This window comes from Pedobacter heparinus (assembly GCF_032678725.1).
Lineage (GTDB): Bacteria > Bacteroidota > Bacteroidia > Sphingobacteriales > Sphingobacteriaceae > Pedobacter > Pedobacter heparinus_A.
On the sequence record NZ_JAVTSC010000004.1, the window covers coordinates 57,672 to 288,357 of the forward strand.

General features: G+C 42.7%; 176 protein-coding genes, 3 tRNA genes, 1 pseudogene and 1 riboswitch (2 of these 181 only partly in view). Of the genes and pseudogenes, 86 read left to right on the forward strand and 94 right to left on the reverse strand.

The window, feature by feature from the left end; translation table 11 throughout:
- From R2Q85_RS07645 to R2Q85_RS07680, 8 genes are all read left to right on the forward strand, one after another.
- Window positions 1-826, forward strand: partial view of a nucleoside permease gene (locus R2Q85_RS07645; RefSeq protein WP_316811172.1) — the 3' portion only. 401 nt of this gene lie to the left of the window's left edge; 826 of the gene's 1,227 nt are visible here — the last part of the coding sequence; its start codon lies beyond the left edge, outside the window; it ends in the stop codon at window positions 824-826.
- Between the two features lie 10 nt (window positions 827-836).
- Entirely contained in the window at window positions 837-1,718 is an 882-nt protein-coding gene (locus R2Q85_RS07650; RefSeq protein WP_316811173.1) for a hydroxypyruvate isomerase family protein, read from the forward strand.
- A gap of 10 nt (window positions 1,719-1,728) precedes the next feature.
- Window positions 1,729-2,607 carry a sugar phosphate isomerase/epimerase gene (locus R2Q85_RS07655; protein WP_316811174.1) on the forward strand — a complete coding sequence of 293 codons (879 nt, stop codon included), beginning with the start codon at window positions 1,729-1,731 and terminating at the stop codon, window positions 2,605-2,607.
- Window positions 2,608-2,956: 349 nt separating this feature from the next.
- A complete protein-coding gene (locus R2Q85_RS07660; RefSeq protein WP_316811175.1) occupies window positions 2,957-3,949 on the forward strand; it encodes an aspartate-semialdehyde dehydrogenase in 993 nt (330 codons plus the stop codon).
- 127 nt (window positions 3,950-4,076) lie between these two features.
- Entirely contained in the window at window positions 4,077-5,486 is a 1,410-nt protein-coding gene (dacB, locus tag R2Q85_RS07665) for a D-alanyl-D-alanine carboxypeptidase/D-alanyl-D-alanine-endopeptidase (protein ID WP_316811176.1), read from the forward strand.
- A gap of 48 nt (window positions 5,487-5,534) precedes the next feature.
- The gene (locus R2Q85_RS07670; RefSeq protein WP_316811177.1) at window positions 5,535-7,502 is read left to right on the forward strand and encodes a beta-N-acetylhexosaminidase; all 1,968 of its coding nucleotides are present in this window, start codon (window positions 5,535-5,537) and stop codon (window positions 7,500-7,502) included.
- A gap of 18 nt (window positions 7,503-7,520) precedes the next feature.
- On the forward strand, window positions 7,521-8,330 hold the full coding sequence (locus tag R2Q85_RS07675; protein WP_316811178.1) for a tRNA pseudouridine synthase A: 810 nt from the start codon (window positions 7,521-7,523) through the stop codon (window positions 8,328-8,330).
- 89 nt (window positions 8,331-8,419) lie between these two features.
- Window positions 8,420-8,875 (forward strand): DoxX family protein, encoded by a 456-nt coding sequence (locus tag R2Q85_RS07680; RefSeq protein ID WP_316811179.1) that lies wholly within the window; start codon window positions 8,420-8,422, stop codon window positions 8,873-8,875.
- Between the two features lie 3 nt (window positions 8,876-8,878).
- On the opposite strand, the gene R2Q85_RS07685 is transcribed toward R2Q85_RS07680, so the two are convergent.
- The 4 genes from R2Q85_RS07685 to R2Q85_RS07700 are packed head-to-tail and all read right to left on the reverse strand — an operon-like array spanning window position 8,879 to window position 12,153.
- Window positions 8,879-9,388 (reverse strand): shikimate kinase, encoded by a 510-nt coding sequence (locus R2Q85_RS07685; protein ID WP_316811180.1) that lies wholly within the window; start codon window positions 9,386-9,388, stop codon window positions 8,879-8,881.
- Window positions 9,389-10,444, reverse strand: a complete 1,056-nt coding sequence (locus tag R2Q85_RS07690; RefSeq protein ID WP_316811181.1) for an ABC transporter permease — start codon at window positions 10,442-10,444, stop codon at window positions 9,389-9,391.
- A gap of 1 nt (window position 10,445) precedes the next feature.
- Window positions 10,446-11,597, reverse strand: a complete 1,152-nt coding sequence (locus R2Q85_RS07695) for a BT_3928 family protein (protein WP_316811182.1) — start codon at window positions 11,595-11,597, stop codon at window positions 10,446-10,448.
- Window position 11,598: 1 nt separating this feature from the next.
- On the reverse strand, window positions 11,599-12,153 hold the full coding sequence (locus R2Q85_RS07700) for a DUF1599 domain-containing protein (protein ID WP_316811183.1): 555 nt from the start codon (window positions 12,151-12,153) through the stop codon (window positions 11,599-11,601).
- Between the two features lie 50 nt (window positions 12,154-12,203).
- On the opposite strand from R2Q85_RS07700, the gene folP reads away from it, so the two are divergent.
- Window positions 12,204-13,070, forward strand: a complete 867-nt coding sequence (gene folP, locus R2Q85_RS07705; protein ID WP_316811184.1) for a dihydropteroate synthase — start codon at window positions 12,204-12,206, stop codon at window positions 13,068-13,070.
- Between the two features lie 28 nt (window positions 13,071-13,098).
- Window positions 13,099-13,890, forward strand: a complete 792-nt coding sequence (gene cdaA / locus R2Q85_RS07710) for a diadenylate cyclase CdaA (RefSeq protein ID WP_316811185.1) — start codon at window positions 13,099-13,101, stop codon at window positions 13,888-13,890.
- Window positions 13,891-14,154: 264 nt separating this feature from the next.
- Here the strand turns inward: cdaA and R2Q85_RS07715 are convergent, their stop codons facing one another.
- From R2Q85_RS07715 to R2Q85_RS07725, 3 genes are all read right to left on the reverse strand, one after another.
- Window positions 14,155-14,565: a BrxA/BrxB family bacilliredoxin gene (locus R2Q85_RS07715; RefSeq protein WP_316811186.1), complete on the reverse strand. Its 411-nt coding sequence runs from the start codon at window positions 14,563-14,565 to the stop codon at window positions 14,155-14,157.
- Between the two features lie 103 nt (window positions 14,566-14,668).
- Window positions 14,669-17,527 carry a TonB-dependent receptor gene (locus R2Q85_RS07720; protein ID WP_316811187.1) on the reverse strand — a complete coding sequence of 953 codons (2,859 nt, stop codon included), beginning with the start codon at window positions 17,525-17,527 and terminating at the stop codon, window positions 14,669-14,671.
- A gap of 6 nt (window positions 17,528-17,533) precedes the next feature.
- Entirely contained in the window at window positions 17,534-18,781 is a 1,248-nt protein-coding gene (locus tag R2Q85_RS07725) for a 6-bladed beta-propeller (RefSeq protein WP_316811188.1), read from the reverse strand.
- Between the two features lie 168 nt (window positions 18,782-18,949).
- Between R2Q85_RS07725 and ahcY the strand changes: the two genes are divergently transcribed.
- Window positions 18,950-20,266 (forward strand): adenosylhomocysteinase, encoded by a 1,317-nt coding sequence (gene ahcY / locus R2Q85_RS07730; RefSeq protein WP_316811189.1) that lies wholly within the window; start codon window positions 18,950-18,952, stop codon window positions 20,264-20,266.
- Window positions 20,267-20,341: 75 nt separating this feature from the next.
- On the opposite strand, the gene R2Q85_RS07735 is transcribed toward ahcY, so the two are convergent.
- Window positions 20,342-21,922: a mechanosensitive ion channel family protein gene (locus R2Q85_RS07735; protein WP_316811190.1), complete on the reverse strand. Its 1,581-nt coding sequence runs from the start codon at window positions 21,920-21,922 to the stop codon at window positions 20,342-20,344.
- Between the two features lie 26 nt (window positions 21,923-21,948).
- On the opposite strand from R2Q85_RS07735, the gene R2Q85_RS07740 reads away from it, so the two are divergent.
- The 5 genes from R2Q85_RS07740 to R2Q85_RS07760 all read left to right on the forward strand — a co-directional run bounded on the left by R2Q85_RS07740 (window position 21,949) and on the right by R2Q85_RS07760 (window position 27,404).
- Entirely contained in the window at window positions 21,949-22,671 is a 723-nt protein-coding gene (locus R2Q85_RS07740; RefSeq protein ID WP_316811191.1) for a pyridoxine 5'-phosphate synthase, read from the forward strand.
- 10 nt (window positions 22,672-22,681) lie between these two features.
- On the forward strand, window positions 22,682-23,251 hold the full coding sequence (locus R2Q85_RS07745; protein ID WP_316811192.1) for a hypothetical protein: 570 nt from the start codon (window positions 22,682-22,684) through the stop codon (window positions 23,249-23,251).
- Window positions 23,252-23,342: 91 nt separating this feature from the next.
- Window positions 23,343-26,225: an aminomethyl-transferring glycine dehydrogenase gene (gcvP, locus tag R2Q85_RS07750; RefSeq protein WP_316811193.1), complete on the forward strand. Its 2,883-nt coding sequence runs from the start codon at window positions 23,343-23,345 to the stop codon at window positions 26,223-26,225.
- Between the two features lie 39 nt (window positions 26,226-26,264).
- Window positions 26,265-26,858: a YceI family protein gene (locus R2Q85_RS07755; protein WP_316811194.1), complete on the forward strand. Its 594-nt coding sequence runs from the start codon at window positions 26,265-26,267 to the stop codon at window positions 26,856-26,858.
- Between the two features lie 147 nt (window positions 26,859-27,005).
- Window positions 27,006-27,404, forward strand: a complete 399-nt coding sequence (locus tag R2Q85_RS07760) for a response regulator (RefSeq protein ID WP_316811195.1) — start codon at window positions 27,006-27,008, stop codon at window positions 27,402-27,404.
- A 3-nt stretch (window positions 27,405-27,407) separates the two neighbouring features.
- Here R2Q85_RS07760 and R2Q85_RS07765 read toward each other — a convergent pair whose 3' ends face one another.
- Window positions 27,408-28,172: an MBL fold metallo-hydrolase gene (locus R2Q85_RS07765; RefSeq protein WP_316811196.1), complete on the reverse strand. Its 765-nt coding sequence runs from the start codon at window positions 28,170-28,172 to the stop codon at window positions 27,408-27,410.
- Window positions 28,173-28,254: 82 nt separating this feature from the next.
- On the opposite strand from R2Q85_RS07765, the gene recJ reads away from it, so the two are divergent.
- The 4 genes from recJ (at window position 28,255) to R2Q85_RS07785 (ending at window position 32,774) form a co-directional block, all read left to right on the forward strand.
- Complete coding sequence (gene recJ / locus R2Q85_RS07770) at window positions 28,255-29,958, forward strand: single-stranded-DNA-specific exonuclease RecJ (protein WP_316811197.1); 1,704 nt, start codon at window positions 28,255-28,257, stop codon at window positions 29,956-29,958.
- Between the two features lie 48 nt (window positions 29,959-30,006).
- A complete protein-coding gene (lptB, locus tag R2Q85_RS07775) occupies window positions 30,007-30,741 on the forward strand; it encodes an LPS export ABC transporter ATP-binding protein (protein ID WP_316811198.1) in 735 nt (244 codons plus the stop codon).
- A gap of 20 nt (window positions 30,742-30,761) precedes the next feature.
- Complete coding sequence (locus R2Q85_RS07780; protein ID WP_316811199.1) at window positions 30,762-32,270, forward strand: GH3 auxin-responsive promoter family protein; 1,509 nt, start codon at window positions 30,762-30,764, stop codon at window positions 32,268-32,270.
- Between the two features lie 75 nt (window positions 32,271-32,345).
- On the forward strand, window positions 32,346-32,774 hold the full coding sequence (locus tag R2Q85_RS07785; RefSeq protein ID WP_316811200.1) for a CBS domain-containing protein: 429 nt from the start codon (window positions 32,346-32,348) through the stop codon (window positions 32,772-32,774).
- A gap of 55 nt (window positions 32,775-32,829) precedes the next feature.
- Here R2Q85_RS07785 and R2Q85_RS07790 read toward each other — a convergent pair whose 3' ends face one another.
- The 3 genes from R2Q85_RS07790 to R2Q85_RS07800 form a co-directional block, all read right to left on the reverse strand.
- Complete coding sequence (locus tag R2Q85_RS07790) at window positions 32,830-34,875, reverse strand: M13 family metallopeptidase (protein WP_316811201.1); 2,046 nt, start codon at window positions 34,873-34,875, stop codon at window positions 32,830-32,832.
- A gap of 128 nt (window positions 34,876-35,003) precedes the next feature.
- Window positions 35,004-35,465 carry a GyrI-like domain-containing protein gene (locus tag R2Q85_RS07795; protein WP_316811202.1) on the reverse strand — a complete coding sequence of 154 codons (462 nt, stop codon included), beginning with the start codon at window positions 35,463-35,465 and terminating at the stop codon, window positions 35,004-35,006.
- A gap of 71 nt (window positions 35,466-35,536) precedes the next feature.
- The gene (locus R2Q85_RS07800) at window positions 35,537-35,719 is read right to left on the reverse strand and encodes a hypothetical protein (RefSeq protein WP_316811203.1); all 183 of its coding nucleotides are present in this window, start codon (window positions 35,717-35,719) and stop codon (window positions 35,537-35,539) included.
- A 215-nt stretch (window positions 35,720-35,934) separates the two neighbouring features.
- On the opposite strand from R2Q85_RS07800, the gene R2Q85_RS07805 reads away from it, so the two are divergent.
- The 6 genes from R2Q85_RS07805 to R2Q85_RS07830 all read left to right on the forward strand — a co-directional run bounded on the left by R2Q85_RS07805 (window position 35,935) and on the right by R2Q85_RS07830 (window position 43,335).
- The gene (locus tag R2Q85_RS07805) at window positions 35,935-37,053 is read left to right on the forward strand and encodes a metallophosphoesterase family protein (RefSeq protein WP_316811204.1); all 1,119 of its coding nucleotides are present in this window, start codon (window positions 35,935-35,937) and stop codon (window positions 37,051-37,053) included.
- A 69-nt stretch (window positions 37,054-37,122) separates the two neighbouring features.
- Window positions 37,123-37,731, forward strand: coding sequence for an RNA polymerase sigma-70 factor (locus R2Q85_RS07810; RefSeq protein ID WP_316811205.1), 609 nt, complete (start codon window positions 37,123-37,125; stop codon window positions 37,729-37,731).
- Window positions 37,732-37,798: 67 nt separating this feature from the next.
- Complete coding sequence (locus tag R2Q85_RS07815; protein ID WP_316811206.1) at window positions 37,799-38,791, forward strand: FecR family protein; 993 nt, start codon at window positions 37,799-37,801, stop codon at window positions 38,789-38,791.
- Window positions 38,792-38,973: 182 nt separating this feature from the next.
- Window positions 38,974-41,619 (forward strand): TonB-dependent receptor, encoded by a 2,646-nt coding sequence (locus R2Q85_RS07820; RefSeq protein WP_316811207.1) that lies wholly within the window; start codon window positions 38,974-38,976, stop codon window positions 41,617-41,619.
- A 4-nt stretch (window positions 41,620-41,623) separates the two neighbouring features.
- The gene (locus R2Q85_RS07825; protein WP_316811208.1) at window positions 41,624-42,421 is read left to right on the forward strand and encodes a DUF4249 domain-containing protein; all 798 of its coding nucleotides are present in this window, start codon (window positions 41,624-41,626) and stop codon (window positions 42,419-42,421) included.
- Window positions 42,422-42,432: 11 nt separating this feature from the next.
- Window positions 42,433-43,335 (forward strand): sterol desaturase family protein, encoded by a 903-nt coding sequence (locus R2Q85_RS07830; protein ID WP_316811209.1) that lies wholly within the window; start codon window positions 42,433-42,435, stop codon window positions 43,333-43,335.
- 7 nt (window positions 43,336-43,342) lie between these two features.
- On the opposite strand, the gene R2Q85_RS07835 is transcribed toward R2Q85_RS07830, so the two are convergent.
- On the reverse strand, window positions 43,343-44,242 hold the full coding sequence (locus tag R2Q85_RS07835; RefSeq protein ID WP_316811210.1) for a pirin family protein: 900 nt from the start codon (window positions 44,240-44,242) through the stop codon (window positions 43,343-43,345).
- Between the two features lie 221 nt (window positions 44,243-44,463).
- On the opposite strand from R2Q85_RS07835, the gene R2Q85_RS07840 reads away from it, so the two are divergent.
- Window positions 44,464-45,036 (forward strand): lycopene cyclase domain-containing protein, encoded by a 573-nt coding sequence (locus R2Q85_RS07840; protein ID WP_316811211.1) that lies wholly within the window; start codon window positions 44,464-44,466, stop codon window positions 45,034-45,036.
- Window positions 45,029-45,268 carry a cytochrome b5 domain-containing protein gene (locus R2Q85_RS07845; RefSeq protein ID WP_316811212.1) on the forward strand — a complete coding sequence of 80 codons (240 nt, stop codon included), beginning with the start codon at window positions 45,029-45,031 and terminating at the stop codon, window positions 45,266-45,268. The genes R2Q85_RS07840 and R2Q85_RS07845 overlap by 8 nt, the downstream gene beginning before the upstream one ends.
- A gap of 51 nt (window positions 45,269-45,319) precedes the next feature.
- Here the strand turns inward: R2Q85_RS07845 and R2Q85_RS07850 are convergent, their stop codons facing one another.
- On the reverse strand, window positions 45,320-46,240 hold the full coding sequence (locus tag R2Q85_RS07850) for a PfkB family carbohydrate kinase (RefSeq protein ID WP_316811213.1): 921 nt from the start codon (window positions 46,238-46,240) through the stop codon (window positions 45,320-45,322).
- Window positions 46,241-46,381: 141 nt separating this feature from the next.
- On the opposite strand from R2Q85_RS07850, the gene R2Q85_RS07855 reads away from it, so the two are divergent.
- Window positions 46,382-46,455, forward strand: a tRNA-Asn gene (locus R2Q85_RS07855).
- A gap of 283 nt (window positions 46,456-46,738) precedes the next feature.
- Here R2Q85_RS07855 and R2Q85_RS07860 read toward each other — a convergent pair.
- Window positions 46,739-47,269, reverse strand: a complete 531-nt coding sequence (locus R2Q85_RS07860; protein WP_316811214.1) for an RNA polymerase sigma factor — start codon at window positions 47,267-47,269, stop codon at window positions 46,739-46,741.
- Window positions 47,270-47,447: 178 nt separating this feature from the next.
- Window positions 47,448-48,464 (reverse strand): UDP-N-acetylmuramate dehydrogenase, encoded by a 1,017-nt coding sequence (gene murB, locus R2Q85_RS07865; protein ID WP_316811215.1) that lies wholly within the window; start codon window positions 48,462-48,464, stop codon window positions 47,448-47,450.
- Window positions 48,465-48,763: 299 nt separating this feature from the next.
- Here murB and R2Q85_RS07870 point away from each other — a divergent pair, with 299 nt between their 5' ends.
- From R2Q85_RS07870 to R2Q85_RS07895, 6 genes are all read left to right on the forward strand, one after another.
- Window positions 48,764-49,372, forward strand: a complete 609-nt coding sequence (locus tag R2Q85_RS07870; RefSeq protein ID WP_316811216.1) for a TetR/AcrR family transcriptional regulator — start codon at window positions 48,764-48,766, stop codon at window positions 49,370-49,372.
- Between the two features lie 116 nt (window positions 49,373-49,488).
- The gene (locus tag R2Q85_RS07875) at window positions 49,489-50,094 is read left to right on the forward strand and encodes a TetR/AcrR family transcriptional regulator (RefSeq protein ID WP_316811217.1); all 606 of its coding nucleotides are present in this window, start codon (window positions 49,489-49,491) and stop codon (window positions 50,092-50,094) included.
- Window positions 50,095-50,107: 13 nt separating this feature from the next.
- Window positions 50,108-51,448: a TolC family protein gene (locus R2Q85_RS07880; protein WP_316811218.1), complete on the forward strand. Its 1,341-nt coding sequence runs from the start codon at window positions 50,108-50,110 to the stop codon at window positions 51,446-51,448.
- Window positions 51,448-52,515, forward strand: coding sequence for an efflux RND transporter periplasmic adaptor subunit (locus R2Q85_RS07885; RefSeq protein WP_316811219.1), 1,068 nt, complete (start codon window positions 51,448-51,450; stop codon window positions 52,513-52,515). The genes R2Q85_RS07880 and R2Q85_RS07885 overlap by 1 nt, the downstream gene beginning before the upstream one ends.
- Before the next feature lie 6 nt (window positions 52,516-52,521).
- Window positions 52,522-55,737 carry an efflux RND transporter permease subunit gene (locus R2Q85_RS07890; RefSeq protein ID WP_316811220.1) on the forward strand — a complete coding sequence of 1,072 codons (3,216 nt, stop codon included), beginning with the start codon at window positions 52,522-52,524 and terminating at the stop codon, window positions 55,735-55,737.
- Between the two features lie 93 nt (window positions 55,738-55,830).
- Window positions 55,831-56,646 carry a hypothetical protein gene (locus tag R2Q85_RS07895; protein WP_316811221.1) on the forward strand — a complete coding sequence of 272 codons (816 nt, stop codon included), beginning with the start codon at window positions 55,831-55,833 and terminating at the stop codon, window positions 56,644-56,646.
- A 40-nt stretch (window positions 56,647-56,686) separates the two neighbouring features.
- Here the strand turns inward: R2Q85_RS07895 and lpdA are convergent, their stop codons facing one another.
- Entirely contained in the window at window positions 56,687-58,090 is a 1,404-nt protein-coding gene (gene lpdA, locus R2Q85_RS07900; protein ID WP_316811222.1) for a dihydrolipoyl dehydrogenase, read from the reverse strand.
- 87 nt (window positions 58,091-58,177) lie between these two features.
- Here lpdA and R2Q85_RS07905 point away from each other — a divergent pair, with 87 nt between their 5' ends.
- Together R2Q85_RS07905 and R2Q85_RS07910 are read left to right on the forward strand one after the other, a co-directional pair.
- On the forward strand, window positions 58,178-60,055 hold the full coding sequence (locus tag R2Q85_RS07905; protein ID WP_410478858.1) for a CocE/NonD family hydrolase: 1,878 nt from the start codon (window positions 58,178-58,180) through the stop codon (window positions 60,053-60,055).
- A 2-nt stretch (window positions 60,056-60,057) separates the two neighbouring features.
- Window positions 60,058-61,716, forward strand: coding sequence for a M1 family metallopeptidase (locus R2Q85_RS07910; protein WP_316811223.1), 1,659 nt, complete (start codon window positions 60,058-60,060; stop codon window positions 61,714-61,716).
- Here R2Q85_RS07910 and R2Q85_RS07915 read toward each other — a convergent pair.
- From R2Q85_RS07915 to R2Q85_RS07940, 6 genes are all read right to left on the reverse strand, one after another.
- Entirely contained in the window at window positions 61,713-62,414 is a 702-nt protein-coding gene (locus R2Q85_RS07915; RefSeq protein WP_316811224.1) for a DUF2490 domain-containing protein, read from the reverse strand. The genes R2Q85_RS07910 and R2Q85_RS07915 overlap by 4 nt on opposite strands.
- Before the next feature lie 61 nt (window positions 62,415-62,475).
- Window positions 62,476-63,366 carry a hypothetical protein gene (locus R2Q85_RS07920; RefSeq protein WP_316811225.1) on the reverse strand — a complete coding sequence of 297 codons (891 nt, stop codon included), beginning with the start codon at window positions 63,364-63,366 and terminating at the stop codon, window positions 62,476-62,478.
- Between the two features lie 98 nt (window positions 63,367-63,464).
- Complete coding sequence (gene odhB / locus R2Q85_RS07925; RefSeq protein WP_316811226.1) at window positions 63,465-64,703, reverse strand: 2-oxoglutarate dehydrogenase complex dihydrolipoyllysine-residue succinyltransferase; 1,239 nt, start codon at window positions 64,701-64,703, stop codon at window positions 63,465-63,467.
- A gap of 18 nt (window positions 64,704-64,721) precedes the next feature.
- The gene (locus tag R2Q85_RS07930) at window positions 64,722-67,517 is read right to left on the reverse strand and encodes a 2-oxoglutarate dehydrogenase E1 component (RefSeq protein ID WP_316811227.1); all 2,796 of its coding nucleotides are present in this window, start codon (window positions 67,515-67,517) and stop codon (window positions 64,722-64,724) included.
- Window positions 67,518-67,582: 65 nt separating this feature from the next.
- On the reverse strand, window positions 67,583-68,461 hold the full coding sequence (locus tag R2Q85_RS07935; protein WP_316811228.1) for a MerR family transcriptional regulator: 879 nt from the start codon (window positions 68,459-68,461) through the stop codon (window positions 67,583-67,585).
- 96 nt (window positions 68,462-68,557) lie between these two features.
- Window positions 68,558-69,853: a DASH family cryptochrome gene (locus R2Q85_RS07940; RefSeq protein ID WP_316811229.1), complete on the reverse strand. Its 1,296-nt coding sequence runs from the start codon at window positions 69,851-69,853 to the stop codon at window positions 68,558-68,560.
- 200 nt (window positions 69,854-70,053) lie between these two features.
- Between R2Q85_RS07940 and R2Q85_RS07945 the strand changes: the two genes are divergently transcribed.
- The gene (locus R2Q85_RS07945; protein WP_316811230.1) at window positions 70,054-70,965 is read left to right on the forward strand and encodes a TIGR01777 family oxidoreductase; all 912 of its coding nucleotides are present in this window, start codon (window positions 70,054-70,056) and stop codon (window positions 70,963-70,965) included.
- Between the two features lie 33 nt (window positions 70,966-70,998).
- Window positions 70,999-72,303, forward strand: a complete 1,305-nt coding sequence (locus R2Q85_RS07950; protein ID WP_316811231.1) for a deoxyribodipyrimidine photo-lyase — start codon at window positions 70,999-71,001, stop codon at window positions 72,301-72,303.
- A gap of 6 nt (window positions 72,304-72,309) precedes the next feature.
- Here the strand turns inward: R2Q85_RS07950 and R2Q85_RS07955 are convergent, their stop codons facing one another.
- The 9 genes from R2Q85_RS07955 to R2Q85_RS07995 all read right to left on the reverse strand — a co-directional run bounded on the left by R2Q85_RS07955 (window position 72,310) and on the right by R2Q85_RS07995 (window position 84,724).
- Complete coding sequence (locus R2Q85_RS07955; protein WP_316811232.1) at window positions 72,310-73,209, reverse strand: FKBP-type peptidyl-prolyl cis-trans isomerase; 900 nt, start codon at window positions 73,207-73,209, stop codon at window positions 72,310-72,312.
- Window positions 73,206-73,655, reverse strand: coding sequence for an FKBP-type peptidyl-prolyl cis-trans isomerase (locus tag R2Q85_RS07960; RefSeq protein WP_316811233.1), 450 nt, complete (start codon window positions 73,653-73,655; stop codon window positions 73,206-73,208). Before R2Q85_RS07960 ends, R2Q85_RS07955 begins: the two co-directional genes overlap by 4 nt.
- A 219-nt stretch (window positions 73,656-73,874) precedes the next feature.
- Window positions 73,875-75,665: an acyl-CoA dehydrogenase family protein gene (locus tag R2Q85_RS07965; RefSeq protein ID WP_316811234.1), complete on the reverse strand. Its 1,791-nt coding sequence runs from the start codon at window positions 75,663-75,665 to the stop codon at window positions 73,875-73,877.
- A gap of 12 nt (window positions 75,666-75,677) precedes the next feature.
- Window positions 75,678-76,856, reverse strand: a complete 1,179-nt coding sequence (locus tag R2Q85_RS07970; protein WP_316811235.1) for an acetyl-CoA C-acyltransferase — start codon at window positions 76,854-76,856, stop codon at window positions 75,678-75,680.
- A gap of 17 nt (window positions 76,857-76,873) precedes the next feature.
- Entirely contained in the window at window positions 76,874-79,237 is a 2,364-nt protein-coding gene (locus R2Q85_RS07975) for a 3-hydroxyacyl-CoA dehydrogenase NAD-binding domain-containing protein (RefSeq protein ID WP_410478867.1), read from the reverse strand.
- A gap of 28 nt (window positions 79,238-79,265) precedes the next feature.
- Window positions 79,266-79,727 (reverse strand): MarR family winged helix-turn-helix transcriptional regulator, encoded by a 462-nt coding sequence (locus tag R2Q85_RS07980; RefSeq protein WP_316811236.1) that lies wholly within the window; start codon window positions 79,725-79,727, stop codon window positions 79,266-79,268.
- 130 nt (window positions 79,728-79,857) lie between these two features.
- Window positions 79,858-81,180, reverse strand: coding sequence for a DUF6089 family protein (locus tag R2Q85_RS07985; protein ID WP_316811237.1), 1,323 nt, complete (start codon window positions 81,178-81,180; stop codon window positions 79,858-79,860).
- Window positions 81,181-81,261: 81 nt separating this feature from the next.
- Window positions 81,262-82,974, reverse strand: a complete 1,713-nt coding sequence (gene ggt / locus R2Q85_RS07990) for a gamma-glutamyltransferase (protein ID WP_316811238.1) — start codon at window positions 82,972-82,974, stop codon at window positions 81,262-81,264.
- Complete coding sequence (locus R2Q85_RS07995; RefSeq protein ID WP_316811239.1) at window positions 82,952-84,724, reverse strand: long-chain fatty acid--CoA ligase; 1,773 nt, start codon at window positions 84,722-84,724, stop codon at window positions 82,952-82,954. The genes ggt and R2Q85_RS07995 overlap by 23 nt, the downstream gene beginning before the upstream one ends.
- 207 nt (window positions 84,725-84,931) lie before the next feature.
- On the opposite strand from R2Q85_RS07995, the gene R2Q85_RS08000 reads away from it, so the two are divergent.
- Window positions 84,932-85,396, forward strand: a complete 465-nt coding sequence (locus R2Q85_RS08000) for a hypothetical protein (RefSeq protein ID WP_316811240.1) — start codon at window positions 84,932-84,934, stop codon at window positions 85,394-85,396.
- A 345-nt stretch (window positions 85,397-85,741) separates the two neighbouring features.
- On the opposite strand, the gene R2Q85_RS08005 is transcribed toward R2Q85_RS08000, so the two are convergent.
- Window positions 85,742-87,529, reverse strand: coding sequence for a M61 family metallopeptidase (locus R2Q85_RS08005; protein WP_316811241.1), 1,788 nt, complete (start codon window positions 87,527-87,529; stop codon window positions 85,742-85,744).
- 183 nt (window positions 87,530-87,712) lie between these two features.
- Between R2Q85_RS08005 and R2Q85_RS08010 the strand changes: the two genes are divergently transcribed.
- The 4 genes from R2Q85_RS08010 to R2Q85_RS08025 are packed head-to-tail and all read left to right on the forward strand — an operon-like array spanning window position 87,713 to window position 94,084.
- On the forward strand, window positions 87,713-88,801 hold the full coding sequence (locus tag R2Q85_RS08010; RefSeq protein WP_316811242.1) for an efflux RND transporter periplasmic adaptor subunit: 1,089 nt from the start codon (window positions 87,713-87,715) through the stop codon (window positions 88,799-88,801).
- The gene (locus tag R2Q85_RS08015) at window positions 88,798-91,908 is read left to right on the forward strand and encodes an efflux RND transporter permease subunit (protein ID WP_316811243.1); all 3,111 of its coding nucleotides are present in this window, start codon (window positions 88,798-88,800) and stop codon (window positions 91,906-91,908) included. The genes R2Q85_RS08010 and R2Q85_RS08015 overlap by 4 nt, the downstream gene beginning before the upstream one ends.
- Window positions 91,889-93,211 carry a TolC family protein gene (locus tag R2Q85_RS08020; protein WP_316811244.1) on the forward strand — a complete coding sequence of 441 codons (1,323 nt, stop codon included), beginning with the start codon at window positions 91,889-91,891 and terminating at the stop codon, window positions 93,209-93,211. Before R2Q85_RS08015 ends, R2Q85_RS08020 begins: the two co-directional genes overlap by 20 nt.
- Before the next feature lie 18 nt (window positions 93,212-93,229).
- A complete protein-coding gene (locus tag R2Q85_RS08025) occupies window positions 93,230-94,084 on the forward strand; it encodes an N-acetylglucosamine kinase (RefSeq protein ID WP_316811245.1) in 855 nt (284 codons plus the stop codon).
- Here R2Q85_RS08025 and R2Q85_RS08030 read toward each other — a convergent pair.
- The 4 genes from R2Q85_RS08030 to R2Q85_RS08045 form a co-directional block, all read right to left on the reverse strand.
- A complete protein-coding gene (locus R2Q85_RS08030; protein WP_316811246.1) occupies window positions 94,074-94,262 on the reverse strand; it encodes a PID-CTERM protein-sorting domain-containing protein in 189 nt (62 codons plus the stop codon). The genes R2Q85_RS08025 and R2Q85_RS08030 overlap by 11 nt on opposite strands.
- A 39-nt stretch (window positions 94,263-94,301) precedes the next feature.
- Window positions 94,302-97,439, reverse strand: coding sequence for a LamG-like jellyroll fold domain-containing protein (locus R2Q85_RS08035; RefSeq protein ID WP_316811247.1), 3,138 nt, complete (start codon window positions 97,437-97,439; stop codon window positions 94,302-94,304).
- A gap of 256 nt (window positions 97,440-97,695) precedes the next feature.
- Complete coding sequence (locus tag R2Q85_RS08040) at window positions 97,696-98,214, reverse strand: GAF domain-containing protein (RefSeq protein ID WP_316811248.1); 519 nt, start codon at window positions 98,212-98,214, stop codon at window positions 97,696-97,698.
- A 214-nt stretch (window positions 98,215-98,428) separates the two neighbouring features.
- Window positions 98,429-98,620 carry a hypothetical protein gene (locus tag R2Q85_RS08045; RefSeq protein WP_316811249.1) on the reverse strand — a complete coding sequence of 64 codons (192 nt, stop codon included), beginning with the start codon at window positions 98,618-98,620 and terminating at the stop codon, window positions 98,429-98,431.
- Between the two features lie 91 nt (window positions 98,621-98,711).
- On the opposite strand from R2Q85_RS08045, the gene R2Q85_RS08050 reads away from it, so the two are divergent.
- The gene (locus R2Q85_RS08050; RefSeq protein ID WP_316811250.1) at window positions 98,712-99,722 is read left to right on the forward strand and encodes a type IX secretion system membrane protein PorP/SprF; all 1,011 of its coding nucleotides are present in this window, start codon (window positions 98,712-98,714) and stop codon (window positions 99,720-99,722) included.
- Window positions 99,723-99,732: 10 nt separating this feature from the next.
- Here R2Q85_RS08050 and R2Q85_RS08055 read toward each other — a convergent pair whose 3' ends face one another.
- The 4 genes from R2Q85_RS08055 to R2Q85_RS08070 all read right to left on the reverse strand — a co-directional run bounded on the left by R2Q85_RS08055 (window position 99,733) and on the right by R2Q85_RS08070 (window position 117,261).
- A complete protein-coding gene (locus tag R2Q85_RS08055) occupies window positions 99,733-103,317 on the reverse strand; it encodes a gliding motility-associated C-terminal domain-containing protein (RefSeq protein WP_316811251.1) in 3,585 nt (1,194 codons plus the stop codon).
- Between the two features lie 156 nt (window positions 103,318-103,473).
- Window positions 103,474-105,468: an OmpA family protein gene (locus R2Q85_RS08060; RefSeq protein WP_316811252.1), complete on the reverse strand. Its 1,995-nt coding sequence runs from the start codon at window positions 105,466-105,468 to the stop codon at window positions 103,474-103,476.
- Between the two features lie 141 nt (window positions 105,469-105,609).
- Window positions 105,610-106,605, reverse strand: coding sequence for a PorP/SprF family type IX secretion system membrane protein (locus R2Q85_RS08065; RefSeq protein ID WP_316811253.1), 996 nt, complete (start codon window positions 106,603-106,605; stop codon window positions 105,610-105,612).
- A gap of 30 nt (window positions 106,606-106,635) precedes the next feature.
- Window positions 106,636-117,261: a putative Ig domain-containing protein gene (locus R2Q85_RS08070; RefSeq protein WP_316811254.1), complete on the reverse strand. Its 10,626-nt coding sequence runs from the start codon at window positions 117,259-117,261 to the stop codon at window positions 106,636-106,638.
- A 302-nt stretch (window positions 117,262-117,563) separates the two neighbouring features.
- Here R2Q85_RS08070 and R2Q85_RS08075 point away from each other — a divergent pair, with 302 nt between their 5' ends.
- Entirely contained in the window at window positions 117,564-120,110 is a 2,547-nt protein-coding gene (locus tag R2Q85_RS08075; protein WP_316811255.1) for a hypothetical protein, read from the forward strand.
- A 56-nt stretch (window positions 120,111-120,166) separates the two neighbouring features.
- On the opposite strand, the gene R2Q85_RS08080 is transcribed toward R2Q85_RS08075, so the two are convergent.
- Complete coding sequence (locus R2Q85_RS08080) at window positions 120,167-121,765, reverse strand: S8 family peptidase (protein WP_316811256.1); 1,599 nt, start codon at window positions 121,763-121,765, stop codon at window positions 120,167-120,169.
- A gap of 69 nt (window positions 121,766-121,834) precedes the next feature.
- Window positions 121,835-122,272: an Rrf2 family transcriptional regulator gene (locus R2Q85_RS08085; RefSeq protein WP_316811257.1), complete on the reverse strand. Its 438-nt coding sequence runs from the start codon at window positions 122,270-122,272 to the stop codon at window positions 121,835-121,837.
- Between the two features lie 374 nt (window positions 122,273-122,646).
- Between R2Q85_RS08085 and R2Q85_RS08090 the strand changes: the two genes are divergently transcribed.
- Window positions 122,647-122,958, forward strand: a complete 312-nt coding sequence (locus tag R2Q85_RS08090) for a hypothetical protein (RefSeq protein ID WP_316811258.1) — start codon at window positions 122,647-122,649, stop codon at window positions 122,956-122,958.
- Window positions 122,959-123,053: 95 nt separating this feature from the next.
- The gene (locus R2Q85_RS08095; RefSeq protein WP_316811259.1) at window positions 123,054-124,382 is read left to right on the forward strand and encodes a sigma-54 dependent transcriptional regulator; all 1,329 of its coding nucleotides are present in this window, start codon (window positions 123,054-123,056) and stop codon (window positions 124,380-124,382) included.
- Between the two features lie 2 nt (window positions 124,383-124,384).
- Here the strand turns inward: R2Q85_RS08095 and R2Q85_RS08100 are convergent, their stop codons facing one another.
- On the reverse strand, window positions 124,385-126,865 hold the full coding sequence (locus R2Q85_RS08100; RefSeq protein WP_316811260.1) for an ATP-binding protein: 2,481 nt from the start codon (window positions 126,863-126,865) through the stop codon (window positions 124,385-124,387).
- Window positions 126,866-126,932: 67 nt separating this feature from the next.
- Window positions 126,933-128,003: a patatin-like phospholipase family protein gene (locus R2Q85_RS08105; protein ID WP_316811261.1), complete on the reverse strand. Its 1,071-nt coding sequence runs from the start codon at window positions 128,001-128,003 to the stop codon at window positions 126,933-126,935.
- A 121-nt stretch (window positions 128,004-128,124) separates the two neighbouring features.
- On the opposite strand from R2Q85_RS08105, the gene R2Q85_RS08110 reads away from it, so the two are divergent.
- Complete coding sequence (locus tag R2Q85_RS08110) at window positions 128,125-131,076, forward strand: glycosyl hydrolase family 28-related protein (RefSeq protein ID WP_316811262.1); 2,952 nt, start codon at window positions 128,125-128,127, stop codon at window positions 131,074-131,076.
- On the opposite strand, the gene R2Q85_RS08115 is transcribed toward R2Q85_RS08110, so the two are convergent.
- Window positions 131,065-131,949 (reverse strand): LysR substrate-binding domain-containing protein, encoded by an 885-nt coding sequence (locus tag R2Q85_RS08115; RefSeq protein WP_316811263.1) that lies wholly within the window; start codon window positions 131,947-131,949, stop codon window positions 131,065-131,067. The two genes, R2Q85_RS08110 and R2Q85_RS08115, sit on opposite strands and share 12 nt — an antisense overlap.
- Before the next feature lie 110 nt (window positions 131,950-132,059).
- Here R2Q85_RS08115 and R2Q85_RS08120 point away from each other — a divergent pair, with 110 nt between their 5' ends.
- Window positions 132,060-133,286: an MFS transporter gene (locus R2Q85_RS08120; protein WP_316811264.1), complete on the forward strand. Its 1,227-nt coding sequence runs from the start codon at window positions 132,060-132,062 to the stop codon at window positions 133,284-133,286.
- Window positions 133,287-133,298: 12 nt separating this feature from the next.
- On the opposite strand, the gene R2Q85_RS08125 is transcribed toward R2Q85_RS08120, so the two are convergent.
- Window positions 133,299-133,781: a hypothetical protein gene (locus R2Q85_RS08125; protein WP_316811265.1), complete on the reverse strand. Its 483-nt coding sequence runs from the start codon at window positions 133,779-133,781 to the stop codon at window positions 133,299-133,301.
- A 189-nt stretch (window positions 133,782-133,970) separates the two neighbouring features.
- Here R2Q85_RS08125 and R2Q85_RS08130 point away from each other — a divergent pair, with 189 nt between their 5' ends.
- Window positions 133,971-134,576, forward strand: a complete 606-nt coding sequence (locus tag R2Q85_RS08130; RefSeq protein WP_316811266.1) for a Crp/Fnr family transcriptional regulator — start codon at window positions 133,971-133,973, stop codon at window positions 134,574-134,576.
- A gap of 187 nt (window positions 134,577-134,763) precedes the next feature.
- Here the strand turns inward: R2Q85_RS08130 and R2Q85_RS08135 are convergent.
- Window positions 134,764-134,835: transfer RNA gene (locus R2Q85_RS08135), tRNA-Glu, on the reverse strand.
- A 45-nt stretch (window positions 134,836-134,880) separates the two neighbouring features.
- Window positions 134,881-134,953 (reverse strand) — tRNA-Met (locus tag R2Q85_RS08140).
- Between the two features lie 111 nt (window positions 134,954-135,064).
- On the opposite strand from R2Q85_RS08140, the gene era reads away from it, so the two are divergent.
- Both era and der read left to right on the forward strand, forming a co-directional pair.
- On the forward strand, window positions 135,065-135,952 hold the full coding sequence (era, locus tag R2Q85_RS08145) for a GTPase Era (RefSeq protein ID WP_316811267.1): 888 nt from the start codon (window positions 135,065-135,067) through the stop codon (window positions 135,950-135,952).
- Between the two features lie 53 nt (window positions 135,953-136,005).
- Window positions 136,006-137,307 carry a ribosome biogenesis GTPase Der gene (gene der, locus R2Q85_RS08150; RefSeq protein ID WP_316811268.1) on the forward strand — a complete coding sequence of 434 codons (1,302 nt, stop codon included), beginning with the start codon at window positions 136,006-136,008 and terminating at the stop codon, window positions 137,305-137,307.
- 1 nt (window position 137,308) lies between these two features.
- Here der and R2Q85_RS08155 read toward each other — a convergent pair whose 3' ends face one another.
- Window positions 137,309-138,889, reverse strand: coding sequence for a S41 family peptidase (locus R2Q85_RS08155; RefSeq protein WP_316811269.1), 1,581 nt, complete (start codon window positions 138,887-138,889; stop codon window positions 137,309-137,311).
- Between the two features lie 283 nt (window positions 138,890-139,172).
- Here R2Q85_RS08155 and murQ point away from each other — a divergent pair, with 283 nt between their 5' ends.
- Genes murQ through R2Q85_RS08170 form a run of 3 tightly spaced genes read left to right on the forward strand, consistent with a single transcriptional unit; the run spans window position 139,173 to window position 141,360 of the window.
- Window positions 139,173-139,979, forward strand: coding sequence for an N-acetylmuramic acid 6-phosphate etherase (gene murQ / locus R2Q85_RS08160; RefSeq protein WP_316811270.1), 807 nt, complete (start codon window positions 139,173-139,175; stop codon window positions 139,977-139,979).
- Between the two features lie 10 nt (window positions 139,980-139,989).
- Window positions 139,990-140,559 carry a hypothetical protein gene (locus R2Q85_RS08165; RefSeq protein ID WP_316811271.1) on the forward strand — a complete coding sequence of 190 codons (570 nt, stop codon included), beginning with the start codon at window positions 139,990-139,992 and terminating at the stop codon, window positions 140,557-140,559.
- 48 nt (window positions 140,560-140,607) lie between these two features.
- Complete coding sequence (locus tag R2Q85_RS08170; RefSeq protein WP_316811272.1) at window positions 140,608-141,360, forward strand: Bax inhibitor-1/YccA family protein; 753 nt, start codon at window positions 140,608-140,610, stop codon at window positions 141,358-141,360.
- A gap of 62 nt (window positions 141,361-141,422) precedes the next feature.
- Here the strand turns inward: R2Q85_RS08170 and R2Q85_RS08175 are convergent, their stop codons facing one another.
- Complete coding sequence (locus tag R2Q85_RS08175; RefSeq protein WP_316811273.1) at window positions 141,423-142,850, reverse strand: S41 family peptidase; 1,428 nt, start codon at window positions 142,848-142,850, stop codon at window positions 141,423-141,425.
- Window positions 142,851-142,960: 110 nt separating this feature from the next.
- Between R2Q85_RS08175 and R2Q85_RS08180 the strand changes: the two genes are divergently transcribed.
- Window positions 142,961-144,283 carry a glycosyl hydrolase family 28 protein gene (locus R2Q85_RS08180; protein WP_316811274.1) on the forward strand — a complete coding sequence of 441 codons (1,323 nt, stop codon included), beginning with the start codon at window positions 142,961-142,963 and terminating at the stop codon, window positions 144,281-144,283.
- 69 nt (window positions 144,284-144,352) lie between these two features.
- Here R2Q85_RS08180 and R2Q85_RS08185 read toward each other — a convergent pair whose 3' ends face one another.
- Window positions 144,353-145,330, reverse strand: a complete 978-nt coding sequence (locus R2Q85_RS08185; RefSeq protein WP_316811275.1) for an AraC family transcriptional regulator — start codon at window positions 145,328-145,330, stop codon at window positions 144,353-144,355.
- A gap of 117 nt (window positions 145,331-145,447) precedes the next feature.
- Between R2Q85_RS08185 and R2Q85_RS08190 the strand changes: the two genes are divergently transcribed.
- On the forward strand, window positions 145,448-145,906 hold the full coding sequence (locus R2Q85_RS08190; protein WP_316811276.1) for an SgcJ/EcaC family oxidoreductase: 459 nt from the start codon (window positions 145,448-145,450) through the stop codon (window positions 145,904-145,906).
- Window position 145,907: 1 nt separating this feature from the next.
- Entirely contained in the window at window positions 145,908-146,483 is a 576-nt protein-coding gene (locus R2Q85_RS08195; RefSeq protein ID WP_316811277.1) for a hypothetical protein, read from the forward strand.
- 45 nt (window positions 146,484-146,528) lie between these two features.
- Here the strand turns inward: R2Q85_RS08195 and R2Q85_RS08200 are convergent, their stop codons facing one another.
- From R2Q85_RS08200 to R2Q85_RS08215, 4 genes are all read right to left on the reverse strand, one after another.
- A complete protein-coding gene (locus R2Q85_RS08200) occupies window positions 146,529-148,151 on the reverse strand; it encodes a DUF6266 family protein (protein WP_316811278.1) in 1,623 nt (540 codons plus the stop codon).
- Window positions 148,152-148,367: 216 nt separating this feature from the next.
- The gene (locus tag R2Q85_RS08205; protein WP_316811279.1) at window positions 148,368-149,453 is read right to left on the reverse strand and encodes a FecR family protein; all 1,086 of its coding nucleotides are present in this window, start codon (window positions 149,451-149,453) and stop codon (window positions 148,368-148,370) included.
- Window positions 149,454-149,643: 190 nt separating this feature from the next.
- Window positions 149,644-150,315: an RNA polymerase sigma-70 factor gene (locus tag R2Q85_RS08210; protein ID WP_316811280.1), complete on the reverse strand. Its 672-nt coding sequence runs from the start codon at window positions 150,313-150,315 to the stop codon at window positions 149,644-149,646.
- 200 nt (window positions 150,316-150,515) lie between these two features.
- A complete protein-coding gene (locus tag R2Q85_RS08215; RefSeq protein WP_316811281.1) occupies window positions 150,516-150,899 on the reverse strand; it encodes a hypothetical protein in 384 nt (127 codons plus the stop codon).
- 186 nt (window positions 150,900-151,085) lie between these two features.
- Between R2Q85_RS08215 and R2Q85_RS08220 the strand changes: the two genes are divergently transcribed.
- A complete protein-coding gene (locus R2Q85_RS08220; protein ID WP_316811282.1) occupies window positions 151,086-151,259 on the forward strand; it encodes a hypothetical protein in 174 nt (57 codons plus the stop codon).
- 26 nt (window positions 151,260-151,285) lie between these two features.
- Here the strand turns inward: R2Q85_RS08220 and R2Q85_RS08225 are convergent, their stop codons facing one another.
- Entirely contained in the window at window positions 151,286-151,591 is a 306-nt protein-coding gene (locus R2Q85_RS08225; RefSeq protein WP_316811283.1) for a hypothetical protein, read from the reverse strand.
- A 153-nt stretch (window positions 151,592-151,744) separates the two neighbouring features.
- Between R2Q85_RS08225 and R2Q85_RS08230 the strand changes: the two genes are divergently transcribed.
- The gene (locus R2Q85_RS08230) at window positions 151,745-153,472 is read left to right on the forward strand and encodes a toll/interleukin-1 receptor domain-containing protein (RefSeq protein ID WP_316811284.1); all 1,728 of its coding nucleotides are present in this window, start codon (window positions 151,745-151,747) and stop codon (window positions 153,470-153,472) included.
- A gap of 16 nt (window positions 153,473-153,488) precedes the next feature.
- On the opposite strand, the gene R2Q85_RS08235 is transcribed toward R2Q85_RS08230, so the two are convergent.
- On the reverse strand, window positions 153,489-154,610 hold the full coding sequence (locus R2Q85_RS08235; RefSeq protein ID WP_316811285.1) for a restriction endonuclease: 1,122 nt from the start codon (window positions 154,608-154,610) through the stop codon (window positions 153,489-153,491).
- 490 nt (window positions 154,611-155,100) lie between these two features.
- Between R2Q85_RS08235 and R2Q85_RS08240 the strand changes: the two genes are divergently transcribed.
- Window positions 155,101-156,009, forward strand: a complete 909-nt coding sequence (locus R2Q85_RS08240; protein WP_316811286.1) for a restriction endonuclease — start codon at window positions 155,101-155,103, stop codon at window positions 156,007-156,009.
- 178 nt (window positions 156,010-156,187) lie between these two features.
- Here R2Q85_RS08240 and R2Q85_RS08245 read toward each other — a convergent pair whose 3' ends face one another.
- From R2Q85_RS08245 to R2Q85_RS08255, 3 genes are all read right to left on the reverse strand, one after another.
- Window positions 156,188-157,318 carry a hypothetical protein gene (locus tag R2Q85_RS08245; protein ID WP_316811287.1) on the reverse strand — a complete coding sequence of 377 codons (1,131 nt, stop codon included), beginning with the start codon at window positions 157,316-157,318 and terminating at the stop codon, window positions 156,188-156,190.
- 576 nt (window positions 157,319-157,894) lie between these two features.
- Window positions 157,895-158,590: a hypothetical protein gene (locus R2Q85_RS08250; protein ID WP_316811288.1), complete on the reverse strand. Its 696-nt coding sequence runs from the start codon at window positions 158,588-158,590 to the stop codon at window positions 157,895-157,897.
- Between the two features lie 296 nt (window positions 158,591-158,886).
- Window positions 158,887-159,336 carry an SRPBCC family protein gene (locus tag R2Q85_RS08255; protein ID WP_316811289.1) on the reverse strand — a complete coding sequence of 150 codons (450 nt, stop codon included), beginning with the start codon at window positions 159,334-159,336 and terminating at the stop codon, window positions 158,887-158,889.
- A 150-nt stretch (window positions 159,337-159,486) separates the two neighbouring features.
- Window positions 159,487-159,596: riboswitch (SAM riboswitch) on the forward strand.
- A gap of 115 nt (window positions 159,597-159,711) precedes the next feature.
- Here R2Q85_RS08255 and metH point away from each other — a divergent pair.
- The 3 genes from metH to R2Q85_RS08270 all read left to right on the forward strand — a co-directional run bounded on the left by metH (window position 159,712) and on the right by R2Q85_RS08270 (window position 164,886).
- On the forward strand, window positions 159,712-163,371 hold the full coding sequence (metH, locus tag R2Q85_RS08260; RefSeq protein ID WP_316811290.1) for a methionine synthase: 3,660 nt from the start codon (window positions 159,712-159,714) through the stop codon (window positions 163,369-163,371).
- A 52-nt stretch (window positions 163,372-163,423) separates the two neighbouring features.
- Complete coding sequence (gene metF / locus R2Q85_RS08265; RefSeq protein ID WP_316811291.1) at window positions 163,424-164,380, forward strand: methylenetetrahydrofolate reductase [NAD(P)H]; 957 nt, start codon at window positions 163,424-163,426, stop codon at window positions 164,378-164,380.
- 71 nt (window positions 164,381-164,451) lie between these two features.
- Entirely contained in the window at window positions 164,452-164,886 is a 435-nt protein-coding gene (locus R2Q85_RS08270; protein WP_316811292.1) for an META domain-containing protein, read from the forward strand.
- Here the strand turns inward: R2Q85_RS08270 and thrC are convergent.
- Genes thrC through thrA form a run of 3 tightly spaced genes read right to left on the reverse strand, consistent with a single transcriptional unit; the run spans window position 164,864 to window position 169,580 of the window.
- A complete protein-coding gene (thrC, locus tag R2Q85_RS08275) occupies window positions 164,864-166,183 on the reverse strand; it encodes a threonine synthase (protein ID WP_316811293.1) in 1,320 nt (439 codons plus the stop codon). The genes R2Q85_RS08270 and thrC overlap by 23 nt on opposite strands.
- An 11-nt stretch (window positions 166,184-166,194) precedes the next feature.
- Window positions 166,195-167,130 (reverse strand): homoserine kinase, encoded by a 936-nt coding sequence (locus tag R2Q85_RS08280; RefSeq protein WP_316811294.1) that lies wholly within the window; start codon window positions 167,128-167,130, stop codon window positions 166,195-166,197.
- A 2-nt stretch (window positions 167,131-167,132) separates the two neighbouring features.
- Window positions 167,133-169,580, reverse strand: a complete 2,448-nt coding sequence (gene thrA / locus R2Q85_RS08285; protein ID WP_316811295.1) for a bifunctional aspartate kinase/homoserine dehydrogenase I — start codon at window positions 169,578-169,580, stop codon at window positions 167,133-167,135.
- Window positions 169,581-169,879: 299 nt separating this feature from the next.
- On the opposite strand from thrA, the gene rsgA reads away from it, so the two are divergent.
- The 3 genes and pseudogenes from rsgA (at window position 169,880) to R2Q85_RS08300 (ending at window position 171,581) form a co-directional block, all read left to right on the forward strand.
- Window positions 169,880-170,800 (forward strand): ribosome small subunit-dependent GTPase A, encoded by a 921-nt coding sequence (gene rsgA / locus R2Q85_RS08290; RefSeq protein ID WP_316811296.1) that lies wholly within the window; start codon window positions 169,880-169,882, stop codon window positions 170,798-170,800.
- A gap of 2 nt (window positions 170,801-170,802) precedes the next feature.
- The gene (gene dtd / locus R2Q85_RS08295; RefSeq protein ID WP_316811297.1) at window positions 170,803-171,255 is read left to right on the forward strand and encodes a D-aminoacyl-tRNA deacylase; all 453 of its coding nucleotides are present in this window, start codon (window positions 170,803-170,805) and stop codon (window positions 171,253-171,255) included.
- Between the two features lies 1 nt (window position 171,256).
- A pseudogene (locus tag R2Q85_RS08300) lies at window positions 171,257-171,581 on the forward strand (nucleotide pyrophosphohydrolase).
- Between the two features lie 26 nt (window positions 171,582-171,607).
- On the opposite strand, the gene R2Q85_RS08305 reads toward R2Q85_RS08300, so the two are convergent.
- From R2Q85_RS08305 to rsmA, 4 genes are all read right to left on the reverse strand, one after another.
- Complete coding sequence (locus R2Q85_RS08305) at window positions 171,608-172,009, reverse strand: HIT family protein (RefSeq protein WP_316811298.1); 402 nt, start codon at window positions 172,007-172,009, stop codon at window positions 171,608-171,610.
- Between the two features lie 12 nt (window positions 172,010-172,021).
- The gene (greA, locus tag R2Q85_RS08310; RefSeq protein WP_316811299.1) at window positions 172,022-172,495 is read right to left on the reverse strand and encodes a transcription elongation factor GreA; all 474 of its coding nucleotides are present in this window, start codon (window positions 172,493-172,495) and stop codon (window positions 172,022-172,024) included.
- A 156-nt stretch (window positions 172,496-172,651) separates the two neighbouring features.
- Window positions 172,652-173,575 (reverse strand): 2-hydroxyacid dehydrogenase, encoded by a 924-nt coding sequence (locus tag R2Q85_RS08315; RefSeq protein WP_316811300.1) that lies wholly within the window; start codon window positions 173,573-173,575, stop codon window positions 172,652-172,654.
- A 31-nt stretch (window positions 173,576-173,606) separates the two neighbouring features.
- On the reverse strand, window positions 173,607-174,389 hold the full coding sequence (gene rsmA, locus R2Q85_RS08320; protein ID WP_316811301.1) for a 16S rRNA (adenine(1518)-N(6)/adenine(1519)-N(6))-dimethyltransferase RsmA: 783 nt from the start codon (window positions 174,387-174,389) through the stop codon (window positions 173,607-173,609).
- 99 nt (window positions 174,390-174,488) lie between these two features.
- Here rsmA and pdxA point away from each other — a divergent pair, with 99 nt between their 5' ends.
- From pdxA to R2Q85_RS08385, 13 genes are all read left to right on the forward strand, one after another.
- On the forward strand, window positions 174,489-175,568 hold the full coding sequence (gene pdxA / locus R2Q85_RS08325) for a 4-hydroxythreonine-4-phosphate dehydrogenase PdxA (RefSeq protein WP_316811302.1): 1,080 nt from the start codon (window positions 174,489-174,491) through the stop codon (window positions 175,566-175,568).
- A 60-nt stretch (window positions 175,569-175,628) separates the two neighbouring features.
- Window positions 175,629-176,165, forward strand: a complete 537-nt coding sequence (locus R2Q85_RS08330) for a DUF177 domain-containing protein (RefSeq protein ID WP_316811303.1) — start codon at window positions 175,629-175,631, stop codon at window positions 176,163-176,165.
- A gap of 18 nt (window positions 176,166-176,183) precedes the next feature.
- Window positions 176,184-176,375, forward strand: a complete 192-nt coding sequence (gene rpmF, locus R2Q85_RS08335; protein WP_084288924.1) for a 50S ribosomal protein L32 — start codon at window positions 176,184-176,186, stop codon at window positions 176,373-176,375.
- A 98-nt stretch (window positions 176,376-176,473) separates the two neighbouring features.
- Window positions 176,474-177,412 (forward strand): phosphate acyltransferase PlsX, encoded by a 939-nt coding sequence (gene plsX / locus R2Q85_RS08340; protein WP_316811304.1) that lies wholly within the window; start codon window positions 176,474-176,476, stop codon window positions 177,410-177,412.
- Window positions 177,413-177,422: 10 nt separating this feature from the next.
- Window positions 177,423-178,412 (forward strand): beta-ketoacyl-ACP synthase III, encoded by a 990-nt coding sequence (locus R2Q85_RS08345; protein WP_316811305.1) that lies wholly within the window; start codon window positions 177,423-177,425, stop codon window positions 178,410-178,412.
- Between the two features lie 73 nt (window positions 178,413-178,485).
- On the forward strand, window positions 178,486-178,959 hold the full coding sequence (gene accB, locus R2Q85_RS08350; RefSeq protein ID WP_316811306.1) for an acetyl-CoA carboxylase biotin carboxyl carrier protein: 474 nt from the start codon (window positions 178,486-178,488) through the stop codon (window positions 178,957-178,959).
- 15 nt (window positions 178,960-178,974) lie between these two features.
- Window positions 178,975-180,315, forward strand: coding sequence for an acetyl-CoA carboxylase biotin carboxylase subunit (gene accC / locus R2Q85_RS08355; RefSeq protein ID WP_015809619.1), 1,341 nt, complete (start codon window positions 178,975-178,977; stop codon window positions 180,313-180,315).
- A 95-nt stretch (window positions 180,316-180,410) separates the two neighbouring features.
- On the forward strand, window positions 180,411-181,304 hold the full coding sequence (gene tatC, locus R2Q85_RS08360; protein ID WP_316811307.1) for a twin-arginine translocase subunit TatC: 894 nt from the start codon (window positions 180,411-180,413) through the stop codon (window positions 181,302-181,304).
- 28 nt (window positions 181,305-181,332) lie between these two features.
- Window positions 181,333-181,773 carry a ribose 5-phosphate isomerase B gene (rpiB, locus tag R2Q85_RS08365; RefSeq protein ID WP_316811308.1) on the forward strand — a complete coding sequence of 147 codons (441 nt, stop codon included), beginning with the start codon at window positions 181,333-181,335 and terminating at the stop codon, window positions 181,771-181,773.
- Between the two features lie 11 nt (window positions 181,774-181,784).
- Complete coding sequence (locus tag R2Q85_RS08370; RefSeq protein ID WP_316811309.1) at window positions 181,785-183,377, forward strand: M28 family peptidase; 1,593 nt, start codon at window positions 181,785-181,787, stop codon at window positions 183,375-183,377.
- Between the two features lie 94 nt (window positions 183,378-183,471).
- The gene (locus R2Q85_RS08375) at window positions 183,472-184,863 is read left to right on the forward strand and encodes a LutB/LldF family L-lactate oxidation iron-sulfur protein (protein WP_316811310.1); all 1,392 of its coding nucleotides are present in this window, start codon (window positions 183,472-183,474) and stop codon (window positions 184,861-184,863) included.
- A gap of 3 nt (window positions 184,864-184,866) precedes the next feature.
- Window positions 184,867-186,843 carry a dehydrogenase E1 component subunit alpha/beta gene (locus tag R2Q85_RS08380; protein ID WP_316811311.1) on the forward strand — a complete coding sequence of 659 codons (1,977 nt, stop codon included), beginning with the start codon at window positions 184,867-184,869 and terminating at the stop codon, window positions 186,841-186,843.
- 50 nt (window positions 186,844-186,893) lie between these two features.
- Complete coding sequence (locus R2Q85_RS08385) at window positions 186,894-187,697, forward strand: hypothetical protein (RefSeq protein ID WP_316811312.1); 804 nt, start codon at window positions 186,894-186,896, stop codon at window positions 187,695-187,697.
- Here the strand turns inward: R2Q85_RS08385 and R2Q85_RS08390 are convergent.
- The 20 genes from R2Q85_RS08390 to R2Q85_RS08485 all read right to left on the reverse strand — a co-directional run bounded on the left by R2Q85_RS08390 (window position 187,646) and on the right by R2Q85_RS08485 (window position 212,958).
- Window positions 187,646-188,260, reverse strand: coding sequence for a SprT-like domain-containing protein (locus R2Q85_RS08390; RefSeq protein ID WP_316811313.1), 615 nt, complete (start codon window positions 188,258-188,260; stop codon window positions 187,646-187,648). The genes R2Q85_RS08385 and R2Q85_RS08390 overlap by 52 nt on opposite strands.
- A gap of 18 nt (window positions 188,261-188,278) precedes the next feature.
- Window positions 188,279-190,393, reverse strand: coding sequence for a ferrous iron transport protein B (gene feoB, locus R2Q85_RS08395; RefSeq protein WP_316811314.1), 2,115 nt, complete (start codon window positions 190,391-190,393; stop codon window positions 188,279-188,281).
- Between the two features lie 5 nt (window positions 190,394-190,398).
- Window positions 190,399-190,614: a FeoA family protein gene (locus R2Q85_RS08400; protein WP_316811315.1), complete on the reverse strand. Its 216-nt coding sequence runs from the start codon at window positions 190,612-190,614 to the stop codon at window positions 190,399-190,401.
- Between the two features lie 297 nt (window positions 190,615-190,911).
- Window positions 190,912-191,244: a VanZ family protein gene (locus tag R2Q85_RS08405; RefSeq protein ID WP_316811316.1), complete on the reverse strand. Its 333-nt coding sequence runs from the start codon at window positions 191,242-191,244 to the stop codon at window positions 190,912-190,914.
- 74 nt (window positions 191,245-191,318) lie between these two features.
- The gene (gene gcvH, locus R2Q85_RS08410) at window positions 191,319-191,699 is read right to left on the reverse strand and encodes a glycine cleavage system protein GcvH (RefSeq protein ID WP_316811317.1); all 381 of its coding nucleotides are present in this window, start codon (window positions 191,697-191,699) and stop codon (window positions 191,319-191,321) included.
- 100 nt (window positions 191,700-191,799) lie between these two features.
- On the reverse strand, window positions 191,800-198,951 hold the full coding sequence (gene sprA, locus R2Q85_RS08415; RefSeq protein WP_316811488.1) for a cell surface protein SprA: 7,152 nt from the start codon (window positions 198,949-198,951) through the stop codon (window positions 191,800-191,802).
- 42 nt (window positions 198,952-198,993) lie between these two features.
- Window positions 198,994-199,578, reverse strand: a complete 585-nt coding sequence (gene ruvA, locus R2Q85_RS08420; protein ID WP_316811318.1) for a Holliday junction branch migration protein RuvA — start codon at window positions 199,576-199,578, stop codon at window positions 198,994-198,996.
- A gap of 2 nt (window positions 199,579-199,580) precedes the next feature.
- On the reverse strand, window positions 199,581-201,896 hold the full coding sequence (locus R2Q85_RS08425; protein WP_316811319.1) for an NADP-dependent malic enzyme: 2,316 nt from the start codon (window positions 201,894-201,896) through the stop codon (window positions 199,581-199,583).
- A 74-nt stretch (window positions 201,897-201,970) separates the two neighbouring features.
- Complete coding sequence (locus R2Q85_RS08430; protein ID WP_316811320.1) at window positions 201,971-203,188, reverse strand: lytic transglycosylase domain-containing protein; 1,218 nt, start codon at window positions 203,186-203,188, stop codon at window positions 201,971-201,973.
- 30 nt (window positions 203,189-203,218) lie between these two features.
- Complete coding sequence (gene gatA, locus R2Q85_RS08435; RefSeq protein ID WP_316811321.1) at window positions 203,219-204,682, reverse strand: Asp-tRNA(Asn)/Glu-tRNA(Gln) amidotransferase subunit GatA; 1,464 nt, start codon at window positions 204,680-204,682, stop codon at window positions 203,219-203,221.
- Between the two features lie 42 nt (window positions 204,683-204,724).
- Complete coding sequence (locus tag R2Q85_RS08440) at window positions 204,725-204,925, reverse strand: twin-arginine translocase TatA/TatE family subunit (protein ID WP_316811322.1); 201 nt, start codon at window positions 204,923-204,925, stop codon at window positions 204,725-204,727.
- A 10-nt stretch (window positions 204,926-204,935) separates the two neighbouring features.
- Window positions 204,936-205,352 carry a twin-arginine translocase TatA/TatE family subunit gene (locus R2Q85_RS08445; protein ID WP_316811323.1) on the reverse strand — a complete coding sequence of 139 codons (417 nt, stop codon included), beginning with the start codon at window positions 205,350-205,352 and terminating at the stop codon, window positions 204,936-204,938.
- Window positions 205,353-205,476: 124 nt separating this feature from the next.
- Window positions 205,477-206,778 (reverse strand): murein hydrolase activator EnvC family protein, encoded by a 1,302-nt coding sequence (locus R2Q85_RS08450; RefSeq protein ID WP_316811324.1) that lies wholly within the window; start codon window positions 206,776-206,778, stop codon window positions 205,477-205,479.
- Between the two features lie 22 nt (window positions 206,779-206,800).
- A complete protein-coding gene (locus R2Q85_RS08455; protein WP_316811325.1) occupies window positions 206,801-207,592 on the reverse strand; it encodes a DUF4292 domain-containing protein in 792 nt (263 codons plus the stop codon).
- Window positions 207,570-208,619, reverse strand: a complete 1,050-nt coding sequence (locus tag R2Q85_RS08460; RefSeq protein ID WP_316811326.1) for a tetratricopeptide repeat protein — start codon at window positions 208,617-208,619, stop codon at window positions 207,570-207,572. The genes R2Q85_RS08455 and R2Q85_RS08460 overlap by 23 nt, the downstream gene beginning before the upstream one ends.
- 8 nt (window positions 208,620-208,627) lie before the next feature.
- Complete coding sequence (dut, locus tag R2Q85_RS08465) at window positions 208,628-209,059, reverse strand: dUTP diphosphatase (RefSeq protein ID WP_316811327.1); 432 nt, start codon at window positions 209,057-209,059, stop codon at window positions 208,628-208,630.
- Window positions 209,060-209,067: 8 nt separating this feature from the next.
- On the reverse strand, window positions 209,068-210,546 hold the full coding sequence (locus R2Q85_RS08470; protein ID WP_316811328.1) for a lipopolysaccharide biosynthesis protein: 1,479 nt from the start codon (window positions 210,544-210,546) through the stop codon (window positions 209,068-209,070).
- A gap of 1 nt (window position 210,547) precedes the next feature.
- The gene (locus R2Q85_RS08475) at window positions 210,548-210,826 is read right to left on the reverse strand and encodes an acylphosphatase (RefSeq protein WP_316811329.1); all 279 of its coding nucleotides are present in this window, start codon (window positions 210,824-210,826) and stop codon (window positions 210,548-210,550) included.
- A complete protein-coding gene (locus R2Q85_RS08480; protein ID WP_316811330.1) occupies window positions 210,826-211,770 on the reverse strand; it encodes an NAD(P)H-dependent flavin oxidoreductase in 945 nt (314 codons plus the stop codon). Before R2Q85_RS08480 ends, R2Q85_RS08475 begins: the two co-directional genes overlap by 1 nt.
- A 9-nt stretch (window positions 211,771-211,779) precedes the next feature.
- Complete coding sequence (locus tag R2Q85_RS08485) at window positions 211,780-212,958, reverse strand: amidohydrolase family protein (protein ID WP_316811331.1); 1,179 nt, start codon at window positions 212,956-212,958, stop codon at window positions 211,780-211,782.
- A gap of 46 nt (window positions 212,959-213,004) precedes the next feature.
- On the opposite strand from R2Q85_RS08485, the gene R2Q85_RS08490 reads away from it, so the two are divergent.
- Both R2Q85_RS08490 and R2Q85_RS08495 read left to right on the forward strand, forming a co-directional pair.
- Window positions 213,005-213,697: a YafY family protein gene (locus R2Q85_RS08490; protein WP_316811332.1), complete on the forward strand. Its 693-nt coding sequence runs from the start codon at window positions 213,005-213,007 to the stop codon at window positions 213,695-213,697.
- Window positions 213,698-213,947: 250 nt separating this feature from the next.
- On the forward strand, window positions 213,948-214,451 hold the full coding sequence (locus R2Q85_RS08495; RefSeq protein ID WP_316811333.1) for a DUF6141 family protein: 504 nt from the start codon (window positions 213,948-213,950) through the stop codon (window positions 214,449-214,451).
- Window positions 214,452-214,458: 7 nt separating this feature from the next.
- Here the strand turns inward: R2Q85_RS08495 and R2Q85_RS08500 are convergent, their stop codons facing one another.
- Window positions 214,459-214,818, reverse strand: coding sequence for a helix-turn-helix domain-containing protein (locus R2Q85_RS08500; protein WP_316811334.1), 360 nt, complete (start codon window positions 214,816-214,818; stop codon window positions 214,459-214,461).
- Window positions 214,819-214,899: 81 nt separating this feature from the next.
- Between R2Q85_RS08500 and R2Q85_RS08505 the strand changes: the two genes are divergently transcribed.
- Window positions 214,900-215,784, forward strand: coding sequence for an NAD(P)H-binding protein (locus R2Q85_RS08505; protein WP_316811335.1), 885 nt, complete (start codon window positions 214,900-214,902; stop codon window positions 215,782-215,784).
- Window positions 215,785-215,790: 6 nt separating this feature from the next.
- Here the strand turns inward: R2Q85_RS08505 and R2Q85_RS08510 are convergent, their stop codons facing one another.
- Genes R2Q85_RS08510 through R2Q85_RS08525 form a run of 4 tightly spaced genes read right to left on the reverse strand, consistent with a single transcriptional unit; the run spans window position 215,791 to window position 224,479 of the window.
- Window positions 215,791-218,136, reverse strand: coding sequence for a sialate O-acetylesterase (locus tag R2Q85_RS08510; protein ID WP_316811336.1), 2,346 nt, complete (start codon window positions 218,134-218,136; stop codon window positions 215,791-215,793).
- A 60-nt stretch (window positions 218,137-218,196) separates the two neighbouring features.
- Complete coding sequence (locus R2Q85_RS08515; RefSeq protein ID WP_316811337.1) at window positions 218,197-219,882, reverse strand: hypothetical protein; 1,686 nt, start codon at window positions 219,880-219,882, stop codon at window positions 218,197-218,199.
- A gap of 39 nt (window positions 219,883-219,921) precedes the next feature.
- A complete protein-coding gene (locus tag R2Q85_RS08520; protein WP_316811338.1) occupies window positions 219,922-221,481 on the reverse strand; it encodes a RagB/SusD family nutrient uptake outer membrane protein in 1,560 nt (519 codons plus the stop codon).
- 10 nt (window positions 221,482-221,491) lie between these two features.
- Window positions 221,492-224,479, reverse strand: coding sequence for a TonB-dependent receptor (locus R2Q85_RS08525; RefSeq protein WP_316811339.1), 2,988 nt, complete (start codon window positions 224,477-224,479; stop codon window positions 221,492-221,494).
- 339 nt (window positions 224,480-224,818) lie between these two features.
- Here R2Q85_RS08525 and R2Q85_RS08530 point away from each other — a divergent pair, with 339 nt between their 5' ends.
- Both R2Q85_RS08530 and R2Q85_RS08535 read left to right on the forward strand, forming a co-directional pair.
- Complete coding sequence (locus R2Q85_RS08530; RefSeq protein ID WP_316811340.1) at window positions 224,819-226,267, forward strand: hypothetical protein; 1,449 nt, start codon at window positions 224,819-224,821, stop codon at window positions 226,265-226,267.
- A 10-nt stretch (window positions 226,268-226,277) separates the two neighbouring features.
- Entirely contained in the window at window positions 226,278-228,965 is a 2,688-nt protein-coding gene (locus R2Q85_RS08535; RefSeq protein ID WP_316811341.1) for a glycoside hydrolase family 2 TIM barrel-domain containing protein, read from the forward strand.
- On the opposite strand, the gene R2Q85_RS08540 is transcribed toward R2Q85_RS08535, so the two are convergent.
- Window positions 228,949-230,686 carry the end of a two-component regulator propeller domain-containing protein gene (locus R2Q85_RS08540; RefSeq protein WP_316811342.1) on the reverse strand. The gene runs 2,381 nt beyond the window's last position, so only the last 1,738 of its 4,119 coding nucleotides appear in the window; its start codon lies beyond the right edge, outside the window; it ends in the stop codon at window positions 228,949-228,951. The two genes, R2Q85_RS08535 and R2Q85_RS08540, sit on opposite strands and share 17 nt — an antisense overlap.

Below are 230,686 nucleotides of genomic sequence, written 5' to 3' on the forward strand. Positions count from 1 at the left end.
GGTTTGGGGAACCTTAGGCTGGATTGCTGCAGGATTACTGATCAGCTATGTTTTCCATTGGGACAATGAGCCAAGCGTTAAAGAAGGCTTGCTTAAAAATACCTTCATGATGGGCGCTGTGGTTTCTTTGGTGCTGGGCCTGTTTAGTTTTATGCTGCCTAAAACCCCGCCAAAGGTTTCGACCGGCGAGAAGGTTAAGGTATCAGAGATCCTTGGGCTGGATGCCTTAAAATTATTAAAGGATAAGAATTTTGCCATATTCTTTATTTCCTCTATCCTGATCTGTATTCCACTGGCATTTTATTACCAGAATGCACACTCCTTTTTAACCAATGCAGGAGTGGATAACCCAACCGGAAAAATGACCATAGGCCAGGTTTCGGAAGTTTTGTTCCTGTTGCTGTTACCGCTGTTTTTTACCCGATTTGGCTTTAAAAAGACCATGTTACTGGGTATGCTGGCCTGGGGCTTGCGCTACGCCTTGTTTGCGTATGGCAATGCAGGAGAACTGAGCTTTATGCTCATTGCCGGTATTGCATTGCATGGAATATGTTATGATTTTTTCTTTGTATCGGGACAGATCTATACCAATGCGGCTGCAGGCGAGAAATACAAAAGTGCTGCACAGGGTTTGATTACACTGGCTACTTATGGTGTGGGTATGCTGATTGGCTTTGAAGTGGCGGGCAAGATTACCGATGCCTACAAACTTGCCGATGGCTCCTTTGACTGGAAGATGATCTGGATCATCCCATCGGGTATTGCTTTTGTGGTGTTTGTACTGTTTGCGCTCTTCTTTAGTGATAAAAAGAAGGTAGTCGCTTAATAAAATAAAGATGAACAAAGATTTGAGCAGAAGAACTGCATTGAAAAATATGGTTGCCGGAACCGCCGCTTTAGGTGTTTCGGCAGCTTTGCCCGCTTTTGCTGTAGCGCAACAAAAATCCAATATGTTAAAAGGAAATGTAAATCATGCTGTGTGCCGCTGGTGTTTTGGAGGGATGGATCTGGACAGCTTATGTATCGAAGCCAAGAAAATTGGCATTAAGGCCATTGATTTGGTAGGGCCAAAAGACTGGCCAACGCTAAAAAAACATGGCTTGTATTCTTCCATGTGCAACGGTGCCGAGATTAACCTGGTTGACGGCTGGAACGACACGAAATTTCATGAGACACTGATCAGGAATTACACAGAAATGATCCCTAAAGTAGCGGAAGCCGGGTATACCCAGCTGATCTGTTTTAGCGGAAGCCGCCGCGGCAAGGATGATGAAACAGGATGGAAAAACTGTGTGGATGGTTTGAAGCAGGTATTGCCACTCGCTGAAAAGCACGGCGTAGTATTGGTAATGGAGCTGCTGAACAGTAAAATTAATCATAAGGATTACCAGTGTGACCGCACCTGGTGGGGAGCGGAGCTGTGTAAACGCCTGGGATCGGAGAATTTTAAGCTGTTGTATGACATTTACCACATGCAGATTGATGAAGGCGATGTGATCAATAACATCAAAACTTATCATTCTTGTATCTCGCATTACCATACCGCCGGCGTACCGGGAAGAAATGAAATTGATGAGACACAGGAACTGTATTACCCGGCCATCATCAAAGCCATTGTAGCTACGGGCTTTAAGGGATACCTGGCCCAGGAATTTATTCCTAAATATGCAGACAAGATCAAATCATTAAAAGACGCCGTTAACATTTGCGACGTTTAATCCAAATCCTATGAACTCAAGAAGAACTTTTATTAAACAGGCAGGTTTGGCAGCAGCGGGCGCCGTTTTACTGCCTGCCTTTTCCTGCAGCGGAGCAGCTGCAGAAAGAAAAACCGGCATCCAGTTATACTCTTTAAGGGAACTGCTCCCTCATGATGTAAAGGGCGTGATTGAAAAAGTTGCCAAAGCTGGCTACAAGGAGGTGGAAACCTTTGGCTATTCGGCTGATGGCGGATATTGGGGCCTGGATCCCAAATCATTTAAAGAGCTGCTTAAAGCCAATGGATTAACCAGCCCAAGCGGGCATTTTGTAATTGATGACTTCATCACTTCTGGCAATAAGGAATTGCTAAAACCCTTGATCGCAGGTGCTGCAGCAGTTAATAATCATTATTTCACCATAGCCCATCTGAGTGAGCCGATCAGAAAGAACCTGGACGATTATAAAAAAGTTACGGCCCGGTTGAATGAAGCGGCTGAACTGGTTGCGCAATCTGGCCTTAAACTGGCTTATCACAACCATGCTTTTGAGTTTGATAAGCATGAAGGGGGAACTACGGGATATGAGATCATCCTGAACGGCACGGATAAAAATCTGATCAGGTTTGAAATGGACCTGTACTGGGTGGTACGCTCCGGGAATGATCCTGTTGCCTTGTTCAACAAACACCCGGGCCGTTTTGTAATGTGGCATGTGAAAGATATGGACAAAGTAAATCATGCGCTGAATACGGAAGTGGGTAGCGGGACCATTGATTTCAAGAACATTTATAAACATGCGAAGCAATCGGGACTGGAGCACCTGATTGTAGAGCAGGAAAACTTTGCAAAGGATCCGTATGTGAGTATCAAGCAAAGCTTTGATTATGTAAACCGGGAACTGATTTAAACAGGATAGCTGTTAATAGGAAAAGGGATTGGTTTTGACAACCAATCCCTTTTTGTTTGAGAACATTACAAATGATTAGGATTATACGATTCTGCGGCTGCATGATTCCAATTTTTCTTCAGGAAAAATTGAAGAAACGTTATGCCGCTTCATCGTATAATCCTAATCATAATAATCCCCAACCCGGCATGGTCCAGATTCCAGAGCTTTTCATCACATCATGCTTATTATGAGATATAACAGACCATCAGAATGGGAATAAAGCGAAATAATTTGCATCTTTGCGGCATATTATTCACCAAAAACATAGATTAAATAATTAAAAACAAGTAAAACAACAAAAAAGAACATGAAAGTAGCAGTAGTTGGCGCCACCGGTCTGGTAGGCACCGTAATGTTAAAAGTATTAGAAGAGCGTAACTTCCCATTAACTGAATTGATCCCGGTAGCTTCTGAAAAGAGCGTTGGTAAGGAAATCACATTCAAGGGCAAGAAGTATGCTGTTGTAAATATGGATACTGCGATTTCGATGAGACCTGATATTGCGTTGTTTTCTGCAGGTGGCGGCACTTCATTGGCCGAAGCCCCTCGTTTTGCTGAAGTAGGTACTACAGTGATCGACAATTCATCTGCATGGCGCATGGATCCGTCGAAAAAGCTGGTTGTACCGGAAGTAAATGCCGATGTATTGTCAGCTGATGACAAGATCATTGCCAATCCCAACTGTTCAACCATCCAGATGGTAGTGGCCTTGAAACCACTTCACGATAAATATAAGATCAAACGCGTAGTTGTTTCTACTTACCAGTCGGTTACCGGAACAGGTGTGAAGGCCGTTGAGCAAATGATGAACGAGCGTAAAGGCATTACTGATGGCCCTATGGCTTATGCCTACCCCATCGACCTGAACGTGATCCCTCAGATTGATGTATTCCAGGACAATGGGTATACCAAAGAGGAAATGAAAATGATCCTGGAAACCCAGAAAATCATGGGCGATAACAGCATCAGGGTTACGGCCACTACAGTTCGTATACCTGTGATGGGTGGTCACTCAGAATCGGTAAACATCGAGTTTGAAAATGATTTTGACGTAACTGAAGTGAAAAACCTTTTGGCCGGTACTGAAGGTATCATTTTGGTAGACGATCCTTCAAACCTGAAATATCCTATGCCTAAAGATGCCCATGAAAAAGATGAGGTATTTGTTGGCCGGATCAGAAGGGATGAATCTTTACCAAATACCCTGAACATGTGGATCGTGGCAGATAACCTGCGTAAAGGTGCTGCAACCAATGCGGTTCAGATTGCGGAATACCTGGTAAAAAAAGAATTGGTGTAGTTTTCCAGATCCGGAATTTATAAATTAGTATCGCAGTCGTCATCTCGACGATAGGAGAGATCTCTTGAACCAGCACAACCAAGAGATCTCTCCTATCGTCGAGATGACGACATTTTAATTTAACCATATGCATAAGAAATCCTTTTTAGTGCTATTTGTACTGCTTCAGGGATTCACATCCTTCCCCCAAACACCTGTTCAGAAACTGGAGCGGGCATTTAACATTTTACAAGCCGATCCCCAGGCCAGGTATGCGCTTACTTCCCTCCTGGTGCTGGATGCCAATACCGGCAAAACCATATTTGCCAGGAATGAAAACATAGGTATGGCTACGGCCTCCACCCTGAAAACCATTACTGCGGCTACTGCATTCAGCCTGCTGGGCAAAGATTTTCAATACCAGACCACGCTGGCCTATAGCGGCAGTATTGGGCCTGATGGCACATTAAAAGGAAATCTGCTGATCATCGGCAGCGGCGATCCTACTTTAGGTTCGCCACGTTACCAGAACAAGGAAAATACAGTACTTACAGCATGGGCAGCTGCCATAAAGCAAGCTGGCATTAAAAAAATTGAAGGTGCAGTGATTGGTGATGACCGTGTTTTTGGCACACAAACTACACCAGAGGGATGGACCTGGCAGGATATCGGCAATTATTATGGTGCAGGTACTTCGGGCCTTGCCTGGCGGGAAAATCAATTTGATGTGCATTTAAAGCCAGGCAGCGGCTTAAATGAGGAAGTCCGGCTGTTAAGGACCCAGCCTGAAATGCCCTACCTGAAAATTGTCAATGAACTGAAAACGGGTGCACCGGGCACAGGTGACAATGCATATGCTTTTTTACCTCCTTATGGTTCGGTAGCTTATTTAAGAGGTAGCTGGGGAATGGGAATTGGCAAGTCCGGCATTTCGGTTGCCCTGCCGGACCCTGCTTTTGATGTAGCCTGGCGCTTGCAGGACACTTTAAAAAGATTGGGAATAATGACCACTGAACCCGCAACAAGCAGCCGGCTGATGGCCCTGGATAACCGGCCTGTTCCTTCGTTTAACCAGAAAATAAGCAGTATCACTTCGCCGGTATTATCGGAAATGGTGTACTGGTTTTTAAAGAAAAGCATCAATTTATATGGAGAAACTTTTTTAAAGACCATTGCTTTAAACGCGGGCAAGCCTGCCACAACTGCCCAGGGTAAACAGGTGGAAATCAACTTCTGGACGGCTAAAGGTATCGATAAAAACGCCCTGAACATTATTGATGGCAGTGGCCTGTCTCCGGCAAACCGCGTTACCGCCTCAGCTATGGGCAATGTATTGTTCCAGGCGCAAAAAGAGCCCTGGTTTAACGATTTTTACAAAGCATTTCCGGACTACAATGGCATGAAGATCAAAAGCGGCACCATTAACGACGTTTCGGCTTTTGCCGGATACCATACCGATAAGGCTGGCAACAAGTACATCGTTGTGATCAACATCAACAATTATTCCGGCTCGGGCATCAACAGGAAATTATTTACAGTATTGGATGCTTTAAAGTAATTGGTAAATTGCAGACGTTTCCAGAATTGATCACCCACAATTAAATAAATGAAGAACATCATCGCTATAGGCTGCTTCTGTTTACTAAGTTATACCGGTAAGGGGCAGGCTTCCTTTTCTCCTGGCATCAGCGGCGCTGCAGAAGCTGCTGGTATAGTAAATACCCCACCTGAAATTGCCATTATACCAGAACCGGTAGAAATCATGAAACAGGAAGGCTATTTTATTTTACCGGCCAATGTAACCATACAATGTGCAGCTGTGCCCGAAACCAAACAGGTCCTGGCCTTTCTGGAAGAGCGGCTTTCAACAGCTACCGGCAGCTTTGTTTCTGCAGTAAGTAAAGCCAGCCCGTCGGCAAGCATTAAATTGCTCATCAACGAGAAAAATGATCCTGTACTGGGGGCTGAAGGGTACCGTTTACAGGTTACCCCCAGCCAGGTCACGATAAAAGCAAATCAACCGGCCGGGCTGTTCTATGGCGTACAAAGCCTGCTCCAATTGTTCCCTGCGGCTATAGAAAGCAAGGAAAAGGTGGAAGACATGGAGTGGAAGGCCCCTTGTGTGGAAGTTATGGATTATCCGCGTTTGGGCTGGAGAGGTTTAATGTTTGATGTGGCCCGCCATTTTTTTACCAAAGATGAAGTAAAACAATATATTGATGCAATGGTGCGCTATAAGTACAATGTATTGCACCTGCACCTTACTGATGATGAAGGCTGGAGGATAGAAATTAAGGGTATGCCCAAGCTTACTGAAGTTGGAGCCTGGAATGTAAAAAAAGTGGGGGAATTTGGCAATTTCATTCCGCCGACTGCTGATGAGCCGAGAAATTATGGCGGTTTTTATACCCAGGAAGACATTAAAGAACTGGTGGCTTATGCAAAAGAAAGGTTTGTAAATATTTTGCCTGAAATTGACGTACCCGGACATAGTTTGGCTGCGGTCAGCTCTTATCCGGAATTGTCCTGCACAGTGGGCGCAGAGAATTACCGGGTGCGTTCGGGCGAAAGGATCATGGATTGGTCAAGAGGTGCCCCTCCTATCGCCCTGCTAGACAATACGCTTTGTCCGGCCAATGAAAAGGTGTACAGCTTCCTGGATACGGTCATCAGCCAGGTAGCGGCTTTATTTCCCTTTGAATACATCCATATGGGCGGTGATGAGGCCCCTTTTAATTTCTGGGAAAAGAACGAGGCCGTTAAAGCGCTGATGCAGAAAGAAGGCTTAAAAAACATGCACCAGGTACAGGGCTATTTTGAAAAACGGGTACAAAAGATCGTAGTGTCCAAAGGCAAAAAATTTATAGGCTGGGATGAGATCCTGGACGGGGACCTTTCGCCCAGTGCTGCAGTGATGAGTTGGCGGGGTATGAAATACGGAACTGAGGCGGCAAAAAAGAAACACGAAGTAGTGATGAGCCCGAGTACTTTTGCCTACCTGGATTATATGCAGGCTGATGCCATTACCGAACCAAAGGTATATGCTTCCCTGCGCCTGAGCAAATCCTATGAGTTTGAGCCGGTTCCGGCAGGTGTTGACCCTAAATACATCAAGGGCGGACAGGCCAATCTATGGACGGAACAGGTGTATAATATCCGGCAGGCCGAATACATGACCTGGCCAAGAGGTATGGCCATAGCAGAATCTGTATGGTCGCCTGCGGCCAAAAAGAACTGGACGAATTTCTTTGCCCGTGTGGAACAGCATTTCAAGCGCCTGGACATTGCCGAAACTAAATATGCGCCAAGCGTTTATGATCCTGTTTTTAAGGTGAGCAGATCGGCTGACAGGCAGTTACAGATAGAATTGAGTACGGAAATTGAAGGACTGGACCTTTATTACAGTTTTGACAATTCATTCCCCGACCGCTTTTATCCCAAGTATACAGAAAAATTGACACCGCCCAAAGACGCTACCGTGTTAAAAGTAATCACTTACCGGGGAAAAACACCAGTGGGCAGGATGATGAACATGCCGGTAGAGGAGTTAAACAAAAGAGCGGGTAAAAAATAAGGTTTAGAGAAAGAGAAATTGAGGTACTTTGTTCACATCGGTTACAATGGTTTAAAATACAACGGCTGGCAAAAACAGCCCGGGGTAATGAATGTTCAGGGCGTGATCGAAAACGCGCTGAGCCAGGTCTTGAAAACACCGGTATTCATTATCGGCTGCGGCCGTACGGATGCGCATGTACATGCCAGCCAGTTTTTCTTTCATATGGATGTAGAACAAGCCTGGGATTTTGACCTGATGTTCCGCATGAACAAACTGCTGCCCGCAGGCATCGCCATTTTTGATGTCATTGCTATGGATGGTTTACAGCATGCCCGTTTCGATGCGGTATTGCGCTCCTACGACTATTTTATCCATACCTATAAAGATCCCTTTTTAAACGGGCTCAGTTCTTTTTACCTGCTGGACCACCTGGACTTCGATAAAATGAAGCAGGCAACCGCTATATTGCCAAAATACAAAGATTTCCGGGCCTTCTGTACCAGCCCCGACAAATACGAGCATACGCTGTGTAATGTGATGTCTGCCCGTTTATCAGCGGATGAAAACGGGGACAAGCTCCGCTTCCAGATCTCCTCTAACCGCTTCCTGAGTAAAATGATCCGGATCATTATGGGCCAGCTGCTCAAGATTGGCAGGGGCATGCTGAGTGTGGATGAGTTTGAACATTACCTGATCTATAACCAGACACCAGAACTGATTACCCCCGCACATCCCCAGGGTTTGTATTTGTCTAAAGTGACCTATCCGTATTTGAATTTACCACCCAGAACACAGTTCAGTTCTATCCTGCAGCAGCAGGCTGATTTATCCTGGCAGGCACTATAAGTACTTATCCTCAGGGATTTTAGGCTTGTGATTCTCATTCATTTTTGTTAACTTTAATAGAGGACTTCATTAAAAAGAAGCTACGCTGTATGACAGTTATTCAAAAAATTGAGCACTGGGGTGATGTTCATCATGCCAAATGGCTGGATGTGATCCGTATCGTTTTGGGCCTGCTGATCTTTAGTAAGGGCATTGCCATCGTAAGTAATACCGTTGCACTGCAAGACCTGTTACTGGAAAACAACACCTTCGGTTTTTCAGGAATGATGGCAAGTCTGGCCGTTCACATCATTGGCTTTGTACACCTGGTTGGGGGTATCCTGATTGCCATTGGCCTGCTCACGCGCTTTGCCGCTGTAATCCAGATCCCTATTTTGCTGGGTGCGGTATTCTTTGTGAACCTGGCGCATGGATTTTCGGTCCTTAACAACGAACTCTGGCTATCTTTGCTGGTGTTGTTGCTGCTGGTATTGTTCTGGGTGATCGGCTCCGGGCCATTCTCTGTAGATCAGGCCATGAAAAAACGGCCCAATATTTTCAGGTAATTTTTATTGCCGGCTTAAGATAACTGCTCTCATCGCATCTGCGTTGAGGTCAACGCCCGGCATGATCAAGGCGGCACGTTTGTAGAAAACATCCCGTTCAGTAAGTCTGTTTTCAATAAATTCAATTAATGCGTCATCATGGAGGTCGCGCAACAGCGGTCTTTTTTCCTTGCCGTTTTCCAGGCGTTTGGCCAGTGCGGCCGGGCTCATTTCAATGTACAAGGTTAAGCCATTGGCATTCATCCAGTCCATATTGTCAAAAAAGACCGGCGTACCACCTCCGGTAGCGATCACTGCATTTGCAGGGTAATCAAAGGTTTTCAGGGTTTCGCTTTCCAGCTTTCTGAAGGCTGCTTCTCCGTGTTCCGCGAAATATGTGCCTATAACTGTACCTATATTTTTTTCGATCTGGTGATCGAGGTCGACAAAGTCGTAGCCTAGTTTTACCGCCAGTTTTTTTCCCAGTGTGCTTTTACCGCAGCCCATAAAGCCAATCAGAAATATCTTCATCATTTACGCCAGTTTTACCCTTGGATCTACAAAGGCATACAATACATCTACTAAAATATTAATTATTACAAATACCAGGGCAATAAACAGAATCGAGCCCATAACCACCGGAAAATCCGACATTTCCAATGCATTTACTGTGGTTCGCCCCAATCCGTTGTACCCGAATATATATTCTACAAAAAAGGACCCTGCCAATAAGGAGGCAAACCAACCCGAGATGGCGGTGATCACAGGGTTTAAGGCATTTTTTAAGGCATGCTTGTAAATGATTGCATTGCGGCTTAATCCTTTTGCCCTTGCGGTACGGATATAGTCCTGCGCCAGAACGTCCAGCATCGCACTGCGGGTTAACTGTACGATAATGGCCAGGGGCCTTAAGCCCAGGGTAATCATGGGCAGCCATAAATTCTTCCAGGTCATGATCTCTCCTTCAAAGGGGTCGTAGCTGTACAAACTGCCCGACATATTTAAACCGGTGTAGTCGCTCAGCACGAAACCAAACAGCCAGGCAATAATGATTCCGGCAAAAAAGGACGGGGCCGAAATACCCAGGATGGCAAATGAATTGGCGGTCTTATCAATCCAGGTATCCTTATGAACCGCAGAGATCACTCCCAGAAATACACCAATAAGGGTAGCAAAGATCATGGCGGTTAGTGCCAGGATAAAGGTATTGGGAACCGTTTCTGACAATATGGTGGTGACATCCCTTTTGGTTTGATAGGAACGCCGCAAATAAGGCCATTTTAAGGCGATGCTTTCCGTTCCTAAAGCAATCAGTTTAACATAATGGTATTTCTCTTTTGCTTCTGGTGTATTTTCATGAAGCCCTATTGGCGAAAGATCGTTCAGGTACAGAAAAAACTGTACTGGTTTTGATTTGTCCAGCCCAAATTCTTTCCTTACGGCTTCCAGCGAGGATACGTCGGAACGCTGTCCCATGGTCATCCTGGCCGGATCGCCTGGCAGAATATTGAACAGCACAAAAACCACCACCACTACGCCCGCCATGACAGCTAATCCATATAAGAACTTTTTGACGGCGTAGCGTATCATTTTATTTGTTAAAATATTTTTCTGCTAATTTATCAAAAGATGGCATAGTATGGTAATGCCATTTGTTAATGACCTGCCCGTTTTTAAGCAGCAATACTCCTGGATTAGACCTGACCATACTTTTTAATGGTACGGCATCGGCATAAAAAACTTCTGCAAACAGTTTCATCTGCTTACTGAAAACAGCGGCATCGCTGGCAGAACTGGAGGTAAGCAATACCGTTCTGATGTTATATTGTTCTGCGGCATTCAGGGCCAGGGCATTGAGTTCGCCAATGGCCTGATCATTGGTGTCATTGAGGTTATAAGCTACAATGATCAGGTTATAATAAGGGTTTTCAATCAGTTCCCTGGTATAATCTGTTCCCGAAGCATCATTGATCTGCAGGTCTTTGATCTTAGGTTCATAGCCTTTTTTAACCAGTACTTTATCCGGATCACCTGTAATTTCCCAGTTTTCATCCTTCCAGATCTCGGTTTTCAGGTAGTCTTTATCACTCATCACCTTTTTCTCACCGGTCTTTTTATTGCTCATTTTATACATGATGGCAAATTCATCGCCTTTGGCCCCCTGGGGGATCTTCATCAGTTCGGGAATGTTCGCCCCTATTTTATAGGGAAGGAAATCCAGCACAGGCAAAGTACAATAGGTAAAAATCCCGAAGCCTGTGGAAGCCAGGAGTACAAAAACAAATAGTCCCTGTTGTATTTTAACATTTGTGGTAAAGGGTCTTATCAGTTCCCGGTTGATGAACAGGTAAATGATCAGCACCAGCAGAACGAGGTCTTTGGAAAAGGACTGCCACGGGGTTAAAGGGATCGCATCGCCAAAACAGCCGCAGGAGGTAACCACTTTAAACGCGGCTGATACAAAGGTTAAAAAAGTGAAAAAGATGATCACTGCAAGTAAGCCGCCGGCTACTTTTTTACTCCAGAACCCAAACAGCAGCAAAGCACCCAGCACAATTTCAAATACACAGAGCAATACAGCTATTCCGGTTGCCATACCACCCAGAAAGGACATATGGAATACATCAAAGTATTCCTGTAATTTATAACCAAATCCAAGCGGATCGTTTGCTTTAATTAATCCTGAAAAGAGGAAAAGGACACCAACAAAAATCCTGGAAAAGTGTAAGGCAAATTTTTTCATTTTACTGAACTCCCAATTTTATCAGTGCAAAAACAGCATAGTTTAACATGTCCTGGTAATTGGCATTTACCCCTTCTGATGCCAGGGTCTGGCCCATATTGTCTTCTATTTGTTTTACCCGCAGGATCTTCATCAGGATCAGGTCAGTTAATGAGCTGATGCGCATGTCGCGCCAGGCTTCGCCATAATCGTGGTTTTTATTGAACATCAGTTCTTTGGTTTCCTGTACTTTTTGGTTGTACACGGCCTCAACTGATTTCAGTTCGAGTTCCAGCGGGGCATTTTCATCCAGCTCCAGCTGCGTCATCGCGATGACGCAGTAATTGATGATGCCTATATATTCTGAAGTAATGTCCTCTCCTACTTTAGAGACCTTTTTTTCTTCCAGTGTACGGATGCGCTGGGCCTTGATAAAGATCTGGTCTGTAATGGAAGCAGGACGTAAGATGCGCCAGGCTGTGCCATAGTCTTTTGTTTTCTTTAAAAAAAGCGATTTACAAACCGCTATTACCGAGTCAAATTCCTGAGCTGTATTCGTTGCCAAAACAATTATCATATTTAGTTCAATCCGGTTTCCATAGACCAACAATTTTTATCTAAGTTTGCATGGAAACAATGGCTAAAGATACATTTTTAAACCGAAAGACAACACTAAACCTGAGTGGCAAACTGGTCGATCTGGCTAGTCCGGCGATCATGGGCATCCTCAATCTGACGGATGATTCCTTTTACAGCAAAAGCCGCCTCAGTACGGTTGAGCAGGTTTTAGAACGGGCAGCGACCATCCTTGATGAAGGGGGTAAATTTATCGATATCGGGGCCTATTCTTCCAGACCAGGCGCCAGGGATGTGACTGCGGCGGAAGAAACGGAAAAGGTGGTTACTGCAGTTGAGGCGATTGGCAAAGCCTTTCCGGAAGCATTGTTATCGGTTGATACTTTTCGGGCAGGGGTAGCAAGGGCGGCTGTTGAAGCCGGTGCACAGCTCATCAACGACATTTCGGCGGGCAATATGGATGAAGGTATGTTTGAAACAGTAGCAGATCTGGGTGTGCCTTATGTCATCATGCACATGAAGGGTACACCGCAAACCATGCAGCAACACACGGTTTATGCCAACCTGATGCTGGAAATGCTGGATTATTTTGCAGATAAGGTATCCCGTCTTAAAAAGCTGGGGGTTACAGATATCATTCTTGATCCTGGTTTCGGCTTTGCCAAAACCTTAGACCAGAATTACCTGGTGTTACAACAGCTGCAGGAGCTTGACATTTTTGAACTGCCGGTTTTAGCGGGGCTTTCCAGGAAGTCCATGATCTATAAGTTTTTGGGTGAAGGGCCAGAACAGGCATTAAACGGAACTACGGTATTAAACACCATGGCCCTGCTGAAAGGGAGCAATATTTTAAGGGTGCACGATGTAAAAGCTGCGGCTGAATGTGTGGCACTGGTACAGAAAACACTGGAACAATAATATGGTTAATTTTCCTAACTTGGCATAGATGAAAAGCTTGGACTTCGATTTTCTCAGGGTATCTTTTACGGATGTGGTAGACATTATTCTTGTCGCACTGATCATTTATTACATCTATAACCTCATTAAAAATACACTTGCGGTAAATCTTTTACTGGGGATGGTGATCATACTGGTGATTCACTGGGTGGTTAAGGCGCTGAATATGGAACTGCTCTCAACCATCATCAACCAGTTCATGAATGTGGGGATCATTGCCCTGATCGTCATTTTTCAGCCGGAGATCAGGCGCTTCCTGCTGCTGATCGGTAAGAATACTTTTTTACAACAGAATAAAGCCTGGTGGGGCTATCTGTTTGGCAGCAAGAACATCGAACAGAATAACCTGATCAGGATCAAGCCCATTATTGATGCTTGTAAGAGCATGAAAAAATCAAGAACGGGTGCGCTGATTGTTTTTGTTAAGTTTTACGATGACCAGCTTTTTGCGAACAGTTGTGAAATTATAGATTCCAAGATCTCCAAGCGTTTACTGGAGAGCATTTTCCAGAAATACAGCCCCCTGCATGATGGGGCTGTGGTCATTGCAGAAAACAAGATCAAAAGTGCCAGCTGTATTTTACCGCTGACGGATAATGATAAATTACCGCCCCAGTTCGGTTTAAGGCACCGGGCAGGCATCGGGGTTTCTGAAACTACAGATGCGGTTGCAGTGATCATTTCTGAAGAGACCGGGGAAATTGCGTATGCGAAGCAGGGTCGGGTAAGGATGAATGTGTCTTTTGGGGAACTGGAGAAGTTGCTCAATAAAGATTTTTAAAATTGCTGTATCAAATCTCTCTTATGCAGTATAAAAAGACCGTTACGTTTTAGATATTATTAGCTACGGTTGTAAGCTTGAGCGCTTTTATGTGAAAAGGATAAACAAGGAAAGTGGGTTAACATTTCTTGTGTGAGTTGCCATAATGGCAAGGAGGAGCCGGTAACGATTTAAATTGTTCTTCCTCAATTTTCGAAATCCCTAGGAACAATAAGGGCTGCAATTTGTGATTGCAGCCCTTATTTCAATAATTTGTTGCTCAGCTTAGCAATACTGATCAAACGCGCCGATCAGGCTATCCGCAATCATTTGGGCCGGACGCCCTTCAATCTGGTGACGCTCAATCATGTGAACCAGTTTGCCATCTTTAAATAATGCCATAGCTGGCGAAGATGGAGGGAAAGGCATCATATAACTTCTTGCCTGATCAACTGCTTCTTTTTCCATTCCTGCAAAAACAGTTACCAGTTTATCAGGATGTTTTTCATTGGCCGCAGCAAGTTTTGCTGCCGGACGTGCATTGGCCGCAGCACAACCACAAACTGAATTTACGACAACAAACACAGTTCCTTCGCCGGTGATGGCGTTGTCTACATCTGCTGCAGTTTTTAACTCCTGGAAACCTACATTTGTAAGCTCTGCACGCATTGGTTCTACTAAATATTCTGGATACATATCTTTAAATGTTTGTTTATTTCTTCTTTATGATACAAAGGTACAGCACTTGCAGTTAGCATCAAAGGGCTAGCAGGAAAGGGAGACAGTTTTTACCATTAAATTACTTTGGAGGCTTAACTTCCTTCTTTCCAAAGCGCCTTGGGTAATAGGACAATGTGGTCATGAAATACTGCTGCAAAACATTTTGCGTACCCACCGTAAAACTGTTGGCATAACCGTAGTTGATGACACTGTTGTTTTGATGCAACAAATCAAGTGCAGAAAATTTAAGCTCGGCATTGTTCCCTTTCAGGAACCTGTAGATTGCACTGGCATTCCAAATGGTAAAATTGACAGCTTCTGATCCGGAGGAGGAACTGGTATTAAAGGTGATGTTGCTGTTTAAGGTGAACTTTTTGGTCACATTATAACTGCTACTTAAGCTGCTTGATATATTTTTGCCACTGTATTGGGTATTAAATGCTTTTTGTTTTGTGTGGTAGGTGGAATAATTTTGTCCGACGGCAAGTGCCAGAAAGCTTTTATAGGTGTAGTTGATGTTTGCCGATGAGTTGGTGTTCAGATTATTGGAAAAGGTAAAAATACCATTGGTATAGCCCGGATTTCTGGTGGTATTGAGGGAGCTGTTCAACCTGATCTGCAGCTCAGTAGTTTTAAACTTAAAAGCTTTCTGGACGCTACCGAAAAAATTAAGGTATTTATTCCCATTAGCGTTTACCAGGTAAACTGTTCTTCTGTTGTCAGCATCAATCAATATGCTATCTACAATATTGCGGTCAATCATCCCGGCTGTAACCGAAGCGTTGTAGTTTAGTGTATTCTTTGTTGTCTGATCGTAATGATTGAAATTAAAAGAAATGCTTTTATCGGCCATTTCACGTAAGTTGACATTGCCCCGCTGCAAATGATACAGATTGGTACTATCTACCAAAGGTGCCAGCTGTTGTATGCCAGGAATGCGGATAACGGTGGTAAAATTTAAGCGATAAGTACGGTAATGCTCGCCGAACTGACTATTAGAATAATCCACCGAAGCATCAGGTAAAATATTATGATAACTTCGCCTGATATTCTGAAATGACTTTTGTGACTGGTTATCCTGATAGATAAAATTCAATTTTGGAGAGAAACTAAGGTTCAGGCTTTTCTGGTAACGATTGGCTAAGCGGCTATAAAACATCCGGCGAATCGACAACCCTGGTGTTTCATCCAGTATATGTGTTTGCACCTGATTGTTGAGGTAGCTGTTGCCTTCATAAGTATTGGTAACAGCATTAAAATCTTCAACCTGGTTGTGGCCTTTATCTGATCGCACATTGAATTTATTGGAAATGGAAAAATCCAGCCCGGCCAGATTTTTATCTCCAAAAAACAATTGTTTTAAAGCCGGAAACTCAACATCGAGCTGCTGGCTTATAGCATTGCTTTTGGTGCTGTATTTACGGTTAAACTTCCTGTTGTCGGCGGGATTGGTATAGGATATAAACTCAGTGAGATTTAAGCGCTGGTTCTCTTTATCATTGACGGCTAAAGCATAGGTAGCATTAAATTGCCTGAGCAATTGTTTGGGCCTCCAGTTGCTTTGCGAAAACTGATATTTTCCGTCCAGCTTAAAACTGGTATTTTTAAAATTATTCTCGTTAAAAGCATTATTGGTGCTGGTTAGTGCCTGATCTGGGTTGCCTGCTGTCCGGAAGGTTTGACTGGTATTCTCTCCTTGATTCAGGCTTAAAGAGTTCGTAAACTTCATACTATGGCTTTCTTTTGCCCAATCATAATCTGAAGAGAACCGCTGATCGGTAGCGATAGCTGTATTTGTACGGTTGCTGTTTTCAAAAATCTGATCCGTACTGTTTACCGATGTGGTGGTTTTGGTTTCAGAAATTTCATCGGTATGCTTGTTGATCAAAAAGTAATCGGCTTTAAACGTACTTCTATTATTGTAAGTTGGCTTTTCGACAAAATTATAGTTGAAAGTGACGCCCGCCGCAACAGGCCTGGTGATACCCGATGACCGGAAGTCGGGCTGGTAGTCTATATTGGCACCTGTACCTTTAAAGGTACTGTTGGAGACCAACGTTCTGGCATTGCTGGCTAGTTTATTGATGTTGTTGCTGGCACCAACAATAGCGATCTGCATTTTAGGTGAGAAAATATTAAAATTTGCATCCGCTTCATAGCGGCCATTGGTGCCGTACCCGACCCCGATCTTTCCAAAATAGCCAATATCTTTACCTTTTTTTAGCTTTAAGTTCATTTCCAATGTGGAATCCAGTGGATTACTTTCATTTTTGGCAGTGTTGTACACCTGGATTTTCGCCAGCGCATTTTTGGCTATATTTTGTGTTGCTATTTTCATGTCGCCATCAAAAAACGGCTTGCCATTAACCAGCAGACTTTTGATCTCGCGGCCGTTAACGGTGATCTGTCCATCGCCCCAAACGGTAATATTGGGTATTTTCCGTAAAAGGTCTTCTACCACGGCATTACTGTCGAGTTTAAAAGCCGCCGCATTAAATTCCAGCGTATCTCCATTCATACTGATGGGTGGCACAGAGATGACTACATCTTTCAACGTAATATCCCTGGGGCTGATGATTAAAGTTTGCAGGTCTATGGTATTTTTTGCGGCCGGTATGGTAAAGTTTTTACGGAGCAGCTGATAACCCACATGGCTTACCTCTAATCTTAAGGGCAGATTTACCGGTAGGTTTTTAAAGTTAAATTCTCCGTAGTTATTGGTAATCTGGTAACTGAGCAGGGAGCTGTCTGCTGATTTATAAACAGATACTGTTGCAGACCTGAGCGCATAATTGTGTGCGGTGTCGCGCACGATGCCTTTGGTTGTTCCAATATAGGTTGCATTCGCTGCGAGACTTACTGAAGCATGTTGCGCTCTGGCATCAATAACATTTAGAATAAATATTGATGCGATAATTAAGGAACAAAATATTCGCATAGAGCGCTAACCTTTTTTGGGTTTTAACTGAACAATAATTGGATTGCTTTTTTTGTCGCTTGTTTTAAAATAATGATTCAAAACATCATTATACTTCCGGTTCCTCTTTTCATTCTGCTCTTTGAATGCAAACATGGCCAGGGAGGAATAACTGGTATAAAAGTAGCCGCCATCAAACTTGTGGAAGCCCTTGTTCGTAAAATCGTAATAATAACCGGCGTCAGTTACCGGCAGGAAGCTGGAAAGTGAATCTGGCTCGAGGTGGTTAATTGATGTCATACTGCCCGACTTTAGATGATATACCAATGCATTCTTTTTGTTATTGGACCATGTAAAACTGGCTGTTTTAAAAAAAAGGTTATCCCCTATCTGGTATGGATTGCCTACTGCATAAATTACGGCAGGGTTTTTTGTAAAAAACTCCTGCCTTTTATTTTTATACACAGGATTGGTTTTGAAATCGGCCGGCAAAGAATTGGATGCCGGAAATATGACCCGGTAGGCCAGCGACAGACTTTTGGGGCTTAGCTTATAAATATTGTATTCATAAAACGTGAGACAGAAAAATTCATCCGGCACCCCGTAATCGGTTAAGTTGTTACCGGCAGTAAAAAACTGGTCTTCCTTGTACCTGCTCTTGTTATAAGGGAAATATTTGCCCAGCTCTTTATCATCTTTCAACAATGCAATTTCATATTGGGTACTGTCTTTATCCTTTTTATCCGTATAGGCTTGCTTTATGGTTGTTCCATCTGTAAACTTAAAGGCATTGCCATAGGGCAGATCTTTGGAAAGTACTTTTCTGAGCATTTTACCTTCCAAATTAAAATAGAGAAAATAACGACCGGTATAAACCTGGATAATGGGTTCGTTATTTTCCTTGGTTAAGGTAAAACCATAAAAATTCTTGTCTTCTTTATCGTTAGGGTCTTTCTCTACTTTGCTTGAACTGATCTTATTTTTATACTTGCCATCTTTAGTAAAGATTAAGATGGACTTGGTATCATAGTCATAAATGATATAATATTTATTGGTAAGCTCTAGCTGACTGATGGAACCGAAAAGGCTTTCTTTTGTGGTTTCCAGCGGAATAAATTTTACTTCATCGAAAAGCTGTGAAACAGTGGCACCTCTGGCTGCTTCGGGATCGATGCGAAGGGTACGCATTTGGGAGCTGTCTATTTTACTGGCTTGGGCAAATAGGGCGGTATAAAAAAATATGCAGATGGAAAGTGTACAGAGCGTTTTGGTCATAAAAAAAGTTTGGTTTGGTTTTTAAAGCTAAGTATTTAAATTCAAAATAAGACCTTTGTTGCAACAGATACCACCTTTATACAGTAATGCTTTTGCAAGCTTTAATTTTTTGTTACCATAAATAAAAAGAAATAGTCGTAAATTTGCAGCTCATTTAAATAAAAAAATATGTCATCAGTAGAGACAACTTACGTTCCTTACAAAGTTAAGGACATTTCACTGGCAGAATGGGGCCGCAAAGAGATCGGACTGGCAGAGGCAGAAATGCCTGGATTAATGTCATTGCGTGAAGAATTCGGACCATCGAAACCTTTAAAAGGTGCCCGCATTGCAGGATGCTTACACATGACCATCCAGACTGCGGTTTTAATTGAAACACTGGTAGAACTTGGTGCTGAAGTGACTTGGTCATCCTGCAACATTTTCTCTACCCAGGATCACGCTGCTGCTGCTATTGCTGCTGCAGGTATCCAGGTTTATGCATGGAAAGGCCTTAATGAGCCTGATTTTGATTGGTGTATTGAGCAGACCTTACATTTTGGTCCTGAGCGCAAGCCATTAAACATGATTTTAGATGACGGCGGTGATTTGACCAATATGGTGTTTGACAGGTTCCCTGAACTGATTGCGGACATCAAAGGTTTATCGGAAGAAACTACCACTGGTGTACACCGTTTGTATGAGCGCATGAAAAATGGCACTTTGCATTTACCTGCAATCAACGTAAACGATTCTGTTACCAAATCTAAGTTTGACAATAAATATGGCTGCCGTGAGTCATTGGTTGATGCGATCCGTCGTGCAACTGATGTAATGATGGCTGGTAAAGTGGCTGTTGTAGTAGGTTATGGCGATGTAGGTAAAGGTTCTGCTGAATCTTTAAGTTCACAAGGTGTACGTGTGATCGTTTCAGAAATTGATCCGATCTGTGCACTACAAGCGGCAATGGAAGGTTATGAAGTGAAGAAATTCGCTACAGCTGTTAAAGAAGCTGATATCATTGTAACCACTACCGGTAACTGCGATATCGTTCGTGCTGAGCACTTCAAAACCATGAAAGATAAAGCGATCGTTTGTAACATTGGTCACTTTGACAATGAAATTGACGTTGCCTGGTTAAACAAGAACTATGGCGATACTAAAATAGAGATCAAGCCGCAAGTAGATTTATATACTATTGATGGCAAAGACATCATTTTATTGGCTGAAGGCCGCCTGGTAAACTTAGGTTGCGCAACTGGTCACCCGAGCTTTGTAATGTCTAACTCTTTTACCAACCAGACATTGGCCCAGTTGGAACTTTGGACCAATACAGATAAATATGAGAACAAAGTATATGTACTTCCTAAATATTTAGATGAGAAGGTTGCACGCTTGCACCTGGCTAAAATTGGGGTAGAACTTGATGTTTTAGATCAGCACCAGGCTGATTATATCGGTGTTCCTGTGGAAGGTCCGTTTAAACCGGAAGCTTACAGATACTAGTTCATTCGGGTTTGCCCGGCCAAAATTAAAAAAAGATGCAGCCAATGGCGGCATCTTTTTTTTTGACCTGTAATTTTATTCCTTATTGATCACAGGGCCAGGGACTGTACTGGCATTGCCATCTCTGATGGCCTGGTAATGTGGCGACATGATCTCTACCCCTGCAGCATCAAATGCAATATGGATGTTTTTATGAATTTCAGAATAGATGGCAGGCATCTTTTTCGGGTTATCAATATAGGCATTCAGCTGGTAAGAAACATACCAGTCTTCCAGGCTGGTTTGCAGCACAAAGGGTCTTTTTTCTCTAATTACCCCCTCTGAAGTCATTGCCGCATTAATCAGCAGTTCATGGGCTGTTGCCCATGGAATGTCATAACCCAGTGTAACTGTTGTGTGCAGCACCAGACCGTCCTGATTGGCCATACTGCTGTAGTTTACGGTATTGCCGTTTAATATGGCACTGTTTGGAATGGTAATTACCTCGTTCTTAGGTGTTAAAATACGTGTAACCAGCAAGGATTTCTCCTGAACAATACCTGTGGTATCACCAATTTTTACAACATCACCAATTTTAAACGGCCGCATATAGGTGATCACCATTCCCGCAACACCATTGCTGATGGCGGAGGAAGAACCAAAGGAGATCAAAAGCCCTAAAAACACGGAAACCCCCTTAAATATTTCAGAATTGGAACCCGGAATAAAGGGCCAGATCACCACCACCATAAAAGCATTCAAAACAATGCGTACAATATTAAAGGTTGGCTTTGCCCAGTCCGGATAAAAACCATTGATCTTTAATTTTTCGGCAGCAATCTCATCAGAAAGGAATTTGATCGCCTTTTTTAGGTAATGGAACACAATTACAATTACAGCTATGGTGATGAGGCTGGGGATAAAATCTATGATCGCACTGAATATATTCTTTAAGGGGTTAAGTATAAAACCGATGAGGCTGTCGCTCCAGGGTTTGGTCCAGGGAAAAAGCCGGAAAACAATGGGCAGAGTAAGGTACACCAGTACGATGATGACGATGAGCTTGATCAGCCCCAGGAATTTGCTGATCAGCAGCAATTCATTTTGCCTGTTGATCAGTTCATAGTTTTTAATTTTGAGTCCAACTATCCTTTGGTGCAGTTTAATGCGGAGCCATGCATTAAAGCGGTTTGAGTATTTGTTGAGGAAATAAATGCAAAACCCAAGAACGATCAGGATGAGCAAACCAAGGCCTGCCCGTTTCAATAATTCGGTTAAGTTGGTCTCATTTTTATAAGTTTTGATGTTGTTGATCATGATTTCCTGGTAAGCTTTTGCCATGATATTCTGGTCCATCTTTACCGAATCGGCATCAGCTTTAGACAGGCTGAGCAAAACATCACCTTTATAAACAATGGCCACCAGTGTTGAATCGTCTGCTGTGACGAGAGAATCTGGAACAAAGAGCATATCCTCGGCGAGCGCTTCTACTTTTCCGGAAGTTCGCTGTGCCCTTTCGGAGGCCGACAGAGAGCCCAGCTTGTTCTTGATGTGAAACAAAGTATCGGCGTGAGCGATAACCGGATAGCCTTTAAAAATACTGCTGTCCTGCCGGGCATAAGTTAAGTTGCAAATACCAACCAGGGCTATAAAAACAAATAGAGATCGTATTGACATAGGTTATTTATTTTATCTTTGTTTACATGACAAAACTCTCTGTAAATATCAACAAAATAGCCACTTTACGCAATAGCCGTGGCGGCAATAATCCTGACCTGGTAAAAGTAGCACTCGATTGTGAACGCTTCGGTGCAGAAGGGATAACCGTGCACCCCCGCCCTGATGAAAGACACATCCGTTACCAGGATGTATATGACTTAAAAGCTGTAATTGCAACAGAGTTTAATATTGAGGGCAATTGCAGGGAACAGAAATTTGTGGAGCTTGTATTGGCCAATAAACCGGCACAGGTAACCCTGGTACCTGATGCTGATGGACAAATTACCTCCAATCATGGCTGGGATACCATCAAACATCTGGATTATTTAAAGGAAATGGTTGGCCTGTTTAAATCTGCAGGGATAAGGGTATCTATTTTTGTAGATCCTGTGGTAGAAATGGTTGAGGGCGCTGCGCAAACAGGTACGGACAGGATTGAACTTTATACTGAGGCTTATGCCCATAACTTTTATGAAAACCGGGAAAAGGCGGTTTTACCCTATGTTGCGGCTGCACATAAGGCACATGAGCTGGGCTTAGGAATTAATGCGGGTCACGACCTTGATCTGCATAACCTGAAATATTTTGCAGAAAGCATACCTGGTTTGCTGGAAGTGAGTATAGGCCACGCGCTGATCAGTGATGCGCTCTATTTAGGGCTGGAGAATACCATACAAATGTATTTAAAGCAGTTAAAACAACATTAAGCCTTAATTTATGAACAGGAAAAAATTGATCCCGGTATATTTGCTCTTCACAATTCTTATTGCCGCCTGCAGTAATAATGCAGTTTTAGACCAAAGTGCAGCAACTGATCTGGTAAGTGATTACCTGAAAGCAAACCCGGTTTATGAGACACAACAGCTGGAATTGGGAGAAGTTAAATTTAAAAGCAAAAACGATAAAGCAGCCCTGGCCAGTTACAAAGATCTGCAGGACAAAGGTTTTGTAGTTATGGAACTGCAGGAACAGAAGAAAAAATTCCTGTCCAAAGACAGTGCTTATGTATACCAGATCAGCCTGACCGATAAATCGAAACCTTACGTACTGAAGCAGGAACAAAACAAGGCGACACTGAAAGTAATCGAATATGCCCAGGATGAAGACAAGCCAGTTAGTGTTGACAAAAGCAGTAATAAAACAGCAAAAGTTACGGTAATGCTCAAAAAAGTAAAAAATGCTTTCACCGTTTTTTATAAGGACCAAAACACGGGCAGTAATTTCATTACTAAAACCTATAAGCTGAAATACAAAAAGGAGTCTGGCTGGGCTGTTACGGGCGAGTAAACCGCAACTATTAAAAGTTCATGCAGTTTTTTTTAACTGAAGCTAAGGGTATTTTTTATTACCTTTGCGCAACTTTTTATTCATAGACTCCATGAGCTTAGATATTTATTACAAAGAGGACTTTAAAGACCGCCACATTGCCCCAAACACGCAGGATACCGATGCCATGTTACACACCATTGGCCTTGCTACGATTGATGAACTGATTGAACAAACGGTTCCTCAAAAGATCAGGTTAAAACAGCCATTGAATTTACCTGAGGCAAAATCTGAAAAAGATTACCTTGCGGCTTTAAAACAAACGGCTTCTTTAAATAAAGTTTTCAAATCTTATATTGGACAGGGTTATTACAATACCACTACGCCCGGAGTAATATTAAGGAACGTAATGGAAAACCCGGGATGGTATACCCAGTACACACCATACCAGGCCGAGATTGCGCAGGGCCGTTTGCAGGCTTTATTAAATTTCCAGACCATGGTGATTGACCTTACCGGGATGGAAATTGCCAATGCATCTTTACTGGACGAAGGTACAGCTGCAGCGGAAGCTATGTTTATGCAATACAGCTTAAAAAAGAACCAGCAGGCGACGAAATTTTTTGTATCTGAACTGTTGTTTCCTCAAACCATAGATATTTTAAAAACAAGGGCCAATCCTTACGGGATTGAACTGGTAATTGGCAACCATCAGTCGTTTGAGCTGAATGGAGAGTTTTTTGGCGGCATTATCCAATATCCTGCCGGCAATGGTGAAGTATTTGACTATACGGGTTTTGCACAGAAAGCACATGATCAAAATGTTAAGGTAACGGTTGTAGCTGATCTGCTGAGCCTGACCTTACTGACTCCTCCGGGAGAATGGGGAGCGGATGTAGTAGTGGGAACCACTCAGCGTTTTGGTGTACCTATGGGCTTTGGCGGGCCCCATGCTGCTTATTTTGCAACTAAAGATGAATACAAACGTTCCATCCCGGGTCGTATTATTGGTGTCACTATAGACAGCAACAACAATTACGCTTTGCGTATGGCATTACAAACCAGGGAGCAGCATATCCGCAGGGACAAAGCCACTTCAAACATTTGTACTGCACAGGCCTTATTGGCGATCATGGCTGGCTTTTATGCCGTATATCATGGCCCAAAAGGTTTGAAACTGATTGCAGAACGTACGCATGGCCTGACGGTTACGCTGGCCAGATCACTGGAGAAGATTGGCTACAAACAACTGAATAAAGCTTATTTTGACACCATACAGCTGGACCTTGGTGACCTTGCAGATTCTATCCACAGAGAATGTTTAGACAATGAGCTGAACCTGCACTACAACGGAAATACGGTGACCATTGCGCTGGATGAGACCACCTCGGTTGAAGACATTAAACTGCTGACCAAAATCTTTTCAAAAGTAAAGGCCATAGCAGCGGATGCTGTGGAACTGGCAGATGAAAAAAATGTACAGACTGTAATTCCTGCGGCCTTACAGCGTCAATCTGCTTATTTAAGCCATCCGATATTCAATGCGCACCACTCGGAACACGAGATGTTGCGTTATATCAAATCACTGGAAACCAAAGATCTTTCCCTTTGTCATTCCATGATTGCCCTGGGATCATGTACCATGAAACTCAATGCAACCACTGAAATGATCCCGGTTACCTGGCCGGAGTTTGGTGGGATCCATCCATTTGCACCTGCAGACCAGGTTCTAGGTTACTATACAGTATTTAATGAGCTCGATAAATGGCTGAGTGAAATCACTGGCTTCGCGGCCATGAGCTTACAGCCAAATGCCGGGGCACAGGGCGAATATGCAGGATTGATGGTCATCAGGGCTTACCATAATGATCGCGGCGATGCGCACCGTAACATTGCACTCATTCCTTCTTCTGCACATGGAACCAATCCGGCTTCTGCTGCAATGGCAGGAATGAAGATCGTGATTGTTAAATCAATGGAAAACGGGAATATCGACGTGGCAGATTTAAAAGCTAAAGCTGAAGAACATGCTGCCCATCTATCCTGCCTGATGGTGACCTACCCCTCTACTCATGGTGTGTTTGAAGAAAGTATTGCAGACATCTGCAGCATCATCCATGAAAATGGCGGACAGGTTTATATGGACGGTGCAAATATGAATGCACAGGTTGGGTTGACCAGCCCCGGGAATATCGGTGCGGATGTTTGTCACCTGAACTTACATAAAACTTTCTGTATCCCCCATGGTGGTGGTGGCCCGGGCATGGGCCCGATTGGTGTGGCAAAACACCTGATGCCTTACCTTCCGGGTCATGCTGTAGTGGACATCAATAACGAAAAATCTATTCATGCCGTATCTTCTGCACCCTGGGGTTCTGCATCAATATTGATTATCTCACATGCCTATATTGCCATGATGGGGTCTACAGGGCTTACCAATGCCACCAGGTATGCGATTTTAAATGCGAATTACATGAAAGCGCGTTTGGAGCAGCATTACCCCGTTTTGTATTCGGGAGCAAACGGGCGTTGCGCACATGAGATGATCCTGGATTGCAGAGGTTTCAAAAGCTATGGAATTGAAGTGGTTGACATTGCCAAACGTTTAATGGACTATGGTTTTCATGCACCAACAGTATCTTTCCCGGTTGCGGGGACCTTAATGATTGAACCTACGGAAAGTGAACCCAAGCATGAGCTGGACCGTTTCTGCGATGCTTTAATCGCGATCCGCAAGGAGATGGCTTTAGTGGAGCAGGGTGGGTTGGACAAAACAGACAACCCCTTAAAAAATGCACCACATACTGCGGCTGTAGTAACAGGCGACGAATGGACCCATGCTTACAGCAGACAAACGGCGGCATTTCCTTTGCCTTATGTTGCGGCCTATAAGTTCTGGCCATCAGTAGGCAGGGTTAACGATTCCTTTGGAGACAGGTCACTGGTTTGTGCATGTCCGCCAATTGAAAGTTACCTGGAAGAACCTGTAGCATAAATACATCAAAAAACCTATCTTGCATCAAAAACATAAAGAATGAAATTAAAACTCAGCTCATTGGCATTACTACTTGTAGTAATTACTTCCTCGGCCTTTATTGCACCGGTGTTAAAGCCGGTAACGTATAAAGTTGATGTAGAAAAATCTACCTTAACATGGGTAGCTAAAAAAGTAACAGGCGGCCACAACGGCAGCATTAATCTTCAATCGGGCAATTTGCAGTTTGAGGGTAAAAAACTGGCAGGTGGAAATTTTACCATCAACATGGCCACGATAAAGGATGCCGATAAAAGTGAGAAACTGGAAGGACACTTAAAAGCAGATGACTTTTTTGGTGTTGATAAATTTGCGACATCCAGCTTTGTAATTAAAAAAGTTGCTGCCGGATCTGGAAATCAGGTAAATGTAACAGGCGACCTGACCATAAAAGGAATAACCAATTCCATCACTTTCCCTGCAGCTGTGGTATGGAATGCAGATGGGACGGTAACTGCTACCGCAGATAAAGTAGTGGTAGACAGGACTAAATTTGGCATTAAATTCAGGTCTAAAGGCATGTTCCCGGACATAGGCGACAAAATGATTTACGATGATTTTGAACTTTCCATCAAACTGATCGCGAAAAAATAGGTACACTTGTATTAATTATTAAAAAGCCATTATTAATAATGGCTTTTTTTATTGATAAAATAAATGTTTATCAGTTAAAATAATTACAGACATATTTCATAACTTTATAACAGCAGCAAATATTTTGGCTAAAAGCCAGCAACCCTTATGATGGATAATAGAATTAACCTTCTCGTTATTGATGATGATGACATCAACATCTTCATTATCAAAAAGATTGTAGAAAAAACGGGATACAATGTTAATATGGTATCCAAGGCAAATGGCTTACTGGCCATAGATCATTTAAAAGCCACACTAGGTCAGGAATCCTTTCCTCACCTGATATTAATAGACATCAACATGCCTGTTTTAAATGGCTGGGAGTTTCTGGACACTTATGAAGAGCTAAATATCGAAAAAAGGGTAGACATGTATATGCTGTCTTCTTCGGTTTATGAAAATGATATAGAAAAGGCCAAAACCTATGCAAAAGTAAAGGGATTCATTTCTAAACCCCTTTCTATAGAAAGGTTAATAGAGCTTTTTAATTTACTCGGTCAATAAAAACTAGGAGATCTTAAACTGCCCCTCTGTTAAGCTTACGTAACCGGAAGCTTTTGTTTTGCCATGATAAAACAGGCAGTTCCAATGCTCGGCTGCTGCCCTTTTTCCGAATTCTTCACGAAGCTCCATCGCTTTACGACCGTCAAAATCATATTTTGCAATAAATTTCCTGAGCAGCTCTTCAGGCTCTGGCAAGACATCTCCTCCAAAAAAAACTTTATCGTTGCCGTCATCCAGTAAAAAGACCTGGTGGAAAGGCGTATGGGCACCAGTCAGTTCATAACTGATCTCGGGCGTCAGCTGCCCCGAACCTTCAATAAAAGTAAGCTGGGCGTTGCGCTGCAGGAAATCAAATATTTCCGTTTTATAGGAGGAGGAAGGACTGGTAAACGCACTCTCCCACTCTCCCCTTTGTATGACATAACTGGCATGGGGGAAACTGAGTTCCATATTATCATCCACATAGTTGATCATACCGCCGGAATGATCAAAATGGAGATGTGACATGAGTACCATGTTTACATCGTCGGGGTCAAAGCCTGCCTTTTTTATGTTTTCATGCAAAATCAACTTCCCCTGATCATTACGATACCCCAGGCCGGTATCAAACAGTAAAAGTGAATCTTTTAACTGGACAAGGAAGGGCTGAATATGAACAAACAAAGAAGCTGGTCTGCTTTTTGGATCGTCTGTTTCCGGGTTAAACGGAATAAACTTTTTATCGGCAGCTACAGAATAAGACCCCTCGTATAAAGTGAAAACTTGCAATGGCGTAGTTATTAATTAATGATATATTTACGAATCATTGCAAAGATATGGAACCTGCATGAAGTAATAGCATTATAATTAGATGAAGAAAAGATGGGTTCAAGCTGTACAGGGCAATAAAGAGACAACCGAGCTGCTTGCGCAAACGTTAAATATAGATCAAAGTTTAGCCCAGATACTGGTGCAAAGGGGGATTTCCTCTTTTGAGGAGGCAAAGGAATATTTCAGACCTGATATGGCCAGGTTACATGATCCCTTTTTAATGAAGGACATGGATAAAGCCATAGGACGTATTGACAGGGCAATCGGTAGCGGGGAAAAAATATTGGTTTACGGCGACTATGACGTGGACGGTACGACTTCGGTAGCGCTTGCTTTCAGTTTTTTTAGCCAGTTTACGGCAGAAATTGCTTATTATATCCCCGACAGGCACAAAGAGGGTTATGGCATATCTACAACAGGAATAGATTTTGCCAGGGAAAATGGTTTCAGCCTGATCATTGCACTGGATTGCGGGATCAAATCTAACGACAAAATAGCTTATGCAAATACCTTAGGTATAGACTTTATCATCTGTGACCACCATTTACCCGGAGAGGAGCTGCCGGCGGCAGCGGCCATTCTTGATCCAAAACGCAAGGATTGCCCTTACCCTTTTAAAGAACTGGCTGGCTGTGGCATTGGATTTAAGCTTGCCCAAGCCTATTGCCTGCGACATGACCTGCCTGCAGAACAGTATGAACGTTACCTGGATCTGGTAATGGTAAGCATTGCCGCGGATATTGTTCCGGTAGCGGACGAGAACAGGATACTGGCTTATCATGGCCTGGTTAAGCTGAATACCCGGCCTTGCATGGGTTTGAAGGCCTTGATGGACATATCGGGCAAAAATAAAAATTACAGCCTTACAGATGTGGTATTTACCCTGGCCCCACGCATTAACGCCGCCGGACGCATGGACCATGCCAACCAGGCAGTGAAAATGCTGCTGTGTACCGAGGACAGCCTTGCCCAGGAACAGAGTTTACTGATTAACCTCCAAAATACCGAACGCAAAACATCAGACCAGAACATGACTGCAGAGGCCCTGGCCTTGATAGGTGAATGTGAGATCCTGATGAATAAAAGGACCACCGTTGTTTACCATGAGAGCTGGAATAAAGGGGTAATAGGTATTGTGGCGTCCAGACTAATAGAAAAATATTACCGTCCTACAGTGGTGCTGACAAAATCGAATGGCTTGCTTACCGGTTCTGCCCGTTCTGTAGCCGGCTTTGATCTGTATGAGGCCCTTCTGGGTTGCGAAGATTTGCTGGTGCAGTTTGGCGGACATAAATTTGCCGCTGGCTTAACGATAAAGGCAGAGGATATGGATTCTTTTACAGATCGCTTTGAAAGCATAGTAGCGGCAACCATTACCGAAAACCTGCTTTGCCCTGAAATTGGCATAGATAATGAAATCAGGCTGTCACAGATAGATGGAAAATTTCAGCGGATCATTGCACAAATGGCACCCTTTGGCCCACATAATTTGGCTCCGGTATTTGTAAGTCATGAAGTAATTTTAGCAGGCAGCTCATTTGTTGTGGGCACAAAACATTTAAAATTAACCATAAAACAACAAAATTCAGCTATTTTTGATTGTATAGGTTTTGGAATGGCTGAAGAATATGAACACTTGCTACAACCAAACCGGCCTTTTTCTGTTTGTTATACAATTGAAGAGAATGTATGGAAAGAACAAAAACGTTTACAATTGAACATTAAAGCCATTAAACTGGATTGAGCAAATCTACAATCGTAAAAAATCGCAAATCGTAATTCGTAATTATAAATGATATTAAGAGCTGAGCATCTCATAAAAAAATACAAGCAGCGAACTGTTGTTAATGACGTCTCATTTAGTGTAAGCCAAGGTGAAATTGTGGGCTTGCTTGGGCCAAACGGCGCAGGCAAAACAACTTCATTCTATATGATTGTTGGCTTGATCAAGCCGAATGAAGGCACCATTTATTTAGACGAACATGACATCACCAAAGATCCGATGTACCGCAGGGCGCAGAAAGGTATAGGCTACCTGGCCCAGGAAGCATCGGTATTCAGGAAGCTTTCGGTTGAAGACAACATTATGGCCATTTTGGAAATGACAAAGATGGGCAGGGAAGAACGCCATGAGAAGCTGGAAGAATTGATCACAGAATTTAGTTTACATAAAGTACGTAAAAACAGGGGTGACCTGCTTTCCGGAGGAGAACGCAGAAGGACAGAGATCGCAAGGGCCCTGGCCGCAAGTCCGAACTTTATTTTACTGGATGAGCCTTTTGCAGGGGTAGATCCGATTGCAGTAGAGGAGATCCAGACTATAGTTTATAAACTTAAAAACAAAAACATTGGGATATTGATCACAGATCATAACGTACAGGAAACCTTGTCAATTACAGACAGGGCCTACCTGCTTTTTGAAGGTAAAATATTGGAATCGGGCACGCCGGAGGTGCTTGCGGCCAATGAAATGGTAAGGCGGGTTTATCTTGGCTCGAACTTCGTATTGCGCAAAAAACAGTTATAGTCTTTATTCAAAACCAACAGATGGCAATTGTAAATTCAATTTTTACATGGTACATGAAAAAGCGCGTTCACCAGATCGAGCTTTTCATGAAATATCCACACGATGTGCAGGAAGAATGGTTTCACAAACTGATATCCAGCGCAGAACATACCGAATGGGGGCTGAAGTATGATTATCAGTCAATCCTTTCGCCACAGCAGTTTAAAGAAAGGGTACCCATTCAGAATTATGATACTTTAAAACCTTACATAGAACGGATGCTGAAAGGGGAGCAAAACATCCTCTGGTCTTCAGAGATCAAGTGGTTTGCCAAATCATCCGGAACAACAAGCGACAGGAGTAAATTTATTCCCGTGTCTGAAGAATCTTTGCAGGAGTGCCATTTTAAAGGTGGTAAAGACATGCTGTCTATCTTTTGTAACAACAGGCCCGACAACCAGATCCTGACCGGAAAAGGCCTGGTACTTGGAGGAAGCCATCAGATCAACCAGCTCAATGAGGATTCCTTTTACGGAGACCTCTCGGCGGTACTGATCAAAAATTTACCGGTATGGGCCGAGTATTACCGCACACCGAATATTTCTATTGCCCTTATGGACAACTATGAGGAAAAAATGGAAAAGATGGCCGAGGCGACCATTAAAGAAAATGTAACCAATATTGCCGGGGTGCCTACCTGGACAATAGTACTGGCAAAAAAGGTGCTGGAAATAACCGGAAAAAAGCATTTACTTGAAGTGTGGCCCAACCTGGAACTTTACATCCATGGAGCCGTTAATTTTAAGCCTTACCGGGAACAGTTCAAAGAGCTGATCCCCTCAGCGGAAATGTATTACCTGGAAACTTACAATGCTTCTGAAGGCTTCTTTGGCATACAGGATGAGGTAAATTCAGATGAGATGCTGCTGATGCTGGATTATGGAATTTACTATGAATTTCTGCCGTTGGAACACCTGGAGGAGAAACATCCACGTACCTTATCGCTGGAGGAAGTTGAACTGCATAAGAATTATGCCATTATCATTTCTACAAACGGCGGTCTGTGGCGTTATATGATTGGCGATACAGTCCAGTTTACCAGTCTTTTTCCGTACCGGATAAAAATTACCGGTCGTACCAAACATTTCATCAATGCTTTTGGCGAGGAAGTGATCATTGACAATGCCGAACAGGCCATTTGTAAGGCCTGTACCGAAACAGGAGCCGTATTTAAAGATTATACGGCCTGCCCCATCTATTTTAAAGGGGAAGAAGTAGGTGGTCATGAATGGATCATCGAATTTGACCAGCAGCCCAATGATTTTGAACGCTTTGTGGATGTATTGGATCAAACCTTAAGGGAAGTAAATTCTGATTACGATGCCAAGCGTTTCAAAGACCTGGCCCTGCGCCGGCCAAAAGTGCACAATGCCCCTTACAATACATTTTACAACTGGTTAAAATCTAAAGGCAAACTGGGCGGGCAGCACAAAGTACCAAGACTGGCCAATGACCGGAAATATGTGGATGAAATTTTATCTATACTTTAAATTAATGTTTTTGCAGAGAGATTATTGAAATTCATTTTTTTTAGTTAAATTTAATCAGCTAAATATGAATTCTTTATGAAAACGGTACAACAATTACTCAGCACCAAATCGGCACAAATTTTCGCTGTAGCAGAAAATTCATCAGTTTTAGATGCCTTAAAAGTAATGATGGAAAAAAACATCAGTGCCTTGCTTGTACTGGAGGGGGATCGGCTGCTGGGAATTTTTACGGAGCGTGATTACGCCAGAAAGATTATTTTGCATGGAAAATCTTCGGCCGAAACCGTTATAAATGAAGTGATGACAGCCCATCCCATTACGGTGCTGCCATCGGACAGCATAGAGTTTTGCATGGGCATTATGACAGACAAGCACATCAGGCACTTACCGGTAATGCAGGAAAACGTACTTTTAGGAATGGTATCTATCGGTGACGTGGTAAAATTCATTATTGAAGATCAGAAGCAGACCATTTCCCAGCTGGAGAGCTACATCAGCAGCTAAGCTGGATAACATTTAAAGCAAAGGCCTGTTCATCAATGATGAACAGGCCTTTGCTTTACCAGATCTTTACTCTTTTCTCAGGAGCAAGGTATAAGGAATCAGTTGGCTTTACATGGAAGGCGGTATAAAACTCAGGGATATTCCTCACCACACCATTTACCCGGAACTTAGCCGGAGCATGTGGATCTGTTCCCACCTGAGTTCTTAAGGCCTCTTCTGTAGCTTTATTTAGCCAGGCTTGCCCCCAGCCAATAAACACCCTTTGTTCGCCTGAAAAACCGTCCATCACAGGTGCTGGCTTTCCGTTTAAGCTGGCCTTATAAGCCTTTAATGCAATACTTAAACCGCCCAGGTCCCCAATGTTTTCGCCAAGAGTAAAATCCCCATTCACATGGAGGTCAGGAAATACCTTAAACGCATTGTATTGTGCAACCAATGCATTGGTCCTTTTTTTAAATTCTTCCTTGTCTTTCTTGGTCCACCAGTTGCGCATCACCCCGTCGCCATCGAAAGTGCTGCCCTGGTCATCAAAGCCATGACCAACCTCATGTCCGATCACCGCACCGATACCGCCATAATTTACGGCATCATCTGCGTTTCTGTCAAAGAAAGGGGGCTGTAAAATTGCTGCAGGAAATACAATCTCGTTCATAGGTGGATTGTAATAAGCATTCACTGTTTGCGGGTTCATCCCCCACTCGGTGCGATCTACCGGCTTACCCAGCTTATTGATGGTCCTGTTGTACTCAAACTCAGTAGCCCGTACATTATTGCCATAAAGATCTCCCCTGCTTACCTTTAAAGCACTGTAATCTCTCCATTTATCAGGGTAGCCTATTTTAGGCGTAAACTTGCTGATCTTTATCAGGGCTTGCTTTTTAGTTTCCGGGCTCATCCAGTCCAGCTCTTGAATACTCACTTCGTAAGCTTTTAAAAGGTTGGCTACCAATTTCACCATGCGTTCTTTGGCTGCTGCAGGAAAATGTTTTTCAACATATAATTTGCCCACCATTTCGCCCAGATTGTCGTTCACTACATCAACCGCACGCCGCCATTGTGGTTTTTGTTCTTTGATACCCCGCAGGGTTTTTCCATAAAAATTAAAGTTTTCCTGATCCAGTGCCGTATTTAATGTACTTGCAGAAGCGGTAATGACGCCCCATTTCAGATAGGTTTTCCAGGTATCCAGAGGTGTATTTTTCAGGATAGCACTCAGCTCTTTGGTATAGGCTACCTGCGTAACCACCAAACTGTCCACACCTTTGATACCACCCGCACTCAGCAGCATATTCCAGTCAAAATCCGGCAATAGTTTATTCAGGTCTTTTACTGCATATTTATTGTACAAAGCCGCGATGTTCCGGGTATCTTCCTTTTTCATCTGTTTGGCAGCCAGCAATGTCTCCAAAGCCATGATCTGGCTGGCTTTAGCCTTTGCATCTGCTATGCCTGCAATCTTCAGCATGTTTTCTACATGCAACAGGTATTGATCACGAATCTCTGCTGATTTCGCATCCTTAAGCAAATAATAATCGCGGTCTGGTAAGCCCAGTCCACCCTGCCAGCTGTATAGCATATATTTTTTCGGATCTTTAAAATCCTCCATCACGCCCAGGCTAAAAGGGATCTTAAAATCCAATTTATTGGCATAAGCAAAATAACCTGCAAGATCATTATTTGTGCCCAGCGCATCAATCTTCTTAAATTCGGCAGCAAGCGGGCTCAGGCCAATCGAATCGCGCACTTTCATATTCAGGTAAGACTCGTAAAAATCTCCTATCTTTTGCGCTTCTGAACCCTCCTTAGCCTTAATCTTGGCTGCAGTTTCTATGATGGCCTTCACATCATCCTGGGCTTTATCGTTTATAATGGCCATCGCGCCAAAGGAAGCTTTATCTGAAGGAATTTTGGTGTTTTTCATCCAGGCACCATTCACATAGGCCGTAAAATTATTGCCGGGAGCTACTGTCGTATCCATATTTTTAAGGACAACCCCCGAATAAAGGTCAGCAGTTTTAATGCCCGGACCGTTACATGCTGCCATCGTAAGTACAGTTCCGGCAACTACAGCAAGACCTGCAGATTTATTCAATTTTATCATAAATTAAATGAGTTAGTATATTCAAACTTAGTAAAAGATATTTAACGATTGCTATTTAAAGCCCTGCGGAATAATATTTTTACAATTTGAACAACCGGCTGTGGTTACGGGAACTGTTTACGGTGGGCCTAAGCTGTAACGGACAGGTAAATGTCAACTTCGGCATTTTCCGGGTTTAGCGCTTGCTCTCCGTAAACCTCAAAATCAGCAGTATATGCCCTTGGGATGTCAGCATTCCAAATCTCCAGCCAGGCATCAAACACAAGCCCTTTTAACAAATTGCCTTTTACTGTAAGCTTCTGATAAGTTCCGCCTTCAATGAGCAGGCCGGATAACCCTTCCGGAATATGGTCCAGGTTCTCTACCCGGTAGCCGATCAAGGTGGTATACGGCTGGGCATGGTCGCCATCATAAGCCGTATAAATGCTATACACATCATGACTGACCAGTCCGGGTAGCTGCGCAGCAATATTGGACGAATGGAATTTGTTCCAGAGTTCAGGGATGTCTTTTTCCGCATGGCCGGCAGCATTGCTGGTTCTGACCGTGATTCCTATTACTGAAAACGACGGGATGATTTGATTTTCCATTTTTTATCTTTTTGTTGGAACAAAGGTAAAAGGAGCTGATGACAACCCTATGTCAGGCCGCTAAAAGTTTTTTAGCGTTTTACTGCGGTGCTGCCGGTATCGACATTTACCGTATCTGCTTTAACTGTATCAGTTTTAGCAACTGACGTGTTAGCGGCGGTCTGTTCAGCAGCAGGAGCCCTCAGCTGCATTTTAGTGTTATCACAAGCGCTGAGTATCAGTAACGCAGCAGCCATAAAGAGGAAACGTTTCATAAAGATATTTATAAAATTCAGTTTCAAAATTAGAGAATAAAATTTTCTAATTATTACAATGCCAATCGAATATATCACTTATTACAAAAGGATTACAGTTGACTTTAAAACCGGAATAGTTAGTAATTATCAATTACTTAACAATACCTTAATACCAGTACGGCTTTACCTTAATACCAGTACTTTAATTTTATTGTAATCACAAGCATATGGTTATGATCAGTACAAAAGTTTTATACAGCGCTGTTTTAAAAACAGAGCGCATTGATGACGCTCATAAGTTCCAGTCTTTACCACAACCCTCCGGCAGTTATCCATACCGGTTAAACGTTGGAAATTGTGGTAAAAATGAAAAACTCATTTTTCATATGGTTGGTGATACCGGAGGACTGGACATCCCTGGTTATAAACAAGAGGTTGTGGGTCAAATGACTGCTCAATACCTGGATTCAGCCTCAAACGAGCAACCTGCTTTTTTATATCATCTGGGAGATATTGTATACCATTATGGCGAAGCAGCACAATATGACGGCCAGTTCTTGACACCCTTTGAGCAATACCCTGCCCCCATTTATGCAATTGCCGGAAATCATGACAGTGATATCAATCCTGAAAGTGAGGAGCCTTATGAAAGCCTGGAAGCTTTTTATACCACATTCTGCAATACCTGTCCGAAAACAATCTACTTTGGAAAGCATGCAAAACGCAAAAGCCAGGTGCAGCCTCATGTTTACTGGACGATGGAAGCACCCCTGGCGACCATAATAGGACTTTACACCAATGTACCCAAATATGGTTGTATAAAAAAAGAGCAGGAAAACTGGTTCATTAAAGAGCTTCAAAACGCAGCGAAATACAGTTCAGAAAAGGCAATTATCGTATGCCTGCATCATGCGCCTTACTCCGCCGATTTCAACCATGGCTCGAGCCTTAATATGATTGAGTTCCTCGAATCCGCTTTTGAAGCAGCGGGCGTAAAACCAGACGTTGTTTTTAGTGGTCATGTACACAACTACCAAAGGTTTAACAAGCAATATCCAGATGGAAAAACAGTTCCTTTTATAGTTGCAGGAGCCGGAGGCTTCGAAGAATTACATACATTGGCCGATCCTTCGGATCCCGCTTACTGCACACAGAGCCCCGTGCTCGACCAGGTACAGCTGGACAACTATTGCGACAATAAACATGGTTTTTTAAAGGTTTCCATTGAGAAAACTCCATTCAATTTTACGATTAAAGGAGAATACTATACTGTTGCCAATAAAGACAATCGTATGATCAACAAAACAGCAGCTTTATTTGACAGTTTTAGCATAGACCTTACCGGCAGGTAAGCCATCGGATATTACCCCGGATTTTTTTGTGTTGAAAAATTTATTTAACATTGGGCGCAATAGATTTTCATGCATACAGATCAACCGGATACCACTGAACACAATGAACTGCTGATCAAACTGAGGAAGGGCGACCAGCTGGCATTTGCAGAGATTTACAACCTGTACAGGGGAAAGATGTATACTTATGCCTGTAATTTATGCAAGTCAACGGAAACTGCAGAAGAAATTGTCCAGGAAGTATTCATCAGGATCTGGCAGAAAAAAGAACAGATCAATACCGAAATGAATTTTGCTGCATACCTTAAAAAGGTCACATTGAACCATGTACTCAATCACCTGAAGAAAGTGGCACGTGACCGCCGGCTTCAGGAAGAACTGTTCATTTACATAGATGCCATCCGCAATACAACAGAGGATAATTTACTGGAAAAAGAGCTGCTGAAAACGCATGACCAGGCCATCGCACTTCTACCTCCCCAAAAGAAACTGATCTATCAGATGAGCCGCAATGAAGAGATGACACATGAACAGATTGCGGAAAAGCTGAACATTTCAAAGAACACCGTAAAAAACCATATAGTTGAAGCGACAAAGTTTATCCGCAGCTATGTAAGTAAACATGGAAGTATCATTTGCTTTATTGTGGCTTCTTCAAATTATTTTCGGCCCAACTAGTCCCCCCTGCTTTTTCAATTGTATAGTAATAAACGGACGGCACAGGCATGTCCGGCTTAATGATTAAATGGTGAAAGAAAAAGAGCAATTTAAATACCTGTATGACCAATATCTGCATAACCGATGCAGCGCAGACGAACTTACACAGTTCTTCAGCCTGTTAAATGGACATCAGGATAAAGAAGAAATCATGGCTTTATTGTCTGATACCTGGGATCAGACAGCAGCACTCCCTGAAAAGGGATTAATACCGCCATTCCTGCAACAGGAGGCAAAACAAATAAAGCTGGATGTAAACCAAAATAAATACTATGGTTTAAAGAAATGGATTGGAGCAGCAGCATTACTGATTGCATTAACAGGAATATACTTTTACCAGTCAAATATCGCCCGTCTTTTTAACCCTGCGGCAAAACACCTGCTTGCGCGTGCAACTACCGAACGGAAAAAGCTGCAGCTTTCAGATGGCACAAAAGTTTGGCTTAGCCCAAATAGCACACTCAGCTATCCTGCACAATTTGACGATAACAAGCGCCTGGTAACACTTGATGGTGAAGCTTTTTTTGAAGTAACACATGATGCTGACCATCCATTTATTATAAAGAGCGAGGAAGTAAGTACAACCGTACTGGGCACTAGTTTTAATGTCACAGCATACACAAAACAACACACCATAAATGTAACCCTGGTTACCGGTAAGGTAGCCGTTGCCTTAAATGGCAACAACCATACCAGGCGTGATACCATAACAGCTAATCAGCGCCTTATCATTGACAAGGCTGCTTTGCGCATCACCAAGGTAAACTATCCGGATGCGGCAGCTTTCCTTAATAAGCGGTTAGGCTTATATGATTATAAGGGAGCTGCACTTCAGGAAGTAATTAAAGATCTGGAAAACCAATACAACATTCGTATCGGGCTTGATGCCGATTTATATGCAAGAACCTTTTACGGAGGTTTGAACATGACCGATCCGCTAAATGACACTTTAGATAAACTATGTACCGTAATGGAAACTAAATGGGAGAAAGATGGAGGGAAGTATGTTATTATAAAATAAATGCCCGGCAATGTAATTACACAACCAGGCAAGTATCCAATTAATTTAAATGCCCAAGCCTTGAGAACTAAAGGGCAATTCAATCAATCCAATGATAAAGTTATGAAACCTGGATAAAATCTTGCTGTAAAGCAGAAAATATTTAATCCCGGTCTTGTAATAGGAACACACAAAACAATTATATGAAACTTAATGGATCGGTCAGGTTCCTGACCCTTATTGCCATCGTATTGCTGTTGTTGCTAATTGCACAAACCCAAACACATGCGCAGGAACAGCTCAGCAAAAAAATCACCATAAACCTAAAAAATGAATCACTAAAAACTGCTTTAGACAAGATGAGTGGTATCAGTGGGATTAAATTCACTTACAACGAACAGGTGGCTGTGAGTAAAATAAGGATCAGTGTCACCGCAAATGACAAGCCTGTCTCGACAGTTTTGAATACGGCTTTTACCGGGCATCCGCTCCAGTTCAGTGCCCTCGGGAAAGAAATATTTATACGCTTAGACTCCTCAAAAGAAAAAAAGCAGGAAGCCGGTCCGGCGGCCAATCCGGTACAAAGTCAAGAAAAGCACACTATAAGTGGTACTATTAAATCTGCCAGCACTGGTGAAACATTAATAGCGGCGACTATTCGTGCAGCAGACACCAAATATGCTACATCAAGTAATGAATATGGATTTTTCTCGCTTACCCTTCCTCAGGGCAATTACACCATTAATGTAAATGCAATAGGTTCCAGAACTTACAGAACAACGGTTGACCTGCAAAAAAACATCAACTTAAATGTGGCTATGGAAGATGACTTAAACGAATTAGAAACGGTAACGATTACAACAATTGCGACTAAAAGGAATATAGACAACCCGCAAATGGGCATGGAACGACTGAGTGTCAGCGAGACCAAAAATGTTCCGGTGTTGCTTGGTGAACGCGATGTGATCAAAACCTTACAGTTGCTACCGGGGGTCAAAACCTCGGGAGAAGGAAGTGGAGGTTTCTTTGTACGTGGTGGCAGTGCCGATCAGAATATGATTCTTTTAGATGAAGCCCCGGTTTACAATGCATCACACCTGTTGGGATTCTTTTCCACCTTTAATTCAGATGCCATTAAAAATGTAACGCTTTATAAAAGTGGTATGCCGGCACAATATGGAGGCGGGCTGTCCTCGGTGCTGGATGTAAAGATGAATGATGGCAATAATCAAAAATATGGCGTAAGCGGTGGCGTGGGCTTAATTGCTGCCCGGATCAATGTTGAAGGACCAATTCAGAAAGAGAAGTCATCCTTCCTCATCTCGGCCAGAAGAACCTATGCAGATATGTTTTTAAAGCTATCCAGCGACTCTGACGCCAGGGATGCAAAACTCTATTTCTATGATGTCAATTTAAAAGCCAACTATATCCTGGGTGATAAAGACCGCTTATTTGTATCAGGCTACTTTGGCAAGGATGTTTTAGGGTCCGATAACCTGATAGGCATAAATTGGGGAAATGCAGCATCAACATTGCGATGGAATCATGTATTCAACAATAAATTATTTTCCAATACTTCCATTATTTTCAGCAACTACAACTATAAGATTCAATCCACAACTGACGAAAATTCATTGAGCTTATTCTCTCAGATCAGAGATTGGAATTTTAAAGAAGATTTACAATGGTATGCAAATGAAAAGAATACCCTGAGCTTTGGGTTAAACTCCATTTACCATACCATCAAACCTGGTGAAGTACAAGCCACCGGCAACTCAGGCCTGATTTCTCAAGACCTGCAAAACCGGTATTCATTGGAGAATGCTGTTTATGCCAGCAATACCTGGAAAGTGGGTAACGCACTCAGCTTTACTTATGGATTCAGGATTTCAGCATTCAGTATACTTGGAAAAGGCGATTACTACACTGTAGATGATGCTGGTGCGGTAACAGGATCTGTCAGTTACAAAAAGGGAGAGCTTGTAAAAACTTACCTGAATTTTGAACCAAGGATCGCAGCTGCATTACAATTAAATGAGTCAACAGCACTTAAGGCCTCTTACGTTAGAAATGCACAAAACCTACACCTGATCTCCAATTCAAACGCTTCCTCTCCAACAGACAGGTGGGTAGCAAGTACCAATATCATTAAACCTGAATTAAGTGACCAGGTATCATTAGGTTATTACAAAAACATAGGCAATGACAATTATGAACTAACAGTAGAGACTTATTACAAAACACTTCAAAATCAGATCGACTACAGAAACGGGGCAGACATTTACACCAATCAGCCCATAGAAACACAGTTATTGTACGGAAGAGGAAGAGCATACGGAGCTGAATTTTTATTAAAAAAGAAGAACGGAAAATTAACTGGCTGGTTTGCCTATACCATTTCTAAATCAGAAAGACAGATTGACGGCATCAACGATAACAACTGGTATAATGCCAGGCAGGACAGAACTCATGACCTCTCTTTGGTGAGCATGTATCAGCTCAGCAAAAAATGGTCGTTATCTGCCAACTGGGTTTTTTCTACAGGAAACGCGGTCACCTTCCCTACCGGAAAATACAAACTGCTTGGGCATAGTTATTTCAACTTTTCAGACCGGAATGCAGACAGAATGCCGAGTTACCACCGGCTTGATCTGGGCGCTACAAAACTGCTCAAACAAACAAAGAAATTCTCATCAGAACTGAATTTCAGCTTGTACAATGCTTATGGCAGAGAGAATGCCTATCGCATCACTTTTAGAGATAAAGAATCAGATCCCGACAGAACTGAGGCAGTAAGAACAACCTTGTTCAGGTTCGTTCCGTCAATTTCGTATAATTTTAAATTTTAGTCTTATGAAAACAATACTTCGTTTTATATTTTTACTCTTCATATCGATTCAATGGTCATGCGAAAAGGCGATAGACCTTAAGCTCAAAGACAACGTACTTAAATACGTAATAGAGGGTACCATAACCAATGAACCTGGTTCTTGCAAGGTATACATTAGTGAAACCAAAGAATTTGGTGATGACAATCGGTTTAATGGAATTAGCGGTGCAATTGTAAAAATTGAAAACAAAGGAACAAGCATTGTGTTAACAGAAACAGAGAAAGGCATTTATGAATCGGCAGCAGTAGCCGGCGTACCCGGCGAAACCTATAGCCTGACCGTGAATATCAAAGACCTGGTATTTAAAGCAAGCAGCACGATGCCGCAGCTCGTTCCTTTTTTAGATTTCACACTTAAACCCACTGATTTTGATACCACAAGAGTAACACCAATGGTAAAATTTAAAGATCCTGCGGAAACTAAAAACTTTTATTGGTTTCAGCAGTTTGTCAATGACAAGATACAGAAACAGTATAAAGTAATAAATGATGAATTTACTACCGGGCAGGAAGTTAATGACTACCTGGTATTTGAAAATGATACAAAAAACAAGGCGCTGAATTTTAAAAAAGGTGACAAACTTACTGCGGAAATGCATGGTGTAGATGCTGGTGTATACGCCTATCTGTTTAGCTTAATTAATGCCAACGGATCAGACAACGGCGCAGCCCCCAGTAATCCACTGAGCAACATTAGTGGCGAGGTCCTTGGTTTTTTTAGTGCACATACCGTACAACGAAAAACAATAACAATACCCTGATAAAAAACAAAATGACTGAATTTGATAAAAGTATAACTGTTGTTACTTTATTCGGCTTTGTCACTTTACTCAGTCTGGTTGAGATGTATTTTAGTTACGCCCATGACAGGAAGCACTATCAGGGGCGTGACACCTTAACCAATATATACCTTATGGCAGTTGCATTTGTAGTTAATGTAACAACAAAAGCTGGTACTTTTATGCTGCTTGAGTATGTTTACAGATACCACAGGGTTTTTCAAATCACAAACATTTACCTGTACTGGCTTGTACTGATCCTGGCACAGGACTTTCTGTATTGGGTATTGCATTACACCGGCCACTATGTGCGGTTCTTTTGGGCCATGCATGTGACTCACCATTCTTCCGAATACTTTAACCTGACCACCGGCTTCCGTTCTACCGTGTTCGAACCACTTTACAGAGTTTTTTTCTATCTTCCGCTTGCCTTAATGGGTTTTAGCGCATTTGATATCCTGTTTGCTTACCTCATTACCCAGATTTACGGCAACCTGGTCCATACCCAAACTATCGGCAAGCTTCACCCATTATTTGAATATATTTTTGTAACCCCCGCTCACCATCGCGTTCACCATGCAAGTAATTTGCGCTACCTGGATAAAAATATGGGCATGGTGCTGATCTTATGGGACAGGTTATTTGGCACATTTCAGGAAGAGGTTCCGGAGGAAGAAATTATTTATGGCTTAACCAAACAGCCGGAAGATACAGGTGCGGTGAATATCATTTTTCATGAATTCAGGGCCTTACTGGCCGATGTCAGAAAAGCACCTGGGTTTAAGAATAAGGTGAAATATTTTATTTATCCACCAGGATGGAGCCATGACGGCAGCACGAAAACTGCAAAAGTATTGCAGCAGGAACTCATCAGGCGGGAATTAACTTCATCATAGCTCTTTATCAGGGCTGATGTGGCTTTATATTTCCACTCTGTGGCGGTAAAGGTACAAAATCAGTTTCCCCGGGTACTGGAATAAACGATTGTTCCAGCCACATTGTCTTTGCTTCTTCAATTCTTTCGGCTGTAGAGGCCACGAAGTTCCAGTAAATGATCCGTCCTTCGGCAAAGGGTTCGCCTCCAAAAATATAAATGGTGGTGTTTTCCTGCATGTTAAATTCACAAAGCTTACTGTCCTTTGCAACCAGTAATTGTTTAGGTCCGAACGTATTGCCCTCGCTTTCTATGGCTCCTTCCAGAATATACAAGGCACTCTCTCCAAACAGGTCTTTGCCTGTTTTTATCGTTTGCGGGCTTGTGGTTTTCAGCTCAAGAAAATAAAGCGGGCTATACACCGGCACTTCTGATTTTCGCCCGAAAACTTCTCCGGCAATCAATTTAAAGTGAACGCCCTGCTCCGTCCATTCTGGCAGCCCCTTCCCTTCCACATGAAAAAATTCAGGTTCCATTTTTTCCAGGTGTTTGGGCAGTGCCACCCAGATCTGTAAACCATGCATCATTTTATCCGAATCACGCAGGTATTGCGGCGTTCTTTCAGAGTGGACAATCCCTTTGCCGGCAGTCATCCAGTTTACCTGTCCGGGTTTGATTTCTACTGCTGTACCCAAACTATCCCTGTGCATAATGCTTCCTTCAAAAAGGTAGGTAAGCGTAGACAATCCAATATGCGGATGTGGAGGTACATCCACATTTTCCCGGTCACTCATACAAACCGGTCCCATATGGTCGATAAAAGCAAAAGGGCCTACCATTCTTTTCTCGCGAAAAGGCAGTAACCTGCCCACCATAAAGCTACCTATGCTGGCCGGGCGTTCTTCAATAATCAGATTGATATTTGACATATATTTATTGTGATTAACTGATAGTACTAATATACACAAAAAGAAAAACTTTGGCTTCGAAGTACCTTTCCTGCACAACGCGTGCAGATCGCTTCGGAAAAAGACACCCAATCTCCGAAGCGATCTGCACGCAATCTGCTGCTATCCTGCTTTCAGTCCAACAGAAGCTCCTAAGAAATGTACTAAAATGCATACTTTTGGAGCTGACCTTATCATTTTACATGAACAACATAAAAGCTGCACTATTATCAATACTTATCACCGGAATATTCTTTTCTTCACTCAGCTTTCTTTTTGCCAGCCTTGGAATCCTGGTTGTTCAGCATATGGTCCTGGCCGGACTTAGCACGCCTATCCTATCCGCGACAGGCTTAGCTGTATACCTGTTTTTAAACTCCAGGTTTTCGGATAACCGTCCCGACAGGTTCAGTTTGTCATTCAGCAATCTGGTACTCGGCATCTGTGTAGCCATGTTGTTTTTTGGCTACCTGAAATGGTTCACCGTAATTACATTTTTTGTGCTATTTGCCTTACTGCTTTACATAGAATACAGGAATAAATTAAGGTTTATGTATTACTTCTACCGGGCCTGGGCAGCCATGCTCATTCCTTTTTACCTGGTCAGCTTAATTGTCAAAAGCCAGCAGGCACTTACATTTAATGAAAATGCTTCGTTGAAATTAAGCCTGCTTCAGCTGCCGATTGAGGCTTATTCCTGTTTTATGGGAATGCTGTTGATGACTGTGTACCTTTTTGAGCTTTTTAGACACAAAATGACCAGAACAAATGGATAACCTGCCTGTATATACGAAACAACAACTGGCCTTACGTAACGGACAGGACAAACCACAAATATGGGTGGCTTATAAAGGAATGATCTATGATGTCACGGAAAGCAGGTTATGGCGCAACGGCAAACATTATGAGCATTGGGCCGGGCAGGATTTAACTGATGAGCTGCCTGATGCTCCGCATACGGAAACGGTATTTGAGAAATTTACGGCAATAGGAAAATTGGCTGTATAAAAAATGGCGATTCGTTGCTGAATCGCCATTTATACATTTAAGAAAGCTTCATTAAGCTTCGATGGTAAATGCGCTCAGGCTTACAAACTCCTGAACACGGTCTGCAACCTCTTTCTCTGTGAGGTTCAGAATTTTTTCCGTGCCGAATTTCTCTACACAGAATGAAGCCAATGCCGAACCAAAAATGATTGCATTTTTCATATTGTTGAAGTTTACAGTACCAACTTTGGCCATATAACCGATAAAGCCACCCGCAAAAGTATCTCCCGCCCCTGTTGGATCGAAAACCTCTGCTAAAGGAAGTGCCGGCGCAGAGAAGATCTTATCTTCATGGAATAGCAATGCCCCATGTTCTCCTTTTTTAATGATCAGGTATTTAGGTCCCATCGTTAAAATCTTCTTTGCAGCTTTCACTAAAGAATATTCGCCTGAAAGCTGGCGTGCCTCGGCATCGTTAATGGTCAATACGTCCACCATTTTAATGGTTTCCAGTAAATCTGACATCATAATGTCCATCCAGAAGTTCATCGTATCCAATACGATCAGCTTAGGCCTGTTTTTAAGGCGCTTGATCACGGTTTGCTGTACGATTGGCGTCAAGTTACCCAGCATCAAAAATTCGCAGTCCTGGTAGTTTTCCGGAATAATCGGATCAAAGTCGGCCAATACATTCAGTTCAGTTACCAAAGTATCTCTGCTGTTCATGTCATTGTGATACTTACCCGACCAGAAAAATGATTTTTCTCCTGCTTTGATCTGTAACCCTTCTGTGTCAATTCCGTGTTCGGTAAAAGTATTGATGTCATCTTTATGGAAGTCATCACCTACGACCGCTACGATTTTCACTTTATCGTAGAAGTAAGATGCAGCTAAACTGGCGTAAGTAGCAGCACCACCCACTATTTTATCGGTTTTTCCAAAGGGAGTTTCAATAGCATCAAAAGCTACAGTTCCTATGATTATCAGGCTCATATAAGTTTATTAATTTTTTTTTTATTTTTTTTCACTGCAAATATTGCATAAATAATTTAAAAGCCCTAATATTGCATTCCCAAAACGAACGAATGTTTATCTTCTTTAAGGTATCGGAAACACCGTTTTGACAACCAGCACTCCCTCTTAGCTCAGCTGGTTAGAGCATCTGACTGTTAATCAGAGGGTCGCTGGTTCGAGCCCAGCAGAGGGAGCAGTATTAAAAGCCCTACTCACACTGAGTAGGGCTTTTTTATTTCCCTGCATTAAATTCTCAGAGCAGTACCAGTCTTAAGTATTAGGATTAAAAAAGGAGTATCATAGGACTATAGCAGGACTCCGCTAAGACTAAATATCCTTTCATACGCTACCGGAAAGCCACTGACAGGCTCAGCTGGGATTAACCACACGCAAAGGCTTGCCGGAGCTTTGTGCAGGGCAAAAAAAAGCCCGGCTTCTTTTAGAAACCGGGCTCCTCATGGGATGATATGTTGTCTGTTAAACTACCTCTGTTCCCAAAATGTCTTTTGAATAGGTTTTCAGGTATTTTTTAAGGATCTGGCGGGCCACGTGTATCCTTGTTTTCACTGTTCCTATCGGAATTTCAAGCATCTCTGCAATTTCATGGTATTTATATCCTTCAAAATATTTCACAAAAGGCACATAATATTCAGGCTGCAGAGTTGACAATGCTTTATTGATATCCCCTATAATAAATTTACTTTCGCTGGCATTTTTTGTTGCGCTGTAATGTAAATTAGCAGATGAAATGTCATCAGATTTTGTAATCAATGCATTGGTCTTCACCAAACGTCTGTAATTGTTAATGAAGGTGTTCTTCATGATGGTAAATAACCATCCTTTTAAATTGGTCCCTTCTTTAAACTTTCCATAATAGGTAACTGCCTTAAGCATAGTATCTTGTACCAAATCATTTGCATCTTCAATGTCTTTCGTAAAATTTAACGCGAATGACTGCAAAGAAACCGAATGATTGTGAAGCTGTAGGTTGAACTCATTTTTTGTCATAATGTTTAAGTTTTAGGGTTAAAAAAAACGAACAAACAGTTTTTAGAGTGGCGCTCACTGATTTGTTTAATCTTACACACTAAAGCATATACAACATATGTACCAAAAAAGCAAGTTTCTGTGTTAAGAAATTAATTTTTGGATTTAACAATACTCAAATAATGTAAATGGGTCTATATCACAAGATATTTACTTCTCTTTCCAACCTTACGCCAAACTTGGCATATACTGTATTTATAATTTCTTCCGAAAAAGCATACACTTCCTGTCCTGTTGCGGAACCATGATTAACTAAAACCAATGCCTGGTTCTTCCATGTGCCTGTTTGTCCAACTGTCTTCCCTTTAAAGCCGCAAGCTTCAATAAGCCATCCCGCGGCTAATTTAACCTGATCTCCGGGTGCCGGATAATGTACAATATCCGGAAATTTCTCAAACACCGTTTTGAACTGATCCTTATTTATTACCGGGTTTTTAAAAAAACTACCTGCATTTCCAATAGTCGAGGGATCTGGAAGCTTACTGACCCTTATGGCCGAAACTACACTTGAAATATCACTGATGGTTGGATTACTGATATTCCGGCTCAAAAGTTCAGCCTGGATGGCTCCATATTGCGTATGAAGTTCCGCCTGCCGGCTTAACCTAAAACAAACAGAAGTGATGATGTAACGCCCTTTCAGTTCATTTTTAAAAATACTGTCGCGATAGCCAAACCCGCAATCCTCAAAATCAAAGGTTCTTTTTTTGGCTGTTGCGATCTCGAAAGCCGTACAGGAATGAAATACATCTTTCAATTCCACTCCGTAAGCCCCAATGTTCTGTATCGGTGATGCGCCAACCGTCCCGGGGATCAGGCTCAGGTTTTCCACCCCCGCAAACCCCTTACTTACGCAATAATTCACCAGGTCGTTCCATACCACCCCTGCTCCGGCAGTTACCAGTATGTGATCATTGTCAACCCTTGAGGAAATCCCCGGAATACTTATTTTTAAGACCAACCCATCAAAATCTTTAGTAAACAACAAATTACTGCCCCCACCCAGAATCAACAGTGCTTGCTGTCCGGTGAGCCCCTTTTCCAGTAAATCTTTCAAATCAGCCTCACTGAATATTTCGGCAAAATATTTTGAACTGACATGAACACCAAAAGTATTGTAAGGTTTAAGGGATATATTTTCTTGCAGTATTGACATAAACAAGTAAAGGGGATTAGATGTATGGCACAAATGTAATTGTTAGGACTTGTAATAAATATGTTAAAAGCAATATTTAAAAATTTTGCCTATTTTTCATCCGTATATATTTGTTTTTTTAATTGTGATGAAGCTATCATGATTTTTCAAGGACTTTGAAGTTATATTCTGGTGTTCAAGAACTCGAAGGCTCGGTTTTTTAGGCCAGACATTTGCTTCTGAAAATCATGATGGTTTCGGCCAGGTTGTTAAACAAATTAAATAACACGTAAAGCAAGAAGGGGATCAGTAAAATTTGTATGGAAAATCAGGATAAAAAAAGAGTTTTAATTATTGAAGCTGCATTAAAACGATTCGCTCATTATGGATTGTCTAAAACAACCATGACCGAGATCGCAAAAGACATATCGTTTTCAAAAGCATTACTTTATTATTATTTCCCTGATAAACTAAGCCTTTATGTTAGCGCAATAGAACACCTGATGCAGATCATCAGCAGAGACCTGGTTAAATCTATTGACAAAACAAGCAGTTCAACAGAAGGTATATTTAAATTGCTGCAAAAAAGACAGTCTTTTATTCAAAAATACTATAACCTTCTGGAATCTACCCAGATCATCGGAAATGAACTGCCGGATGACCTCTATCAGAAGTTCAGCAAGGCAAGAGCTTTTGAAGCAATTATTATCAGTTCTTTATTTAGCCGTGGCGTCACAAGCGGTGAATTTATAATGGAGGACCCTAAACTGACCACTGAAATATTTCTGGATGCCTTGTCTGGCATACACTTCAATATCATGTCTAAAGACAAAAATATATTTCCCGGAAAAGACCAGTTCAAACAAATTTTCATCAAGGAGAAACTCTTTGCAGAGATCTTTCTACAGGGATTGAGTCCAAAAAACTAATCAAATGGTCATCCGATTGTAAGTTTCGACTGATTTTTAAACGAAAATTCTTAATGCAAGATTATGGCCGTATTTTTGACTACTTAAATAAAAAAGTCAGAAAGTAAAAAAGTAGAATGGTAGAGACAGATAAAAAAAGAGACGCGATTATTGAAGGTGCGATAAAGCGCTTTATACATTATGGGATCAATAAGACCACAATGAATGAAATTGCTGAAGACCTATCGGTATCCAAACCCTCTTTGTATTATTATTTTCCTGATAAAAACAGTTTGGTACTGGGGGTGATCGACAAAATATTCAATGATTATTTTGACCTGGTGGAAAAGGATTTGTCTGCCGACATTCCGTTGAACGAATGTATGGCCGGCTTTATTGAGATCAGGCATCGCTTTTTCCAGAAATATTACATGCTTCATTTATCAGGGGGTAGCCCGGATTCATCCTTGAACTCTGAGGAGTTAAAAACACATTTCATGCGCATGCATGGAAGAAATATACAATTGCATGCAGATATTTTTCAGAGAGCGGTTGACAAGGGCGAAATCTCTCCGATGGAGGTTTATAAAACGGCAGAGCTTTATCTGGACAGCCTGGCGGGCATCACCTCCTTATGTATCCTTCATGGCAATAAGGAACTGTTTCCCAGCAAAAAGGAAATGAAAAATATACTGGACAGGCAATTGAGCTTATCGGGCATATTTATTAAAGGATTAAAATAACAATAGACTATATATGAACACAATAATTAAACAGATAAAAGTGATTCCGGTATTGTTACTGGGCTTATTGTTATCAAATACGGTTAGCGCTCAGCAAACACTGACATTGAAAGAAGCGCTGAATTATGCGGTACAAAACAGTGTAAAAGTACGTAAAGCCAAACTGGATATTGATGGTGGAAGGTATAAAACAGAAGAGATAAGAGCGCAGGCCCTGCCACAAATTACCGGTAATGCAGGTTTAACCTACAATCCTATTATCGGCCAGTTGGTTGCTAATTTCGGAGGCCAGACTCAAAAAATTCAATTGGGCCAAAATTGGAATTCATCTGCGGGAGTTCAACTTTCACAGCAATTATTCAATCAAACAGTCTTTACAGGATTACAAGCTGCAAGATCCAGTGAAGAATATTACAATCTTACTGCTCAATTAACAGAGGAGCAAATTATTGAACTGGTGGCCAACAACTATTATCAGGTATTGGTAAACAGGCAACAATTGAATGTACTGGATACCAATATCAAAAATGTCAGGGCGATTGAGAAAATCATCACTACCCAATATCAGAGCGGTCTGGCAAAAAAAATCGATGTGGACCGGATCAAAGTCAACACTACCAATCTGCAGACACAACGTGAACAAACTTTAAATGCAATTACGCAATTAGAAAACCAGTTAAAATTTTCTATGGGTATGTCGGTAAATACGGAAATCACCCTACCCAAAACAGAGCTTACCGAGGTTACCAGATTGCCGCAGTTCACAGACTCTCTTTCCTTAGCCAACAGAACTGAAATAAAGATTTTGGACACCCAGGACAAACTATACTGGCTACAACGTAAAGCTTATGTATCAGAATACTATCCTTCTTTAGCGTTGACAGGAAACTATACCTATTCCAGTCAAAGTGGTGGATTCGATTTTTTAAGCTCCAGCAGCGCCGCTATCGGTTATGGTGCATCCGCTGTTGGATTAACGTTAAAAGTGCCGATTTTTAATGGCTTTTTAACCCGGTCGAAGATCAGACAGGCTGATGTTGATATCAAAAAAGCGAGAGAAGACAGAAAAGAATCAACAAATGCTTTGAATATGGCGTATGAGAACGCTAAAATTCAATTGCGAAATAGCTTAAGTACAATTACCGCACAGAAGCAAAATGCCGACCTGGCCAATGAAATTTACAAAAGCACGCAAAACAATTACAACAATGGTCTGGCTAATTTAACAGACCTGCTGGATACAGAAAGTTCATTAACTGAGGCGCAAAACAGCTATACCCAGGCATTATTAAACTATAAAATTGCCGAAATACAATTAATCAAATCAAACGGAAATATAAAATCGCTATTATAATGAAAAGAGGAATAATTACAGTCTTGGTAATCATACTTGCCCTGGGAGGAATTGCCCTGGTATTGAGCAACAACAAGAAGAAGAATTCAGCCAAAACTGCTTTTATTGCAGAAGGTGGCGGAGCTGTCGCCGTTCGGGTTGCAACAGTAGAGAAAAAAATAGTTGATCTGGATTTTAGCAGTAACGGAACCTTTGCTCCAAAACAGGAATTAAACTTCCTGTCAGAAAATGCAGGAAGGGTGAGTAAAATTTTTGTTGATGAAGGAGACCGTGTAAGTACCGGCCAGGTCCTGGCCCGCATAGACGCAGAGATTATCAATACAGATAGAGAAACTGCAGAAGCAACTTATCAAAATGCATTAAGAGATGAAGCCAGATATAAAAGTTCTTATGCAACTGGTGGTGTAACCCAACAGCAATTAGATCAGGCAAAATTGGCCACTCAAAATGCAAAACTGCGCCTTCAGGCTTCGCAAAGAAAATTAAGTGATGCGAATATCAAATCTCCGATTAATGGCATCATCAATAAAAGATACATTGAGGTTGGTGCATTTGTGAATACGCAGGGAACCCAGATGTTTGAAATCGTAGACGTTTCTAAATTAAAACTAAGGGTAAACGTCAACGAATCTCAGGTTGCTAACCTTAAGATAGGAGACAAAATAGAAATTAAATCATCTGTTTTTCCAACAGAGAAATTCAATGGCAAAATAACCTTTATTGCAGCAAAGGCAGATGCATCACTAAATTTCCCGATTGAGATTGAAGTAGACAACAATATTAAAAACAGTCTTAGAGCTGGGATGTACGGAACAGCAGTATTCAACTTCCCTAAACAAGCACCTAGTATCTTAGTTCCACGCAGCTCTTTTGTAGGCAGTGTAAGCAGTAATCAGGTATTTGTTTTAGATCAGGCCAACAGCACCGCTAAACTTCGCAAAGTGGTTGCAGGTCGTATTTTAGGAGATGCTGTTGAAATTCTTGAAGGATTAAACGAAGGAGAAACTGTAATTACCAGTGGACAGATCAACCTGGCCGAAGGCACTCCTGTTAGCATTGTAAAATAAAAGAAAATGAAAATAACAGATATATCTATAAAAAGGCCCTCTTTGGTAATTGTGGTATTTACTGCGCTTACTTTACTGGGGCTGTTGAGTTACTTTTCGTTGGGCTATGAGTTATTGCCAAAATTCTCAAACAACGTAGTATCTATTTCTACAATTTACCCAGGGGCATCACCAGCCGAGGTAGAAAATACCGTAACCAAGAAAATTGAAGATGCGGTATCCTCCATGGAAAATATCAAAAAAATAAACGCGGTTTCATTTGAGAGTTTATCAACAGTTACCATTACCTTAACTGATAAGGCTAATATTGATATTTCATTAAATGATGCCCAGCGTAAAGTAAATGCCATCCTTTCAGATTTACCTGAAGATGTGAAAACACCTTCACTGAGTAAATTCTCCTTAGATGATTTACCCGTGATCACCATGTCTGCCTCGGCAAAAATGGATGATGTTACGTTCTATGATTTAATTGATCAACGCATTGCTCCGGTAATTTCAAGGGTTAGTGGTATTGCCCAGGTTAACCTGATTGGCGGTTCAGAAAGAGAAATCCAGGTTTCTTTAGATGCGGACAAATTACAGGGATATAATCTTTCTGTACCCCAGGTACAGCAAATGATCTTAACCTCAAATTTAGATTTCCCTACAGGAAGTGTTAAAACAGAAAATCAGGATGTTTTAATCCGTTTATCTGGTAAATACCGAAACCTGGATGAGTTGAGGAACCTTGTTCTGATCACTTCAACATCGGGCACACAGGTCCGCCTGCGTGATGTTGCCGATGTACAGGATTCTCAGAAAGAAACTGAAAAGCTGGCCCGTATTGATAGAAAGGGTGCAATCGCTATTCAGATCATTAAACAGAGTGATGCAAATGCAGTAGAGGTAAGTAAGGGTGTACATAAGATCATCGAAAAACTTAAGGTAGAATATGCTGCCAATAACCTTGACATCAAAATTGTTAACGATAGTTCTATCTTCACCCTGGAATCTGCTGATGCAGTTATCCATGATTTAATGCTTGCGGTTATATTGGTAGCCTTTGTGATGCTGTTCTTCCTGCATAGTTTAAGAAATGCGTTAATTGTGATGGTATCTATTCCGGCATCATTGATTGCAACATTTATTGGTATCAGCTTATTTGGCTTTACTTTAAACCTGATGTCCTTATTGGGCTTATCGCTCGTGGTTGGTATCCTTGTGGATGATGCGATTGTGGTATTGGAGAATATCCAGCGACACATGGAAATGGGCAAAAATAAGGTTAGAGCTGCATCTGATGCGACAAGGGAAATTGGTTTTACCGTGGTATCTATTACCCTGGTAATTGTGGTGGTATTTTTCCCTATTGCAGTGAGTTCAGGCCTGGTGTCTAACATTCTGCGTCAATTCTGCGTGGTGGTAATTATTGCCACAATGCTTTCCTTACTGGCTTCATTTACCATTGTGCCTCTACTTTTCTCGAGATATGGTAAACTGGAACATATTGAAGGAAAAAACATCTTCGGCCGTTTCATCCTTTGGTTCGAAAAGCAATTAAAAAAATTCACCTTATGGGTTACAAAGATCTTAACCTGGTCGTTAAACCATAAAAGACGTACCATTGCTGCTGTTATAACCCTATTTGTTGCGGCAATGTGGCTGGCTGGAGCTGGCTTTATCGGGTCGGAGTTTTTTCCTAAATCTGACAAGGGCGAGTTTTTAATTCAAATTGAATTGCCGAAAGATGCACCTTTGGAACAAACCAATTTTTACACACAACGGGCTGAAGCTTTCTTAGACAAACAACCGGAAATTATTCAGTTGATTACCACTGTTGGCCAGGCCAGCGGGGATTTTGGTGGAACTCAGGCTACAGCTTATAAATCCGAGATTAACGTAAAACTCGTTGACCGTAAGGAACGTGAAGGTGTTTCATCAGATATTTTTGCAACTAAAATGAGCCGTGCGCTGGCTAAAGAATTAGTAGGTGCAAAAGTTAAAACTGTGCCGATTAGTATTTTGGGTATTGCAGAAAATGCCCCAATACAATTGGTAGTAATGGGTTCTGACCTGGATAGTGCATTAAAATATGCCGAAGGTGCACAAAAAGTTCTGGCAACAGTTCCAGGTGCTACAGAGATTAAATTATCTGTAGAAAAAGGAACTCCTGAGATTAACGTTCAGGTTGACCGCGATAAGATGGCTGCTGTTGGCCTGACTTTGTCAACCGTAGGTTCTACCATGCAAACCGCTTTTGCAGGCAATACTGATGGTAAATATAGAAAAGGTGAGTACGAATATGACATCAATATCCAATACCAGGATTTCAACAGAAAAAATGTGGATGATGTACGGAACCTGATCTTTATCAATGATAAAGGGGCACAGATTAAACTGTCACAATTTGCGACGATTACTGAAGGTTCTGGGCCAAGTCAATTGGAACGTTTAAATAAATCGACTTCAGTATCGGTTAAAGCACAGTCTATCGGCAGACCAACCGGAACCGTAGTTGCTGATTTTCAAAAGAAACTGGAGGACCTGCAAAAAAACGGGAAGTTAAAGGCGCCTGTAGGCGTAAGTTATACCTGGGGAGGGGACCAGGAAAACCAGGCAGAAGGTTTTGGCACTTTAGGTATCGCCCTGATGGCATCGATCATCTTAGTTTACTTAATTATGGTGGCCTTGTATGATAGTTTTGTTTATCCTTTAGTGGTGATGTTCTCTCTGCCATTGGCGTTAATCGGGGCTTTCCTGGCACTTGCCTTAACGAATAACTCTATCGGTATTTTTACCATGTTAGGTTTTATCATGCTAATGGGTCTGGTGGCCAAGAACGCGATTATCCTGGTCGATTTTACCAACCACATGAAAGCAGAAGGAAAATCGACAACTGAAGCATTAATTTTAGCTAACCATGCCCGTTTACGTCCAATTTTAATGACGACCATCGCCATGATTTTTGGTATGTTACCTATCGCCCTGGCGAGCGGTGCGGGTGCCGAGTGGAAAAATGGTCTGGCCTGGGTTATCGTGGGCGGATTAACCAGTTCCTTGTTTTTAACCCTGATTGTGGTACCGGTTGTTTACTTAATTTTCGACATTATGCTAGACAAACTAGGCTTCAACAAAAAAGGTAAAACTATAGACGAATTACTGGCTGAACCCTACGACCATAAAGATGTGCTGGAGTATGATCTTGAGCTGGACCATAAAGAGCAGGTTAGTTTCAAGTAATAAAGAAAAATTAATAAAAAGAGGAACCTTAAAAGTTCCTCTTTTTTGTTTCAAAACTAAACAAATATCAGTTCAAAGCTGTATAATTACAGCATGTTGAGATTCGGCACCTTAATATTACTGACCTGTCTATTGTTCGAAACCAGGGCACAGCACCCCCCTGTATTTGAGGGCATGCGGTCTGATACCACCCGGATTGTGATGAACGACCTTACTGTAAACCTGGTGAGGTATACTTACAGAACTCCAAAAATCCAATTTCTGGCCATACACGATGATGAGGATACCGGTGTAAAAGCCGCGTTTGAGTACATCCGGTTTAGCGGCGGCAGCATTATAGACTGCCAGTATGGTGGGAGCAGGAATTTTAGACTGAGCAACCAGGGCGAAAGGTTTCAGACGGACCCTAACAGCATTTACACTAAAAGTGGCATTCCTATAGGCATTCAAAAATATGGCCCGGTTGATGACGATGTAGTAAAATTGATGGATCGTGCAGCCAAAACCATTCTTAAATTGTACAATCCTGAAAAGCTGGGTTATATTTTAACACTGCACAACAATACAGATGGGGACTTTGGCATTTCCTCCTATCTTAAGGGCTATGAACTGGAAACAACAGCCGATTCTTTACACATTAACTTTAGTATGGATCCTGACGACCTGCTTTTTGTAACCGACCCGAAATTATTTAGCGCATTTAAAAAAGAGAATGTAAACGTTGTTCTGCAATCAGAAAAAGCACCTGATGATGGTTCCTTATCAATTTATGCCATGAAGAACAAGATACCTTACATCAATGTAGAGGTACAACATGGCCATTTTGATGAAAATTTGCGGTTAATTGAAATTGCGATCAAGGTCTTGTTTCGAACGTATCCTGAGTTCAGCCAAAAGGCCGCAGAATAAACTAACTGCGGCCTTTTGGCTGAACGGTATCAGACATGTATTAAATGTGTATGGCCCTGTTTTCAGTAGCTGCCATGGCAGCTTCCTTCATTGCTTCTGTATAAGTAGGGTGCGCATGGCAAATTCTTGCAATATCTTCTGCCGATGCACGGAATTCCATAGCAACAACAGCTTCGGCAATCATGTCTGCAGCACGCGGGCCGATCATGTGCACACCCAGAATCTCATCAGTCTTGGCATCTGCCAGTACTTTTACAAAACCATCCGTATCCATGCTGGCTTTAGCACGTCCACTGGCTTTGAAAGGGAATGAACCTGTTTTATATTGCACACCTTGCTCCTTCAGCTGCTCTTCGGTATACCCTACAGCAGCTACTTCCGGCCAGGTGTAAACCACTCCCGGAATCAGGTTGTAATTGATATGTGGTTTTTGACCTGCAATTCTTTCCGCAACATATACCCCTTCATCTTCAGCTTTGTGGGCAAGCATCGCACCTTTAACCACATCACCAATAGCATATACGCCAGGAACAGTTGTTTCCAGGTGGTCATTTACCGGGATCTTATTTCCTCTTTCTTCCGTTTTTATGCCAATATTTTCTAAGCCAAGGCCTTCGGTATAGGCAGTTCGCCCCACTGCAACAATACAGTAGTCTGCTTCAAATTTCACTTCCTCGCCTTTGGCATTATTTGCTGTAACTGTAACTTTTTTACCCTTGGCGGTAGCTCCGGTAACTTTATGTCCCATAAAGAACTCCATACCCAGCGACTTTTTAAGTACACGCTGTAATTCTTTACCCAGGCCGGCATCCATGGTAGCAATAATGGAAGGCATAAACTCAATTACAGATACCTTTGTACCCAAACGGGCATATACAGACCCAAGTTCCAGGCCAATTACCCCCCCACCAATAACTACCATCTGTTTTGGAACTTCCGTGATATTTAAAGCTTCAGTAGAAGTGATGATGCGTTTCTTATCGATTGGCAAAAAAGGGAGTGCCGTTGGTTTTGAACCTGAAGCGATGATTACGTTTTTTGCAGTTATCGTTTCAGATTTACCATCTTTTGTAATCGTGATGGTGTTTTTATCTACAAAAGAACCCACACCTTCAAATGAATCAATTTTATTTTTTTTAAACAAGTATTGTATGCCTGCAGTATTCTGAGCTACCACATCATTTTTACGCGCAATCATCTGGGGCATATCAACTTTCAGGTCTTTCAGGTTAATGCCATGTGTCTGGAAGGTATGCGCCGCATTATGAAAATGTTCTGACGAATCCAACAGGGCCTTGGAAGGAATACAACCAACATTTAAACAGGTTCCGCCGAAGGTTTTATATTTTTCTATAACTGCTGTTTTTAAGCCTAACTGGGCACATCTGATTGCTCCAACATAACCGCCCGGGCCCGAGCCAATTACAACTACATCGTATTGCATACTAAGGATTTTTTTTGCGTAAAGTTAATAAACCTATCCCGTATTCAACAATCAATTCCATATATTTATCCTTAAAAAAACCTCCCTATGACTTCTTTTAAATCACTGTGGTGTAGCATACTTTTTATTTTAATCTGTTTTTCCGGTTTTACACAGCAATCCGATTCTGCCTATATACGGCAGCATTACACAAAAATTGAGCGGCTGATCCCCATGCGGGACGGCATCAAACTCTTTACAGCCATATATATCCCTAAGGAAAACAGTAAAAAGTACCCTTTTATGCTTAACCGGACTCCTTATACGGTTTCGCCCTATGGCGAAAGCAATTATAAAACAAGTCTCGGGCCCTCCCCGCTTTTTGTAAAAGAAGGGTTTATCTTTGTGTATCAGGACGTAAGGGGCAAATGGATGAGCGAAGGAAAATTTGAAGACGTAAGGCCCCATATGGCAAACAAAAAGAACAAAGCTGATATCGATGAAAATTCGGATACCTATGATACCATCGATTGGCTGATTAAAAATATTCCGCGAAACAATGGTAAGACGGGCGTATACGGCATTTCCTACCCAGGTTTTTATTCCACTGCTTCCTTACCTGATGCACATCCCTCATTAAAAGCGGTATCGCCGCAGGCACCGGTAACCGACTGGTTTATTGGCGATGATTTTCACCATAATGGCAGCTTATTCCTGGCTGATATTTTTAATTTTTATTACACTTTTGGTGTTCCCAGGCCCAGACCGGCCACACCGGAAAACCGTCCAAAGCCATTTAATTCCCCGGTTAAAGACAATTACCGGTTTTTCCTGGAACTGGGTTCCTTAAAAAACATCTCCAAAAAATACTATGGTGATACCATTAAGTTCTGGAACGACATCAAAGCGCACCCGAACTATGATGCTTTTTGGAAGGCAAGGAATATTACCCCACATTTAACTGGTGTAAAGCCGGCCGTTTTGGTTGTTGGTGGTTTTTTTGATGCAGAAGATCTTTACGGAACCTTAAAAACCTATGAGGCGATTGAAAAACAAAATCCCTCGGCAAAAAATAACCTGGTCATGGGCCCCTGGTATCATGGAGGCTGGGCAAGAAGTACAGGCAACAGTTTCGGAGAGATCGATTTTGGTCAGCCGACCAGCACCTGGTACCAGCAGCAAATTGAATTTCCTTTCTTCATGCAATACCTTAAAGATGCACCGGCAGCAAACATTGCCGAAGCAAATATTTTCATCACAGGCAGCAATGAATGGAAAAAATTTAGTGCCTGGCCACCTGAAAATACAGAAGACAAAACATTGTACCTCCAACCCAATGGTAAGCTGAGTTTTGAAAAAGTGCAACGCACCGATAGCTGGGATGAATATGAGAGTGACCCCAATTCTCCTGTTCCTTATCAGGATGGGACGCAAACCAGCAGAAGCCGCGAATACATGATCGACGACCAGCGTTTCGCCTCACGCAGGCCGGATGTAAGGGTTTTCCAGACAGATCCGCTTACCTCAGACATCACACTTACAGGACCTGTACTGGCCAAACTGGTGGTATCAACTACAGGGACAGATGCGGATTATGTAGTAAAGCTGATAGATGTATATCCCGAAGATACGCCAAACCCGGCTCCTAATCCTAAAAACCTGGTCATGGGTGGCTACCAGATGCTGGTACGTGGCGAAATTATGCGGGCAAAATACCGTCACAGCTTTGAAAAGCCAGAGGCTTTGGTCCCTGGAGCGATCACTACAATAAATTATGCCATCCCTGATGTTGCGCATACCTTTAAAAAAGGTCACCGCATCATGGTGCAGATCCAGAATTCCTGGTTTCCGCTGGCTGACAGGAACCCACAGCAGTTTATGGACATTTACCAGGCTGAGGCGGGTGATTTCAGAAAAGCTACCCACAGAATTTTCCACGATGTGCGCAATTCATCCGCCCTTACCGTAAGGGTATTAAAACCTTAAATATGAGGGGATTTTTATGGCATGCAGCTTTGGTGTTATTGATGACACAGCCGGGCACAGCCCAGCTGATAAAAAGGCAACAGGCCTATACTGCAGCAGATACGCTTAGGGGAATGCTCAGCCCCTTGCGCAGCTGTTACGATGTCAATTATTATCACCTGGATATCAGCCTGGATATTGACAATCGTTCCATCAGCGGAAGCAATGAGTTTAGCTTTACTGCAAAGCAGCATTTCAGCAAACTGCAATTTGACCTGTTCAGCAATCTTGAAGTAGAACAAGTTATTTTTAAAGGGAGGCAGCTTCCGTTTACCAGAAGATTTAATGCAGTTTTCATCACCTTTCCGAGAACTATTGAAAAAGGCAGCCGCGAAAAATTTAAGGTATTTTATTCCGGCAAACCGCTTATCGCTAAAAATCCACCCTGGGATGGGGGCTTTATTTTCAGCCAGGACAAATCCGGTAATCCCTGGGTATCAGTAGCCTGTCAGGGCCTGGGTGCCAGTAGCTGGTGGCCCAACAAGGACCACCAGAGTGATGAGGCAGACAGCATGCTGGTCAGCATAAGCGTTCCCAGGGACCTGCAGGAAATCTCCAATGGCAGGCTGCGCAGCAAAGTAGAAAAACCCAATGGTTACCTCCAGTACAACTGGTTTGTAAACAATCCGGTCAATAGTTATAATGTCAGCTTTTATATCGGCAAATATGCACATTGGAGCGATCAGTATCCGGGAGAAAAAGGAGAACTGACACTGGATTACTGGGCCTTAAAGGCAGACAGCGCAGTTGCCCGTTCCCACTGGGATGCAGCTGTTAAGCCTATGCTAAAATCCTTCGAACATTGGTTTGGCCCTTATCCCTTTTATGAAGACGGTTATAAGCTGGTTCAGGCACCTTATCTGGGCATGGAACATCAAAGTGCAATTGCCTATGGCAACGACTTTAAAATGGGCTACCTTGGGGACGACCTCTCCGGCTCTGGCTGGGGGCTGAAATTTGATTTCATTACTGTACACGAAAGCGGACATGAATGGTTTGGCAACAACATCACCAGCAAAGACATGGCAGACATGTGGGTACATGAAGCTTTTACCAGTTACGCAGAAGCCTTGTTTACAGAAGCTAAATACGGAAAAAAAGCTGCATCCGAATATGTTACCGGCATCAGGAAGAACATTAAAAATGATATTCCCATCATTGCGGCCTACAACCTGAACCAGGAAGGCTCTGGTGATATGTATTACAAAGGGGCCAACCTTATCCACCTCATCAGGCAGCTGATCAATAACGATGACAAATTCAGGGCCATATTAAGGGGATTAAATAAAACTTTTTATCATCAAACAGTAAGCACCCGGCAAATTGAAGGTTACCTGGCCAGACAGAGTGGATTAAACCTGCAAAAAATCTTCGACCAATACCTCAGGCATGCCGATATCCCGACACTGGAGTACCAGATCAACAACGGTTTGCTGAAGTACAGATGGAAAGCCAGTGTGCAGAACTTTGATATGCCGGTAAAAGTAAGCTTGAGGCCAGGCAGCTTCAGCTTAATCAGGCCATCAGGCAGCTGGAAAACAATTCCGGTCAGCAAAAGTATGAATCGTAAGTTATTTAAAGCAGATCCAAATTTTTATGTCCGTATCAAAGCGGTCAATTAAAACCTGGTATACAAAGCGAGCTGGATGGCATGGTTCATGGTATGGTTACCGGCTCCATTTATCAGTTGGTTCAAGTACCCTGCTTCCACATCAAAATTTTTGCTGAACCGGTATCCAATAGCGCCGTAAGCGCGGTTCTGGTCAAAAAATTTACCATTCAGCTTTGACTTATGCTGAACATTAAAAAACAATTCATTTTGCAGAGCGGCAAAGGGGCCGCTGATAAAGGCTTCCTTTGTTTCGGTAAGCGGAATAACACCCCTCAGAAAATACCTCAGGCGTTGCGAGAAAATGTCGTCCCCGGCAGCTTCAATAAATCTTTGCTCCAACCTGAACCGATGCTGCACAGCAATGGACCTGAGCTTATGCGTCAGAATGTATTGCTCCCATATCCGGTGTTCTGTCAACACGTTATCTGCTGATCCGTCCTGTTTCAAAAAAGTATTTGCCAGTAAATAGCCAACGGTGGCATTGCTGTTTTTATTGATATAATAAGTCACACCAGGTCTGAACAAAAAATTCCGGACACCATCCCATTTATCCGCAGACCTCAGTTGAACATCCAGGTGCAAACCCCATTTATCATTAATTTTAGTGCTGTTTAAAAACATCAGCCAGCCAGAACTTTGGTTTACATTCTGGGAGAAACCATTCAGTACAAAAAGAGAAAATAAAAAGGTAAAAATTAAACGTCTCATATAAATTGGATTGGATCAAGATGCTAAAATAAAAAACAAAAACAAACGTTCAATATGCCCGCTAAAATTGAAAGCCCAGTACCGTATAATTCTCGATATATTTGATTTTCTGACTTGCCCCGTCAATATCGTTCCTGCCTGTAGTGTGGATTTTAGTCAGGTCAATATAGCCAACCTTTGTGCTATTTTGCAGATAAAGCCCTTTAAGAATGTAAAACTTGAAGCCGAGTTTAGCAGAAACACCATAACCGGCAATATTCCAATAATTGTTCTTCCCTACATCAAACAAATGAGCATCAGTTCTAGGCACCACCAAACCAGCACCTATTCCGGTTTCCATGGTTAATGAAGTACGTTGAGAATAAGCAACCCAAATGTCATCATACCTTTCCAGCTCTACACTCGCATAGTTAAGCCCGTCCGTATGCTCAAATCTCAGCATATCAGGCCCCACCTCCAGCAATTCACCATTATATACGCCAGCATAGCCACCGGTAGGAATGGCTGGATCAGAAATCGTTGCATCTATATGTCCGTCGATCTTTACCTTTTGCGGAATATCCATCACATATTTCATGTGGTCCCAACCCAATGAGATGCTGTAATTGTCCTTTATAAAATAACCAAAATGAAAATTAAACTGCGGGATGCTTAATGAACTTGGTTGCAGGTATTTCCAGCTCAATTTAGTTTGCCTGTCACGGGCTACCACATCTCTTAGCGTAAAATCATAGCCAGGACCTTTAAAATTGATATCGCTTTTTGCGTACCAGGAATGGTTATATCCCCACATTGCAAAGAAATCCCCTTTTCTCGAGAAGTTTCTTTTCACCTCGTTACCGAAAATACTTCTACCAATTCTGGGCTTTTGTGCAGAAGTAGTGATGTTTTGCTGTGCACTTAATTTTTTTGAAAAAACTAATAAAAAAACAAATAAGTAGTACTTTTTCATAATTGCAATCAACCCACCGGGGGTGATGAATAAAATCAATGGTTTAAATCAAAAAAGACCTGCAGTTTATGCAGGCCTTTTCTTTATTCTTTCGGGACTTATATCCCCAATAACAATCTTGCAGGATCTTCCAGTAATTGTTTAACCCGTACCAGGAAACCAACAGATTCTCTGCCATCAATGATCCTATGGTCATAAGACAAAGCCACATACATCATCGGACGGATTACAACTTCACCTTTCTCCGCAACCGGACGTTCAATGATGTTGTGCATACCGAGAATTGCAGACTGCGGAGCATTGATGATTGGAGTAGACATCATCGAACCAAAAACACCACCATTGGTGATGGTAAAGGTACCGCCTGTCATTTCCTCCAGGGTCAATTTGCTGTCGCGTGCTTTTGTAGCCAGTTCAATTACTGTTTTTTCGATCTGCGCAAGGCTCATGCTCTCCGCATTTCTGATGATGGGAACTACCAAACCTTTAGGTGCAGAAACCGCAATGGAGATATCAGCAAAGTCATTATAAACAATAGACTCCCCATCAATACGGGCATTCACCGCAGGGAAATCTTTCAAAGCCTCACATACTGCTTTGGTAAAGAAACTCATGAAGCCTAAGCCTACACCGTATTTTTCCTTAAACTGATCCTTATATTTTCCACGCAGGTCCATGATCGGTTTCATGTTCACTTCATTAAAAGTGGTCAGCATGGCTGTTTCATTTTTGACAGTAACCAGGCGTTTAGCTACAGTTTTGCGCAATGGCGACATTTTTTCCTTGCGCTCATTTCTTGATCCTGCTACAGGAGCAGCAACAGCCGAAGCTTTCGGAGCCTCTGCTTTAGCAGCAGGAGCCGCTGTTTTTTCTGTATTTAAAGCATCCTCTTTAGTGATCCTGCCGTCTACGCCACTTCCTTTAACCGAAGCTGCATCAACCCCTTTTTCGGCCAGAATTTTACCCGCAGCAGGAGATGGGGTACCCGTAGCATAGCTTTCACCAGATTTTTCTGCAACCGGAGCTGCTGCTTTATCTGCAGCCGCAACTGGTTTTTCAGCAGCAGGTGCAGTTGCTGCTGCAGGTTTTGCAGGGGCAGCACCACCGTCTTCAATTTTACAAACTACAGCACCAATTGCCAGTGTATCACCTTCATTAGCTACCGTTTTCAAAGTTCCGGCTTGTTCTGCAGTTAATTCGAAGGTAGCTTTATCAGACTCTAATTCTGCGATCACTTCATCCATTTCTACTGCATCACCATCATTTTTCACCCAGCGTGATAAAACAACTTCTGTTATTGACTCGCCAACCGGCGGAACTTTTATTTCTATACTCATAACTGATGTATTATTTTTCTAATCTACATTAAATACTTTACTCACTGATTTCTTAGCGATCTTCTGCTCCACTTCAGTAACCGGCATCTCAAAAGCTTTGGCCAGGATATAGGCCTGCTGATCTGCATGCTGTTTCGCAAATCCCGTAGCAGTACTACTGCTTTCTTTTCTCGAGATCACTTCCATATCACTAAAGATCGTTCTTCTCAACCTGCGCAACAAATACGGCCATGCACCCATGTTCTCCGGTTCTTCCTGAACCCAAACCGCTTCTTCAGCATTTTTATATTTGTGATAAACAGCTTCCATTTGCTGCACCGGAGTAGGATACAATTGTTCCACACGTACAATGGCTACATCTTTAAGCTGATCTTTTTGTTGTTTCTCCAGCAGTTCATAGTAAATTTTACCACTGCAGAACAATACCCTTTTTACATCAGCTGCTTTAACATTCGCGTCAGCGATTACTTCCTGGAATTTGCCGTCGGTAAATTCTTCCAGTTTAGAAACGCAGGCAGGATGGCGCAATAAGCTCTTAGGTGTAAACACGACCAATGGCTTTCTAAAGTCACGTTTAAACTGCCGGCGTAAGGCGTGGAAAAAGTTCGCAGGTGTAGTACAATTGGTTACCTGCATATTGTAATCTGCACAAAGTTCCATAAAGCGCTCAATCCTTGCAGAAGAATGTTCCGGGCCCTGCCCTTCATATCCATGCGGCAACAGCATCACCAATCCGTTTTCACGCTGCCATTTGGTTTCTGCACTTGCCACATACTGGTCAATAACAATCTGCGCTCCATTAAAGAAATCGCCAAACTGGGCCTCCCAGATAGTTAGCGCATTAGGATTCGCCATGGCATAACCATACTCAAAACCCAGCACACCGTATTCAGATAAATGTGAATTGTAAATGTCAAATGGTGCCTGCTGGTCGGAAATATTGGCCAGTGGGATATATTCTTCTTCAGAATCTTCTAAAGTAAGTACCGCATGACGGTGTGAGAAAGTACCCCGTTCTACATCCTGTCCGCTCAAACGTACTCTCTTTCCTTCTGCAAGCAAAGTACCGTAGGCCAGCTGCTCACCCATCGCCCAGTCAAACACATGTGTAGTATTTGCCATTTTGCTGCGTTCCTCAAAAAGCTTTTCAATTTTTTTGAAGAACTTTTTATTGGATGGCAACGTGCTGATCCTTTTGGCAATTTCCAGTAAAGTTGATTTTTTGACAGCGGTACTGGGAGAACTTTCAAAATCTTTAGGTGTGGCAATGCGCATATCAGACCAGGCCCCGCCAAACTTCACATCCTGATAAGTAGAAGTAATTTCTTTTGCCTCGTTCAAACGTTCCTGCAAAATACCACGGAATTCTTTTTCCATCTCTTTTGCCAAACTCGCCTCCAGTTTACCTTCGGTAACCAGCTGCTGGATATAAATATCTCTTGGATTGGCGTGTTTCTCAATTGCTTTATAAAGCAGGGGCTGGGTAAATTTAGGCTCATCCGATTCATTGTGTCCAAATCTTCGGTAACACAAGATATCTATAAATACGTCGTTCCTGTATTTCTGGCGGTACTCCATAGCCAGGTTGATGGCATAAACCAAAGCCTCCACATCATCCCCGTTTACATGAAACACAGGTGATAAAGTCACTTTGGCAATATCAGTACAATACGTACTGGTCCTCGCATCTTTAAAATTGGTGGTAAAACCAATCTGGTTGTTAATTATCAGGTGAATGGTGCCTCCCGTTTTATAACCATCAAGACCAGCCATCTGTATCACTTCATAAACAATCCCCTGCCCGGCAACAGAAGCGTCACCATGAATCAGGATCGGTGCAATGCGGGCATTATCACCACCATATTTAAAATCTATTTTAGACCTGGTCATTCCTTCAACCACTCCATCTACCGTTTCCAGGTGCGAAGGGTTTGGACAAAGGCTCAGGTGTACACTCTTACCGTCATTTGTAGTCACGTCTGTTGAATAACCCAGGTGATATTTCACGTCACCTCCAAAGGGAGATTCAGCACTATAGCCTTTGCCTTCAAACTCTGCAAAAATGTCCTTATAGGTTTTCTGCATAATGTTGGCCAGCACATTTAAACGTCCCCGGTGGGCCATACCAATCACAAACTCTTCAATACCCAGGTCCGCACCTTTTTCAATTACAGAATCAAGCGCTGGGATCAGTGCTTCTGCGCCTTCCAGCGAAAACCTTTTCTGACCAAGAAACTTCGTTCCCAGAAAATTTTCAAAACTAACCGCTTCGTTTAGCTTTTTAAGTATCCTTCTCTTTTCCTCAATGGAAAAATTTGGGGTGTTCCGCCCGCTTTCCATTTTTTGCTCTAACCAGGAAAGCACTTCAGGCGTACGCAGATATTTATATTCAACACCAATAGAACGGCAGTACGTTTGTTTTAAAAATGCAACAATATCACTCAGTTTGGCCGCTCCGATACCCAGTTCAATACTGGCATTAAATACGGTATCCAAATCAGCTTTAGTCAGTCCAAAATTCTCGAGATCAAGCGTAGGCAAATGCTGACGTCTTTCTCTTACCGGGTTGGTATGCGTAAACAAATGGCCGCGCTGACGGTAGCCATTGATCATGTTTAACACATTAACCTCCTTTAAAAAGTGCTCAGGGGTCTCTTCTGTTACAGAACCGGCAGAAGCACTTCTGCCAAAATCAAAGCCTTCAAAAAATTTCTGCCAGCCAAATTCAACAGAATCTGCGTCTTCTTTATAAGATTGGTATAAGGACTCTATGTATTCGGCATTCGCGCCGCTGAGATAAGATAAATTATCCATTATGTATAAATATGCTATAAGTGTTGCAAAATTAGGATTTTACCTTATAAAACAGGCAAATTTCTTTATAATTCTTCAAGAAATTCGACCATATCACAAACATTCTTCAAAGGGGTCAGCCGATCCTTCACAAGAATGTCAAATTCGGAGATCAGACTCCCTGCAACAAGCAGCGGAACCTCCACATAATCCATCACTTTACCGATAATTCTATTGATATCTTTTCCAAGATTTAAGGACGTTAAAACAATAAATGCATAATCTGGCTGATAAGCAGCAATTACTTTTTTAATATCATGATATGGAATATCAGCACCCAGATAAAGGGTCTCATGTCCGCATTTTTTCAACAGATATCTCGTGAACAACAATCCCGTCTCATGCAGCTCTGCTTCTGGCAAAAAAAGCACAAACCTCAAAATCTTTTTCTTCCTGGGCCGTTCCAGCTTGTCAATTTCCACGATGATCTTGTCCCTGATCAGGTTGGCCGCAAAATGTTCCTGAGAAGGATCTATTGTTCCTGTTTGCCATAGCATACCTATGCGCTTCATAAAAGGGAACAGCACCAGATCCATGGTCTTAACCAGGCCCATTTCAGTAATGCAACCCGTCAGTATTTTTGAAAACTCACTTTCATCATAGTTGAGCGTTGCATTGGAAAGATTCAGCAACTGGACAGTCTCATTTCCCCAATCCGAATTTAACTGCTGAACCAGGTTTGCGATCTGATGCGCATTCAATTTAGCTATTCTGCTGATTTTATATCCGTTTTCATTCAGCGCAACAATATTGAGCAGCATCTTCAGGTCCTCCTCATCGTAATACCGGATGTTGGTGGGTGTACGCTTGGGGGGTACCAGATTGTACCTGATTTCCCAGGCCCTGATCGTATGCGCCTTAATGCCTATAAGGCCTTCTATATCACTGATGGAATATTTTTTCACATTATTTACACAACAAATGTTAAACAACTTTGTTTAAAATACAACTTTTGTTCAACATTTATTCATTATACATGCACGATGAGGGAAGGAAACAGCTTAAGCAAAAGACGGACTATCAGAAATGGCCACATCAAGAATCTTGATCTGTTTACTTAAATCGAATGTATTTTTCGACTTCGCGTCATCTTTGCCGATGCCGGCCACACTTGCCCAGTTGCCCCAGTTACTGGCTGGTGCATAATCAATCAATTTCTCTTCAAAATAAGCGGCACCGCAAGTCCAGTGGATTTTCAACACATGGACAAGATAGGTGGCCACAAGTAAGCGACCAGTATGCGGAATGAACCCTGTTGTATTCAGGTCATACATATATCTATCCACTATCGGATTTTCCGTCTGACCAGTTTTCCACTTTTCTAAAGCAGGATTAACAAACTCAGTAGCGTCCAGGATATCTTTCTCCAGATCCCTTTCCTGAAAAAAGGCAATGCCATGCTTTTTAAACATAAACCTGAAATAATCCCGCCACAACAGCCCCAAAAGTACCTGGTTAAAATTGGCATTCAAGCCAAAAATACCTTCAGCCTCCTTAACCTTCCAGTATACCATTCTTGGTGACAAACATCCAAAAGCCAGCCAGGCCGATAACCTGGACGAAAAGCCTGGCTTTTCCGGCGTATGCTTTGTACTATGTTTCAGGTAAATATCAGCATCAGCGGCCAGTAAGCTTTTAAGGTGTAACAAGCCTGCCTCTTCGCCACCTACAGCATATTGCTCAGCTATCGTGTCCGTATTTAAGTCAAACCCCAGGTCTTTTAATGAGGGGAGTTCTCCCCAGCTCGTATGCACTACAAAATCGATATGTTCCGGAGCCAAAAAGCAGGATTTCACAATGGCGTCCCGCTCAGTTTTCTTTTTAAATTGGGCAAATACATCTGGTATATCCTTAATAGGAAAGGGCAAATCCTCCTTATTATAAAGGGTATGTCCGATAAAGTGCTTTAAGTTAATTTTCAGTGTCCATAAAAGATCTTCCACATGCCCGGAAATTTCTGTTTCCTCAGGGCCCACTTCCCGGTGGTGGTATACTTCAGCAATTTCAAATTGCGTTACCAGTTCCCTGATCTTATCCTCAGGTTTCCCCTGCACCAATAAAATATCTCCACCAAGCTGCTGAAAAGCTTTTCTCAACGACAAAATGCTTTCCAGTAAAAACATGCTCCTTAAAACTCCCGTCTTGGCTGTTTCAAACCTGGTATTTTCAAAATAACGTGGATCAAAGAAATAAACGGGTAAAATACTGTCAGATTTGGCAATCGCTTCGACCAACATTTCGTTGTCATGTAACCGAAGATCATTCCTAAACCAAACAAGTATTTTTTTATTCTTCATTATATATACTAAATCTTATAGATAAAATTCAAAAATATGCCATTTTTTATCTTAAAGCTAATTCGTCAACCAATCTTTACATAAGCAGAACAAAATATTTACCAGAAAAAGATAATTTGACAAACTAAACCTGATGATATCAGTTATATAATTACGATATAGTAACCCGATTTCCCCTACTGATTAAATAAAAATATCCAATGGTAAATAAACACATCCTGATCACCGGAGCAACAGGGATGATAGGTAAAAGACTGATAGCTGCATTACTTCAGTCAGGTCATTCCATTGCAGTTTTGTCCAGAAAGCGAAAAACTATACCCGGTGCAAAAGTTTACCTATGGGATGTTTATCACGGTAAAATAGAAAAGGAATGTATGGACGGAATAGATACCATCATACACCTTGCCGGCGAAAATATTGCAGCAGAGAAATGGACAAATAAAAGAAAACGACAGATCATTGACAGCAGGGTATTGTCTACCCGGCTGCTGTACCAGACCATAAAAGACACCAATGCCAAAATCGGGACGTTTGTATCCGCCTCTGCCGTTGGCTATTATGGAGACAGCGGCGACGAAATACTTACTGAAGAAAGCCCCGCCGGCTATGGCTTCATGGCCGATTGCTGTCAACAATGGGAAGCGGCCATTGACAAAGGCAGACAGCTTGGGATCAGGATAGTAAAACTCAGAACCGGTGTGATACTGGCTAAAAAAGAAGGAGCATTGGCCTCCTTAGAAAAGCCCATCCGTTTTTTTGCTGGCGCTCCCCTGGGTTCCGGCAGGCAATGGATACCCTGGCTACATATAGACGACATGGTGGCCATGTACATCAACGCAATCGAAAATAACTTAATATCAGGGGCATATAATGCCTGTGCTCCCTTCCCGGTAACCAATACTACTTTAACCAAAGCCATTGCAAAAAAATTACACCGGCCGGTATGGCCATTTAAGGTGCCTGAAAAGATACTTAAATTTATGCTCGGAGAAATGAGTGAGGTTATATTTATCAGTACCAATGCCTCTGCACAAAAAATACTGACAGCAGATTTTAAGTTCAGATATATCCAGCTTGATGAGGCATTATCCGATATTTACGATTCCTAGGGTCAGCCTCTTCAGGACATAATAAACATTTGAATGAAACAAAACATTAGCATTTGCTGGTTACGCAGAGATCTGCGCCTGACAGACAACGCCGCCCTTTACCACGCCCTTAAAAGTAAATATCCGGTCCTGCTCCTGTTTATTTTTGATGAAAATATCCTGAGTAAACTAGCCAGCAAACAAGACCCAAGACTAACATTTATCCAGCAAACACTCGAAGCGTTAAACCTTGAATTAAGGCAGTATGGCTCCGGAATTGAAATCAAATATGGAAAGCCTGAACAGGTTTGGGCCGCTATCTTAAATACCTACCAGGTTAAAGAAGTATATGCCAACCAAGATTATGAGCCTTACGCCAGAGAACGGGATGATGCCCTGGCCGAATACCTGACATCGGAGCACATCAGGTTCAATACCTATAAAGACCAGGTGATCTTTGAAATGAAGGAGATCCTAAAAGCAGATGGAAACCCATACACGGTCTTTACCCCTTATTTCCGGCAATGGCGGCAAAAACTCAATGCTTTTTACATTAAGCCGTATCCCGTAAAAAAATACCTGCAGAACCTGCTTCAGAAAAAAGGGACAATCATACCTGCACTTGAAGAAATCGGCTTTCAAAAGTCTGACCAAAAATTCCCCGGCCAGAGTTTCGAAAATAAACTGAAGGCATACGAAGAAAAAAGAGACTTCCCTGCTGAAGATGCAACTACACACATCGGTTTGCACCTCCGTTTCGGAACGATCAGCATCAGGGCAGCCGCAATGACGGCGCTCGATCAAAAGGCAGATAAATGGTTATCAGAGCTGGCATGGCGGGATTTCTACATGATGATCCTCTGGCATTTCCCCGCTGTTGTTCAGCAAGCTTTCAAACCCGCTTACGACAACATCCGCTGGATCAACAACGAGTCGGATTTCAAAAACTGGTGTACCGGACATACAGGCTATCCCCTGGTAGATGCCGGCATGCGGGAACTCAATGCGACAGGCTACATGCACAACAGGGTTCGTATGGTTGTAGCCAGCTTCCTGACCAAACACCTGCTGATAGACTGGCGCTGGGGCGAGGCCTATTTTGCCGAAAAACTACTCGACTATGAACAGGCCAGTAATGTTGGCGGCTGGCAATGGGCCTGCGGATGCGGCAACGATGCAGCCCCTTATTTCCGGGTGTTCAATCCGGAACTGCAGGCCAAAAAGTTCGACCCCGAAAACAAATACATCGACCGCTGGGTACCCGAACTAAAACAACAAAAGCATGTTAAACCTATAGTTGAACATGCTTTTGCCAGAGAAAGGGTATTAAAAGTATTTAAGCAGGCCCTAAACCAATAAGCCTAATTAGTTTGTTATGCTTACAATTTCTATGTCAAAATCCAGGCATGAATTCCCTGGAATAGTTACATTGCCAGCAGCATCCGTTTGTGCAGATTTACCATATCCAAGATCAGAAGGAACCAGCAACCTGATCTTTCCTCCTGTCCCAATTTTTCCCGGCATCACTTTATACCAGCCTTTAATCAATTCATTTAAGGTAAAAGTAACCCCATCCGTACTCGAATCAAACACAGTTCCGTTCAGCAAGCGGCCGGTATATTTCACATTCACTACCGAAGTTTCTTTCAGGTCCTGCTTATTGGTCCCCTCTGAAGAGATGATGTAACGCACACGTGTTGGGTCAAGGACCGGTTGCAGATTATTTGCAGTTACAAACTTATTGATCAGAAAATTATCTACCTCATATTGTTTACTGAAATTCAGTAAACCAAGATCAATGACAACGATCTCATTGGATCCCACGCCTAAAGCAGATTGTCCATTCTTTCCAAAGGCCATTCTTGAGGGGAGTATAACCCTGGCTGTACCCCCTTTTTTTAACTTAGCCAGCGTAAGCCTTACGCCAGGTATGGTTAAAAAATTGAAGCGGTCTGTATAACCCAGAAACGTTCCCGGGATGGTATAATCTCCATTTTTTAAAAAGCTGGTGCCGTCAGCATGTTTAAAATCATAGCTGTAATATACGGAGTCTGAATTGACAACGGCAGCACCGGTACCTTCAGAAATAATCTGGTAATAAAACCCTGAAGGATCCTTCAGTTCAGGAATGTTATTTTTCGCCAGGTACTCTTCTATCGTACGGGTGTCCAGTGTTTCAATAGATTCATACTCTTTTTTACAGGAATTGAAAAGAATTAAAGTGCCTAACAAGGCAAAGGTATATAATGATAACTTTTTAATCATTTGGGGTGTTTTATTTTATCTATTTCTAAAGTGATATCTAATATTGAATTTGGAGGGATTACTGGTGAGGTAACCGGCCGGTCTTTGAAGCCAAGAGCCGAAGGTATGATTAACCTGACTGCTCCGCCGGGCTGTATCAGGCGGGTACCTGTTTTCCAGCCATCTATATAACCGGAAAGCACAAATTTAAAAGTCGTATCCTGGAACCTGTCCCTCAAAACAGTATCCTTTAAAACTTTCAGCGTATACCTGGCAAATATCGTATCTGTTTCCGGATAGCTCTCATTTCCTGTACCCTGTCTCATAATTTGATAATACAATCCTGAACTATGCTTAGTAAATGCGCTGTCCTTCAAATACTTCACAATGATTGCATCATCAATTTCCAGTTGTGTTACGGGATCGTAGGGTGCAGCTTTTTCGCAGGCAACAAATACTGCTGCCATCAAAACAAACCCCAACAAAACCCTGGTTTTTAACATAATTCACAAAAATAGTCTTTTATTGCTGATGCCACAATTTTTAACCAATTTTAACAAAAATCATCCCATGCCTGTCATGGGCACAAACCTCATCCCCCGGAAAAAATGGCACAAAAAAACGCCCGCAATTAGCTTACGGGCGCCCAGTTTTAATTATGAATCGTCTCTTTATGACAATGTCTTTTAATAACAATATTTATTGGCGGCGATCAGTTGCTGCGCCACCTTTTGCCTGGCTTCCTTCACATTAAAAGGCTCCATTTTAGTAAATCTTCTCAGGCCAACCAGCATCATCCTTTGCTCATCTCCCTCTGCAAAAGCCCATAAAGCTTCTTTACCAGCCTTTTGAACAGCATCTACAGCTTCAACAAAATAAATCCGCATCATGTTCAGCTGACCTTCACAGGCTTCCTCACCACGCAGGCTAACCAGTTTTTCTGTCCTCAGCATGGCCGATTCAGCGATATAGACATAGCTGGCCATGTCGGCAATATTCATTAATATTTCCTGCTCTTTTGACAAGCTCATCATCAGCTTCTGCACTGCTGCTCCGGCAACCATCAATGTTGCTTTTTTTAAGTTCCTGATGAGTTTTTTCTCAGCAGCGAACACCGTTTGATCTTCCTCAGCAAAGTCCGGGATGGACATCAGCTCAGCTGCTACTGCAGTTGCGGGTGTCATCAGGTCCAGCTCGCCTTTCATTGCACGCTTCAGCATCATATCTACGGTAAGCAGCCTGTTGATTTCATTGGTGCCTTCAAATATCCTGTTGATCCGTGCATCGCGATAAGCCCTGTCCATTGGGGCATCAGCCGAAAAGCCCATCCCACCATAGATCTGAACGCCCTCATCTACCACGTAGTCCAAAACTTCTGATCCCCATACCTTTAATATGGCACATTCCACCGCAAACTGCTCCGTCGATTTCAGCTTTGCCTTCCCTGCATCCATCCCACCTTCAACCAAGGTATCATAAGCATCATCGATGTTCTGGCCCGCACGGTAGTTGGCAGATTCAACTGCATATACTTTAGTTGCCATTTCTGCAAGCTTATACCTGATGGCACCATACTTAGAGATCTGACGGTCAAACTGGATCCGCTCATTGGAATAATTAACAGCGGTATCAATTACAGATTTAGATGCCCCGATTGCCGCAGCAGCCAACTTGATCCTGCCAATGTTTAAAATATTTACCGCAATCTTGAATCCATTCTGACGTTCAGAAAGCATGTTCTCTACCGGTACCGGACAATCGTTAAAAAACACCTGCCTGGTAGACGAACCTTTAATGCCCATTTTATGCTCTTCCGGGTTCATGGTAATGCCACCAAAATCCCGCTCCACAATAAATGCAGTTAAGTTTTCATCGTCATCGATTTTGGCAAACACAATAAATACATCTGCAAAGCCTCCATTGGTAATCCACATTTTCTGACCATTGATCACATAATGTTTCCCGTCTTCAGATAATCTGGCCTTGGTTTTACCCGAATTCGCATCCGATCCGGAGTTGGGTTCTGTTAAACAATAAGCAGCCTTCCACTCCCCGGTTCCCAGTTTAGGGATGTATTTATTTTTCTGTTCTTCCGTTCCATAATACAAAATAGGCAAGGTCCCGATCCCCGTATGCGCCGATAGCGCCACAGCAAAAGAATGTCCCGCCCCGATCACATCGGCAACCAGCATTGATGTGTTAAAGTTGTTCCCGAAACCACCGTAAGCTTCAGGTATAGAAACACCCAAAATCCCCAGTTCTCCAGCCTTATCCATCAGGGATGGCATCAAACCTTCTTCCTGCGCATCTATCCGGTCCAGGTTGGGGTATACCTCCGCTGCTAAAAAGTCGCGGCAGGTCTGTGCAATCATATTTTGTTCTTCATCGAATTCTTCCGGAATAAATACATCCTCATAAGTTGTTTCCCTGATTAAGAACTCACCCCCTTTAATTGTCTTTTTCTCCTGTTTTTCCATAGCTGTAATAGATTATAGCATCTCAAAAATACCTGCAGCACCTTGTCCGGTCCCTACACACATGGTTACCATGCCATATTTTTGATTTCTCCTTTTCAATTCATTAAATAACTGGACAGATAGCTTAGCCCCGGTGCAGCCCAATGGATGCCCCAAAGCTATTGCCCCACCGTTTACATTCAAAATTTCTGTATTGATGTTCAGTTTCCTTACAATGGCAAGCGATTGTGAAGCAAAAGCTTCGTTTAACTCTATCAATTCTATCTGATCCAGTGTCATTCCTGCCTGCTTTAAGGCTTTAGGAATCGCGTAAATCGGGCCTATGCCCATAATACGTGGCGGTACACCTACAATGCCATAACTCACCAGCCTGGCGATGGGCTCAACGCCCAGTTCTTTCATTTTCTTTTCAGACACCACCAGCACAAAGGCAGCACCATCCGAAGTTTGAGAAGAATTACCAGCAGTGACACAACCATCCGCAGCAAATACCGGTTTCAGTTTCGCCAGCTTCTCTATAGAAGTATCCGCACGCGGTCCCTCATCTGTATCTACGATATAACTGCGGTTCTTCTTTTTCATATCCCCGTCCAGATAGGTTTCATTTACAGTTATTGGCAAAACACCTGATTTTAAATGGCCATTTTGAATGGCAGCTATCGCTTTCTGGTGCGAGTGGTAGGCAAATTCATCCTGATCTTCCCTGTTTACGTCATATTCTTTTGCCACCGCTTCAGCCGTAAGCCCCATCCCCCAGTACCAGTCGGGATTAACCTTAGCTACTTCTGCATTAGGCACTATTTTCCAGCCCCCAAAAGGCATACCCGACATCACCTCTACGCCGCCGGCAATGATACAATCGGCCATACCACTTTTTATTTTTGCTACCGCAGTAGCAATGGTTTCCAGGCCGGATGCACAATACCGGTTCATTGTTACTCCCGGCACTTTATCCGTATCCAGTCCCATTAAGGAGATCATACGGGCAATATTCAATCCCTGTTCCGCTTCCGGTGTAGCATTACCAACAATTACATCATCAATCTGTTCCTTATCCAGGTTGGGTACAGCCGCAACCAGATGTCTGATCACTTCAGCCGCCAAATCATCAGCCCTTGTAAAACGAAATACACCACGGGGGGCCTTGCCTACTGCGGTACGATATCCTGCTATAATATATGCTTCCTGCATGTCAATATCCTTTTATATTAGTTCCTTAACGGTTTGCCTTTAGTTACAATACTCTGGATCCGTTCCAGTGTTTTCCTTTCCCCACAAAGCGACAAAAATGCTTCTCTTTCCAGGTCGAGCAGGTATTGCTCAGTTACCTCGGTTGGCGAAGAAAGATCACCGCCGCACATTACCCAGCCCAGCTTCTCAGAAATCTTTTTATCATGCTCAGAAATGTAATGACCGGAGTACATGGTATTGGCGCCTGCATAAATAATACCCAGGCCCTGTTTGCCCAGAACTTTAATGTCTTTACGCTGTACCGGTTTGGTATAGCCCGCATCGGCCAGTTCAATAGCCTTCGCCTTCGCATCAGCAATCAGCCGGCTCCGGTTCATGGTAATGGAATACTTATCTTTTTGCAGATAGCCCAATTCAAATGCCTCCACAGCCGAGGTAGAAACTTTAGCCATTCCAATAGTCAGGAACCTTTCCCGCAATACACTCTGCACAATCTGGTCGTCCCGGTATTCATCAGATGCACGCAAGGCAAACTCCTTAGTTCCGCCCCCACCGGGGATCAGCCCTACGCCAAATTCCACCAATCCCATATAAGTTTCTGCGTTCAGCTGCACATGATCGGCATGCAAACTAAATTCACAACCACCACCTAAAGTTAAATTGTGTGGCGCTACCACCACAGGTATTGCTGAATACCGGATACGCATGGAGGTATTCTGGAACATCCGGACGGCCATATTCAATTCCTCCCATTCCTGCTCAACTGCCATCATAAAGATCATTCCTACATTCGCCCCGGCTGAAAAATTGGCGCCATCATTACCAATCACAAGCCCTTTGTAATCTTTTTCTGCCATATCTATGGCTTTATTTATGGCCTGCAGGGTATCCCCTCCAATTGTATTCATTTTAGAATGGAACTCCACATTGATGATCCCATCTCCAAGATCAATAATAGATGCACCCGAATTTTTCCAGAGCACCTTACTTGACCTTAGGTTGTCCAGCACAATAAACGCTTCCGCGCCAGGTACCGCTTTATAGGTTTTAGAAGGAATGTCATAATACTTCCTTACACCATCCTCCACTTTATAAAAGGAAGAGTTCCCGGCAGCCAGCATTTCATGAACCCAGGCCGCAGCCTCATGTCCATATTTCTTCATGCCCTCAATAGCTTCAGCAACACCTACTGCATCCCAAACTTCAAAGGGACCTAAATCCCATCCAAAGCCTGCACGCATGGCATCATCAATCCTGTACAACTCATCAGAAATCTCGGGTATCCGGTCTGATACATATTCAAACAAACCAAAAAAAGATGCCCTGAACAACTCTCCGGCTTTATCCTTTCCGGCAACAAAGACCTTCATTCTGTCCCGCACATTTTCAATTGGTTTGGTCAAATCCAATGTTGCTGATTTCACTTTTTCCTGCGGACGGTATTCCAGCGTTTTCAGGTCAAGGGCCAGTATCTCCGTTTTGCCTTCAGCAGATTTTGTTTTCTTATAAAAACCCTGTCCGGTTTTGTCGCCCAGCCATTTATTGGCTTCCATCTTTTCTACATAGTCCGGCAATTTAAACAGGTCATGCGCCTTGTCGTCCGGGCAATTGTCATAAAGCCCTTTCGAAACCTTGATCATGGTGTCTAAACCAACCACATCAGTAGTCCGGAAAGTAGCCGATTTTGGGCGGCCCAATGCAGGTCCGGTAAACTTATCCACCTCTTCAACTGTGAGCTCCATTTTCTGCACCAGGTGCAGCAGGGCCATGATCGAATAAACGCCTACACGATTGGCAATAAAAGCAGGGGTATCTTTACACAAAACAGTTGTTTTGCCCAAAAATTTATCGCCATAATACATTAAAAATTCAACCAGTTCAGGTCTGGTATGCAACGTAGGTATAATTTCCAGTAACCTTAAATAGCGGGGCGGATTAAAAAAGTGTGTTCCGCAAAAGTTTGCTTTAAAATCATCACTCCTGCCCTCGGCCATCAAATGGATAGGGATCCCGGATGTATTTGAAGTGACCAGTGTTCCGGGCTTACGGTACTGTTCTACCTGATCAAAAACCTTTTTCTTAATGTCCAGGTTTTCTACCACAACTTCAATGATCCAGTCATAACCGGCAATTTCAGACATATCGTCTTCAAAATTTCCCGTCACTATCTTATTCAGAACTTTTTTTGAATAAACCGGAGAGGGATTGGTTTTTACCGCAGTTTGCAGGGCTGTATTTACAATACTGTTTTTATCTCCTTCCTTAGCGGCAATATCCAGCAGGAGCACGTCTACTCCTATATTCGCAAAGTGACAGGCAATACGCGAACCCATAATACCAGAGCCCAATACCGCTACTCTATTTATCTTTTTGTTCATCATTTTATCGGAATATATGGTCTTTCTTAATCTATTCATTACCCTGCACCTGAGTAATTTCATCAGGAACCTTATACGTCAGGGTCAGTTTGTTTACCTTTTGCAAAGTCACCAGCAGGTTGTTTTTCTCTGTTGCCGTCAGGTTCTTGTTCAGGTATTCATTAAACGCAATCACCACACCTTTTGCCATGTGCCGCTTTTCATACCCAAGTCCGGTGAGGTAAACCTTTACAGAACGCTTATCTCCGGCAGAAGTTTCCCTGTATATTAACCCCAGATCTTCCATATTGTTTAGCATTCTTGACAAGCTCGTGGCCTTCACACCCAGTAACCCCGCCAGCTGCGAAACGGCCGTGCCTTCCTTATCGATATTGATCAGGACATAACCTATTGCCTGCGTGATCCCAAAACCTGAAGCAATCTGATTGTATGTATTCGATACATTTTGCCAAACTACTTTTAAAAAATAATCAATTGTTTCCTGCTGTTTCATTAAATACTATGCTTGCATAACAAAGCTATCGAATTAAAATCTATAATGCAAACACATTTACGAAAAAAAGAATATAAAAAAAGCCTCCCTGATAAATCAGGAAGGCTTTTAAACTTTATACCGTTTCAGACTAGAACAATGTAAATTCTACCCTTCTGTTTTGCTGACGGCCGGCAGCAGTTTTATTGGACGCTATAGGCTGGTTCTCACCATAACCCGTAGCCTCAATTCTTGAAGCATTGGCACCCTGAGACACCAGGTACGATTTTACTGACTCTGCCCTGTCTTTAGATAAACGCATGTTTAATGCATCGGAACCAGTATTATCTGTATGTCCCGCCAGTTTTAAACTAAAGTTTTTCTGGATCAGCAACTCTGCCACACGATTTAATGTAGCATAAGATTTCTGACGAATGGTCGCTTTACCCAAATCAAACTCCAGGTTTTTAATCGCATCTGCAACCACTTTACGGTCAGCCTCTGTAATGATCACTTTTTCAACCGGAGCAGGAACTTTTAACGGACAGCCCGAGCCATCTACAACGGTTCCGGCAGGAGTACCTGGGCATTTATCCAGTTTATCAGCCACACCATCACCATCGCTGTCTTTCAACAGGTCATTCATTTCTGTTCTTAATTTCGCATTCTCTGCTTTTTGTGCATCCAGATCACCTTTCAGTGCATTGGCAGTTTGTTTAGCCTGTACCGCTTCATCATAAGTTAACGCGACAGGATTATGCCATGCCAGCTGCTGTCCTTTGCCCAAAGCAAATTCCAAACCTGCATACGCATAGTTGTATTTGTCATTACTGCCACGGTAATATCCGTCCAGGTTATCTCCGTCAACATAATTAATGGTCCAGCCAAGATCTAAATTTACTTTTTCAGCTACTTTAAATTTCGCACCAACACCTACAGGAATGATCAGTTCGCTAATGGTTTTACCACCTGCGTAATCAGTTAAAGCCCCTGTCCCTGCAGCAGTTTTAACCTTATAACCTGCTAACCCGGCACCAGCAGATGCATAAAGCTGCATAGCGCTGTTTTTATTAAACATGTCTATATTGAACAGGTTTACCACAGCGTTTAAACTTCCTGAATAAGAAAGATTTGTTTCAAAAACGCTAACAGGGCTCGCGTTGGTTGCTCCGCCATCAAAAGGTTCGGTGTTGTCTGCTTTTAATTTACCTCCCACACCGTCTAAACGTAAAGAGAAATAAGGGGTCAATTGTTTTTTAATGTACAAACCATAACCCAAACTGCTTTTCCAGTTCGAGAAATCGTTTTTACCACCCAAAGGGGAAATTGGACTAAGCACTCCGGCGTTTACTCCTATAGACCAGGTAGACAGCTGATTCGCTTCAGCACTTTTGTTTTCTTGGGCCTGGGCACTACCACCCAGTAAAAAAGCAGCTACGGCTACCGGCAAGCATTTCAATAATTGTTGTTTCATAATTTATGAGGGTTAAATAAAAGTAGAATATTTTATTCTGACACAAACTATTCAATTATCAGGCCAAACAATTCTATACAACTACCATCCCAGGGCCTTATCATCGCCGCGGGGATCTGCTCCTCCCTGATAGTAACCCCATTTGGTTTTCAATATCGCATCAACCCTTCCGATCGCTCCCCGGGGCACAATATGGTATCCTTTCCTGGTCAGTTCCAGCGTTGCGGCACTATCCAGCGCCCCCTCTTCTACATACACAGCATCGGGCATCCACTGATGATGAAATCGCTTTGCAGTAACTGCAGCCTGCATATTCTTGTCAAATTCTATTACATTGAGTATGGTCTGAAAAACTGAAGTCATAATGGTAGAACCACCAGGTGTACCCACAACCATAAACAGTTTGCCATCCTGCTCTATTATCGTAGGTGTCATAGAACTCAGCATCCTTTTTTCTGGCACTATAGCATTTGCTTCACCGCCCAATAAACCATACATATTCGGTGCACCTGGCTTTACAGAAAAATCATCCATTTCATTGTTCAGCAAAAAACCAGCTCCTTTTACCAGCACTGCCGAGCCATAAGAACCATTCAGGGTAGTCGTTAACGAAACCGCATTACCATCCCTGTCTACTATAGAAAAATGGGTGGTCTCTTCATGTTCAGGCGTTTTTAATAACCCTGCTTTGATATCCGAGCTTAAACTTGCCTTCGCCCAGTTAAAACTTGACATCCTGCTTTTATTGTAGGCAGCATCAACCAGCTGCTGCTGAGGCACCTTATAAAAATCCGGGTCCCCTAAATGTGTAGCGCGGTCTGCATAGACCCTTCTTTCTGCCTCCACCATTACCTGTACGGTCGAATCGGCATTTAGCCCCCAGCGTTTTAAAGGGAAAGGCTCAACAGATTTCAATAGCTGGAGCAAGGCAATACCACCACTGGAAGTTGGCGGCATGGTAATGATTTTATACCCTTTGTAATTGCCCACAACAGGTTTACGCCATACGGCCTTATAGTTTTTCAGATCAGCAGCTGACATGATTCCGCCACCACGTTTCATTTCTGCTACCAGGCTGTCTGCAACAGGACCTTCATAAAAGCCGGCATTGCCCTTATCTCTGATCTGCTCCAGGGTATTTGCCAGCTCATTTTGAACTAAAACATCACCCTCAAACCATAGGCCATCTTTCAGCAATGCTGTTCCAAGCGGATTAAATTTTACAAAGCGCTCCTTTTCCCTGTTCAGTTCTTTGGCGGTTCTTGCAGTTATTTTAAAGCCATTTCTAGCCAATAAAACTGAAGGCTGAACCAATTCTTCCCATTTCAGCTTACCATACTTTTGATGCGCCGCGACCATACCTGCTACAGAGCCCGGCACACCCGCAGCCAAATGACCATCCAGACTTTTTTCTTTAATGGGATTACCTGCCGAATCTAAATACATGTCTCTGGAAGCTAATCCCGGAGCCTTCTCACGGAAATCCAATGCATTGATCTCGCCCGATGCCGACCGGTAAACCATAAAGCCACCACCACCTAAATTTCCGGCATTGGGGTAAACCACTGCCAAAGCGAACTGGACTGCTACTGCAGCATCTACGGCATTACCTCCCTTTTTTAAGATGTTCAGACCAACCAGGGAGGCATCTGCATTTGCCGACACGACCATCCCGTTGCGGTACTGCCCGCTGTTGTTCTTTCCGAGCTGCCCACCCACACAGGCAGATAAAACGGCTGTTAAAATGATTACGGCAACCGGCGCAAAATGTTTACGCTTTATAGTTTTCTGCATCGGTATAAATTTTTTCAATAATAGTCGCGTTTTTTTCCAATATAACCTTTCTTTTCAGGCTCAGCTTAGGTGTCAGTTCCCCGCCGTCAATGCTCCATGGCTTCGCCAGCAATTCGAAGCGTTTCACCTGTTCCCATTTCCCGAAATCTTTACCGGAGCTCTGCACAATCTGGTTAAATTTCTCTATCACCTGCGCATCTTTTACCATTTCCTCATCAGTGGTATAACTGATCCCTTTTTTGGCCGCCCATGCCTTTAAGGCTACAAAATTGGGTACAATCAGTGCGGCCGGAAATTTACGGTTTTCGCCCAATACCATCACCTGCTCTACCAAAATAGTTTCCTTAAACTTGTTTTCAATCATCTGCGGCGCTACATATTTACCCCCAGCGGTTTTAAATATCTCCTTTTTACGATCGGTGATTTTTAAAAACCTGCCCCCAATCAGCTCTCCAATGTCACCTGTATGGAACCAGCCATCTTTATCTATCGTTTCGGCCGTCAGGTCATCCCTCAGGTAATAACCTTTCATAATATCGTGCCCCCTGGCCAACACCTCTCCATCTTCAGCTATTTTAACCTCTACGCCATTAATTGCTGGGCCAACCGTGCCAAACATGGTATTGCCAAAATGATTTACGGTAATCACCGGCGAAGTTTCTGTCAGCCCATAGCCTTCAAACACAGGCATGCCCGCGGCCCAGAAAATCCGTGCCAACCTGGGGTTCAAGGCCGCGCCACCTGAAATGATCACCACAATCTCGCCACCCAGCGCTCCCTGCCATTTTTTAAATACCAGTTTCCGGGCTATACCCAGCTTAAAATTATAGAACCAGCCATTTTCAATTTCAAATTTTTCTGCCAGGGCTACTGACCAAAAAAAGATACCTCTTTTAATCCCGGTAAGTGCCTTGCCTTTCTCCATGATCTTTTCGTACACCTTTTCGAGCAAACGGGGAACAGTAGAAAAAACATTGGGTTTTACAAACTGGATATCCGCTACAATGGTGTCCATACTTTCGGCATAGTATACCGCCGTGTCACAAAACATATAGAGATAAACCACCATGCGTTCAAAAATATGGGAAAGTGGTAAAAAGCTCAATCCCTTTCTGATTCCCTCCGGCAATAGTACAGCCGAGTTTTCAAAGTTTTTTACCAGGTTATTGTGGGTTAGCATCACTCCTTTCGGAGTTCCGGTAGTGCCCGAAGTATAGATCAGGGTTAAAATATCTTCCGGAGTGATCTGACTTCGGTAGGCTTCCAGGTCTGTATCTTTCTTTTCCTGTCCGGCCCGGACTAAAGTTTGCCAGTTTTCCGCACCTGCTACTTCGTCAAAAGTGTAAACTTTAATGTCTTTTTTCAGTTCAGCACAAACCGGTTTTAGTTTTTTGTATAGGCTTTCATCCGCTGCAAAGATTACCGTAACTTCTGCGTTCTCCAGGATAAACTTAATGTCATGTTCGGCAAGTGTAGGGTAAAGCGGGATCTGATAAGCCCCAGTCTGCATAATTGCAAAATCGGTAATGTTCCATTCCGGGCGGTTTGCCGACATCACCGCCACACGGGAAGCCTTCCCAATGCCGATCTCAATCAAACCCCGGCTCAGCGCATCAACTGTCTCGCTAAATTTCTGCGTACTGTACTTCAGCCACTTCCCATTTACTTTACCACTTACAAACTCCTCTTTAGGAAATTTTTCCAAATTATACTGAAGTAGATCAAATACTCTTGTTACCGTTGCAGCCATACGTCATCAGCTTTATTAAAGATTTGGTTAAAAATTTCACAGAACAACTCTGCATAACCCATGTTCTCAAACTTAACTAAAAATAATTAATGACAAAAGAACTTTCTTGTTTGCTTTTCTCATTAATCGCAACATTTATTGCAATCAAATGATAATCGGCACAATAGTTGTAAGGGTAGTTTAAAAACAAACAATTAATAAATGATTATGAAAAAATTACTTTTTACTCTTATTGGATGCGCAGCATTGTTAACTTCCTCATCAAACATGGCACAAGCACAAAACTATAAAACTGGTTTGGGTATGCGCATTGACGCAGGTAACGGAACAGGAGTAGGTTTTAACGTTAAACATTTTTTCACCAGGAATAATGCAATTGATGCAAGTGTTGTATTTTTTGAAGGTGATGTTGTTGGCGTAGGTGCAGAATACCAATACAATGCGCCTATACAAGGTGCTAAAGGTTTAGACTGGTATGTTGGTGTAGGCCCGAACTTCTTATTTGCAAAAGGGTATACTGCTGTTCAAATCAGACCAGTTGCTGGTTTAGATTTTAAAATACCTGCTGCACCAATTGATTTCGCTTTCGACTGGCGTCCAATGTTTACGATCAACCATGGTGGTGATGTAGATGCAGGACAATTCGGTATTTCTATCCGTTACGCTTTTTAAGCTTAGAAAAAATTAATAAAAAAGGCCTGAGATTTAAATCTCAGGCCTTTTTTATTAACAGTTATTTCTCCCTACCCAACCTAACTGCATCCCTGTAGCTTTGCCCTGCTTCTGCTATGCATGGCCTGTTTCTTTAGCCTTCCCCTATATTTACTATATCTTTCCTTTATCCGCAGATATACCAACCATATAGAAAAGACGGCCCAGCTATATAGTAAACATACGCCAACAGGCCATGCACAGGGAAAGAAAGACAGAAGGAATGGAAAAGGAATAAGCGCCTCCGGTTATGCACCCGCTTTGAAAGAAATATGCCTCTTCAGAGAACGGCTTATTTTAAATTTATTAAAACAACACCGCTTTCCTTACTGCCTTTTGCAGGTCACTGGCTCCCTCATCAATCTGCCCTGCCAGTTTCAGGTTAGGACTGTTTTTAAGGGTAACAACAATATCCTTAAGTACCCCATCTCTGGCCACCTTAAAAGTAACCACTTCACCTACTTTCTTACCAGCAATGGCCTGCATTTTATCAATGGCTATTTCAACCGGAGCTCCGTCTACACTGATGACCTCATCATTCACATTGAGTCCGCCAATCCAGGCTGCCGAATTGCGCGAAACCACCGTGACAAATACCCGTCCACCTGCATTTTTAGATGCAATGCCTAAATAAGGAACACTTTTCCCTTCGTTCTCATTGCTTACCTTAATGCCCGCATAACCAAAATATTTATGGTATTCCAGCGCCTGGGTCCCATTCACATATTTTGCCCAGAAATCAGTAAAACTTTTACCGCTGATCTTTTCAACCATAGCCTTAAATTCTGCATCAGTATAACCTCTTTTCTGGGCCTTATTTTGCAGGTACATGGTTTTCATTACATCATCCAAACTTTTTGCACCCTTTGTGGCATGCGCAATTTCCAAATCCATCAACAAGCCCACAACCTCACCTTTGGCATAATAAGATACCGTGGTGTTGTTCGAGTTTTCATTAGGCCTATAGTATTTAATCCAGGCATCATAGCTGGCTTCCGCTACCGACTGCACACTATTGCCGGGAGTATTGGACACATTGCTTACTGCAGTAACCAGGGCATCAACAAAACCCTGCTCGTTAATAAAACCTGCACGCAGTAATAGCTTATTCTCATAATAAGCGGTAAAACCCTCCGCTACCCATAAGTTTGTAGTGTAGTTCTCCTTGTCGTAATCAAACGGCCCCAAAGCAACCGGGCGCATTCTTTTTACATTCCACAAATGATAGTATTCATGGGCCACCAACGCTAAAAACCCCTTATAACCAGTTTCGGTTTGATACGCATCGCGTTTGGCACCTAAAACCGTGGAATTCATATGCTCCAGGCCTCCACCTCCGGACAGAAAATTATGTACAATAAAAGTATAATGCTTATTCGGATTCTCGCCATAAATAGCCGTTCCCTGCTCAACAATTTTGGCCATATCAACTTTAAGGCGTTCCTTATCGTAATTGCCACCACCAAACATCGCAACCTCATGTTTTACGTCCGACGCCATAAATTCAAAAACGTCCTGGTTGCCCACTTCAATCGGACAGTCATATAGCGTGTCAAAATCAGCAGCCGCATAGGTAAAAGCTTGCCCGGAAACAGGTTTCAGGCCAGTAGAGACCTTTGTCCAACCCTTGTAAGGAATGATCTTTACCGTACTTGATTGTTTAAGCAAGCCGTCAGGGTACATAAATATGCCTGTACTTGACAAGAACGCATGGCTTTCATCAATAAAAGAAGTACGCACTGAAACCTCGAAAGCATATACCCGGTATTTTATTTTAATGGCATTTACCTTAGCCGAATAAACCCTCCAGACATTTTTTCTTACTTTTTCATATTTAATGGCTTTGCCATTGGCAGTTGCACTAAAGCCTTCTACACTTTTAGAAAACTCCCGAACCAGATAAGAACCCGGCGCCCATACCGGCATCTTTACATCTATATAATCTTTAACCAAACCGGAAATGTTCATTTCTACTTCGGCATAGTGTGCCTGGGGCTCTGTAAAACTAATATCGAACCCTATTTTAACCTCCGATCTCGCTACCATACCTGCAAATAGTAATATTACTAATCCTAATAATGATGTTTTAATCATAAATTTATTCTTAAACCGCCAAACTTAGAAAAATTTGGTTCCTAAAGCAAGGGGTCTCTGGGCCGGAGATGCGCTAAATACTGATAAGCAGGGCCTGTAACACACTTAATACAAGCTATTATGGTCATATTTAAATATTTTTGTCCGTTAGTATAACAGCTACACAAGCATAACAAAACACAGATGAAACTAAAATATGTCATTTATACCCTGATCGTTTTGGGGATAGCCTATTTAATCTATTACCGGATCTCGGCCAATAAAAAAATTGCGGAAGATGGTGCCGGGCCAGGCAAAGGGAAAGGAGGATCTTCGAAAGGTTTACAGGTAGATGGTATCGTTGTACAGGCCAGTGATTTTACCAATGATCTTGAGGTTACCGGAGCATTGGAAGCAAATGAAGCCGTGGAACTGCGCAGTGAGGTATCGGGCCTGGTGACCAGCATCAATTTTAAAGAGGGTGCTAATGTAAGCAAGGGCCAGCTCCTGGTTAAGATCAACGACCGTGACATTCAGGCACAGTTGCAGGAAGCGCTAACTAAGCAAAAACTATCGGCTACCAACGAAAACCGCTCCAGGCAATTGCTGGAAAAAGGGGCCATCAGCCAGGAAGAATACGATACTTCCCTCGCCGATCTTCAGTCCTTAAAAGCACAGAGCCAACTGATCCGGGCGCAGCTTGCAAAGACATCTATTTACGCCCCTTTTAGCGGTAAAATTGGCTTACGGTCCATATCTGCAGGCGGTTACATCACACCAACAACCCTGATCGCAAATTTATCAAGTGTCAATCCCTTAAAAATCAGTTTCTCGGTTCCTGAAAAATACATTGGTCAGATTAAACTGAATTCAGAAATATCTTTCGCCACTGATGGCTTCAATAAAAGATTTACGGGAAATGTTTTCGCCATTGAACCTGGAATAAATACCCAGACACGTACGCTACAGATCAAGGCACTGGTACCCAACGCCAGCAACGAATTGCGGCCGGGTTCATTTGCGAAGATAAAGCTTGCACTTAGCACACAAAAGAATGCGCTTTTAATTCCCAACGAAGCGATTATCCCCGTATTGAAAGGAAAAACAGTTTTCATTACCAAAGATGGCAAGGCGCAGCAAGTACCCGTTGAAGCAGGTACCCGGACGGCGGATCACATTGTAATTACATCAGGATTAAACATTGGAGATACGGTATTGACCACCGGCGCTATGGCATTAAAACCTGATGCTCCTGTGAAAGTTTCCGTGGTTAAAAACAAGGCAACTTTATGAGCATTTCAACCACCAGTATAAAAAGGCCGGTACTGGCCATAGTGATGAACCTAATGATCCTGTTGTTTGGGGTTATTGGCTATAACTTTCTGGGCATTCGTGAATACCCCAATATTGACCCAACGGTGATCAATGTAAGAACCTCTTACCCTGGCGCCAACTCTGATATTATTGAGTCGCAGATTACCGAACCGCTGGAAAAATCGATTAACGGAATTGACGGCATCCGGAACATTTCTTCCTCCAGCAACCAGGGGAGCAGCAATATCACCATTGAATTTAACCTGGATAAAAATATTGATGATGCCGCAAACGATGTGCGGGATAAGGTATCGGAAGCAGCAAGAAGACTGCCTAAAGATATCGATGGCAACCCGGTAGTAAGTAAGGCCGATGCCAACTCCGATGCGGTGATCACCATGACCGTACAAAGTGACAAACGCAATGTAATGGAACTGAGTGATTATGCAGAGAATGTGATTGCAGACAGGCTGCAAACCATTACCGGCATCAGCAGCATCCAGATCATGGGGCAAAGAAAATATGCCATGCGCATCCGCATCTCACCAGATAAACTGGCAGCCTACGGGCTCACTTCACAAGACATCGTAGCGGCACTTGACCGGGAAAATGTGGAGCTTCCATCAGGAAAAATAACGGGTTCAAATACAGAACTGATCGTAAAGACCCTGGGAAAACTGACCGATGCGGAACAGTTCAATAACCTGATCTTAAAAAACGACACCGATAATGTGGTGAGGTTAAAAGACATTGGCTTTGTAGAACTGGGTTCTGAGAACGAGGAAACTGTACTGAGAGAATCGGGCAAGCCCATGGTAGCTGTGGGTCTTATCCCACAACCCGGCGCCAATTACCTGGATATTTCCAAGGAGTTTGACAAAAGGTTTGCCCAGCTGGAAAAAGATGTCCCTCAGGACATCAAGCTGAACATATCTCTGGATACCACCAAGTTTATCAAAGCATCAGTAACAGAAGTGGCAGAAACCATTATTTTGTCGCTCATCCTGGTAATCCTGATCATTTACCTGTTTTTCAGGGACTGGGCCATTGCAATCAGGCCATTGATTGACATTCCGGTATCCCTGGTATTTACTTTTTTTATCATGTACATTTTTGGTTTTTCCATCAATGTGCTGTCTTTATTGGCAGTGGTTTTAGCCACTGGGCTGGTAGTGGATGATGGAATTGTGGTTACGGAGAACATTTTTAAAAAAGTAGAGGAAGGCTATTCGCCTTTTGAGGCGGCAATAAAAGGCTCCAACGAGATCTTTTTTGCGGTAATATCCATCTCCGTTACCCTGGCGGCCGTATTTTTACCGGTTATATTTTTACAGGGCTTTGTTGGCCGGCTATTCAGGGAATTTGGGGTGGTGATTGGTGCAGCTGTACTGATCTCGGCATTTGTATCCCTTACTTTAACGCCGATGCTGAATGCTTACCTGATGAAAAAAACAGGGCACAAGAAATCCAGGTTCTATGAAATAACCGAGCCTTATTTTGTGAAATTGAATGATGGTTATGCCGAAAAACTGAATAAGTTTCTTGACCGGAGATGGCTCGCGATCCCCATCATCCTGGTTTGTGTAGGTATCATTGTACTGTTTTGGAAAATATTGCCAAAGGAAACGGCACCTTATGATGACCGCAGTGCGATCAACATGAACCTGACCACGCCCGAAGGCTCTTCTTTTGCGTATACAGACCGGTTTATGATGAAAGTTCAGGACATGGTGAATGATTCCGTGCCTGAAAAGAAAGTGAACATTACCATCACCTCTCCAGGGTTTGGGGGTACCGGTGCTACCAACAGCGGCTTTGTAAGAATGGGACTGGTTGACCCGGGCGACAGGAACCGGACACAAGCGGAGATTGCCGCAAATCTGACTAAAATCACCAGGAAATACTCAGAAGGAAAGGTTACCGTTACACAGCAGCCCACCATCTCTGTGGGCAGGCGTGGTGGTTTACCTGTTAATTACATCATTCAGGCGCAGAATTTTGAAAAACTGAGAGAAAAAGTGCCTTTGTTTATGGACGAGGTTGCAAAAGATCCAACCTTTACCACTTCAGATGTAAACCTGAAATTTAATAAACCCGAAATTGATTTGACGATTGACAGGGATAAGGCTAAGAACCTGGGTGTTTCTGTTTCAGACATCGGCATCGCGCTGCAACTGGGGCTAAGCGGTCAGCGTTTTTCTTATTTCTTTATGAATGGGAAACAATACCAGGTCATCGGTCAGTTTGAGGTAGGCGACCGTAAAGATCCGCTCGACCTGAGTTCTGTATATGTACGGAACGATAAAAATGAGCTGATCCAGCTGGACAACCTGGTCACTGCCAGGGAAGAAAGCAGTCCACCGCAATTGTATCGCAACAACCGCTTTACTGCGGCTACCGTCTCAGCCGGTCTGGCACCTGGCAAAAGTATAGGTGACGGTATAGCGGCTATGGACAGGATTTCTGAAAAAATACTGGATGAATCCTTCTCTACCGATCTTGGTGGGGAATCGAGGGATTTCAAGGAGAGCTCGTCCAATACACTCTTCGCCTTTGGCCTGGCATTACTACTGGTCTATTTAATCCTTTCGGCACAATTTGAAAGCTTTATCGACCCCATCATTATCATCTTAACAGTTCCGATGGCTGTTGCAGGGGCATTTTTGTCGCTCTGGCTGTTCGGGCAAAGCTGGAATATCTTTAGCCAGATCGGCACCATTATGCTCATTGGCCTGGTAACCAAAAACGGGATCCTGATTGTCGAATTTGCCAATCAGCTGAAAGAAAAAGGCAAAAGTGTACACGACGCCATCAGGGAAGCCTCGGTTTCCAGGTTAAGGCCTATTCTAATGACGAGTCTGGCCATCGCCATTGGGGCTTTACCTATCGCAATGGCTTTAGGTGCAGCTGCCAAAAGCCGCATGGGTATGGGTATTGTTATTGTAGGTGGAACCACCTTTGCTTTGATATTAACATTATTTGTGATCCCCGCCATTTACTCCTATTGGTCTAAGGAACACAAAACAAATACAGAATTGGAACAATCATTAAAAGCAGCATTGGCACATGAAAAGGATGAAAAGTAGGGCATTAATACTTGCCCTGATGGTTTTGTGTACTGGCACACAGCTTGCTTTTGGACAGGAACGGCTGAGCTTAGAACAAGCAATTACTATAGCGCTTAAAAATAACTATGACATTAAACTGGTAAATAACGATGTTCAGATTGCCAAAAACAATGTAAATCCGGGGAATGCAGGCATGCTGCCCAACGTAGAGGGAAGTTTTAGTGATGGAGGCAGCAAGCAAAACATCACCAGAACACAAAGTAATGGCAATCAGCAAACATTGGACGGAGTAAGGAATACCAGTATGAGCTATGGGGCTTCGCTTGGCTGGACAATCTTTGACGGGCTCCAGATGTTTACCAATTATGAAAAGCTGAAAGAATTGCAAAAATTAGGAGAAGTAAATGCCAAAGCCACCATATTAACCACCCTGGGCAATGTGATCAGTGCTTACTATACCGTTTCGAAAGAACAACGGCTGGTAACCGCCAGGGACACTGCGCTGGACATATCTCAGCTGCGCTTAAAAATTGCAGACAACAAACTGGCGATAGGCAGGGGTTCAAAGCTGGATGTGCTTGCGGCAAAAGTAGATTACAACACGGACACATCTGCTTATTTGCAGGAAATTAACCTGCTGAAAACTGCCAAAACAGCTTTAAACCAGGTGATGGCCAGAGATCTGAATCTTGATTTTAAAGTAGAGGATACGATCGATATAGATGCAGCGCTGAACTATGGTACTTTAATGGGACAAATGGAACAGCTCAATCCTGATCTGCAAAATGCTTTTATCAGTAAAAAGATTGCTGAGCTGAATTTAAAACAAGTTAAAGGTCAGCGATACCCGGTTGTGGGTGTAAACGGCGGGTACGAATTTCAAAAAAGCGCCAGCCCGACCGGTTTTAATACCCAGCAACGTGCCAATGGCTTTACGTATGGGCTTACTGCAAGTGTCAATATTTTTAATGGTTTTTTACAACGGCAGAACGAACGCAATGCTAAGATTGAGATCAGCTCATCGGCGCTGTTGCTGGATAAGACAAAGCAGGACATTACCGCCCAGCTGGTCTCTACTTACCAGAACTACAGCACCAATCTCGATTTGCTGAAAATAGAGCAAAACAATGTGGATATTGCCAGGCAGAACCTGGACATCACCCTGGAAAAATACAGATTGGGCAGTATTGCTCCACTGGAGCTAAGGGAGGCTCAAAGAAACTCAATTGACGCCATTACCAGGTACCTTGAAGCACAATATCAGGCAAAACTTACAGAAATTAGTCTAAAAGAAATCAGTGGCACTTTAAATATTCAATAAGATTACTATTTTTAGCAAATGATTCTAGTAGCAGACAGTGGTTCTACCAAAACCGATTGGATGGGTTACAGCCCCAATGAACAAATCAACTTCAATACGCAAGGTATTAACCCTTATTTTTTAAATGCACATGACATTTTTAAGCTTTTTTCTAAAAAAAAGGAGATCGCTGCTTATGCCAGTCAGGTAAAAGAGGTTTATTTCTTTGGCGCAGGCTGTTCCTCACCCGATAAGGTAGAAGTCATATCTAATGGGATATCTTCCTTTTTCACCAATGCTTATGTATCTGTAGAGCATGACCTGATGGGGTCGGCTTATGCTACCTGCGGCGATAAAAAAGGATTGACCTGCATTTTGGGGACAGGTTCTAACATCTCTTATTATGATGGTAAAACATTGCACCTTGGCGCACATGGCCTGGGTTATGTGCTGGGAGATGAGGGATCTGGAACCTGGTTCGGACGAAAACTGATCACTACTTACCTATACCATCAAATGCCTGCCGAACTGGCCTTCGAGTTTGCGCAGGAGTTCCAGGTTGATAAAGAAACTGTGATTACCAATGTATACCAGAAACCGGCGCCAAATACTTACCTGGCTTCCTTCAGCAGGTTCATGGTAAACCATAAAGACCATCCTTTCATTGTAAATCTGTTAAGGGAAGGCTTTCAGGAATTTGTTAACACCAACATTAAGGATTACAGCAATTATAAAAGTCTTGACTGCCATTTCGTAGGTTCAATTGCCTTTATTTATCAGGACATTTTAAAAGAAGTCTGCTTAAATAACCAGGTTAAACTTGGGCAGATTCTCCAAAAACCCATTGAAGGTATTTATAATTACATTTTAAGGAAAGAAGGCATTACGGTTTAGTTTCTTTTTGCTGATTAATTTTCCTTAATCCATAAGCAGCCCCGGCAAGCAGCAAAGCTGCTACCCCTCCATCAATAGGTAAATCAGGATCATCTCCAGGTAATCCCGGATCATCTGTTCCCATCGCCCATAGGCAGGTAACATGGAGCATTAACACAAGAAGAAGGGTATATTTCATTGTCATTTGGTTTACAGGTTATCATTCTTTTTTGTATACTTAATTTCTCCATATTTTAAAAGTGGCCCTTACACTATTGTTTTGCTGGTCCAGCAGTTGCATAAAATAAATGCCTGGTTGCAGTTGACCACAGCACTGTTGAACCGGAATACCTGCATTTAAAACCGGCAGGTCATTACTCCACACAATTCTGCCCCTGACATCCCTGATTAAAACCTTCAGGTTTTTATAGGTCAGACGAGATTTCAGGTAGAATAGCTCTTTAAAGGGATTCGGATAAATCAGGATATCCCGGGCCGTTTCCTGTTCAATGGTTTTCACTGCTGCAAGCTGTTTGTAAATTATAGAGAAACGCTGTATCCCGTAGGTTGCGGGAATGGCATTGTCCATAAAAAATTGATAAGTGCTCTCTGCCGCCAAAAGCCGTTTACTGATGCCCAGGTAGTGATCGGCAAGTACGATTTCCACTCCGGGTTTAAGCTCGGCTTTTAAGTTCAGCATATAGTTCCCGCTTACCCAGCCCTTCACATACAGGCCGATCTCCTTTTCAAGGGTATCTGCCGCTCTTTCATCAATCGCCAGCTTTGTCCCGTTCAGGGCCATACCTGCAATACTCAGGTAGCCTTCTCCAATTTTTGCTGCATCCGAATCATTTACCCCATCATTTCCATTGCTACGGAAAACCAGCGCATAATGATCACTAAGACCGTCTTTACACAACTGGATGTTTAGCCTTGTTGTTATTTCTTTTTTCACAAAAGCCTTTGCTGCAGGCACTGACATTTGGAGGGCAGGAGTAGTAGCCGGAGTATATTTGGCTGCTTCATGAAAGCTGAGTGTACCATCTGTATTTCCATGGTTTACCCGAACGAAAAAGCCGGTACCGGACCGGATGATGTATGCGGGATCATCAGTGACCTGGTAAGCATTGTTTTGCGGATCAAATACCCAGATGAACGGACTGACATTCGTTTTTTGCAAAGCTCCCCAACGGAGTGCTGAAGCGTAGGGATTTCCAAGCAGGTTAAAGCCATCACCTTCTGCACCGGTGTTCCTGTTGAAGAGCTCAACAGTCAAATTTCCGGTATACAATTGACCAGTATAGGTAATGAGATAGGGTGCGGGATTTGAAAATGGAGGGGTCTGAATTTGATGCAGGTACGCATCGGGAACATTCCTGCTGCCCCTTGAAAACAGGTAAAAACCTTTTCCAAGCGAGACACCGGCCGCCATATTGGGGATGGCCCTATACTTTTGGGAAAGGCTGCCCGGTAAAGACTGATCATGTGTATAAATTGTACCACCATTATTGGGTGAAGCATCAAAGCCATTTTGAATGCCAGCCGTACCTGTTACAAAAACACTGGCCTTAACGGCTGAAAAGCCATAGCGCAGACCGGGATTTAATTCAGGCTGATACACAGGTGCGGCCAGCAGCCACCAACCGCGTGCCGTTGATGGCGGGTTAAAATTCCCGGCTATATAGTGCTGTACATTTACATCGCCTGTGATTTTCGTACTATCTGTATCTGTTACCGGCATCAATGATGCGCTTTGGTTTGCAGCAGTAGAAAGCAAGGTCAGTTTTCCATTTGCATGGATTGTTCCCCTGATCAGCTCAACCTGCTTGCTCACATTGATGTTCGACTGCAGCAATACTGCATTACCCGCAGCGGCAAGCCCAATTTCCAGCCGGGAAACCCGGGCTGTACCGGTCCCGGAAAAAGTTTGCATGGCATGATTGCCTTTAAAGGCAAGACCGCCGTTATTCCCATTTAAAAGGATAGTGCCATTGTTCTGCACATCGTATTTAAAAGCCAGTTGTACGCCTTCGCCCAACACCACCGCAGCAGAGCTGGCAATACTTAGGGCACATTGCAGTTCAAGATCGGTTTCCAGATGCAGTATAGCCCCCGGTTCCAGATCAAGCTTTTTTAATGCGGTGAGCACACCTGGCGGAAGCTGTGATTGCCGACCAGCCTTAATGGTAACATTACTATTTTGCCCGGGCACCCTTCCCAGATTCCAGTTCCCTTCATCAGTCCAGTTCTGCGTGCCGGCCGCCCCGGTAAATTCATATACCTGGCTAACATTTGCCGGATTGATTTCTTCTGCTGCAATGCTGATAAAACCTCCCGGATTATCCTGGTTCCGGTATTCAGTACTCAGCCAGTCGATACTGCGTTCCATATTCTGAATCCTTAGTTCATCAATCATTCCTTTAAAGTACCTGTCATTTTGTTTACTCTTTCCGATTCGCAATGCGCCTCCCCTCCCCAGCTTTATACTACTTGACCCACCGCCGGTTTTATACACCCCATTGAGGTATATTCTCTTTATCCCTTTAATAAAAATACAGGTAAGGTGGTACCAGGTATTTACCAACAAGGCCTCGGCAGTTGCCACGCTTTTGAAACCATCGGTACTTTTAGTTTCAAAAACGAGGTTTCCCTGGGCATTCAGCTTAATGACATATCCTCCTGCAGTAGTGTCGCTGGCTAAAATTATCTGCTCTGTTCCGGTCTGATGCAATTTAACCCAGGCAGAGATACAGACCGTTGTATTGGTATCTGCTGCTGCAGTCATCCCATCTGTACTGCCATTAAACAGCAGGCCATTGCCAATCCTTGCAGCAGAAAAGTTAGCCTGGCTCATTCCTGGATTTCCAGTCATGTTCATTTCCGGGCCGCGATTTGCACTTCGGCTTATGGAAGGCATTGCATCCAGGTTCAGGTGCCAGACTTGCTGGTAGTTAAAAGACCATCCGGCCTTGGCCGAAAGGGAAAAGGGATCGTGCAATACGGTAGCGCCATAATAAAGGTAAATTTCATTACTGCCGGCATTATTGCCTGCAAACAGCTCATTAATGTTTACCCAGCAAACCAGTTTTCCGTTAACAGGATCATAGTGGTCCAGCTGAAACCCAAGTGGCAGCAGCGGAGTATTTATGGCGGCAAAGGAAATATCCAGTCCGCTGCTGTGCTTCATCCTACCCTCGCAATTGCTGATGTACTTCAGTTCAGCATCCTGAAGTACTATCAATACAGGAAAGTTAATCAGGTTTACAGTACCCGAAACTTTAGATTTATCAATGGTTATCTTTTTTCTAAAACCATAACCAGGCATCCAACTCTGGCCCGCAGCAGAATCAACTGCCAACAGAAATAAAAAAAACATAAAAATATGTTTTGTCCAAAAATTTGAATAAACGCTCAACATTTAATTATAAATTACAATATATTTAACTAATTAATTATTTATATTGTAATTATAGTTATATATATTATTACTTCATAATTAAAATTACTTTTAAGAAAAAATAAACTTAGAGATGGAGATTTTAGCATAAAAAAAGCCTGGTTTGGTTAAATAAATAATTTAACCAAACCAGGCTCTAAAAGATTTTTTATAAACTGGCTAAATCCCCTAAAGGTCAGGCAGAGATCTGCCCGGCCATCCTTTTGTTCATCTCTTTTCTTATCCTAACTGCAACCCATTCCAGCTTCTTTTGCTCATGAGGTAAAAATTTCCTGTGTTTGGTATCTACAATACAAACCATACCTACAGGAAGCCCTTCATCTGTAGTAATCGGCACTGCTGCATAAAACCGTAAACCTGATTCTCCGGCAATTAAGGCGTTTGACATCAGCGCAGGTTCTTTCTCAAAACCTTCAAATTCAATTCCACTTTCATTTATAATCGCCATCGAACACAGACTGGTTTCTGGCTCAAACGGCGATGAAGGCCGGGCTTGCTGTCCCTCTTTGAGCCACACGCTGTCCTGATCAACAAAATTGATCAGGGCAATTGGCGTTTTTAAGATTTTTGCAGTGAATGCCGCAAGCCGGTCAAAAACAGGCGCAGATTTGGTATATAAGATTTTATAGTTCTTCAGGCTTTCCAGCCTCGACCACTCATCAAATGCGATGCTCTTTCTTATTTTTTTTTCCAATTTGTCATATCTAGGTGTATCCTAATTAGACAATTACCATACCCTATTTTTTTCGGGCAAAAAATGAGTACCACTCCAGGTCATCATCCGGTTGGCACTGGCAATAATCTGCTTAAATGGCTGATTATCCAGCTGTATTAACGTTTACGGCTAAACATCCCACATTACCGACATCGGAAAAGCTGCCTGGTGGTAAAACTAGAGGGGTAAAAATTTACTCAAAATGTTGAATAAAATAACCCTTAAATTTCCATTCCTTTTTATCATCCTTTTCGTAGGAAACTTTATAGCTGTGGTTTGGCGGGATGGTAAAATGAAAATCAAGTTTTTTTTCTTCAGGATCTTTGGGAATAAAGCCTGGAAGCAGCGTATCGGCAATGCGTTTAATTTGTTCTTCTGAGTGCATATTTTAAGGCTTTAATTAATGATTTTATTTTAAATGTTCATTATACACAAAATTTATCTTATTATTGGATACCTAAAGGCTATTTGATCAGATGAAATCATTTCTTAACCTCTCTGTGCTTCTGCTGTTCAGTACACTTTGCCTTGGGCAGGAAAATCCCAGGTTTACCCAATACATATTTAACAATTACCTCATCAATCCTGCCATATCAGGCATAGACAATTATACAGATTTAAAACTAGGTTACAGGAATCAGTGGAAAGGTCTTGAAGGGGCACCAGTTACCCAGTACATCTCTGTTCACGCCCCGATTGGACAGGACTTTGTAAGAAGTTCTGTAAATTCGTTTTCCGGCGCGGGATATAACCCTTTAAGCCGCAGTTATGTCAACAACTATACCTCAGCCGAACCACACCACGGCATCGGTTTTTACGCGTTAACAGATAAGGCAGCCAGGATTAGACAGACCAATATTAACGCAACCTATGCCTATCACCTCGGACTCAGCTACGATGTAAATTTATCAGTAGGGATCTCTGCAGGTATTTCTTCAACCAGTATAGATGTAGCCAACGTAACCGTTGACAACACGGCTGACCCATTGCTATCGGCTGACTATAACAACAAGATCAGACCCGACGTAGGCGGAGGAGTATGGCTTTATAGCCCGCGTTTTTTTGCAGGCGCCTCGGCAAAACAGGTATTGGGCTACCGGTCCAAAACAGCCAACAGGCAAAGCAATTTACCCGCCTACCAGAATACGGTATTTTATGGCACTGCCGGGTATAAGTTTTTCGTAGATGAAGATATTGCTTTCATTCCGTCTACCTTATTAACGTATTGGCTGAATGCACCAACTACCATTGATGCCAACTTAAAAATTGCCTATCAGGATAAATTCTGGATTGGTGGCAGTTTAAGGAACAACGATTCTTTTTCTGCGCTCGCGGGTTTTAATGTCGCTTCCTTAATCAACATCAGTTACTCCTATGATGTGACTACATCAGCTTTGAGATCGGTAAACAATGGCACACATGAAATCGTACTGGGCATTCTGCTCAATAACCGCTACGATGTTAAATGTTCTACACGTCAGTTTTAAATTTGACGGATTAACGCAATAAAGTAATGCTACCACCTATTGGTTTACAATCTGCCCTTAAGTCCACTTTATAATAATATGCTCCGGCAGGCAGGTCTTTGCCTCTGAAACGTCCATCAAAAGGCTTGCTATACGGCCCTACCGATTCATAAACCAGTTGTCCACTCCTTGTATAAATCTTAATGTTGATATCGGCATGGTCCGGCAATCCGTTGATCATCCAGTAATCATTCATTCCATCACCATTGGGGGTCATGGTATTCTTAATCTCCAGGTTGTCGTTGGTTACCTCAATATGCACTGCAGTAAAATCGCTGTAACAGCTGCCCAGTTTTCTGCGGATTACATAGTCAGCGGTTTTGCTTACTTTGAAGATAAACTTTCCATTGGTGCTTTCCAGAACAGGGATGGCATCATCTTCGGCAAGGTACATCTGGTAAGTTCCTTCTTCCGGAGCCAATACCGGCAGCATGATTTCTGTAGCATAACATACCCGCATGCTGTTTACTACCGGAGTTGCCAAAGGGATTACCGGGGCAGCGATGGTAAAAGTTTTACTCTTGTCAAAACCACAGGTTGTCTGATCATATACTTCAAGATAATAATCCCCGGCACCGATATTGGTCAGGTCGCGATTGGTACCCACGGTATTTCCCGCCGGATCCTTCCAGATATATTTATATACGGCATCAGCACCAGAACCACTCAAAGGCAGTCCGCCTTCAATTTTAACCCCCGTAACAGAACCTCTTCCCAATGCACACTGGTCATCAATGACTACCCCGATTGTCTTATCCACAATAAGTAGCGCAATCCTTTCAATTACATAAGGCCCTAAAGGATCTGACGTACATCCATTGGGATCGGTTATTTTCAATTCATAACTACCTTCCGGCAGGTTTTCTATCAACTCCGCTGTTCCGGGATAGGTTTGTCCGGCAGCATTTTCCCAATGGTATCTGCCAGCCAGGGGCTTTACATTATTGGGATACACCAAACGGACAGATCCGTTATCCAAACCACAGGAAGCATCAGACTTCGATGAGACCTGGGCAGTATATTGCAGAATAGGCGTAGCGGTAATAGTAAAATTTCTGGCCAATGCCGTACAAAAAGTAACAGAATTGCTGGCATTTAGGGTATAATTTCCGGGAGGAAGTCCGGTAATGTTAAAAGGCACCCCAGCCGTACAGGTACCAATTCTTTCAAATGTACCACCGTTTGCAGTCAGTTTATAACTATCACCCTGTACAATAGTAATGCCGTTTATGGAGCCATTATTATTGTTACAGGTTGTACTAACTGGTGTGCCATTGTTGATGATTACTGAATTGGTAATGGGAATGGCAATATATGGAGCGCTAATCCTGACTGCCGGACATGGACCCTGATCTTTCACTTCCAGCATGTATGTACCTCCGGGCACACCGCTCAGGTCTTTGTCAGAACCCACCTCCGTACCCTGTACCCAGGCACCACTCACCGGATCACGGGTCATTTCAAACCACTTATAGGTTGCTGTACCAACAATATCAGTTACCGCAATATTACTGATGGAGCCATTGGCTTCTCCACATCTGGCAGGCCCTACCATTCTTGGTGCGATATTGATAATGGGTGAAGGAAGCCGGGTAATGTCCACTACTGTTGATTCCAGAGGACAACCTTCCTGATCAATCACTTTTAATTTATAGGAACCTTGCGGCATGGTTACATTTTTCCCTGTGACAATTGCTCCGGTAACCTGGTTAATCCATTGATAGGTTATCGTTCCCTGGCCCCGGTCTACACTGGCCGAGAAAGGAAAAGTTAATTGTCCACAAACTGGTGTGGGCCAGTTTACTACAAGATTGGTCAGGTTCTGGTCTTTGATCGGAATGATTTTAGCAATAGCCTTGCAACCATCGTCAATGATGACCTCATAATCTCCAACCTCAAGATCTGTGATCGTTTGCAGTTGTGGCTGCCCGTTATTCAGCAAAACCCGGCTACCATCATTCATGATTTTATTCCAGGTAAAAATATAACCTTCCCTGGGCTCAGAAATGCTAATGGAACCATTCCCATTGCAGGTTACCTGTTTTACAATTTCTTCATTGGGCAGCAGTGCAGCGGTGGAGAACTCCGAAGTGGTCGCATTCAATAAGCTGGCAGTGGCCGTTACATTAGCGCTAACCGCCTGATCATCAACCCAGCGGCCATCAGCTCCTGCAGTAACCGTATGATAATAAGTTCTGCCTTCGCATAATCCATCGCAGTTAACCGTATAAAAGAGCTCTATTTCTGCATTGGCACTGGCCCTTCCGGAAACATTTCCAGGTGCTTTCTTCAAAATCTGTACAAATGCCTGAAAATTACTGGTGACCTTACCTATGGAAATAAATTTATTACAGAACATACTGTTCCTGGTAATTTTTACGGGCCTGGATGAGGTACTTTCTATGCCATAATTGTTATTGCCGATCAGGTTCTTATCCTCAGGGTTGCTCCCGCCTATGATTCCCGATGCGTTCTGTTCTATTTTGATACCAATTCCGTTACCCAATACCTCTGTACCGGCAGATCCGGTACCTATTGCATTTCCGGTTAAGGTAAAATCTGCATTGGCTATGGCAACACCTACTGTACGGCTGCCCGAAATGATATTTTTACGCATGTAAAGCTGGGTATTCGTCGAGTTTATTTTTACCCCCGAAATTTCCTGTCCTGATGATTGCTGGTAGAGCGACAGCTCATGAAAGTCTTTTGTCCCCGTGTAATCTGTACCGATTTTATTGCCAACAAGATTAACTTCGAAACGATTATTTGCATTACTGTACCCATTTCTTACCACATTAATATTGGTTAGGTTGGCAGAAACGACATTTCCCTCACCAGCATTATCACCACCAATGGTCAGCGATGAATCGTATAGGTTTGCAGCAATACCAGTAACATTAGACAAGGGTGTAATACCATCATAAAGTACCCCCAGCAAATTTGATTGAATAACAATGCTATTTAAAGCCGTTGAAGTATAATAGTTACTATTTTGTATAACAATCCCATTAAGGCTTCCGGTAACTACATTTCCCTTGTTTGGCGCACCTATTTTAATGTTATTTGCGCGGTAATCGATAACAATCCCTGAGCCTCCTGATGCCATTTGAACGCTAGGTATCCGCGCAAAATTACGAAAATACAAGCCGTAAACCTGTACAGCTGATGTGATGATGGTATTGTCGGTATAGGTCTGCCCAATAACCAGACCGTTAAATGTGGAGGTTTGCGGGTTCTCCGGCTCTATAATTACCTTCGCCCCTGAAACCCCTAAGGCTGGCCAGCCTGGTTGTGAGCTCCCGTCAATGGTTACATTGGATGGAACAGTGGGCAATTGCGTTTTTAACCTGATGGTTCTATTGGCGTAATCTGTAGGATCACCAGGCAAATTAAAATTAATGGTATAACTTGTAGTATTGGCCGGCACTGAGGACAAGGCCTCTCTTAATGTACGCGGGCCGCTATCTTCCTTACTTGTAACGGTATAGGTCTGAGCAAAGCCGACAATAGAACTTAAGAGCAAAAAAACCAGAATGGCATACTTTGAGTAGCGCATAATTAAAAATGAAAAGCCAATTTACAATTTAATGTAATTATAGCATAAATATTTTAATATATAACGGGCAATTACCTACAAAGCAGAAACCCCGTATAACTCCTGAGAAAAATTTCTAAGCAGCCATACAGGGTTTACAACGAGAATTGGTATTAACTATTTTTTGGTAACCTTAAATTCTGTTCTTCTGTTCAATGCCCTTCCATCCGGGTTATCCTTCCCGTTAAGCAGTTCATTAGGGGCAATCGGCCTGGTTTCTCCATAGCCTTTGCTGGTCATTCTGTTTGTGGCAATCCCCTTTCCAATCAAATAATCTACACATGATCTGGCCCTTCGGTTAGAGAGGTCCAGGTTATAAATATCTTTACCCTTACTGTCTGTATGTGCACTCAGTTCTATTTCGATCGTTGGATTGTCAACCATAATGGCATACAGGTGATCCAGTTTATCTTTGGAATCTGCTGTCAGATCTGCCTTGTTAAACTCATACAAAACATCTTTAAGCACAATAGGCTTATCTATCTCGTAAGGGATCAGGCACAATTCAGGGCTAAATAAAGTATCTTTCTGTACCAACTGATCGTAGCTAAAAGAAATGGCTTTACTAAAGTATTTATCCTTCCCGGCGTTAAGCTTAAAGCCCCGGTTGCTGTTTAATTTAAAGGTATATTTACCCATTTCATCAGTAGTAGATTTGAATTGCTGAACAGAATCTGAAAGTGTGACGACTGCATCCGCTAAAGGCTTTGAAGTATTACAATCCAATAAGGTCCCGGTAATTACCAGGTAATCCCTTTTGACATGAAAAATCTCCAGGCAGCAAACAGATTCCCGATCTGAACTGATATATCCTTCAGTATCTGCATTATCCAAAGGCGTAAAATAAAGGTCATCCTTTGAAGAGTTAAAAGGATAGCCAACATTCATAGGTTCAGACCATTTGCCAAAATCCCCTTCACTTTCATAAAAATCGAAACCACCCATACCTACTTTGCCATTGCTGCTGTACAATAGCTTTTTAATGGCTGCATTATAATAGGGGGCCTGTTCATCATCTGCGGTGTTGATCACTTTACCCATATTTACGGCAGCCCCAAGCGAGCCGTCTATACGGATGAGCGCGTACCATAAATCATATTTTCCCGAACCACCTGGCCTGTCGGAAGCAAAAACCAGGTATTTCCCATCTTTTGTTACATAGGGCTGCATGGAATTGAAACCTTTCACATTGATCTGGCTACCCAGCTCTATCGGCTCCGACCAGTCCTGTCCCAGTCCAGGTGTAGCATTTAACTGGTAAATCTTTTTATTGCCCAGGGCTGTCCAGCTGGTTACATAGGCCACCTTTCCATTTGGATGAAAGGCAGGGGCGGCTGATTCTTTATCCTTTCCATCAACGGCTGTTTTTTTGATCGAGATGCCTTCCGTCAGGGGATTTCCTGATGCCACATATACCGCATTCAAAAAGGGGCTCTCTTTCTTGGCCACCTTTACATTCCTATCCGTGAACACTTCCTTCTTTCCGCTGCTGCCGGTGGGCCGCGAAGAAGTAAAGTAAAAATTGCCTCCTTTTATGGTTGGCGTGTAGTTAGATCCCTTATCATTGATATCATTCTGCAGCCGGCTTAACCTGAACAATCTTGGATAACGCAGCTCATGAAGGGCAAACTGGCACGAAGCAATTTCTGTCCTCGCCCTGGCCGCATAGCCATCCTTCACTTTATATTTTTCCAGAAAATCGTTAAATGAAGCAATCGCATCCTCAAATTTCTGGTTAGACCTTTGGGTCTCTGCATACCAGAACATACTCAGCACATACCGGGGGTTGCTGAAGTCTTTTGCCATTGCATACCATTTTTCGGCATCTGTAAAATTTTTATATAACCTTAGTGATTCGGCAAGCTGAAACACACAGTATTCATAGTCATCTTTTTTCGGGCTCTCTTCTTTGATCTTATTCTCAAAACCATAAGGTACTATAAAGCCCAAACTATCGGCTGAGATCTGCAGCGCTTTTTTATAATATTCAGCAGCAGCATAATATTCTTTATTCTGGAAATATACATCTGCCACTCTTTTGCTATTGGTTACAAATTGTGCCTGTGCTGCTACAGCAAATAAGCAGAGGATCAGGAGTATCTTTGTTTTCATCAGTATATAATTTGATTTTTAATGGTTATGAAGCTATCATGAGCAATATTCATCTCTGTTTGTGAGTATTTGCTCATGATGGTTTCATTGGAGAATAATTTTGTTTGTTAAAGATGATGAAACTGGCAACACTAACATGTCTTACAATCTCGGACAAAAGAAGTTAGGACCCAATATCCCCTTCCTTCCGGTAAATGAGACAGACAGCTCCAGCCCTCCTTTACTTCCCGTAGCACGATTCAGGCTGGAGGTATTAAAATCGTAACTCAATCCAAAAACCATATTTTTAAGGTGCAAGCCGAAAAAGGCGATAGCCGAATCATCAACCCTGTAATTTGAGCCGAAAAGAAGATCGGATTCTGCATTCAGCATAAATTGCCCATAAGCCCCAGCTGAAATCTCGCGTGCATTACCCTGTTTCATATATAAGCCATTCGGTGTAACCCCAAAAACTTCTGATATTTTGATGCGTGCACCACCATGGGCAGCATACCTGACCGGCATCCTTACGCTATTTCCCAGAAATTTATCTATCGGTCTGGTCAAATGTGCTGCCATTACACCACCAAATGCATTTACCTGCTGATCTGGATTTCCATCAAAAAACATCACCCCGAAATTTACATCGGGAACAAGTGTATTGGAGGATGAAAAAGATTCGCTGATCCCGAAACTGGGATCATATCCGGTAACAGGATTATACTGGCTGCCCAGGGTTATCTTTGAAGGATCGAAGCTCTTATTCAGGATGCCGGCCTGCAGACCAAAGTTAATCATATTTAAGCCAGCCCTGCCGAAATGAATGCGATAAGCACCTGAAACGAGCGCACTTAAATGGTTGTAATTGATATCACCCGCGTTCTGGTTCAGCACCATTGCCCCAAAGGCGAGGTTCTTAACAGGGGCCATATCAAAAGATGCCCCCCCTGTAAGAAATGAATTAGAAATAGAGCCCCACTGCTGTTTTGCATTTAATGAAACCCTGTATTCTCCATCGGTTACCCCGGTTAAGGCCGGGTTTAACCATAATGGATGCGCATAGTATTGAGAAAAATGGGGGTCAATTTGTGCGATACCCTTTACGGCCCCCATACTTAAAAATGCTGCTACTGCTAGTATTCTTATTAGTTTCTTCATAACAATTTTCGTTTTCATTGGAAGTATATTTTATCGTAACAGGGTTATCGTTCCTTTCTTAGTGGCCTTGGTTCCATCATTAAGCTCTGCCTCCAGATAGTATACATATACACCATTAGGTTGCATCTGCCCTTTGTACGTTCCATCCCATCCATTTTGAATGTTCAGCGACTCATAGAGGAATTGCCCCCATTGATTGTATACCCTCAGTCTCATTTTAGCGATGGTATTTCCGTACACATACAGGATATCATTTTTACCATCGTTATTTGGCGTAAATGTATTAGGCACGAATATTTCATTGCCCAATGGATTATCGCTGGCACCTGTCAAACTGGTTGCATCACTCAGCTGGCAGTCCAGCTGACCTTTAGCCCGCACCCTGATGGTCACTTGCTGATTTGGCTGCAGGCCAGCCAGCAGGTGGGTGGTTCCCGCAGGACCTGAACTTGGCGCAGCCCAGGTTAGTCCCGCATCTGTCGACACCTCGTAGGCTGTTGCGCCTGGTACCACATCCCATGCAAATGTGATACTTGTTGCAGCTGCCTCCTGTATCCTTACAACCGGAGCTGCAAGCTTGGACAGTACGGTGACCGTAACAGCAGTACGGGTAGTGCTTGCACAGTTTGTAGCAAGGTTTATGCTGCCCACATAATAGATGGTAGTGGCGCTTAAAGGCGGCACATTAAATATATTGCCTTCTGCAGCAGCTGTCCCGCCTGTTTGAACCGTATACCATGCATATTTCAGCGTTGGGTCCGGATTGTTAACCCTGAGCACAACTGTGCTTCCCGGACACAATGGATTTTCAGCACCGGTAATTGCTGGCGGAGCGCTTGGAAGGGCACCTGCATTTACGACAACCGGCGTACGCGCAATACTGGTACAATTGCCAGACCTGGCTTCCACATAGAACGTTACAGTTGCCGTATTAACCGGGGTTGTGGTAAAGTTTGTACCTGAACCCAATATGGTTGTGCTGGTGGCACTTGCATACCAGTTGTAAGTAACACCTGCAACAGGATTGGCCACAGTCAATACGGCCGGACTTCCCATACAGGTACTTACTGTAGCTGAAACCACCGATGGGCTTACCGGTTTCGGAGTAACAGTAACCGTTACTTTTACCCTGCCGGTTGCGCTTCCACATCCGGTAGCACTTGTTGCCTGTACATAGTAATCTGTTGTGGCTGTTAAACCGTTTATGGTAAATGTAATCCCTGTATTTACCAGCGTTCCATTAGTTGCTGCCGAGTACCATTCGTAATTCACCCCGGTTTGCGGGTTCTGGATTGTCAATACAGTACCATCACCGGAACAGATTGCAGTACCGCCTGTACCTACGATAGGTACATTTGGCAACGGGTTAAACGTAACGGTAACAACTTTAGCCGATCCAGGCAAGTTGGCACATACCCCTGTTCCGCTTACCGTTACATAGTATCTGGTAGTGCCCGTTAAACCTGTTGCGCTAACATTTGCACCGGTAAAGGCTATATCTGTTAAGGCCGCATCACGGTACCAGGTAAATACCGGGTTACTTACAGACGGACTGCCGGCACTTAATTGGGCAGGCTGACCGGCACATATCACCTTGTCATCAGCAATGATATCTGTTGGCCCTGCGTTTCGGGATACAGTAACCGTAACCACTTTTGCAGAAAGTACATCATTCGCACAGGCATTGGTTCCGCTCACGGTTACATAGTATTTGGTAGTAAGCGTCAATGCCGGTGTAGTAAAAGTTGGTCCTTCAAATGCCATATCAGTTAACGAAGCATCGCGGTACCATTTAAATACCGGGCTGCCAACTGTTGTACTACTGGCGCTCAGTATGGCCGCATTACCCGCACAAATAGTCTGGTCAGCCAGTATAATATCAGCATCTGTAGCATTGCGGTTCACATTTACGGTTACCACTTTTGCAGACAAGGCATCATTCGCACAAACTTCAGCCGAACTTACCGTAACATAATATTTGGTGGTTACTGTTAAGGCAGGCGTAGTAAGTGAAGATCCCCTTACCGCAAGATCTGTCAGGTCAGCATCGCGGTACCAGCTAAACACCGGATTGGCAATAGGGCTGGTAGCCGTTAAGGTTACTGCTGTACCAGAGCAGGTTGTCCGGTCGGCCGCAATGATGTCGGCCGCTGTAGCATTTCTGTTTACCGTTACTGTAACCAACTTAGCCGAGGCGGCATCATTGGCACAAGCATCACTTCCGCTTACGGTTACATAGTATCTGGTTGTAGCCGTTAAGGCATCAGTAGTAAAGTTAGCCCCTATAAATGGAGCGTCAGTTAAATCAGCTTTTTTATACCACCTGAAGACCGGACTGGTAACTGTGGTGCTTGAAGCTGTCAAGGCAGCTGTGGTTCCTGAACAGATGGTCTTATCCGCGGCTATGATATCGGCGGCCGTTGCATTACGGTTTACGGTAACTGTTACCACTTTTGCAGATGATGCATCATTAGGACAAGTATTTGGTCCGGTCACGATTACATAGTATTTAGTAGCTGCAGTTAATGCAGCAGTGGTAAAGCTGGCGCCTTCATACGGGTTGTCACTTAAATCAGGATTCTTATACCATTTGAATATCGCCCCGGAGATACCAGGTGCCGAAGCTGTTAATGTTGCGGCAGTACCCGAACATATGGTCTGATCGGCGGCAACAATATCTGCAGGCAGGGCATTTGGTTTAACAATAAGGGTAACCTTTGTTCTGACGGTATTGGTACAGCTGTTTCCGTTCAGCGCTTCCACATAGTAGTCGTAAGTTCCCACACCCAGGTTTGCAGGGGTGGTATAGCTGTTGTTATTGGTTACCAGCTGATTTCCGGCTGTTGCCGCATCGTACCAGTTAAATACCACACCACTTACCGGTGTTACTTTTAAGATAACCGGTGTATTGATACAGGTTGTTGCCGGATTGGCCGGATCAGCAACCGGGGGAACAGGCAATGGCAATATCGTTACCACTACTTTTACCCTTCTGCTTTCACATCCGTTCCTGGCAGCAGTGACAAAGAAATCGTAAGTACCGGCGGTTAATGTTGCCGGGGTCATAAATGTCGGTCCATCTGCTTGGAACACTGTACCCTGGTACCATTTATAGGTTACATTTGCCAGCGGGTTGGTTACCGATAGCGTTGCAGATGCACCCTGACATGCACTGGCCGTTTGTGCCTGAACAGCAGGGGCTACAATTACACGTTGGGCATAATTTACATCAATAGCAGTAAAGGCCCCCAGAATTCCGGAGTTTAGTTTAACCTCAACCGCATCAAATTTGCTGGTTGGCACAAAAGTTAACAGCGCTTTGGAACCACCACTCAGCAATTCCAGCTTAATCAGTGAACTGCTGATGGTAGTGCCGTCGTTGTTACTTATACCATTGTTATAGGTAGTGATATCCAGCGATGGTAAAACTGCCAGTGAAAGGATTTTACCAGGCGAAGAAAGCATTACACGAACGGTATCACCAATGTTAGATACACCTGTAAAACCTAAACGCTGATAAACAGAGCCCAGCACCCCAACAGGGATGACCAGTGACGAAGCGGTTGAAGCATCATCATCAACGGCCAGTCCGGGGTTATATACATCGGCCAGAATTCCGATTCCATTAACCCCATGTGTTTCAGCTACAGCCGCCTCACAAGGCACTGCAGTAGGAGCATCATTGGGAATTGTAGTTACCGTAACTGCAGTTCTTGCAAGGGTAGTACAACCAGATGGGGCCACACCTTCAACATAATAGGTTACAGTTCCGGGAACTGTTTGCGCAGGTGCGATATAGGTAGCCCCGGTTTCCAGTAAATTACCTCCTACAGGAGCATCATACCAGGTGAAAATTACGCCGGCAGTGCTTGAGCTTGCTGTTAAAACAGCGCCCACACCAACTTTTACGGTAACAGCAGGTGGTGTAACAATCGGGGCATCCAGTGAGCCTACGTTAATGGTAGCTGTTGCAGCCGTCGACGGTACAAGACAACTGTTTACTGCTTTTACAGAATAAGTTGTTGTAGCAGTAACTGCAGTAATGGCAAGCGAAGTTCCGTCCTTACCTGCCAGGTAAGTATTGCTACTGTCAAACCATTGGTAGGTTATTCCGGCAACCGGATTTTTAACGCGCAGAATGACATCACTTCCCGAACAGGTATTCACATTAGGTGATTCCAGTTCCGGCACTGCAGGTACAGGGGTTACACTTACATTTACCTGGGTTTTGTAGCTTAAGCAGCCAGAAGCATTGCTGGCAGCCACATAATATTTTGTATTTGCAGTTAAGGCAGGTGTTACAAATGAAGGCCCATCTTTACCCGGCAGGTATGCACCGGTAGCATCGAACCATTTATAGGTAATGCCGGCAGCAGGGTTCAGCACCTGTAAGGTAGCCGTTTGTGTAGCACATGCCGTAACATCAGCCGAAACCAGCTGAGGTGCCATCAGCACACGCTGTGCATAATTCAGGTCGACAGAAGTTAACACACCTGCTATCCCTGCATTTAAACGTACCTCCACTTTATCAAAGGTTTGGGTTGGCACAAATGAGATCAGTGCAGCTGTATTGCCACTCAGCAGCTCAAGGTGGATGAGTGGATTGCTTAATGTTAAAACATCATTGTTGCTGGTATTTCCATTATAGGTAGTTAAGGTAATGCCAGATAAAAGGCCCAGTGAGAGCAATTTACCTGGGGCAGTCAGCTGAATCCTTACCGTATCGCCAACGGTTGAAAGACCGTTAAAACCAACACGCTGGTACACTGATCCACCCAGCAGGCCTACCGGCAATACCAATGATGAACTCGTTTTTGTATCGTTGTCAACTGCCAGGCCGGGATTAAACACTCCAGCCAGCAGGCCAATGCCATCAACCCCGTTCGATTCAGTTATGGCAGCCTCACATGGCACCGGGTTAGGACCACTTCCGTCTACATTAATGGTAACCTGCACACGGCTCGAAGCAGCACAACCGGTGGTTGTAGATACCGCTTCAAGATAATAGGTAGTGGTAACCGTTAATGGCGGGGTTACATAAGTAGGGCCGGTGTATACAGGAGTTGTGGCATTTGCACTGGTGTACCAGTTAAATATCACATTGGTTTCGGTAGATGAAGCATTCAGTATAGCGGTTTGTCCGGGACCAACCGTTGTTGAAGAGGCCTGTACCTGTGGCAATACCGGAAGCGGGTTAACAGTAACAGCCACCGTAGCGCGGCTTGCACTTGTACAGTTTCCGTTGGCCGCCTCTACAAAATAGGTTGTATTTGCATTCAGGGCCGGGGTAGTGAATACCGGGCCTTCAAAAACAGCAGTTCCACCGCTAGCTAAGGCATACCACCTGTAAGCTGTTCCTGCTACCGGATTGTTTACGGCCAGTACCGCAGGCGAACCTGCACATACCGGAGCTGCAGCAGCCAGCACCGGAACATCGGGTGCAGTTGTAACGGTTACCTGAACTGGTATACGCTGTACATTGGCACAGCCAGCTTTGCTTACTTCTATATAATAAGTTGTATTTATTGTTAACGGTCCGGCTACGGTCAATGTTTCGCCGGTTGCCAGTAAAGTACCGCCACTTGCAGTAGTATACCATTTTAAGGTTGTACCCCCATTTGCCCTGGCCGTTAATGTGGTGCCGCTGCCGGCACAGATCAGTTTTCCCGTAGCAGCAACTGTAGGGCTTGGATAGATGATCTCCGCACCGTAAATACTCAAATTACTCAAAGCAGCAACCAGGGCACCAAAGCGGATTTCAACACGGTCATAAACCCCGCCTGCTACTAAAGTAGCTTTAAAGCGGTTTCCGTTTAATAATTTAAGGTCTAAAAGTGAAGAATTTAACGGATAAGTACCTACTACCGTATTGCCATTCATCACGGTAACTGTGATATTGCCCAATACACTTAGATCTGCCAGTCCTACTGGTGTAGCCAGATCCAGGCGAATGCTATCTGTTGCAGTACCAGGACTGGCAAAAATCAGACGTTGGTAACCGGTTGATCCAACACCTACTGCCAGGTTAATCTTGGTGAAATTATCCGGATCGGCATCAGTTGAATTTTCCGGGTTCTGAACCGTACACAATAAGCATATACCGTCGATACCAGATTGCTGGTTTACAGCAGCATTACACTTAGGATTGGCAGGGCCACTGGTTACGGTTACAGTAACTACAGCCCTTACAGGGCTTACGCAGCCTGATGCATTTTCTGTCTCTACATAATAAGTAGTGGTAGTCGTTAATGCAGGCGTAGTATAGCCTGCTCCGGTAAAGAAGGAGGCTCCACCTGTTGGGGTAGTATACCATTTTATGGTATTGCCCGCATCGGCACTCACCAGCAAAGTAGCTGATTGTCCGGAACTGATGGTTTCGTTGGCCGTGATTACTGTTGCGGTATTCGGACTAGGGTTAACGGTAACATTAACCGGGGTCCTGCTGCTCACAGCAGTTCCGGAAACAGCTTCTGCATAAAAAGTTGTATTTGAACTTAAAGGACCGGTTGTATAAGTTGTACCTGTAAATATGGAAGTATTTCCTGTAGCTGCATACCAGTTATAAGTAACTCCTGATTGTGCGTTGGCTACCGACAAAGTAGCCGCAGTTCCGCTACAGGTAGTCACTGCATTCACAAGCGGGGCAGCAACATTTACCACAAGGGTATAATCAGTAGAAGTGGTTAAGCCGTTTTTATCGGTCGCAGTCATGGTAACCGTAAACGTACCGCCCGATAATGGCGTTCCCTTAATTTCACGGGTAGCCGGCGTAAAGGTTAATCCTGCTGGCAGGCCTGTAGCCACATAGGTATAAGGGACCGTTCCGCCAGTTACTGCAGGTAAGGTCTGGGTAGGATAAACCATACCCACAAGCCCGTCCGGCAAAGTAGCAGATGGGAGGTTTAGCTCTCCGTTCACCTTAATTACATAGACCTGACTCGCTGTTGCACCATTTGCATCGGTTACTTTAACACCAACATTGTAGGAACCGGATTGTGTTGGTATACCTGAAATCTGACGTGTTGCAGGGTTAAAAGTTAAACCTGGAGACAGGTTGCTTCCTTCATAAACATAGCCCCCGGCACCACCGGTAGCGGCAGGAATGGTTTCTGTTGCATAAACAGTTCCCACTGTACCATCGGCAAGTGTTTTTGCGGCAAGCAACAGTGGGTTGCCCACCACTATGGTATAATTTGTAGTAACCGTATTACCTTCGGTATCAGCTACCTGCACAGGAACGGTAAATGTACCAGCCTGGGTAGGTGTACCGGTGATCTGGCGTGTGGCCGGATCGAATGTTAATCCCGGAGGTAAGCTGCTTGCCGTATACGTATAAGATCCGCTTCCGCCGGTAGCTGCCGGAATGGTTTGCGTTGGATATGGGCTGCCCACTGTTCCATTTGCCAATGGCGTACTGGCCAGGGCCAGCGGATCTCTGACCACAATTGTATAATCCTGTGTAACGTTATTGCCATTTAAATCAGTGGCCCTAACGTGAACGGTATAAGTACCTTTTTGTGTTGGTATACCCTTGATCTCACGTGTTGCAGGATCAAAAGTTAATCCCGGAGGCAGGTTTGTTGCGGTATAAGTATATGGAGTGGTACCCCCGGTAGCGGCTGGTATGACCTGAACAGGATAGGTAATACCTACTGTTCCGTTTGGCAATGTCATGGCCGGAAGCGCCATTGCATCGGTTACTTTCAAAGTATAAGCTGTACTTACCGGGCAGCCCTTACTGTCGGTGGCAGTGATGGAGAAATTAAAATCTCCGGGTACAGCTGTTGGTGTTCCTCCGATTGTTCCATCGGTTGCCAAGCTCAGTCCGGCAGGCAGGCTACTGCCTGTGGTAAGTGTATAAGTATAAGCTGGTGTTCCACCTGTAGCAGGTGTAATTTGCCTTGAATAAGTAGCTGAAAGTGTAGCATTGCTTAAAGTTGTAGCCGGTAATACTATCTGAGGATTTACAGTTACGGTTACAGGTACGCGATCGGCATTGGCACAGCTGCCTTTACTTGTTTCTAAATAATAAGTGGTGGTTGCCGTTAAAGGCGTAGTGGTTGTAAAACTGTTTCCACTGGCCAGCGGGGTGCCTCCTGTTGGAGCGGAATACCATTTTAAAGCGGTGTCTCCGTTCGGGCTGGCATTTAATGTAGTATTGGTACCATAACATATGGCCTGGCCGGTTGTTGCTACAGTCGGATTTGGATAAATCACCTCAGCACCATAGATCTCCAGGCTACTTAGGGCCTGTACTGTTCCGCCAAAACGCACTTCGACCCTGTCATAAGCAGCAGTAGCCGCCAGTGTGGCCTTAAAACGGTTAGCAGTTAACAGCTGCAGGTGAATTAGTGAATTGCTTAAGGTATGGGCTTTGACAATGGAATTGCCGTTCATTACGTTCACTGTAATTCCGCCTAGGACAGTTGCATCCAGCAGTCCCCCAGGCAGGTTCAGATCTAAACGGATACTGTCTGTTGCCAGGCCTGCTGCAGGAAAAATTAAACGCTGGTACCCAGTGGCCCCGATTCCTACTGTGAGGTTGATGGTTGAAAAGGTATTCGGATCGTTGTCTACAGATCCGGCCGGGTTGTTAACGCCACAAGCCACACATAATAAAGCATTAACTCCGCTTTCCTGGCTATTTGCAGACTTACAGGTTAAACCAGTTGTCGGATTCGTTACCGTAACGATAACTGGAACCCGGTTGGCACTTGGGCAGCCGCTTGTACTTTGTGTACCCACATAAAAAGTTGTCGTGATATTGATTGGCCCCGCGAGGTAACTTGATCCGGATGCCACTGCTGTTCCTCCGTTAGGAACCGTATACCAGGTCACCACACTTCCGGCTGGTGCCACAGCCTCAAGGCTTACACTTTGTCCGGCTGTAATGGTGATGCTGTTTGTGGAGACCTGCGCATCGCCCGGAATCGGGTTAACCGTTACCGGCACCTCCACCCTTGCCGCACTTACACAGGTACCATTTACAGCTTCAACAAAATAAGAAGTCCCGGCAGTTAAAGGTGCTGCAGAGGTAAAAGTAGTACCGGTAGTAATGGCCGCTCCCCCCGTTGCGGCCGTATACCACCTATATGTATGTCCTGCAGCTGCATTTGTTACTGTTAAAACAGCCAGACTGCCAGCGCAAATTGTCGGTGCCGAAACTATGGGTACCGTTGGTGTTGCGGTAACATTCACAATTGCACTATCTACATCCGACTCGCCGGCGCAGCCTGCTTTTTGGGCTGAAAGATAATAAGTATAGCTGCCCTGGGCTATATTCGATTCAGAATAGACAGGCCCTGTTCCGCTGGCCAGCAACACCCTGCCACTTGTACCTGTTTTTCTATACCAGTTATAGGTAAATGCGGCATCCGGATTGCTTACAGAAAGCGAAACCTGGTTGCCACATATCGCTAAAGCACCCCCTGTTAAACCTGCAAAAGCCGGTTTTGCAACCGTCTGCTGTACTTCATGTATATTTAGCCCGCCAGACAAAATATTTCCTCCGACAGCCAATGTATTATCTATACTTATCCTGACACGGTCAAATGGCGCACCTGGTTTAAAATAAATCGGTGTAACTGCTGTTTTTGCGAGCAGTCCAAGCAGGTCTACAGTGAGCAGACTGCTAACGGGCTGTGCTGTTCCTAAAGGAGTATTCCCATGATAAGCCTGCACGGTAACTGTATTAAAAAGATTTACATTTAACACACTTGCCGGCACAGAAATAACCACCTTAGCATAATCATCTGCAGTAGAGAGCCCATTTAAATAAATCATTTGTGAAACTGTTGAACCAAGCCCAACCACTCCGGCCTGTAGCTGAGAAGCCGTAGCCAGATTGTTGTCAATAGCCAGCTGAGGTGTTTTTACAAGTTCAGTTAAAGTAACGTTCACACCTGTCGATTCGCCGATAGTTGCATATATAGCTGGGGCACAATTTTCTGTAGCTACATTAAAAGCACTGTAAACTTTCATATTTATTGAAGCACCCAGCGCAAGCCCCAGTAAATTACCGCTAAACCTTAGCCTTACCCGTATAGAATTATACCCTACTGTTGGTGTAACTGCAAAATAAGTATTGCCGGCAGCGTCTTTTACTACGGCGCTGCTTACATTGGCAGCATTTACGAGTGTCCCGTTATTTTCATTATTTCCCGGTGCTGCCTGTGCACCCGAATACACATCCAGCTGAACGAGGTTCTTTTTTAGCAGACCGGTCAGGTCTCCGACAAGCCCAAGCAGGTCCAGACTAAGCCCATTCCCGGTTGTGGGCTGATCAAACCTGATGTAAGTGGTTTTCCCCGCCGTAATAGGCGCAGCATACTTTAACTGTATCCAGGCCTCTCCCTCTCCTTTCGCTATTCCAAGGATATTGTTGTACTTGGCTGTTAAAGTTGCAACACCAGCCCCACCGTTTGCAGCATTTAATGGATTGAGTACTGCACCTGCATCCGCTCCGGGATCGGTATTCACTACGTCGCCCAATAAAATGACGCTGTAGTAGCCAACAAGTCCACTTGATGGTGTTACTGTTGCATAACTTTTAGCCTGTCCATAAGATTCTGAATTTAAAAGCGTTATACTGATGAAACTAAGAAGAAAAAGAAGTGACTTTTTAAACAATTCTAACAGGGTAGATGTCCTTTTCATAGGAGAGTGATTGAGGTTATTAGATTTACTGCTACAATTTTAGTCATAGATTGCATCTCATTCACCGTTCGAATTGTTCATTTAAATCATTCTAGCGCTCATTATTTGTTCATTTTGTTCATTTTTATAATACCGGATAAGTTGAACTGACGCATTATAGCCCAATAAGACCCTGTAGGATAGGTTTTTGGACACTTGTTATCTTTTCTATTTATTTTTTATCCAGATTATCGATATTCATTATTCTTATTAAAGCATTACATTCGTTTAGTGGAAATATTTAACGCTCACTTATCAGGTGTATGGATGAAATATCTATCTTAAATGAACTCAAAGGTTTAATTCTAATTAAGACAGGAATTAGAACAATTACCCCAGCTGATTGTAAAAGGATATCCATTGAAATCAGCAAGACTTTAAATAAGAACGTTAGCGAAACAACCATCAAAAGGCTATTTGGATTTGCTGTTGTCAAACACAACTTTTCCAAATTTACCCTGACCACTTTGTCAGAATATGTAAGTGGCGAAAACCTGGAAAACTGGCCGGCATCTGTTGCCATCAATGCCGACAATACACCCTTAAACTGGCCGGCTATTAAAAACAAAATAGCAAAGGTGACCGATTTCACTTTAAAAGGGATCAGGAACCGCTCTGGCATGCCATACCAGATGACCATCAGCAGGAAATTTGCTGAACATGATTTTGAAGATTTTTTCAAAAGCGACCACAATTACATGGCTTTTATTTCTCAGCCAGGTTATGGAAAAACAATCCTGCTCAGCCATTTGGCAGAAAAGTTTTTTACTGGTGAATGCCCCAATTATAAGGAATCAACGGTCTTGTTTATTCAGGCCTACAGTTTTTTTACTGCTGAACAAATTGTCCTAAATTTTGAGGATCAGCTTAAATCTTTGCTTAATATTTCAAAAAAAGAGAACTTAATAAATTATATTGACCATAGTTATCGCCAAACAGGCGGCAAACTGATCCTCTTTCTGGATGGCTTTTCCGAACTGGTACTGAAAAAAGACCTCAAGAAACAAATGTTCGATAGTATTGTCAATTTCATTTGTGCCATAGAACATACCGCATCCATTAAACTGGTTATGGGTATGCGGTCTGCCACCTGGATCCGGTTTTATGAAAAGATCAGACATTCCGCTTATTTAAAAGCAAAATGGTTTTCAGGTAATTATTTTAGGATCAAAGAGGTTTCTAATGTTCCACAGCTGACGGAAAGGGAAGTTGACCTGATCATTTCCAGGATAGAAAACCTGGATACCCACGAAATCAATCCAAAACTCAAAGCCCAACTTAAATTCCCTTTTCACATTCAGCTCTACTATCAACTTAGAGAAGAAGACCCTGACTTCAATTTTTCTACCAGCATTACCTTTCATGAACTCATATCCAGGTTTATCCAGGAAAACATCTACCGTTCCAATTATTATACAGAAAAAATTCTCTTTCTGAAAAAAATCATCCAGTTAACTGGTTATGGAAAAAACGGAAATTCTGTTCCAAAAGACCACCTTATTGCCGAGCTGTCTGCATTTAAAAACGCCTATACGGAACTGCTGGCTGATGGCATATTGATGGAAGAAAAAAGATACGAAGATTATCACCCCAGAGAATTTGTCAGGTTTATTCATCCCCATATATTTGAATACTTCCTATTTATAGAACTGCTGGAGAAATTTCATTTACAGGTAGATGGGGAATTCTTTAAATACATACAAAGTAAGTATGAAAATGAAAATGTCAGGTTTCAGCTGTTGCAATGGACCATACGGTTTATTGTCCGGATAGGTGATCTGAAATCCCTGGGCAACATATTTGATTTACCATTAAACCGTTTCGAACACAACTACCTGATCCTTTTTATTGCGGAAAATCTAAAATACAGATCAAGGTCCAGTTCAGATACCGTCCTGTTGTTAAAAGAACATAAACTTCATGACATCATGATCAGCGAATTGGGCAATTTTGATTTTGTAGACTCCTCCTATAAAGAAGCCCTGAATGTTTTAATGGAAGTCTCAGATTCAAATAGCCATTCGCTCAGCTATCAGTCTATGCTGGCCATTCTCGACATCTTAAGCCTTGATGAAGTTAAGATCGCTGCAAGACTTGATGAACTGGCCCGCTATGAAGCCATTAAATGGCCCATCGACCCCTATGAAGTTACTTTAATGGTGTATTCGAAAATCACCAATAAAGACATCGAAAAAAATCAGTTGATCAACAACATAGAAAACCTGGAATATCCTTTCTTTAAGCCTGGAAAAGTACTTAATACCCAGCAGGGCATTACCTATCTGCTGATCATCGTGCTCAATTTATTTTATGGATCAGATGAAGGCACCATTAAAATCATAGAAACCATTGCCAAATTACACCCAGACGTATTCTCAAAAAGATCAGCTTTCAGCATACTGATGATGAACCTTTTGGCTTTGTCGGCTGCCAGAATAAATCCCGGGAAGAAAACCGATCAGTTGGAACGTATACTTATTGGTCTTCACGAAAACAAATGCCGCTTTAAAATTACGCAATACGCTGAGTCTATATTAAAGATGACACAAGCCTACCAGCTCAGAAATAAAGGCGAATATTTACTGGCCTGTCAGTATTGCGATGAATGTATACAGCTCTTTAAAAGAAATGATTTAAACTTAAACTGTCTGCTCATGTACAATTTGATCATCTCCATTTATTCAGATCTGAATATTGTGGCTAAAGTGAATGAGTATAAATATGAGCGGCTATGTTTCATGGAAGAGCGAAATATCCCAGGCAGTATATTTTCCCTGCCAAAAGAACTGACTGACTTTAAACACAGATAAGCAAAAAAGCCCCCAAATGAAATCCGGAAGGCTCTTCTGCTCAATTACAATGGCCACTACTTCTTGTAACCAGCCGCAAGTTTTAATGCTTCATATGCATTTACAATACCACCGCTTACACAGAGATCAGCAAAAGGAACTGTTTTATTACCGCCCGTATCGTCTTTAATTTCAACAGACTGCGCAACTTTTACCACCGATTTCATAATGATATCTTTAACCTGTGCGGCAGTCAGTTTAGGATAATAAGAACGGATCAGCGCAGCCAGTCCAGCAACTACCGGAGCCGCCATACTGGTACCGTTTAATTGCTCATATTTTGATCCGGGAACTGTTGAATTGATGTTTACACCCGGTGCAAAAACATCAACCTTGGTTTTTCCATAATTAGAAAAATTAGCTTTGATCTTGCCATCATTTGTCCAGCCTGAAGCCCCGACAGTTATCCAGGTAGCTGCTTTACCACCAGCTGCATATTCGGGATCGGGGAAGTTTGGCTCAACCTCCAGGTCTTTATTGTCGTTACCAGCAGCATGTACCAATACTACATCTTTAGCAACGGCATATTTAACCGCTTCATCCACTATGGCCTTATCCCAGGAATACGATTTACCGAAACTCATGTTAATCACTTTTGCTCCATTGTCAACTGCATAGCGGATACCGTTGGCAACATCCTTATCACGTTCATCGCCATTCGGTGTATTCCGGACACCCATGATGATTACCTTATCGGCAACACCTTTAATACCAATATCATTGCTGCGGATGGCACCAATGATACCCGCAACGTGCGAGCCGTGTTTGGCATCCGGACCGGCAACGTCATTATTGCCATAAAAACGCTCCTTACTGTTATTAGGGTCATCCCCCACCAGGCCACGCGGATCGTAGTCCAGGTTTAAGTTATAATCTACCTGGCTTTTATAGTGCTCATAGCCGGGAATGACCTGACTTTTATAAAAATCCTCGAAGCTGCTGTCTTTCAATTGGGCAACCATAATCCGCTGAATATTGGCTTCCATGTCATTTGAAGGCTTAAAAGCCTGAAAATCCTGTAATGTTGGTTTTTCTTTACCAATCTTCTTCACCAAGTCATCTATGGCTGTTTTGAGGCCCCCGAAACGTTCCAAACCTATCCTGGCCTCGGCCAGTTCCTGTTCCAATGCTGCTTTATTTTTTTGATAGGTTTCGAAAGCCGGCAGGTCAGCTGCTTTTACAGAAGTGGCATCAGCATTGGCAAATCTGGCATTGTCACGGCGAACCAAACGTGTCAGCTCGAGTGTTTCGTAATTAATCGATCCTTTTGAGGAGCCTAAAAAGTTCCAGCCATGAACATCATCGATGTATCCATTTTTATCATCATCCTTACCATTCCCGGTTTTTTCTTTTTTATTTACCCAGATCACAGGTTTCAGGTCTTCATGTTCAATATCTACCCCTCCATCCAGCACTGCAACAAGGACAGGAACTGCCTTTTTACCCTTAAGCAATTCATTATAAGCTTTCTCTGTACTGATACCAAATACAGAATCTGTTTTCAGGTCAAGATTCTGCCAGTTAGGCTTCTGCCCAAATGAAATAAAAGGCACTGTCATCAACAAAAAAAGACACAATGACCCACTACAGAAGAAATTCTTTCTCATCTTATTCATATCTTAAAATTTTGAACAAAGTTAATCAATTATAGCACCACGATGGTAAACCGGGAGTCTATCTTCATATCAGCTTACGAATGTATCATCCGTTTCTCTTGCGATAACGTCTGCTATAGTGGTTTGGGCAAGCACTTTAAGTGTAGCATCTCTTACGTCAATAAATGTTTTTCTGATGCCACAGGTAACTTCATCATGGCATTCATCACATTTACGGTAAAACTTTAAACTCGCACAAGGGACCATTGCAATAGGCCCGTCCGTAATACGAAGTATGTCTGCCAGATAAATCTCATTGGGATCTTTATTCAGACTATATCCTCCGCCTGCTCCCTTTTTACTATACAAATAGCCAGCATTACGCATATCCAACAGGATCTGTTCCAGGAATTTTCTGGGTATCATTTCCTGCTCCGCCAGCCTTACTATTTGCATGGGAGGATTTTCTCTGTTTTTGCCAAGAGCAACCAGTGCCTTTATTGCATATTTCGTTTTCTTAGACAGCATACTAACAAAGCTAAGAAAAGATTTATGTATTTTGCATAAGCTTTTTGAACGGAGCAGTGTTTTACGGGGCCTTGCCGGGCAAACCGGTTTCAACTGTATGATATAATCCTCTTGCTATGCTCTTGCTTTCCTCTTGATCGGGCAAGATAAAAGCCAGATTTTAGCCGCCATCCTCCCATCGAAACTTACCAGCATACATTTACATTGCAGATGAACAGTTGCGCTACAAATTGTGGAGAAAGTCTACACCTTTTAAAGGTTAAAAACAGCAAAATCGCGTTTTAAACAGAAATCAAGCACTGAAACTGGTTTTGGCACCATTATGCAGTATACTATTGTAATTAATTAGCACAAGAATTTTAAATATAATAATTATGAAAAAGATCATTTTATCAGCAGCCATCCTTGCATTTGCAGGATTAACCACAGTAAAAGCGAATGACATTAAAACACCGGTTGCAATTACCGTTCTTCAAGACAGTGTAACTAAAACACCAGTTGAAACCAAAGATCTGCCAGATGCAGTTAAAGCTACTTTGGCTTCAGACAAATATAAAGAATGGATTCCAACAGCAACATTTCTGGTTACAAAAGCAGACAAATCTGAATATTACCAGGTTGATGTTAAAAAGCAGGAAGAAACTGCATCTTTAAAAATTGGTAAAGACGGTGTAATTATCGAATAGCCCTATATTCCTAAAATAATAACAATTTAACACCTTATAAAAGCCGGATTTCGTCCGGCTTTTGTATTTTTGCTATATCTACAGCGAAAATCCCTATGGCAAAAATACTGATCATTGAAGACGATTCCACTTTTTCACAAGTATTAGAAGGCTTTTTTACAAAGCATGGCCACGAACCTTATGTTGTAAACGATGTAAAAAAAGCTTTCAAAATAACCGATCAACAAAGCTTCGACCTGTTCTTAATCGATTATCGTTTACCTGACGGAACCGGTCTGGATATTCTTTCGTACTTACTGGAAAAAGGCTTAGCACAGCCGGTCATTATCATGACCAGCTTTAACGATGTCAGAACCGCTGTTAAATCCATCCAGCTTGGCGCTTTCGATTACATCACAAAACCAGTAAACCCGGATGAGCTGATGATGATCATCAAAAATGCCCTTGGTAAAAAGGAAGGCAGTATCACAACCAAATCCGTCGAACATACTGACGCTATAAAAGGCAAAAGTGCCATTGCCGATAAGCTTTATGAACACATTAACCTGGTAGCTCCCACCGACATGTCGGTCATTATACAGGGTGAAAGTGGTACAGGTAAAGAATACGCTGCACGGACCCTGCATGCACAAAGCAAACGCAGTGATAAACCTTTTATGGCTATAGATTGTGGCGCCTTATCAAAAGACCTGGCAGCCAGTGAATTGTTTGGTCATGTCAAAGGAGCTTTTACCGGAGCCTTAAATGATAAAAAAGGACAATTTGAAGCAGCAAACGGCGGCACCCTGTTTCTGGATGAAGTCGGGAACCTGAGTTATGAAGTTCAGGTAAAAATGTTACGTGCCCTGCAGGAAAGAATTATACAACCACTGGGCAGCACCAAGACTACTAAAGTTGATGTAAGGATCATTACCGCTACAAATGATGACCTTAAAATGAGTGTGGCTAACGGAACCTTCCGGGAAGACCTTTACCATCGCCTTAATGAATTTAAGATCCAGTTACCTGCACTGAGAGACCGGGGTAAAGACATTGAGCTTTTTATCAGTCATTTCATCAAAATCTCCAATGCAGAATTAGACAGAAAAGTCCGGAACATCGCTCCTCAAGCCAAAGAACTGTTATTGCAATACGACTGGCCGGGAAATCTTCGTGAGCTCAAAAATGTGATCAAAAGAATGGTACTGCTTACACCAGGAGAGACTGCTGAGGAGGCCTCCCTTCCCGAAGAAATGATCATTGCTGTAAACCATGCTCCCCGGCCAAATACTTCAGACCTTAAAGTAATCAACGAAGTAAATGAAAAAGCATTGATCACTGAAACACTGGTAAAAGTGAAATACAATAAATCAAAAGCAGCAAAGATCCTGAATATCGATCGCAAAACGCTGTACAGCAAAATGGAACGTTACGGTATTGAATAAGTTCAGGCACGCTGCTTAACCACCCGTAAAAGCTGGTTGAGTTGCTGTAACAAAGCCAGGATCTTATTCTTTCGGTGAAGATCAGGCATTTCGCTGCCAGCTAACTCCATCTCCATCAGCCTGAATTCAGCAGCCAGTTTTTTGGATCCGATCTGTGCTATCCTTCCAGCAAGCCGGTGAACAAGCAACCGGAGTTTAGCATGGTCATCATCTGTTAAAGCCTGTCTGATCTCATCGCTATCGTCAAGACAATCGCCAGAAAATCTTAAAAGAATCCGGTTCAACTGCTCCTCATCATCAAATGTCATTTTTCTAAGTCCACGCAGATCGAGCTCCACTTCATTTGCGGGATCAGCTGCTTCAGTTTCCTTATGATTAAGTACAGACAACAATTCGCTTTCCTTAAAAGGCTTCATCACCAGGCCATCAAAACCATTGTTTAACAGATATTCGCGCTCATCAGGCAATACCTGTGCAGTAATGGCATAGATCATTACCTCGTTGCCCAACCGCTCCCTTAACAATTTACAAAGCGTGATCCCTGTCATTTCTGGCATACGCATGTCCATCAATACGTATTTCACCTCAGTATCCCAGTCCGCACTCAGCAATTGAGCAGGAGAATTGAAAAGTTGAACAGCAATCCCATGCTTTTTGAAAATGATTTCACAGAGATCAAGAATGAGCTGGTCATCGTCAACAATCCAGACCTTACCATCGTAAGCCGGCGTAAAAATTTTGGCATTTTCGCTTTCGGGTTCCTGGGCCACATTAAGGGTCAGGTAAACCGTAAAAACACTGCCTTCCCCCTTTTTACTTTTCACATAGATACGCCCACCCTGATTCTCGATTAGCGCTTTAATAATCGTTAAACCAAGCCCGGCCCCCGTTTTGTTCAATCCTTCGTTCTCCTCTGTATTCACCTGTTCAAACTCAGTAAAAATAACCTTGCTTTCTTCTTCGTTGAGTCCAACACCCGTATCTTTCACCATAAATGTAAAATGAAGGCGTTCACCTTGTCTTTTATAAAAAACGGACAAGGCTACCTCCCCTTTTGTGGTAAATTTTATGGCATTACCCAACAGGTTATACAAGATCTGTTTTAAGCGAAAAGGGTCACCTTCTACATATTTTTGCCCCGAAAGTGAAAAATCAGTAATCAATTTGAGCGATTTCAGTTCGGCCTGGGGCCGCATTACTGAAACAACCTCAGCCAACAACGCTTCTATATCGAATGCTTTTTCCGAAAAAGTAAACCTTCCCGAAATGATCCTGTTGTAATCCAGCACTTCATTTACAATCTGCAGTAAGTGTTCCGATGAATGATAAATGGCATCGATATCCTTACGCTGGGGATGTTCCTGCTGCCTGATCAGTTCTGAATATCCAATGATGGACTGCAATGGCGTTCTGATCTCATGGCTCATGTTGGAGAGAAACCTTTGTTTGGCCAGACCATGATATTCAGCCTCATCCTTAGCCAGTTCCAGTTCGGCCCGGTATTTATTACTCCGGGTAATGTCGGTCAAAATGAAATAGAGCAACAATACCGTTAACAGGAAAAACACCAGCATAATAATGCTGATGATATTGATGCCCGTATTTACCACGTTTTTTGCCTGCAGGCCATTAAGCTCAATTTGTGTAACCACTTCACTTTCTACCTTGCGCAACACGTCGAGCATTTGACTGATCAGTTGGTTATTCGCATTGGTCAGCATCGCCTCCCGGTTTAAAAAACTTGCATTTTTACTGCGTTGTTCCGCTTCAATGACCTTTAAGGATGCACCCAGATCTTTAACGATCCGATCTTCAGCTGACAAAGCAATGGTATCCCTTTTTACTTTTTCTTCATTAACAATTTTAAAAGAATTGTCTTGTTCATTGTTCTTTTTCCGGCCAAATATCTTGTTAAAAAAACCTTTAGGTTTGTCCTCTGTTGGATAAACGGTAGTCGTAGACGTTTTCTCTTCCGTAGCCAGAATGGTACTGTCTGCCTGATCGGAGCCCCTGGACACCAGTGCAGACAGATTCCTGACCTGGTCAGAGAAGGATTTGTTATTGACCATCCGCTCCCTTACCTTCAGGTAATTGATAAACTGTTTGTCGCGCTCACTCAGCAACTTTTTGATGGTTACAATCCGCGCAAGCTGTACAGAATCATTTTCATATAAAGACGCCAGTGTGTCCAGCACCAGCCTCAGCTGTCGCGATTCCTTAAAAAGCTTGTCATAATTTCCAGGATCATTAAAAGCCTGCTTTTTCTGGAGCTGATCCAGACTGCTTATTTTTCTGGAAATGGCATTTACGATCCGCAACCTTTCGCTGGGCGCAGAGATGTTCTCTACCGTGGTCAGCATCTCTTTAAAAGCAACCTTACTAACACCCCAGGCCATAAACAAGGCAAAACAAGCCAGCAGCAAGGCAATGATGATCTTTCCTTTTATGGCTTTAATGAAACTTTTACGGGGTGCATTACTCATTTTATAGGTATGGATAAAGATTACCCGGGAATAAAAACAAAAAGCATGCTACAAATGAAATCCGGGATCAAAAAGAACCGAGCGAACGTACTGCTTTTAAGAAATCCCAGGGTTTGGTATTGGTGCCATGCTTTTGTTCCTCTATCAATAACCGGGCTAATTCAGTTAAGCGCACTTCGTTTTCACTAACAGTACGGTCGCCCAGCGCAAGCAGTTTCTCAATATTAGAGGGGCTGGCAGCATCCAATCCTTCTTTAATGCTTTCCAGACTGTTGGGTTCTATCCTGATGTAGTTTTCTGCCTTTCCGGTTGAATGGAACAACTGCTGTAAAAAGAAATCGCTGGTTTCCGCCACGCCACTCATCATGATATCTAATATAGCCGGTACAATTGCCATTGCACTACTCTTTTTAAAGTGTTCGTAATCATAAGATCTTCTGGACCGCCCCGTTCCCAGTGAAACTAAAAAGATATCATTGATCCGTGTTTGGTTAAATGCCTTGGTTACCTCTATCAAACCGCTTAAAGCGGGGTTGGTAGCAAATACGCCACCATCCAGTAGCGGATACCGTACATTAGCCAGCGAATGGATCTCGGCTACACTAAAATAGGTAGGGGCAGCTGATGTGGCCCTGCAAACATCCTTTAAATAAAAATCCCGCGTATCACCCCGCGCAATTGCCGATTGCTGTCTGAAGAAATGGGTTTTTCGCAGTTCTATATTGTAAGCACTGATGATACAGGGCTTGATGAGCTGGCTAAGCCTGGTATCCTGAAAATAGTTTTTCAAAACCCCTTCAAATACCCTACTGTTATACCTTTCGCCGGCAAGGCCAAATTTTGCCCTTAAGCGTTTAAAGAAGGTCATTTTAAAAATTTCATTGCCATGCTTCAGGTATAGATCCAGTGCCTCTCTGGCAGTAAAACGCGGACGTGCAGGATTTTCTTCGGAAGGGCACAGCAGCAAACAGGTAAGTATGCCACCTGTACTGGTACCCGCAAAAAAATCAAAGTAATCTACAATTGCCGCAGCAGGGTTTTTACTTTCGCGCTTCAGCTTCTCTTCCAATGCAACAAGGACCATCCCGGGGATGATACCTCTTATGCCGCCGCCATCTATAGAAAGGATTTTTTTCATTACCAAGGGTAAATATAGCTTTTTGATGATAAAATAGATGTAATTACGCCAATTTAGTTTACTACTTGGTCATAAAAGTTTAGTACAAATTAGCGAATTTTAAAAACCATTTTAAACCAGCATGAACAGATTTAGAACCCTATCGCTCGCCTTACTGATCTTTACTTCAATACCCTCCATTGCTTTAAAGACAAAAAAGACCAATTCATCTGTCGAAATACAGATCAGCAAGACCGCTACACATCTGGTAAGCATTACAAATGACACCCTGGTATTGATTACCGGCAGCACCTATTTGTTTACCGTGGATACCCCGGAAGACAAAGGTCTGGTTTCCACAAAAATTACCCCGCAACAGCTCCCGCAGCAGATCATATCAAAAGATGGTACTGTTCAAAAATATCAGGTGAGCGATAAAGATGGACTGGCAAAAACTGATGGAGAACTGGCAGATGGGGACAAGCTGCTGGTTACATCAGCCGACGGCAAAAGCAGCAAGACCTATCACATTGTCTTAAAACCAATGGCTGTTGGTGGTCTGTTGCAATTGCAACAGGAAAACGCAACAGTAAATACAGCCACAAACCTGACCTTGTTCTTTACAGCAGGCCAGCGGACACCCAATGCAACAGTACGTATCTTTTTGCCTGCGGGAATTCAGCCTACGCTCGAAAACACTACAGTAAACGTGATTGGCCGCGGCGATGTCAAACTCAAGGACCTGCCGACACAATCTATTGGCCGGGTGGGAGGTAATTATTCTTATTCAAAAGTCGGCAGTGTGAACATCAGCCAGGCTGGTAACGGGGCAAAAGTGCTTACCTTTAGCCACCTGGATTTGAGGCCTGCAAATGGTCCGGACCTGAAAATTGTAATCAACGGCGCAAAACTGAATACTATTGGGAAATACACTTTCAGAGCTACCTATACAACCGGGAAACCTGAAATTTTGACCAGCGCCGGGATAGGAGCCGAGACCAACATACTTACCGTAACCAGTAGCATTTCAGATTTTGAGCGGGTACTGAGTAAGGATATCCAGTACAAAGAAACAACAGGCAGTTATACCAGGGCCACTTTCAGCTGGGGTGTAAATAAGGGTATCCAAAATCCGGTTTTAATGCAATCACTGGACAATGGCAAAAGCTGGAAATCCTCCTCAGCTGAAACAGATTCAAAAAAGGGACGGGTAACGGTTACCGGTCTGCAAGCCAATAAACTGTATCACTTTAAGCTACTGGTTAAGGATGGGCCAAACAAGGGTTCTTCAAATGTGCTTAAATTTTATACTGGCAAAATGGATGTAAAAAGCTTAGGTGTAAAAGGCGATGGAAAACAAGACGATACACAAGGCATCAATGCAGCCATTGCAACCATAAACAAGATGGGCGGAGGCACCTTGTTGTTTAGCGCCGGAACTTACCATGTCAGAACTGTTCAGCTGAAAAGCAATGTATACTTGTTTTTAAACAAAGATGCGACCATAAAGGCGATCAAGGGTGCAGATGCACCGGAATCAACCTGGTTCAGTGATAAAAAATACCGTTCAGGGCTTTCCCCAACTGCCCCCGGGCCTTATGCCGATCCGGAAAACTATATGACCAAACAAGATGTTGGCCACCATTATTTCCGGAACACCATGTTTTTTGGAGAGAGATTAGACAATGTAAAGATCATCGGGCGGGGATTGATCACCGGCGACGGCAACCTGGTAAACGGCGATGGCGTAATGAACAATGCGCCCGATAACCGGGCAGATAAGATGTTCACCCTTAAACTGTGCACCAACCTGGAAATAGGTGGAATACACCACCCGGAAGACCTTTGGTACGATGAAAGCAAAGATGAACCTTATTACATTCAAAAAGACGGCTCAAAATCATTTGATCATGACAATATGCTCAAAATTGAGCGCGCAGGACACTTCGTACTGCTGGCTACGGGAACAGACCACATTAATGTACACGACACTTATTTTGCAAAATTTAACAGCACCAATGCCCGGGACATTTATGATTTCATGGGCTGCAACAACGTTACGGTAACCAATATCTACTCCAAAGTAAGTTCTGATGATATTGTAAAACCGGGTTCCGATTGCTCGCTGGGTTTCACCAGGCCAGCCAGAAATTACAAGGTGCGCAACATTATTGGCGACACGAACTGTAACCTTTTCCAGATCGGTTCTGAAACCGCAGATGACATCAAAGACATCTGCGTTGACAACATCTATGTGCTTGGGGCAAATAAAGCAGGATTCTCCATTTCCACCAATGATGGGGCACACATCAGCGACATCCATTTAAACTGCGGGCATACCGGAAAAATACATTCCAGATCAAAAATGTTGCGGACCAGGGCACCATTCTTCATTTCCATATCCAACCGGGCCCGAATTTTAGGGGCCACTGTTGGCAGGTATGTTTTTATGGAAAACGGGATAAAACACGATGAGCTATTGGTCAAAAATGTAAACATCGGTAAAGTAGAAAACATTATCCTCAACGGAATTGACATCGCCGAAGTGTATGGAGGCAGTTCACACGGAGGTAAAAATGGCCGATGGAAGGCTTATGATGGGAAACAGGAGAAAGCAACGCCAATTATAGCCGGCTATAAACTCCCTGATTCCGAAACGGTAAGCGGAGGATTGGATTTTAAGCTCCCAAACGGCCTGCATACCGGTTATATCAGGAACATTGAATTCAACGACGTACATGTATTGGTTAAAGGGGGTAATGCAGTTGCTGATACCGCCAACCTGACCCCCGAACTGGGCGTAGGGCAATACAATGTCGGCAACCTGAAAGTTCAGCCTTCTTACGGCATCTGGGCAAGACACGTGAGCGGACTAACGGTAAAAAACAGCACTTTCAATTACGAAAAACGCGACAGCAGGTATCCCATATTTTTAGATGATGTACTGGGCGCCAGGTTATCGGCGCTAAAAGTTGTTCGTCCTAAAGGTAACCAGACCGTCATCAAGCTTAAAAATGCAAAAGATGTGGTGGTGGAAAATGTGGTTTATTATGACGACGAATGGGCTAAATCGCCGGTAAAATTAGCCCAGTAAAGTATTGATCAGTTCATCAACAAAAAGGGTGGCCGATTTTTTACGGTACACCCCTTTTTGCCATAAAATAAAGGCCTGCTTGTAATATTCTTTGCCAGATATCGGAATGGCAACCAGGTTTTCCCAGGTAATGATAGCTTTTTCATTAATAATGGTGGCCCAATTGCCATCATCCACCATGGAAAGCAGAGAATGCACATCGTTCATCTCAATTTTAATGAGCGGGCTGAGTTTTCTTTTCCTGAACAGCTCATTCAACAAATCCCTGGAGCTGAATCCCTTGCTGGGCAGGATCAGTTCTACTTTAGCCAGCTCATTCAGCGAGATCTTTTTAAGACGGGCCAGCGGATGTCTGGCCGAAACCACCATCGAGATCCTGGACGAAAAAAGATGTTCCATTTCCAGGCTTACATTGTCATTATCTGTCTGATCATGGAAAGCAAGGATCACGTCCAGCTCCGCCTGTTTCAGTTTATGTTCCAGTTCTCCGGCAGTCCCGTATTCCACTACGATTCTGATCCCCGGATACTTGGCAGAGAAAGGCGCAAGCGCCGGCAGCAGCATGGAGCTAAAGGCATAAGTAACACCTATTTTCAAATCCCCGGTTACCAGGTTGTTCAATTCCAGAATGGCTTGTCTTGATTTCTTTACATCCAGCACAATTTGCCGGGCATGCTGCAGAAAAACATTTCCGGCTTCAGTTAAGCGCACCTGCTTGCCTACCCTGTCAAACAACAACATTCCCAGCTCCTCTTCCAGTTGTTTAATTTGCTGAGAGAGGGTAGACTGGGTTACAAAGCAAGCAGCAGCCGCATCAGTAAAATGCAGCATTTCAGCTGCTTTAATAAAATAATTGAGCTGTCTTATTTCCATAACCAAAGGCAATCAATCGTTAAAACTAATCAATATCATTAAAACAATCAATTTTACCTATTTAAATCTAATGCCGAAATTTGCTGCACATCATTTCAGTAAAGACACCTATGTTCAGATCATTAAAGTACCGAAATTTCAAACTCTTCTTTTACGGACAATCCATCTCTCTTATCGGAACATGGATGCAGAAGACTGCGGTAAGCTGGCTGGTGTACAGGTTAACAGATTCGGCAATGATGCTTGGGCTTGTGGGCTTTGTAAGTTTAATCCCTTCGCTCTTTCTTTCGCCTTATGCAGGCAGCCTGATTGACAGGCATAACCGCTACAAAATCCTCCTGATCACCCAGGTCATTTCCATGATCCAGGCAGGTGCCCTGGCAGCCTTGATTTTCTTTAAATACTACAATATCCCTGTCATCGTCTTTTTGAGCCTGGTGCAGGGCATTATTAACGCATTCGATGTGACCTGCCGCCAATCGCTGATGGTAGAAATGGTAGAAGACAAGACCGATCTACCCAATGCCATTGCATTAAACTCTACCATGGCCAACCTGGCACGTATTGTCGGCCCGGCCATTGCAGGCGTCATTCTCAGTACTTTTGGCGAAGATTTCTGTTTTATAGGCAACTTTATCAGCTACGTACCCGTGCTGACCTGTCTGCTACTGATGAGACTTAAAATCACGGTAATTCCACATGGTCAGAAAAGTATCTGGACAGAGCTTGAAGAAGGCTTCAAATACATCTCCGGTGATAAAGACCTGAGCAGCATGATTGTCATGATCGGCATCAGCAGCTTGTTTGTCATCCCCTTTAATACCTTAATGCCTGTTTTTGCAAAAGATATTTTTAATGGCAACGCAGGTACATTCAGCTGGTTTGAGAGTGCTGCCGGCCTGGGTTCTGTAGTAGCCGCCATGTACCTGGCCAATTTAAAATCGGCTAAGCCAATGATGAAGATCAGCATCATTGCCAGTGCTATATTTGGCTTAAGCCTGATGTTCCTTTCCTACTCAGGGATACTACCTGTTGCATTGGTGTTCATGACTTTAAGCGGGCTGGGTATGATGGCACAAACCTCTTCTATCAATACGTATATTCAAACCCATGCCATACCCGAAATGAGGGGCAGGGCGATCAGTTATTATGTAATGGCTTACCAGGGCATGATCCCCATTGGCAGTTTGCTAATCGGATGGACTACACATGCATTTGGTCCCAGAATCGCGGTTTGCATTGCAGGACTGATCGGATTACTGGCTACAGTAACGTTTGTTTTGTACAAAACCAGACTTTCAGGACGCCGCATCTCCACGCTAATGCTCAGGCCCTAAACAAGCCCTGCATTATTCCTTACAATCTGCCACGGCAAACGTAAATCTGCCCTTATCAAAACTAATGGGTTTGCCTTTTACAAAATACGACCTGCCCATGGTAGTTTCTATCTGACCAACACCCAGGATCAGCTTACCATCTTTGTTTAAAAGTGCCAGTGGGTTTTTGTAAATCGTTTTATTTTCAGTACCAATTTTAAAAGTATAATCCACAAATAAGGTATCGCCTTTAAATGCTCCGGCAATCTCCCCGTCATTTTTACCCTTTTCCGCATAATTGATGACCAGCTTACCGGTTACTTTTCCGCTATTCATTGTTTTTATACTCAAATCAGCCGTATCCTTTCCATCAACAGCTACATAACACTGCTTATTGGTCATGGTATCGGCCATGGCCAGGCTATCTTTTAGTTCAGAGTCCTTGTTACCGCTTTGGGTACAACTAAACAAAACAGATAGCGCCATAATTGCAAGATAAAGAAGGGTACTTTTCATGATAAGATTTTTACTGGTTAATTAATCATTTGAATATACTCAATAAAAATACAACTCCCATTGTTTTAAATAATTTCAATATTTCATCTTGATACCTGCCAGTACACATTTCTGGAAAAATAAAAAGCATTGTATATTAGCACCTGATTTAGTAGCACTTACAAAAAAACCAACCAAGCCTATAAACCGATGATCACACAGAATGGACTGTACGACAAACTCCTTCAATTCACAAAAAACAGGGGTTTTACTTTCAATGATGAAGAATGCAACATGGTCCGGTCCCTTACCAGGCATAAAAAAATAAAAGCCCACAGCATCTTAATGGAACAGGGCAAACCGGTTCAAAAATTTTATTTTCTAAATTCTGGCATTGTCCGCCTATTCAGGCTGCACAATGGCGTAGATTATACCTTAGGGATAGTTTCTACCAATGATTTTGTATCCACACTCTTATATCTGGCCAATGGGCTGCCCTCCTCCTGTGCTTTAGAAACATTAACAGAAACAGAGCTGCTGGAATGGGGCAAAGAAGAAGTGACAGCTATAAAATCACAGCTAAACCGGGCACAAGACCTGGAAATGGCAATTATGGACCGCTTGCTCAGCTGGCTGCAGGACCACCAGATTGACGCCGTATGCCTTACCGCAGAAGAACGGTACCAGAAACTTATGGAGCAGCAACCGGAAGTAATCAGGACAATTCCTTTAAAATATATTGCTTCCTACCTGGGTATCCATCAGGACAGCCTTAGCCGCATCCGCAAGGTCGTGAGCCGTAAACCGAGTATATAAAAAGTAAAAATCTGTTCTAGTTAAAGATAGCTCATCCGAACTTTACTCATCATTAAACATCAACGTTAACGACTTATCTTTAAATGAGACACCAAATCATGAAAATAAGGGCTACAGAACAATCTATAGCCCTTTTAATAATTTTTCTGAAAAGTTTTAACGCTGTACTAACACCGTGTTAAATATGTAGCCCGTAGGGGAATCGAACCCCTGTTTCCAGAATGAAAATCTGGCGTCCTCACCCCTAGACGAACGGGCCATTTAAAAAGTTGCCTCAGCTGTATTAAAGCTGCGAACTTTTAGGTAGCGGGGACCAGACTCGAACTGATGACCTTCGGGTTATGAGCCCGACGAGCTACCAACTGCTCCACCCCGCACTATATACAATTTCGTTAGTGTCTGTTAAATCCTTAACTCTTCTTCCGAATTGGAATGCAAAGATATAATTCGTTTCTTTGCGGTGCAAATTTATTTTAAAAAATATTTTCATGTCACATAAAGCAGGTTTTGTAAGTATCATCGGTAAGCCCAATGTGGGCAAATCAACCCTAATGAATGCCCTGGTGGGTGAAAAACTTTCTATCATCACTCCAAAAGCGCAGACAACCCGTCACCGTATTTTAGGAATTGTGAACGAAGAAGGCTATCAAATTGTTTTTTCTGATACACCGGGCATCATAAAACCGCTATATGGTTTACAGGATTCGATGATGAGTTCTGTCAAAGGAGCATTAACTGATGCCGACTTAATCCTCTTTGTAACCGACATCAATGAGCAGCATGATGAAAACGATGTGCTTGAAAAAATCATCAATACCGAAATCCCATTGGTGGTACTTTTAAATAAAATTGACAATGCTACTCAGGAACAGGTTGATGAAAAAATTGCCTATTGGAATGAACAGTTGAATCCTAAACATATCTACGCCATCTCGGCCCTGCATCAATACAACCTCGAAGGTATTTTACCAATGGTGCTGGAGTATATCCCCGAGCATCCGGCTTATTACGACAAAGAAGAATTAACCGACCGCAGTCAGCGCTTTTTCGTTTCAGAAATTATAAGAGAGAAAATATTCTTCAACTATAAAAAAGAAATCCCGTACAGCACCGAGGTTATCGTTACTGCCTTTAAAGAAGAACAAAGCAAAAACGGGCCGATGGTGCGCATCACTGCCGAGATTGTAGTAGAACGCGATTCGCAAAAGAACATTTTGATCGGCACTGGTGGTGCAATGCTCAAAAAAGTTGGCATGGAAGCCCGAAAAGACATAGAAAAATTCCTGGGCCAAAAGGTATTTCTGGAAACCTTTGTAAAGGTAATCCCCGATTGGCGCAGCAAAAAGAACTACCTCAAAAACTTTGGCTACGAGTAAGTGGATGGGATTGTGTATCTTTGTGGCTTTTAAAATATTCGTATAAAATACCCATGTCAAATATTATTGCAATTGTCGGAAGACCAAACGTAGGCAAATCTACCCTTTTTAACCGCTTAACAGAAAGTCGTAAAGCCATTGTTGATGATTTTAGCGGGGTAACACGCGACCGTCATTATGGTGTAGCCGAATGGACGGACAGGCAGTTCACCGTAATCGATACCGGTGGCTATGTAGCCAATTCAGAAGACGTTTTTGAGGCTGCCATCCGCGAGCAGGTGATCATAGCCATAGAAGAAGCTACCGTATTGCTTTTTATGGTTGACGTAACCACAGGCATTACCGATCTGGATGATGAAATTGCCCAGTTGCTCAGAAGAGGTAAAAAACCTGTATTCATTGTAGTGAACAAGGTTGACAACACCCAACTGCAAAACGATGCCACTGTATTTTACGGATTTGGCCTTGGCGAGATCCACCCGATCTCTTCCATGACCGGCTCGGGCACAGGAGATCTGCTTGACGAGGTGATCAAACACTTTGAAGATGTTCCCGAAGAAGAAAATGCACTGCCTAAGATCACTATAGTTGGCCGGCCAAACGTTGGTAAATCTTCACTGGTCAATGCCTTGATGGGCAAAGAGCGAAACATTGTTACCCCGATAGCAGGCACAACAAGAGATTCCATCCACATTCATTACAACCAGTTCGGGCATGAATTTATGTTCATCGACACCGCCGGTCTGCGTAAAAAGACAAAGGTAAAAGAAAACATAGAGTTTTACTCGGTTATGCGTACCATTAAGGCCCTTGAAGAAGCCGACGTGGTCATATTGATGATAGACGCTATGGAAGGCCTGGAATCGCAGGACGTCAATATTTTTCACCTTGCAGAGAAAAACAAGAAAGGTATCGTCATCCTGGTTAACAAATGGGACCTGGTAGAGAAGAACAACAAAACTGTAAATATTTTTGAAGATCAGATCCGTCAGAAACTACAGCCCTTTACCGATATTCCAATCATTTTCATTTCTGCATTAAATAAACAGCGTATTTTCCAGGCTGTTGAAACTGCACTGGAGGTGTTTAAAAACAGGGGCAAGAAAATACCAACATCAAAATTAAACGATGTCATGCTGCCGGTCATCGAAAAATATCCGCCACCGGCATTAAAAGGCAAGTACATTAAAATCAAATACATTACACAGATCAACGCAAGCTCACCTATGTTTGCATTCTTCTGTAACCTTCCGCAATACATTAAAGAACCCTACAAAAGGTTTATTGAAAACAAACTGCGTGAAAACTTTGATTTCAGCGGGGTGCCGATCCAGATCTATTTCAGACAAAAATAATTTACTGCAGGCTGGCAACGGCCTGCTTTACCATAGGGTCACGGAGGTTTAAAGCCCTGTAATAACCCGCATCGCCCAGATGATACTTATACAGCAGCAGTTTAAGGTCGTTATAGATCAATGGTTTTGCTATGTAAAGTTGTTTTGAATCAATTGGGATATGCCTGTGCTGAATGTATTTCAGGAAATCATTATAATCCGTTTCACTGATCGCAAATACAGCCATTTTTTGTTCCAGCTGTGCGGCATTGTACCTGCTGCCCAACACATCATATACAAAATCAAAGAGGATCCTTTTAGCAACCAGCCTGCTGTAAAACCGGTTATAGCCATTGGTATCCAGCTTCACATATACATCGGGCTTTATACCCCCCCGGGTATAGTTTTTATGCAGCAAACTGTCTTTCGCACCAGATAAAGCTTCTGAAGTAAGTTCACCATCATTAAAACGATCCTCAATCTCATTCTGATAAGCATTATATCCTTTTTTATAAGATTTCTGGATGCTCTTTCCCGAAGGTGTATAATATCTGGCAATGGTCAGGTTTAAAGCAGAGCCATCGCCAAAAGGGAATTGTTCCTGCACCAGGCCTTTACCGAAAGAACGGCGCCCTATAATTACCCCCCTGCCCCAGTCCTGCACCGCACCTGCCAGGATTTCGCTGGCCGAAGCAGAATTTTCATTAATCAGTACGGCAAGTTTACCCTGCTCAAACTCCCCGCCTCCCGTAGCCACATAATCTGTTCGCGGCTCATGTTTACCTTCAGTATATACAATCAGTTTATTTTCTGCCAAAATCTGGTTGGCCAATCCTGTTGCCGCACTCAGGTAACCACCCCCATTATCTCTCAGATCAAGGATCAGCTTTTTCATGCCTTTTACTTTAAGCGTCCTTACGGATGCTATAAAATCCTTATCAGTATCAGCCCCAAATTTACTGATCCTGATGTAGGCAGTTTCCGGGCTCAGCATGTACGCTGCATCAATACTGCTTATTTTTACCCGGTTCCGGTTCACAGTAAACACTACAGGCTGATTGTCGCCCGGGTGTACAATGGTCAATCTTACCGGAGTTCCCTTACGACCCCTGATCCTGCCGATCATCTGTTCCCTTGGCAGCGACTTCCCGCTAACTGTAGCCGTATCAATTTTCAAAATCTTATCCCCTTGCCTTATCCCGGCGTTAAATGCGGGGCCGTCTTTCAGCACATTCGTTACCAGCAAAGTATCTTTCAATATGTAATACTCGATGCCTATCCCTTCAAAATTACCTCCCAGGGTTTCTGCCATTGCATTGGCCTTTGCCGGAGGCAGATATATGCTATGCGGGTCAAGCTGGTGCAGTAAACTATCGATTGGCAAATGGGTTAAAGAGTCAGCATTTATTTCATCAACATAATTTTTATTGATGATATGAATAATTTCATCTACCTTTTCGGCGTTACTATCTGCAAACTGAACTGGTTTTTGAAACTGATAGCCCTGGTCTTTTAAAAATTTATAGCCAAAGAACATACCACCTATCAATGTAAAGGAATAAGTGAGGGCTATTAAGACATTATAACGGGTATTTCTTTTCATGGTAAATGCTGGGTAAAGTTATACAATTACCCCGTCAATTAATAATTAAACCTTGTTCATTTGTAATTGTTTAACATTTTTTACAATCATCTGAAGCGGGCGCAATTCCATATAATTTATATTGATTTTATGCATATATTTCTTGTTTAGAAAGAAAATGCCGAATTTTATGAAACATTAGAGAAATACTGGTGACCTTTGTATAAAACGGCTAAAAATAGCCTGAGCAGGCTAAGGGCTGGGCAAGGAAAAAAACCAATAAAAAAGAAAAAAAAACAAGAATATGATCAGAGTAACCGAGCAAGAGTCAAAACACCACGACATCGATAAAATGTCTGTACTGGAGATTCTGAAAGGCATAAATTCGGAGGATAAAATCGTTCCATTAGCAGTAGAAAAAGCAATCCCGCAAATAGAAAAATTAGCTGCTGCAGTTGCAGAACGCATGGAAAAAGGGGGAAGGTTATTTTATATCGGCGCAGGTACCAGCGGCCGTTTAGGTGTGGTAGACGCTTCAGAGTGCCCGCCAACATTTGGCGTTCCGTTTGACTGGGTAGTGGGTATCATTGCGGGAGGTGATACCGCCATCAGAAAGGCTGTTGAAAATGCAGAAGACGATGCCACACAGGCATGGATAGACCTCCAGGAGTACAACATCAATGCGAAAGACTGCCTTATCGGGCTTGCTGCATCGGGTACTACCCCATATGTAATTGGTGGTTTACATACTGCCCGTGAAAAGGGGGTACTAACTGGCTGTATCGTATGCAATGAAGGTGGCCCTATAGCTGCCGAAAGTGATTACCCTGTAGAAGTAGTAGTTGGACCTGAGTTTTTAACAGGCTCTACACGGATGAAATCAGGAACTGCGCAGAAACTGGTACTGAATATGTTAAGTACCACGGTAATGATCAGACTGGGCAGGGTAAAAGGCAATAAAATGGTAGACATGCAGCTGACCAACCATAAACTGGTTGACAGGGGTACACAAATGGTAATGGACGAATTAAATATCGATCATGACCATGCCGCAGATCTGCTGATCCGTTATGGAAGCGTACGCAAGGCTGTTGAAGCCAGCCACAAATAAAGCCTTTATCATGCATGAAATTGAGCCTTATTATCTTTGGCGTGATGATTACATTGCGGCCGAAGATGAGCGTTCGCCATTTTACAACACAGAGTACTCAGAATTTTATTTCGACAAGCAACTGTACAATTTCCTGATCCATCCCCAATGGGATGATTTTGGATCCAATACCCTATACCTGAAAGTGCTGTATGCTGATTATGACAGAAATTACGCCATTATTGAATTTATTGGCGAATGGAATGATGCGATCAACAACGACATCATGCTGCTCAAGCGCGAAATTCTGGAGCTGATGATGGATGAGGGCATCAATAAGTTCATCCTGATCGGAGAGAACGTATTGAACTTTCATTCTTCTGAAGATAGCTATTATGAAGAGTGGTTCCAGGAAGTTGAAGAGGGCTGGATTACCGGTATCAATTTCCAGGAACATGTCATCAACGAGTTCAAAAGCAACAATATTGATTATTACATCAACTTTGGCGGACAGCTTGACGATTTGGCATGGCGAACGTTAAAACCACTGCAGTTTTTCAAAAAAGTTGAAGAAACCCTGACAAAAAGGCTTGGGGCATAGCTTTTGTATCAACCAAACAATTAGTACCTTTAAATAAATTTATAACAAATGGATAATAACAATAATTACGATTGGGCGCAAAAATCAGTTTTTGTACAGCCACAAACCGGAGTAGTTGCTAAGAAATTCTTTGCTAACGTTTTCTTATGGATGTTTGTAGCCCTAAGTCTCTCTACATTTGCCGCATACTTCATGTCCACTAATGCCGAATTCTCTTCTTTCTTGAGAAATCCGGAAACTTTAAGACCTACGACATTGGGATGGATAACCACTTTTGCCCCTCTTGGATTGGTTTTATTGATGAGTGCAGGCCTTAACCGCCTTTCATATGGTGCTTTAGTAGGCGTATTCATTCTATATTCAGTTTTAACTGGTCTGAGCTTAAGTTTCATTTTACTTGTTTATACTTCTACCTCTGTATTGAGCTGCTTTATTGGTGCCGCAGGGATATTTGGCATCATGGCCGTAATGGGCTATACCACCAATATAGACCTGAGTAAGTTTGGCCCTATATTAATGATCGGTGTAGTAGGCCTGGTCATCGCCAGTGTAATAAACATGTTCATCCAAAGTGAAAGCTTTAGCTTGTTCATGGCCTTTATCGGTATTGCTATATTTACAGCTTTAACCGCTTATGATGTACAGAAACTGAAAAGAATTGGCGAAGGTTTGGAAGCAGATGGCAGGCAAATGGCCGATGCTGATACCAAGAAATTAGCCATTATGGGTGCATTGTCACTCTACCTGGATTTCTTAAACATCTTTATTTACCTGTTAAGGATCTTCGGAGACAGAAGGTAAATGCAAAAAATTGCTATAAAAAACCGTACAAATTGTACGGTTTTTTTGTTTAAGCTTGAAAATTACCTGATCAATGCTGCAACCTTCTTCAGAAGCGGATCAGCATTTTGAAATTTTGGATTATCAACCTTAAATATATCCCATTTCACATAGTAATCCGGCATTACCCCCATGCCAGTATTGGTCAAATCATTTATTGCATATGTCCACATCAACGGCAGACTGAGCTGAAAACCAGTTTCAGGTAAATTTACATTAAGCACCTTTCCACCGTTACAGCCCCAACTACCACCCCCACTTTCCTCGCCTATCAGCAGGCATTCCATTTGTGTTTTCAAAGCAATTGCCAAAAGCGCCGCGCTGGAAAACGTTCCACCATTTACCAATATAAAAACCTTTCCTTTAAACTGCTTTTTATAAGGTTCCTGTCTCCTGCTCCATACAGATTCTTCCCGGTGCCAGGAATGAGGAAATTCTTTTAACACAGCCAATGAAGGGGACTTATTTGCCACAAACAGTGCGGAAAATTTAGCAATATCTACCACAGCCTCCATTTGCTTAGAAAAGCGAAATGTCTTACCTATAAGATGCTTCATCAAATCAATGGCCATATCTGATCGGCCACCAGGATTGTTTCTGAGGTCGATAACCAAATGTTCAATCTTCTGATCTTCCAGTCGTTTAAAAATAAGCCTGTTGTCCGTAAAAAAATCATGGTCCTTAAAATGCCTGATTTTCAAAATGGCTGTAGACCTTAAATTTGGGGGAAAGCTCAGTTTTAGGGAATCTGCTATTTCCTGTTCTTTAAGCGGCTTAAAGGTTTTGGTACTCACCACAGATTTTATAGTTATGGAAATCGCTGTTCCTTTTCTTTTCAACACAAAATTAAATTCAGGATGGTTCCCATATATACACGCATATAACCAATTAAATTCTCCTTTTTCCAATCTATAATCCTTATAGGCGTTGCTGTGTGCATCCGACCCAACCAGGCTCCTGGTTTTAGTTAATATTTCCCTGGCGGACAATCCATTTATGGACATGATTTCATCATTAATCCTGTAACCGGCAGCACCCGGAGCCTGTATATATCGCTGTATATACAGCCTGTTGCTATCAATTGAAATATAAAACGGCAGCATGGGAATATTGCGGGCCCACAATTTTCTTTGAGCAGCAATAGAAAGCCTTAAATTAGTGTGCCCGCAACCAACTTTGCTGTTGATGGCCTGTAGCATTTGAAAAAAATCAAATTCATCCGTAGCGGAAGTGATGCGCTGTGATGCCTGTTCAAATAACTTATTAAAGGAATCCTTTTTTACATAACGGTATAAACTGGGATGGGCTTTTTCCATCAGGATTTTGAAATACTGGAGATCGCTTTTTAACTGATGTGCACTAAACAAAGTAGAATCTCGAAAAAGACCTGCAGATTTGCCTTCATAGGCAGCTATCATGAAGTAAAAGACCAGGAGCAAGCGTTTTATCATAGCTTAAATATAACCAAAAAAGATTGGCGGAGAAATTTCGTAGCAAGAACATTTTCATTATCTTGGTTAGTCAAAGCATTACAAAATATGTGCGATACTAATTTAATGATATGAGATTTTACTGCGTCCTCCTCAGCCTTTCATTGCTTACCTCTACCCAATTTATAACTGCCCAAACCGGAGTTCAAAAGAAACAAATTACCCTGAAAGCATCATTGGCCCCAATTGGGCCGAATGATTTTAAGGGCAGTGATACTCAGCGTATACAGGCGGCTGTTAACGCGGCGAAGGGCAATACAAACAGCATCACCATTCCACAAAGGAATGCGAACGGAACCAATATCTGGAAAATAGACCAGGCCATATTGCTTCCTTCAGAGATGACCTTGATTCTAGAAAACTGCATGATCCAGCTGTCAGATAGTTGTCGCGACAACATGTTTCGCAGTGATAATGTGGGTGTTGGGATCACGAATCCGATATGGAACAAAAACATCGCGATCATTGGCGTTGGGGATGTGGTATTAAAAGGTGCAAACAACCCCAGGGCAACCGGAGACGGCTTCAGAAAGCTAAGCCTGACCACTACTCCTAGCCATAATAAAGACCGCAGCAGTTACGGTACGGATGCTGGTAAGGCAAACAGGAAACAGAAATCCGACTGGCGTAACTTTATGATATTGATGGCCTATGTTGACGGTTTTAAATTAAAAAATGTACGGATAGAACATGCTCATGCCTGGGCGGTTACGTTCGAGCGCGTACATCATGCCGAATTATCAAACCTTCGGTTTTACACGCCTCAATTCAGAGACTTAAATGGCAAAAGGTTATACACCTATAATAACGATGCGATCAACCTGAGGGAAGGCTGTAAATATTTTCGGATAGATGATATTACTGCTGTCAACGGCGATGACTGTATTGCCCTTTCGGCACTTGACCTGGGGCCGGAATTTCATTCAAACGGTAATATCAACTCTTATCAGGTCACTTCTACGAAACACACCGGTCCGGAAGATCATATTGAGCAGGTGTTCATTACCAATATCAAAACGAATTATACCGGCGTAGGGATCAGGGCTAGTGACAGTGCCAGCATTCATCATATTTACATCAATGGGGTTACTACCGCAGCAGACCCCAATATTCAAACGCCGTATAATGGAAGCCCATATACCGTATTGCTTGGCAACCGGGCCTACGGAAAACCACCTTTGCCCGGGCAGATCCATCACATTTACATCATGAACATTGTTGGAGACGGACTTAACCTGATCGATGTGAAATCACCGATCGCAAACTGCGCATTTATGAACGGAATATATACTGGTACGGCTGCTGCCGGACCGGTAAGCTATTCAACTGATAAAACTTTAATCAAAAATGTAACTGAAGTAAATCTTGTTAAGGTACCTTCAGGAATCAAATAGATTTTTTACATATTAGATTTTAAGATATCTCTTGATACGCATTTCGTATTTGGCAAATGCAGGTTTCGGTTATAAATTTCGTGGAGAAATATTAAACTTCTTTTTAAATGCAGCGCTGAAATGCTGAATAGACGAGTAACCCATTTCGTAAGCAATCTCGCTAATTGTCTTTTTTTTATTTAACAATTCTTGTTTGGCAGTATTAAGCCGCAAATCCGACAAATAGCCAAATACGGAAACGCCAAACATTTCTTTGAAACCTTTTTTAAGTTTGTATTCGTTGATCCCTGCCATGATGGCTAGTTGTGAAAGGTTTGGCGGTGATTGCATATTTTTCATCAAGACCTCCTTTACAAAAGTTATACGCTGTTTATCGTATTCACTTTTAATAAATGCATCTTTTGTTTCGGTTGCAGCGGCAAATGTTTTTGCCTGCAGTACCAACAGCTCAATTGTTTTAGAAAGCAGGAACATCTTTTTCAAATCATCAGGATAATTACATTGCAGAATAGCTTTTATGATAATATCCGTATCTATATCAATAGGAAGATTTGTATCGGAAAGCCACACCTGTTTGCCTTCTGCAACATGATTGGCAAAATTAGTAAGGATAGTATTGATGTCTTTAGTAAGCCGGATAAAAGCTTCCCGGGTAAACTGTACTATAAACACTTCAGTTACCAGCTCATCATTTTTTACAATGGCAGTACCACCATCAGAATAAAATATATTACGCTGCTGATTTTCATATTTCAGGGGCTTGTCCATCCCCATGGGCTTAATCGAGCATTTGCCTTTCAGGTTAAAGTACATCGTAACAACATCCAGGGCTCCTTTCCATTCTGTTTCTGCAGCTTTATTATAATGCCATTGGCTGTAGGCCATACGTATACCAGTGAAATACCATTGTTTCATATTGGCCGTACCAAAAGGCAATTCCAGTACAATGCTATCTTCCTTCAGTCTATCACTGTTAAAATCTCCGGCAACATAATCGTTGCTGAACAGCGATGATTGGTTTTGTGTATCTGTTATTTTTAATGGCATGAACCTGTATTACTCCTGATATTATAACTCTGTATCCCGATTTTACAACACCGCTTTTTTCGCTCCTGATACCTTTGTGTTATCAAAATTAGCAATTATTAAATAATCGAAACAAGTATGGAGCACGCAAGCGGCACAGATGAAATGATCATCCGCCAAATCTTCAATCAGTTGGCGCAGGCCTGGGATACACAGGATGTTGGCCTGTTTTCATCCCTGTTTACCTCGGATGTTGATTATATCACTTTTATTGGCGAACATATTAAAGGACTTGACGCTAATATCAAATTGCACAGTACATTATGGAATAGCTATTTTATGAAAGGAGCGACACTGGAAGGTGAAATTTTATCCATTAAATTTCCCGACAGGAATACTTCAGTTATGATCGCAAGAGGTGCTGTAAAACTTCGTTTTCACAAAAAAACACCGGTTAACAAATTATCGATAAACACCACTGTACTGGTAAAACAAGACGGAGTATGGAAGATCTGCTCTTTTCAAAATACCAGAATTATAGGTTACAATATTTTTATGCGCTTTATGATGTGGATCGATAAAAAAATGGCTAAATAATATGAGACATCAAACAATCAAACAAAAATGGCAAGGCATGAGCTTAATCATATCGGCCACAGCAATGGTAGCTGCAACTTTTTTTATGCGTGGACAGGAATTTACAGCCACAGGAGGTATTATAATGATCCTCACGGTACCGTTCAGCATCTTTGGGTTTAACGGGATATTTGAAAAATTCAGTAAGATGATGCCAGCTTATGTACACTGGGGATTTCTGCTTTATCTTTTTGGTGCAGTAGCTACAGTAAACTTTGGTATGCGCGGCGTATTTAATGAACTGTTTGGTATAACTATACCCGATCTTGAAATAGCCACCAGGCAGCATCCTGCCATATTCACGTTGGTCTTTTTTGCTATTGGGCCGGCATTCCCGTTAAGCATACTCCTTTTAGGAATCAATTTATACCGTAAAAAACTTAGCCGCAGGTGGATAGCTCTTTTGTTGATCCTGGGCGCAATTTCTTTTCCGCCAAGCCGGGTTAGCCGAGTAGAAGTATTGATGCATCTATGCGATCTGTTGTTGTTTATCCCAATGGTTGCTATAGGCCTGAAAATGATTAAAAACAAAGAGTAGAAGTAATCTACACGCCACCGGATGGATATTTCCAGGTTACATAACTTACCCTACCATTACCTCGCCCAAATAAACGCTGGTACTTACCGCATCGCCTGCTGCATTTACAAAGTGTTGCCAGCAATGTACCGTATCGCCCGCAAAATCTTCGGGCAGTTGTAAAACTGCTTCCTTTTGCTGCCTTGTTGCCACATCTGTAAAAGTAACAAAGGCTTCCTTTTCCGGATTGTAAATGACAAAGCTGGCCTGGTCATCATCATTGCAAAATGCGGATGCTGGCCCATTGTCCCATTTGATACTCAGCACGGCATTTACAAGGCATAATAGTTCCAGTATCCAGGATACCAATAGCTCTCCCCTGCTAAATATGGCCTTTTTAAAATCGATCTGGTAATCGGGAGCATCTCCAACAACAGCTTCTGTCAGGTGATAAGACACCGCCCGGTTCATACTTGTTTTGTACCCCGATAGTATCTGATATCCTATATTGATGATCTTCAATAGCGGCTGTAACCAGCCCATCACTACAGCAAATTTTAGGCGTTGATTAATCTGTTTTTCTGTTGGCGCCTTTATAGTTTCTGGTAGTGATCTTAAATAGGCTATGCCCCTGCATGTAGCTCCTACTACATTTCCTACTTTGCCGGAGATGGCTCCGTTTATTCCGTTTTTATATGTTGCCATGATAATTTGTTTAATAATGATTTGTTTGTTTATTCGTCGACTTTTGTCATCTTTCAACACTTCTATACTTTCGATATCATTTGGCCTGATGCTTGAGAAAATATTAATTGCGCCATTTGCCCCCGCTATACCGCTTTGGAGTACATTGGTGGTATTGTAAGGAATATTGTCTATAACATATAGAGGATTATTTCCGTTACCTATACTATTTTGACCTCTCAGTTTAATAACAAATGAACCTCCCGGGATGCCTGAATTCTGCGAAATGTAAAGCCCTGGAACCCTTCCTTCAAGAGCAGTAAGAATATCACTCACTGGCTGCCTGCTGATAACGTCACTTTTCACTGAACTTACGTTTCCAGTATTTAATCGCTGTGTAGTATTGTAATACCCTTTATTAATCGTTACTTCCTGTAAATCAGAACTTCCAATAATCAAAGTAATATTTCCCAAAGAAGTAGCCCCAGCGGCTACTTCTTTAGTAACATATCCTACGTACGATATCACAAGTATCGATCTCTCATCAACTCCTGCAATATAAAACGAGCCATTCTGATCAGTAATCGCAGATTTACTCGTGCCTTTCACACTTACATTCGCGCCTGCTATCGGAGCGCCGTTTTCACCAACGATCTTCCCACGAGTGTCAACAGTATTAAAAGCACTGACAATTCGATCCAGAAAGGAAGGCATTTTCTCCTTAATTACTACGATTTTTTCATCGATAGTATATTCCAACGGTAGCCCTGCAAACACCTTACTAAGTGTTTGCTCCAGCGTAGCATCTTTTACATTGATAGCGATCTGTCTATTTGCAACGACCACTTTCCTATCGTAGTAGAAGTCGTACCCGCTTTGCTTACGAATTTCTTTCAGTATGTTTTCCAGTGAGGCTTTTCGCTCAGACAAGGTGATGCGCTGAGCAAACGTAGCGGCGCTTACCTGTACCAGGGATGCTATTAATATAACTGTGGTGAGTCGCATAATTAGCAATAGTTTACTGACATACCCATTGGATATACCAAGGTTCTTAGTATAATTTTTATACATTTGTCTTTGTAGTTTGGTTAATGCAGTATGCCGTTACTTTCCACGGTCAGGGCAGCTGCAGTTATCGGTTAATTATTTTATTGGCCTGGCCAATCTTCAGCCGGAAATGCTCAGCGTTCCCGGCTTTTTCATCTATTTCTGTCGTAAAATCTAACGCGTTACTCTTATCCTCCTTCCTTCAATTTTAAAGTGAACTTGTCCACTTGCTTCTATTCTTTTCAGCACAACAGAGATGTTATTTTTTCTCGATATCCATCCGCCGGGCTCTAAACTTTCCGGCAGATCATCGTCATATATGATTTCTACGTTATACCACCTGGCTATTTTGCGCATGGCGGTTTTAAAGTCCGTTCCATTAAAAACAAAGTCATTATTTTTCCAATCAATGATATTTTCAGGATCAACTTGTTTTATACTTATCCCCGAGCTACCCGTGACAGAGGCTTGCTGGGAGGGTTTTAATATTACATCATCTCTTGCCTCCTTTGTCATCCCGACTTTGGAGGGATCTAGATCCTTCGCATCCGCTCTGGATGACAAATGGTTTACCTTCACACTACCCTCCAACAACGTTGTTTTCGCACTCCCTTCATCATCATACGCGCTAATGTTAAAATGTGTACCCAGCACCGTTGTTGTCAAATTTTTGGCAGTTACTATAAAAGGCTGATTTTTATTCCTAAAAACTTCAAAGTAGGCTTCGCCGCTTAGTTCAACTTTTCGTATACCACCACGCTCTTTTAACGGCATCGTATAAGTTAAAACCGAAGCGGCGTTAAGCCATACTTTGGTTCCGTCTGGTAAGGTTACCTGGTAAGTTCCACCTCTCGGCGTTGAAACGGTGAGCATCCGCGACTTGCTGTCATCTCGACCGTATGGGAGAGACCTCTTGTTTATGCTATTCAAGAGATCTCTCTCTTCTTTCGAGATGACGACCGAATTATCACTATATCTTAAATCATCTCCTACAACTACCCCTGTTTGTTTATCACTTAAGGTAATGGCTTCGCCATCACCAATTTTAATCGTTGCTTTATTACCTCCAGGTGCAATGTCGTTCACCAACAGATCCCTCGTCGCTTCGCCTCCCTCGGGATGACTGGGCGCATTAAAGAAATATACACCTAATACAACTATAGCAACCGCAGCTGCTACCGCTGATGATACACGAATCAATCGCAGCTGACGAGATTTCTGTTTCAACTTTTTATTGACATCAATTTCATCCCAAGCCATCTCCAAACGATTGCTCATATCTTCATGATCTATGTCAACATTTTCAGTTTGGCTCAACTTAAGGTACCATGTATCCAAAATAGCCTGTTCCTGATCAGTAAGCTGATTAAGCTGTTGTTTCTGCAAAAGTTCTTTAATTCTTTCTGAATCCATAATGCCAGGAGGTGATATTTAGTCCCCTTTAATAACACTACGGTTGAGATAGCGTTTGGGTGTAGATGATTTTAGATTTTATTTGCGAAAAATTAACATAGCTCTTTTTCCGATAAAAAAACAGGCATAGGACTAAGCAGAAAAGAGCTAGAATAGAAAGTAAAGAGTTTATTTTAAGTCTAAGAATTTTAAGGGCATTATGAACCTGGGTCTTAACAGTTTTGTCAGAGATATCTAATTCCGAGGCTATTTGCTTATGAGACATGTTAAGTAGCCTGCTCATCTCAAAAACCTCGCGCATCTTTTCTGGCATTAGTGCCATGCCTTCGTCAATAGCTGCCATCAACTCTTTCTCTCTGATTTTATCATCAGTGACCCAAACGCCTTGTTCTACAACCTCAGCAAACTTAGCTAGGTAATTTTCACTGAGCTTTTGCCTAGAGAACAAATCAAAAATTCGGTTTTTTACCGCTTTATATAAATAAGCTTTAAGTGGAATTTCTAAATTAATATCTGCCGCTTTTTGCCAAAGGGTTGTGTAAAGATCCTGAACTACATCTTGCGCCTCATCTTCATCTTTCAACAATTTAAGCGCATGAACATACAATACACCTTTATATCGGTGATAGATTTCGGTAAACGCAGCATCATCCGCCCGCTTTAACAAAGCAGCTAATTCCTGGTCAGTATGTGCGCTATAAGCACTCATGATAATTGGTTTATCCCCTGTATAAATTTACTTAAAAAATTTCGCAAGTGTATATATAATTCACATTACTAGGTGAGAATTTCGAATAATTATTTTCATAGTGTATACTTAACACTCGGGTATTTAGATCAAAAAACATGCTTTGAGCTGCGCCCAAAGCATGTTTTTTGAAGGAAAATAAATTTTCCAATACAGCCAATTTATACAGCCAGGTCCATTTCAGATTTAGCCGCCCGGTTCAGATATTTTTGCCTAAATGCCTCTGCATCCTTCATTATCCTTAACCGGCCTTTTTCAGATAACCCTGTCATTTCTCCTTCAGTAAGCAAACCAGTTGCTACAATTCTAGTGAGTTTTGTATAATCATATTCATAAAAAGCAATCCGATCAAGTCTGGAATCTTCGCTATCAAGCATGAGGTATAAATTAGCAAAAGCGCTTACAGGATTTTTTGGTGGTTTTGTTTTCCAGGAATCAACAATTTTGGTGCATTTTTTTAACACATCTGTATAAGCCTGGTTACATTTTTCATCCAGATTTTTTTTTAGTGCTTTTTGGTCAGCTCGTGAGAGTTCTCTTGCCATAGTCTTTTTAGTTTTGAATTTTTATTGGTTAGCATGTTAACCCAAACTTATTTAATATTTGCAATATGGTGGTAATCAATTTTTTAGCATCGATAAAAGTTTGCCCATCAATTGATTGCTTTATACTGTTAATGTGCTTATCTTTAAGGCAATAGTCCTGGTGTTCATTCTTTTAAACCATCCCATATGGAAAATGTAAATGAAAACGATGATTTAAAGCTCAATAAACAGCGCTTTACCGAACTTTTTAAAAAATCGGCGGCACTAAAAAAGAAAAACAACATCGTAATGGAAAAGCTGCGCATTTTAAAAAAGATGTCTGATCAGTTATTAAAAACCGGATCTATTTATAAACGTTAACCTGTTAAGTTTCGTAGAACCATGAGTCATCTAAAATTATACAAATCCACTCCTTTCCAGGCAATATAACCCAGCCTGGCACATTTACGGCCAACTATATCTATAATAAACTCTTGCACATCATTTACCACCATCCAACGAATGGCGTAATGGCTATTGTAACTGATATAAACCACGAGTTCGTCACAAGCTTTTTCATCCCTCAGTTCCTTTGCCAGATCAATTTGCAATTCTTTGGCAAAACGTTCCAGCCTTTCGGTCATTACCTGGGTAAGCGCAGCCTCGGGCTGAGCTTCGAAATCAACAATGGCAAGTACTGTAACGCTGGTCATTCCATAAAGGTTATAACCTTAAATATCGGACAAATTAAGGACTCGGCAAATTATCCGTATAAAAAAACAGCCGATTTTATGCCCTCAGTTAAGGACGTTCCAGTTAACAAACCTTTTTAATTACTTTTATACCATAAAAAATGATTTTAACGCATGGATGCAAATGATAAAAGAGATCTAGATCGCATTTTAAATGTACTATATAAAGAAAGTCCACTCGCATGGTATAAAATCTATACTGATCTTGGGCTTGAAAAGCATCGGGCAGATCATCTCTTTAAAATCGGATTTGCATTCAATTACCTGCAAATAGAAGACAAAGGAATGGATGAATATCCGACAGACAATCACTCTGTCGGGTTAACCAATGAGGGTATCCAATTTTTTGCCTTATCTAATTTTTCAGGAACTGACAAAACTGTGGAAACAAGGTTGCCGGTACAACGCTTCAACATTTATATCAATGGTAGTTTGGGTGGCTTCAACTTACTGGATATTGATGCGGAACAGCTTCAAATTGTTATAGATGCATACCTGGAAGAAAAACCGGATTTCACCATAGCTGGGCAAAATTACTGCCCGAAAAAGTTCCATGCACTCAAGATTTTTGAAAACACCGCTAAACGTAATGCCCGGGAACTTAAAAAGCTCGGAAATGAACAAGGAAGCAAGAAAGGGTTTATGGGTAAATTTTTTAGTGAGGAGGACTTGGAAGAACTTGGTGAAAATCTTACATATTCTATTATTGGCAATGCGCAATCTGGATCTGGGAAATCAGTCACCGAACCCTCAGTTACCAAAAACGCAACTGATTTTAATAGCGCACCTGGTGACATCCAATTGGCTGAAAACACTACGGATAAGCAAATCTTTATCTCCTATAGCTGGGATTCACAGGAATATGAAGATCATGTTTTCAGTTTTGCAAACGAATTGCGTGAAAATGGTTTTAATGTAGACATTGATAAAATCATTAGTCAGCGAAAAACATCAACTAATTTTAACCAGATGATGCACGAAGCATTCCTGCAAAGCGAACACATCATTGTCGTCTTATCTAAGGGATACAAAGAAAAAGCAGATGCCTTTCAGGGTGGAGTTGGTGTTGAATACCGAATCATCCTGGGTGAAATTGACAAGTATCCACGCAAATATATTTTAGTAAGTTTCCAGGGACACGATGATTCCATCATACCTATGGGCTTAATTGGACGGGATGTTATTGATATTTCAAAAAAGGGGCTGGATCCGCTTTTCAGAAAATTAACAGCACAGCCAGAATATGTCTTATCTCCGGTTTCAAAGGCCAAACCCTCATTGCCATCACGGGAAGTTGCGTCATTTGCCAACCTGCAGGCAAAAACAAACAAAACTGGCCCCGAAACTACAACCGCCGAATTAATTGCTAAACGGATTGAAAAGAAAAAACAACTGCGTAAAGATTTTGCAGGATGGTTGAATTATAAAAAGGAAGATGTCAAAAAGCGATTTCGAATGATCATCCATACTACTGAAAATGATACCTACCCGGATCAGCCTATGATTCCAAATACCCAACCCACCTGGTCTGGTGCAGAAATACATGGCTCAAGCCATCTGGGTATGGAGTTTTGCAATGAAAACACACAAATCTACATAGATCACAAAGGAAACTGGAGCGCTGAACCATCGGACAACCTTAAGGCGGTGGATGTTTCTGTAATCAAAACGATTGCCTACGATGATATTGTAGCCTGGGATATGGATGGAGACGGCATTTACAATTGTCCACATTTTTACGTGAATTTTAACGATGGTACACCCTGGAAAGATATTAGTTACGTAGATCACAAAAAGAAATACGTTCATTTCAATTCCAGTAACAAGATCCAGAACGCTTAATGTAAAAATTCCAGATTCAAATTTTATTAAACCATTCCCGAAGCTTAATAAAATCTACAAGGTTCATTTGGTGTTTGATCTGATTTGAAAATTCAACCGCTTCGGGCGAAAAATAGGAGGAAGTAATCACAATACCCGCTGTTACTCTATCCACCCAAACTGCCCCGGCTAGTTCTCTAACCAGATTGACACCGACCGGACGATCAGGCCGGTAATGTTTACATTCCACATAATATACAAAGTTACCGAGATCAGAATGCTGAGCTACAATGAGATCCTTTCCTCCATCCCTTGTGGCTTTGGTCAAATCCACTTTATAACCTCTTTTTTCCAGAAGTTCGGCAGTCATTTCTTCAAATTCCCTTGGGGTAAGCTTAAATATTTCCTCCGGGCGGTGTTTGAACCTTGTAAGTGCCGATCCATTGACAATCTGAATATCCGTTGCAATTTGCAGGTAAGCCGCACTACCGGAGGGAATTATTTGACCACTGATATCCTTTAGCCCACGAAAATTAATATTCTGCCAGATGACATCCTTTATCTCTTCAACGGTATAATTCCGGTGAGGGTCATTTAGATGATGAGCAATCAATCCAATCAAATAGGGATGCCCTTGAGTAAGGGACACCAGGTTCATTACTTCTTTTTGCGACATTCTAGCTTCCAGCAGCCTCAACATCATAAGAAATGAATCCCCCTCAGAGAGTGCATTAAGAGTAAGCTGAAAATTTGCGTGACGTTGCAGCAAGGCATCTGGCGCGTTATCAATCAGCAAATATTGCAAATCTGGATTACTATCGATGAAAGACAGCACCCGATGAGCGGCATCAGGGATCAGAACTCTGTCAAAATTATCGAATAGTACAAGTTTTGTGGTAGGGTTAAGCTTAGGTAGGCTGTTTAAGGTTAAGGGCAAGCTTATTACTTCTATACCTTCGTTGAAATAAGCAGAATTAATATCAGCAAAACAACGCGCCAATGAAGTTTTACCGATACCCCTGCTCCCCGAAATTATTCCAACCCGCTTTTTCTCTTCTATTACTCTGGTCTTAAGGAATTGCAGTTCGGACCCGCGTCCGACAAAATTTTCTGAATTAAAATATAAAGCTGTCGGACTGAACGATCCACTTGTTCCCATATGTTCTTCATTTACGAATGCGAAACCTAAACAGGAGATTTCCCTTTGTTCGTGTAATTTACAAAAAGTAAACTTAGTTAAACAAAAAACGTCCGCTGTAAAGGCTAAGGAATTTTAACTGTTCACGTGTCCATTCCTAAAAAAGCTATAAGACCCGTGTCCATTCCTAAAAAAGCTATACCGCTTAGAATTTACTTGCCAGCTCTTTATTACCTGATCAATACCTGGTTCGCACTTTCTTCGCAAAAAGTACCCATTTTGCGAACAAGGTAAGCGCAAGGTACGAGTAAAATGCGCAGCAGCCCGAAAACAGACCCTTGTTGAGGTGTAACGTAAGGGGGCAATTGGTAACGGCAATCCAAATTCATCTAGCTGCTGAATATTTTTTAAAAGTTAACCTTATTTATTAGTCAAAACAACTAATTTGATTATGATTGTTAAATAGATACATTTGAACGCTATGCTGCATTACTTTACCAAATAAGTCAAAATGAACGAGACAAAGAAAATCTCTCCGACGGCTATCCTTGCACTAAAAGAGGCTCTTTCAGTAATTTTTTGGAAAAAAACCGACCTTAAAGATTTTGTGAGGTTGTCAATAGATAATCCGGCTATAATTGGCACCATAGATTGGAGTGCAACAAAAAGGGAAAGTATAAACGAACTCGTTGACAGAATGAGTAACAGACAGGATTTGTTCAGAAGTGATTTGATGAATTTGTTAACTATAGTAACGGACTTCAATGACTTTAGCCATTTAACTATCTGGGACGAAGATGGCAGCAAGACAAAAAAGGCCAAACAAGCTGTTCTAAACTTAAGAAATCAAACCAAAGGCTATTTTCAAATAACTAAGGAACAGGAAGAAGCAAAACTTAGGAAAGCCGAAGCTGACAAAAATATACAAAAAGCAGTATCATTAGAATCTGAGTTAATTAAACTCAAGGAATTGTTTTTCACAATATCTGCGAATTCAAATTTTCAACAACGAGGTTATCAATTTGAAAAGTTTTTATATGAACTCTTCCTTATATATGATTTAGAGCCTAAAGAATCATTTAAAGTGCACGGAGAACAGATTGATGGAGCTTTTACTTTTCAAGGAAACGACTTTATTCTTGAAGCGAAGTGGAAAAGCCAAGTGAATCGAACTGATCTAGCTACATTCTGCGCAAAAGTTGAAGCAAAATTCAAAACAACAGTAGGCTTATTAGTTACTATCGATGGCGTAACGCCGGAAGCCATTAGTCCTTTCTTTAAATCAATAATAATTATGGATGGCTCTGATATTATGGCTATACTAGACGGGAGAGTTAGCTTGACTGATTTACTTTTCAAAAAAAGAAGAAAAGCGAGTGAAACTGGTAATATTTTCATGAGGTATAGTGATCTAATATAAAATTTTAAATTCCTTATTACTATACCGCCTCCTATTTGGGATACTATTTTGCAGAACCGTGGTATTACATCTATGCTGCGTTATAACTTGACAGGGAGAACTGCCCAATATTAAAAGATTCTGAAGAAAATCCTGAGGACTTGATATCTACAAAATGCGATAAAGTGCCAAGAGGCAACTAATTTTCCCCAGCTTTGTGTCCAATACAAAAAAACAAATCATAGCTACCGGTAGAATTACCCCAATCAGATTTTCGAACTGAAACGCTAAACTGGCCTTCATCAATTTTTACATTCCGCTCCTTCAAAATCGCGTTTGCGATCTTTGGAGGAATCATCTGTCCCGTTGCCTTTTCATATAGCACCATTGAGATGTTTAGGAGGTCAGCATGATAATCATAAGTTTTATTCGGGGTAAATACACTCAACACAAGTTCAAGGTTGTCTGCAATCCGTTCAGATCCGCGTACATAAAAAATAATCTTATTCGATAGTAAGCTATCCCCTATCTTAACATAAGAAGATTCCGCTTTCCATTCATCCTCGTATCCAGCACTATAATATCCAGCCCCCAGGCCAAAATTACTTAAAAATTTAATAGCTGAATACGGAGACCACCCCTCGGTTTCACTTATTATTGGAGGGTTCTTTTCGATAATCTGTCTCTGCTTTATCAATTCAATATCATTGTTAATGTCAATATTGCTCTTTATCTTTCCCCGATGTAGTCCGTTTGCCCACCTTTTTAAACCATCAATGTCGAAACGGAATTTTAAGAAAGCTTTTCTTCTGGCATAACTGAAACGCTCAGGTGATTGCAACACAAACTTTACCCTGGCAAAAGCATCTTCATATTGCATATAAACAGACATCAAATAGATAAATGGCAAAAAAAGCACTGATAGTATAGGGCCAAATAAGAATTCACGCAAATGATCTGTTGTGGCGAACTCGTCAAAATGTATAACAGCTAAAAAACAGGCCCTTAAGATGAGCGCCAATCCGAAAAAGATCAAAATATTGTTGAAAAGCTTATAAAGCTTCTCATACTTGTTGCTTTTCTCAGTAAAACCAACCAATATGGCCACAAATGCGGTTATCGGCACAATCAATAATTCAACCCATATACTAAAATTGTAAAGACCAATCACAAACTCCAGGATTGCCATAAATTTGAGATTATCCTTAACAGCATTTTTAAAGTAATCTTTATCCTTAATGATGGTGTTCATTTTGAACAATGTCCCTATTCCTACAAAGATTACCCATAATATAGTATCCTTTAAAAGACTAACAGTCCACAGTTTCATTGAGTACAAAAGCCATACACAGCAGGCCACATAGCCAACTACCCAAGCAATTGTGATAAGGATTTTAGGATTTAAAAAAGCCGTAAGCACCCCAGAAAATGATTTCCGGACAGTGGTTAATGAAATAACTGTTATCAAAATTACACCCCAAATTCCAATGGCAATTTCGCGGGTGCTGAAAATTTCGAGCATTAATACTGACTAAAAATTCTATTTAGACATTTTCTTTGTCCTAGTTTTTGCGTTCTCATCTTGGATGCGTTAATTACTAGGATGCAAGATACGAAATTGACGTCATTAATAGTTAATTGCATATTCCGATGATATTGGTTCTTCCCCACTTTTGATGGTAAACATGCTATCTGAAAACAAACTTTTTACATAGTTTGTCAATTAGCTTTTTCTGCTTGACACTAAGCTAGTTTTCGCTTTCACCGAAATATACAAGCATGAATCGTGCAAATAAAAACCCCACTCGAACAGAGTGGGGTTAGCAACTTGAATTTTTAGCTACCCAGGATCGCCAGAACTTAACTCACATGGTGAAGTAATTAAATTCTGGAGCGCCTTAAGCTACTATAACATGGGGATCATCCCTGATGATAGTAACTCGTCTGCGTGTCTTAGCCGGAAGTTTGGGTCGCTAAAATGGCCATTATAAAAGGTTGGAAGGACTTTGGGTTCACCATAACCAATATTTCCCGAAATACGTGGAAGCGTTACAGCTACAGATGCATGTCTGCTCGGTTTTTCTGTCTTTGCAGGGTAATCGTATGTCACAGTCAGCATTACATCGGTTTCCAACGTTTTAATATCGACGTGGATAAGCCAGCCCAGCTCCCTTTGGTCAAATCCGTCAATTCCGATCATTCTCATCATTTTCTCATTATGAAATACCCTATCTTCGGCATAGGCTATCGCCATCTCTTTGAAATCTGCCCAGACTTTCTCGGACAATTGTTCGTTGGTGATAATTGTCTTGTAAACTGTCGCTGCAAGAATATCGTTGGAAGGAAGCCCTGATGGTAGGTTTGCCAAGGTTTTTAGGCGCTGTTCTATCCGCTGCATTGGATGATTTAAGATAATCAGTTCCGCATCCTTTAGGGTTTCAATGGGACATTTTTTGTCGGCAAGCAGCGCTGCACGAGACGAATATCCGAAATAAGCCGCCACAATTTCATGTGCATGTGTGGGTTTTAACTGGATTCCGTAATTGTTTTGGGTGAAGGTGCGCAAGGAATCAGCGCATGCTTTTGTAATTTCAAGCTTCATAGCAATTAGTGTAATAGCCGGACTTTATAGTTGTCGTGAGTGTTTAAAGATAACCAAGCCAGCTGTTTAACTAAATTTGCTGTTTGACTTGTCAATTGTTGATTTAACCTAGTATTTTCAGTCACTCACAACTGGGGCGCTAGATTCCTTACCCGAAAGTAAAAATAATATTTCAAAAAACAAATAAGATCATTCAAAAATGAGATACATAATTTCTCAACCTAGTAGCCATAAAAAACGGGCAACAGTCATACCGACCACTCCCCGTCATCTAAATTAATGTTCTCGTATATCAATTATGCATCCGGTATTTCAGGCTCTACCAGTTTAATCAGTTTTTCCAATGATTCCTGCCAACCCAGATAGCACATTTCGGCTGGTATCACCGCAGGTATTCCTTCCTGAAGTACCTTCAGTTCTGTACCTACCGATGTTTTTTGAAACCAAATGGATGTTGTCATAACTCCAGGCAGGTTCGGGTCATCGAACTTGTCGGTATACTTTAAAAACTCGTTGGGTTTAACCTCCAGATATTCGCCGCCAAATGAATGACCGTTACCGGTTGTAAAATTGTGAAACGACATTTTAAAAGTGCCGCCTACCTTAACATCCATCTCGTGTACCGTACAAAGAAAACCGTATGGAGGCAACCATGAAGCAATTGCTGTGCTTTCAGTGAAGGCACGATATACCTTTTCAGGAGATGCCTTAATAACTCTGTGTAATGAAACTTTGTTGTCTGACATGATATTAACTTTTAGTGTTTAACAAATATCCTGGTAAAAAGGGCTATTTAAAGAGGCCAAATACGACAATTTACAGTCAAATTGCGACAATTTTATTGGCTTTAACCTCCATTTTTTTGGAAATGATTTTTCTTTGTTGCACCTTTGCAATGCTTATAGAGAAAGACGGAGGGATTAGACCCTGCGAAGTCTTAGCAACCTGTGCTTACAAGGTGCTACATTCTACAGGAAATGCAGCTGTACTTCCTGACAGATAAGTGGAAAAGCTTCCATCCCAAATCTCACATAAGCTTTGTATGCAATAGGTTCGGCACTTGTTTAGGCCATGGCCTCTATCAACTTTAGCTTATTGCCTGCTCATATCATTATTGTTAAATGGATATCAGAAAAGAGTTAGAAAAACGTATCCTGATCATTGATGGTGCAATGGGCACCATGATACAACGTTACACCTTAACTGAAGAGGATTTCAGGGGTGAACGCTTCAAAGATCACCCTTGTGACGTAAAAGGGAACAATGACATGCTGAACATCACCCGTCCGGATGTCATTAAAGCAATTCATACCGAGTATTTAAAAGCGGGTACGGATATTATTGAAACCAATACTTTCAGCACCCAGCGCATTTCCCTGGCCGATTACCAGATGGAGCCGCTTGCGTATGAAATGAGTTTTGAAGGGGCAAAAATTGCCAGGGAAGCGGTAAATGAATTTATGGCTGCCCATCCGGAACGCAAATGTTTTGTAGCTGGTGCCGTAGGCCCTACCAACAGAACATTATCCATTTCGCCTGATGTAAATGACCCGGGTTTCCGCGCCATTACTTTTGATGAACTGGTTGAAGCTTACGACGAACAGGTACGCGGATTGGTAGATGGAGGTTCGGATCTGCTCCTTATTGAAACCATTTTTGATACCCTGAATGCTAAAGCCGCTATATTTTCCATCAAGAAATATGAGACCGAAATTGGCCGTAAAATAGAGATCATGATCTCTGGTACCATTACCGATGCATCGGGAAGAACTTTGTCCGGACAAACTGCCGAAGCTTTTCTGAACTCTGTAATGCATGCCAATCCCCTGAGCATTGGTTTTAACTGTGCTTTAGGTGCCAAAGACATGAGACCGCATATTGAAGAGCTTTCTGCTAAGGCAGGATGCTATGTTTCGGCCTATCCGAATGCGGGTTTGCCAAATGAGTTTGGCGCTTATGATGAGATGCCGCATGAAACCGCCCATCTGGTGGAAGATTTCATCCAGCATGGTTTTGTAAATATAGTAGGTGGATGCTGTGGCACTACCCCCGATCATATTGGCTGCATTGCCGAAAAAGCGAAAAATGTGGAACCCCGTAAAATACCGTATATTAAGCCTTATTTGCGCTTAAGTGGTCTGGAACCGGTAACTATTACACCGGAAAGTATTTTCGTCAATATTGGCGAAAGGACCAACATTACCGGATCGCCAAAGTTCAGTAAGCTGATCCTGGGCGGCGATTTTGAAGCTGCATTGGCGGTTGCCCGTCAGCAGGTGGAAGGTGGTGCGCAGGTGATCGATGTAAATATGGATGAAGGGATGATCGATTCGGAAGCTTCGATGACGAAATTCCTGAACCTGATCGCATCTGAACCAGACATCTCCAAATTACCCATCATGGTCGATTCTTCCAAATGGACAGTAATTGAGGCTGGCTTAAAATGTTTACAGGGCAAAGGGATCGTAAACTCCATCTCACTGAAAGAAGGAGAGGATAAATTCCGGGAAAGTGCCCGTAAGATCATGACTTATGGCGCTGCTGTAGTGGTGATGGCTTTTGATGAACTCGGTCAGGCAGATAATTTTGAACGGAGAAAAGAGATCTGTAAAAGATCTTATGATATCTTGGTTGACGAAATTGGCTTTCCGGCCCAGGATATCATTTTTGACCCGAACATCCTTACGGTAGCTACGGGTTTGGAAGAACACAACAATTATGCAGTTGATTTCATCAATGCAACCCGCTGGATCAAAGAAAACCTGCCTTATGCCAAAGTGAGTGGTGGGGTCTCCAACATTTCCTTCTCTTTTAGGGGCAATAATACTGTCCGCGAGGCCATGCACTCTGCATTTTTATACCATGCGATCCAGGCCGGCCTGGATATGGGGATTGTAAATGCTGGAATGCTGGAAGTTTACCAGGAAATTCCGCCGGAACTTTTGGTGCTGGTGGAGGACGTATTGCTAAACCGCAGAGAGGATGCAACTGAGCGTCTTGTTGAATTTGCAGACACCATCAAATCTAAAGGAAAAGAAATTGTAAGGGACGAGGAATGGCGTAAAACAAGTGTAGAGGAAAGGTTATCGCACTCCCTGGTTAAAGGAATTATAGAATACCTGGATGCCGACGTAGAAGAGGCCCGCCAGAAATACGACCGTCCGATCCAGGTTATCGAAGGGCCGTTAATGGATGGGATGAACATCGTGGGCGATCTGTTCGGTGCCGGAAAAATGTTTTTACCACAGGTGGTGAAATCTGCCCGTGTAATGAAGAAAGCTGTAGCTTACCTGCTGCCATTTATCGAACAGGAAAAACTGGACAACCCGGATCAGGACCAGTATTCTTCTGCCGGAAGAATACTGATGGCTACGGTAAAAGGTGATGTACACGATATTGGAAAGAACATTGTTGGCGTAGTACTGGCCTGCAACAATTTCGAGATCGTAGACATGGGGGTGATGGTTCCTGCACAGGATATCATTAAAAAGGCCAAAGAGATCAATGCAGATATCATCGGCTTAAGTGGTTTGATTACCCCTTCACTGGATGAAATGGTGCATTTTGCCAAAGAAATGGAACGTGAAGGCTTCAGCATTCCTTTAATGATTGGTGGAGCGACCACTTCCCGTATCCATGCAGCTGTAAAAGTAGCGCCAAACTATTCTGGCCCGGCCATACATGTACTGGATGCTTCCAGAAGTGTAACGGTGGCCAGCACTTTAATGAACAAGGAAACCAGGGGTGACTATATTGCAGGGATCCGTGCGGAGTACGACAAGGCACGTGAAGCACATTTAAACAAACGTTCTGATAAACGTTTCAAAACGCTTGAAGAAGCCCGCAAAGACAATTTTAAAATCGATACTGCTTTGGTAGCACCTGCTCCTACATTTACAGGGACAAAGGTATTTGAAGACTATCCGCTGGAAGAACTGGTTCCCTATATCGACTGGACACCTTTCTTTCAAACCTGGGAACTGCGTGGCGCTTACCCAAGGATACTGGAAGACAAGGTGGTTGGTGATGAAGCAAAAAAACTGTTCAATGATGCAAAAACGCTGTTAAAAAGGATAGTAGACGAAAAATTGCTGAGGGCTAAAGCGGTGATTGGATTTTGGCCGGCAAATGCAGTAGGTGATGACATTGTTTTAAATGTTGAAGGGAAAGAAGTTGTGATCCACACGCTTCGTCAGCAGGCAGAAAAAACAGCGGATCAGCCTTATTATGCTTTGTCTGACTTTGTAGTACCAAAAGAAACGGGCATCCCTGATTATTTTGGAGGTTTTGCTCTTACCGCAGGTATAGGCTGTGATGAGCTGGTTGCCGGATTTGAAGCGGTTTATGACGATTACAACAGCATTATGGCCAAAGCACTGGCCGACAGGCTGGCGGAGGCTTTTGCCGAACGCCTGCATGAGCTGGTGCGTAAAGACTACTGGGGGTATGCAAAGGATGAACACCTGGATAATGAAGCCTTGATTAAGGAAGAATATGCTGGTATCCGCCCGGCACCGGGTTATCCTGCCTGTCCGGAGCATACTGAAAAAGGTACTTTATTTGAACTGCTGGATGCAGAAGCGAGAATTGGCCTTAGCCTTACGGAGAGCTATGCCATGTACCCTACCGCAGCGGTAAGTGGCTTTTACTTTGCACATCCGCAATCGAGGTATTTTGGTTTGGGTAAAATTACCAAAGACCAGGTAACAGATTATGCGGTACGCAAAAATATGCCGATTGAGGAAGCGGAAAGATGGCTGAGCCCTAATCTTGCCTACTAAACGCATTGATAATTATAGCTAAATTGACAACCGATACACGGAAACCTTAAACATGAAGATTGTAGATCATATTAATAACGCCAAAGGAAAAACCTTATTCTCATTTGAACTGTTGCCGCCAATTAAAGGACAAAGCATTAAAGGGATTTTTGACGCCATAGACCCTTTAATGGAGTTTAACCCCCCTTTTATTGACGTAACCTATCTTCGCGAAGATTATATTTATAAACAACATGCCAATGGACTGCTGGAGAAAGTGGCTTACCGCAAACGTCCCAGTACGGTAGCTACCTGTGCCGCCATCATGAACAAATACAAGGTAGATGCCGTACCCCATTTGATCTGTGGCGGTTTTACAAAAGACGAAACAGAAAATGCATTGATCGACCTCCAGTTTCTGGGGATTGACAATGTACTGGTACTGAGAGGTGATGCGCGTAAAAGCGACAGTTCTTTTATCCCTACGCCGAATGGCCATGCCTACGCTTCGGAACTGCTGCAACATGTGGTAGACATGAACAAAGGCAGGTACCTGCATGACGATATGGAAAGTGCGGAAAAAACCGATTTCTGTATCGGGGTGGCAGGTTATCCGGAAAAACATTTCGAATCGCCAAACCTGGATACCGATTTCAAATACCTGAAACATAAAGTAGATACCGGGGCTGATTTTATTGTGACCCAGATGTTCTTCGACAATAAGAAATATAAGGCTTTTGTAGACAAGTGCAGAGAAAACGGCATTAATGTACCCATCATACCGGGGTTAAAGCCGATCACCAACAGCAAGCAACTGATCAGCCTGCCTAAAATATTTCACCTGGACATTCCGCTGGAACTGAGCGAAGCCGTACAAAGCTGTAAATCAGAGAAGGAGGTTAAGGAAGTGGGTATTGAATGGATGATCAACCAGTGCAATGAGCTGAAAGCAATGGGTGCACCGGTACTGCATTTCTATACCATGGGAAATCCGGAGCCGACGAAAAGGATTGCCCAGGCTGTATTTTAACGTTGAAATTTGGGTTGATGTGATTTCTGGAATACTCTTTGTACCTTCATGTTCTATAAGAATATTTGGATATGAACAGACTGATGCTATTATTGCTGGTTGCAACAGGCACTTTAAGTGCTTGTACAACGATGAAACCCGGATCTATTGGTAATGGTGGACTATCGCAACTGGGCGGCACCTGGGAGCTCAATTATATATCAGGACCCAGAATAGCATTCAATGGATTATATCCGGGGAAAAAACCGACTATAAAGTTCGACGTTACCGAGAAAAGATTTAGCGGCAATACCAGTTGCAATTCTTTTTCGGGTGAACTGAGCGCAGACGATACAACGATTAATTTTACCAAACCTTTTATCATGACAAAAATGGCCTGCCCTGGTGAAGGGGAGGCCATTTTTGTGGAAATGCTAAAAAAAGCAAGTACTTATGCCATTACAAGTGATACCACCCTGAATTTTATGATGGGAGATATCGCCGTTATGCGTTTCCATAAGAAGTAAGCAGGTAATTTTTAAAGGATTCAAAACTGGTGTCCATTGCGGTTGCCTGTTTTTCTTTGGTAGCAAGACATTGCACCTGATCAGGAATTTCAATATTTACCTTTATTTCTTCCGGAAAAACATCCGGGAACTTGCAGGCATGGGCAGTGGAAAGAAAAACACCTGCCGATTCCTGGTCTCCGGTTGCCATCCTGTATTGTTGTAAGGCCAGCCAGGCTATAGCGGTATGCGGACAGGCAATGTAATCAAATTCATTGTAGATGGCATTAATACCTTCCAGTGTCTCATTATCGGTAAAACGGTAGCCTTTCATTACTTCCTGTAAAGCCGCCTTATCATTGTTAAACATATCCATGATCCGTACCCAGTTGCTTGGGGCGCCTACATCCATCGCGTTGGCATAGGTTTGAACAGATGGCCTGGGTTCATATATCCCGCTTTCCAAAAAGCGTGGCACGGTATCGTTTACGTTGGTAGCGGCTATAAATTGCTTTACAGGTAGGCCCATTTTATAGGCCAGTAAACCTGCAGCAATATTACCAAAGTTTCCGCTCGGCACCACAAATACGACGTCTTTTTTACCTTGCCTACGCAATTGCGCATAGGCATTGAAATAATAGAATGTTTGCGGGATCAGCCTGGAAATGTTAATGGAATTGGCGGAAGTAAGGCGCAGTTTTTGATGGAGCGCTTCATCTGCAAAGGCCTGTTTTACCAGGTGCTGGCAATCGTCAAAAGTGCCTTCAACCTCTACCGCATGGATGTTCTGTCCATTGGTGCAGAGCTGCAGTTCCTGAATATCGCTCACTTTCCCCTTTGGATAAAGAATGGTTACGCGGGTATTGGCCACGCCTAAAAAGCCAAGGGCTACTGCCCCACCGGTATCGCCGGAAGTGGCCACCAGGACATCTAAGGTCTTTTCGTTTTCTTTTAAAAAATAGCCCATAATGCGGCTCATAAACCTTGCCCCAAAATCTTTAAAGGCAAGGGAAGGTCCATGAAAAAGCTCCAGCACAAAATCGTTGTCCGCCAGCTTAACGACCGGGGCATCGAAGTTGATGGCATCGTCGATGATCGCTTTAAGATCCGCTGAAGGGATGGCATCCTGTAAAAGTGCCGACGCAACTTTGAACGCAATCTGCGGGAGTGTATACTGGTCAATATGAGCTATAAATTCCTGGTCCAGCTGTGGGATATGACCCGGCATGTACAAGCCTTTGTCCAGGGGCATACTGTTGAAAACCGCAGTTGGAAAATCTACGCTTAGGTTATGGTTATTGGTACTGTATAATTTCATTTTGTATAGGTCTAATCTAATATTACCGGTCCTTTTTTATTCACTTCAGAAACGAATGCCAAGCTGTTGATAGACAGGCTTTTTAAATGCTGCTGCAGGCGTTCTGTAATTTGTTTTGCGGTCGTGCTGTCTTTTGTAAGCGCAAACACAGAGGGGCCCGAACCGGAAATTCCAAAACCAATAGCTCCTGCCTGCATGGCCATAGCCCTTAGGGTATAAAAATCAGGGATGAGGATGGCCCGGGTTGGCTCTACCAGTACATCGGTCATGCTCCTGCCAATCAGCTCGTAATCGTTCATGAACAAGCCGCTCACCAGGCCAGCTACATTGCCCCACTGGGTTACTGCATCTTTCAGGTAAACCTTGGAACGGATCATCTGTCTTGCATCTTTGGTGGGCACATCCACCTCAGGATAAACAATAGCAGCATGCAGATCAGTCGGAAAAGGCAAACTGATGATGTCTAGCGGGCTGTAACTCCTGATCAAGACAAAACCACCCAGCAAGGCAGGGGCTACATTGTCAGCATGGCCATAACCGCAGGCCAGTTCTTCGCCTCTCATGGCAAACGGAACGAGTTCTTTATTGCTCAGCTGGTTATCAAACAGGCTGTTGATGGCAAACAGTCCGGCAACGGTACTGGCCGAACTGGATCCAAGTCCGCTACCTATAGGCATTTTTTTGTGCAGCTCTATTTCAATGCCGGTATCGGGTTTACCGATATGCTGCAGGTAATGCTTTGCAATGGCACTAACCGTATTTTTATCAGGATCTAAAGGTAAACGGCCTTCATCGCCTGTAATTTTTGACAGGGAAACCCCAGGTTTATCGGTAAGGCGCATGATGACCTCATCCCCAGGTTCATTTACGGCAAAGCCCAGTATGTCAAAACCACATACCACATTGGCCACTGTTGCCGGAGCGAAAACTTTTATTGATCTTTTCATAATTATCTTTTACCCACATTAATGATGTCTGCAAAAACCCCTGCAGCAGTTACTTCCGCACCGGCACCAGGCCCTTTAACCACCAGCGGGCGTTCTCTGTAACGATCAGTGGTAAATGAAATGATGTTATCGCTGCCCGAAAGCATATAGAAAGGATGTGAATCATCCACCATTTGCAGGGTAATGCTTACTTTTCCATCTTCCAGCTTACCAATATATCTCAATACTTTTTTCTGCCTGGCTGCCTCATTTTTAAGGTTTTCAAAATGCGCGGCATTGTTTTCCAGTTCCTGGTAAAATGCGGGTACACTACTGGCGGCCAGACAAGCAGCAGGCAGCATACTTTCGATAGCCACGTCTTTTTCTTCGAGGGCATAGCCGGCATCGCGGGCAAGGATCAGCATTTTGCGCATAAAATCTTTACCGTTCAGGTCGTCCCGGGGATCTGGCTCTGTATAACCCAGGTCCTGTGCTTCTTTTACCACTTCGTTAAATAGCCTGTCACCTTTAAAATTATTAAAGATATAGGAAATGGTACCTGACAAAATAGCTTCTATCCGGTTGATCCTGTCGCCGCTCAGCATCAGGTCTTTTAAAGTACGGATGATCGGCAGACCGGCCCCTACATTGGTTTCATAATAAAATTCAACACCATGTTTTCTTGCGGCCTCTTTAAAAGCCACATACTGGTCGTATTCGGCAGAATTACCTAATTTATTGCAGGTAACCACAGAGATACTGGATTGCAGCACATCCAGGTAATGCTGGATGGGATTATGACTTGCCGTATTGTCTACAAACACGCAGTTGGCCAGGTTCATGGCTTTCATCTTTTTGATGAATTCGCTCAGGTCGGCTTTTTCCCCTTTTTCATCCAGGGTATTTTCCCAGTTGTTCAGGTCAACTCCTTCTGCATCCAGGTACATTTTACGGGTATTGCTCACACCCATTACCTTTACCTGCAGGTCGTTGTTATTAGCCAGGAAAGGCATTTGGTGCTGCAACTGCTGGAACAAGGTTTTACCAATATTTCCGGTACCCAGACAAAATACATTCAGTGTTTTTTTCAGATCTGCGTAAAAGGCATCGTGAACGGCATTCACCGCTTTGGAAAGATCTGTACGCGACAGGATCACCGAAATGTTGTATTCCGAGGATCCCTGTGCAATGGCGCGTATGTTTACACCATTTCTGCCCAGGGCACTGAACAACCTGCCCGAGATGCCCGGTGTACGCTTCATGTTTTCACCAACAATGGCCAGAACCGACAATCCGTTCTCTACTTCAGGATATTCCAGTTTCCTCGCCTGCAATTCCAGTTCGAATTCTTTGTTGATCAGCGATAAAGCTTTTAATGCATCAGCCGGCTTAACCGCAAAGGTAATACTGTGCTCTGACGAAGACTGTGTGATGAGCACTACGTTGACTTGTTCCCTGGATAAAAGAGAGAAAAGCCTTCCGCTAAATCCGGCTTTTCCAACCATACCACTACCGGAAAGGTTGAGGATGCTGATCTCATCAATGGAGGAAATTCCTTTTATGGGCAGGCTTGATGCCTGAACATTGTGTCTGATATAAGTGCCCGGAAAATCAACATTAAAGGTGTTTTTAATGACAATAGGTATTTTCTTTAGGAAGGCAGGGATCATCGTTGGCGGATAGATCACTTTCGCTCCAAAATAAGAAAGCTCCATAGCTTCAGTATAGCTCAGTTCTGGTAAAGAAAAAGCTTTTTTAACGATGCGCGGATCAGCAGTCAACATCCCATCTACATCTGTCCAGATCTCGATTTCATCGGCACCTAAAGCGGAACCCCAGATGGCAGCGGTATAATCGCTTCCTCCCCGGCCCAAAGTGGTGATACGCCCGTCATCATTACTGGAAATAAAACCGGTAACAAACAGGAGTTTATCCTTGTTGCCCTCATAAAAATCCCTGATGAGCGTTTCTGTTAACTGGGTGTTTACCTTTGCCTGTCCAAAGTTATGGTCTGTTTTGATGAGTTCTGATCCGTCAACAAACAGGGCATTTGCAAAATGTTGCCTGGCGATATGGCTCACCATCATGGTGGAGCAGCGTTCACCATAACTTAAAATCAGGTCTTTGGTTTGTAAACTCAGTTCACGCAGGTTATAAACCGACTGCAGAATATCCTCCAGTTCATTTAAATAGATCTTTAGTTTGGTAAGTACAGGATTTTGCGCGCTGGCAGGCAATAATGTACGGATCACCTCGAAATGCTTGTCTTCTACCTTTTTTAAGGTTTCGGCATAATCCTGTCCGTTTCTGGCATTTTCTGCCATATCCAGTAAGGTATTGGTTACGCCACCCATAGCAGATAAAATGACTACAGGGTTTTCAGCGTCTTCCCCTTTCTTCAGGATATCCATCAATGCATTTATGCTTTGCGCAGAACCGACAGATGTACCTCCAAATTTTAAAATATTCATAGTTGTTGGTTAAAAAAAAAGCGCCTTCCCGGATTAAAGGAAGGCGCTTTTTGTGGTTTTTATATTTTCTATTTCAGCCCACTAGCTTACCTTCCTCCGTTCGATGCCGGTGGTTGTGGTAATATTGGTTGTGGTCAAATTGCTATACATTGTAATATTTACACTAACGAGGCGTAAAGTAAAGGCATATTTTTTTAATTCGCAAATGAATGTGAAAATAAATTATTCAGTTGATCGGGTTAGTAGGAATTCATCAAAAGGAACATATATGTTACAATTTATTATCTTTATAGCCTTATATGCAAGGATTAGTAATAAAATCGACGGGAAGCTGGTATCAGGTGCATGCAGAAAATGGCCTGGACTATGATTGTCGTATAAAGGGCAAGTTCAGGATACAGGGAATTCAAACCACCAATCCCATTGCCGTGGGCGACCGGGTGGAATTTGAACTGGAGCCCAATTCAGACAATGGCATTATTCATAAGCTCTACGACAGGCGGAATTACATCATCCGGAAATCGATCAATTTATCCAAACAGGCACAGATCATTGCAGCCAATATGGACCAGGCTTTTCTGGTGGTCACGCTGGCTTCGCCACGTACCTCACTGGGCTTTATAGACCGTTTTCTGGCCACTGCTGAAGCCTATGACATCACCGCTACACTGATATTTAACAAGCTTGATCTTTTTCATGAAGAAGGATTAGAAATACTGGCAGCATATCAGCACATTTACGAAAACATTGGCTACCCCTGCTATGCTGTTTCTGCACTTAAAGGCACTAATATCCCTTTGATTGAAGCTTTGTTAAAAGATAAGACCACCTTGTTTTCAGGACATTCTGGTGTAGGGAAATCAAGCCTGATCAATGCTTTGCTGCCTGGCCACAGCATTAAAACCGGTGAAATTTCCGAATCCAGTGATAAAGGGCAACATACCACCACTTTTGCTGAAATGCACACTTTGCCTTTTGGCGGATACCTGATTGACACCCCGGGCATACGTGAACTGGGTATATTTGATATCAGACCCGAGGAACTGGGGCATTACTTCAGGGAAATGAGGGATTTGATGAACCAATGCAGGTTTAACAATTGCCGGCATGTGAATGAACCTGGTTGCGCTGTAATTAAAGCAGTAGAAAGCGGGGAAATAGAGTTGAGCAGATACGAAAGTTACCTGAGTATCTATCATGGTAATGAAACAAGGGCTTAAGCATGCGGGCAGTTATACAAAGGGTTACCGAGGCCAATTGTAAGGTAGACGGCATAGTTACCGGCAGCATTGAGCTGGGTTTTTTGGTATTGCTGGGTATTGAAGATGCAGATACCGCTGATGACCTGGAATGGATGGCACAAAAGATTGCTGCCATGCGTATATTTGGAGATGAAAACGGGCTGATGAACAAAGCACTGGCAGATGTTGATGGGAATATCCTGCTGATCAGTCAGTTTACTTTATTTGCGGCTACAAAAAAAGGGAACCGGCCTGGATTTACCCGGGCTGCCAGACCAGAAAAAGCCGTTCCACTTTATGAGGCGATGATCGGCAGGCTCTCCTCATTACTAAACAAATCTATACAAGCCGGGATATTTGGCGCCGATATGAAGATCAGTCTGGTAAACGACGGGCCGGTTACGATTGTTATTGATACAAAAAACAAAGAATAATATGACCATAGCAGAAGCACAGGAAACAGTAGACCAGTGGATCAAAACAACAGGTATCCGTTATTTTAATGAACTGACCAATACAGCCATTCTGATGGAAGAGGTTGGTGAAGTTGCCCGGATCATGTCGCGCAAATATGGGGAACAGTCATTTAAGAAAAGTGATGAAGCCGTTGACCTGGGAGACGAAATGGCCGATGTGTTATTTGTATTGATCTGTCTGGCGAATCAGACGGGTATATCTGACTGCCGCAATGGAGAAGAACCTGGTTAAAAAAAATATCAGGGATGCAGAACGACATAAAAATAACGGGAAGTTACAATAGAAAGGTTCTGCATCCTGTTTTCCACATTAATCTTTAGAAAGTGCTGCCTTAATTTTTGCCGCAGCCTCCGCAAGCTCTTCCTGGGTTGGCTGCAATTTAGGCTTACTAAAATTCATGTCGCTCACATTATTCATAGGAATAAGGTGGATGTGTACATGCGGTACTTCTAATCCGATCACAGCTACACCTACTTTTTTACAGGGAAAAGCTTCTTTTAAGCCTGTAGCTACAATTTTAGCGAACAGGGTTAATCCGAAATAGCTTTCTTCATCCATATCAAAGATGTAATCGATCTCCTTTTTTGGGATCACCAGCACATGCCCCATGACCAGGGGGCTCACATCCAGAAAGGCCAGGAATTCCGTAGTTTCCGCAACCACGTGGGCCGGTATTTCACCGCTAACTATTTTTGAAAAGATACTAGCCATAATGCTGATTTTTTATCTGCTGATCTCTAAAATTTCAAACTCCATTTTCCCCGCCGGCACTTCAATTTCTGTAGTATCGCCGACAGATTTACCAAGCAATCCCTTTGCAATAGGAGATTTTACGGAGATCTTTCCGGTTTTAAGATCGGCTTCAGATTCGGCAACCAGCTGGTAAGACATCGTAGCGCCGTTTTTCACATTTTTTATTTTGACAATGGAAAGTGCAAGCACCTTCGATGTATCCAATTTAGATTCGTCAATCAACCTGGCAGTAGAAAGGGTGTTTTCCATTTTGGAGATTTTTGCCTCGTGTAAACCCTGCGCTTCCTTTGCTGCATCGTACTCTGCATTCTCAGAAAGGTCGCCTTTATCTCTCGCCTCAGCTATCGCCTTCGAAATTAACTGTCTTCCAGTAGTTTTTAAATACTGCAATTCTTCTTTCAGTTTATCTAAACCATCTTGGGTATAATATGTTACCTCTGTCATAGCTCGTTATTTGTTGTAAATCCTCTAAAAAACAAACAAGACTACATCGGCTTTTAAGCCTACATAGTCTTGCTTCAATTAAAACGAAGATAATGGGGTGTTAGCACAAAAACAAATTATTTCGCTAATTTTAACTTTCCTTTACAATAGCCTGTTTTATAGCTTGCCTAGTTTGCCGGCAAGCACTTCTGAAATCTTCCGGTAAGAATCGAATGTCCATCCGCCAACATGAGGACTTAGGAGCACCCTGCCGGATGATTTAAGCGCAGTATACCATTCCTGAGTACCTAGTGCAGGGAACTTTTCTACCTGCAAAACATCAAGCCCGGCACCCAGTATTTTACCCTGTTCGATTGCGGTTAAAAGGGCCTGGGTGTTTACTACTTCTCCCCTTGCGGTATTGATGAAAAATATGGGTTTACGGAAATGGAACAGGTATTCTTCATTCACCATTTGCCTGGTTTCGGCAGTTAACGGAATGTGTAAACTCAGCACATCACTTTGTTTCACAATTTCCTCCATACTGACCTCCCTGGCATAGTCATCACTAAAACCTGTTTTATATTTATCGTAGGCAATCACCTGTACACCAAAGCCGGATAGCTTTTGAGCAAAACTCCTGCCCATAAATCCATAGCCGATAATGCCGACAGTTTTACCCTTCAGTTCGTATCCACGGTTACCTTCCCTGTCCCATATACCATTGCGCACCTCCAGGTCTGCATTCCGGAAATTATTCATGAGGGCCAGCAGCATACCAATGGCATGTTCTCCTACCGCATCCATATTGCCTTCGGGTGCATTCAGCAATGCAATCCCTTTTTCTTTGGCAAAGGCTTCGTCAATATTGTCGAGCCCGGCCCCTGCCCTGGCAATAAATTTAAGGTTTGGAGCAGCCTCCATCAGTTCTTTATCAATTAAAAATTTGGTACGAACGGCAATGCCTTCGTAACCTGCGATTACAGCAAGGGTTTCTGCCCTGGTAATTAAGGGGCGGTCATGCACTTCATATCCCAGGGCTGCAGCACTTTCTTTAAATACTGGATGCAGTTCATCAACTATTAAGATCTTTCCTTTCATCTGTTTAATTTATCTTCATCATGGATGTATACTATTTGGACAGCAGGGTCAGATGCCCGGTCAGCTCGATAAAATCGGCTACGCTAAGCTGTTCTGCCCGTTTATCAAAAAATGGATGGCTGTCCATTTTATCTTTGGGGACCACACCGGAAAGTGCATTACGCAATGTTTTTCTACGCTGATTAAATCCGGCCTTAACGGTGCGCCAGAATAATTTTTCATCACAGGGAAGTGTCTCCACCTTGTTCCGGCTTAGTCTGATTACACCTGAATTTACTTTTGGCGGCGGATTAAAGGTACCAGGCTTAACGGTAAACAGGTATTCGATATCATAATAGGCCTGGATCAGTACGCTTAATATCCCGTAGTCTTTGGTTCCCTCTCTGGAAGCGCACCGCTCTGCTACTTCTTTCTGGAACATCCCTACCATTTCGACTACATTTGCCCGGTTTTCGAGGATCTTAAACAGGATCTGAGAGGAGATATTGTATGGAAAATTGCCAATGATGGCATATTTATCTTCAAATATCTCAGACAGATTGAGGGCAAGAAAATCTCCGTTGATCAACCGGCTACCCAGTTGGGGATATTTTTGTTGTAAAAAATGGTAAGACTCTACATCAATATCTATCAAATAGGTTTCAATGTCTTTTCGTTCCAGCAGCAGATCAGAAAGAATGCCCATTCCGGGTCCAACTTCAAGCACCTGCTTGTATTTATCCGTATGAACAAGGCCGTTTACGATCTTAGCGGCAATGTTCTTGTCGGTTAAAAAATGTTGTCCCAAATGTTTTTTTGCCCTAACCAAACTCATATATTTCTCCCTTAAAGCTCGCAAATTATTAAAGTTTTATGAGTATCGGACTAACATTAAGGTGAAAATCTGTAATTTGCCCCAAATTTCTATTCAGGCATGAGCAATAAAATTAAAATTGGGATAAGCATAGGCGATGTAAACGGGATCGGATTAGAAGTAATTTTGAAAACCTTATCGCACAACAGCATACTTGATTACTGTACGTTAATCGTTTATGGACATACGAAGGTTGCTTCTTATCATAGAAAGGCTTTGGGATTGACAGATTTTGCGTTTAATGTAATCAATGAACCGGCTTCGGCCAACCCTAAAAAGCCCAACCTGATCAATTGCTGGGAAGAGGATGTAAAGATTGAACTGGGTGTTTCCAATGAAACAGGTGGAAAATATGCTTTGCTATCGCTTCAAAAAGCTACAGAGGCCTTGATAAAGGGAGAAATTGATGCCCTTGTTACAGCCCCGATCAATAAACATAATATACAGTCGGATACTTTTAAGTTCCCGGGACACACCGAATACCTGCAGGAGCAAAGCGGCAGTAATGAGGTGTTGATGTTCATGATCAGTGAAGATATCCGTGTAGGTGTAGTAACCGGACACATCCCTGTAAAGGACATCGCGCAAAACATCAGCAAAGAAAAAATTGTGAAAAAACTGTTGCTGATGAACGAGAGCTTAAAAAAGGATTTCTGGATTGAAAAACCAAAAATTGCAGTACTCGGCCTAAACCCTCATGCTGGTGACAATGGCTTATTGGGCAAGGAGGAAGAAAACGTAATTATACCTGCCATCCAGGAAGCTTTTGATAAAGGCATAATCTGTTTTGGCCCCTATCCTGCTGATGGCTTTTTTGGAAATGGTAGCCATAAACAATTTGATGCGGTATTGGCCATGTACCACGACCAGGGTTTAATTCCTTTCAAAACCATTGCTTTTGGTACCGGTGTGAATTTCTCTGCCGGATTAAAAATTGTGCGCACCTCTCCGGATCATGGTACGGGCTATGATATTGCGGGCAAAGACCTGGCAGATCCGTCTTCTTTTATTGAAGCGGTTTTTGCTGCTACACATATTGTGAAGAACAGAAGGGAGCAGGAAGCCCTATTGGGCAGCCAGCTAAGAAGCGGCGGTAAAATTATTGAAACTGCTGCCGATATGAAGGACGACGCGAATTAAAAAAGAATTTGCACTGAATAAAAATAATCCCTACATTTGCGGGCTAAAATTTTGTTACAATTGAAACCATTAAAACAATTTTCAATCCCCTTTACAGGCTTAAAAATTGGCAAACATCAGTTTGATTTTGAGATTGATAACAGCTTTTTTGATGCATTTGAGTATTCTTTGGTAAAAAAAGGAAACTTAAAAGCAGAGGTGGAGCTAGACAAACAGGAAACGATGCTGATACTGCATTTCCACATTAACGGAACAATAGTATTAGACTGCGACAAATGTTTAGCTGAGTTTGAGGCACCGATAAGTATACAGGAAAGGCAGATTGTAAAGTTTGCTGAAGATGAACTGGAAAGCGATGATCTGGAGATCATTGTACTGAGTAAGAAAGAGAGCGAAATCAGTATCGCTGACCTGGTTTACGAGTTTATCACGGTAGCTGTTCCTTATATAAAGATATGTGAAGAGAATGGTACTGGTGTAAAATGCGATCAGGAGATGATTACGAGGCTGGAAAGCCTGGCAGTTGGCTCAAAACAGGAAGAAGAAGAACAACAAAATGACGATCCAAGGTGGGCGGCATTAAAGAAATTAAAATAATAATTAAATAAATCAACAATGGCACATCCAAAACGCAAGATCTCTAAGAGCAGAAGAGATAAGAGAAGAACTCACTATAAAGCAGAAGCTCCTTCTTTAGCTACTTGTCAGACAACAGGTGCGATACACATCCCTCACCGCGCTTATAACGTTGATGGTAACTTATACTACAACGGTAAATTGGTTATTGAAAACACCTCAATAGGTTAATTTTCTTGAAAAATAGTTTGTGTTTTAAGTGTCCTATAGTTTAACTTAGAGGCCTTAGAAGCGCGGCAATTTTGCCTGGTACACAAACTGATTTTACTATGAAAATAGGTCTCGATATAATGGGCGGAGACTATGCTCCTAAAGCAAATGTTTTAGGAGCAATAGCAGCTCATCCATTGTTATCCCCGAAAGAGCATTTGGTGCTTATTGGGGATACCCAGCAGATTAAGCCCATCCTATCCGAAAACGGATTCAATCCGGATCACTTTGAATATGTTCATACCGAAGAAGTAATTGGTATGGGCGAACATCCCACTAAGGCTATTGTTCAAAAGCCTAATTCCAGTATTTCTATTGGGTTCAATTTACTTAAAGAAGGTAAACTGGATTCTTTTGCAAGTGCAGGCAACTCTGGCGCCATGCTTGTTGGCGCTGTATTCAGTGTAAGAACTATCCCTGGCATCATCAGGCCCTGCCTCTCTACTTTTCTGCCTAAATTAAGCGGTGGTGTTGGTTTAATGGTTGACGTTGGCGCAAATGCCGATTGTAAACCGGATACCTTACTCCAGTTTGGTGTATTGGGCAGTCTGTATGCAGAGAATGTAATGGGCATCAACACCCCAAAAGTAGCTTTAATGAATATTGGAGAAGAGGACGAAAAAGGCAATATGCTGAGTCTGGCTACCTTCCCTTTAATGAGGGATACGCAGCTGTTCAATTTTGTTGGTAATGTGGAAGGCAGGGATTTGTTTAACGATAAAGCCGATGTGATTGTTTGTGATGGATTTACAGGAAACGTAATGCTTAAACTTGCAGAATCATTTTACGTACTGACTTTAAAAAGAGGCTTAAAGGATGAGTTCTTTGACCGTTTTAATTATGAGAACTATGGTGGAAGCCCTGTTCTGGGCGTAAATGCCCCGGTAGTAATTGGCCATGGCATTTCAAGTCCTTTGGCTGTAAAAAACATGATCCTGCAATCCAGAGATATGATTACAACTGGCTTGGTTGGAAAAATACAAGCCGCATTTAAATAATTTTAAAAAAATGAATAAAATTCACGCTGCGATTACAGCTGTTCATGGTTATGTGCCAGACTATATCCTGACCAATAAAGAGCTGGAATCAATTGTAGACACTACGGATGAATGGATCACATCCAGAACAGGTATCAAAGAGCGAAGAATATTGAAAGGCGAAGGATTAGGCACCTCAGACATGGCAGTTCATGCGGTGAATGGATTACTAAAAAAACGCGGGATCAGCGCAGAAGAAATTGAACTGATCATTTTTTGCACCACTACTCCAGACATGCCTTTTCCAGCATCGGCAAACATACTGGCCGACAAAATCGGCGCCAAAAATGCATGGGGATACGACCTTCAGGCCGCTTGTTCGGGCTTTATTTTTGGCCTGTCAACTGCTTCCCAGTTCATTGAATCGGGAAAACATAAAAAAGTACTGGTAGTGGGCGGCGATAAAATGTCATCTATCATTAACTACCAGGACCGCACCACCTGCATTATTTTTGGTGATGGCTGTGGAGCCGTTTTGCTGGAGCCCAACGAAGAAGGGTTTGGTATCATGGATTCTGTATTGAGATCTGACGGGGCCGGAAAACAGTTTTTACACCAGAAGGCTGGCGGATCTGCCAGACCTGCTACACATGAAACCATAGACAACAATGAACATGTGGTTTACCAGGAAGGCCAGGCTGTATTTAAATTTGCGGTAACCAATATGGCCGATGTTGCTGCCGAGATCATGGAACGCAATAACCTTACCTCTGATGATGTCACCTGGCTGGTTCCGCACCAGGCAAACAAGCGGATCATTGATGCCACCGCAAACAGAATGGGTGTAGGTTCGGAAAAGGTAATGATCAACATACAACGCTACGGCAATACCACTAACGGTACAATTCCGTTATGTTTGTGGGAATGGGAAAATCAGTTGAAAAAAGGCGACAATTTGATATTGGCCGCATTTGGAGGGGGCTTTACCTGGGGTTCTGTTTATTTAAAATGGGCCTATTAATTTTATAAAATAAATAATCTTAACTTAGATAGTTCTTAAGACGTACTATTTTTTTCTAAATAACACCTAAAAAATGGATATTAAACAAATTCAGGAACTTATTAAATTTGTTTCTCGTTCGGGCGTAAATGAAGTAGCTATTGAGCAGGAAAACTTCAAAATCACTATCAAAACCAATCAGGCACCTACTTATGTTCAGGCAACTGTTCCTGCCCAGATTGCGCCTGCCGTTGCATCAACTGCTGCTGCACCACAGCCGGTTGCCCCTACCGAAACCAAATCTGCACCTGTTGAAGATACTTCAAGATACATCACCATCAAATCGCCAATGATTGGTACCTTCTATCGCTCTGCGAGTCCGGACAAGCCTTCGTTTGCAAATGTTGGAGATGAAATTACTGCTGGCAAAGTGATCTGTATCATTGAGGCGATGAAACTTTTCAATGAGATAGAAAGTGAAGTGTCAGGAAAAATTGTAAAAGTTCTTGTTGACAATGCCTCACCTGTAGAGTATGATCAACCTTTATTTTTAGTAGAGCCGGTTTAATCGGAATAGATAAATATGTTTAAAAAGATACTAATTGCCAATAGGGGCGAAATTGCTTTACGCATTATTCGGACCTGTAAAGAAATGGGCATCAAAACCGTAGCGGTTTACTCTACTGCCGACAGAGAGAGTTTACACGTACGTTTTGCTGATGAAGCTGTTTGTATTGGCCCCCCACCAAGTAAAGATTCTTACCTGAGCATTCCAAATATCATTTCTGCAGCTGAGCTGACCAATGCGGATGCCATACACCCGGGATACGGATTCTTATCTGAAAACGCGAAATTTTCTTCTGTTTGCCGTGATTATGGAATTAAGTTCATCGGGGCAACACCAGAACAGATCAATTCTATGGGCGATAAAGCATCGGCCAAAGAAACCATGAAAAAAGCAGGGGTACCTACTATTCCTGGTTCTGAAGGTTTGGTGGAAAACATCAAAGAAGGTATTGTAACGGCCAACGAGATCGGCTACCCGGTAATCCTGAAGGCTACTGCCGGTGGTGGTGGACGTGGAATGCGCGTAGTTTGGAAAGATGAAGATTTTGAAAATGCATGGGACAGTGCCAGACAGGAGTCGGGTGCAGCTTTTGGGAATGACGGACTTTATCTGGAAAAATATATTGAAGATCCGCGCCACATCGAAATCCAGATCATCGGAGATCAGTATGGCAAGGCCTGTCATTTATCGGAGCGTGACTGCTCTATACAGCGCAGGCACCAGAAACTGGTGGAAGAGGCCCCATCACCTTTCATGACACCTGAATTGCGGGAAAGAATGGGTGAAGCGGCTATTAAAGGAGCTATTGCTGTTCAGTATGAAGGTGCGGGCACCATTGAATTCCTGGTAGATAAACACCGCAATTTCTATTTTATGGAAATGAATACCCGTATCCAGGTAGAACATCCGGTAACAGAAGAGGTGATCAATTACGATTTAATTAAAGAACAGATCAAAGTTGCCTCAGGTGTTCCGATTTCGGGAAAGAATTATTTACCTGATATGCATGCTATTGAATGCCGGATAAATGCGGAAGATCCATTTAATAACTTCAGGCCCTCTCCGGGTAAAATAACAAATTTCCACTCTCCGGGCGGGCATGGAGTAAGAGTTGATACCCACGTTTATGCGGGGTATCAGATTCCTTCAAACTACGACTCTATGATTGCCAAGCTGATCTGCGTTGCACAAACCCGCGAAGAAGCGATCAGTACTATGGAGCGGGCTTTAAGTGAATTTGTGATCGAAGGTGTAAAAACTACGATACCTTTTCATCTAAAATTGATGAAAGATCCTAACTTTAGAGCTGGTAATTTTACAACTAAGTTTATGGAAACTTTTGAGTTTTCTGAATAAAGATAATGTATACTGTTAAAAACTGCTTACTAGATTTTAAACGTAAATACCATTCTAAATAAAAGAATGGTATTTTTGTTTTACAAATAACGTACATGAGTGATAATAAGAAACGTAGCCTGATTGGGGCCATAAAAGAAAAAGGAAAAACTTTAGAGGCAGAAATGTCTTTTTTTGACCATATAGATGTACTAAGAAAACATTTGCTGCGCTCCTTACTGGTTGTTGTGCTGTTTACTGTTGGTGCATTCTGGTTTTCTGACTTCATATTCAATGAGCTGATCATGGGGCCTAAAAACCCTGATTTCTGGACATATAGAATGATGTGTAAAATGGCAGCAGCATGGCCAAGTATGATTGGTTCTGACTTTTGCATTACCCACATTGATGCCAAGATCATCAACACGGAAATGGCGGGACAATTTACCTTACAGATCAATGCCTGTGTAATGGTGGGTATCATACTGGGAATACCTTATATATTATTTGAACTCTGGCTCTTTATTAAGCCAGCGCTACACGCCAATGAACGCAAGTCTGCCAGTAACTTTGTGCTATTTGCCTCCACACTTTTTTTCATCGGTATCCTTTTTGGTTATTATATCGTGTGCCCCTTATCGGTTAACTTTCTGACCAATTTTACGGTAAGTCCGGATATCCAGAATACTTTTACCATCACCTCCTATCTTTCTTCAGTAGCCACCTTGACCATTGGTTCTGGGATCATCTTCCAGCTACCTGTAGTGATCTACATCTTGTCCAAATTTGGCATCATGACGCCTGCTTTCATGCGTTCGACCAGGAGGTATGCTGCTGTTGTGATCCTGATTGTTGCGGCCGTGGTTACGCCAACTGCTGATGTAATGACCATGATGGTAGTAGCTTTCCCCCTATTTATACTGTATGAATTGAGTATCTTTATTTCTGCCAATATTGAACGCAAGAGAAATAAGGAACTTTATGGGGTAGCCAAAGTAACTAAATCGTAATAAGCCTTTAATCCAAATAACCTTAAAAATGTCAACTGATAAAAAATTTAAAATTGCAATAGGCGCAGATCACGCCGGTTTTGAATACAAAGAACTCCTGAAATCGTTTCTGAGTGGTCACGAAGTGAAAGATTTTGGCACCTACACTGCAGATTCTGTTGATTATCCGGATTTTGCACATCCTGTTGCTGAAGCAGTAGAAAGTGAAGCCTATACCTTTGGTGTATTGGTTTGCGGCAGTGCCAACGGAGTGGCTATAACAGCCAATAAACACCAGCAGATCCGGGCAGCAATTTGCTGGCAAAAGGAAATTGCGGAACTGGCCAGAATGCACAACAATGCCAACATTATCTGTATCCCGGCGAGGTTTGTTTCTGAAGACCTGGCTAAAGAGATGGTCAGCACTTTTCTCAACACGGCTTTTGAAGGTGGAAGACATGCCGGACGGGTGAATAAAATGTCCTGCTAAATTAGAAGCTTATGAAAGGGAACCTCTTATACACCAGTCTTGTTTTGCTAATGGGTTGCACTGCTGTGGCCCAGAACAGGGAAGCCATAAAGTTCAGTCAGGCCATCAATAAAGACAATGCCTATAAGCACCTTTCCGTACTTGCTTCTGATGAATATGAAGGAAGGGAAACGGGTAAAAAAGGTGGATGGATGGCTGCTGATTACATCAGGGCACATTTTAAAGCTTTGGGTTTAAAAGGTCCGGTAAACGGGGATTATTTTCAGCCGATAGACATGGCCTATTTTAACACCTCACAGATTTTAACACTGGAAGGACAACCGGCGGAGCCCCTGAAAGATTTTTACATTATGCCTGCAGCCGTATCCCTTAAGGGGTATGCCTTTAATTCTGAGCATATTTTATTTGCCGGTTACGGGCTGAAAAATGAAGGATACAACGACTATGAAGGGCAGGACGTTGCAGGAAAAGTAGTCATGATCTTTAAAACAGCTGAGCCCTCTGGGGCAGCAGCTGCAAAAAAAACCGGTGAAAATATCAATTCCAGAATCAAGTACCTCACTGATCAAAAGGCGAAGGCTATTTTGGTGATAGATCCGGTGGTGGATAACCTGCCTGACAATCTGAAGAATTACCTGCAGTCGGGCCAGATGTTAATGAAAACTAAGGAAAACCTGGACCGCATGAACCTGACGCAAAGCACACTGGTGATTTATATCGGAACAAGCCTGGCCAACCAGATTTTCAAAGCTGCGAAAACTACATTGGATGCAGTAAAAAAGAAATTAACAGATACGGGTAAACCTGCTTCTCAAGTCATTACTACTGCCATTACAGCAAGTGCGCAAAAAACGGAGACCAAAGTAAGGGCCGAAAATGTGCTGGGTTACATGGAAGGTTCTGATCCAAAGTTAAAAAAAGAAGTTTTGGTCATTACCGCCCATTATGATCATATCGGCATTACCCCTGAGGCAAAAGGAGCTGACAAAATCAATAATGGGGCTGATGATGACGGCTCTGGCACTACTGGCGTATTGATGATCGCTGAAGCGTTTTCAAAGGCCAAAAGGGCAGGGAAAGGCCCTAAAAGAAGTATTTTGTTCATGACGGTAACTGGTGAGGAAAAAGGATTATTGGGTTCTGAATGGTATTCGGAATATCCTGTTTTTCCTTTGGCCAATACCATCACCAACCTGAACATAGACATGATCGGACGTGGCGATGCAGCACATGCATCGGATAATAATTTTGTGTACATCATTGGTTCTGACATGCTCAGTACCGACCTGGACCGCATAGGTAAAAAGGCAAATAAAGATTATGTAAAACTGACCCTGGACGAACGCTACAACAACCGTACAGATCCAAACCGCTTTTACTACCGTTCTGATCATTATAACTTTGCCAAACATGGCATTCCGGTTATTTTTTATTTTAATGGTGTCCATGAAGACTATCACCAGCCAGGCGATGAACTGAGTAAAATTGACTTCCCTATGCTGGCTAAAAGGGCCAGATTGGTTTACTTTACGGCATGGGAGCTTGCAAACGGGGCAAAGCGACCTGCGGTAGACAAGAACGAAGACGGAACAAAGAAAAAATAAGAGTTTTAAAACCTGCCATTATCCGGCAGGTTTTTTTATGCCATATAAATCTGGCATGACAATGCTTAATCTTATTTATTTTTATATTTGGAAGATGATGAAGGTATCTGAGGAATTTTTGGTTAAAGCGGATGAGAAGGCCTTTGATTTAGGGCATCGCAAAACAATTAATTACAACATTGGCAAATACAATATTGCGGTGGAGCGGGGTTTGTCCAAATTTGAGAACCTGGAAAACTCAAAAAAGAAAGCCCATGTAATTAAATGGCGGGTGATGGAAAACCTGGACAAGTTTTTACCTGAGTTTGAAGCCAACTTTCAGCGCAGGGGCGGGAAAGTGATCTGGGCAAATGATACGCAGGAAGCACAAAAGGAAATCCTGAACATCATCAATAAAAGCGGTGGTAAAACGGTCATCAAGGCAAAGTCCATGACCACAGAAGAGATTCATCTCAATGATTTTTTAGGAGAACACGGCATAGCATCACTGGAAAGTGACCTGGGTGAATACATTGTTCAGCTCCTTGGCCAGCACCCCTATCATATCGTAACACCTGCCATGCACCTGAACAAAGAGGATATTGCCAAATTGTTTCATGAAAAATTTGGCACCCCCCTGGATTATACCCCCGAGCAACTGACCCAAAAGGCCCGTGAGCTTTTACGGGAGAAATACCTAAATGCGGATATAGGCATTAGTGGCGGGAATTTCTTAATTGCGGATACCGGAAGCATTGCCTTAACAGAGAACGAAGGAAATGCCAGGCTTTGCACTACCTTTCCTAAAATTCACATTGCCATTGTGGGTATAGAAAAGATCATCCCTTCTATGGCAGATCTGGACCTTTTCTGGCCTTTACTGGCCAGCCATGGTACTGGCCAGAATTTAACTGTATACAATACGATACTGAGTGGTCCAAGACGCGGTGAAGAAACGGATGGGCCTGAAGAAATGTATGTGATCCTTCTAGACAATGGCCGCAGCAATTTGCTGGCCCAGAAAGATCAGCGCCAGGGTTTATACTGCATCCGCTGCGGGGCCTGCCTGAATGCCTGCCCGGTTTACAAAAACATTGGCGGACATACCTACAACACCACCTATAGCGGACCAATAGGATCTATCATTACCCCGCACCTGAAGGGGATGAAAGAATTTAAACATTTGAGCTACGCATCCAGCTTATGTGGAAAATGCTCCGAAGTTTGTCCGGTTAAAATAGACATTCATAAGATGCTATTGCTGAACCGCAGAGATGCAGCTGCAGAGCACGACAATACCAAAGCAGAAGAAATTGGCTGGAAGATCTGGAAAACCAGCATGCTGAAAAGGTCAAGAATGGATGCTTTTAGTGGAAAGATCAAGAATTTTTTCCTGAAATTCCTGTTTAAAAAGATATGGGGTAAATACCGCGAAATGCCTGTGGTTGCACCGAAATCTTTTGCTAAATTGTGGAGGGAAAAAACCAAAGATCCGAAAAGCTTATAACCTATGACCTTCGACAGAAAAGATAAGGACAATGTCAGTTTATTAAATTTCTATTTACAACTCCTTTACCCCCGTATGGTAGAGGAAAAGATGCTGATCTTACTTCGTCAGGGGCGTATTGGAAAATGGTTTTCGGGAATTGGACAGGAAGCCATTGCTGTGGGCAGTACCATGGCCATGAAGGCTTCGGAATACATCCTGCCCATGCACAGAAATCTAGGTGTTTTTACCTCTAGAAACGTTCCGCTAACCAAACTGATGGCCCAGTGGCAGGGCAAAGCATCCGGATTTACGAAAGGCCGGGACCGCTCCTTTCATTTCGGAACACAGGAACACAAGATCATTGGAATGATCTCTCATTTAGGGCCACAGCTGGCGATTGCAGACGGCATTGCGCTTGCAGATGTATTGGCTGGTGAAAAACAGGCAACATTGGTATTCAGCGGAGAAGGTGCAACCAGTGAGGGTGATTTCCATGAAGCCATAAATGTGGCAGCGGTATGGAACCTGCCTGTTATTTTTTTGATAGAAAATAATGGTTATGCCCTGTCTACCCCGGTTAATGAACAGTTCAAATGTAAAAACCTGGTTGACAAAGCTATAGGCTATGGAATTGAAGGCTTCAAAGTTGATGGCAATAATATCCTTGAAGTTTATGACCTGATTGATGGTGTTGCCAGCAGGATGCGGGAAAACCCCAGGCCGGTGTTGATCGAATGCCTTACCTTCAGAATGCGTGGTCATGAAGAAGCTTCAGGTACAAAATATGTACCCAAGGAACTTTTTGAAGAATGGGAAAAAAAAGACCCTGTTAGAAATTTTGAACAGTATCTGCTGGACCAGAAAATACTCAATACCGATACTATTGCAGAAATCAAAGCCAGCCTGAAAACGGAGATCGAAAACGAAGTTGAAAATGCCTTTAATGAAGCTGAACCCCAGGTAAACAACGAAAGGGAATGGAATGATATGTATTTCCCTTATGCTGAAACTGCAACGGTAGCAGAAGGGCCAACAAAGGATGTCCGTTATCTTGATGCCATTTCGGATGGGCTTCGCCTGGCTATGCAAAAGTACGACAAACTGGTATTGATGGGTCAGGACATTGCAGAATATGGTGGTGCTTTTAAGATCACTGAAGGCTTTGTTGAAGAGTTTGGCAAGGACAGGGTACGCAATACCCCTATCTGCGAATCGGCCATTGTAGGCACGGCCCTGGGTCTTTCTATAAATGGTTATAAAGCGATGATGGAAATGCAGTTTGCTGATTTTGTAACCTGTGGTTTCAACCAGATCGTTAATAACCTCGCTAAAACGCACTACCGCTGGGGAGAAAAGGCAGATGTGGTGATCCGCATGCCGACAGGCGCCGGGACCGGTGCAGGCCCCTTTCATTCCCAAAGTAATGAAGCCTGGTTTACCAAAACACCAGGCTTAAAAGTGGTATACCCGGCATTTCCCCATGATGCCAAAGGCTTGTTGCTTGCGGCCATAGCAGATCCAAACCCGGTAATGTATTTTGAACACAAGTACCTGTATCGTTCCCTCCATGGATTGGTGCCTCAGGGCTTTTATACCACCGAAATAGGTAAAGCAAATGTTTTAAGACATGGCAAACAATGCTGCATCATCACCTACGGCTTAGGCGTACACTGGGCCCTATCTTACCTGGACCAAAATCCTGACCTCTCAGCTATGCTGGTAGATTTACGAAGTTTGCAGCCCTGGGATAAAGAAACTGTAGCACATGCCGTTAAAACAACCGGCAGGGTGCTTATCCTGCATGAAGACACACTGAGCTGTGGATTTGGTGCAGAGCTGGCAGCCTGGATTTCCGAACACTGCTTTAAATACCTGGATGCACCGGTAATGCGCTGTGCCAGCAGTGATACTGCCATTCCCATGAATAAAGCATTGGAAGATAGTTTCCTGGCAAAAACCCGTTTAAAGGGAACCATCAGACGCCTGTTGGCCTACTAAACGAATTGGCACGATAATGGTCATTTCCAAGATCTAATTCATCAGGTCTTATGAAAGCCATCTACCTTCCCTTGCTTCTGTTATTGCTATATAGCTGCAATCAAAAGCCTAAACATCCGCAGGCGACACTGATCAACCAACGTACCGCAGCCGCAATGAGCGAACAGGATATCCTGCAGTATGCTGATTCTTTAGACGCCAATGCTAAAGGCCTGGAAAAACAAATCAGCCTGGTTTATCAAATCGGCGAGGGTTTAATGTATGCAGAACAATACAGCTGGAATGGAAGTCCTGTAATATTTACAGAATATATCAGCAATGAAAGCCTGAGCAACAGCACCCGGAAATACTATCTAAAAAATGACAGCCTTGTCCTGGTTAAAGAAAACAGCATATTGGATAAGGAAAATGGGAAAAAGTATGAAGAAAGCAGGGCCTATATCAGGAACAACATCATTTTTAAGAAAGAAATGCGGACCGCCGCCACAGCAATAGCACTTAAAGCCAGCAGCTATACCACCCTGCAAATACCCCCTAAAAACAATGTAGCTTTCGCTGACAACATTTTACAGCTGAAGGATGCCATCAACGCAAGCAACAAATTTGAGGTCCTGTTTGACAACATCATTCCTGCTGAAGCTGAAAGCCGTATTGTGCTGAAAAGTAAGCTTCCGGATGGCTACCAGGCAGCTGTAATGGTAAATGATACCGATCTCTTCATTGACAGTCTCATCAACAGGCCTTCCCTTTTTAAAGATAAAAAACTGAATATCAAATGGCAGGTTATTGATAGGGAAGCAATCTATGTACCCGTTGCAGCAAGCATAACCTCTGCAAGGGGGTTGAATAAATAAATGTTCCCATTGTCGAGGCATTGACAGCGATAGCGTTTCCTCAGCTTTTCCCCTTTTTTAAACTGCCGTCCGTCTTTGATGCTGAATATCGCATGTAAGGGGAGCTCCTCCAATCTGGAAACATCTGCCAGCACATCATACTTTTTTAAGGCCCTGGATAATTTCAGGTCTGTACAGCTCGCGGCAGACGGGTTGTTGAGGTAATTTACAATCGCTTTTTTCACATCCTCCGGAAATATCTCCTTTTCCAGAAATGGCACCATCATTCTCTTAAAATTATGCTTCCATTCATTTCCATGAGGCTTTACCTTGTTCTTATGATCGTTCCAGGTTAACAGGTGCGCAAATTCATGAACTGTAGTGACTAAAAAAGCATAAGCATTGAGGTTATTGTTGACAGAGATCTTATGCCCCGATGCTTTATAAGGATGCCTGTAATCACCCAGCTTGGTTGCCCTTCCTTTTGAAATTTTAAATTCGCACTGAAAATAATCTATCCACTTCGCAATGATAGGTGCAGCAGCCAAAGGCATGTACTGTGATAAAATATGCTCCTTTTCCACCAGCACAAGATAAATAAATTACTTCAAAAGTTGATAGGCAATAAGTGCCGCCACATAGGCCATAGCAGTCATATATCCCAATTGTATCATTGGCCATTTCCAGCCTTTGGTTTCGCGATAAACAATGGCAATAGTACTCATACACTGCATGGCAAATGCATAGAACAACATCAGCGAAATACCTGTGGCAAAACTGTATACTGGCAGGCCTGTTTTACTGTTGATCGAGGCTGCCATTCTTTCCCGTATGGTATCACTTTCCTCATCCCCGCCATCAACACTATAGATGGTAGCCATGGTTCCCACAAAAGCTTCACGTGCGGCAAAGGAAGTAATTAAGGCGATGCCGATCTTCCAGTCATAACCCAAAGGCCGGATTACCGGTTCTATCGCATGACCAAGTATACCAACATACGAGTTTTCCAGTTTCTCTGTAGCTACCAGCGTTTCTATATGTTTGGCATCTGAAGCCGGATCAGCTAAAGTAGCGGCATACTTTTGATCAATCTCGTCAAACCTGTTTCCCGGTCCGAAAGAAGCCATTACCCATAAGATGATGGAAATGGCAATAATGACCTTACCTGCTTCAAAAACAAAAGTTTTTGATTTTTCATACATGGTATAAATCACATTTTTCCATCTTGGCATCCGGTAGATTGGCAGTTCCATAATGAAATAAGAACGCTCTTTAGATTTAATGATGATTTTCATCACCCATGCCACTAAAATAGCCGCAACAAAACTGATCAGGTACATTACCATCAGCGCAAGCCCCTGCAAATTGATAAATCCGAAAACAGTCTCCGAAGGGATCACCAGGGAAATCAGCAGGATGTAAACAGGCAGACGGGCAGAACAGCTAATCAATGGCGTAACCATAATCGTAATCATCCTGTCCTTCCAGTTTTCTATATTTCTTGCAGCCATGATGGATGGTACTGCACAAGCCAGCCCACCAATCATCGGAACTACCGATTTTCCATTCAGACCAACCTTGCTCATGATCTTATCCATCATAAAAGTAACCCGGGCCATATAACCCGTATCTTCCAAAATAGAAATGAAAGCAAAAAGTATCGCAATTTGCGGAATAAAGACGAAAATCCCACCAAGGCCGGCAACTACACCATCCAGTAACAGATCCGTAAGCATCCCCGCCGGCAAATGTTCGTGTCCAAATCCGGTGAGCCAGCCAAAGCCGTTTTCAATCCATTCCATAGGAAATGTTGCCCAGGCAAATATCGCATTGAAAATCACAAAAAGAATCAGCATAAAGATGACGAAACCCCATACCTTATGTGTCAATACCGCATCCAGCTTATCACTGAATGAACGTTTGCCTAAATTTTTTCCCTTATCCGTAACTACATCAGCGAGAATAGTACTGAGGTGCTTATAACGCGCGATGGTCTCGGCCGCTTGTATTTTTGACGATTCAAAACCATTAGATTGCTCTATGTTTTCAATTTCCTCCTGTTCTGTAGCATTGAAAAAATTCAGATGTTCATGCTGGTGCAATACCTGCAATGCATAATAGTCACGATCAGACCCAATTTTATGTTTAATGGCCTGTATGGCCTCCGGTGCTAAAAAACTGACCTCAAAATCATTTACCTGGGTGGCCATATTTGTATGTGCTATAGCCTCTTTCAGCACATTGATCCCAATATTATTCCTTGCAGAGATCGGAACTACCTGAACACCCAGCTTAACAGCCAGCTTATCGATATCGATTTCAACACCTTGTTTTTCATTCAGGTCAATCATATTCAAGGCCAGTATCATAGGAATTCCCAAATCAGCTACCTGCGAATACAACAACATGTTCCGCTTTAAATTAGACGCATCAACAAGCAGTACAATTACATCTGGATGGCTGCTGTTTTTTGCATCGGCAAGCACCTGAAAAACGATACGCTCATCGGCACTTTTGGGGTATAAACTGTAGGTACCGGGTAAATCGGTAATTTGCAGCTGTCTGCCATCGGCTAATTTGGCATAGCCTATTTTTTTATCGACAGTGACTCCCGGGAAGTTTCCGATTTTTTGATTTAATCCCGTTAAACGATTAAAAAGAGTAGATTTACCTGTATTGGGATTACCAACTAATGCAACTTTAATATCCAACGCCATTGATTTTATTGAACAATGATAACCGCAGCTTCGCTTTTACGTAAACAAAGCTGATAACCTGCAACACGAATGGCAATAGGGCAGCCAAGTGGAGCAAACCGTTCAACTTCTACAAGCTCACCAGGCAAACAACCCATTTCCATTAATTTAACAGACATTTCCAGATCTGTAAATGCTACGATAGTTCCTTGTTCTCCTGGATTAAGCTGCGAAAGTTTCATCTATATAAAGGTTTGTATAAATCACCATTTGAGCTTCTGCCCTTTATAGGGATAGGTCTGCTCAAATGCTTATTGTGGGCGCAATTTAGACTTAATTTATAATAATTCCAAATAAAGAGCGCTTATGAAGAGGCTGCAACACAGTCTTTATTTGGTCATTTTTATTACCTGAATCCAGAAATGGCAAAAGGTGCTTATCGCCTGGGATAATTGTTGTAGCTCACCTTAGGGCACTGACATCCGGATTTAAAAATGCCACAACTGCTCGCCGTGCATACCAACAGCACCATAGCCAGTTTAATTGCCAGTTTTCTCATTGTAGTTAGATTTATGTAAGAGTATGTAACTAAACACACCCATAAACACGCCGATCATATCACAGCCAAAATCCCACCATTCCGCAGATCGGTAACTAAAAAATTTCAATTGTAACATTTCTATTCCGGCACCAAGTGCAGCTGTGATCACGATGATCTTAAAAATAGTTAAAGAGCTGAAACTATAATTGTGCTGGTGCCTGATCTTGCCATAGAACAACAAGATCGTGAGTACGAAAAAAAAGCCCATATGGACAAATTTATCAAACCCTTCAAAGAAAAAACCATGGCCATTACCTGAAGGCATCTTCATTGTACAAAGTACAACAATGACCACGGTCCAGATAACAGCCCAGATCTGATATTTTAATTGTCCGAACAGGTTCATTAAGCGCCTACAAGGGCCTGGTAAGCATCTGCAGTTAACAGTCCATCTGCCTGGGCAGCATCTCCGAGGCTAACTTTTACCATCCATCCCTGCCCGTAAGGATCTGTATTTACCAGTTCAGGATTGTCATTCAAAGCTGCATTTATTTCCAATACTGTTCCGGTTACCGGCATAAACAGATCAGAAACCGTTTTAACCGCTTCAACTGTACCAAATACATCATCTTTAGCTACTTCATCACCTACTGTATTGATATCGATGTAAACAATATCACCCAACTCACGCTGTGCAAAATCAGTGATGCCAATAAAAGCTTCATTACCTTCAATCTTAACCCATTCGTGGTCTTTTGTGTACTTTAATTCTGATGGAAAATTCATTTTTTTATTTTAATTGTTAGTTGCTATGTGCCAAGCGGTAAATAGCCATCACATGCAGGTCCGCTTCAAAGGTAATTAAATCTCATCATTTAAAACAACTCTAATTCAGTGTAATCCTTAAGCTAAAGCCAAAATTACTAAACGAAGTATTAAAGGTTTGTGAGGTATACGGTTTGGTAATGTTTGAGTCATAAAACAACCTGACGTTAAAGCGCTGGTTTAAGACATAATCAACGCTTGGCCTTAAAGTGATGTTTTTAGCGCCCGAAGAAACTTCTGCTTCAGTGATGTCTGCCCTGTAAATCACGGTCTTATTGTCCCTTATTGCCACATCCAGTTTAAAATCCATGTTGTTATCTGTTTTTAATCCCTTAAACAGGCCAAAAGGAAACCTGAACTTGGTGGTGCGATAGCCAAGACCAAACACCATATTATTTTCCGACAACTGGGCGAGCTGGCTGTTGGCAAGGCTCAACCCCAGCAGTCGCGTTCTTCCCAGTTCGAAATTTGCAGTCATGTTATTTTTCAAGCGGGTATCTACACCTATCAGCGGAGAAAACTGCTCTGCAATCGTAACCTGGGCATATTGATAGTAAGGCAGGAAATTTCTGTTCTCATCCCGGCTGCTTACAAAGCCATTACTTTCCTGATAACGTATCAATGAATTGAATCCATTGATACTGTATACGGAGCGGTAAGCATGTCTCAGGTCGATAGAACTGAACCGTTCGGCCAGAAATGCGATCCTGGTAAGCCCCCTGTAGTTCAAGCGCCAGTTGGGCAAAGGAATCTTCGGCAGGGAGTTCAGACTGATGGACGAAGCACTTTTTCCGGTATAAGCTGCCAGGAATGCCGAAACAATTACATCCTGCGAATTCTTATCATATCCATCAGCATAGCCGCCTGGAGCACTGCCAGAAGAATTTATATTTTCTGCACCCAGGCGCTGCGAAATCACCTGCCTGTTGCTCATAAATTCAGCAAACAGTTTAGAAACGGTACCCCCCTGCTTCTCTGAAAATGCTGTTTTCAGTGAAATAAAGGAAACACTGTAATCACCCGTAGTAAAAGGGCTCAGGTTTCCAAAATCACGCAGCGACTGGTCGTACCTGAAATTTGTAGAATAGTTTAGCGTTCTGTTCTTATTGGCAGTTAAGGTAATGCTCAGGTCTTTGATCGGCTCAATCAAACCAGTTAAACTTAAGTCCTCCCTTAGGGTATTGATGTAAAGCTGCGATTGTAAAGTATCCCTGGTGATCCATCCGTTATTTAAAGCCATCTCCCTGATGTCCCGTTGGCTACCAAAAACAAAGCCTAAGCCCGGAGCCCCCGTTGCCTCATCCAGGCCGAAATAACTTACACGTGGCAGGTATCCCGGTAAAAATATTCCTTTAGTTTGCGTAAAGGCAGCATTTATATTTTTTATACCGGTTAATAAACCAACAAAGAATGAGGCACCCGATGAAACTTTATCCCCTGCGCCATTTGCGCGCCTCACAAAACCAAATTTATTGTACAAACCGGCCAGGTTTAAAGTTGGGTTCACCTGTATCGTTCTTGAATTCTGAATGGTATTCCCTAAATCAATCAGCGGGTCTCTTAAAGTAGAAAGCGGCTCCGTCTGCCAGTTAAAATTAGTACCATACCTGGTGGCTACTGTTACCCAGTCCATCCCTGGTATTTTATTCAGCGGCAGCGAATAAGTCACATTTAAATTGTGGTTATAATCCGTGGTCCGACCCAAACGCTTCAGGTTCTGCCAGATGGTATCCCTTTTTAAGCCTTCGATCCTGCCTTCAGGCTCATCAATAATGGAATAGTTGGTTGCATCAAAGTCCAGTGTCAAGGACCTGGTCAAATTCCATGAAATGCCATATACCCTGGTGATCAAAAAGTTCTTATTAAACGTAGTATTGATGGGAATATAGTTGTTAGGGTCATTGTTCCGCAAACTGTTCTCCGAATAGTAACGGTCCACATCTACCCTGAAGTTAACCGCATTGGGCAGTGGATTAAAATTAAAATCCTTCAGCAATGCCAGGGTATTGGATTTGATGATCTTGCTGAAAGGCTCCACATTTTTAGACTGTCCGGAATAACTGTAAGCCAGTGATGCCCGGTAAGTTTTCTGCACATTATTTTTATTGATAAAATCACGGTGCGCAAACTTGGTATAAGCATAACTCGCATTAAAATTCTCAATATCCCACAGCTGAGGTTTTTTATCCGGGTTTGTCCTTTCCTTCCTCACATTGGTAAAGTTGATGCTGTTCCTGGTTGTATAATCCTGGGCATATTCCAAAATGGCTTTCTTTTCAGATTTCGAAGCCTTGTCCAACGCATTTTTTAGTTCAATGTCCGGCATTTTAGGATCGTACTGCGGCGTACTTACCTGGCTCGAATAGCTCACAAACATTGGAATCTTAATCCCCGTTTTCTGAGGGAAGAACTTACCCAGCTCCATGGCGGAGGAAATGTCAAAAAACACATTGTCTGCACGGTTCCTTTCACTCACCCTTTTTTCCAGTGACCCAAAACCGATGGTCGATTTACTTCCGGATACGTTCACATCGGCAAAATCGGCCAGCTTGGCACTCATCCTTGCCGTTGCCGCCCAGCCACCGCGCTCGTCAAACTCGGTTAACCGCATTTCATTGAACCATACCTGCGCATTTTTGTCCAGACCATCATCGCCCGGACTTGCGCCATTCCGGTAAGGGTTCATCACGCCCAGCATATACACCCGTACCTTACTCATGTCAGGCTGTCCCTTTACAATGATCGTTTTACCATCAACCTGGTAGGTAAAGGGTTTGCTGATGTTCCATGGCAGGCCATCTGCATCCAGGGCATTGTTCCGCGCAATTTTTGCTTTCTGGAACAGCTCCAGCTCGATATCCAGTTTATTCTGATCAGGCCATATCGCATAAGGATCACTCGTACCTGGCCGCGTTACCCTCAGGGGTTGCGAATACTCATAGTAATTGTCCTGGTTATCCGTTCCAATCCTTAAAAAAGCGTTCAGGTCATTGTCATTGATCGGAGCATTGCCCAAAGCCTCCAGGTGAATGTACATTTCCAGGTGCTTATAGGACCTGAAATCGTTCAGTGCAGTTTTAAAGGCGGCCCTTCCATACCCGTCACGCAGGTTCTTTATCGTTACTGCCAGTGATTGCTCATTCTGGCGGGTATCACCACGGTAATTGCTAAAATCACGTTCCCTTTCAATACCCGGAGGAACCACGTATGGAATTGGTGTCCGCTTGCCGTTCTCTTCAATGTTTACGGTTGATATTTCTATAGTCGAATTGTCTGGCCCTGCATTTTGCAGCGAAGGGTCGAGGATGATCTGAGACACTTCATTGTTTGCGTTGTATTGTCTCCATTCTCCCCTCACCAGTTGTATCTTTCCAAAGCGTAATACCGTAGTATCTGCAAAATTGGTCATGAACATCCTGATGAAACGGATAGATTTAAAATCCTGGATACTGCCTACTTTCTGCTGATACTGCGCCAGAGGGATCCGAATCTGGTACCAGGTAACCGGTTGCGTTTGCCCATTGGCCAATTTCACCTGCGAGGTGATCTTATCCGTCACAAAGTTTTGTCCCACCATTAAATCACCAGGCCGCATGGACACCTTATACTGAAAGTACTCATCACTCTGGGTCATGTTGTTGTCCCTGTTGATGTCTTCCCCATCTGGTAAAGAAGTGGAAGCCGAGTTGTCTACGCCAAAGTCTTCCTGCGATTGCTGTGCGGTTTTCGAATTCCCCTCAGGCCCGTTATAGCGCTGATAACGTTTCAGTATCCCCGCATTGGCCTGGTCAAGTAATCTGCCCCTAAAATAAACGTAATCATCCGATGAAGGGTCATTGTCAAACTCAGCTGCAGCATCTGGGTTCAACTGTCCTTTAATCTGGGTAATCTGCTCATCAAATTTCGCTTTCTCGCCAATATTTGATAAACCGTCCAAACCCACATCCTGAACTTTTCTTGCTGCAGGATCATTGTCAAATGCCTGAACCACCGGCTGCAGCTTAGGCACCCGGCCCCATTTGGTCTCCTCATATTTTTCCCGATCACCATTGGCAGGCAATCCATTTTCCAATGATTTACGTCCGTCTTTTAAAATGTCCTCCGAAATATTGCCCAGGTTAAAATACAGGTCTCCACCCGTCGAATTTGGTTTATAGATGTTCGGGTCCATCATCCAAAGCTCAATGTATTCAATGTTCAAAGCCTGGAAATCGCTGGTTTCTATCCTCCTGAACAAACCGCCCCAGCGTGATCTTGGATTGGTCAGTATACCATTTGGGTTAAATCCGGTAGTGGTATAGTTGTAAGGACCGCGTACCGTAGGGTAAAAAGCGACATCCAATGTGGGCAACGTGATGGCCTGCCCCGTGCTGGTTTCTTTAAAGGGAAAAACCTCCTGTTCTATGATCTCCCGCACATAGTGGTTAGACAACTCATTCCGGTTATTTCTCAGGTTATCCGGAATATTACCGGTATTCCTGTTGTAAAAAATAGGATCTATGTTATAAAAAGCAATCCTTGCCCGGTTAAAACCATAACTCAGGTCATCAATCCTGCTCGCTTCAGGAAAAAGCTGCGGTGTCCCTGACAATTGCCAGGAAATGGCACTTTTTAAGTCGATCACGGAGCGCGAAGCTTCAAAATCATCCAGGTAACTCACCCCACCCTTATTGCCGCCAAAATTCAATGCTTTAGGATGTCCCGGGATCAGTTGCGCAAACTCCCCGGAAAAGCTAATGTTAGAAGGTACCTTAGTCGACAATAGCGGCAGTTTATCCACCAGTTTGGTCAAAAACCGGGATGGTGAACTGTAGTTCAGGTCAAGTCCCCACATCGTATTGGAGATCGGCTCCTCCCCAATGTTCACTTTGGCGGTAAGCGGTTTCTCCGTAAGGTTCATTAAAGTACCCCCAAGGTTTAGTTTGTTGTTTACCTTGTAATCCAGTCTTGTTCCGAATAAGGAGCGTTGCTGCAATCCAAACAGCTCATTGTTTTCTGTCGAGATCCTGATCGGTTGCCCAGAACTCAACAATGCCGGGTTAATGATCCTTACCCTGCCTCCCTGATAGTCTACTGTAAAATCAACCCCTTCCTGTAAAGGAATGGTGCCTGCAAATACCTTTACCGAACCTTCAGGAACATTAATGGCATTTAAGCTGAACTCCGAAGCGATTTCAGATTGGTAAGCTCCTTTTATGATGTACCGGTTCTGGCTACTGAACAGCTGTTGTGCAACCACCTTTGTGGAGTCATATAATGCCGGAAAAGTGTATTTATCAATCAGCGGTTGTTCTGTTGGCAAAAACTGGCCGGCCAGATCTTTACCAAAAGGCTCAATCAGCGGAAAAATAATCCGTCCGTTCAGGGGATCTATCGTAATGTAGCCATTAAGTGTATTGGTTGAAAAATTAACCTGGCTATTTGTGGTACTGCCAGCATTTCCATTGTTATATGATGAATTCTGTGTATTTGTGGTACTGGTTCCGAAGGGTTTGTTTTCCGTTTCAAAATCAAATACCCCATCAGGTTTCCGTTCCTTTTGCTGGTTCAGGCGGTCCAGCCCGGTAACCTGTATCCATTGTTTGCCATTCAAAGGCCGGCGGTCTGCATCCAGTTTCTGTCCTTCCTGTATCAGCGGCTTCTCTACACCGGTCTTTTCATCAATCCTGAAAATGTCCAGCTTAAAGTTTTGCTGACTGATCTGATAACCACCAATAGAATAAATGTTTTTCATCATCAGGTCCCAGGTGGGTAAATTGGTTTTGATCACCTCATTTTTCAGCAACTTCGTATACAAAACCTTAGGCATGCCCGGATCAAAAGGAACATCCGTAGAAAACTCCCCTACCTGGTATTCCAGTCCATTGTAAGTATACCTGTAAGCAACAGTCAGCACCTCATCACTGTTCAGTGCATTATTTAGTGAAATATAACCCAGCTGGGGATGAAAAGTATACTCCCTGTCTGACAATTTTCGTGCATAGGTCAGTTTAGCATAATTGTCTGTCCCCCCGCTTCCCGCAAAAAAAGAAATGATCTCATTAGAATTTGTAAGACGGGAATTTGCCGGGATCTTGGTTAAAAGATCATTGGAATTCCTTGGGAACAAGGGATTTGTAAAACCAGAGGGCAGTGCCGATGTCCCTCCAGCAATGCCTGAATTAAAAGGTTGATTTTCTCCAAGATCAATAAAGCCCAGTACATCCCTGGAATCCTGTGTATTTCCTGCCTTATTTGTAATCCAGACCTCTATTTTGGTAATCAATACCCCCGAAGTGATGGTAGGTGGATTAGATAAGACTTTATTGTAGTTATCCCTGAAATATCTGGCTAAAAAATAATGCTTATTGGCCTCATAATTATCAGCGCTTAGCCTGTATTCATTTTGCTGAGCACCATTATTGATCTGTATTTCCCGGGATTGCGATTTTTGTTGTGTAAAAACAGTGGCTACGTTTAGTTTGCCAAATTTTAGCTGGGTTTTTATACCAAACAGCGCCTGGGTCCCGTTAATCAGGGTTGTATTTAAGGGCAAACTCACATTACCCGCTTCTATTTTCTGTATGATATCGTCCTCGCCACCTGTATAGTCCAGCTTAACTTGATTTTCAAAATCAAACTGGGCTTCCGTGTTGTAGTTCATATTGATCTTCAGCTTGGTACCAATATTACCGATCACATCCATTTGGATGCGCTGGTTAAAATCAAAATTTCCCTGAACCCGCTGGCGCTCGTTAAACAAGGGATTCTCATTTTTATTGATCCTGCCTAAAAAAGTAAGCTCGGCTTCTCCACGGGGTTGTATGTCTATGGTCGTACCGCCAAATATCCTTTCAAAGGCTTTGCTGTTCACTTTTAAGCTGGGAATAATCCCAGTGCGCCTCACATCATTCACTTCCTGATCAGACAATACCCGCCAGTTTTCGCGTTTAATCTCGCTGTTTACCAAACGCATATATTCCTCAACAGTAAGGTATTGTACCCTGCCATAAGGTTTTTCCCCAATCAATTCCTGGATAATATATCTTTTATTAACTGCATCATATTCCACCTTCCGGTGCATATTCTCAGGCAAGGGATAAAAGGGATTTGACAAAGATCTAATGCCAAGTCTTTGCTTCTCTTTCAGCCCGAAAGCGTTTTTTAGGGTGTCCTGTTTCTCCTTTTGCGGTGTAACCTGCGAAAAAGCCTGCAGTCCGTCAAAAGTTACCATCAGGAAGAGCAATAGCGTTAATAAGTTTTTCAATGCCGAAATCTATAAATTCTTCAATGCTATTTTTATCATTTGTTCAACAGACAAATCTTGTCCACCACTTTTCACCGCATTGTCTATTGCCTTTTCAGCAGCTGGTTTGGCAAATCCAAGCATTACCAATGCCGAAAGCGCCTCTTCCCTTACTGTATGGTTCAAAGGAGCCGCTATTAACGACCCCGATCCTTCTTTTTTCAGTTTGTCCTGTAACTCCAGTACCAAACGCTGTGCAGATTTCGCTCCTATTCCCTTAATCCGCTGAATAAGTGCAAGATCTGCATTTACTATCGCCGTCTGAATTTCCACCGGCGTAATGGATGAAAGCATCATCCTGCCTGTATTCGGCCCTATTCCAGACACCGAGATCAGGTGTAAAAAGAGCCTGCGCTCACCTTCATCGGCAAAGCCGTAAAGGGTATGCGCATCCTCTTTTACATGCAGCCAGGTATATACCTTACATCGCTCGGTATTGGCCAGGCTGCTATATGTATTCAAAGAAATATTCAGATGATAGCCTACGCCACCAGCCTCCACAACAATATAAGTAGGACACTTAAAAGCCAGCTTGCCATCTATATACTCAAACATAATTATTTCTTAGCTATTCTTTTTAATAAACCGCCTTTTTTTGGGTTTGCTTCCTGTTCCTTTCCCTGAACATCCAGAACAGCTAAGGTAACCATATTTACAATCTCCCTAACCGAACTTCCAAGTTGAACAATATGAACAGGCTTGTTCAGACCCAGCAAAATAGGGCCAATCGCCTCAGCCTCACCCAATTCCTGCAAAAGCTTATAGGCAATATTGCCAGATTCCAGGTTCGGGAAGATCAGCGTATTTGCCGGCCCGTCTACCAGTCTGCTGAATGGAAAATTATCCTTTAGCAGTGCATTATTGATGGCAAAATTTCCCTGCATTTCACCATCCACCATAATATGCGGATGCTGCTCATGTAATATTTTCACAGCCTTCCTTACCTTCTCTGGCACTACTCCTTCGTTAGAACCAAAGTTGGAATAAGACAACAGGGCAATTCGTGGGTGGATATTAAATTTACTAACAGAACGTTCCAACAGCAAGGTCAGGTCAACCAGTTCCTCAGCAGTGGGATCCACATTAACCGTAGTATCCCCAAAAAACACCGGTCCCTTCTTGGTCATCATCATGTACATACCGGCAACCCGGTTTACACCAGGCGCAGTACCGATCACATGCAGGGCAGGCTTAATGGTCGACACGTAATTTCTGGTCAGTCCGGATATCATGGCATCCGCTTCGCCAAACTCTACCATAGATGCCCCAAAGTAATTCCTGTCGCGCATCAGCTTGGTGGCCTCAAATAAAGTAAGGCCCCTGCGCTGTCTTTTTTCATACAGGTATTGCCCATACTTTTGCATCAGTTCAGGCTCTTTAAAGGGATCAATGATCGTTACACCTTCCAGATCCAGTGCACTTTCTTCAATGATCCTTTCAATCACCTCTCTGTTGCCCAGTAAAATCGGGATGGCGATGTTCTCATCCTTAACAATCTGGGCAGCTTTCAATATTTTATAATGATCTGCCTCCGCAAATACAACACGTTTAGGATCTGATTTTGCTTTATTTGTTATGGCCCGCATAATGGCATCATCCATGCCCAAACGGTGTTTCAGTTCTTCCTCATAAGCAGCCCAGTCGGTGATCGCTTTACGCGCAACACCCGATTCCATTGCCGCCCTTGCCACCGCCGATGAAACATTGGTCATCAGGCGCATGTCCATGGGTTTCGGGATGATATATTCCTTACCAAACCTGATATTCTTCTCATTATAGGCCATATTTACCGCCTCAGGAACAGATTTTTTAGCCAGTTCAGCAATTGCCTTCACCGCAGCGATCTTCATCTCCTCATTAATTGCAGTTGCCCTAACGTCAAGTGCTCCTCTAAAAATATAAGGAAAACCAAGCACATTGTTCACCTGGTTGGGGTAATCAGAACGGCCTGTAGCCATGATGATATCCTTACGGGATTTAATAGCCAGTTCATAAGCAATCTCCGGGTTCGGGTTTGCCATAGCAAAAACGATCGGATTTTTAGCCATCGATTTCAGCATGTCCTCTGTTACACAGTCGGCTGAGGATAAGCCAATAAAAACATCCGAATCCTTCATCGCTTCTGTTAGCGTATCAAGCTTTCTGGAAGTTGCAAACTCTGCTTTTATCGCATCCAGGTTTTCCCGGTTGTCCCTGATCACACCCGATCTGTCGCACATCACGATATTCTCTTTTTTTGCACCCAGAGAAACGTATAAACGCGAGCAGGAAATCGCAGCAGCACCAGCGCCATTTACTACGATCCTGACCTTATCCATTTTCTTTTTCTGCAGCTCGCAGGCATTTAACAAAGCCGCGGCAGAAATGATAGCCGTACCATGCTGGTCATCATGCATCACCGGAATATTCATTTCGGCTTTCAAACGACGTTCAATTTCAAAACACTCCGGTGCTTTAATATCTTCTAAATTCACTCCGCCGAAAGTAGGCTCCAATGCTTTTACTATTTTAACAAAATCATCGACATTTGTGGTATCCAGTTCCAGATCAAAAACATCGATATCAGCAAATATCTTAAAAAGAAGACCTTTACCTTCCATTACCGGCTTACCAGCCTCCGGGCCAATATTACCCAGTCCTAAAACTGCAGTCCCATTACTAATTACAGCTACAAGGTTACCTTTGGCTGTATATTTATAAACATCTTCTGTATTTTCGGCTATTTTTAAACAAGGCTCTGCTACTCCTGGCGAGTAAGCAAGTGCCAGATCTCTTTGGGAATTGGTTGGTTTGGTTGGTATAACCTGAATTTTCCCCGGCCGCCCTTGCGAGTGGTAATCTAACGCATCCTGCTTTCTATTAATCTTACTCATAAAATGATCCAATGTAAGGGGCCAAAGTTACAATTCTTTTAACAAGCCATAAATAAAAAAAGAACACATTAAATTTAACCTCTTTGCGGGGTCACTATATGCCTTCCTTCGGTATTGCTATAGATTTTCAGTCGCTGTCCAGGAACAATTGTTGTCCCTTTTAGATTATTCCAGACCTTCAGGTCTTGTACCTCCACATGGTATTTATTGGCGATACCGATCAGGTTTTGGCCTGGAGCCACTTTATGATACAAAATTGGCGATTTATGTTCCGCTTTAGGCTTCCGCCTTACTTGGCCTTCATTTGATGCCAATATAATTCTGCGGTCTACATCGGCTTCGGTTTCATTCAGCAATTCATAGACCCTTGCAAAACTGGCCAGGTTCACCTTTGGTAAGATGACACGCTTGGGCGAAAGTTCAGAACCATTTACGATCTTCTTTTTGTAAGAAGGATTCAGGCTCCATAATTCTTCTACTTCAATATCCAGCGCATCCGCCAGTGAAGGGATGGATACAAAACGGTTTACCTGGATAGTGTCTGTATTTTTAAGAAAAACAGAGCGCTGTGCTTTGATGTCATGTTTTCCGGAATAATTCATCACATAAACTGCCGCAATAAAAGCGGGCACATAATTTCTCGTTTCCATGGGCAGGAATCGTCTGATCTCCCAGAAATCCCTGGAGTCTGCTTTCGCAATCGCACGATTGACATTGCCCATCCCGCAATTATAAGCGGCAATAGCCAGCAGCCAGTCGCCCAACTCCTCATAGGCATCTCTGAAATAAGCGGCTGCAGCATAACTGGCCTGGATCGGGTCTTTACGCTCATCCACAAAATTATCCATATTCAGCCCGTAGCCCTTAGCTGTGGCGAACATAAACTGCCATAAACCTGTAGCTCCAACCCGAGAAACCGCATGTGGGTTCATTGAAGATTCAATGATCGGCAGGTATTTGATCTCTTCCGGGATATTGTAGCTCTTTAAAGCCTTTTCAAAAATCGGGAAATAATAACCCGAAAGCCCGAGCATCTTTCCCATCATATCCTTACGACCCGCATAAATGTCAATATACTTTTGTACATATTCATTATAGCTTAGCGGAACAGTCTTCTGAATAGAATCCAGCCTGGCCTTATACCTATAATTATGATTGTAAAAAGCTGTAGTTTCATCCACAACAGGAACATAGGTAGTATCTGTAATCTGCAGCATGCGCTGCTGTGCTCCTGCCGAAAAGCAGGTTAAAGTCAAAATGCAATAAGATACAAAGCGTACTATTGGTTTCATAGGCATTGTATGGGGTTTTGGTTCATTGGTTTAACTGGTCAATTGTCTGGCATTTAAAAAGGCATGAGCCAGAGACAACAGGTCCTGCTCTCCAAAATGCTTAGCCATTAACTGTACACTTAACGGCAAACCTTCAGTATTATTGCCCAAAGGGATGGCAATGGCCGGGATACCCGTTAATGAGGCCAGTACCGTAAATATATCGGCCATATACATCACCAGCGGATCATCAATATTTTCTCCGATGTTAAAGGCCGGTGTTGGGGCAACAGGGCTCAATACCACATCAAAATGGCTCAGCATCTCTTCCATCTTCTCCCTGATCAGCCTTCTCACCTGCTGGGCTTTCTGGTAATAAGCATCGTAATAGCCGGCACTCAAAACAAAGGTTCCCAGTAAAATTCTGCGCTTTACTTCTTCTCCAAAACCTTCTGCCCTTGATAATTTATACAACTCATTTAAGCTGCCAGCATTCAGGTTACGATGTCCGTAATGCACCCCGTCGTAACGGGATAAATTGGATGAAGCTTCGGCAGTGGTCAGCACATAATAGGCTGGCACCAGGTAATCCAGCAGGTCAAAAGAAACATATTCTACAGTATGCCCCTGCTCCTTTAAAGCTTCAATAGCTGTTAATATAGCGGCTTTGATATCCGCGTTCAAGGCTTCACTTTCTAAAGTCTCCTTTAAAACAGCAATCTTTTTCTTTTTAAATGTGCCGCCTTTAAAAGCCGCATCATCTGCGGTCAGGCCAGCATGATAATCCGGCACCGGCAATTTAGATACGGTGCTGTCGTAATCATCAGCTCCGGCTAAAACTTCCATTAAAACAGCCGCATCGCTGACAGAGGAAGTAATGGTACCCACCTGATCAAATGAGGAAGCATAAGCGATCACACCATATCTTGAAATCCGGCCATAAGTAGGTTTTAAACCGATACAGCCGCAAAAAGCAGCAGGCTGCCTTACAGAACCACCGGTATCTGTTCCCAAAGCCGCAAGACATAGGTCTGCCTGTACCGCAACAGCAGAACCACCCGAAGAGCCTCCGGCTACTTTTTCATTGTCAGCTGCATTTTTAACAGGTCCGTAATACGAAGTTTCATTAGATCCGCCCATTGCAAATTCATCGCAGTTCAACCTGCCGATAATTACCGCATCTTCAGCGATCAAACGTTCTACAACAGTCGCAGAATAAGGGGAAACAAAACCTTCCAGCATTTTAGAGGAGGCACTAACCTTGTGGCCTTTATAACAGATGTTATCCTTTATGCCAATCACCATCCCTGCCAGCTTACCTGCCCTTCCCTGAACTATCTTTTCCTGTACCAGTTTAGCCTGGTTACCTGCAGAATAAAAAAACACCTCATTAAAAGCATTGAGGTGTTGATTTTTTTTTATTTGCTCAAAATAATAGTCTAATAAGGCCGGTAAACTGAGCTCATTTTGCTCAATAAGGCTTTGTATCTCTTTTAAGGAGTTATATTTCTTCAAAATCAAGAATACATTTAAATTTAAAAAATCGGGTTGGTAAACCTATAAAGGTTTGTTGGTCTGCTTCGGCTCTACCGCATCATCCGCACCATCTTTCCCATCTTTAAATTCTTTAATTCCTTTTCCAAGCCCACGCATCAGTTCAGGAATTTTTTTACCGCCAAAAAGTAATAATACAATTACTACGATGACAGCAATCTCTCCGCCACCCAATCCAAAAGCTAATATTGTTGTGTCAAACATGATATTTTAGTTAAAGTTTAGTTTTATCTGTGTCTATTTTATTGCTACCGGCATCATCAATATGCTCAACATGCTCAGTAGCATCTTTTTTCTCTAAATTTATCCCTGTACTATGTGGCTCATCATTCGCTACATACGTATCTTCATTGGGTGTATAGTCATAGGGATGAGGCCTGTTGCTGTCTTCATCGTTAATAGCTGATTTAAAATCATTGATCTCATCAGTTATACCTACGGAATTGATGTTTCTATGGATTTCACGCTTTACCCCTTCAGAAGCATCCTTAAAATCTCTCAGGCCTTTTCCCAGTCCCCTTGCCAATTCGGGCAATTTTTTACCTCCGAATAACAAAAGTACAACAGCAAGGATCAGCATTATCTCGCCCCCGCCCATATTTAAGAATTCCACTAACGTACCTGTATACATCTTTCGCTCTATTTTTACTTCTATAACACAAACTTAGCAAATATTGTTGCCAATAACAATATTTGCGATCTCTCCAATACCTTTAAAAAGCTAAAGACAGCGGAAATATATCATTTAATTGCAATTATTTCGCAATCCAGGATGCCGGATTTTGTGCCGCCGTTCCTCTGTAAATTTGAAACTGAAGTTCCGGTATATCGCCTGATGAAGCAACTGTTCCGATATTCTGTTTTGTAGTCACCTCATCACCTGCACTTACACTTACAGATCTTAAATTCTGGTAAACCGTAAAGAACTGCCCGTGTTTGATCAGGATATAATACCGGCCCAGTGCATTCCCTACTTTAGTCACCTTACCGTTAAATACAGCCCGTACTCCTGCCCCTTCAGCTGTCTGGATCGTTACACCCGCATTATCATACGTTGCCTGTCCCTCTTTATGCTTTCCAAAACTTTCGGTAATAGATCCGGCAGCAACCGGCCATGGCAGCGAGCCACGGTTACTTTCAAATGCGGCAGATAAACGTGCAGCCTCAGGTGTTGCGGCCAGGTAACCGGAACTATTCGCTTTAGGTTTTGCAGCTGGTGCTGCAGCTGGCACAGGTTTATTCTCTGCCCGGGCTTTCGCCGCAGCAGCGGCGGCAGCTTTTGCAGCAGCAGCTCTCGCTGCCTCTTCGGCACGTTTACGCTCCAGGGCTATTTCGCGTGCAATTGCTGCACGTATACTTCTGTCCAGCTGCGCCTGCTGTCTTTTTCTTGTGGCAATGTCCTGCCTGTACTGTTTTTCCTGCTTGCTGTATTTGTTCAGTACAGCAGATTGCTGCGACTTATTTTTACCCAGTTTATCTTTCTCGTTCTCCTGCTCATGTAGTAAACTGCTTTTCTCTTTCAGGTTCTTATCTAAAACAACGATCTTATAATTCAGGTCTTTTTGGGTCCCCTGTATGTATCCGGCCTGTTTTTTACGGTATTGTCCAAATTGCTGTAAATACTTGATGCGCTTATAGGCCTGGTTAAAATCTTTAGCTGCAAAAATGAACATCATTTTATCGTAAGCATTCTTGTTCCGCTGCGCAAACCTGATCATTGCCGCGTATTCCTTTTTCAACTGGCTCAGCTGCCCCTTTAGGCTGATCACTGTATTGGTATTTTCGTGGATCTGGTTATCCAGGTTCTTGATCTCGGAGTTGATCACCGTGATCTTATCCTGCATCAGCCTGATTTTGGCGTTTAAAGCATTGATCTGACCTAAAGTAAGCTTTTTACTTTTAGCTGTTTTATTCAGATTTCTCTGTAACAGCTCAATTTCCCTTTGTATGGCTTCTTTTTTTCTTTTGAGTTCCGAACTGCTTTGCGCAAATACAAGGGATGTAGTGCAGGTTGAACCTATAAAAAATAAAAGGAAAAGGAATCGGGATAACTTCATCGGGTCAAAAGTATAAAAAAAATCAGTTTATTACTTCATACTTATTAGGAACACTAAACGGAAAATCAAGCGGAACATTGCGCTCAATCTTCGAAAAATCGAGATTGATGCCAACCTGTTTGATCCCGGCCATAGAACTGATCTGCATGCTGGAAGGAAACAATTCATCAATTACCTTCTGATAATCTCCATACACTACTTTTAATGCTTTGCCGGATTTTACATCATTTAGGTTATTCTCGCTAACTTTCAGCAAGGTATTGAACAGCACCCGGTAAGCCAGGTCCTGCTGCTGTCCTTTCAATTCCCAAACCCCATTCAACTGCTCAAGTTCCGATTGTTCTACCATAAAATCGTCAATGGTATTTCCGGAAAACACCGATTGCAGCAACTTAAAACTCACCTGTTTATTGGTATATGCATGCACGTAATTAAAAGGCTTTTTCAGGTACACGCTCTGAAAATTGTTTCTTACTTTAATGCTGTCTGGTGTAATCAAAACCCTTGCCACTTCTATTCCGGCAATTGCAGTTATACTCATCCAGATCATTTCATCTTTCTTCATCCTGATGTTCATGCTCACATTATTGCTATTCCCATTGATGTTCAGGCTGGCCTTTCCCCTTAAAGAAAGGGTATTAAAAGAAAGATTATTTTTTTTTAATAAGGCAAGGTTCTCTGATTTGCGGCTATTTACTGTAGTGGTGCTGTCGCTTTTCGGTACAGCAACTACTGCTTTTTTTGTTTTACAAGCCAGCAAGCCTGCCGAAATCGCCGCTATCCAAATCCATCTATTCCAAATACTTCTGCTCATTGATCTTTTTGTTTAATTTTTCAGCACTGTTTCCTGCCGCTTTTGCTTTTTTCCATTGCAGCAGTCCCTGCGCCTTATCTCCGTTTAAAAATAAAATGTCTCCATATAATTCCATGTACAGCGCATTTCCTTCATCCAGCTGCAAGGCAGATTTGATATTGGTCAAGGCTTCCGTATACCGGTTGCTATGCTTCAGTGCTACTGTCATGTAATAATATAAAACTGCCTGGTTTGGGTATAAAGACAAAGCCTCATCTGCCACTTTTAACGCATCCGCATACAAACCCAGGGCCACTTCAATAGCAATAGTACGTTCCCAGGCCATATAAACCTGGTCAGTGTTTTTTAAGATGGCCTTAAACTGGACTAATGCAGCGTTCAGATCGCCCTGCTTGTACAGCTTTTCGCCTAGCAACAGCATGTTTTGCTCCGGGCTCAGCGAAGCTTCTGCCTGATGGGCCCCGATCTTCTCCCCTGCATCATCTTTCTCCATGGTTATCCGCCTTCTGGCATGACTAAGTGCCTCCGAATTGCCAAATTTCTTTTCCAGCTCCTCATAACCCTTCATCGCAGCTTCCGTATTCCCGGCCAGCAACCAGGCGTTAGACCGGTCATAATAATAAGCTTCCGTATCCGGAGAAAGGCGGATCAATTGATTTAAAACTCCAACCAGGGCCTCCATATCTCCTTTTCGCTTGTGCAGTTCGGCCAGCATCATCCAGTACCAGACATTGTTTCCATCTAATGCTGCCGCCTTTTTTATGGCTGTTTCCGCTTCAAAAAGCTTATTCTGCCGGTAGTTCATTACCGCTATTTCATAATGAACGGCGGCATTGTTCGGATCAAGCGCCAGGATTTTGGTAAAACTTTCATTTGCCCTGCTGTAATCCTCGTTCAGTTTATCCCGCAAGCCTGCAAAAAAAAGGGTTTTTACGACATTACTATCCAGCACTCCCGTTACAGGTTGCTGTGCAAGCGCTGCAGGAATATAGCCCAGTAAAATCAATAAAAACCCTTTATATTTCATTCCAATAGCTATTTACCTGTATGCCCATAACCGCCAGCACCCCTGTCGGTATCATTCAGTTCCTCCACAGCGTTCCATACTGCAGTCTCGTGCCTGGCAATTACCATTTGCGCAATCCGATCACCGTTGTTCACTACAAAATCGGTGTCCGACAAATTTACCAGCAGTACCTTAAGCTCTCCGCGGTAATCTGCATCTATCGTTCCCGGAGCATTCACAATACTGATGCCATGCTTATAAGCCAGGCCACTGCGTGGCCGGATCTGCGCTTCATAACCTACAGGAAGTTCTATGTATAGACCTGTTGGAACCAATACCCGCTGTAAAGGTTTAATCGTAATTTCTGTTTCCACAAAGGCACGTAAATCCATACCTGCAGCATGCGCAGTTTCATATTGAGGCAGGGGATGTCCTGATTGATTAATGATGTTGATATTCATCGGCTATTTTATTTTTGTTTCTTAACTAATATACTTTTCAACTGGTCCTTTTCAAAATAAAAAACGCCTACGGCAAATGCAACCAGTAAAATATTGCCTATGATGAGGTTTCGGTTAAACACCCAGAAAGATAAGGATACCAACATTAACGATACCAGCAGATAGCTAACAATTCTTTTCAGGTCATAAGGAATCGGGTAGTTGCGCTGACCAAGTATATAAGAGATCACCATCATGACAAAATAAGCCAGCAACGACACCCATGCAGACCCCATAAAACCAAAGCTGGGCACCAATGCAATATTAAGCACAATTGTAATGATAGCGCCTACCAGAGAAATGTACAGGCCGTACTTGGTTTGGTCCGATAAACGGTACCAGATCGACAAATTACTATAGATGCCCAGGCAAACATATCCAAACAGCAAAATAGGCACCGCATCCAGTCCCACCCAATATTCCGGGCCAATGAAATGTTTCAGAATCTCAATATTGGCCACTAGACCCACAAAGATGAGGGCCAGCGCTACAACAAAGTAGTTTAGGATCGTGGCGTAGGTTTGTCTTGCGTTGATGTTTTTGGCATGGCTGAAAAAGAAAGGTTCTGCACCCAACCGAAATGCAGTGATGAAAAGGCTTAAAAATACGGCGATCTTGCAAACCGCCCCGTAGACGCCCAGGTTGTAAGCCGAAACTCCCAACGGCTCCAGGATCATCTTATCCAGATTTTCATTGATCACGAAAGATAAATTTGCCACCAGCACTGGCCATGAATAGGATATCATTTTACCGAATAGTGTTTGATCAAATTTTAGCTGCAGCTTCAGCATTTCCGGAATCAGCATAATGAAGGTGAGCACACTAGCAATCAAATTGGAAATGAAAACATATCCAATCCATCCCTCACGGTACCAGGAGGCCAGCCATTCACCAACAGACCCTCCCATTCTGATGATTGCCGGAACAGCCAACAGAAAAGTCAGGTTAAAACCAATGAAAGTTCCGATGTTCAAAAACTTGATCAGACTAAAGCGCAAGGGTTTTTCGTCTGCACGCAGCTTGGCAAAAGGAATCACACAAATGGCATCAATAAACAACAGCCAGACAAAATAATGAACATACTTGATGTAATCGGCAACTTCCTCTGGTCCGGAAGAAAAATGAACCGCAATTGGCTTTGCAAATACCAGCCCCGACAGCAGAAAGAGCAGTGACAGAAAGGCAACACAAAAAAACGAATTGTTATATACCTCCTGCTTTTTATCTTCATGCTTGTTCAAATACCTGAAAAAGGTACTTTCCATCCCAAAGGCAAGTATCGCATTGATCAATGAGGCAGAGGCATACATTTTCGTAAAAATAGAATAGATGCCAGGCTGAAATACGACTGTAAAGAATGGGGTAAGGATGAAATTAAACATCCTTGACACCACAGTAGTTACCCCATAAATCGCTGCCTGCCCCAGAAATCTCTTGATTGCGGACATCTTATTTTTTTAAGATTACAAAATCCATAAAATTCTTCAGCTCCCCTTTTTCAACAGTGCAACTCTCAACTTTTGCCCTGTCAGGCCCGTCATTGCACCATTCCAAAAAAGCATCCAGTTCCCATTGCTCCGCCTCGGCCTCCATATACACCGTACCATCGGGTTCATTTCTCACAAAACCCTTAATGCCCGACTGGTCGGCCACATATTTTGTAGTCTCTCTAAATGTAACCCCCTGCACCTTCCCTGCAATGCTGATATTCAAATGTATCTTCTTCATCAATTAAATGCTTTAATCCGCTTTACTTCCAATAAAAACTCCTGCCAGATCCCTTCCAGTATCTCAGTCGCAGGTTTTATTTCCTTCAGCATGGCCGATACCTGGCCAATCTCCAGTTCGCCCTCTTCCATATTCCCTTCAAACATACCCAATTTTGCCCTTGCTCTGCCCAAAATACCGAGCAGTACCTCTGCATTGGCACCACCTGCCTCTGCCTGGGCCACCGCCTCCGCAAACTCGTTCTTTAGCAAACGCACCGGAACCAGCTTTTTCATGCTCAGCCGGGTATCCCCTTCTGCTGCATCAATAATCCGCTCTTTAAAATGAGGATGGGCTGATGATTCTTCTGCAACCGCAAATGCCGAGCCGATCTGCACACCCTCGGCCCCAAGGGCCATCGCAGCAAGCATGGCTTTACCACTACCAATACCTCCGGCAGCAATAACCGGAATTTTAACGACGGCCTGTACCATTGGGATCAGGCACATCGTGGTCGTTTCCTCCCTGCCGTTATGTCCACCAGCCTCAAATCCCTCAGCCACCACTGCATCTGCACCACAGGCCTCTGCTTTCAGCGCAAATTTCGTATTGGCAATTACATGTACCACAATAATTCCTTTTTCTTTTAAAAACGGAGTCCAGCGGGCCGGGTTACCTGCCGAAGTAAATACAATCCGTACCCCCTCATCCGCAATGATCTGCATGATCTCCTCCACGTTCGGATACAGCAGGGGTACATTTACCGCAAAAGGTTTTGACGTCGCTTTTTTACATTTCTGAATATGTTTACGAAGCACGTCAGGGTACATTGATCCCGCTCCGATAATGCCCAGCCCTCCTGCATTGGCCACTGCCGATGCCAGTCTCCAACCACTGCACCATACCATTCCCGCCTGTATAATCGGGTATTTTACGCCAAAAAGTTCGGTAATCCTATTCGTCATGTGCTAATTTTAAAACAGCCGTTCCACTTTATCACCCAAAATCACCTGACCATCTTTCTCTGTAAAGCTAAGCAAATTTACACCCGGACGTTTTCCGGTTTCAAAGCTACCAAATTCCGACGCAAGTCCTAAAAAATTGGCGCCATTGAGGGTTGCCCAGCGCAGCAACTCTTCGGTTGACACTTCAAAATGCTCCTGCAACAGGTTCATTTCCGACAAAATGCTCAGGTGGGTATTACTGGCCAAGCTATCCGTACCCAGTGTAATCCTTAAATCCGCAGCGCGCAGCATGTTCACATCCGGCAACTTATTTTCTATGTAAAGGTTGGCATGCGGGCAAAGGCACCAGTATAAATTGGGATGGATACCGGTAGCAAAAGCCACGTCAGCTGCAGTAGTATAGGTATTGTGCACCAGTAAAGTTCTTAAAGCAGGCGAGATCAGTGGCAGATAAGCTTCTATTGAACTTGTTCCCGGAGCCTTAAAAAAACTGATATCCTGCCCTAAAAATTCAAAAAGACCAATGAAACCACCTGTTTTATGTTCAAAGAAGGCATTTTCATCTGCCGATTCCTGATTGTGTATGCTCAGCATGCCCCCTGTTTCTCCTTCATATGCACGAAGTTCATTAAACAATTCCGTTGAAACAGAATAAGGTGCATGTGGAACGATGGAGACAGCTAAGGGTTCAAATTCTTCTTTAAATTTCAGGGCCCTTTCCATCGCATTTTTAGCATTGTTGGGATTAAAGCCCATGATCTCTAAAAAGGTATGGTAATAAAGAGGTGAATTGTTCTTGATCGTTCTTGAAATTAGCTGATTGGAAATGTCAGCAACCGCAGCTATCCCATTTTCAAACATTTCTTTATCCGCCTTCAGCATGGCCAGTTCAATCTCATATTCATCGGAAGTACGTGACCTGATCACCGATTTTGCAAATTCCGGCAGGCCGGTGTGCCGTCTGATCAGATATCTCAGGTTAGACAATTCCAGGTGGCAATGGGTATTGATAAATCCTGGCACCAATAAGCCTTCATGGTGCTGAATGTCTGTAATTTCCTTTTCTTTGGCTTCTTCGGCCGTAAATACCCCTTCAATAACGCGATCAGGGCCAATAGCCAGTACACCGTTCTTTATTGGAGCACCAACAACCGGATGTACATAAGTTGCCGAAACATATGATATCATATGCAAATAAAAGATTATTTTTGCGCTTAACCAATCTATGAACCTGATGAACCGAATTGACCGGCTATTTGGCATACTTTTATTACTCCAAACCAAGAAATACGTTACGGCAGATAAGATCTCTGATCAATTCCAGATTAGTGTACGTACTGTATACCGCGATATCAAAGCCCTTTTAGAACAAGGTATTCCCATCAGCTTTGAACAACCTAAAGGTTATTTCATTGTACAGGGTTATTTCCTGCCCCCGGTTTCCTTTTCACAGGATGAAGCCAATGCTTTACTAATCATGGAACGCCTGGTATCCCGCTTTGCGGATAAATCTATTTTTACCAATTATACCACTGCACTAAACAAGGTAAAGGCAGTACTGAAACATTCCCAAAAGGAAAAATTGGAACTATTGAATGAAAGCATTAAGTTTCAGCTGAACCATGAAATGGTGAATGATGAATTTGATCACCTCGCCAACCTTCAAAATGCCATTTCCGGCCGGTGTTTGATTGAGATCGATTATCAGAACAACAATAGTGAAAGCAGCAAACGCGAAGTAGAGGCCATAGGGCTGATTTTTTACGCCTACAACTGGCACCTCATTGCCTGGTGTCACCTGCGCAATGACTACCGCGATTTCAGGGTATCCCGCATTGTAAAAGTCCGTAATCTGGAACTTCCCTTCCGGAAAAAAGACCACATGCCGGTCAGCGACTATATGAAAATGCTGCCTGTTGACTATTGAAAAAAAAATAACCGTTCTGTTTTGCGGCAGCATAATGTTAAAAAATAACCATTCTGTTCTGCGGCTGCATAGTTTTCATTTTTCCTTAACGGAAAAATGAAAAAGACGCCAGGCCGCTTCACAGAAGGTAATTTTTTTCTAAAGCAGGGTGCACAGGTTTGAAGCTTAACTGCATGGATGGATAGTTTCGGAGCGGGATTTTTTGTATATTGAGTGCCGTTTCTGGGATTAACATTTATAATTAAAGAAGATGCAGCAGGCAGTTTTATTTACGGAAGATCAAAAGTTTAAACAATGGTGGGTATGGCTTATTATATTAAGTATGAATGGCTTTTTCCTGTCTATGGTATACCAGCAACTGATCCTTAAAAAACAGGTCGGTGACCGGCCCATGGCTGACACCGGGTTACTGATTGCCTCAGGGACTATTTTACTGGTAACGCTTTTATTCTTTTATACCAGGTTTAGCACCCGCATCAAAAAAGATGGCATCTATGTGAAATTTTTCCCTTTTCAATTCTCGTATAAACACTATAACTGGGAAATGGTTGCAAAAGCCTATATAAGGACCTATAGCCCTTTGGGAGAATATGGAGGCTGGGGTTTACGTTACAGCATTTCCGGAAAAGGAATGGCATATAATGTATCCGGTAATAAAGGCCTGCAGCTGGAACTCAATACAGGCAAAAAGATATTGATCGGTACCAATAAAGCAGCTGAACTTGAGGCTGTGCTGAATCAGCTAAATGCATAAAAACAGCTTATCTTCTCTCTTTCATATCATCCAGCCCCCATACCGCCATCGCATTCAACACAGGCTGCAACTTTGCTCCTGCCCGGGTTAATGAATAGGTTACAAATGGCGGAACAACAGGTTCAGCGGTTCTAAGTACGAGGTCATCTTCCTGTAATTGTTTTAAATGCTGGATCAGCATTTTTTCCGTGATTTCGGGAATGGCCCGCTTTAATTCGCTGTAACGTTTCGGGCCGTTGGAAAGGTGATACAAAATAATCGGCTTCCAGTGCCCTCCAATCTTGTTCATTACATAGGTAACGGGACAAGAAATAGCAGAAACCTGCTTGTTAAAATTACGCGTTGAACTTTCTTTAATTGCAGTCATAGTTACATACTTTGGGGTAAGTACTTGTATAAAAGTAAGTACAAATATACCTTTGTATTCAACATTTTAAAATATATAATTATGAATTTTACAATCACAGGATCACTCGGACATATCAGTAAACCATTGGCAGGAACTTTAATTGCTGCCGGACATCAGGTTACCATCATTAGCAGTAGTGCAGATAAGGTTAAGGCTATTGAACAACTTGGTGCAACGGCCGCTATCGGCTCTGTGGAAGATGTAGCTTTCCTAACGGCAGCTTTTTCAGGTAAGGATGCTGTCTATACTATGGTTCCACCAAATTTTGGGGCTTCAAATATCAGGGAGTTTATTGCTGGTACGGGTAAAAAATATGCCGACGCCATTAAAGCCTCGGGTGTTAAACAGGTAGTTAACCTCAGCAGTATCGGCGCACACCTGGATGGCGGCACAGGACCTATTTCCGGCCTGCATGATGTAGAGCAAACCTATAGCAAACTGGACGATGTAGCCATTAAACATCTACGCCCGGGTTTTTTCTACATCAATTTCTTCGGGAACATCGATATGATTAAACATGCAGGCATTCTGGGGTCAAATTACAGTGCAGAAACGCCATTGGTACTGGTACACCCAAATGATATTGCTGCCGTAGCCGCAGAAGAGTTACAGCAGGGATTTACAGGCAAAAGCATCCGCTACATTGCGAGTGATGAAAGTACAGCTGAAAATCTGGCAAGTGTACTGGGTGCTGCCATTGGTAAGCCAGAACTACCATGGGTAGAGTTTAATGATGAAGAGGCTTTACAGGGTATGTTGCAGGCGGGGCTGCCTGAGGTGATGGCTAAAAGTTATGTTGAAATGGGTGATGCAACCCGGAGCCGTAAATTATATAAGCACTATTTTAACAACAGACCTTCATCACTTGGAAAAATAAAGCTGGAGGATTTTGCAGTAGAATTTGCGAAGGCATTTACCCGGTAAGGCTGACTATTTTATGTTTCGCTGAAGCCACAACATTTTTTCGGCATATCGCTTCCCGTAGGCAGTAGCCGAAGGCGAATCGAAATGTGTCAGGTCACCTTTATCAACCAGTGATTCCGACGTGGCCAATGCCAGGTCGGAAATCACCTGCGGAGCCCTGGCCAGCATCTTATTAAATTGCGGATAATTGGTTTTATACCGGCCCAGCTCCCCAATAACAACCGGCAATTTTTCGTCACCCACCATTTTCCTGATCCGGGTAATTAGTTCATTTAGTTTATCTAAATAACCAGTCATATTTTGTGCGCTGCTATTTGCTTCACCCTGATGCCAGATCATCCCTTTTACCACCCCATATTTCATGGCTTCCCTGATCCTCATTTCTGCATCATCAAAAGGATGCGTGTTCGTCCCTTTGTCCACAGCACCAGGTTTCCAAACATTAATATTGGTCCCGCCTACTGCGCATGGTACCAACCCGATACGGACGTTTTGCTTTGACCGGGCCATTGTAAAACCAAAAGACAGGCCAGGGCCAACGCCAGAAACTTTGGGCTTATCGTAATGTAAAGGGTGCCTGGCTGTAGCCCATTTACTTTCCTTATCCCAAACCAAAACATTGGGCTGCTCCATCGCGGTGTACTCCACCGAAAGCGGTCCTCTCCCTGCCATATTTGACTGGCCCAGTAACAGGTAAATTTCAAGTTCAGGACCTGCCTTTTTCGAAAATTCATAAATACCTCTGCTCGGTAAAACACCTGGCTTCAAGGGCCTACCAAAGTAATCCCGGCCACCGTTATTTTTAACTGGAATACCCGATCCCACTGCAGGGGAATTTTCTTTTAGCTGATATCCGGCAGGATCAGCCTTTCCAGGATCAACAAATCCGGGATCCGCTGTAACTTTCTTTGCATCTGCAGGCTGCAGGTCAGCAGTATTGCCAAAATACAGATTTCCCTCAAAAATATTATTTGTGCTTTTGCCCAGATCGTAACTGGCACCCTGGCTCAAATTGTAAAAGATATTGTTTTGGTAAAGCGTCTGGTCTGGTATCGTTTTCCAGATTTCATGAGAGACAATTTTTGTGTCTTTCTGATCAGCCCCCAGGTAAATTATATTGTTATAGATATGTGTATTGCTGGTACTTCCTCCCAATCTAATTACACATTTTCCATGGCTTGGATGAGCAAATTTGCCATCATTCTCAAAAATATTATAGCGCACAACGGTACTGTCATTAAAATTAGCAGGGCCTCCTGTAACCAGCATACCATAGTCATTATCATGTACAAAATTATATTGCAATATGGTCCTTTTGCTTTTATAGTCTGAATCAATGCCTCCTGCATCCCTGTCATCAACATTAGCCTTAGTAAAACGACATTCATTAAATTGCCATATTGCATCATCCGTATTAAAGCTAAAGGCTGCGTTTCCAGAACCCTTAATGGCACAATGATCAAACAGGTTGTGTTCAATAATAGCACCTTCGACCACCCGGACAATGAGCGCATTTGCTCCTGTGTTGCTGAACCTGCAATTGCTGATCCTTATGTTCCGCGATGGTTTCCAGTTTCCAGGATCATTTAAGGTACGCTGGCTCCAGGTTGAGCTGCAGATGACCAATCCGGTACGGTCAACATCGTGAATATTGCAGGAGTCAATTAATACCTCATTAAAATAAGTAGGTATTTCTTCCCCGATAATCTTAAAAAAGATACCACCGTTATCTTTACTTTTCTCATCGGCCTGATTAATGTAGCCGTTCACACCATGAACTTCTATATTGATCATCTTAATATGAGCCACTTCACCAAGGTCCTTTGCTAAAACATAAATTCCATACTTAGGTACGTTGCTGTTTTTTAATTGTGGTGGCAATACGGGTAATACATACGCATTGGTATTGTTCTTTTCCCAGTTTTTTAAGCTTGCCCCATGCTCTTCCATAGGATTGTAATTGGTAATTTCAAGATTACGCAGCTCCCAGTACTGTTGGTTATACAGGTAAACAGCCCCATTAGCGATACCATTACCAGCAATGTGTGGTTTTTTCCCTTTACCATAACTGCCAATACGAATTGGCTGTGTTTTACTGCCCGATCCCTGAGGATGCAGCTGCCCAACCCATGTTTGTGCTGCTTTGAACAATATCTCCGCACCAGGACTAAATTTTGTCCCATTTATTTTAGCTAAACTTTTCCATGGTCTTGTTTCACTTAGCCCGTCATTGTTGTCTTTTCCAAGTTGTGCATCCACATAATACACCTGGTTAAACAAAGGAGTGACAGCATGAACAAAATTCGGGCTTATAAAGCAAACAAGTAACAAAATGAGGTAGTTCTTAAACATATATACAAAAATAAAGAGCCATGGGCAAAGTTTACCCACGGCTATATAACAAAAAATTAATTACAACCCTGGTCCGTTGTATGCACCAATATTCGGTGCTGTTGTTGAAGATACTGTATTTCCAAAATAGTCTTTGCCACCATTTCCGGTAATTAATTTACCGGCGAGCAGGGCTACAGAACCCGTTTGCAACTTATACCCGTTTGGATCACCTGTATCCGGGTTAACCAGTTTCACAAAACCGGTAACACTATGCACCTGCGAAGGTTGGTTGGTGGCAACATTCATATTAAAAATATTGTAATCGAATGAATTGCCGGTACTGCTGCCCATGGTGTAAGCAGAACTTGCAGCAGCATTTCTAATGATGTTATTGGTATAAGTAGTTGCCGAAGGCCATACCGTCCACTGCGAATGCAAAAAGATACTGATGTTGTTCCAGCCAGCCTTAATGTTGAAGGTATTGTTATACACCTGCGTATTCGTTGCCGCCCCTGCAATTTTGAAAGAGAACTTACCATTAGATGGATGGGCCTGCTTGCCATCATTTTCTATGATGTTGTATTTAACCTGTGTATTGTCATTAAAGCTGTTTCCACCTCCGGTTATCAGCATTCCATAATCGTTATCATGCAGGTAATTGTATTGAATAATGGTATTTTTAGTTTTATAATCAGCATCTAAACCTCCTGCATCGCGGTCGCCCACATTCGCCTTTGTAAACCGGCATTCGTTGTATTGCCATTTGGTATAGTCCGTATTGAAATTAAAGCCTGCGTTTCCAGAAATTTTAATGGCACAATAATCAAAAAGGTTGTGTTCAATTAAGGCATGGTCTGCCACTCTCACAATCAGGGCGTTGGCGCCAATATTGTTAAAGGTTGTATTTTTAATGATCAGGCCCGTAGTAGGTTTCCAGTTGGTGTTGACGCTAAAAGTCCGGTCATCCCAGGTAGAACTGGTAAATAAACCTGTACGGTCTACATTACTGATGGTACAGCCGTCAATTACAATATCGTTAAACCAGGTCTGTGTAGTTGTTCCTGTTACCGTGAAAGCCACCCCACCGTTGTTTTTACTATCTTCATCAGCCTGGTCAATTGTTCCATTTACACCATGTACGTATACATTATTAAGGTAGATATGGTTGATAGCGCCGGCATTTTCAGCGTTAACAAGGATACCGATTTTAGGGGTATTGTTTTTTACAGCCTGTGCTGGTAAGGTTACATTTGCATAGTTTGTGGTGTTGTTACTTTCCCAGGAAGTTATACTTATCCCACCTTCTTCAGCAGAATTATAATTGGTTACCTCAATATCATTGATTTCCCAGTACTGTTGATTGTGCAGATAGATGGCACCCTCAGCTACACCAGCCCCGTTTATTTTAGGCCTGTTACCGCTCCCATAGCTGCCAATTACAATCGGACTGCCGCTGGTACCCGAGCCCAGGGGCCTTAAGCGATTGGTCCAGCTCCCTCCGGCCTTAAATAGAATTTGGTTACCTGGTAAAAAAGTAACTGAATTTACCTTAGAAATATTTTTCCAGGCGGTTGTAGTGCTGGTTCCATTGTTACTGTCATTCCCGTTTACATTGTCTACATAATAAGTCGTTGTGACCAAGTTTATACCAAAATCGCTTTGTTTTTTGGCATCCAACTGCTCCTCCTTGGGAAAATCCGCTTTCTGACAGCCGGATATAGTTACCGCTGCTAAAAGCAATGCAAGTTCAATTTTTCTTCTCATGGTTTATCTGGTTTATGGTTAATTTCAGGAAGTATGCTACTACTGCGGATAGCCCGGATTCTGAATAAAATCTCCCTTCCCTTTCATGTTGTCAATTTCAGATTGTGGTATTGGCCATCTGACGTGATAATCCTTTATACCCGTTCTGGCCTGAACTGCATTAACATACGGATCACCTGCATAAAGTTTAATCTGTGCAACCAACTTGCCTAATCGCTTTAGCATATACCAGCGTTGCCCTTCAAAAGCGAGTTCACGGGCATCTTCATCCAGGATCAGGTTTTCAGTTACCTGTCCTGTGAAAACACCCAAACCAGCTCTCTCACGTATTTTACTCATATATTGGACTGCCAATGGATCACTGGCACCGCCAATGTGCATGTGTGCTTCAGCACCGATCAGGTAAGTCTCTGCCAATCGATAAATGATAATGTCTTTAAAACTCTGCGCTTCGTCCGGGGCTAATTTTGTCCATTGGTCTACATATTTAAAACATGCAGGATACAACTGATCAAAATAAACCGAAGCATTTGTAGTGGTAACCTTCGCACCCAGTGTTTTTCCCGGGGGAAGCGTGCCTGGATCGTCATATACCCAAAAAAGCTTATAAAATGAATTCAGGCGTTTATCATTTGCCGCATATAAACTCAGTAAATAAGGGTTAGGGTACGTACGTCCCCATCCTACCCCGCCATTAGCTTCGGTAATCTGAATACCTGCCTGTTTAATATAATTAGGAACAAAATATTTTGCTAAACGGTGCCCTGTGGGGTTTCCCACCGATCCACCGGCTGCCCTATCCCACTGGCTTACAAAAATAGCTTCAGTATGGTTTAAATTTGCTCCCTTGAAAATATCTGCCGGATCCATCAATAATTTATAAGGTCCTTTGGTGATAATTTCATCTGCCTGTAATGCGGCCTCCGTATAATCTTTTTTCCATAGTGCCACCTCAGCCTTTACGTGCCTTGCTACACCTTGTGTAAAACGACCTATATTTTTTGGTGTATAGCTGAGCACTTTAATTGCAAAATCAAGATCAGCATACATCAGTGCGTAAACATCTTCTGGTTGAGCTGGCGTATAGGTCCGTTCTAAATTATCAACACTGGTTGCCTGCGTGTTCAGAACAATCCGATCATACGTGCGGAAAAGATAAAAGTAAGATCTTGCCCGGAAACATTTAGCCTCTGCCACTGCCTGGGCAACATCAGCATTTTCCAGTCCCAGGTTTTCACCTGCCATGATAATTTTGTTTGCACGTTCAATGATGGTATAGTAATGGCTCCAAAAAAGCTTGACCTGCGCAGTTGAGGCATTGATGGTGTTATCATACCTCGCAAAGCCAACACCTCCTCCTGCTCTGGTAACGGACAGGTCGTCAGCACGGATAAAACTGGTCCAAACCGTTGATTCAGAATCATTTCGATAAATGTCCCGGTCCAGGTTATACAGTGCTATTACTGCAGTACCTAAACCTTCAGGAGTATTAAATACGGCATCGGCAGTAATTTTATCCTTACTTTCTTCATCCAGAACATCTTTACAGGAAACTGTAAACAACAGCAACAGTGTAGATAAATAAATTAATTTTTTCATGATGGTTGTATTAAAATGAAACATTAAGACCAAAAAGGAAAATTCTTGGCTCCGGATAACCACCGGCCGTTACTTCAGGACTATAGGATGAATAGTCCGTTTTATTAAAAATATTATTCCCGGTTACATAGGCTCTTATACGCTGCACACCAAGCTTGTTAACCAGTTTAACCGGCAAAGTATATCCGATTGTAGCTGTTCTGAACTGGATATAGGAATTGTCCTGATAACCCAATGAAGAAAAGAATTGGGTACTTGAACTAAATCTCGGACGCGGAAACTCGTTTGAAGGATTCTCCGGGGTCCAATAGTTAACCCTTATTCCATTGTTTTTTCCACTTAACGCACCTCCGCTGTTGAAATCGTACAAATAAGGATTGCTTCTAAGTGAGCCTTGCACAGTATAAAAATCCAGGTACAAATCAAAAGCCTTATATTTCAAACTTGTACCAAATGAGCCAAACCATTTAGGGTCTCTGAAGATGATGTCCCTGTCTCCGGCATCGATTGTATTGTCGCCATTGATATCCCTGACACGGATATCTCCTGGTCTGGCAGTGGGCATATGCGAATTTGCGATGTCATCGCCAAGTTGCCATATGCCATCGAAAATATAATTATAGTAAACATTGATCGGCTTTCCGATAAACCAATTGTTATTCAGATCGTTTACAGGATTCCCTTGTTCATCTACATCTCCTGTAATTTTTACCAGTTTGTTTCGATTTGCCGTATAGGTAAGGTCTATGCCCCAGGTAAAGTTATTGGTCTTAACAGGAACAGTACTTAACTGCAGCTCTACACCTTTATTGTTCACCTTTCCTAAATTGATCAACACAGAACTATAGCCGAGCGACTGGTTAATAGATTTGCTCACCAAAAGATCTTTCGTATCGGTGTTATACCATTCAAAGGCACCGGCAACTCTTCCATTAAAGAAATCGAAGTCTAAGCCCAGGTTTAGCGAAGTTGTAGTTTCCCATTTAAGGTTCGGGTTTGAAAGGCTATTGTTTGGCAGATAACCAGTCTGAAACGATCCGTCCCCAAATAAAAAGGGATAAGAATTCACTTCGCCTAAAGTTGTATAGGGGCTTACCGCCTGGTTACCTACCTGTCCGTAATTTATCCTGAACTTTAGCTGATTTATCCATTCCAGCGATTTCATAAATCCTTCCTGTTCAATTCTCCAGGCAAATGATGCAGAAGGAAATATGCCATATTTATTTACCGGACCAAATACAGACGATCCATCAATCCTGCTGGTAAGGGTGAAAAGATATTTGTCCATTAAAGTATACCTGAAACGCCCCATATACGAGAGTAAAGTCCTGTCGGTTACTTCACGGGTAGGTGTCCCCATAACCTGGGCAGAAGGCAGGCCATTATATCCTAAAATGTCTGTAGGCAATTGAGAGCCGGAAAGCCCCGTGGCCCTGCTGATCTCCTTGTAGACACTTTGCAGTAAGGTCACATCAAACCTATTTTTTTGATTCAGGTCTTTGTTATAGGAAATGATATTTTCTACCAGGTAATCGTTGTAATTGCCAGACTTGATGGTGGCATAATTACCGATATTACTGCCTTTTAAATAAGCTTTATTGCGATAAGTCCCGGCTTCATTGTTTCGGGCATTGACGTTAGCATTAATGCGATACCTGAACCCTTTAAACAGGTCGAAATTACCAAATATATTAAACAATAACCTGTTTGTTGTGGTTTCGTCTACAGTTTGATCATTTAAAAACTTTGGATTAGTGACATTCCTTTCCCCATTCACAAACAATTGCAGGTTACCATCGGCGTCGTAGGGCTGTGCCAGTGGAGTGGTAATGATATACTGGTCAAGGTTCCCGTCTTCCTGGTTAATCTTACTGCGGGTAAAAGAAATATTGGCACCGATACTAACTACTTTGTTTATTTTCTGATCGATGTTTAAACGTGCTGTTCCACGCTTAAAACCGGATTTTTCAACCATACCCTGCTGATCAAAATACCCTAGTGAGCCAGCGATCTGTGTTTTTTCTCCACCACCGCGTACACTTACATCATGCTTTTGCGACCAGGCATCTTTGATCATAAACTTCTGCCAGTCAATCGCATTTCCATTGTTCAATACTTCGAGCGCCATATTATCAAATACCACCTCATCACTTTCGTAATTTTCCTGAGGATCCTCCGTCCGGAAAGCCTCACGTCGAAGGTTTGCCCACTCTGTGCCATTGTACAAGGAGAAATTCTTTTTCAACTGCTGTACACCGGTATAACCATTGTAATCAACCGAAACTTTCCCCGCAACACCACGTTTGGTGGTGATCAGGATTACACCGTTCGCTGCCCTGGTGCCGTAAATGGCCTGAGAAGCCGCATCTTTAAGTATTTCTACCGAAGCGATATCGGCCGAGTTGATGTCGTTAATATTGTTTACAGGAACATTATCTACAATATAAAGTGGCGCATTACCGCCAGATAAAGACCGTTGTCCACGGATCAGTATGCTGGAACTACCGCCGGGTCGCGAACTCTCTGTAGTGATCTGCACCCCCGATGCTTTACCCCTTAGCATTTCACTGATGCTCGTGGTAGGAATGGCATTCATTGCGTCTGCCTTAACTGAAACAATAGAGCCGGAAACATCACTTTTACGCTGCGTACCATACCCTACTACGATAACCTCATCAAGGTCTGACACATCTTTCTTTAAAGTAACATTTAAAACAGTTCCGTTAACAGATGAAACAGGTACCTCAGTAGTTATAAAGCCGACATAACTGAACAACAATACATCAGTACTGGCTACACTAATTTTAAAGGCGCCATTGATATCCGTAACAGCAGTTTTTTTGCTGCCCTTAATGCTGATGCCAACCCCCGGCAGGGTTTCCTGATCTGAACTTACCTTACCAGTAATCACCCGCTCCTGCGCGAAAAGATTATTCTGGAGGAAAAAACAGAGCAGCAACAAACAAAGTCGCAACATGTTTTGGTAACATGATCTCATAATAACTCGAATTAAAGGTTTATAATCTGGTTGTGTTTTTTATAATGTTTCAGATCAGCAGGCGAAAGAAGAGGAAAACTGCAGCTATCAAAAAAAAAGTTATAAGCAATAAATAAGTCCGGTTCCTGTCCATGAAATTAAAACACTAATTAAACTATGCTAAGATATTACCGCTTAAGCTTATCAAAAAGTAAATATCTTACAGATGAGCAGGGTAAATCTTCCAAATTCAAAATGGTTGATTTACCCTGCCAATTTGAATGCTGAACAAGGATTTAAATGTAGCCCTTCTTGTATCTTGCCTGGCCTGTCTAAAATGAAACAATAATAAATAAACAGATGAAAACGATGCGATACCGACGGTTTGTACCCCTATTCCTATTATTCTCCTCCACTTTTTTTTGCAACGCCCAGCAAACCGGAAACTATAAGCCCGAATTTGTAAAAGCAAAGGTCTGGAAGCGGGGACCGGACGGAAAAGTGAAGATCGCAAACTGGGCGACATTTGAAACCAGGCTGATCAACAACTTTACCGATCTCCAGGTCTCACAACAACCAGTATTAAACAAATACGGCAGTGATGCCAGTCAAAAATTAAACGGTACCGGCTTTTTTCGCACCCTTAAAAAAAATGGAAGGTGGTGGATCATAGATCCTGAAGGCTATCACAATATGCACATTGCAGTAAATAGCCTGAATACAGGTTCTTCAAAACGAAACCAGCTGGCATTTGCTGAAAAATTCGGCAACAAAAACAACTGGATGGCTGAAACCACTACCATGTTGGGCGAAAATGGTTTTAATGGTACCGGCTCATGGTCTGATACGGAAAGTATCATTCAAATTAACCATACCGCAAAAAAACCGCTGGCCTATACCCTCAACCTTAACTTTATGGCTGCATACGGCGAAAAACGCGGTGGAACTTACCAGGTTCCGGGACATAAGGCTTACCCGAACAATACCATCTTTGTTTTTGATCCTGGATTTGAGACTTTCTGTAACGAACAGGCAAAAAAACTAAGCACTTATCAGGATGACCCCAATCTGCTGGGTTATTTTTCTGATAACGAAATGCCGCTTAACCTGAAAAACCTGGAGGGTTATTTAAACCTGAAAAACACAGCTGATCCGGGATACATTGCTGCCAAAGCATGGATGAAAAAAAAGGGGATTACAACTGAACAGATCAATGATCAACATCGGGCAGAATTTCTGGCCGTAGTAGCCGATAAGTATTTCTCTGTTGTAACCAAAGCGATTAAAAAACATGATCCCAACCACCTGTATCTAGGCTGCCGTTTCTATGCTTCAGAAAAAAATATACCTGCTTTTATGAAAGCCGCAGGCAATTATCTTGACATTGTAACCATCAATTATTACGGCACATGGACACCAGATAAAATACAAATGCAAAACTGGGCAAACTGGACCGGCAAACCTTTTATCATTACCGAATTTTATACCAAAGCAGAAGACTCTGGACTGCCCAATACCTCTGGTGCGGGCTGGATTGTAAAAACCCAGGAAGACCGTGGCAAAGCCTACCAGAATTTTTGCCTGGCACTGCTCGAATCAAAACACTGTGTTGGCTGGCATTGGTTCAAATATCAGGATAACGACCCAACACTTGAAGGTGCAGAGCCCTCTAATATTGATGCCAACAAAGGCATAGTAGACCATGCTTACCAGGAATATACCCCTATGCTGGATTTAATGAAGCAGCTCAACCTGAATAGATACCAGCTGATACAATACCTGGATGCAACAAACCACAATGGCCGTTAAATAATAAAAAATGACTGTACCAAAAAATCCGCACGCGGCAACATTACTAAATTTAATGCTGTTGCTACTTACATTTACCTCATTATCTGCACAGAGAATAACCCGTACCATCAATACAGACTGGAAATTTCACCGGGGCAATTTAAGCTATCCGCAACAATTGGCCGATACCTCCCTTTGGGATAACGTTACCATTCCGCACAGTTGGAATACACATGATGTGAATGATGATCAACCGGGTTATTACCGTGGCGATGGCTGGTATACCAAAACACTGATATTGCCGGCAAACTGGAAAAACAAGGAAATTTACCTTGATTTTGAAGGCGCCAACCAACAAACGGAAGTTTATATGAACGGAAAAAAGATAGCCCGCCACACCGGTGGCTATACTGGTTTCCATGTCAATATCGGCAAATACGCAAACTTTACCGAAGGTATAAATGAACTCAGCATTAAGGTAAACAATGTATTTAATGCAGATGTACCGCCGCTGAGCGCAGATTTCACCTTTTTTGGTGGCCTGTATCGCGATGTACATTTAACTGCATTAGAAAAGATCCATTTTAGTATGGGCGATCATGGTTCAAAAAGCATATTTGTCACTACCCCGGAAGTTACTGCGGCCAAAGCCAAAGTAAAATTGCGGGGTTTAATTAGTAATAACAGTGGTACCGCTGAAAAACTGCTGATCAGCTGTACAATTAACTACAAGGGCAAACTGATTGCCACACAAAATAAAACAGTTAAGGCCGGCTTGGAAGAGCCCTTTGAAATCAGTTTACCGGAAATCAAAAATCCCGAATTATGGTTGCCCGATAGTCCGGCCCTATATACCATAACCACAACAATTAAACATGCCCAAGGTGGAACAGTTTTAGACCAGATGACCATGCCTTTAGGCTTCAGGTGGTTTAAGTTTGATGCCGGCAAAGGTTTTTTCCTGAATGGCAAACCACTTAAACTCATTGGGGCCAGCAGGCACCAGGACTACAAGGATATGGCCAATGCTGTACCTGATCAACTTGCGGTAAGGGATGTGGAACTGCTGAAAGAGATGGGGGGTAATTTTCTGCGTGTTGCACATTATCCGCAAGACCAATCTGTACTGGAAGCCTGCGACAGGATGGGTATCTTGTGCTCCGTTGAAATTCCAATCGTAAATGCCATTACAGAAAGTGAGCCCTTCTCTGCAAACAGCAAAACCATGCAGCTGGAAATGATCAAACAGAACTTCAACCACCCAAGTGTGATCATCTGGGCGTATATGAATGAAGTTTTGTTGCGGCTGCCATCCTTCGGAAACGATACTGTACGCAGAGAAATCTATTTAAAAAATGTGGCCCAGCTGGCCCGGGAGCTCGAAGCACTGACCCGTAAAACTGACCCATCCAGGTATACCATGATCCCCAACCATGGCAATTTTAACCTTTACAATCGTGTTGGTTTAACAAAAATTCCGATGCTGGTTGGCTGGAACCTTTATCAGGGCTGGTATTCCGGAAAGTTGCAGGGCTTTGCCGATTTTCTGGATATGCACCATAAATTGCTTCCCGAAAAACCACTGCTGGTAACCGAATATGGTGCTGATGCCGATAGCCGTATCCAAAGTAACCAGCCCCTCCGGTTTGACAAGAGCATAGAGTATGCGCTCAATTATCACCAGTTTTACCTGAAGGCCATGCTCGACCGACCATTTGTTGCCGCAGGCATGGCCTGGAACCTGGCCGATTTCAGTTCGGAAGAACGAATGGAAACCGACCCGCACATCAACAATAAAGGACTTTTAACGATAGACAGAAAACCAAAAGACACCTATTATTTTTATCAGGCTAACCTTTTGACACAGCCTTTCCTTAAAATAGGTATGGGTAACCGTAAGGTAATCAGCGGTATTGCCAATGCCAACAATACTGTACCTCAAACTGTTCGGGTTTATAGCAACCAGCCTTTAGTAGCATTACTGGCAAATGGGAAAAACATAGGAACAAAACCCTCATCAGGGGGTGTAGCCACGTTTACCCTCGATTTTAAAGCAGGCTTAAATACACTTCAGGCCACAACAAATACAAACGGGCATATGCTTACGGATATATACCCGATCCAGGCTAAGCTAGTACCACAGCAGTTAAACAATACCGAGATACCCTTCGAAGCAATTAATGTAAGTATGGGAGATACCCGCTATTTTACGGAGGAATTGTCTAAGCAGGTTTGGTTACCGGAACAGCCTTACGTTAAAGGATCCTGGGGGTATACCGGGGGAACAAGATTTGCCATGGCCGACACGATGAGGTTAAGTTTTGGCAGTAGCAAAGCCATATCAGGTACTCATTTAGACCCCATATACCAAACACAACGTACCGGAATCGAAAATTTCAAGGCAGATGTACCGCCAGGTGAATATGAAGTTATACTCCATTTTGCAGAACTACAAGCTAAAGTACAGCCGCAAGCGCTGGCCTACGACCTTGGTTCAGTAGCCACAATTAAAGAAGAATTTAAGGAGCGTTCCTTTGATGTAGAGATTAATGGCAATACCATTATGCAGGGAATAGGCAGTAACCTGGTTGCCGCAAATGCTTTTTCATTTAAAACTCCGGTTCATGTTACTGAAAACACTGGCATTACCGTTAATTTTCTTCCTGTAAAAGGAACAACCATTTTAAATGGGATACAGATCAGACGGATTTATTAGCATAATCCTTAGGTGTCGTTCCAAACTGTTCTTTAAAGCATTTCCTGAAATAATCCTGGTCGTTGAAGCCTACATAATAAGCCACTTCACTTACATTCAGTTTTTGCTGAAGCAGCAGCTGGGCTGCCCTGTTTAAGCGAATCGTTCTGATAAATTCATTTGTATTCTGATTGGTCAGTGCCTTTAACTTGCGGTACAATGTGGTTTTACTCATGCCCACCTCCCTGCTCAGTTCTTCTACGCCCAATGTATCTTTTGCCATATGCACTTCTACATACTTTATCGCTTTTTCTAAAAATTTCTCATCAAGCGAACTCACCGCTATGTTGAGGGGCTGCAAAGTCATGTTCCTGCTAAACTTTTCCCGTAATTTCCTCCGCGACTCCAGCAGGTTCCAAACCCTGGCCTCCAGGTATTTAAGATTGAAAGGTTTAACGATATAATCATCAGCTCCCGTTTCCAAGCCTTCAATTTTAAACAATAATGCTTCCCTCGCAGTTAACAGGATCACTGGGATATGGCTGGTTACGGGGTCAGATTTAATTTTCGAACAAAGCGTAATACCGGTTATACCTGGCATCATTACATCACTGATCACCAGGTCTGGCAGAGATTCTTTTGCCTGTTCCCAGCCCGAGTTTCCATCAACAGCCCTCAAAACTTCAAAATGGGCACTAAAATGATTTGCTACAAATTGCAATACTTCCTCATTGTCTTCAACAATTAGCAATACCAGCCTTTGCTGGCTTGCTGCAGTCAGCAAGTTTTCTTTTTGAATTAAGGTTTCAGCGTTTAACTCCAATGGTGTTGCCTGCTGGTAGGCTACAATATCTTCACTATTGACATCCTCCAGGAGCAACTCATCCTGCTGTAAATGACTGTTACCCAATGGCAATCTCAATTTAAAAATAGTTTTCCCTTCCGTCTCTCCAGTGGCTACTGTACTCGAAACCTCAATTTTACCATGGTGCATTTCAACCAGGCCCTTAGAAAAGGTAAGCCCAAGCCCTGTACCTTTATGGTTCAGTCCATGTGTATTGTAATACTGAAACTGATCAAAAATGGCATCTAAGTTTTCAGGGGCTATACCTATGCCATTATCTTCAACCTGTAAAACCAGTTCTTCCCGATCATTATCTTTAGCAAGATCCAACTGTACAACAACACTTCCGCCAGCCGGTGTAAATTTCAGCGCATTGGAAATTAGGTTGTACATTATCTTTTCCATCTTATCGCTGTCAAACCACAGGTTAATGCTCCTTTGTGTAGTAAACAGCTCTAAATTTATGCCCTTGCTAGCGGCATAAGGCTGGAACATGGCAACGATTTCCCTGTTAAACTTTACCATATCCCCTTCCGCCGCTTGTAATTTCATATTCCCCGTCTCAAATTTTCGGTAGTCCAGCAACTGGCTGGTCAGTTGCATTAACCTTTCCCCATTTCTATGGATCAGCTGAAGCTGTTGCTGTACCTTATTGTTTAAGGTCCGGTTGTCCAGTAATTTTTCTATCGGCGAAAGGATTAAAGTAAGTGGAGTTTTAATCTCATGAGAGATATGTGTAAAAAAGGTTAATTTTCTTTGAGACAGTTCCAGGTCCTTTTCATGGTTACGCTGTTCAAAATCCAGTTCATTTTTCAGTTTTGCAGTTGCCAGCGAGAAATAGTAGAACAGGTACAGCAATGCACTAAAAATGGCAAGGTATAACATATACGCCCACCAG

What these genes read in the sequence shown, in the direction of transcription:
- R2Q85_RS08120 (WP_316811264.1), top strand. Translation starts at nt 132,060, where the DNA reads ATGTTCAGATCATTAAAGTACCGAAATTTCAAACTCTTCTTTTACGGA.
- thrA (WP_316811295.1), bottom strand. Translation starts at nt 169,580, where the DNA reads ATGAATATTTTAAAATTTGGAGGTACATCTGTCGGTTCTGCGCAAAGC.
- R2Q85_RS08375 (WP_316811310.1), top strand. Translation starts at nt 183,472, where the DNA reads ATGATGAAGGTATCTGAGGAATTTTTGGTTAAAGCGGATGAGAAGGCC.
- R2Q85_RS08520 (WP_316811338.1), bottom strand. Translation starts at nt 221,481, where the DNA reads ATGAAAAAATTAATTTATTTATCTACACTGTTGCTGTTGTTTACAGTT.
- R2Q85_RS07830 (WP_316811209.1), top strand. Translation starts at nt 42,433, where the DNA reads ATGACTGAATTTGATAAAAGTATAACTGTTGTTACTTTATTCGGCTTT.
- R2Q85_RS07960 (WP_316811233.1), bottom strand. Translation starts at nt 73,655, where the DNA reads ATGGCAGCAGTATTTGTTGCCTGCGAAAAAGCTGCACCCTACGATCCC.
- R2Q85_RS07880 (WP_316811218.1), top strand. Translation starts at nt 50,108, where the DNA reads ATGAACACAATAATTAAACAGATAAAAGTGATTCCGGTATTGTTACTG.
- R2Q85_RS07955 (WP_316811232.1), bottom strand. Translation starts at nt 73,209, where the DNA reads ATGATTAAAAAGTTATCATTATATACCTTTGCCTTGTTAGGCACTTTA.
- R2Q85_RS08105 (WP_316811261.1), bottom strand. Translation starts at nt 128,003, where the DNA reads ATGAAAAAAATCCTTTCTATAGATGGCGGCGGCATAAGAGGTATCATC.
- R2Q85_RS08025 (WP_316811245.1), top strand. Translation starts at nt 93,230, where the DNA reads ATGATTCTAGTAGCAGACAGTGGTTCTACCAAAACCGATTGGATGGGT.
- R2Q85_RS08250 (WP_316811288.1), bottom strand. Translation starts at nt 158,590, where the DNA reads ATGAAGCTTGAAATTACAAAAGCATGCGCTGATTCCTTGCGCACCTTC.
- tatC (WP_316811307.1), top strand. Translation starts at nt 180,411, where the DNA reads ATGAGTGATAATAAGAAACGTAGCCTGATTGGGGCCATAAAAGAAAAA.
- R2Q85_RS08450 (WP_316811324.1), bottom strand. Translation starts at nt 206,778, where the DNA reads ATGAAGTTATCCCGATTCCTTTTCCTTTTATTTTTTATAGGTTCAACC.
- R2Q85_RS08000 (WP_316811240.1), top strand. Translation starts at nt 84,932, where the DNA reads ATGAAAAAATTACTTTTTACTCTTATTGGATGCGCAGCATTGTTAACT.
- R2Q85_RS08220 (WP_316811282.1), top strand. Translation starts at nt 151,086, where the DNA reads ATGGAAAATGTAAATGAAAACGATGATTTAAAGCTCAATAAACAGCGC.
- der (WP_316811268.1), top strand. Translation starts at nt 136,006, where the DNA reads ATGTCAAATATTATTGCAATTGTCGGAAGACCAAACGTAGGCAAATCT.
- metF (WP_316811291.1), top strand. Translation starts at nt 163,424, where the DNA reads ATGAAGATTGTAGATCATATTAATAACGCCAAAGGAAAAACCTTATTC.
- R2Q85_RS07825 (WP_316811208.1), top strand. Translation starts at nt 41,624, where the DNA reads ATGAAAACAATACTTCGTTTTATATTTTTACTCTTCATATCGATTCAA.
- R2Q85_RS07800 (WP_316811203.1), bottom strand. Translation starts at nt 35,719, where the DNA reads ATGAAACGTTTCCTCTTTATGGCTGCTGCGTTACTGATACTCAGCGCT.
- feoB (WP_316811314.1), bottom strand. Translation starts at nt 190,393, where the DNA reads ATGGCGTTGGATATTAAAGTTGCATTAGTTGGTAATCCCAATACAGGT.
- R2Q85_RS07760 (WP_316811195.1), top strand. Translation starts at nt 27,006, where the DNA reads ATGATGGATAATAGAATTAACCTTCTCGTTATTGATGATGATGACATC.
- R2Q85_RS07735 (WP_316811190.1), bottom strand. Translation starts at nt 21,922, where the DNA reads ATGTCAATACGATCTCTATTTGTTTTTATAGCCCTGGTTGGTATTTGC.
- R2Q85_RS08370 (WP_316811309.1), top strand. Translation starts at nt 181,785, where the DNA reads ATGAAAGGGAACCTCTTATACACCAGTCTTGTTTTGCTAATGGGTTGC.
- R2Q85_RS08530 (WP_316811340.1), top strand. Translation starts at nt 224,819, where the DNA reads ATGAAAACGATGCGATACCGACGGTTTGTACCCCTATTCCTATTATTC.
- R2Q85_RS08445 (WP_316811323.1), bottom strand. Translation starts at nt 205,352, where the DNA reads ATGTATACAGGTACGTTAGTGGAATTCTTAAATATGGGCGGGGGCGAG.
- R2Q85_RS08345 (WP_316811305.1), top strand. Translation starts at nt 177,423, where the DNA reads ATGAATAAAATTCACGCTGCGATTACAGCTGTTCATGGTTATGTGCCA.
- R2Q85_RS08405 (WP_316811316.1), bottom strand. Translation starts at nt 191,244, where the DNA reads ATGAAGATGCCTTCAGGTAATGGCCATGGTTTTTTCTTTGAAGGGTTT.
- R2Q85_RS08115 (WP_316811263.1), bottom strand. Translation starts at nt 131,949, where the DNA reads ATGGAAATAAGACAGCTCAATTATTTTATTAAAGCAGCTGAAATGCTG.
- R2Q85_RS07845 (WP_316811212.1), top strand. Translation starts at nt 45,029, where the DNA reads ATGGATAACCTGCCTGTATATACGAAACAACAACTGGCCTTACGTAAC.
- R2Q85_RS08225 (WP_316811283.1), bottom strand. Translation starts at nt 151,591, where the DNA reads ATGACCAGCGTTACAGTACTTGCCATTGTTGATTTCGAAGCTCAGCCC.
- R2Q85_RS08525 (WP_316811339.1), bottom strand. Translation starts at nt 224,479, where the DNA reads ATGAGATCATGTTACCAAAACATGTTGCGACTTTGTTTGTTGCTGCTC.
- R2Q85_RS08100 (WP_316811260.1), bottom strand. Translation starts at nt 126,865, where the DNA reads ATGAGTAATGCACCCCGTAAAAGTTTCATTAAAGCCATAAAAGGAAAG.
- murB (WP_316811215.1), bottom strand. Translation starts at nt 48,464, where the DNA reads ATGTCAATACTGCAAGAAAATATATCCCTTAAACCTTACAATACTTTT.
- R2Q85_RS07745 (WP_316811192.1), top strand. Translation starts at nt 22,682, where the DNA reads ATGAACAGGAAAAAATTGATCCCGGTATATTTGCTCTTCACAATTCTT.
- pdxA (WP_316811302.1), top strand. Translation starts at nt 174,489, where the DNA reads ATGAGCAATAAAATTAAAATTGGGATAAGCATAGGCGATGTAAACGGG.
- R2Q85_RS08505 (WP_316811335.1), top strand. Translation starts at nt 214,900, where the DNA reads ATGAATTTTACAATCACAGGATCACTCGGACATATCAGTAAACCATTG.
- R2Q85_RS08180 (WP_316811274.1), top strand. Translation starts at nt 142,961, where the DNA reads ATGAGATTTTACTGCGTCCTCCTCAGCCTTTCATTGCTTACCTCTACC.
- R2Q85_RS08215 (WP_316811281.1), bottom strand. Translation starts at nt 150,899, where the DNA reads ATGGCAAGAGAACTCTCACGAGCTGACCAAAAAGCACTAAAAAAAAAT.
- ahcY (WP_316811189.1), top strand. Translation starts at nt 18,950, where the DNA reads ATGTCATCAGTAGAGACAACTTACGTTCCTTACAAAGTTAAGGACATT.
- R2Q85_RS07920 (WP_316811225.1), bottom strand. Translation starts at nt 63,366, where the DNA reads ATGAAAAAGTACTACTTATTTGTTTTTTTATTAGTTTTTTCAAAAAAA.
- R2Q85_RS07860 (WP_316811214.1), bottom strand. Translation starts at nt 47,269, where the DNA reads ATGACAAAAAATGAGTTCAACCTACAGCTTCACAATCATTCGGTTTCT.
- dtd (WP_316811297.1), top strand. Translation starts at nt 170,803, where the DNA reads ATGCGGGCAGTTATACAAAGGGTTACCGAGGCCAATTGTAAGGTAGAC.
- R2Q85_RS07720 (WP_316811187.1), bottom strand. Translation starts at nt 17,527, where the DNA reads ATGCGAATATTTTGTTCCTTAATTATCGCATCAATATTTATTCTAAAT.
- R2Q85_RS08480 (WP_316811330.1), bottom strand. Translation starts at nt 211,770, where the DNA reads ATGACGAATAGGATTACCGAACTTTTTGGCGTAAAATACCCGATTATA.
- R2Q85_RS07790 (WP_316811201.1), bottom strand. Translation starts at nt 34,875, where the DNA reads ATGATAAAATTGAATAAATCTGCAGGTCTTGCTGTAGTTGCCGGAACT.
- cdaA (WP_316811185.1), top strand. Translation starts at nt 13,099, where the DNA reads ATGAAAAGCTTGGACTTCGATTTTCTCAGGGTATCTTTTACGGATGTG.
- R2Q85_RS07795 (WP_316811202.1), bottom strand. Translation starts at nt 35,465, where the DNA reads ATGGAAAATCAAATCATCCCGTCGTTTTCAGTAATAGGAATCACGGTC.
- rsgA (WP_316811296.1), top strand. Translation starts at nt 169,880, where the DNA reads ATGCAAGGATTAGTAATAAAATCGACGGGAAGCTGGTATCAGGTGCAT.
- R2Q85_RS08190 (WP_316811276.1), top strand. Translation starts at nt 145,448, where the DNA reads ATGGAGCACGCAAGCGGCACAGATGAAATGATCATCCGCCAAATCTTC.
- R2Q85_RS08185 (WP_316811275.1), bottom strand. Translation starts at nt 145,330, where the DNA reads ATGCCATTAAAAATAACAGATACACAAAACCAATCATCGCTGTTCAGC.
- gcvP (WP_316811193.1), top strand. Translation starts at nt 23,343, where the DNA reads ATGAGCTTAGATATTTATTACAAAGAGGACTTTAAAGACCGCCACATT.
- R2Q85_RS08065 (WP_316811253.1), bottom strand. Translation starts at nt 106,605, where the DNA reads ATGAAGAAACTAATAAGAATACTAGCAGTAGCAGCATTTTTAAGTATG.
- R2Q85_RS08305 (WP_316811298.1), bottom strand. Translation starts at nt 172,009, where the DNA reads ATGGCTAGTATCTTTTCAAAAATAGTTAGCGGTGAAATACCGGCCCAC.
- R2Q85_RS08045 (WP_316811249.1), bottom strand. Translation starts at nt 98,620, where the DNA reads ATGCACTCAGAAGAACAAATTAAACGCATTGCCGATACGCTGCTTCCA.
- plsX (WP_316811304.1), top strand. Translation starts at nt 176,474, where the DNA reads ATGAAAATAGGTCTCGATATAATGGGCGGAGACTATGCTCCTAAAGCA.
- R2Q85_RS08425 (WP_316811319.1), bottom strand. Translation starts at nt 201,896, where the DNA reads ATGAGTAAGATTAATAGAAAGCAGGATGCGTTAGATTACCACTCGCAA.
- R2Q85_RS07685 (WP_316811180.1), bottom strand. Translation starts at nt 9,388, where the DNA reads ATGATGAAGATATTTCTGATTGGCTTTATGGGCTGCGGTAAAAGCACA.
- ggt (WP_316811238.1), bottom strand. Translation starts at nt 82,974, where the DNA reads ATGCAGAAAACTATAAAGCGTAAACATTTTGCGCCGGTTGCCGTAATC.
- R2Q85_RS07950 (WP_316811231.1), top strand. Translation starts at nt 70,999, where the DNA reads ATGAAACAAAACATTAGCATTTGCTGGTTACGCAGAGATCTGCGCCTG.
- R2Q85_RS08385 (WP_316811312.1), top strand. Translation starts at nt 186,894, where the DNA reads ATGAAAGCCATCTACCTTCCCTTGCTTCTGTTATTGCTATATAGCTGC.
- R2Q85_RS08195 (WP_316811277.1), top strand. Translation starts at nt 145,908, where the DNA reads ATGAGACATCAAACAATCAAACAAAAATGGCAAGGCATGAGCTTAATC.
- R2Q85_RS07695 (WP_316811182.1), bottom strand. Translation starts at nt 11,597, where the DNA reads ATGAAAAAATTTGCCTTACACTTTTCCAGGATTTTTGTTGGTGTCCTT.
- accC (WP_015809619.1), top strand. Translation starts at nt 178,975, where the DNA reads ATGTTTAAAAAGATACTAATTGCCAATAGGGGCGAAATTGCTTTACGC.
- R2Q85_RS07875 (WP_316811217.1), top strand. Translation starts at nt 49,489, where the DNA reads ATGGTAGAGACAGATAAAAAAAGAGACGCGATTATTGAAGGTGCGATA.
- R2Q85_RS07965 (WP_316811234.1), bottom strand. Translation starts at nt 75,665, where the DNA reads ATGGAAAAACAGGAGAAAAAGACAATTAAAGGGGGTGAGTTCTTAATC.
- sprA (WP_316811488.1), bottom strand. Translation starts at nt 198,951, where the DNA reads ATGGTAACTTTTGACGGACTGCAGGCTTTTTCGCAGGTTACACCGCAA.
- R2Q85_RS07690 (WP_316811181.1), bottom strand. Translation starts at nt 10,444, where the DNA reads ATGATACGCTACGCCGTCAAAAAGTTCTTATATGGATTAGCTGTCATG.
- R2Q85_RS07940 (WP_316811229.1), bottom strand. Translation starts at nt 69,853, where the DNA reads ATGAAGAATAAAAAAATACTTGTTTGGTTTAGGAATGATCTTCGGTTA.
- R2Q85_RS07725 (WP_316811188.1), bottom strand. Translation starts at nt 18,781, where the DNA reads ATGACCAAAACGCTCTGTACACTTTCCATCTGCATATTTTTTTATACC.
- R2Q85_RS07915 (WP_316811224.1), bottom strand. Translation starts at nt 62,414, where the DNA reads ATGAGACGTTTAATTTTTACCTTTTTATTTTCTCTTTTTGTACTGAAT.
- greA (WP_316811299.1), bottom strand. Translation starts at nt 172,495, where the DNA reads ATGACAGAGGTAACATATTATACCCAAGATGGTTTAGATAAACTGAAA.
- R2Q85_RS08155 (WP_316811269.1), bottom strand. Translation starts at nt 138,889, where the DNA reads ATGAAAAGAAATACCCGTTATAATGTCTTAATAGCCCTCACTTATTCC.
- R2Q85_RS08255 (WP_316811289.1), bottom strand. Translation starts at nt 159,336, where the DNA reads ATGTCAGACAACAAAGTTTCATTACACAGAGTTATTAAGGCATCTCCT.
- rpiB (WP_316811308.1), top strand. Translation starts at nt 181,333, where the DNA reads ATGTCAACTGATAAAAAATTTAAAATTGCAATAGGCGCAGATCACGCC.
- R2Q85_RS07715 (WP_316811186.1), bottom strand. Translation starts at nt 14,565, where the DNA reads ATGTATCCAGAATATTTAGTAGAACCAATGCGTGCAGAGCTTACAAAT.
- dut (WP_316811327.1), bottom strand. Translation starts at nt 209,059, where the DNA reads ATGAATATCAACATCATTAATCAATCAGGACATCCCCTGCCTCAATAT.
- recJ (WP_316811197.1), top strand. Translation starts at nt 28,255, where the DNA reads ATGAAGAAAAGATGGGTTCAAGCTGTACAGGGCAATAAAGAGACAACC.
- R2Q85_RS07835 (WP_316811210.1), bottom strand. Translation starts at nt 44,242, where the DNA reads ATGTCAAATATCAATCTGATTATTGAAGAACGCCCGGCCAGCATAGGT.
- era (WP_316811267.1), top strand. Translation starts at nt 135,065, where the DNA reads ATGTCACATAAAGCAGGTTTTGTAAGTATCATCGGTAAGCCCAATGTG.
- R2Q85_RS08205 (WP_316811279.1), bottom strand. Translation starts at nt 149,453, where the DNA reads ATGGCTTGGGATGAAATTGATGTCAATAAAAAGTTGAAACAGAAATCT.
- rpmF (WP_084288924.1), top strand. Translation starts at nt 176,184, where the DNA reads ATGGCACATCCAAAACGCAAGATCTCTAAGAGCAGAAGAGATAAGAGA.
- R2Q85_RS08170 (WP_316811272.1), top strand. Translation starts at nt 140,608, where the DNA reads ATGGATAATAACAATAATTACGATTGGGCGCAAAAATCAGTTTTTGTA.
- R2Q85_RS07650 (WP_316811173.1), top strand. Translation starts at nt 837, where the DNA reads ATGAACAAAGATTTGAGCAGAAGAACTGCATTGAAAAATATGGTTGCC.
- R2Q85_RS07755 (WP_316811194.1), top strand. Translation starts at nt 26,265, where the DNA reads ATGAAATTAAAACTCAGCTCATTGGCATTACTACTTGTAGTAATTACT.
- R2Q85_RS08245 (WP_316811287.1), bottom strand. Translation starts at nt 157,318, where the DNA reads ATGAAACTGTGGACTGTTAGTCTTTTAAAGGATACTATATTATGGGTA.
- R2Q85_RS08005 (WP_316811241.1), bottom strand. Translation starts at nt 87,529, where the DNA reads ATGATTAAAACATCATTATTAGGATTAGTAATATTACTATTTGCAGGT.
- R2Q85_RS08500 (WP_316811334.1), bottom strand. Translation starts at nt 214,818, where the DNA reads ATGACTGCAATTAAAGAAAGTTCAACGCGTAATTTTAACAAGCAGGTT.
- R2Q85_RS07995 (WP_316811239.1), bottom strand. Translation starts at nt 84,724, where the DNA reads ATGGCTGCAACGGTAACAAGAGTATTTGATCTACTTCAGTATAATTTG.
- R2Q85_RS08400 (WP_316811315.1), bottom strand. Translation starts at nt 190,614, where the DNA reads ATGAAACTTTCGCAGCTTAATCCAGGAGAACAAGGAACTATCGTAGCA.
- R2Q85_RS07870 (WP_316811216.1), top strand. Translation starts at nt 48,764, where the DNA reads ATGGAAAATCAGGATAAAAAAAGAGTTTTAATTATTGAAGCTGCATTA.
- R2Q85_RS07700 (WP_316811183.1), bottom strand. Translation starts at nt 12,153, where the DNA reads ATGATAATTGTTTTGGCAACGAATACAGCTCAGGAATTTGACTCGGTA.
- R2Q85_RS08080 (WP_316811256.1), bottom strand. Translation starts at nt 121,765, where the DNA reads ATGAATAAGATGAGAAAGAATTTCTTCTGTAGTGGGTCATTGTGTCTT.
- folP (WP_316811184.1), top strand. Translation starts at nt 12,204, where the DNA reads ATGGAAACAATGGCTAAAGATACATTTTTAAACCGAAAGACAACACTA.
- R2Q85_RS08085 (WP_316811257.1), bottom strand. Translation starts at nt 122,272, where the DNA reads ATGCTGTCTAAGAAAACGAAATATGCAATAAAGGCACTGGTTGCTCTT.
- dacB (WP_316811176.1), top strand. Translation starts at nt 4,077, where the DNA reads ATGCATAAGAAATCCTTTTTAGTGCTATTTGTACTGCTTCAGGGATTC.
- R2Q85_RS08270 (WP_316811292.1), top strand. Translation starts at nt 164,452, where the DNA reads ATGAACAGACTGATGCTATTATTGCTGGTTGCAACAGGCACTTTAAGT.
- R2Q85_RS08070 (WP_316811254.1), bottom strand. Translation starts at nt 117,261, where the DNA reads ATGAAAAGGACATCTACCCTGTTAGAATTGTTTAAAAAGTCACTTCTT.
- R2Q85_RS07970 (WP_316811235.1), bottom strand. Translation starts at nt 76,856, where the DNA reads ATGCAGGAAGCATATATTATAGCAGGATATCGTACCGCAGTAGGCAAG.
- R2Q85_RS07980 (WP_316811236.1), bottom strand. Translation starts at nt 79,727, where the DNA reads ATGAAACAGCAGGAAACAATTGATTATTTTTTAAAAGTAGTTTGGCAA.
- R2Q85_RS07890 (WP_316811220.1), top strand. Translation starts at nt 52,522, where the DNA reads ATGAAAATAACAGATATATCTATAAAAAGGCCCTCTTTGGTAATTGTG.
- R2Q85_RS08490 (WP_316811332.1), top strand. Translation starts at nt 213,005, where the DNA reads ATGAACCGAATTGACCGGCTATTTGGCATACTTTTATTACTCCAAACC.
- R2Q85_RS07815 (WP_316811206.1), top strand. Translation starts at nt 37,799, where the DNA reads ATGGTGAAAGAAAAAGAGCAATTTAAATACCTGTATGACCAATATCTG.
- murQ (WP_316811270.1), top strand. Translation starts at nt 139,173, where the DNA reads ATGATCAGAGTAACCGAGCAAGAGTCAAAACACCACGACATCGATAAA.
- gcvH (WP_316811317.1), bottom strand. Translation starts at nt 191,699, where the DNA reads ATGAATTTTCCATCAGAATTAAAGTACACAAAAGACCACGAATGGGTT.
- R2Q85_RS08210 (WP_316811280.1), bottom strand. Translation starts at nt 150,315, where the DNA reads ATGAGTGCTTATAGCGCACATACTGACCAGGAATTAGCTGCTTTGTTA.
- R2Q85_RS08010 (WP_316811242.1), top strand. Translation starts at nt 87,713, where the DNA reads ATGAAACTAAAATATGTCATTTATACCCTGATCGTTTTGGGGATAGCC.
- R2Q85_RS07820 (WP_316811207.1), top strand. Translation starts at nt 38,974, where the DNA reads ATGAAACTTAATGGATCGGTCAGGTTCCTGACCCTTATTGCCATCGTA.
- R2Q85_RS08095 (WP_316811259.1), top strand. Translation starts at nt 123,054, where the DNA reads ATGGCAAAAATACTGATCATTGAAGACGATTCCACTTTTTCACAAGTA.
- R2Q85_RS08240 (WP_316811286.1), top strand. Translation starts at nt 155,101, where the DNA reads ATGAACGAGACAAAGAAAATCTCTCCGACGGCTATCCTTGCACTAAAA.
- R2Q85_RS08485 (WP_316811331.1), bottom strand. Translation starts at nt 212,958, where the DNA reads ATGATATCATATGTTTCGGCAACTTATGTACATCCGGTTGTTGGTGCT.
- R2Q85_RS07660 (WP_316811175.1), top strand. Translation starts at nt 2,957, where the DNA reads ATGAAAGTAGCAGTAGTTGGCGCCACCGGTCTGGTAGGCACCGTAATG.
- R2Q85_RS08455 (WP_316811325.1), bottom strand. Translation starts at nt 207,592, where the DNA reads ATGAGCAGAAGTATTTGGAATAGATGGATTTGGATAGCGGCGATTTCG.
- R2Q85_RS08075 (WP_316811255.1), top strand. Translation starts at nt 117,564, where the DNA reads ATGGATGAAATATCTATCTTAAATGAACTCAAAGGTTTAATTCTAATT.
- R2Q85_RS08200 (WP_316811278.1), bottom strand. Translation starts at nt 148,151, where the DNA reads ATGCGACTCACCACAGTTATATTAATAGCATCCCTGGTACAGGTAAGC.
- R2Q85_RS08510 (WP_316811336.1), bottom strand. Translation starts at nt 218,136, where the DNA reads ATGTTTAAGAACTACCTCATTTTGTTACTTGTTTGCTTTATAAGCCCG.
- R2Q85_RS07885 (WP_316811219.1), top strand. Translation starts at nt 51,448, where the DNA reads ATGAAAAGAGGAATAATTACAGTCTTGGTAATCATACTTGCCCTGGGA.
- R2Q85_RS08495 (WP_316811333.1), top strand. Translation starts at nt 213,948, where the DNA reads ATGCAGCAGGCAGTTTTATTTACGGAAGATCAAAAGTTTAAACAATGG.
- R2Q85_RS08055 (WP_316811251.1), bottom strand. Translation starts at nt 103,317, where the DNA reads ATGCGCTACTCAAAGTATGCCATTCTGGTTTTTTTGCTCTTAAGTTCT.
- R2Q85_RS08060 (WP_316811252.1), bottom strand. Translation starts at nt 105,468, where the DNA reads ATGAAAACAAAGATACTCCTGATCCTCTGCTTATTTGCTGTAGCAGCA.
- metH (WP_316811290.1), top strand. Translation starts at nt 159,712, where the DNA reads ATGGATATCAGAAAAGAGTTAGAAAAACGTATCCTGATCATTGATGGT.
- R2Q85_RS08280 (WP_316811294.1), bottom strand. Translation starts at nt 167,130, where the DNA reads ATGAAAAGATCAATAAAAGTTTTCGCTCCGGCAACAGTGGCCAATGTG.
- R2Q85_RS07840 (WP_316811211.1), top strand. Translation starts at nt 44,464, where the DNA reads ATGAACAACATAAAAGCTGCACTATTATCAATACTTATCACCGGAATA.
- R2Q85_RS08470 (WP_316811328.1), bottom strand. Translation starts at nt 210,546, where the DNA reads ATGTCCGCAATCAAGAGATTTCTGGGGCAGGCAGCGATTTATGGGGTA.
- R2Q85_RS08165 (WP_316811271.1), top strand. Translation starts at nt 139,990, where the DNA reads ATGCATGAAATTGAGCCTTATTATCTTTGGCGTGATGATTACATTGCG.
- R2Q85_RS08175 (WP_316811273.1), bottom strand. Translation starts at nt 142,850, where the DNA reads ATGATAAAACGCTTGCTCCTGGTCTTTTACTTCATGATAGCTGCCTAT.
- R2Q85_RS07670 (WP_316811177.1), top strand. Translation starts at nt 5,535, where the DNA reads ATGAAGAACATCATCGCTATAGGCTGCTTCTGTTTACTAAGTTATACC.
- accB (WP_316811306.1), top strand. Translation starts at nt 178,486, where the DNA reads ATGGATATTAAACAAATTCAGGAACTTATTAAATTTGTTTCTCGTTCG.
- R2Q85_RS07850 (WP_316811213.1), bottom strand. Translation starts at nt 46,240, where the DNA reads ATGAGCCTGATAATCATAGGAACTGTAGCTTTTGATGCTATTGAAACT.
- R2Q85_RS08440 (WP_316811322.1), bottom strand. Translation starts at nt 204,925, where the DNA reads ATGTTTGACACAACAATATTAGCTTTTGGATTGGGTGGCGGAGAGATT.
- R2Q85_RS08015 (WP_316811243.1), top strand. Translation starts at nt 88,798, where the DNA reads ATGAGCATTTCAACCACCAGTATAAAAAGGCCGGTACTGGCCATAGTG.
- R2Q85_RS08110 (WP_316811262.1), top strand. Translation starts at nt 128,125, where the DNA reads ATGAACAGATTTAGAACCCTATCGCTCGCCTTACTGATCTTTACTTCA.
- R2Q85_RS07905 (WP_410478858.1), top strand. Translation starts at nt 58,178, where the DNA reads ATGACTTCTTTTAAATCACTGTGGTGTAGCATACTTTTTATTTTAATC.
- R2Q85_RS08020 (WP_316811244.1), top strand. Translation starts at nt 91,889, where the DNA reads ATGAAAAGGATGAAAAGTAGGGCATTAATACTTGCCCTGATGGTTTTG.
- R2Q85_RS07910 (WP_316811223.1), top strand. Translation starts at nt 60,058, where the DNA reads ATGAGGGGATTTTTATGGCATGCAGCTTTGGTGTTATTGATGACACAG.
- lpdA (WP_316811222.1), bottom strand. Translation starts at nt 58,090, where the DNA reads ATGCAATACGATGTAGTTGTAATTGGCTCGGGCCCGGGCGGTTATGTT.
- R2Q85_RS07805 (WP_316811204.1), top strand. Translation starts at nt 35,935, where the DNA reads ATGATCAGTACAAAAGTTTTATACAGCGCTGTTTTAAAAACAGAGCGC.
- R2Q85_RS08430 (WP_316811320.1), bottom strand. Translation starts at nt 203,188, where the DNA reads ATGAAACCAATAGTACGCTTTGTATCTTATTGCATTTTGACTTTAACC.
- R2Q85_RS08230 (WP_316811284.1), top strand. Translation starts at nt 151,745, where the DNA reads ATGGATGCAAATGATAAAAGAGATCTAGATCGCATTTTAAATGTACTA.
- R2Q85_RS07785 (WP_316811200.1), top strand. Translation starts at nt 32,346, where the DNA reads ATGAAAACGGTACAACAATTACTCAGCACCAAATCGGCACAAATTTTC.
- R2Q85_RS07945 (WP_316811230.1), top strand. Translation starts at nt 70,054, where the DNA reads ATGGTAAATAAACACATCCTGATCACCGGAGCAACAGGGATGATAGGT.
- R2Q85_RS08515 (WP_316811337.1), bottom strand. Translation starts at nt 219,882, where the DNA reads ATGAGAAGAAAAATTGAACTTGCATTGCTTTTAGCAGCGGTAACTATA.
- R2Q85_RS07740 (WP_316811191.1), top strand. Translation starts at nt 21,949, where the DNA reads ATGACAAAACTCTCTGTAAATATCAACAAAATAGCCACTTTACGCAAT.
- R2Q85_RS07985 (WP_316811237.1), bottom strand. Translation starts at nt 81,180, where the DNA reads ATGAAACAACAATTATTGAAATGCTTGCCGGTAGCCGTAGCTGCTTTT.
- R2Q85_RS08050 (WP_316811250.1), top strand. Translation starts at nt 98,712, where the DNA reads ATGAAATCATTTCTTAACCTCTCTGTGCTTCTGCTGTTCAGTACACTT.
- R2Q85_RS07975 (WP_410478867.1), bottom strand. Translation starts at nt 79,237, where the DNA reads ATGATGAACAAAAAGATAAATAGAGTAGCGGTATTGGGCTCTGGTATT.
- R2Q85_RS08535 (WP_316811341.1), top strand. Translation starts at nt 226,278, where the DNA reads ATGACTGTACCAAAAAATCCGCACGCGGCAACATTACTAAATTTAATG.
- R2Q85_RS07680 (WP_316811179.1), top strand. Translation starts at nt 8,420, where the DNA reads ATGACAGTTATTCAAAAAATTGAGCACTGGGGTGATGTTCATCATGCC.
- R2Q85_RS08090 (WP_316811258.1), top strand. Translation starts at nt 122,647, where the DNA reads ATGAAAAAGATCATTTTATCAGCAGCCATCCTTGCATTTGCAGGATTA.
- odhB (WP_316811226.1), bottom strand. Translation starts at nt 64,703, where the DNA reads ATGAGTATAGAAATAAAAGTTCCGCCGGTTGGCGAGTCAATAACAGAA.
- R2Q85_RS08475 (WP_316811329.1), bottom strand. Translation starts at nt 210,826, where the DNA reads ATGAAGAAGATACATTTGAATATCAGCATTGCAGGGAAGGTGCAGGGG.
- R2Q85_RS07895 (WP_316811221.1), top strand. Translation starts at nt 55,831, where the DNA reads ATGTTGAGATTCGGCACCTTAATATTACTGACCTGTCTATTGTTCGAA.
- R2Q85_RS08030 (WP_316811246.1), bottom strand. Translation starts at nt 94,262, where the DNA reads ATGAAATATACCCTTCTTCTTGTGTTAATGCTCCATGTTACCTGCCTA.
- R2Q85_RS08380 (WP_316811311.1), top strand. Translation starts at nt 184,867, where the DNA reads ATGACCTTCGACAGAAAAGATAAGGACAATGTCAGTTTATTAAATTTC.
- R2Q85_RS08035 (WP_316811247.1), bottom strand. Translation starts at nt 97,439, where the DNA reads ATGTTTTTTTTATTTCTGTTGGCAGTTGATTCTGCTGCGGGCCAGAGT.
- thrC (WP_316811293.1), bottom strand. Translation starts at nt 166,183, where the DNA reads ATGAAATTATACAGTACCAATAACCATAACCTAAGCGTAGATTTTCCA.
- R2Q85_RS08460 (WP_316811326.1), bottom strand. Translation starts at nt 208,619, where the DNA reads ATGAAATATAAAGGGTTTTTATTGATTTTACTGGGCTATATTCCTGCA.
- R2Q85_RS08130 (WP_316811266.1), top strand. Translation starts at nt 133,971, where the DNA reads ATGATCACACAGAATGGACTGTACGACAAACTCCTTCAATTCACAAAA.
- R2Q85_RS07810 (WP_316811205.1), top strand. Translation starts at nt 37,123, where the DNA reads ATGCATACAGATCAACCGGATACCACTGAACACAATGAACTGCTGATC.
- R2Q85_RS07930 (WP_316811227.1), bottom strand. Translation starts at nt 67,517, where the DNA reads ATGGATAATTTATCTTATCTCAGCGGCGCGAATGCCGAATACATAGAG.
- R2Q85_RS08235 (WP_316811285.1), bottom strand. Translation starts at nt 154,610, where the DNA reads ATGGGAACAAGTGGATCGTTCAGTCCGACAGCTTTATATTTTAATTCA.
- R2Q85_RS08315 (WP_316811300.1), bottom strand. Translation starts at nt 173,575, where the DNA reads ATGAAAGGAAAGATCTTAATAGTTGATGAACTGCATCCAGTATTTAAA.
- ruvA (WP_316811318.1), bottom strand. Translation starts at nt 199,578, where the DNA reads ATGTTTGAGTATATAGATGGCAAGCTGGCTTTTAAGTGTCCTACTTAT.
- R2Q85_RS07655 (WP_316811174.1), top strand. Translation starts at nt 1,729, where the DNA reads ATGAACTCAAGAAGAACTTTTATTAAACAGGCAGGTTTGGCAGCAGCG.
- rsmA (WP_316811301.1), bottom strand. Translation starts at nt 174,389, where the DNA reads ATGAGTTTGGTTAGGGCAAAAAAACATTTGGGACAACATTTTTTAACC.
- lptB (WP_316811198.1), top strand. Translation starts at nt 30,007, where the DNA reads ATGATATTAAGAGCTGAGCATCTCATAAAAAAATACAAGCAGCGAACT.
- R2Q85_RS08125 (WP_316811265.1), bottom strand. Translation starts at nt 133,781, where the DNA reads ATGAAAAGTACCCTTCTTTATCTTGCAATTATGGCGCTATCTGTTTTG.
- R2Q85_RS07780 (WP_316811199.1), top strand. Translation starts at nt 30,762, where the DNA reads ATGGCAATTGTAAATTCAATTTTTACATGGTACATGAAAAAGCGCGTT.